156 protein-coding genes and 1 pseudogene are annotated in these 165,050 nt (G+C 73.5%); 78 read left to right on the forward strand and 79 right to left on the reverse strand.

The annotated features are described in order from the left end of the window. Positions 1 to 422: 422 nt before the first annotated feature. The 5 genes from htpG to K7854_RS11640 form a co-directional block, all read right to left on the reverse strand. The gene (htpG, locus tag K7854_RS11620) at positions 423 to 2,345 is read right to left on the reverse strand and encodes a molecular chaperone HtpG (protein WP_226026342.1); all 1,923 of its coding nucleotides are present in this window, start codon (positions 2,343 to 2,345) and stop codon (positions 423 to 425) included. 85 nt (positions 2,346 to 2,430) lie between these two features. Continuing rightward, positions 2,431 to 2,967, reverse strand: coding sequence for a DUF4303 domain-containing protein (locus K7854_RS11625; RefSeq protein ID WP_226026343.1), 537 nt, complete (start codon positions 2,965 to 2,967; stop codon positions 2,431 to 2,433). Between the two features lie 58 nt (positions 2,968 to 3,025). After that, positions 3,026 to 4,009, reverse strand: a complete 984-nt coding sequence (locus tag K7854_RS11630) for a TAXI family TRAP transporter solute-binding subunit (protein WP_226026344.1) — start codon at positions 4,007 to 4,009, stop codon at positions 3,026 to 3,028. After that, a complete protein-coding gene (locus K7854_RS11635) occupies positions 4,006 to 5,454 on the reverse strand; it encodes a sensor histidine kinase (RefSeq protein ID WP_226026345.1) in 1,449 nt (482 codons plus the stop codon). The genes K7854_RS11630 and K7854_RS11635 overlap by 4 nt, the downstream gene beginning before the upstream one ends. Before the next feature lie 10 nt (positions 5,455 to 5,464). After that, positions 5,465 to 6,127 (reverse strand): response regulator transcription factor, encoded by a 663-nt coding sequence (locus tag K7854_RS11640; protein ID WP_226026346.1) that lies wholly within the window; start codon positions 6,125 to 6,127, stop codon positions 5,465 to 5,467. A gap of 237 nt (positions 6,128 to 6,364) precedes the next feature. Here K7854_RS11640 and K7854_RS11645 point away from each other — a divergent pair, with 237 nt between their 5' ends. From K7854_RS11645 to K7854_RS11655, 3 genes are all read left to right on the forward strand, one after another. Next, positions 6,365 to 7,390, forward strand: coding sequence for an amidohydrolase family protein (locus K7854_RS11645; RefSeq protein WP_226026347.1), 1,026 nt, complete (start codon positions 6,365 to 6,367; stop codon positions 7,388 to 7,390). Between the two features lies 1 nt (position 7,391). Then, positions 7,392 to 8,309, forward strand: coding sequence for an amidohydrolase family protein (locus K7854_RS11650; protein ID WP_226026348.1), 918 nt, complete (start codon positions 7,392 to 7,394; stop codon positions 8,307 to 8,309). A 67-nt stretch (positions 8,310 to 8,376) separates the two neighbouring features. Beyond that, positions 8,377 to 9,738, forward strand: a complete 1,362-nt coding sequence (locus tag K7854_RS11655) for an MFS transporter (protein WP_226026349.1) — start codon at positions 8,377 to 8,379, stop codon at positions 9,736 to 9,738. A gap of 7 nt (positions 9,739 to 9,745) precedes the next feature. Here K7854_RS11655 and K7854_RS11660 read toward each other — a convergent pair whose 3' ends face one another. Continuing rightward, positions 9,746 to 10,243: a DUF2975 domain-containing protein gene (locus K7854_RS11660; protein WP_226026350.1), complete on the reverse strand. Its 498-nt coding sequence runs from the start codon at positions 10,241 to 10,243 to the stop codon at positions 9,746 to 9,748. Between the two features lie 181 nt (positions 10,244 to 10,424). On the opposite strand from K7854_RS11660, the gene K7854_RS11665 reads away from it, so the two are divergent. The 7 genes from K7854_RS11665 to K7854_RS11695 all read left to right on the forward strand — a co-directional run bounded on the left by K7854_RS11665 (position 10,425) and on the right by K7854_RS11695 (position 17,722). Further along, entirely contained in the window at positions 10,425 to 11,312 is an 888-nt protein-coding gene (locus K7854_RS11665) for an SGNH/GDSL hydrolase family protein (RefSeq protein WP_226026351.1), read from the forward strand. A 34-nt stretch (positions 11,313 to 11,346) separates the two neighbouring features. After that, complete coding sequence (locus K7854_RS11670) at positions 11,347 to 12,303, forward strand: GlxA family transcriptional regulator (RefSeq protein WP_226026352.1); 957 nt, start codon at positions 11,347 to 11,349, stop codon at positions 12,301 to 12,303. A 134-nt stretch (positions 12,304 to 12,437) separates the two neighbouring features. Next, positions 12,438 to 13,436 carry a type I glyceraldehyde-3-phosphate dehydrogenase gene (gene gap, locus K7854_RS11675; protein ID WP_226026353.1) on the forward strand — a complete coding sequence of 333 codons (999 nt, stop codon included), beginning with the start codon at positions 12,438 to 12,440 and terminating at the stop codon, positions 13,434 to 13,436. A gap of 49 nt (positions 13,437 to 13,485) precedes the next feature. Then, positions 13,486 to 13,983 (forward strand): peptidylprolyl isomerase, encoded by a 498-nt coding sequence (locus K7854_RS11680; protein ID WP_226026354.1) that lies wholly within the window; start codon positions 13,486 to 13,488, stop codon positions 13,981 to 13,983. Positions 13,984 to 14,133: 150 nt separating this feature from the next. After that, complete coding sequence (locus K7854_RS11685; protein ID WP_226026355.1) at positions 14,134 to 15,612, forward strand: glutamate-cysteine ligase family protein; 1,479 nt, start codon at positions 14,134 to 14,136, stop codon at positions 15,610 to 15,612. A 40-nt stretch (positions 15,613 to 15,652) separates the two neighbouring features. Next, a complete protein-coding gene (locus K7854_RS11690; RefSeq protein WP_161380697.1) occupies positions 15,653 to 16,486 on the forward strand; it encodes a class II glutamine amidotransferase in 834 nt (277 codons plus the stop codon). Between the two features lie 297 nt (positions 16,487 to 16,783). Next, positions 16,784 to 17,722 carry a TauD/TfdA dioxygenase family protein gene (locus tag K7854_RS11695; RefSeq protein WP_226026356.1) on the forward strand — a complete coding sequence of 313 codons (939 nt, stop codon included), beginning with the start codon at positions 16,784 to 16,786 and terminating at the stop codon, positions 17,720 to 17,722. Positions 17,723 to 17,774: 52 nt separating this feature from the next. On the opposite strand, the gene K7854_RS11700 is transcribed toward K7854_RS11695, so the two are convergent. The 4 genes from K7854_RS11700 to K7854_RS11715 all read right to left on the reverse strand — a co-directional run bounded on the left by K7854_RS11700 (position 17,775) and on the right by K7854_RS11715 (position 22,904). Further along, the gene (locus tag K7854_RS11700; protein WP_226026357.1) at positions 17,775 to 19,595 is read right to left on the reverse strand and encodes a glycoside hydrolase family 2 protein; all 1,821 of its coding nucleotides are present in this window, start codon (positions 19,593 to 19,595) and stop codon (positions 17,775 to 17,777) included. A 67-nt stretch (positions 19,596 to 19,662) separates the two neighbouring features. Continuing rightward, a complete protein-coding gene (locus K7854_RS11705; protein ID WP_226026358.1) occupies positions 19,663 to 20,562 on the reverse strand; it encodes a carbohydrate ABC transporter permease in 900 nt (299 codons plus the stop codon). A 2-nt stretch (positions 20,563 to 20,564) separates the two neighbouring features. Next, complete coding sequence (locus tag K7854_RS11710) at positions 20,565 to 21,509, reverse strand: carbohydrate ABC transporter permease (RefSeq protein ID WP_226026359.1); 945 nt, start codon at positions 21,507 to 21,509, stop codon at positions 20,565 to 20,567. 21 nt (positions 21,510 to 21,530) lie between these two features. Then, on the reverse strand, positions 21,531 to 22,904 hold the full coding sequence (locus K7854_RS11715; protein ID WP_226026360.1) for an extracellular solute-binding protein: 1,374 nt from the start codon (positions 22,902 to 22,904) through the stop codon (positions 21,531 to 21,533). Positions 22,905 to 23,039: 135 nt separating this feature from the next. Here K7854_RS11715 and K7854_RS11720 point away from each other — a divergent pair, with 135 nt between their 5' ends. Continuing rightward, on the forward strand, positions 23,040 to 24,083 hold the full coding sequence (locus K7854_RS11720; RefSeq protein WP_226026361.1) for a LacI family DNA-binding transcriptional regulator: 1,044 nt from the start codon (positions 23,040 to 23,042) through the stop codon (positions 24,081 to 24,083). Between the two features lie 39 nt (positions 24,084 to 24,122). Here K7854_RS11720 and K7854_RS11725 read toward each other — a convergent pair whose 3' ends face one another. Continuing rightward, positions 24,123 to 25,601, reverse strand: coding sequence for a family 43 glycosylhydrolase (locus K7854_RS11725; RefSeq protein WP_226026362.1), 1,479 nt, complete (start codon positions 25,599 to 25,601; stop codon positions 24,123 to 24,125). A 216-nt stretch (positions 25,602 to 25,817) separates the two neighbouring features. Here K7854_RS11725 and K7854_RS11730 point away from each other — a divergent pair, with 216 nt between their 5' ends. The 3 genes from K7854_RS11730 to K7854_RS11740 all read left to right on the forward strand — a co-directional run bounded on the left by K7854_RS11730 (position 25,818) and on the right by K7854_RS11740 (position 28,911). Beyond that, complete coding sequence (locus K7854_RS11730) at positions 25,818 to 27,305, forward strand: NCS1 family nucleobase:cation symporter-1 (protein ID WP_226026363.1); 1,488 nt, start codon at positions 25,818 to 25,820, stop codon at positions 27,303 to 27,305. Positions 27,306 to 27,376: 71 nt separating this feature from the next. Then, positions 27,377 to 28,102 (forward strand): aspartate/glutamate racemase family protein, encoded by a 726-nt coding sequence (locus K7854_RS11735; RefSeq protein ID WP_226026364.1) that lies wholly within the window; start codon positions 27,377 to 27,379, stop codon positions 28,100 to 28,102. Positions 28,103 to 28,224: 122 nt separating this feature from the next. Beyond that, positions 28,225 to 28,911 (forward strand): GntR family transcriptional regulator, encoded by a 687-nt coding sequence (locus K7854_RS11740; RefSeq protein WP_226026365.1) that lies wholly within the window; start codon positions 28,225 to 28,227, stop codon positions 28,909 to 28,911. Here the strand turns inward: K7854_RS11740 and K7854_RS11745 are convergent. Next, complete coding sequence (locus tag K7854_RS11745; protein ID WP_226026366.1) at positions 28,880 to 29,659, reverse strand: AraC family transcriptional regulator; 780 nt, start codon at positions 29,657 to 29,659, stop codon at positions 28,880 to 28,882. The genes K7854_RS11740 and K7854_RS11745 overlap by 32 nt on opposite strands. Before the next feature lie 93 nt (positions 29,660 to 29,752). Here K7854_RS11745 and K7854_RS11750 point away from each other — a divergent pair, with 93 nt between their 5' ends. Then, positions 29,753 to 30,550 (forward strand): sulfite exporter TauE/SafE family protein, encoded by a 798-nt coding sequence (locus K7854_RS11750; protein ID WP_226026367.1) that lies wholly within the window; start codon positions 29,753 to 29,755, stop codon positions 30,548 to 30,550. A gap of 14 nt (positions 30,551 to 30,564) precedes the next feature. On the opposite strand, the gene K7854_RS11755 is transcribed toward K7854_RS11750, so the two are convergent. Beyond that, complete coding sequence (locus K7854_RS11755) at positions 30,565 to 31,494, reverse strand: GNAT family N-acetyltransferase (protein WP_226026368.1); 930 nt, start codon at positions 31,492 to 31,494, stop codon at positions 30,565 to 30,567. A gap of 137 nt (positions 31,495 to 31,631) precedes the next feature. Between K7854_RS11755 and K7854_RS11760 the strand changes: the two genes are divergently transcribed. Then, positions 31,632 to 32,069: a hypothetical protein gene (locus K7854_RS11760; protein ID WP_226026369.1), complete on the forward strand. Its 438-nt coding sequence runs from the start codon at positions 31,632 to 31,634 to the stop codon at positions 32,067 to 32,069. A 5-nt stretch (positions 32,070 to 32,074) separates the two neighbouring features. Here K7854_RS11760 and K7854_RS11765 read toward each other — a convergent pair whose 3' ends face one another. From K7854_RS11765 to K7854_RS11780, 4 genes are read right to left on the reverse strand one after another with little or no spacing between them, the layout of a single operon-like run. Continuing rightward, the gene (locus tag K7854_RS11765; protein ID WP_226026370.1) at positions 32,075 to 34,003 is read right to left on the reverse strand and encodes an amylo-alpha-1,6-glucosidase; all 1,929 of its coding nucleotides are present in this window, start codon (positions 34,001 to 34,003) and stop codon (positions 32,075 to 32,077) included. Next, positions 34,000 to 35,364 carry an MGH1-like glycoside hydrolase domain-containing protein gene (locus K7854_RS11770; protein WP_226026371.1) on the reverse strand — a complete coding sequence of 455 codons (1,365 nt, stop codon included), beginning with the start codon at positions 35,362 to 35,364 and terminating at the stop codon, positions 34,000 to 34,002. The genes K7854_RS11765 and K7854_RS11770 overlap by 4 nt, the downstream gene beginning before the upstream one ends. Continuing rightward, complete coding sequence (locus K7854_RS11775) at positions 35,361 to 36,161, reverse strand: sugar phosphate isomerase/epimerase family protein (RefSeq protein WP_226026372.1); 801 nt, start codon at positions 36,159 to 36,161, stop codon at positions 35,361 to 35,363. Before K7854_RS11775 ends, K7854_RS11770 begins: the two co-directional genes overlap by 4 nt. Before the next feature lie 20 nt (positions 36,162 to 36,181). Then, positions 36,182 to 37,228, reverse strand: coding sequence for a zinc-dependent alcohol dehydrogenase (locus K7854_RS11780; RefSeq protein WP_226026491.1), 1,047 nt, complete (start codon positions 37,226 to 37,228; stop codon positions 36,182 to 36,184). Positions 37,229 to 37,415: 187 nt separating this feature from the next. Here K7854_RS11780 and K7854_RS11785 point away from each other — a divergent pair, with 187 nt between their 5' ends. The 5 genes from K7854_RS11785 to K7854_RS11805 are packed head-to-tail and all read left to right on the forward strand — an operon-like array spanning position 37,416 to position 42,934. Next, positions 37,416 to 38,819, forward strand: coding sequence for an ABC transporter substrate-binding protein (locus tag K7854_RS11785; protein WP_226026373.1), 1,404 nt, complete (start codon positions 37,416 to 37,418; stop codon positions 38,817 to 38,819). 33 nt (positions 38,820 to 38,852) lie between these two features. Beyond that, positions 38,853 to 39,884 (forward strand): carbohydrate ABC transporter permease, encoded by a 1,032-nt coding sequence (locus K7854_RS11790; RefSeq protein ID WP_226026374.1) that lies wholly within the window; start codon positions 38,853 to 38,855, stop codon positions 39,882 to 39,884. Next, positions 39,881 to 40,765 carry a carbohydrate ABC transporter permease gene (locus K7854_RS11795; protein WP_226026375.1) on the forward strand — a complete coding sequence of 295 codons (885 nt, stop codon included), beginning with the start codon at positions 39,881 to 39,883 and terminating at the stop codon, positions 40,763 to 40,765. The genes K7854_RS11790 and K7854_RS11795 overlap by 4 nt, the downstream gene beginning before the upstream one ends. A gap of 17 nt (positions 40,766 to 40,782) precedes the next feature. Then, positions 40,783 to 41,985, forward strand: coding sequence for an ROK family transcriptional regulator (locus K7854_RS11800; RefSeq protein ID WP_226026492.1), 1,203 nt, complete (start codon positions 40,783 to 40,785; stop codon positions 41,983 to 41,985). Between the two features lie 55 nt (positions 41,986 to 42,040). Then, positions 42,041 to 42,934 (forward strand): Gfo/Idh/MocA family protein, encoded by an 894-nt coding sequence (locus tag K7854_RS11805; RefSeq protein WP_226026376.1) that lies wholly within the window; start codon positions 42,041 to 42,043, stop codon positions 42,932 to 42,934. 49 nt (positions 42,935 to 42,983) lie between these two features. Here K7854_RS11805 and K7854_RS11810 read toward each other — a convergent pair whose 3' ends face one another. Both K7854_RS11810 and K7854_RS11815 read right to left on the reverse strand, forming a co-directional pair. Next, positions 42,984 to 43,391 carry a RidA family protein gene (locus tag K7854_RS11810; RefSeq protein ID WP_226026377.1) on the reverse strand — a complete coding sequence of 136 codons (408 nt, stop codon included), beginning with the start codon at positions 43,389 to 43,391 and terminating at the stop codon, positions 42,984 to 42,986. 142 nt (positions 43,392 to 43,533) lie between these two features. After that, positions 43,534 to 43,947 carry a GtrA family protein gene (locus K7854_RS11815; RefSeq protein ID WP_226026378.1) on the reverse strand — a complete coding sequence of 138 codons (414 nt, stop codon included), beginning with the start codon at positions 43,945 to 43,947 and terminating at the stop codon, positions 43,534 to 43,536. A gap of 179 nt (positions 43,948 to 44,126) precedes the next feature. Between K7854_RS11815 and K7854_RS11820 the strand changes: the two genes are divergently transcribed. Beyond that, on the forward strand, positions 44,127 to 44,702 hold the full coding sequence (locus K7854_RS11820) for a tellurite resistance TerB family protein (protein ID WP_226026493.1): 576 nt from the start codon (positions 44,127 to 44,129) through the stop codon (positions 44,700 to 44,702). Here the strand turns inward: K7854_RS11820 and K7854_RS11825 are convergent, their stop codons facing one another. Then, positions 44,703 to 45,320, reverse strand: coding sequence for a CGNR zinc finger domain-containing protein (locus K7854_RS11825; RefSeq protein WP_226026379.1), 618 nt, complete (start codon positions 45,318 to 45,320; stop codon positions 44,703 to 44,705). A gap of 38 nt (positions 45,321 to 45,358) precedes the next feature. Between K7854_RS11825 and K7854_RS11830 the strand changes: the two genes are divergently transcribed. Then, positions 45,359 to 46,522: an MFS transporter gene (locus tag K7854_RS11830; protein WP_226026380.1), complete on the forward strand. Its 1,164-nt coding sequence runs from the start codon at positions 45,359 to 45,361 to the stop codon at positions 46,520 to 46,522. A gap of 33 nt (positions 46,523 to 46,555) precedes the next feature. Continuing rightward, positions 46,556 to 47,464, forward strand: coding sequence for an aminoglycoside phosphotransferase family protein (locus tag K7854_RS11835; protein ID WP_226026381.1), 909 nt, complete (start codon positions 46,556 to 46,558; stop codon positions 47,462 to 47,464). A gap of 30 nt (positions 47,465 to 47,494) precedes the next feature. Here K7854_RS11835 and K7854_RS11840 read toward each other — a convergent pair whose 3' ends face one another. Continuing rightward, complete coding sequence (locus tag K7854_RS11840; protein ID WP_226026382.1) at positions 47,495 to 48,961, reverse strand: alpha/beta hydrolase family protein; 1,467 nt, start codon at positions 48,959 to 48,961, stop codon at positions 47,495 to 47,497. Between the two features lie 263 nt (positions 48,962 to 49,224). Between K7854_RS11840 and K7854_RS11845 the strand changes: the two are divergent. Continuing rightward, a pseudogene (locus K7854_RS11845) lies at positions 49,225 to 50,432 on the forward strand (alginate lyase family protein). A gap of 39 nt (positions 50,433 to 50,471) precedes the next feature. Here K7854_RS11845 and paaE read toward each other — a convergent pair. Genes paaE through paaA form a run of 5 tightly spaced genes read right to left on the reverse strand, consistent with a single transcriptional unit; the run spans position 50,472 to position 54,221 of the window. Beyond that, the gene (paaE, locus tag K7854_RS11850) at positions 50,472 to 51,578 is read right to left on the reverse strand and encodes a 1,2-phenylacetyl-CoA epoxidase subunit PaaE (RefSeq protein WP_226026383.1); all 1,107 of its coding nucleotides are present in this window, start codon (positions 51,576 to 51,578) and stop codon (positions 50,472 to 50,474) included. Continuing rightward, positions 51,578 to 52,096, reverse strand: coding sequence for a 1,2-phenylacetyl-CoA epoxidase subunit PaaD (gene paaD, locus K7854_RS11855; RefSeq protein ID WP_226026384.1), 519 nt, complete (start codon positions 52,094 to 52,096; stop codon positions 51,578 to 51,580). The genes paaE and paaD overlap by 1 nt, the downstream gene beginning before the upstream one ends. Then, positions 52,090 to 52,917, reverse strand: a complete 828-nt coding sequence (gene paaC / locus K7854_RS11860; protein WP_226026385.1) for a 1,2-phenylacetyl-CoA epoxidase subunit PaaC — start codon at positions 52,915 to 52,917, stop codon at positions 52,090 to 52,092. Before paaC ends, paaD begins: the two co-directional genes overlap by 7 nt. 9 nt (positions 52,918 to 52,926) lie before the next feature. Then, entirely contained in the window at positions 52,927 to 53,238 is a 312-nt protein-coding gene (paaB, locus tag K7854_RS11865) for a 1,2-phenylacetyl-CoA epoxidase subunit PaaB (RefSeq protein WP_226026386.1), read from the reverse strand. Then, a complete protein-coding gene (gene paaA, locus K7854_RS11870; protein WP_226026387.1) occupies positions 53,235 to 54,221 on the reverse strand; it encodes a 1,2-phenylacetyl-CoA epoxidase subunit PaaA in 987 nt (328 codons plus the stop codon). The genes paaB and paaA overlap by 4 nt, the downstream gene beginning before the upstream one ends. A 212-nt stretch (positions 54,222 to 54,433) precedes the next feature. On the opposite strand from paaA, the gene paaI reads away from it, so the two are divergent. From paaI to K7854_RS11885, 3 genes are all read left to right on the forward strand, one after another. Next, positions 54,434 to 54,874 carry a hydroxyphenylacetyl-CoA thioesterase PaaI gene (gene paaI, locus K7854_RS11875; protein ID WP_264087223.1) on the forward strand — a complete coding sequence of 147 codons (441 nt, stop codon included), beginning with the start codon at positions 54,434 to 54,436 and terminating at the stop codon, positions 54,872 to 54,874. Then, on the forward strand, positions 54,871 to 56,223 hold the full coding sequence (paaK, locus tag K7854_RS11880; protein WP_226026389.1) for a phenylacetate--CoA ligase PaaK: 1,353 nt from the start codon (positions 54,871 to 54,873) through the stop codon (positions 56,221 to 56,223). Before paaI ends, paaK begins: the two co-directional genes overlap by 4 nt. A gap of 104 nt (positions 56,224 to 56,327) precedes the next feature. Then, positions 56,328 to 57,626: a flavin-containing monooxygenase gene (locus tag K7854_RS11885; protein ID WP_226026390.1), complete on the forward strand. Its 1,299-nt coding sequence runs from the start codon at positions 56,328 to 56,330 to the stop codon at positions 57,624 to 57,626. 107 nt (positions 57,627 to 57,733) lie between these two features. Here K7854_RS11885 and K7854_RS11890 read toward each other — a convergent pair whose 3' ends face one another. From K7854_RS11890 to K7854_RS11915, 6 genes are all read right to left on the reverse strand, one after another. Then, positions 57,734 to 58,861, reverse strand: a complete 1,128-nt coding sequence (locus K7854_RS11890; RefSeq protein ID WP_226026391.1) for a tryptophan dimethylallyltransferase family protein — start codon at positions 58,859 to 58,861, stop codon at positions 57,734 to 57,736. 207 nt (positions 58,862 to 59,068) lie between these two features. Beyond that, entirely contained in the window at positions 59,069 to 60,418 is a 1,350-nt protein-coding gene (locus tag K7854_RS11895) for a cytochrome P450 (RefSeq protein ID WP_226026392.1), read from the reverse strand. A 14-nt stretch (positions 60,419 to 60,432) separates the two neighbouring features. Then, entirely contained in the window at positions 60,433 to 61,026 is a 594-nt protein-coding gene (locus tag K7854_RS11900) for a GTP-binding protein (protein WP_226026393.1), read from the reverse strand. Then, a complete protein-coding gene (locus tag K7854_RS11905) occupies positions 61,001 to 61,378 on the reverse strand; it encodes a DUF742 domain-containing protein (RefSeq protein WP_226026394.1) in 378 nt (125 codons plus the stop codon). Before K7854_RS11905 ends, K7854_RS11900 begins: the two co-directional genes overlap by 26 nt. After that, positions 61,375 to 61,776 (reverse strand): roadblock/LC7 domain-containing protein, encoded by a 402-nt coding sequence (locus K7854_RS11910; protein WP_003971678.1) that lies wholly within the window; start codon positions 61,774 to 61,776, stop codon positions 61,375 to 61,377. Before K7854_RS11910 ends, K7854_RS11905 begins: the two co-directional genes overlap by 4 nt. Then, positions 61,773 to 62,963, reverse strand: coding sequence for an ATP-binding protein (locus K7854_RS11915; protein WP_226026395.1), 1,191 nt, complete (start codon positions 62,961 to 62,963; stop codon positions 61,773 to 61,775). Before K7854_RS11915 ends, K7854_RS11910 begins: the two co-directional genes overlap by 4 nt. A 332-nt stretch (positions 62,964 to 63,295) precedes the next feature. Here K7854_RS11915 and K7854_RS11920 point away from each other — a divergent pair, with 332 nt between their 5' ends. The 3 genes from K7854_RS11920 to K7854_RS11930 all read left to right on the forward strand — a co-directional run bounded on the left by K7854_RS11920 (position 63,296) and on the right by K7854_RS11930 (position 65,988). Next, positions 63,296 to 64,048 (forward strand): sulfite exporter TauE/SafE family protein, encoded by a 753-nt coding sequence (locus tag K7854_RS11920; RefSeq protein ID WP_226026396.1) that lies wholly within the window; start codon positions 63,296 to 63,298, stop codon positions 64,046 to 64,048. 161 nt (positions 64,049 to 64,209) lie between these two features. Beyond that, positions 64,210 to 64,938 (forward strand): S1 family peptidase, encoded by a 729-nt coding sequence (locus tag K7854_RS11925; protein ID WP_226026397.1) that lies wholly within the window; start codon positions 64,210 to 64,212, stop codon positions 64,936 to 64,938. 210 nt (positions 64,939 to 65,148) lie between these two features. Further along, positions 65,149 to 65,988: an ABC transporter ATP-binding protein gene (locus K7854_RS11930; RefSeq protein WP_226026398.1), complete on the forward strand. Its 840-nt coding sequence runs from the start codon at positions 65,149 to 65,151 to the stop codon at positions 65,986 to 65,988. Positions 65,989 to 66,181: 193 nt separating this feature from the next. Here K7854_RS11930 and rpfE read toward each other — a convergent pair whose 3' ends face one another. The 3 genes from rpfE to K7854_RS11945 form a co-directional block, all read right to left on the reverse strand. Next, positions 66,182 to 66,547 carry a resuscitation-promoting factor protein RpfE gene (rpfE, locus tag K7854_RS11935; RefSeq protein WP_226026399.1) on the reverse strand — a complete coding sequence of 122 codons (366 nt, stop codon included), beginning with the start codon at positions 66,545 to 66,547 and terminating at the stop codon, positions 66,182 to 66,184. A gap of 94 nt (positions 66,548 to 66,641) precedes the next feature. Next, positions 66,642 to 68,114, reverse strand: coding sequence for an MFS transporter (locus K7854_RS11940; protein ID WP_226026400.1), 1,473 nt, complete (start codon positions 68,112 to 68,114; stop codon positions 66,642 to 66,644). Between the two features lie 80 nt (positions 68,115 to 68,194). Next, complete coding sequence (locus K7854_RS11945) at positions 68,195 to 69,124, reverse strand: dihydrodipicolinate synthase family protein (RefSeq protein ID WP_226026401.1); 930 nt, start codon at positions 69,122 to 69,124, stop codon at positions 68,195 to 68,197. Between the two features lie 125 nt (positions 69,125 to 69,249). On the opposite strand from K7854_RS11945, the gene K7854_RS11950 reads away from it, so the two are divergent. Next, positions 69,250 to 69,966, forward strand: a complete 717-nt coding sequence (locus K7854_RS11950; RefSeq protein ID WP_226026402.1) for a FadR/GntR family transcriptional regulator — start codon at positions 69,250 to 69,252, stop codon at positions 69,964 to 69,966. A gap of 124 nt (positions 69,967 to 70,090) precedes the next feature. Continuing rightward, on the forward strand, positions 70,091 to 70,582 hold the full coding sequence (locus K7854_RS11955; RefSeq protein WP_226026403.1) for a DUF5949 family protein: 492 nt from the start codon (positions 70,091 to 70,093) through the stop codon (positions 70,580 to 70,582). Between the two features lie 40 nt (positions 70,583 to 70,622). Here the strand turns inward: K7854_RS11955 and K7854_RS11960 are convergent, their stop codons facing one another. After that, positions 70,623 to 71,159 carry a cysteine hydrolase family protein gene (locus tag K7854_RS11960; RefSeq protein WP_226026404.1) on the reverse strand — a complete coding sequence of 179 codons (537 nt, stop codon included), beginning with the start codon at positions 71,157 to 71,159 and terminating at the stop codon, positions 70,623 to 70,625. A 111-nt stretch (positions 71,160 to 71,270) separates the two neighbouring features. On the opposite strand from K7854_RS11960, the gene K7854_RS11965 reads away from it, so the two are divergent. After that, the gene (locus tag K7854_RS11965; RefSeq protein ID WP_226026405.1) at positions 71,271 to 72,341 is read left to right on the forward strand and encodes a right-handed parallel beta-helix repeat-containing protein; all 1,071 of its coding nucleotides are present in this window, start codon (positions 71,271 to 71,273) and stop codon (positions 72,339 to 72,341) included. A gap of 64 nt (positions 72,342 to 72,405) precedes the next feature. Continuing rightward, positions 72,406 to 73,434, forward strand: a complete 1,029-nt coding sequence (locus tag K7854_RS11970) for a methyltransferase (RefSeq protein ID WP_226026406.1) — start codon at positions 72,406 to 72,408, stop codon at positions 73,432 to 73,434. Between the two features lie 81 nt (positions 73,435 to 73,515). Here K7854_RS11970 and K7854_RS11975 read toward each other — a convergent pair whose 3' ends face one another. The 4 genes from K7854_RS11975 to K7854_RS11990 form a co-directional block, all read right to left on the reverse strand. Next, positions 73,516 to 74,682 carry a SchA/CurD-like domain-containing protein gene (locus K7854_RS11975; RefSeq protein WP_226026407.1) on the reverse strand — a complete coding sequence of 389 codons (1,167 nt, stop codon included), beginning with the start codon at positions 74,680 to 74,682 and terminating at the stop codon, positions 73,516 to 73,518. 152 nt (positions 74,683 to 74,834) lie between these two features. Next, the gene (locus K7854_RS11980) at positions 74,835 to 75,533 is read right to left on the reverse strand and encodes a class F sortase (RefSeq protein ID WP_226026408.1); all 699 of its coding nucleotides are present in this window, start codon (positions 75,531 to 75,533) and stop codon (positions 74,835 to 74,837) included. A gap of 114 nt (positions 75,534 to 75,647) precedes the next feature. After that, entirely contained in the window at positions 75,648 to 76,226 is a 579-nt protein-coding gene (locus K7854_RS11985) for a hypothetical protein (RefSeq protein WP_226026409.1), read from the reverse strand. 262 nt (positions 76,227 to 76,488) lie between these two features. Next, positions 76,489 to 78,402 (reverse strand): SpoIIE family protein phosphatase, encoded by a 1,914-nt coding sequence (locus K7854_RS11990; protein WP_226026410.1) that lies wholly within the window; start codon positions 78,400 to 78,402, stop codon positions 76,489 to 76,491. A gap of 145 nt (positions 78,403 to 78,547) precedes the next feature. On the opposite strand from K7854_RS11990, the gene K7854_RS11995 reads away from it, so the two are divergent. After that, positions 78,548 to 79,102 carry a GNAT family N-acetyltransferase gene (locus K7854_RS11995; RefSeq protein WP_226026411.1) on the forward strand — a complete coding sequence of 185 codons (555 nt, stop codon included), beginning with the start codon at positions 78,548 to 78,550 and terminating at the stop codon, positions 79,100 to 79,102. A gap of 685 nt (positions 79,103 to 79,787) precedes the next feature. Here K7854_RS11995 and K7854_RS12000 read toward each other — a convergent pair. The 6 genes from K7854_RS12000 to K7854_RS12025 form a co-directional block, all read right to left on the reverse strand. Continuing rightward, on the reverse strand, positions 79,788 to 80,249 hold the full coding sequence (locus K7854_RS12000) for an ATP-binding protein (RefSeq protein ID WP_226026412.1): 462 nt from the start codon (positions 80,247 to 80,249) through the stop codon (positions 79,788 to 79,790). A gap of 44 nt (positions 80,250 to 80,293) precedes the next feature. Then, the gene (locus K7854_RS12005; RefSeq protein ID WP_226026413.1) at positions 80,294 to 81,094 is read right to left on the reverse strand and encodes an SAM-dependent methyltransferase; all 801 of its coding nucleotides are present in this window, start codon (positions 81,092 to 81,094) and stop codon (positions 80,294 to 80,296) included. Between the two features lie 107 nt (positions 81,095 to 81,201). Continuing rightward, on the reverse strand, positions 81,202 to 82,842 hold the full coding sequence (pgm, locus tag K7854_RS12010; protein WP_226026414.1) for a phosphoglucomutase (alpha-D-glucose-1,6-bisphosphate-dependent): 1,641 nt from the start codon (positions 82,840 to 82,842) through the stop codon (positions 81,202 to 81,204). Positions 82,843 to 82,930: 88 nt separating this feature from the next. Continuing rightward, positions 82,931 to 83,293 (reverse strand): hypothetical protein, encoded by a 363-nt coding sequence (locus K7854_RS12015; RefSeq protein ID WP_226026415.1) that lies wholly within the window; start codon positions 83,291 to 83,293, stop codon positions 82,931 to 82,933. A gap of 125 nt (positions 83,294 to 83,418) precedes the next feature. After that, positions 83,419 to 84,159 carry a Type 1 glutamine amidotransferase-like domain-containing protein gene (locus tag K7854_RS12020; protein WP_226026416.1) on the reverse strand — a complete coding sequence of 247 codons (741 nt, stop codon included), beginning with the start codon at positions 84,157 to 84,159 and terminating at the stop codon, positions 83,419 to 83,421. A gap of 9 nt (positions 84,160 to 84,168) precedes the next feature. Beyond that, positions 84,169 to 85,104 (reverse strand): LysR family transcriptional regulator, encoded by a 936-nt coding sequence (locus K7854_RS12025; protein ID WP_226026417.1) that lies wholly within the window; start codon positions 85,102 to 85,104, stop codon positions 84,169 to 84,171. A 94-nt stretch (positions 85,105 to 85,198) separates the two neighbouring features. Here K7854_RS12025 and mdlC point away from each other — a divergent pair, with 94 nt between their 5' ends. The 3 genes from mdlC to K7854_RS12040 all read left to right on the forward strand — a co-directional run bounded on the left by mdlC (position 85,199) and on the right by K7854_RS12040 (position 89,647). Continuing rightward, positions 85,199 to 86,779: a benzoylformate decarboxylase gene (mdlC, locus tag K7854_RS12030; protein WP_308112534.1), complete on the forward strand. Its 1,581-nt coding sequence runs from the start codon at positions 85,199 to 85,201 to the stop codon at positions 86,777 to 86,779. 47 nt (positions 86,780 to 86,826) lie between these two features. Then, positions 86,827 to 88,281 (forward strand): benzaldehyde dehydrogenase, encoded by a 1,455-nt coding sequence (locus K7854_RS12035; protein WP_226026419.1) that lies wholly within the window; start codon positions 86,827 to 86,829, stop codon positions 88,279 to 88,281. Between the two features lie 91 nt (positions 88,282 to 88,372). Further along, positions 88,373 to 89,647, forward strand: coding sequence for an MFS transporter (locus K7854_RS12040; RefSeq protein WP_226026420.1), 1,275 nt, complete (start codon positions 88,373 to 88,375; stop codon positions 89,645 to 89,647). A 73-nt stretch (positions 89,648 to 89,720) separates the two neighbouring features. Here K7854_RS12040 and K7854_RS12045 read toward each other — a convergent pair whose 3' ends face one another. Further along, entirely contained in the window at positions 89,721 to 90,488 is a 768-nt protein-coding gene (locus tag K7854_RS12045; protein ID WP_226026421.1) for a PepSY domain-containing protein, read from the reverse strand. 105 nt (positions 90,489 to 90,593) lie between these two features. Then, the gene (locus K7854_RS12050; protein ID WP_226026422.1) at positions 90,594 to 91,580 is read right to left on the reverse strand and encodes a LysR family transcriptional regulator; all 987 of its coding nucleotides are present in this window, start codon (positions 91,578 to 91,580) and stop codon (positions 90,594 to 90,596) included. 215 nt (positions 91,581 to 91,795) lie between these two features. Between K7854_RS12050 and snpA the strand changes: the two genes are divergently transcribed. Next, positions 91,796 to 92,476: a snapalysin gene (gene snpA / locus K7854_RS12055; protein ID WP_226026423.1), complete on the forward strand. Its 681-nt coding sequence runs from the start codon at positions 91,796 to 91,798 to the stop codon at positions 92,474 to 92,476. Positions 92,477 to 92,549: 73 nt separating this feature from the next. On the opposite strand, the gene K7854_RS12060 is transcribed toward snpA, so the two are convergent. Continuing rightward, positions 92,550 to 93,269 carry an adenosylcobinamide amidohydrolase gene (locus tag K7854_RS12060; RefSeq protein WP_226026424.1) on the reverse strand — a complete coding sequence of 240 codons (720 nt, stop codon included), beginning with the start codon at positions 93,267 to 93,269 and terminating at the stop codon, positions 92,550 to 92,552. Between the two features lie 175 nt (positions 93,270 to 93,444). On the opposite strand from K7854_RS12060, the gene K7854_RS12065 reads away from it, so the two are divergent. After that, positions 93,445 to 93,795: a hypothetical protein gene (locus tag K7854_RS12065; protein ID WP_226026425.1), complete on the forward strand. Its 351-nt coding sequence runs from the start codon at positions 93,445 to 93,447 to the stop codon at positions 93,793 to 93,795. 37 nt (positions 93,796 to 93,832) lie between these two features. Here K7854_RS12065 and K7854_RS12070 read toward each other — a convergent pair whose 3' ends face one another. Next, positions 93,833 to 95,029, reverse strand: a complete 1,197-nt coding sequence (locus K7854_RS12070; protein ID WP_226026426.1) for a globin domain-containing protein — start codon at positions 95,027 to 95,029, stop codon at positions 93,833 to 93,835. Positions 95,030 to 95,121: 92 nt separating this feature from the next. After that, entirely contained in the window at positions 95,122 to 95,568 is a 447-nt protein-coding gene (gene nsrR / locus K7854_RS12075; protein ID WP_226026427.1) for a nitric oxide-sensing transcriptional repressor NsrR, read from the reverse strand. A gap of 151 nt (positions 95,569 to 95,719) precedes the next feature. On the opposite strand from nsrR, the gene K7854_RS12080 reads away from it, so the two are divergent. After that, positions 95,720 to 96,157, forward strand: a complete 438-nt coding sequence (locus K7854_RS12080) for a hypothetical protein (RefSeq protein ID WP_226026428.1) — start codon at positions 95,720 to 95,722, stop codon at positions 96,155 to 96,157. A gap of 29 nt (positions 96,158 to 96,186) precedes the next feature. On the opposite strand, the gene K7854_RS12085 is transcribed toward K7854_RS12080, so the two are convergent. Beyond that, a complete protein-coding gene (locus K7854_RS12085) occupies positions 96,187 to 97,908 on the reverse strand; it encodes an MFS transporter (protein WP_226026429.1) in 1,722 nt (573 codons plus the stop codon). Beyond that, the gene (locus K7854_RS12090; RefSeq protein WP_226026430.1) at positions 97,905 to 98,357 is read right to left on the reverse strand and encodes a MarR family winged helix-turn-helix transcriptional regulator; all 453 of its coding nucleotides are present in this window, start codon (positions 98,355 to 98,357) and stop codon (positions 97,905 to 97,907) included. Before K7854_RS12090 ends, K7854_RS12085 begins: the two co-directional genes overlap by 4 nt. A 96-nt stretch (positions 98,358 to 98,453) precedes the next feature. Here K7854_RS12090 and K7854_RS12095 point away from each other — a divergent pair, with 96 nt between their 5' ends. Both K7854_RS12095 and K7854_RS12100 read left to right on the forward strand, forming a co-directional pair. Then, entirely contained in the window at positions 98,454 to 99,146 is a 693-nt protein-coding gene (locus K7854_RS12095; RefSeq protein WP_226026431.1) for a GAF and ANTAR domain-containing protein, read from the forward strand. Positions 99,147 to 99,218: 72 nt separating this feature from the next. Then, on the forward strand, positions 99,219 to 99,623 hold the full coding sequence (locus K7854_RS12100; RefSeq protein WP_226026432.1) for a hypothetical protein: 405 nt from the start codon (positions 99,219 to 99,221) through the stop codon (positions 99,621 to 99,623). 39 nt (positions 99,624 to 99,662) lie between these two features. On the opposite strand, the gene K7854_RS12105 is transcribed toward K7854_RS12100, so the two are convergent. Then, the gene (locus K7854_RS12105; protein ID WP_226026433.1) at positions 99,663 to 100,826 is read right to left on the reverse strand and encodes an enolase C-terminal domain-like protein; all 1,164 of its coding nucleotides are present in this window, start codon (positions 100,824 to 100,826) and stop codon (positions 99,663 to 99,665) included. A gap of 155 nt (positions 100,827 to 100,981) precedes the next feature. On the opposite strand from K7854_RS12105, the gene K7854_RS12110 reads away from it, so the two are divergent. After that, positions 100,982 to 101,785 carry a YhjD/YihY/BrkB family envelope integrity protein gene (locus K7854_RS12110; protein WP_159328364.1) on the forward strand — a complete coding sequence of 268 codons (804 nt, stop codon included), beginning with the start codon at positions 100,982 to 100,984 and terminating at the stop codon, positions 101,783 to 101,785. Between the two features lie 41 nt (positions 101,786 to 101,826). On the opposite strand, the gene K7854_RS12115 is transcribed toward K7854_RS12110, so the two are convergent. The 3 genes from K7854_RS12115 to K7854_RS12125 form a co-directional block, all read right to left on the reverse strand. Beyond that, entirely contained in the window at positions 101,827 to 102,870 is a 1,044-nt protein-coding gene (locus tag K7854_RS12115) for an SDR family oxidoreductase (protein WP_226026434.1), read from the reverse strand. Beyond that, entirely contained in the window at positions 102,867 to 104,669 is a 1,803-nt protein-coding gene (locus K7854_RS12120) for a thiamine pyrophosphate-requiring protein (protein WP_226026435.1), read from the reverse strand. The genes K7854_RS12115 and K7854_RS12120 overlap by 4 nt, the downstream gene beginning before the upstream one ends. Before the next feature lie 77 nt (positions 104,670 to 104,746). Further along, a complete protein-coding gene (locus tag K7854_RS12125; RefSeq protein ID WP_345603742.1) occupies positions 104,747 to 105,835 on the reverse strand; it encodes a LacI family DNA-binding transcriptional regulator in 1,089 nt (362 codons plus the stop codon). A gap of 190 nt (positions 105,836 to 106,025) precedes the next feature. On the opposite strand from K7854_RS12125, the gene K7854_RS12130 reads away from it, so the two are divergent. The 6 genes from K7854_RS12130 to K7854_RS12155 all read left to right on the forward strand — a co-directional run bounded on the left by K7854_RS12130 (position 106,026) and on the right by K7854_RS12155 (position 113,062). Continuing rightward, positions 106,026 to 106,952, forward strand: a complete 927-nt coding sequence (locus K7854_RS12130; protein ID WP_226026437.1) for a carbohydrate ABC transporter permease — start codon at positions 106,026 to 106,028, stop codon at positions 106,950 to 106,952. A 7-nt stretch (positions 106,953 to 106,959) separates the two neighbouring features. Beyond that, the gene (locus tag K7854_RS12135; RefSeq protein ID WP_226026438.1) at positions 106,960 to 107,910 is read left to right on the forward strand and encodes a carbohydrate ABC transporter permease; all 951 of its coding nucleotides are present in this window, start codon (positions 106,960 to 106,962) and stop codon (positions 107,908 to 107,910) included. A 90-nt stretch (positions 107,911 to 108,000) separates the two neighbouring features. Then, positions 108,001 to 109,353: an ABC transporter substrate-binding protein gene (locus tag K7854_RS12140; protein WP_226026439.1), complete on the forward strand. Its 1,353-nt coding sequence runs from the start codon at positions 108,001 to 108,003 to the stop codon at positions 109,351 to 109,353. 28 nt (positions 109,354 to 109,381) lie between these two features. Beyond that, positions 109,382 to 111,427 (forward strand): beta-galactosidase, encoded by a 2,046-nt coding sequence (locus K7854_RS12145; protein WP_226026440.1) that lies wholly within the window; start codon positions 109,382 to 109,384, stop codon positions 111,425 to 111,427. A gap of 91 nt (positions 111,428 to 111,518) precedes the next feature. Beyond that, entirely contained in the window at positions 111,519 to 112,163 is a 645-nt protein-coding gene (locus K7854_RS12150) for a sugar O-acetyltransferase (protein WP_226026441.1), read from the forward strand. A 107-nt stretch (positions 112,164 to 112,270) separates the two neighbouring features. After that, the gene (locus K7854_RS12155; protein ID WP_226026442.1) at positions 112,271 to 113,062 is read left to right on the forward strand and encodes an SAM-dependent methyltransferase; all 792 of its coding nucleotides are present in this window, start codon (positions 112,271 to 112,273) and stop codon (positions 113,060 to 113,062) included. A gap of 31 nt (positions 113,063 to 113,093) precedes the next feature. On the opposite strand, the gene K7854_RS12160 is transcribed toward K7854_RS12155, so the two are convergent. Next, positions 113,094 to 113,279 carry a hypothetical protein gene (locus K7854_RS12160; RefSeq protein WP_226026443.1) on the reverse strand — a complete coding sequence of 62 codons (186 nt, stop codon included), beginning with the start codon at positions 113,277 to 113,279 and terminating at the stop codon, positions 113,094 to 113,096. Positions 113,280 to 113,485: 206 nt separating this feature from the next. Between K7854_RS12160 and K7854_RS12165 the strand changes: the two genes are divergently transcribed. The 7 genes from K7854_RS12165 to proP all read left to right on the forward strand — a co-directional run bounded on the left by K7854_RS12165 (position 113,486) and on the right by proP (position 121,851). After that, complete coding sequence (locus K7854_RS12165; protein WP_226026444.1) at positions 113,486 to 114,049, forward strand: MSMEG_1061 family FMN-dependent PPOX-type flavoprotein; 564 nt, start codon at positions 113,486 to 113,488, stop codon at positions 114,047 to 114,049. A 102-nt stretch (positions 114,050 to 114,151) separates the two neighbouring features. Continuing rightward, complete coding sequence (gene cdtA / locus K7854_RS12170; RefSeq protein ID WP_226026445.1) at positions 114,152 to 115,015, forward strand: siderophore ABC transporter ATP-binding protein CdtA; 864 nt, start codon at positions 114,152 to 114,154, stop codon at positions 115,013 to 115,015. Then, entirely contained in the window at positions 115,012 to 115,995 is a 984-nt protein-coding gene (locus K7854_RS12175) for an iron-siderophore ABC transporter substrate-binding protein (protein ID WP_226026446.1), read from the forward strand. Before cdtA ends, K7854_RS12175 begins: the two co-directional genes overlap by 4 nt. A gap of 7 nt (positions 115,996 to 116,002) precedes the next feature. Next, positions 116,003 to 118,075, forward strand: a complete 2,073-nt coding sequence (gene cdtC, locus K7854_RS12180) for a siderophore ABC transporter permease CdtC (protein ID WP_226026447.1) — start codon at positions 116,003 to 116,005, stop codon at positions 118,073 to 118,075. A gap of 58 nt (positions 118,076 to 118,133) precedes the next feature. Further along, the gene (locus tag K7854_RS12185) at positions 118,134 to 118,730 is read left to right on the forward strand and encodes a 3'-5' exonuclease (RefSeq protein WP_226026448.1); all 597 of its coding nucleotides are present in this window, start codon (positions 118,134 to 118,136) and stop codon (positions 118,728 to 118,730) included. Positions 118,731 to 118,888: 158 nt separating this feature from the next. Further along, entirely contained in the window at positions 118,889 to 120,226 is a 1,338-nt protein-coding gene (locus K7854_RS12190; RefSeq protein ID WP_226026449.1) for a lipase family protein, read from the forward strand. 137 nt (positions 120,227 to 120,363) lie between these two features. Beyond that, on the forward strand, positions 120,364 to 121,851 hold the full coding sequence (gene proP, locus K7854_RS12195; protein WP_226026494.1) for a glycine betaine/L-proline transporter ProP: 1,488 nt from the start codon (positions 120,364 to 120,366) through the stop codon (positions 121,849 to 121,851). Here proP and K7854_RS12200 read toward each other — a convergent pair. After that, the gene (locus K7854_RS12200; RefSeq protein WP_226026450.1) at positions 121,815 to 122,753 is read right to left on the reverse strand and encodes a DMT family transporter; all 939 of its coding nucleotides are present in this window, start codon (positions 122,751 to 122,753) and stop codon (positions 121,815 to 121,817) included. The two genes, proP and K7854_RS12200, sit on opposite strands and share 37 nt — an antisense overlap. Positions 122,754 to 122,968: 215 nt before the next feature. Between K7854_RS12200 and K7854_RS12205 the strand changes: the two genes are divergently transcribed. After that, positions 122,969 to 123,718: a hypothetical protein gene (locus K7854_RS12205; protein ID WP_226026451.1), complete on the forward strand. Its 750-nt coding sequence runs from the start codon at positions 122,969 to 122,971 to the stop codon at positions 123,716 to 123,718. 4 nt (positions 123,719 to 123,722) lie between these two features. Here K7854_RS12205 and K7854_RS12210 read toward each other — a convergent pair whose 3' ends face one another. The 4 genes from K7854_RS12210 to crtI are packed head-to-tail and all read right to left on the reverse strand — an operon-like array spanning position 123,723 to position 127,762. Further along, the gene (locus K7854_RS12210) at positions 123,723 to 124,214 is read right to left on the reverse strand and encodes an MSMEG_6728 family protein (protein ID WP_226026452.1); all 492 of its coding nucleotides are present in this window, start codon (positions 124,212 to 124,214) and stop codon (positions 123,723 to 123,725) included. 16 nt (positions 124,215 to 124,230) lie between these two features. Beyond that, positions 124,231 to 125,250 (reverse strand): Rieske (2Fe-2S) protein, encoded by a 1,020-nt coding sequence (locus K7854_RS12215; protein ID WP_226026453.1) that lies wholly within the window; start codon positions 125,248 to 125,250, stop codon positions 124,231 to 124,233. Continuing rightward, complete coding sequence (locus K7854_RS12220; RefSeq protein WP_226026454.1) at positions 125,247 to 126,248, reverse strand: phytoene/squalene synthase family protein; 1,002 nt, start codon at positions 126,246 to 126,248, stop codon at positions 125,247 to 125,249. The genes K7854_RS12215 and K7854_RS12220 overlap by 4 nt, the downstream gene beginning before the upstream one ends. Beyond that, positions 126,245 to 127,762, reverse strand: coding sequence for a phytoene desaturase family protein (crtI, locus tag K7854_RS12225; RefSeq protein WP_226026455.1), 1,518 nt, complete (start codon positions 127,760 to 127,762; stop codon positions 126,245 to 126,247). Before crtI ends, K7854_RS12220 begins: the two co-directional genes overlap by 4 nt. A gap of 325 nt (positions 127,763 to 128,087) precedes the next feature. On the opposite strand from crtI, the gene K7854_RS12230 reads away from it, so the two are divergent. Together K7854_RS12230 and K7854_RS12235 are read left to right on the forward strand one after the other, a co-directional pair. Continuing rightward, entirely contained in the window at positions 128,088 to 129,290 is a 1,203-nt protein-coding gene (locus tag K7854_RS12230) for a lycopene cyclase family protein (protein WP_226026456.1), read from the forward strand. 355 nt (positions 129,291 to 129,645) lie between these two features. Beyond that, entirely contained in the window at positions 129,646 to 131,220 is a 1,575-nt protein-coding gene (locus K7854_RS12235; protein ID WP_372481023.1) for an FAD-dependent oxidoreductase, read from the forward strand. Positions 131,221 to 131,255: 35 nt separating this feature from the next. Here K7854_RS12235 and K7854_RS12240 read toward each other — a convergent pair whose 3' ends face one another. The 3 genes from K7854_RS12240 to K7854_RS12250 all read right to left on the reverse strand — a co-directional run bounded on the left by K7854_RS12240 (position 131,256) and on the right by K7854_RS12250 (position 134,326). After that, positions 131,256 to 132,146, reverse strand: coding sequence for an SDR family oxidoreductase (locus tag K7854_RS12240; protein ID WP_226026458.1), 891 nt, complete (start codon positions 132,144 to 132,146; stop codon positions 131,256 to 131,258). A 61-nt stretch (positions 132,147 to 132,207) separates the two neighbouring features. Next, positions 132,208 to 133,827: a phytoene desaturase family protein gene (locus tag K7854_RS12245; protein ID WP_226026459.1), complete on the reverse strand. Its 1,620-nt coding sequence runs from the start codon at positions 133,825 to 133,827 to the stop codon at positions 132,208 to 132,210. After that, on the reverse strand, positions 133,820 to 134,326 hold the full coding sequence (locus tag K7854_RS12250; RefSeq protein ID WP_226026460.1) for an SRPBCC family protein: 507 nt from the start codon (positions 134,324 to 134,326) through the stop codon (positions 133,820 to 133,822). The genes K7854_RS12245 and K7854_RS12250 overlap by 8 nt, the downstream gene beginning before the upstream one ends. A gap of 263 nt (positions 134,327 to 134,589) precedes the next feature. Between K7854_RS12250 and K7854_RS12255 the strand changes: the two genes are divergently transcribed. After that, positions 134,590 to 135,768 carry a S1 family peptidase gene (locus tag K7854_RS12255; RefSeq protein ID WP_226026461.1) on the forward strand — a complete coding sequence of 393 codons (1,179 nt, stop codon included), beginning with the start codon at positions 134,590 to 134,592 and terminating at the stop codon, positions 135,766 to 135,768. 89 nt (positions 135,769 to 135,857) lie between these two features. Here K7854_RS12255 and K7854_RS12260 read toward each other — a convergent pair whose 3' ends face one another. The 5 genes from K7854_RS12260 to K7854_RS12280 all read right to left on the reverse strand — a co-directional run bounded on the left by K7854_RS12260 (position 135,858) and on the right by K7854_RS12280 (position 141,665). Continuing rightward, positions 135,858 to 136,301 carry a hypothetical protein gene (locus K7854_RS12260; protein ID WP_226026462.1) on the reverse strand — a complete coding sequence of 148 codons (444 nt, stop codon included), beginning with the start codon at positions 136,299 to 136,301 and terminating at the stop codon, positions 135,858 to 135,860. A 179-nt stretch (positions 136,302 to 136,480) separates the two neighbouring features. After that, positions 136,481 to 137,809, reverse strand: coding sequence for a cation:proton antiporter (locus tag K7854_RS12265; protein WP_226026463.1), 1,329 nt, complete (start codon positions 137,807 to 137,809; stop codon positions 136,481 to 136,483). Between the two features lie 1,171 nt (positions 137,810 to 138,980). Continuing rightward, positions 138,981 to 140,222: a cytochrome P450 gene (locus K7854_RS12270; RefSeq protein WP_226026464.1), complete on the reverse strand. Its 1,242-nt coding sequence runs from the start codon at positions 140,220 to 140,222 to the stop codon at positions 138,981 to 138,983. 264 nt (positions 140,223 to 140,486) lie between these two features. Continuing rightward, positions 140,487 to 141,119, reverse strand: coding sequence for a hypothetical protein (locus K7854_RS12275; protein WP_226026465.1), 633 nt, complete (start codon positions 141,117 to 141,119; stop codon positions 140,487 to 140,489). A gap of 132 nt (positions 141,120 to 141,251) precedes the next feature. Then, on the reverse strand, positions 141,252 to 141,665 hold the full coding sequence (locus K7854_RS12280) for an SRPBCC family protein (RefSeq protein ID WP_226026466.1): 414 nt from the start codon (positions 141,663 to 141,665) through the stop codon (positions 141,252 to 141,254). Between the two features lie 35 nt (positions 141,666 to 141,700). Between K7854_RS12280 and K7854_RS12285 the strand changes: the two genes are divergently transcribed. Next, the gene (locus K7854_RS12285; RefSeq protein ID WP_226026467.1) at positions 141,701 to 143,014 is read left to right on the forward strand and encodes a PP2C family protein-serine/threonine phosphatase; all 1,314 of its coding nucleotides are present in this window, start codon (positions 141,701 to 141,703) and stop codon (positions 143,012 to 143,014) included. A 19-nt stretch (positions 143,015 to 143,033) separates the two neighbouring features. Here the strand turns inward: K7854_RS12285 and K7854_RS12290 are convergent, their stop codons facing one another. After that, positions 143,034 to 143,345 carry a hypothetical protein gene (locus K7854_RS12290; RefSeq protein WP_226026468.1) on the reverse strand — a complete coding sequence of 104 codons (312 nt, stop codon included), beginning with the start codon at positions 143,343 to 143,345 and terminating at the stop codon, positions 143,034 to 143,036. A gap of 142 nt (positions 143,346 to 143,487) precedes the next feature. Between K7854_RS12290 and K7854_RS12295 the strand changes: the two genes are divergently transcribed. From K7854_RS12295 to K7854_RS12305, 3 genes are read left to right on the forward strand one after another with little or no spacing between them, the layout of a single operon-like run. Beyond that, complete coding sequence (locus K7854_RS12295) at positions 143,488 to 144,198, forward strand: nucleotidyltransferase family protein (protein ID WP_226026469.1); 711 nt, start codon at positions 143,488 to 143,490, stop codon at positions 144,196 to 144,198. Next, positions 144,195 to 144,527 carry a BON domain-containing protein gene (locus K7854_RS12300; protein ID WP_226026470.1) on the forward strand — a complete coding sequence of 111 codons (333 nt, stop codon included), beginning with the start codon at positions 144,195 to 144,197 and terminating at the stop codon, positions 144,525 to 144,527. The genes K7854_RS12295 and K7854_RS12300 overlap by 4 nt, the downstream gene beginning before the upstream one ends. Continuing rightward, a complete protein-coding gene (locus K7854_RS12305; protein ID WP_226026471.1) occupies positions 144,527 to 145,252 on the forward strand; it encodes a metallophosphoesterase family protein in 726 nt (241 codons plus the stop codon). The genes K7854_RS12300 and K7854_RS12305 overlap by 1 nt, the downstream gene beginning before the upstream one ends. Before the next feature lie 15 nt (positions 145,253 to 145,267). On the opposite strand, the gene K7854_RS12310 is transcribed toward K7854_RS12305, so the two are convergent. Beyond that, a complete protein-coding gene (locus K7854_RS12310; protein WP_226026472.1) occupies positions 145,268 to 145,912 on the reverse strand; it encodes a GNAT family N-acetyltransferase in 645 nt (214 codons plus the stop codon). Between the two features lie 109 nt (positions 145,913 to 146,021). On the opposite strand from K7854_RS12310, the gene K7854_RS12315 reads away from it, so the two are divergent. The 4 genes from K7854_RS12315 (at position 146,022) to K7854_RS12330 (ending at position 150,362) form a co-directional block, all read left to right on the forward strand. Beyond that, entirely contained in the window at positions 146,022 to 148,511 is a 2,490-nt protein-coding gene (locus K7854_RS12315; protein ID WP_226026473.1) for a molybdopterin oxidoreductase family protein, read from the forward strand. Further along, positions 148,508 to 149,008, forward strand: coding sequence for a hypothetical protein (locus K7854_RS12320; protein ID WP_226026474.1), 501 nt, complete (start codon positions 148,508 to 148,510; stop codon positions 149,006 to 149,008). The genes K7854_RS12315 and K7854_RS12320 overlap by 4 nt, the downstream gene beginning before the upstream one ends. Before the next feature lie 171 nt (positions 149,009 to 149,179). Then, the gene (locus tag K7854_RS12325; RefSeq protein WP_226026475.1) at positions 149,180 to 149,713 is read left to right on the forward strand and encodes a DoxX family protein; all 534 of its coding nucleotides are present in this window, start codon (positions 149,180 to 149,182) and stop codon (positions 149,711 to 149,713) included. Between the two features lie 85 nt (positions 149,714 to 149,798). Next, positions 149,799 to 150,362 (forward strand): hemerythrin domain-containing protein, encoded by a 564-nt coding sequence (locus K7854_RS12330; protein ID WP_226026476.1) that lies wholly within the window; start codon positions 149,799 to 149,801, stop codon positions 150,360 to 150,362. Between the two features lie 103 nt (positions 150,363 to 150,465). Here K7854_RS12330 and K7854_RS12335 read toward each other — a convergent pair whose 3' ends face one another. Further along, positions 150,466 to 151,506, reverse strand: a complete 1,041-nt coding sequence (locus K7854_RS12335) for an NAD-dependent epimerase/dehydratase family protein (protein WP_226026477.1) — start codon at positions 151,504 to 151,506, stop codon at positions 150,466 to 150,468. A gap of 367 nt (positions 151,507 to 151,873) precedes the next feature. On the opposite strand from K7854_RS12335, the gene K7854_RS12340 reads away from it, so the two are divergent. After that, entirely contained in the window at positions 151,874 to 153,229 is a 1,356-nt protein-coding gene (locus tag K7854_RS12340; RefSeq protein ID WP_226026478.1) for an MFS transporter, read from the forward strand. 48 nt (positions 153,230 to 153,277) lie between these two features. Here the strand turns inward: K7854_RS12340 and K7854_RS12345 are convergent, their stop codons facing one another. Beyond that, a complete protein-coding gene (locus K7854_RS12345) occupies positions 153,278 to 153,805 on the reverse strand; it encodes a hypothetical protein (protein ID WP_226026479.1) in 528 nt (175 codons plus the stop codon). A gap of 243 nt (positions 153,806 to 154,048) precedes the next feature. Between K7854_RS12345 and K7854_RS12350 the strand changes: the two genes are divergently transcribed. Continuing rightward, positions 154,049 to 155,374, forward strand: coding sequence for an SLC13 family permease (locus K7854_RS12350; RefSeq protein WP_226026480.1), 1,326 nt, complete (start codon positions 154,049 to 154,051; stop codon positions 155,372 to 155,374). 60 nt (positions 155,375 to 155,434) lie between these two features. Here K7854_RS12350 and K7854_RS12355 read toward each other — a convergent pair whose 3' ends face one another. Together K7854_RS12355 and K7854_RS12360 are read right to left on the reverse strand one after the other, a co-directional pair. Next, positions 155,435 to 156,202 (reverse strand): maleylpyruvate isomerase family mycothiol-dependent enzyme, encoded by a 768-nt coding sequence (locus tag K7854_RS12355; RefSeq protein WP_226026481.1) that lies wholly within the window; start codon positions 156,200 to 156,202, stop codon positions 155,435 to 155,437. A 50-nt stretch (positions 156,203 to 156,252) separates the two neighbouring features. After that, positions 156,253 to 156,576: a hypothetical protein gene (locus K7854_RS12360; RefSeq protein WP_226026482.1), complete on the reverse strand. Its 324-nt coding sequence runs from the start codon at positions 156,574 to 156,576 to the stop codon at positions 156,253 to 156,255. A gap of 189 nt (positions 156,577 to 156,765) precedes the next feature. On the opposite strand from K7854_RS12360, the gene K7854_RS12365 reads away from it, so the two are divergent. Genes K7854_RS12365 through K7854_RS12375 form a run of 3 tightly spaced genes read left to right on the forward strand, consistent with a single transcriptional unit; the run spans position 156,766 to position 159,339 of the window. Then, positions 156,766 to 157,434 (forward strand): TetR/AcrR family transcriptional regulator, encoded by a 669-nt coding sequence (locus tag K7854_RS12365; RefSeq protein WP_226026483.1) that lies wholly within the window; start codon positions 156,766 to 156,768, stop codon positions 157,432 to 157,434. A 10-nt stretch (positions 157,435 to 157,444) separates the two neighbouring features. After that, on the forward strand, positions 157,445 to 158,254 hold the full coding sequence (locus K7854_RS12370) for an SDR family NAD(P)-dependent oxidoreductase (RefSeq protein ID WP_226026484.1): 810 nt from the start codon (positions 157,445 to 157,447) through the stop codon (positions 158,252 to 158,254). Positions 158,255 to 158,298: 44 nt separating this feature from the next. Further along, positions 158,299 to 159,339 carry an NAD(P)-dependent alcohol dehydrogenase gene (locus K7854_RS12375; protein WP_226026485.1) on the forward strand — a complete coding sequence of 347 codons (1,041 nt, stop codon included), beginning with the start codon at positions 158,299 to 158,301 and terminating at the stop codon, positions 159,337 to 159,339. 116 nt (positions 159,340 to 159,455) lie between these two features. On the opposite strand, the gene K7854_RS12380 is transcribed toward K7854_RS12375, so the two are convergent. After that, positions 159,456 to 160,985, reverse strand: coding sequence for a helix-turn-helix domain-containing protein (locus K7854_RS12380; RefSeq protein WP_226026486.1), 1,530 nt, complete (start codon positions 160,983 to 160,985; stop codon positions 159,456 to 159,458). Positions 160,986 to 161,186: 201 nt separating this feature from the next. On the opposite strand from K7854_RS12380, the gene K7854_RS12385 reads away from it, so the two are divergent. From K7854_RS12385 to K7854_RS12395, 3 genes are all read left to right on the forward strand, one after another. Next, a complete protein-coding gene (locus K7854_RS12385) occupies positions 161,187 to 161,807 on the forward strand; it encodes an L-threonylcarbamoyladenylate synthase (protein WP_226026487.1) in 621 nt (206 codons plus the stop codon). A gap of 51 nt (positions 161,808 to 161,858) precedes the next feature. After that, positions 161,859 to 162,614, forward strand: coding sequence for a dienelactone hydrolase family protein (locus K7854_RS12390; RefSeq protein ID WP_226026488.1), 756 nt, complete (start codon positions 161,859 to 161,861; stop codon positions 162,612 to 162,614). Between the two features lie 91 nt (positions 162,615 to 162,705). Then, a complete protein-coding gene (locus K7854_RS12395; protein WP_226026489.1) occupies positions 162,706 to 164,208 on the forward strand; it encodes a metallophosphoesterase family protein in 1,503 nt (500 codons plus the stop codon). Positions 164,209 to 164,233: 25 nt separating this feature from the next. On the opposite strand, the gene K7854_RS12400 is transcribed toward K7854_RS12395, so the two are convergent. Beyond that, positions 164,234 to 165,050, reverse strand: an 817-nt coding sequence (locus tag K7854_RS12400; protein ID WP_226026490.1) for a TauD/TfdA dioxygenase family protein, incomplete at its 5' end; no start/stop codon positions are given.

Raw genomic sequence — 165,050 nt, forward strand, 5'->3', positions numbered from 1 at the left:
GCAGCGCGGACACGGCGAGCGGGGTCCGCCGTACCGGCGGCAGGGGCGGGGCCTCGGGCCGGGCCGACGAGGTGGGCGAGGGGGCGAACAGGGCCGCGGGCGCGCGCGGCGGCGCGGCCGGGGACGACCCGGCCGGGGGTGCGGTGGTCACGGAAGGATCTCCGGGGTGGTGTGCACGGGGACGGCGGGCGCTGGCGGACCGGCGGCGCGGGGAGCGCGGCCGGTCCGGGGCTCAGCGGCGACAGAGGCCGTCGTCGACGCACCACGCCGAGCACGCGAAGAGCGCGAGGCACAGCAGCGGAGCCGATGCATACATGCGTACGAATATACGGAGGAGTGCCCTCCGGGTGCCACGCCGTCTCGCCATGCGGATGGCGGACGGCGTGGCGTCCCGGTCTCTGAGGGGGCCGAAGTCCGGCCGGTTACAGGGTGCGCTCCAGGCGGTCCGCCATCAGCTGCACGAACCGGGCCGGCTCCTTGGGCCGGCCGCCCTCGGCCAGCACCGCGAGGGCGTGCAGCAGATCGGCGGTCTCGGTCAGCTCCGTGCGGTCCTGCCGGTCGGTCCAGGCCCGGTTCAGGGACTTCACCAGCTGGTGCTCCGGGTTGAGTTCCAGGATCCGCTTGGCGCTGGGCACCTCCTGGCCCATCGCCCGGTACATGTTCTCCAGGGCGGGGGTCAGCTCACCCGCGTCGGAGACGACGCAGGCCGGAGAGACGGTGAGGCGGGAGGAGAGGCGGACCTCCTTGACGTCCTCGCCCAGGTGCTCGGTCATCCAGCCGAGCAGCCCGGCGTACTCCTCGCCCTGCTTCTCCTTCTCGGCGTCGTTCTTGTCCTCCTCGCCGCCGGACAGGTCGATCTCGCCCTTGGCCACCGAGCGCAGCGCCTTGCCCTCGTACTCCCCCACCGCGTCGACCCAGACCTCGTCGACGGCGTCGGTGAGCAGCAGGACCTCCACGCCCTTGGCCCGGAACGCCTCCATGTGCGGGGAGTTCTCGATGGCCTGCCGGGACTCGCCCGTCATGTAGTAGATGACGTCCTGCCCGTCCTTCATCCGCGCCACGTAGTCCTTGAGCGCGGTGGGCTCGTCGGCGTCGTGCGTGGAGGCGAAGGAGCAGGCGGCGAGGAGCGCGTCCCGGTTGTCGGAGTCGGTCACCAGGCCTTCCTTCAGCACCGCGCCGAACTCCCGCCAGAACGTGGCGTAGCGGTCCGGCGCGGAGGTCCTGAGGTCCTTGACCGTCGCGAGGACCTTCTTCGTCAGGCGGCGCTGGATCATGCGGATGTGGCGGTCCTGCTGGAGGATCTCGCGCGAGACGTTGAGCGAGAGGTCCTGCGCGTCCACGACGCCCTTGACGAAGCGGAGGTAGGGCGGCAGCAGTTCCTCGCAGTCGTCCATGATGAAGACGCGCTTCACGTACAGCTGGACGCCGCGCTGGTAGCCCTGGGTGAACAGGTCGTGCGGGGCGTGCGAGGGCACGAAGAGCAGGGCCTGGTACTCGAAGGTGCCCTCCGCCTGGAGCCGGATCGTCTCCAGCGGGTCGCGCCAGTCGTGGGCGATGTGCTTGTAGAGCTCGTGGTACTCCTCGTCGGACACCTCGTCACGCGGGCGCGCCCACAGGGCCTTCATGGAGTTGAGCGTCTCGGGCTCGGGCGCCTCGGCGCCGTCGCCGTCCTTGCCGTCGCCCGCCTTGCCCGGCTCCGGCAGCAGGCGGACCGGCCAGGTGATGAAGTCCGAGTACCGCTTGACGATCTCCTTGATCTTCCACGCGGAGGTGTAGTCGTGCAGCTGGTTCTCGGAGTCGGCGGGCTTGAGGTGCAGGGTGACCGCGGTGCCCTGGGGGGCCTCGCCGATCCGCTCCAGGGTGTACGTGCCCTCGCCGCGCGAGGTCCACCGGGTGCCCTCGGTCTCGCCGGCGCGCCGGGTGACGAGCGTGACCTCGTCCGCCACCATGAAGCCGGAGTAGAAGCCGACGCCGAACTGGCCGATGAGCCCGTCGGCCCCGGCCGCGTCCTTGGCCTCGCGCAGCTCCTGGAGGAACTGGGCGGTGCCCGAGTTGGCGATCGTGCCGATCAGCCGGGTGACCTCGTCGTAGGACATCCCGATGCCGTTGTCCCGCACGGTCAGGGTGCGGGCGTCCTTGTCGATCTCCAGCTCGATGTGCAGGTCGCTCACGTCGGCGTCGGGGGCGTCGTCGCGCAGGGTGGCGAGGCGCAGCTTGTCCAGCGCGTCGGAGGCGTTGGAGACGAGCTCGCGCAGGAAGACATCCTTGTTCGAGTAGACGGAGTGAATCATCAGCTGAAGCAGCTGACGCGCCTCTACCTGGAACTCAAACGTTTCGGTCGTCATGGCTGGTGAGTACCTCACTGGTCCACAGAGTCGTCTGCACTGGTGGGGGAAACTCTAGAACAGCCCGGGCGGCCGTCGGTGCCGGTCAGGCGACCTCCGTGCCCGTCTCCCTCGCCCAGTCCGTCAGCGCCTCCGGCGGATTCAGCCGCCGCGTCCGCTCCTCGTCGCCCTCCTCGGAGGGCACCTCGACGGTGACGACGACGCGGTGCCGGTCGGCTCCGGTGCCGAAGACGCCCTCGGCGTCCAGCCGGGCCACGGCCGTCTCCATCGCCCGCAGGCGCAGCTCGAACTCCGCGTCCGCCTCGTCGTCCGGCAGGTCGAAGAGGTCGCCCCGGGCCTCGAACAGGGGCCGGACCGGTTCCAGGTGCTCCTCGCCGTAGCAGCAGAACGGGGAGTCGGCGTACGACCACTTGATGTCGAGCGGCGCGCATCCCTGCCGCTCCGACTCGGCGGCCAGGGCCTCGACCGACCAGGCGGACAGCGCGGGCCCGTAGCCCTCCCCGGACGTCACCAACGTGCAGTAGTAGAACCGGTGGCCGGGGTGGGCGCGGAACAGGTCGAGCAGCGCCGCGCGGGCCGCCCGGTGGACGGCGTCGGCCAGTTCGGACTCGGTGGGCTGCACGGGGCCTCCGGGGCGGGCGGACGGGATGTACGAGGCTCGGGAAGCCTAGCGACAGCGTCTAGCCGTGCAGCGACCGGTACGCCGCGACCGCCCCCGGGTGCAGCGGCACGCCGCCGGTGCCGATGAGGCTGCGGACGTCGAGGAACTGGGCCCCGACGGCGTGGTCGGGCACGAACGCGGGGGCGCGCCGGACCAGGAGGCGGGTGAGGATGCCGGCCACGGCGGGGTCCAGGTCGGGGCGGCACACCAGCAGGTTGGAGACGCCGATGGTCGCGACACCGGCCGAGGCGCGGTACGCGCTCTGCGGCAGGGACACCTCCTCCAGTCCCGAGGCGGCCCTGCCGTCCCGGCCGCCGGCGAGCCCGGGCAGGAGGCCGGCCAGCGGCAGGAAGCGCAGCCCGGGGTCGCGGTCCAGGTCGGAGAGGGTGGGCAGCGGCACGCCGCCCGCGACCAGCAGCCCGACGACGGAGCCCGCCCGCAGGGCCGCCGCCGCGTCGGCCAGGCGCAGGTGCCGTACCGGGACGCCGGTGCCGGGTGTCAGCCCGGCGGCGCCGAGCAGCCGGGCGCCGAGGTGAGCCGCGCCGGAGCCGACGGCGCCGAGCGAGACGGGGTGTCCGGCCAGGTCGGCCACACTGCGCACGGGGGCGTCGGCGCGCACGGCGAACTGGAGGTAGGTCTCGTAGACCCGGCCGATCGCCCTCAGGGGCACGGGGCGCGGGAAGAGCCCGGTGCCCTGGGCGGCGCGGGCCGTGTCGGTGAGGACGAGGCCGAGGTCGGCCTCGCCGTCGCGGAGCAGCTCGATGTTGGTGATGCTCCCGGCGGTGGTCCGCACGCGGCAGCGCAGCCCGGGGTGGGCGGCCTCCACCTGCTCGGCGAGGAGCCGCCCGAACGCGGCGTAGAAGGCGGTCGGCTCACCGGTGGCCAGTCGCAGCAGCCCGCCCGGTTCGGCACGCCCGTGCGCGAGGTCACCGGTGAGCACCCCGCCGAGGACGCCCGCGGCGCCGGCCCCGAACGCGGCCCGCAGGACCGTGCGCCGCCTCACCGGGCCCCTCCTTCGGCTCCCGCGGTATGCGCGCGGGGCACGATCGCGCGGGTCCGCAGGCCGCGGGGGTGCGCGGGGACCAGTTCGAGGCGGCCGCCGCGGCCGGTCAGGAGTTGTTCGGCGATGGCGAGGCCCAGGCCCGTGCCGGATGTCCCGGCCTGCCGGGCCGAGCGCCAGAACCGGGTGGCGGCCCGGTCGATCTCCTCCGCCCGCAGCCCGGGGCCGTCGTCGGTGACGGTGACGACGGCGTACCGGCCCTCGGCGGCGCAGCGCAGCCGGACACGGGCGCCGCCGCCCGCGTACTTGATCGCGTTGTCCAGCAGGATGTCCGTCACCTGGGCCAGCTCGCGCTCGGTACAGGCGGCCGGGACCGGCCCGGCCGCCTCGGCGGTGAGCCGGACCGCGGCGCGGCGCGCGACCGGTTCCCACAGGCGGTGCCGGCCCAGCGTGACCTCGGCGGCGTCGCAGTGGGCGCCCGGGTCGTCGGTGACCGCGAGTTCCCCGGCCCGGTGCTCGGCGGCGGCGAGGGCCAGGATGTCGTCGAGCAGCGTCTCCAGCCGGTCGAGTTCGGTGTTGACCCCGGCGTAGGTGCGCTCGCCCGTGGGCCGCAGGTGGGTCTGGAGGGCGTCCACCCGCAGCCGCAGGGCCGCCATGGGGTTGCGCATCTGGTGGGAGGTGTCGGCGACCAGCCGGCGCTGCTGTTCCAGTGCGGCGGTGACGGTGCGGGCCATGCGGTTGAAGCCGGTGGCCAGCTGACGCAGCTCGGGCGGTCCGCCGACGGAGACGGAGCCGCGCTGTCCCGGCGGGCCGCCGGGCAGGGTGTGCTCGGGCGGGAGCCCCGCCGCCAGCTCTCCGACCGCACGGTCGAGCCGGCGCAGCGGGCTGACCACCCACCGGGTCGCCGCCCGGGCCAGCACGGTGCAGGCGAGGGCGACCAGCGCGGTGCCGGCCAGCACGGCGGCCCAGCGCCGGGCGATGTCCCCGGCGGCCGCGTCGACGTCGGCGCGCAGCACCACGGCGCCGGAGACCTGGGTGCCGGTGCCCGCCGGGGTCGCGAACAGGCGGTGCCCGCGGGACCAGGGACGCAGAGCGCCGCGCGGGTGCGTGCTCTGGTTGCGCAGGGCCGCGTCGACCAGCCGGGCGACGGCGGGGTCGGCGGCCCGCATGCCGCCGGTCTGCACGACGGGGTGGCCGCGGGTGTCGGTGACGACGAGGGGTTCGCCGTAGAGCTGGGTGTAGCGCCGGGCCTCGGCGGCGATCGCCGAGGTGTCGCCGTTGGCGGCCGCCCGGTCCATGAGGGACGCGAAGCGGTCCAGGTCGGAGCTGCGGGCGAGGACCAGCTGCTGGGTGCGGTCGGAGGCGGTGAACAGCAGCAGCGGGACGGCGAAGGCGGCCACCGCCAGCACCCCGAACAGCAGCAGCACGGTCTGTACCCGGGTGCGCACGCGCCGGTCCTCAGTCGCCGAGCCGGAAGCCGAAGCCCCGGATCGTGGTGAGCAGCTCCGGGCGGCCCAGCTTCGCCCGCAACTGGGTGAGGTGCACGTCCAGGGAGCGGGACACGGCGTGGTAGGCGTCGCCCCACACCTCGTCGAGGACCTGTTCGCGGCTGACCGCCGTCCCGGCCCGGCGGGCCAGCACGGCCAGGACGTCGAACTCCTTGGTGGTCAGCTCCACCTCGGTCCCGTCGACGCGGACCTGCCGCGCGTCGAGGGCGATCTCCACGTCGCCCACCCGCACGGTCCGGGCGGTGCGCGGCGCCCGGGCGGCGGCGGTGCGCCGGGTGACGGCCTCGATGCGGGCCAGCAGCTCGGTCAGCCGCACCGGCTTGACGAGGTAGTCGTCGGCGCCGAGCCGCAGGCCGCGCACCACCGAGCGCTCGTCGCCGCGCGCGGTCAGCACCAGCACGGACAGGTCGCTGACCGCCCGCAGCCTGCGCAGCACCTCCAGGCCGTCCACGTCGGGCAGGCCGAGGTCGAGGAGGAGCAGGTCCGAGCTGCGGTGGTAGGTCAGCACGTCCCTGCCTCGGGTGACCCGCCGGGTGACGTGGCCGTGGTCGTACAGGACCTCCACGAGCGCTCCGGCGACTCCGTCGTCGTCCTCGGCCAGCAGTATCTGCATCCTGCCGCCTCCCTCCCCGGTCGCAGCAGCCAGGTCGGAATGCCTGCGTCCGGATGTCTGCGTCCGAATGTAGACCACGCTCGGCGGCACGTTGCGCCTGGTCCGCAGGGTGGACGGTCGGGGCGACCCCCTTGTTAAGGGGAGGTTAGTTCTGTGTCCGGACGTCTCCCGGCCGCCCGGCGGCCGCGGAGAGGCTGCCGCGGTCGACGACGACCCGATCCCGGAGGACGCAGCCCCATGATCATCGACTGTCACGGTCACTACACCACGGCACCGCCGGCCCTGGCCGCCTGGCGGGAGCGGCAGACCGCGGCCCTGACCGGCCCCGCGGCGCCGCCCTCGCCCGCCGACCTGCGGATCAGTGACGACGAACTGCGCGAGAGCGTCGAGCCGAACCAGCTGCGGATGATGGACGAGCGCGGCATCGACGTGACCGTCTTCTCGCCCCGGGCGTCGTTCATGGCGCACCACGTGGGTGACTTCCGCACCTCGGCCGCGTGGGCGGCGCTCTGCAACGAGCTGTGCCACCGCGTCGCCGGGCTCTACCCCGAGCGTTTCGTCCCGGCCGCGATGCTGCCGCAGTCGCCGGGTGTCGATCCGGCCACCTGCGTCCCGGAGCTGACGCGCTGCGTCGAGGAGTACGGCGCGGTCGCGGTGAACCTCAACCCCGACCCCTCGGGCGGCCACTGGACCGCTCCCCCGCTCACCGACCGCTCCTGGTACCCGCTCTACGAGAAGCTGGTCGAGTACGACGTGCCGGCCATGGTCCATGTCAGCACGAGCGTCAACCCGGCCTTCCACACCACCGGCGCGCACTACCTCAACGCCGACACCACCGCCTTCATGCAGCTGGTGCAGGGAGACCTGTTCGCGGACTTCCCCACCCTGCGGCTGGTGCTCCCGCACGGCGGCGGGGCGGTGCCGTACCACTGGGGCCGGTTCCGCGGTCTGGCCATGGCGCTGGGCAAACCGCCGCTGGAGGAGCACGTCCTCGGCAACGTCTTCTTCGACACCTGCGTGTACCACCAGTCCGGCATCGATCTGCTGCTCGACGTGGTCCCGGCCCGCAACGTGCTGTTCGCCTCCGAGATGATCGGCGCGGTGCGGGACGTCGACCCGTGCACGGGCCACCACTTCGACGACACCCGGCGCTACGTCGAGGCGTCCGCCCTGTCCGCGGAGCAGGTCGCCGCCGTGCAGGAGCACAACGCGCGAGCGGTGTACCCGCGTCTGGACGCGCTGCTGAAGCGACAGGGGCGCTGACATGACGACCCTGGCTCCCAAGACCCCCGGCTGGCTCGACTGGCACCCGGCCCCGTCCGGGCCCTCCTTCCGGCTGCCGCCCGGCACCGCCGACGCCCACTGCCACGTCTTCGGTCCGCAGGCCCGGTTCCCGTTCGCCCCGGAGCGCAAGTACACGCCCTGCGACGCGGGCAAGGACCAGCTCTTCGCCCTCCGCGACCACCTCGGCGTCGACCGTCAGGTGATCGTGCAGGCCACCTGCCACGGTGCCGACAACAGCGCCATGCTCGACGCGGTGCGGGCGAGCGGCGGTCGGGCGCGCGGTGTCGCGACCGTCCGGCCGGACGTCACCGACGCCGAGCTGCGGTCGCTGGACGCGGCGGGGGTGCGCGGGGTGCGGTTCAACTTCGTGCGCCGGCTGGTCGACGCGTCGCCCAAGGACGCCCTGCGTACGATCGCGCGGCGGATCGCCCCGCTCGGCTGGCACGTCGTGCTCTACTTCGAGAGCGCCGACCTGCCCGAACTGGCGGACTTCTTCACCTCCTTGCCCACCCCGCTGGTCGTGGACCACATGGGGCGCCCGGACGTCACGCAGCCCGTGGACGGCCCCGAGTTCTCCCGTTTCCTGCGCTTCGCCGACCGGGCCGACGTGTGGGTCAAGGTCTCCTGCCCCGAGCGGCTGAGCGTGACCGGTCCCGCCGCGCTGGACGGGGAGCGCGAGCCCTACGCCGATGTCCTGCCCTTCTCCCGCCGCGTCGTCGAGGAGTTCGGCGACCGCGTGCTGTGGGGCACCGACTGGCCGCATCCCAACCTCACCGACCACATGCCCGACGACGGTCTCCTCGTCGACCACGTACGGCGGATCGCCGTGACCGAGGAGCAGCAACGCCGGCTGCTGGTGGACAACCCGGCCCGCCTGTACTGGCCCGGCGACCGGTGAGCCGCTCCCCCTCCCGGCCGTCCCCGTGGCCGTCGCCGTCCCCGATCCCCGCGACAAGGACCCCGTCATGCAGCACGCCAACGCGCTGAACCGGCTGGACCGGCTGCCGGTCTCCCGGTTCCACAAAGTCACCCTGCTCGCCGTGTCGTTCGCCTACTTCTTCGAGTTCGCGGACATCAACACCTTCGCGACCACCGCCCCCAAGCTCGTCGACCTGTGGGGCATCTCGGTCGACCAGGTCGCCTACGTCACCTCGCTGTCGTTCGTCGGCATGTTCCTCGGCTCGGTGGTCGCCGGTACCGTCGCCGACCGCCTGGGCCGCAAGCGGACGCTGCTGCTGACGACGCTGTTCTTCGGCGTCTTCTCGTTCGCGTCGGCGTTCTCCTGGGACCTGGTGTCGCTGACCGTCTTCCGGGTGCTGACCTCGGCGGGGCTGGCGGCGATGACCGTGGTCGCGGTCATCTACGTCAACGAGATGTACCCGTCGGCCGTGCGCGGCAAGTACCAGGCGTACGCCATCGTCATCGGCATCTGCGGCACCCCGGTCACCAACCTCGTCGCGAGCGGGGTGGTGCCGCTCGCCGACTGGACCTGGCGCCTGGTCTACCTGTGGGGTTCCCTCGGCATCCTGCTGGTCCTGTTCACCCGGCGCCTCAAGGAGTCGCCGCGGTGGCACGAGAGCCGGGGGGACCACGCGAGCGCGGACGCCGTGCTGCGCGACATCGAGGCGTCGGTGGCCGCCGAGCACGGCCCGCTGCCGGCGCCCGCGCCCCCGGTCGAGGAGGAGCCGGTGACCAAGGCCCCGCTGCGGCTGCTGCTCCAGCGCAGGTACCTGCTGCCGACGCTGCTGCTCACCGTGCTGTGGGTCACCCAGACCATCGGGTTCTTCGGCTATTCGAGCTGGGCGCCGACGCTGCTGGCCAAGGAGGGCTTCAGCGTCGAGAAGTCGGTCTTCTACGTGGCGCTGACCACCGTCGGCGCGCCGCTGGGCTCGTATCTGGCCGCCCTCGTGACCGACCGGTTCGAACGCAAGTGGTGCCTGGCCGCGTTCGGCACGCTGATCGCCGTGTGCGGGCTCCTGTACGGCCTGACGTTCAACCCGGTGCTCATCATCGTGTTCGGCTTCCTGGTCAACCTCTTCGAGCGCGGTTACACGGCACTCGGCTACGCCTACTCGCCCGAGCTGTTCGACACGCGCGGACGGTCCCTGGGCACCGGCGTGTCGTACGGGCTCGGCCGGCTGTCCAACGCCGCGGGGCCGCTGATCGTGGCGGCCCTCTACAACGCGCACGGCTACCGGAGCGTCTTCTACTTCATCGCCGGCACCTGGCTGGTCGGTGCGATCGCGCTGAGCCTCTTCGGACCGCGCACCCGCGCGGCCCGGACCGCCGCCGTGCCCCGCAGGGAGCAGGACCCGGTCCCTGGCTGAGGCGGCGTCAGACCACCTCGGCCAGCTCGCTGCGCAGCGCGGTCGCCTTGCTCAGCAGGCCGCGCAGGACGACGACGAGCATGGCGAAGGCGGCGCCGACGCCGACGCAGGCGACCGCGGCACCGAGCGCGCCGAGCACCTGCATGCCGTCGTCGGGAGAGGGGATCTCCGCAACGGCCAGGTGCACGGCGACGCCGAACGCCAGCAGCGTGGCCACGACCGTAGCCCCGATGACGGTGTCGACCCAGCGGAACGCCCGCCGGGAGAACACGGCGTCGCGCTCGACCATGTCGAGCAGCATCCACACGGCGGCGAGCACCACCTGGACGCAGGCGACGCCGAGGATCGCCACGGTGGCGTAGGGCACGGCGAAGGGTTCGTAGGGCGGGAAGCGGTCGGCCTCGTCGGCTGCCGTCGTGGGGATGACGACGATCTGCCCGAAGAGGCCGAGCAGGATCGCTGCGGCGATGCCGGCCCGGAGTGCGGCGATGAAGAGTCGGTGCATGTATCGATCTTCAATGGGAATCGATCGAAAATCAATCGACTTGGTCGAACGGCGACCGGCACACCGCCCGCGAGAAGTTCCGTCAGCAACGTTGACTTGGAGTCAACGGCCCTGCACATTACTTAAAAGTAGAACCGCCGGGTAACCCGCTGCCGCACTCCTCCCGAAGAAGAGAGAGCACATGCCGAAGCATGCCCTTCGCCGTGTCATGACCGCGACAGCCGCCGCGGTCGGCGCGCTCGCCCTCGGCCTCACCGACGCCACCGCGCACGCCGCGCCCGCCCACGCCACGCCCGCCCTCGACTACGTCGCCCTCGGCGACAGTTACAGCGCCGGCTCGGGCGTCCTGCCCATCGACCCCACCAACCTGCTCTGTCTGCGCTCGACGGCCAACTACCCCCACGTCCTGGCGGCCGCCACGGGCGCCCGGCTCAAGGACGTCACCTGCGGCGCGGCCCAGACCTCGCACTTCACCGAGGCCCAGTACCCGGGCACACCACCGCAGCTGGACGCGCTCGGCACCGGCACGGACCTGGTCACGCTCACCATCGGCGGCAACGACAACAACACGTTCATCAACGCCATCACCGCCTGCGGCACGGCAGGGGTGCTCAGCGGCGGCAAGGGCAGCCCCTGCAAGGACCGCCACGGCACCTCCTTCGACGACCAGATCGAGGCCAACACGTATCCCGCGCTCAAGGAGGCGCTCCGCAAGGTCCGCGCCAGGGCTCCGCACGCCAGGGTGGCGGCCCTCGGCTACCCGTGGATCACCCCGGCCACCGCCGACCCGGCCTGCTTCGCCGAACTGCCCGTCGCCGCCGGTGACGTGCCCTACCTGCGGGCCGTCCAGGCGCACCTCAACGACGCGGTCCGGCGCGCCGCCGAGGAGACCGGCGCCACCTACGTGGACTTCTCCGGGGTCTCCGACGGCCACGACGCCTGCGAGGCGCCCGGCACCCGCTGGATCGAACCGCTGCTGTTCGGGCACAGCCTCGTCCCCGTGCACCCCAACGCCCTCGGCGAGCGGCGCATGGCCGAGCACACGATGAGCGTCCTCGGCCTGGGCTGACCCCCGCGCTCCCTCCCCCGCGTAGGCTCTTCCCGTGCCGTCCCCCCGCCTGCGCCGCGTCGCCGTCCTCGTGCTCGAAGGCGCGAAACCGCTCGACGTCGGCATCCCGGCGCAGGTCTTCACGACGCGCGCGAGCATGCCCTACGAGGTACGGGTGTGCGGTGCCGCGCCCGGCCTGGTGACCGGGGGCGACGGCCTGTCGTACCACGTCGCCCACGGCCTCGACGCCCTGGCGTGGGCCGACGTGGTCTTCCTCCCCGGTTACCGGTCCCCGGACGTCGACGACCCGCCGCGGAGCGTCGTCGACGCGCTGACGGCGGCCCACGACCGGGGCGCGCGGCTCGCCGCCATCTCCACCGGCGCGTTCGCGCTCGCCGCCACGGGCCTGCTCGACGGCAGACGGGCCACCACCCACTGGCACTACACCCGGGCCCTGGCGGCGAAGCATCCGCGGGTGCGGGTGGACGAGAACGTGCTGTTCGTGGACGAGGGCAGCGTCCTGACCTCGGCGGGCGCCGCCTCCGGCATCGACCTGTGCCTGCACATCCTGCGCGGCGACCTCGGGGTGGCCGCCTCGAACCACGCGGCCCGTCGTCTCGTCGCGGCCCCCTACCGCAGCGGCGGCCAGGCCCAGTACGTGCCCCGCAGCGTGCCCGAGCCGCTCGGCGAGCGGTTCGCCGCCACCCGCGAGTGGGCGCTGCGCCGGCTCGACCGACCGCTCACCCTGGAGGCACTGGCCCGGCACGCGGCGGTGTCGGCCCGCACCCTGTCCCGGCGGTTCGTCGAGGACACCGGGTACACGCCGATGCAGTGGGTGATGCGGGCCCGTGTCGACCTGGCCCGTGAGCTGCTCGAACGCTCCGAGCGCGGCGTGGAGCAGATCGCCGCCGACGTGGGCCTCGGCACCGGGGCGAACCTGCGGCTGCACTTCCAGCGCATCCTCGGCACCACTCCCAGCGAGTACCGGCGCACCTTCGCCAGGGGCGAGTAGCCGGGCCGCGCGCCGTCCACCCTCGCCTGGCGTGATCCTTGCGAACCGTGGCACTCACGCCGCTGCCACGCCCGCCCGGCGTGCGCGAGCCTGGTGGCGAAGGAAGTGGCGGCGAACGAAGGGACACACCGCTCATGACTCGCATCGGCATCAACGGATTCGGCCGCATCGGGCGCAATGTGCTGCGCGCACTGCTCGAACGCGACACGAAGCTGGAGGTCGTCGCCGTCAACGACCTCACGGAACCCGCCACCCTGGCCCGCCTGCTCGCCTTCGACTCGACGGCCGGCCGGCTCGGCCGCCCGGTGACCGTCGACGGGGACACCCTGGTCGTCGACGGGCACCGCATCAAGGTGCTCGCCGAGCGCGAGCCCGCGCAGCTGCCCTGGGCCGAGCTGGGCGTCGACCTCGTGCTGGAGTCGACCGGCCGCTTCACCTCGGCCGACGCGGCCCGCGCCCACCTGACCGCGGGCGCGCGGAAGGTCCTGGTCAGCGCCCCGTCCAGCGGCGCCGACGTGACGCTCGCCTACGGCGTGAACACCGACGCCTACGACCCGGCCGCGCACACGATCGTCTCCAACGCGTCCTGCACCACCAACGCCCTCGCGCCGCTCGCCGCGGTGCTCGACGAGCTGGCCGGCATCGAGCACGGCTTCATGACGACGGTGCACGCCTACACCCAGGAGCAGAACCTCCAGGACGGCCCGCACCGCGACGCGCGCCGCGCCCGCGCCGCCGGGGTGAACATCGTGCCGACCACGACCGGCGCCGCCAAGGCGATCGGTCTCGTCCTGCCGGGTCTGGACGGCAAGCTGTCGGGCGACTCGATCCGGGTGCCGGTCCCGGTGGGATCGATCGTGGAGCTGAACACGACCGTGGCCCGCGACGTGACGCGCGAGGACGTGCTGGCCGCCTACCGCGCCGCCGCGGACGGCCCGCTCGCCGGCGTGCTGGAGTACTCGGAGGACCCGCTGGTCTCCTCCGACATCACGGGCAACCCGGCCTCGTCGATCTTCGACTCGGCACTGACCCGGGTGGACGGCCGGCACGTCAAGGTGGTGGCCTGGTACGACAACGAGTGGGGCTTCTCGAACCGGGTGATCGACACCCTCGTACTGCTCGCCGCACACTGAACGGGCAGCCGATTCGGCATCACCGGGGGTCACACGTAACAATGGTGCGATGAGCAATTCCAAGGTTTACTTCGACATCGACATCGACGGCCAGGATGCGGGCCGCATCGTCTTCGAGCTGTTCGAGGACGTCACCCCCAAGACCGCGAAGAACTTCATCGAGCTGGCCACCGGCGAGCACGGCTTCGGCTACGCGGGTTCCCCGTTCCACCGCGTGATCCCGCAGTTCATGCTCCAGGGCGGCGACTTCACCGAGGGCAACGGCCGGGGCGGCAAGAGCATCTACGGCGCGAAGTTCGAGGACGAGAACTTCCAGCTGAAGCACACCGGCCCGTACCTGCTGTCGATGGCCAACGCGGGTCCGAACACCAACGGCTCGCAGTTCTTCATCACCACGGTTCCCACCCCGTGGCTGGACGGCAAGCACGTCGTCTTCGGCAAGGTCGTCGAGGGCACGGACGTGGTGGACAAGATCGAGGGCTACGGCTCCTCTCCCGAGGGCAGGACCTCCGCGAAGATCACGGTGCGCGCCTCCGGCAAGCTGTAAGGCCTGATCGGCCCACGAGGAACCCGACCGACGGGGGTCCGCCGCACACCGTGCGGCGGACCCCCGTCCGCGTCCCGTCTGGTGGGGTGCGCCGGGTGGTGCGACGCTGGGGTGGAGGAGCGTCCGAGGAAGGCAACCCCGGGAGGACCGATGGGACGGGACGTCCCGGCGCTGGTCTTCACCCGCGAGGACCGCCGCCGGTACCGGATCAAGATGCAGGAGTGCCTGGAGGCCTTCGCGCAGATGCTGCGCGAGTCGCGGTTCGAGACCGAGCGGCCCCAGGTCGGCCTGGAGATCGAACTGAACCTCGTCGACGACGCGGGCGAGCCCGCGATGCGCAACAGCGACGCGCTGGAAGCGATCGCGGACCCCTCCTGGTCCACCGAGCTGGGCCGGTTCAACCTGGAGATCAACATCCCGCCCCGGCGGCTGACGGCGGGCGGCCCCGACGCCTGGGAGACCGAGATCCGTGCCGCCCTGAACCACGCCGAGGACCGCGCCGCGTCGGTCGGCGCCCATCTGATCATGGTGGGCACCCTGCCCACGCTGCGCCAGCAGGACGTGGGCGAGGCCGCCCTGTCGGAGAACCCGCGCTACCGGCTGCTCAACGACCAGGTGTTCGCCGCCCGGGGCGAGGACCTGCACATCGAGGTGGACGGCGTCGACCGCCTGCGGACCTACGCGGACACGATCACGCCCGAGGCCGCCTGCACCAGCACCCAGTTCCACCTCCAGGTCGCCCCGGAGGAGTTCCCCGGCTACTGGAACGCCGCGCAGGCCATCGCCGGGGTCCAGGTCGCCCTCGCGGCCAACTCGCCCTTTCTGCTCGGCAAGGAACTCTGGCACGAGAGCCGCATCCCGCTGTTCGAACAGGCCACCGACACCCGGCCGCAGGAGATCAAGGCCCAGGGGGTCAGGCCCCGGGTGTGGTTCGGGGAGCGGTGGATCAACAGCGTCTTCGACCTGTTCGAGGAGAACCTGCGCTACTTCCCGGCGCTGCTGCCGCTGTGCGACGAGCAGGACCCCGCCGAGACCCTCGACCGCGGCGACATCCCGGAGCTGGGCGAACTGACCCTGCACAACGGCACCATCTACCGCTGGAACCGGCCCGTCTACGCGGTCGCCCACGACAAACCGCACATCCGGGTGGAGAACCGGGTGCTGCCCGCGGGACCGACCGTCGCCGACACCCTCGCCAACGGCGCCTTCTACTACGGGCTCACCCGCGCCCTGGTGGAGGAGGAGCGGCCGGTGTGGTCGCGGATGTCCTTCTCGGTCGCCGAGGACAACCTGCACGCCGCGGCCCGGCACGGCATCGAGGCACACCTGTACTGGCCCGGAGCGGGCGAAGTGACGGTGCCCGAGCTGGTCCTGCGCCGGCTGCTGCCGCTGGCGCACCGGGGTCTGGAACTGTCGGGCATGGACTCCGCCTGGCGCGAGCCGCTGCTCGGCATCATCGAGCAGCGGTGCGTCACCGGCCGCAACGGCGCGGTGTGGCAGAAGGAGATGTTCCACCACATCGACGCCACCGCCCGGCCCGGCCGCCACGAGGCGCTGCGCCGGATGACCCAGCAGTACATGGACTACATGCACCTCAACGCCCCGGTCCACACCTGGCCGGTCGACTGACGTCCGGGGCTGCCCAGGCCGCTAGGGAGGCGACGGAGCGATGTGCCGATGGCTCGCCTACTCGGGGACGCCGGTCCTCCTGGAGACCCTGCTCTACCAGCCCGAGCACTCGCTCATCGACCAGAGCCTGCACGCCCGCATGGGCGTCGAGACGACGAACGGGGACGGGTTCGGGGTCGGCTGGTTCGGGCCGGAGATGACGACGCCCGCGATCGTCCGGGAGATCGGGCCGGCCTGGAGCAACCGCAACCTGCGGGAGATCGCGAGCCATGTCCGCTCTCCGCTGTTCTTCGCGCACATCCGGGCCTCCACGGGCAGTCCCGTGCAGCAGACCAACTGCCATCCGTTCCGCCACGGCCGGTGGATGTGGATGCACAACGGCGCGATCGCCGAGTTCCACCGGCTGCGCCGGGACCTCGCCCTGGCGGTCGATCCGCGGTTGTACCTCGACATCGAGGGGTCGACGGACTCGGAGATGATGTTCTACCTGGCGCTCACGCTCGGCCTGGAGGAGGACCCTCCAGGAGCCGTGGCCCGGATGGCGGGGCTGGTGGAGGAGATCGGCCACGAGCACGGCGTGGAGTTCCCGCTGCAGATGACGGTCGCCGTCACCGACGGGCACCGCCTGTGGGCCTTCCGCTACTCCAGCCAGGCGCAGTCGCGGTCGCTGTACTACAGCAGCCGGGTGGAGAGCCTGCGCGCGCTGCATCCCTCCTTGCCGTTCCTCAAGGAGGCCTCCGACAGCACGCGCCTGATCGTTTCGGAGCCCCTGGGCGACCTGCCCGGCGTGTGGAACAAGGTGCCCGAGAGCAGCTACGGCGTCGTCCAGCCGGAGGGGGACGACCTGCTCCCCTTCGTTCCGCGTCAACCGTGACCCTGTTGACACGGACGGGCGAAGATCACACAATCGGTGCCATGACCACACACCGGTTCGGCACCACCGCGGAGTGTCCCCGCGTGCCCGAGCGGACCGGCTGTGAGCGTTCCGGCCTTTAACGGCCTCCTTCGCACCGACCGTCCGACGCCCGTCGCGTCGTAGCCCGTCGGCGTTCCCTCCGGTCCTCGGCCCGGAGCATCCGCAGCACCCTCGTTTCCCCGGCCGTCCGGCGGTGGCCTCGCGCCACCCCGTGGCCGGATGTCACGCGTACCGTCACACAAGGGGAGGACTCCCATGTCCGTCACGTCCGTCGGTCCGAGCACCGTTCTGCGCGCAGCACGCATCCCGGGGGACGGAATCTACGAGGGCCGGCGCATTCTGCGCCGCCTGCCCGAGGGATGGCAGGACCGGCCCTACGAGCACGTCGAGGTCGTCCCTCAGGCCCGCACCATCGGCGCCGAACTGCGGGGTGTCGACCTCTCGCGCCCGCTCACCCCCGCGCTGCGCGAGGAGCTGAACCGCGCCCTGCTGGAGTGGAAGGTGCTGTTCTTCCGCGCCCAGCACCTCACCTCCGAGCAGCAGCGCGCCTTCGCCCGCAACTGGGGCGAGCTGGAGACCAACCCGCTGCTCGCCGCCGGTTCCAGCGAGGACGTCGTCCGGTTCGACAAGGGCGCCGGGGCCGCGCCGACGTACGAGAACGTGTGGCACACCGACGTCACCTTCCGCGAGCGGCCCGCCCTCGGCGCGGTGCTCCAGCTGCGCGAGGTGCCGCCGTTCGGCGGGGACACGATGTGGGCGGACATGGCGGCGGCCTACGACAACCTGCCCCGGGAGGTGAAGGACCGCATCGACGGCGCCCGCGCGGTGCACGACTTCATCCCCGGCTTCGCCCGGTTCTACGGGCCCGAGCGGCTGCTGCCGCACCAGGACCTGTTCCCGCCCGTGGAGCACCCGGTGGTGCGCACGCATCCGGAGACGGGCCGGCGCATGCTGTTCGTCAACACGTCCTTCACCACGCACATCACCGGCATGGACCGCGACGAGAGCGACCGGCTGCTGCGCTTCCTGTTCCAGCAGGCGCACGTGCCGGAGTACCAGGTGCGCTGGCGCTGGCAGCCCGGCGACATCGCGTTCTGGGACAACCGGGCCACGCAGCACTACGCGGTGGGTGACTACGGGTCCGAGCGCCGGGTCGCCGAGCGCGTCGCCATCGAGGGCGACCGGCCCTTCTGATCCCCCGGGCGGCGGGCCGGAGGCGGCGACGCGTCTCCGGCCCCCGGTCCCGCTAGGCCTCCGGCTCCTCGATGGCAGCCGGGCGCAGCTGGGCGGCGCGCACCCGGGCGACGTCGAGCTTCTCGCCGCGGTCGAAGCGGTAGATGCCGTTCTGCTCCTGGAAGACGTCGGTCAACTGGGTGTAGCAGTAGCCGAACATGTCGGGGTCGCCGAGCAGGACCTCGGTGAGGCCGCTGAACCGCTGGTGGAACTCGTCCTCGCCCCGGACGCGTTCCCCGTAGCCCCAGGAGACGGTGCGGTCCTCGCCGGACTGTGCGGCTGCCGCCTCGGGGTCCCACCAGATGCCGCCGAACTCGCTGACGAAGTACGGCTGGCCGCGGTAGGGCTGGGAGTAGGGGGCGCCGCTCTCGTGGGCGTTGACGTAGGGCGCGTCCTTGGCCAGGCCGGACATCAGCTGCCGGAAGGCGGCGGGGTCCTGCTCGTAGTTGTGGGAGTCGTAGACGTCGGTCTCGGCGACCCGGTGGGCGTAGCCGGAGGCGTCGACGACGGGGCGGGTGGTGTCCATGGCCTTGGTGGCCAGGAACATCGCCCGGGTCACGTCGTCGAGCTGGGTGATGCGGTCGTGCAGCTTCTGGTAGGTCTCGTTGAGCGGGCACCAGCCGATGATCGAGGGGTGCGAGTAGTCGCGCTCCAGCGCCTCCAGCCACTGGGCGACGTAGGAGGCGTCGGGCTTCTGGTTGTCGCCGGAGGAGCCGCCCGTTTCGCAGCCCCAGTCGCCGAACTCGCCCCAGACCAGGTAGCCGAGGCGGTCGGCGTGGTGGAGGAAGCGCTCCTCGAAGACCTTCTGGTGCAGCCGGGCCCCGTTGAAGCCGGCCGCCATGGCCAGCTCGATGTCCCGTACCAGGGCCTCGTCGGTCGGGGCGGTCATCAGCCCGTCCGGGTACCAGCCCTGGTCGAGGACGAGGCGCTGGAAGACGGGGCGGCCGTTGAGCAGGACGGCCTTGCCGCGCACTCCGACGGCGCGCAGGCCGGCGTAGCTGTCGGCGCTGTCGACCACCTGGCCCGCCGCGTCGAGGAGTTCGAGGCGCAGGTCGTACAGGTGCGGGTCCTCGGGCCCCCACTCGCGCCGCCGGTCCTCCGGCACCGGCAGGTGCAGGCGCGGGGCGAGGTCGAGGTCGGCGCGGGCCTCGGCACGGCTCACCTCGCCGTCGGCGTCGCTGAGGACGGCGCGGACCCGGTGGCCCGGGCGGTTGCCGGACAGGGGCAGTTCCAGGTGGAAGGCGGAACCGGCCAGGTCGGGGGTGATCCGGGGGCGCCGCAGATGCGTCACGGGGACGGGCTCCAGCCAGACCGTCTGCCAGATGCCGGTCACCCGGGTGTAGTTGCAGTCGTGGTTGGCGTACTGGACCGCCTGCTTTCCGCGGGCCTGCGGGCCGGACTTGGGGTCGCGGGCCCGCACGGTGATGACCACCTCCTCCCCCGCCCCGGCGATGTCGCCGAGGTCGGCGGTGAAGGGGGTGAAGCCGCCGCGGTGCCGGGCGACCTCCTTGCCGTCGGCCCACACGGTGGTGTCGTGGTCGACGGCGCCGAAGTGCAGCAGTACGCGGCGTCCGGCCCAGGCGGCGGGCAGGGTGAGGGCCCGCCGGTACCAGACGGCGTGCAGGAAGTCGGTGTCGCCGATGCCGGACAGCTCGGACTCGGGCGGGAACGGGACGAGGATCTCGTCCCGCAGTTCGCGGTCGAGCAGACCGCGTTCGAGGCCGCTGTCCCCCCGGTCGGTCTCGAACTGCCAGGCGCCGTTCAGGTTGAGCCAGTCGCGGCGCACGAACTGCGGTCGCGGGTACTCCGGGCGCGGTACGGAGTGAGTGGGCACACATGCTCCAGTCGATCGGTGGGCCGGGCACGCGAACGCCGGGCCCGTGGGTACAGCCGGGTTGGGTTCAGGAGCCGCCGAGGCCGGTGGTGGCCACGGAGTTGACGATGCGGCGCTGGAAGAGGAGGAAGACCACGATCAGCGGCAGCGCCGCGAGCAGCGCGCCGGCCATGGACTGCGCGTACTGGATCCCGTAGGCGTCCTTGACGGTGGCCAGGCCCACCGGGAGGGTCATCAGGTCGGGGTCGTTGGTGACGATGAACGGCCACATGAAGTTGTTCCAGGCGCCGATGAAGACGAAGATCGCCACCGCGGCCACGACCGGCCGCGAGAGCGGCAGCACGATCGACCGGAAGACCCGGAACTCGGAGGCGCCGTCGATCCGGGCCGCCTCCTCCAGCTCCCTGGGGATGGCGTCGAAGAACCGCTTGAGGATGAAGACCATCATCGGCGCGACGACCTGGGGCAGGATGACGGCCGCGTAGGTGTCGACCAGGTTGAACAGGGTCATCTGGTCGAACAGCGGCACGACGAGCAGTTGCGGCGGGACCATGATGGCGGCGACGGTGACGCCGAGCAGCGCCTTGCGCCCGCGGAAGGTGCCGCGCGAGAAGCCGTACGCGGCGAGGGTGGAGACCGCGACGGTGATCAGCGTGACCAGGGCGGAGATCAGGAAGCTGTTGAAGGCCCAGACGGTGACGTTGCCGCGTTCCAGGATCTGCTGGTAGGCGTCCAGGGTGAAGGCGCCCTTGAAGGGGGACAGCCCGGTGGTGTTGATGTCCTCCTCGCTCTGCACCGAGGTGATGATCGCCCACACGAACGGCACCAGCCAGACGACGGCGAGGACCACGAGGGCCGTCCCGGCCAGGACGCGGGGCAGCCGGCCGTGGCCGAGGAGCAGGGGCGAGCCGGCCGCTTCGCGGGGTGGACGGCGCCGGGTGCTCAGGGTGGTGGCGGTTGCGGACACGGTCAGTCCTCCCGGCGGAAGAGGCGGAGCTGCACGAGCGAGACGAGGATGATCAGGGCGAAGAAGAGGTACGAGACGGCGGAGGCGTAGCCGAGGCGGTATCCCGTGAAGCCCACGTCGTAGACGTACTCCAGGACCGGCCGGGTGGAACCGTTGGGTCCGCCCTTGGTGAGGATGTAGATCTGGTCGAAGACCTTGAGGGAGGCCAGGATCTGGAGCATGGCCACCAGGCCGGTGGTCCGGCGCAGTTGCGGCAGGGTGATGGACCACAGGCGGCGCCAGGCACCGGCCCCGTCGAGTGCCGCCGCCTCGTCGAAGGTGGTGGGCAGGGACTGGAGCGCCGCCAGGTAGAGCAGGAAGTTGAAGCCGACCGTCCACCAGACGGTGAGGGCGGCCACCGACCACATGGCCACGGACTCGTCGGACAGCCAGCCCACCGGTTCCATCCCCAGAGCGTCCAGGAGCTGGTTGGCCATGCCCAGTTCGGGCTGGTAGAGCCAGGTCCAGATCATGGTCACGACGGTCACGGGCAGCAGGTAGGGCGCGAAGAACGACAGGCGCCACGCCCACTGCCCGGCCAGTCCGCTGTGCACCAGCAGGGCCATGGCGAGCGCGACCAGCACCAGCGGGACGCTGGAGATGACGGTGAACAAGACGGTGTTGCCGAGGCTGCTCCACACGTCCGGATCACCGAACGCCTCGGTGTAGTTGTCGAGGCCGACGAAGCTCGTGTCACGCAGGGCGAGTGAGCTGTCGGTGAAGCTCATCCAGAGCCCCTGCACGATCGGCCAGACCATGAAGAGGCCGAACACGAGCAGGAACGGCAGGACGAACACGAGGCCGTTTCCGGCGCGCAGGCGGCCCGGAGCGGTGCGGCGGCGGCCGTCCGCCTCGGCGGCGGGCGAACCGGTCTGCTCCTCGGCGCCGAGGGGTGCGGTGGTGGTCATGTCGGTCACTCCTTTCGCTGGTCAGGCCACCGGGTTGGGCTGCCGCAGCAGCGTGTCCGCCTCGCGGACCATCTGCCGCACCGCCTTCTCGGGGGTGGTGTTGCCCAGCAGCGCCGACTGGAGCGGCTGGCACATCCGGTTCTGGAAGTTGGAACCGGCGCCCGCGAACCAGTTGGGCGGGTCGAGCACGGCCACCTTCGCGGCGTCGGCGTAGGAGGACTGGGGTTCCAGGGCTGCGTACTCCGGCTCCGCGAGGACGGGCTGGTAGGCGGGGATGTGTCCGGCGCTCGCCCAGGTGAGGCTCTGCTTGAGAATCTGGGCGACGTAGCGGTGGGCCTCGCGGCGCCGGGCCGGGTCGGGGCTGTCCTGGTGCGGGAGGACGAAGCTGTGGCTGTCGGTGTAGACGGCCGGCTTCTCGAAGACCTGCGGGAAGGGCGCGGCGCCCAGCTCCATGCCGGACTTCTTCAGTGTCGGCAGCTCCCACTCGCCCAGCATGGCCATGCCGCCGCGGCCGCTGCTGAAGGCGGCCAGCGCGCCGTTGTAGTCCAGGTTGTTGGGGTTGGTCCTCCCGTCGAAGAGCCGCGTCATGAGGGTCACGACGCGTACCGCGGCGTCCACGTCGATCTCCGGGGGGCCGCCGTCCGGGAGGTCGAAGGCGGCGCCGGTCTGCGCGTAGAGCCCGGCGAACAGGCGCCAGTTCTGCGCCGTGTCGGTGACGTGGCCGAACAGGATGCCCGCCTGGCCGGTCGCCTCGGCGAGGGCCTTGCCCGCCTCCAGCAGGGCCTCGGGCGAGCCCATGGGGGCCAGTTCGCCGGAGGTGTCCAGGAGTCCGGCCTGCTCCGCGGCCTTCTTGTCGTAGAACACGATGAAGGGGTGCACGTCCAGCGGGATGGCGTAGACCGTCCCCTCGTGCCGGGTGCGCGACCAGACGGCCGGCGTGAAGTCCTTCTCGCTCACGCCGTGTTCGGCGAGCAGGTCCAGGTCGAAGGCGTCCACCAGTCCGCCGGGCGCGTAGCCCGCCAGCCGGGACAGGTGCATGGCGGCCACGTCGGAGGCCCGGCCGCCGGCCGCGGACATGGCGAGCTTGGTGTAGTACGACGGGCCCCAGTCCAGGATCGTGCGGTCGACGTCGAAGCCCTTGGCTCCTCCCGCCCCCTTGGACACGGCCTCGATCATGTCGTCCATCAGCAGGCCGTCGCCGCCCTGGAAGAGGTCCCAGACGCTCAGGTCGGACGCCCCGGAGGCCGAGGCCGGTGAGGCGCAGCCGGACAGCGGACCCGCGGCGAGCAGGGCTCCGGCCCCGGCCATGGCGTTGCGCAGCAACCGGCGGCGGCTGGGGCGGCGGACCGGATCGGACACGGCCGGCACCCCCTGGGCAGGCAGACGGGAACTCATCACGGACCTTTCGACGGCCGGAGCTCATGCGGTGGCTAGTTTTTACATCGATGTACATTGGCTGTAAAGAGCTGGGGCGGGTGATCGGCACGGGGACATAGACTCGGGCAGCGCGAAAGAGGCAGGGAGGTCTCGGTGGCACGGCCCAGGATCAAGGACGTCGCACGTCATGCGGGCGTTTCGGAGAAGACGGTGTCCAATGTCATCAACGACTACGCCCATGTCTCCGACCGGACCAGGCAGGTGGTCCGCGAGGCCATCGAACACCTCGGCTACCGGGTCAACCTGGCCGGGCGTCATCTGCGCAAGGGCCGGACCGGCATCATCGCGCTCATCGTCCCGGAACTGGACATACCGTACTTCGCGGAGCTGGCCCGGCATGTCATCCGCGAGGCCGAGGAGCGGTCCCTGACGGTCCTGATCCACCAGTCCGGAGGGGACCGCGCCCACGAGCTGGCGGCGCTGGCCGGGTTCGGCTCCACGTTCGTGGACGGGATCATCCTCAGTCCGCTCGCGCTGACCGCCGACGACCTGCGGGACCGTACGGGGTTCCCGCCCACCGTGCTGCTCGGGGAGCTGCTGGAGGAGGGCGCCGACCACGTGGCCATCGACAACGAGGGTGCCGCGCGCGAGGCGACCCGCCATCTGATCGGGCTCGGGCGCCGCAGGATCCTCGCCGTCGGCGGGCGCGACGACTCGGGACTGGGGACGGCCGAGGCCCGCACCCGGGGCTACCGCGCCGCCCTGGCGGAGGCGGGCATCGCCTACGACCCGGCCGCGCTGCTGCCGGTCGCGTCCTTCCGGATGCCCGACGGCGCGCGGGCCGTGGCGCGGGCGCTGGAGGAGGGTGCGCGGCCCGACGCGCTGCTGTGCCTCAACGACCAGCTGGCGCTGGGTGCGTTGCGGGCCCTGCACGAGCGCGGGGTCTCGGTGCCCGGGGACGTCGCCGTGATCGGCTTCGACGACGTGGAGGGCGGCAGGTTCAGCGTCCCGACGCTGAGCACGGTGGCGCCGGACAAGGCGGCGGTGGCCAAGGTCGCCGTACAGCTGCTCCAGCACCGCATCGAGGAGGCGACGGCGCCGGACGGTGCCGTGTCGGGGGTGCAGGCGCCGCAGGACCGGATCGTGGCCCACCGGCTCGTCCTGCGGGAGAGCACGGAGGGCCACGCGCGGCACTGACCGGCGGACACCGGCCGGGGTTCGGCCGGTCGGTACCGGTCAGTTCGTGTAGACCTCGGCCCGGTCGACGCTCACGAAGGACGCCCCCGACTGGGAGTTGTGCTCGCCCGTGACCCGGATCCGCAGGGTGTGACCGCCGTTCGCCAGCCGCGGGCTCACGTACTGCACCGCCTCGCCGACGCGGATCGAGTGGTGGAAGTCCACCCGCTGCTCGGGCCCGCCGTCGATGCTGATGCCCGCGTAGCCGTTGCCGGTGTCCTTGACGGAGAGCAGGACGATCCGGGTGCCCGTGAAGGAGAAGGTGGCCGTGGCACCGGCCCGGTCGCTCCAGTGGTCGTCGCTCCAGAAGCACTGCGCGGCGCAGCCGGTGCCAAAGTTCCAGGCCCCGGTGTAGGTGACCCGGCCGGGGCCGCTGGAACGGCCGTCGTCGTTGATCCAGTAGTTGCCCGAGCCGGGATCGCCGGAGGGCAGGTCCTGGGTGGCGCCCATCGCGAGCGGACGGCCGAAGTCGGGGCTGCCGTCGGCCCGCCAGGTGAACCTCTGCGCCCGGGTGGTGCGGTTGGTGTAGGTGTACGCCGACGTGGTCTTGGCGTGGTAGACGATCCAGTCCTCGGTCCCGTCGGGCGAGGTGAAGAAGGCGTGGTGGCCCGGCCCGAAGACACCCCGGTCGTCGGCGCGGGAGAAGACCGGGCCCTGGTGCTGGCGCCAGTTCCCCGGCACCAGCGGGTCGGCGTCCAGCGGCATCGACATCATCCAGACCTGGTAGTCCGGCTTCCCCGTGTCGCAGGTGGAGTACGTCATCCAGACCCGGCCGCCCCGGTAGAGGAACTCGGGCCCCTCCCGCACCTCGGGGCAGCCGCCCGCGGCGTCGATCGCGACCGCGTCGCCGGAGACGGTGTACGGGTTCGACATCGGGGCGATGTTGATCCCGTTGTGCTGGTACTGGTTGATGCCGCTGTAGGCGAGGTAGAGCCGGCCGCCGAGCTGGAGGATGCCCGCGTCGATGGCGAAGTCGTCGGCGTGGTTGGGCGGGGCGAGCTTGGCCTTGAAGTGGTACGGGCCGGTGGGGTCGTCGCGCTCCGACTCCAGGACGTACAGCCGGTGGTGGTCGTCGATGCCGTCGTCGGCCGTGTAGTAGAGGTACCAGCGGTCACCGAAGCGGTAGAACTCCGGGGCCCAGATGTTGCGGTTGCGGGACGGGTCGGTGTCGGTCCACACGGTGACCGGGTCCGCGGCCGCCAGGGTCCCCAGAGACGGGGAGCGCCACATCCGGATGCTGCCGCCCTGGGTGGTGGTGAGGTAGTAGTCGCCCTTCCAGTGCGTCATGAAGGGGTCGGGCCCGCTGTTGAGCGGGTTGCGGAAGCTGCCCGCCGCCGCGGTGTGGGCGCGGGATCCGGCCGCGGCCGCCGCGGCGGCGGGTCCGGTTACGCCGGGCAGCAGGCCCACGACCAGCCCGAGGAGGGCGGCGAGGAGCGGGCCGAGTCGGGCGCGGGGACGGTGTGCGGGGCTGGGAAGCACGTGGGGGTCCTTTCCCGGGGCCTTTACATCGATGTAATGACGGGGCGTCAGGGTAGGGACGGCCGGGAGGACTGTCAACAGCGCCAAAAATGGTATTCCATTTGCCGCAGACCTCTTGACGGTGCGGTTTGGCGAAAACTACGTTCTGTTCACCGGAAAGCAGCTTCCGCTTTGTGAAACTCTCCAACTCCCCGCACCTGATCCCAGGAGTCCCGTATGACTGCCCTGGAAGACCGCCGTTCGTCCGCCGGGACCGGCGACACCGCCACCAGTTCCGGCCTCTACACGTACGACCTCGCCCCGACGAAGCGGGAAGGACGCCGCTGGGGCGCCTACAACGTCTTCACGCTCTGGGCCAACGACGTGCACAGCCTGGGCAATTACGCCTTCGCCATCGGACTGTTCGCCCTCGGGCTGAACGTGTGGGGCATCCTGGCCGCCTTCGCGCTCGCCTCGGTCCTGCTCTTCCTGCTGCTCACGCTCTCCGGGTTCATGGGCCACAAGACGGGCGTCCCGTTCCCCGTCATGAGCCGCATCGCCTTCGGCATCAGGGGAGCGAAGATTCCGGCCGCGGTCCGCGGCGCCGTGGCCATCGCCTGGTTTGGTATCCAGACCTATCTGGCATCCGCCGTGCTGAGCGCCCTCCTGGTGGCCATGTTCCCGTCCCTGGCCTCCCTGGACACGGACTCCCTGCTCGGCCAGTCGACGCTCGGCTGGATCACCTTCCTGGTGCTGTGGGCCCTCCAGGTGCTCATCGTCAGCTACGGGATGCAGATGATCCGCCGGTACATGGCCTTCGCCGCGCCCACCACCCTGCTGACCATGTGCGCCCTCGCGGTGTGGATGTTCGTCCGGGCCGACGGGTCGGTCTCGGTGTCCATCGACGACCCGCTGACCGGTGGCGCGATGTGGCTCCAGGTGCTCCAGGCCGCCGCCCTGTGGGTGGTGATCTACGGGACGTTCGTGCTGAACTTCTGCGACTTCACCCGGTCCGCGCGCAGCCGCGGCTCCATCGTCCGGGGCAACGTGATCGGCATCCCGGTGAACATGCTCTTCTTCGCCGTCATCGTGGCGGTGCTCAGCGGGGCCCAGTTCACCCTCGACGGGCGGGTGATCACCAGTCCGACGGACATCGTCAGGACCATCCCCAACATGTTCCTGCTGGCCGTCGCCTCGCTGTGCCTCATCGCCCTCACGGTGGCGGTGAACCTGCTGGCCAACTTCGTGGCGCCGATCTACGCCCTGGTCAACCTCTTCCCGCACCGGCTGGACTTCCGCCGCGCGGGTCTGGTGAGCGCGGTGCTGGGCCTGGTGATCACGCCCTGGAACCTCTACAACAGCCCGGTCGTCGTGAACTACTTCCTCGGCGGACTCGGCGCGCTGCTCGGCCCCCTGTTCGGCGTGATCATGGCGGACTACTGGCTGCTGCGGAGGTCCCGCGTGAACGTGCCGGCCCTCTACACCGAGGACGCGGGCGCCGAGTACCACTACCGGCGCGGCTACAACCCGCGGGCCGTCGCCGCCTTCGTCCCGGCCGCCGCGATCGCCGTCGTCGTCGCCCTCGTCCCCTTCTTCCACGCCGCGGCCGGGTTCTCCTGGTTCATCGGAGCGATCGTCGCCGCCGCGCTGTACGCGGTCGTCGCCGACCGTGCGTCGGTCTTCCGCGACGTGGACGGCGAGGCCATCGCCGTCGCCGCGGAGTAGCCCCGCGCTCCCCTCCCCCGATCCGCCCCCTCTCATCCCGCCCCGTCCGAGCAGAAGGCCCAGGCCCCGCCATGCGCATCCTCGTGGTCAACGTCAACACCACGCAGTCCATCACCGACGCGATCGGCAAGCAGGCGGCCGGCGCGGCCTCCCCCGGCACCGAGATCGTGCCGCTGACCCCGGCCTTCGGCGCGGAGTCCGTGGAGGGCAACTACGAGAGCTACCTCGCCGCCGTCGCCGTGATGGAGGCCGTGCGCGCCCACCCGGAGCCCTTCGACGCGGTGATCCAGGCCGGTTACGGCGAGCACGGCCGCGAGGGCCTGCAGGAGTTGCTCGACGTACCGGTCGTCGACATCACCGAGGCGGCGGCGAGCACCGCCCAGTACCTCGGCCGCCGCTACTCCGTCGTCACCACCCTCGACCGCACGGTCCCCCTGATCGAGGAGCGGCTGGCGGTGGCCGGACTGAGCGCCAGGTGTGCCTCCGTGCGGGCCAGCGGGCTCGCCGTGCTCGACCTGGAGCGGGACGAGCAGGCGGCCGTGGACGCCATCACCGAACAGGCCGCCCGCGCCGTCGAGGACGACCGGGCCGAGGTGATCTGCCTGGGCTGCGGCGGCATGGCGGGTCTCGCCGAACGCGTGGTGGAACGTACCGGCGTCCCCGTGGTGGACGGGGTCGCCGCCGCCGTGACGGTCGCCGAGTCCCTGGTCCGGCTCGGTCTGTCCACGTCCAAGGTGCGCACCTACGCCCGCCCGCGTCCCAAGCGGATCGTCAACTGGCCCCCGCAGGCGGGCTGACCCGCCCTCTGTCGTCCCCACCGGGCCGTCCGCGGGCCCCGGGGTATCCTGACGGGCCGCCCGACCGCCGCTCCGCACGGCGCGGTCGGCGGGCCGGGAACGGGAACAGACGAAGGACGGCGATGGCTGCGTCAGGGGGCTTCACGCCCGAGTCCGAGCGGGTCACGCGGCGGTTGCGCGACGAGATCATCGACGGTGTGCGGGCCCCGGGCAGCCGCCTGGTCGAGCGGGAGCTGGCCGAGTCCCTGGGGGTCAGCCGGCTCCCGGTCCGCGAGGCGCTCAAGACCCTGGTGGCGGAGGGACTGGTGACCCCGCGGCCACGGAGCTGGGCGGTGGTGCGGGAGTTCACCACGAGCGACATCGCCGACCTGGACGAGGTCCGCTCGGGCCTGGAGACCCTGGGCTTCCGGCTCGCCGCCCAGCGGCACACGCGCGAGGGGCTGGAGCGGCTGCGCGCGACGGTGGACGCCGAACTCGACGCGGCCCGGGCCAACGACGCGGTGCGGGCCCGCCGGGCGGCCGCGGACTTCCACGAGACCGTCGTCTCCCTGGCCGCCAACGAACTGCTCAACGAGCTGGAGCGGGTGCTGCGCAGCCGGCTGCGCTGGCTCCTGGGCCAGCACGACGACCTGCTGGCCGTCGCCCTGGAACACGACGCCCTCTACCGGGCCATCGCGGCCCGCGACGTGGACCGCGTCCAGGAACTGGTCCTGCACCACCTGGCGTCGAGCCGCAGCGCGGCCCTGGGCCACCTGGCGCAGGAGCGCTCCTGGGCCGTCAGCCGGGATGCCCCCGGTGGCCCCGGGTGAACCGGGACGGCGGAATGCCGAAGGTGCGGGTGAAGGCGGCGGTGAACGCGGCGGGCGAGCCGTAGCCGAGCCGTCCGCCGACCTCGCTGACCGAGCCGGACCGCAGCAGCGGCACGGCCGCCAGCAGCCGCGCGCGGCCCCGCCAGACGGCGGGACTGTCGCCCGTCTCGGCACGGAAGCGCCGGGTGAAGGCCCGCTCGCTCAGGTTCGTCCGCGCCGCCCACACGGCGTTGGTGACCCCGGCGTCGGGGGCGGCCAGATACGCCCGGCACAGCGCCGCGAGGTCGGCGGAGACCGGGATGCGGACGTGGAACGGGAGCGGGGCGCGCGCCGCGATCTCGTGCAGGAGGAGGTCGGCGACGCTCCCCTCCCGCCCGGACAGGCTGTAGTCGGGCTCGAACTCGACCGCCGCCAGGAGCAGTTCGCGCAGCAGCGGCGGCACGTCCACCACCGTGCAGGTGCCGGGCCACCACGGGACGGCGTCCGGCTCGATGTACAGGCTGCGGGTGCTCACCCCCAGCATCCGCACCCGGTGCCGGGTGGCGGCCGGGATCAGCACGGCGCGCTCGGGCGGTACGGTCCAGCTGCCGTCGTCGGTGTCGACCACCATGACACCGGTGGCGCCGTACAGGAACTGCGCGCGCCGGTGCTCGTGCCAGTCCAGGACGTGTCCGGGCGGGTAGTCGGTGCCGATCGGCAGCACGGCCCGGTCCACGTGGTCGACGTCGGCCAGGGGGACGTTCTTCACCTGGTCACTCTACGTCCGCCCTGGCCGGGTCGCGAAGGAACGGTGCCGGGCATCGAATGCGGGCAGCGCCGCCGAGCTGGTGGAGTGGCCTGCGTGGATGTTGTTGCTCTGCTCGGAATCGGGCTCCTGACTGGTGTGACCACCGTGTTGTTCGGCTTCGGCGGCGGATTCGTCGCCGTCCCGGTCGTGGTGTGGGCGGACTCCGCCCTCGGCGCGGACGCGATGAGGGTGGCGACCGCCACCTCGGCCCTGGTGATGGTGGTGAACGCGGCCTTCGCCACCGCGGTCACGCCCCGCCGGGTGCTGGCCGCCCTGCGGGGCGGCGGCCCGCTGCTCGTGCTGCTGGGCGTCGGCGCCGTGGCCGGGGCGCTCGCCGCGCGCCACGCCCCGGCCGGGCTGATCCGCTGGGCGTTCGTCGCGTACGTCGCCCTCACCGTGGCCGACCTGCTGCTGCGCCCCGGCTTCCTGCGCCCGCGCGCCCCGGCCGAGGCGGCGGCCGGCCCGCCGCGGCCGCTGCCCGCCGCGGTGGGCGCACCCGTCGGCGCGGTGGCCGCCTTCCTCGGGGTGGGCGGCAGCGTCCTGACCGTCCCCGCGATGCGGCGGGCCGGGCACACGATGCACGTGGCGACCGCGCTGGCCAACCCGCTGACCCTGGCGATCGCGCTCCCGGCCGCCGTCGTCTTCCTGAGCGGCTCCGGGGGCCCCGCCGGTGCCCACGCGCAGGCGGCCCTGGTGGGCCTGGTCGACCTCCGCGCGGCCGGGGCACTGCTGCTGGGCGCCCTGCCGGTGATCGCGGTGCTGCGCCGGCGCCCGCCGCACCTCCCGGACCGCCTCTACGCCTGGACGTATGTCGGGCTGCTCTGCGCGGTGGTGGTAGCGATGGTGCTGTGAGGCGCCGTCAGCCGTCAGGCGATCACGGCCTCCCAGGTGTCGACCGCGAAGTGGACGGTCATGCCGTTGCGGCCGTACAGCCGCGGGGCGCCGGTCGCGTTCGCGGTGTCGACACCGAGGCCCACGGTGTCCCGGCCCCGTGCGGCGAAGGCCGCGAAGGCGTGGCGCAGCAGGAACCCGCCCACCCCTCGGCCCCGGGCCTCGCGCAGCACGCCGATGCTCCGGATCCAGCCCATGGCCTCGCGGTCGTCCCGGGCGAGCAGGAACCCGGCGTCCCCCAGGTCGTCGGTCCCGGCGATCCACACCAGGGACCAGTCGAGGCCCGCGGCGTCGATGTCGTCCAGCCACAGCCCGTACGGGCGCGGCTGGAAGTCGAAGTGCTGGGCGAACGTCCGCTGGTACAGCTCGTGCACCCGGACGCGGTCCGCCTCGGTGGCGCAGGCCCGCACCCGTACGCCCGCCGGGGCCTCGGGCGGGAGGTCGGTTGCCGGGTCGAGCGCACGGCGCAGTACGTGGTGGGTGCGCACGACGCTCCAGCCGCGCTCGGTGAGGAGCGCGGTGTCGGTCGTGGGCCGGGTGTTGAGGTGCAGGTGCACCACGGCGCGCTCCGCGCCGTTGGCCCGTGCCTTGGCCAGGGCGCGGGCCTCCATGGCCGCCAGCATCCGCAGCCCGGTCCGCTGGTGGTCGGGCAGCACGTAGTGGTCGATGTCGATCCGCTCCCCGCCGGACTCGTCCCACAGCAGGCCGTACGCCACCGGCCGGCCGTCGTCGAGGGCGAGCCACGAGTCCTGCGTCAGGTCCGTCTGCTGGTGCTTCAGGTCGGCTTCGACGGTGTGCTGGTCGGTCTCGGGGCGGCCGATCTCGATCCGGTCTATCTCGTTGAGGAGGGCGGTGATGGCGGGGGCGTCGGCGAGGGTGGCCGGTCGCAGGTCGGCGGTGGGCATGAGGAGCAGAGTCGGGCACGCGGCGGGCGACCGCAACGGATTTTCCGCCCGACGGGCCGGGATTGACGTACGACGGCGAACCGGGGGCATACGGATGTCCCGAGGCCTTCTCCCCCGCCGACCCACGGGAGTTCCCTGTGACGCCGAGCCTGCGCACCGCCCGCGCGTGCCGTGCCGCCGCCGCGCTCCTTGTCGCCGCCGCCGCGTACGCGGCCACCCGCCACTCCTGGCTCGCCCTGCCCGGCCTGTACACCGCCGCCGTGTTCGCCTGGTGCGCCGCCCGTGAGGGCGCCGAGCACCGGCGCCGGGTCGCCCGGGCCCGGCGGGCCGAGCTGCTGGCCCGGCCCGCCGGACAGGCGGATCCGTTCGCGCACGGTCTCGAGCCGTGCTGCGCGTTCTGGCGGCACTCCGACGGTGTCGTGCACGGACCGGAGTGCCTGGGCCCGGCGGCCGCCCCCGTCCCGCTGGCCGAGGACTGCTGCGAACGGTGGTGGACCTCGCTCGGCGCGCGGCACGACGCGGGCTGCCGCCGTCACGCCGGTGCCCCGGGCCGCGCCCGTCCGGCCTCGCAGTAACGGGGTCAGCGGCCGAGCGGCTCCCGCCCCAGCGCCGTGCGCAGGGCCAGCGGGGTGGCGGCGGCCCAGGCCTGCGGCGAGCAGGAGTGGGGGTAGGGAACCGGTGCGGCGGTGGCCGAGCGGTCGTATCCGGCGAGGACCTCGGGCAGCCGGTGGCCGTGGTGGGCCGCCGCCGCGACGAGTCCCTGAGCGACGGTGCGCACCTCGTCCGTGAGGCCCTGCCTGGCCAGGCCCAGGACGACGACCGCGTTGTCGTGCGGCCAGGCGCTGCCCCGGTGGTACGACAGCGGATGGTACGGCCGCTGGCCGGAGGCGAGGGTGCGGATCGCCCAGCCGGAGAAGAAGTCCGGCTCCAGCAGTCTTCTGCCCACCCGGCGGGAGCGCTCCGGGTCGAGGATGCCCGACCACAGCAGGTGCCCGGCGTCCGAGGCCAGCGCGTCGACCTGGCGGCCCTCCCCGTCCAGCGCCAGCGCGGGGAAGTCCGCGTCCGGCATCCAGAAGTCCGCCGTGAAACGGTCCCGCAGCCGGGCGGCGCTCTCCCGCAGCCGGCCGGCGTAGGCCTCGTCCCGCCAGACGGTGTCGGCGAGTTCGGCGGTGCGCAGGAGCGCGTCGTAGGCGTAGCCCTGTGCCTCGCAGACGGCGACGGGCCCCGTGGCCTGGGTTCCGTCGCGGAAGCAGACGGCGCCTGCGGAGTCCTTCCAGTTCTGGTTGACCAGCCCGCCCGGGTCGGGTTCGTACACGAGGTACCCGTGCTGCTCCAGGCCGCCGTCGGTGAGCATCCAGTCGACGGCCCGCCGGGCGTGCCGTTCCAGGCGTACGGCCAGGGAGCGGTCGCCGGTCGTCTCGTGGTGGGCGTGGAGGAGCACGAGGAAGAGCGGGGTGGCGTCGACGGCGCCGTAGTACCGGCCGTACGGGACCTGCCGGAAGTGGGCGAGTTCGCCGTGCCGGGTCTCATGGACGATGCGCCCCGGCTGCTCGCCGCTGAAGGGGTCGTGCCGTGTGCCCTGGGTGGCGGCGAGCGCGCTGAGGACGGCGGCGGCCGTCGCGGGCCGGTACGGCAGCAGGAAGTAGGCGGTCAGCAGGGAGTCGCGGCCGAACAAGGTGAGGAACCACGGGATGCCGGCGGCCGGGACGCGCACGTCCTCGCCGTCGACTCCGGGGACCTGGATGGTCAGCAGGTCGATGTCGGCGAGCCCGCGTTCGCAGGTGCGCGTCAGGTCGTCCGTGGCGCCGTCGGCCCGTTCGGGGCGTCGTACGACGGTGGGGGCGGGCTCGGGGGCGGGCGGCAGGGCGCGTCCGTGCGGGTGGGCGCGGGCGGTCAGCCGCAGCTCGGCCCGTCCGTGCGCGTCGAGGGGCAGGTGCCAGGTGAGGGTCCGGGCGGTGCCGCCCGGCCGGGCCGGTGCTGGGTCCACCGTGTCCGGGGCGGGATCGCAGGTGATTTCGGTCCGGGCGTGCCAGTCGGCTCGCCGGTAGCCGAAGAGCACTCCGTCGGCGGTGGCGCGGCTGTCGTACTCCGCGCCGGGCTTGGCGTAGTGGCGGTCGTCGGCGCGGAGTTCGAAGAGGTCGGCGAAGTCCGCGTCGACGGTGAGGCCGAGGCGGGCCGTCACGGCGTCGGGGCGGTTGCTGACCAGGCTCAGGTGTTCGGTGAACGTCCCGGCGGCCACGCTCTGCCGCCGGAAGACGGTGTACGCGGGCGGGTGGTCCCGGGTGCCCTCGGGGGTCAGCACGGCGGCGGCCGTGTCGTCGGTGTCCGCCGCGGCGGGTACGAGGGCGAGGGGCGCGGTGCCGTCCACGGTGAGGCGCCAGCGGCTGAGGTGCCGGGCGTCCTGGACGAACAGCCCGTCGGGCGCCGATCCGCTGATGTCGCCGTCGGCCCGGAGGCGGACGAAGGTGGCGTCGCGCACCAGTTGGACGCGGGGGTCGGCCGCGGTCATGGTCCGGCCTCCTCCGGGTCGGTGCTCAGCAGGTCGAGGGTGAGGGCCGCGGTCCAGGAGAAGTGCCGGGTGCCGCGGGCCGCGCCGGTGGCGGGGTCGACGTACTCGGCGAACCCGGAGCGTCCGGCCTCGGTGAGGAAGCCGGTGCGCAGGCGTTCGGCGTCCTGCTGGAAGCCGTGGGTGCGCAGTCCCCGCTCGATCAGCCAGGCGGTGTTGAACCAGGCCGGTCCGCGCCAGTAGCGGGTGGGGTCGAAGGCGTGGCCGGTCAGGTCGTAGCTCGGGACCAGGTGCGTGGCCGGGGCGCTGAAGCGCGGTCCGGTGAGCGTGCTGCGCAGGCGCCGGACGATCTCCTCGGGCAACTGCGGGACCAGCAGCGGGATCAGGCCGCTGACGGTCCGTTCGTCGACCGGTTCTCCGGTGTGCAGGTCGCGCACCCGGAACAGGCCGGCCCGCTCGTCCCAGAGCCGGTCCACCAGCGCCCGGGTCAGCCCGGCGGCCCGCTCGGTGTGCGGCTGCCCGGGCAGGCCCAGTTCGCGTGCCATGGCGGCCAGGGCCAGTTCGCTCACGACGAGCAGCGCGTTGAAGGCGGGGTCCTCCACGGCGAACCGGTGCCGTACGACCCGGTCGTCGTAGCCCGCCTCGCGGTACTCGGTGGCCAGCCGGACGTACCGGCCGTAGTCGAGGTCGGTGGGCCGGTCGGCCGGGTGGCCGTGGTCCAGGTCGGCGCGCCGGAAGGTGCCGGGCGGGCTGGGTTCGACCCGCTGCAGGGCACGGTCCCAGCCGGGGCTGTTGTCCATGCCGGGCTCCCACGGGTGGACGACGGCCGCGAGGCCGCCCCCGCCGAGGTCGCGGCGGCCGAGCAGGTAGTCGTGCCAGGCGGCGAGCCTCGGCCGGACGCGGGCCAGGAAGCCGCGGCGCCGGGACTCGGCCGGGTCGGCCCGGTGGACCAGCCAGGCGGCCAGGGCGTGCACGGGCGGCTGGACGATGCCGGAGGTCTCGACGGACGCGGGGGCACCGGCGGTCCGGCCCGCGGTGGAGGACTGCCAGAAGTCCGGGCTCGGGAAGTAGGCGTCGTGCGGCAGGGCGGGGTTGAAGACGATGTGGGGCACGCGTCCGTCGGCCCACTGCGCGGCCAGCAGGGACTCCAGTTCCCGCTGGGCGCGGCGCACCGAGAGGTGGCGCAGTCCGACGGCGACGAAGGCGGAGTCCCAGCTCCACTGGTGCGGGTAGAGGGAGCGGGAGGGGACGGTGGAGGCGCCGGTCCAGTTGTCCAGCAGGACCCGCGCCGCGCCGCGCCGCAGGGTCAGGTCCGCGGGCGCGGCGGGCGCGGGCCGGTCCAGGAGGTCCAGGGGGGAGTTCACGCGCCCGACCTCTTGAGGAAGGCGGGGACGGAGCGCACGGCCTCGACGGGGTCGCCGGTCAGCCGGCATTCGAGGGCGAGGTGGCCGTCGTAGCCGACGGTGTGCAGGGCGCCGAGCCAGGCGGGCCAGTCCAAGTGGCCGGCGCCGGGCTGGAAACGGTTGGAGTCGGAGACCTGGGCGTGGCCGATGACGTCGGCGTGGGCGACGATCGCGGCAGCGGGGTCGGTCTCCTCGATGTTCATGTGGTAGCTGTCGATGCCGATCCGGACCGAGTCCAGGCCGACGGCGCGGATCAGGTCGGCGGCCTGGCCGAGCCGGTTGACCATGTGGTCCTCGTAGCGGTTGAGCGGCTCCAGGAAGAGCGTGACGCCCTCGCTGCGGGCGTGCTCGCCCAGTTCGGTGAGCCCGGCGAGGAGCACCTCGCGGTCCTCCTCCTCGGTGCGCGGCGGTTCGAAGGGCGGCAGGCGCCGGGAGAACATGCCGTACGAGGCGGGGGTCTGGGCGCCCACGCCGCCGATCTCGGCAATCACGGTGAGCTGGGACTTCATCTGGGCGACGGCGTCGCGGCGCAGCTCCTCGTCGAAGGCGCCGAGGAAGTGCAGCATGTCGACGCAGACGGTCGGCATGACGACGCCGTCCTTGTGGGCCTGCCGCAACTCCTCGCGCCGGGAGGCGAAGTGGAAGTCGCCCTTGCCGCGCAGTTCGATCGCGTCGTAGCCGGCCTGCTGGGCGAAGTCCCACTTGGCCTGGAGGGTGTCCCCGGGCACGAGTTGTTCCTGGACGGCGGTCTTGAGCATGGGGATGCCTTTCGGGACTCTCAGAATTCCAGGACGACCTGCAGCGCCTCGGCGGGCCGCTCGTCCAGCAGTACGTAGGCGTCGGCGGCGTCGGCGACCGGGACGACGTGGCTCACCAGGGAGTCGACGTCCACCTGGCCCTCGGCGACCAGGCGCAGGAAGGTCTGCTGGAGGCGTTCGACGCTCCAGCGGTTGGACAGCTGGGGCGGGACGCCGCCGATCTGGGAGCAGATGAGCTGGACCCGGTTGTGGTGGAACTCGTCACCGAGGCGCAGGCCGATGCCGTCGCCCTGGTAGAAGCCGGAGGCCACCACCCGGCCCCCGGCCGCCACCGAGCGCAGCGCCTCGTGCAGGGCCGGGTAGGCGCCGCTGATCTCGATGGCGAGGTCGGCGCCGAGGCCGCCGGTGGCCTCGCGGACGCGTTCGGCGACGGCGTCGGTGCGGGCGTTGAGGGTGTGCTGGGCGCCGTAGTGCTTCGCGGTCTCCAGGCGGCCGTCGAGGGCGTCGACGGCGGTGACGCGGGCGCCGCTGAGCCGGGCCAGCCGGGTGGTGAGCAGGCCGATGACGCCCTGCCCGAACACGGCGACGTCCTCGCCGAGGTGGATGTCGCCGGCCAGGACCGCGTTGTAGGCGATGGCGCCGACCCGGGCGAAGGCTCCGGCCAGCGGTTCGAGGCCGGCCGGCAGGGTGTGGCCGACCATGCGCTCGGCGGGGACGATGCCCTCGCTGCGGTGGCCCCAGATGCCCCACACCAGGTCGCCGGGGACCGGCAGGCCGGGGGCCCCGGCCAGCTCCGGGGACACCTCGACGACCTCGCCGACCTCGGAGTAGCCCCAGCCGGCCACCGGGTACTCGATGCCGGGCGCGCCGTCGCGGAAGAGGCGTGCGTCGGGGTCCCAGGTCCGGGTCAGGTACGGGTTGGTGCCGCGGTAGGCGGTCAGCTCGGTGCCGGCCGAGATTCCCGAGTAGCGGGTGCGGACCCGCAGGTGGCCCGGGGGCAGTTCGGCCCGGGTGTGCTCGGCCACCTCCACCTGGCGGGGCCCGGTGAACTGGACGACGCGCTCCACGGACGACGCGGACGGCACGCATGACACCGACGGTACGGGCGGCACGGGCGGCACGGATGACACGGACGGCTCCGGAAGGGTTGCTGATGCGGTTGCGTCGACAATATCCGCAACTTATGTCTTGTCAACAAGCAAAAGTGATGCTGTGATGCGTGACGAGCAGACGTAAGCGGAACGAGGACACTCCATGCGCATCAGGACCCTGCGGTCGAGGACGACCGCGGTCGGCGTCACGGCAGCCTTGGGAATCGGGTTGCTCTCGGGCTGCGCGAGCAGCACCGGGCCCGGCAAGCCGGACCGTGAGATCACGGTCTGGTCGCAGGAGAACCTGCCCGACCGCGTCGCCGCGACGCAGAAGGTCATCGACGGGTTCGAGAAGAAGACCGGCGTCAAGGTGAAGCTCGTCGGGGTCGACGAGGGGCAGATGCCGCAGCTCATCATGTCGGCGGCGGCCTCGGGCACCCTGCCCGACGTCATCGGCGCCGCTCCGATGGGCCAGGTCTGGCAGATGTACAGCAACGGCCTGCTGAACACCGACATCCCCAAGCGGATCGTGGACGGGCTGGGGCGCGACACCTTCAACGCCAACGCGCTGGAACTGACCTCCGACGGCGGCACCAGCCTGGGCGTGCCCTCCGACGCCTGGCTCCAGCTGCTGGTCTACCGCAAGGACCAGTTCGCCCGGGAGGGTCTGCCCGCTCCGGACACCTACGCGAAGACGCTGGCCGCCGCCAAGGCGCTCACCACCAAGGGCCACGACGGCATCTCGGCGGCCACCGACCCCAGCGACGTCTTCACCTCCCAGAGCTTCGAGAGCCTCGCCCTGGCCAACGACTGCCAGCTGGTCGACGACCGGCACGAGGTCGCCCTCGACTCCCCGCGCTGCCAGGAGGCCTTCCGCACATACGATCAGCTGGCCCGCACCTACGGCGCCCCGGGCACCCAGACCGTGGACTCCACCCGCGCCACCTACTTCGCGGGACGGTCCTCCATGGTCATCTGGTCCTCGTTCCTGCTCGACGAACTCGCCGGACTGCGCAAGGACGCCCTGCCCAGCTGCCCCCAGTGCGCGAAGGACCCGGGCTACCTGTCGGACCACAGCGGCATCGTCACCGCCATGCAGGGTCCCGACGCCGAGGATGCGGCCCAGTTCGGCGAGATCACCTCATGGGTGACGACCAAGACGGCCGAGACGGAGGCCTCCCGCGAGTTCATCGAGTACATGATGGGCACCGGCTACGAGTCCTGGTTCGGCATGGCGCCCGAGGGCAAGATCCCGGTCCGCAGTGGCACGGCCGCCGATCCCGATCGCTACCTGGACGCCTGGCGGCACAGCGACATCGGCGTGGACACCCGCAAGCCCCTGGACGAGGTCTTCCCGACCTCCCTGCTGGACCAGCTCGCCGACGGCGTCAGCAACATGCGCCGCTGGGGCATCACCCAGGGCGAGGGCGCCCTGGTCGGCGCCACCAACGGCGAGTTGCCCGTGCCGAAGGCCATCGGTGCCATGACCAGCGGCCAGAGTTCGCCGTCCGAGGCGGCGCGCGACGCCGACGAAGAGGTCGCCGCCCTCAAGAAGTCCCTGCAGTAGCCGCCCGCCGCCTGCACATCACGAAGGTCTCTCATGCCCACAGCCCCAGCCGGCGCGCCGCAGCGCCGGGACACCAGCCACCGGTCCACGGACCCGTCCGGGGAGCGGTCCGCCGGCGCGGGCCGCCGCCCGCTCACCGCCAGCCGGCGCGCCAACCGCGCGGGACTCGCGTTCGTCTCCCCCACCTTCGTCGTGGTCCTCGTGGTGGTCGTGCTGCCCATCGCGTGGACCGTGCTGCTGGCCTTCCAGAAGGCCCGGCTCGTCGACATCCAGGGCATGGGCCTGTTCGGCAACTGGTCCCTGGACAACTTCTCGCAGGTCTTCGACTCGGCCGGCTTCTGGTCGAGCCTCGGCACCACCCTGCTGTACACGGCGGGCGCCACGCTCGGCTCTGTGGTCCTCGGCCTGGTCGCCGCGCTCGCCCTGCGCAGGCCGTTCAAGGGCCGCGGGCTGCTGCGCGCGGCGATGCTGCTGCCGTACGTGGCGCCGGTCGTCGCCGTGGCCTTCGTCTGGGAGGTCGCGCTCAGCCCGCAGTACGGCGTGGTCAACGACTGGGGCCGGCGGCTGTTCGGCTGGGACGACCCGATCGCCTTCCTGTCGACCCGCCAGTACGAGGTCGACCTGCCGGGCCTGCACTTCGACATCCCGCTGGCGCTGCTGACCGTCATCGTCTTCGAATGCTGGCGGTACTTCCCCTTCGCCTTCCTGTTCATCCTGGCGCGGCTGCAGGCGGTGCCCGACACGCTGGAGGAGGCCGCGCTGGTGGACGGTGCCACGCCGACCCAGCGGTTCAGGCACGTGCTGCTGCCCCAGCTGATGCCGGTGATCGCGCTGCTGTGCGTGCTGCGCTTCATCATGACGTTCAACAAGTTCGACGACGTCTACCTGCTGACCGGCGGCGGCGCCGGCACCGACGTGGCCGCCGTGCGCGTGTACGACTTCCTCACCGCCCGCTACGACGTGGGGGCGGCGGCCGCGCAGGCGCTCGTCCTGGCCCTCTCGCTGATGATCCTGCTGGGCTTCTACTTCAAGTTCTTCGGCAACAAGGTCCAGGAGGAAGCGTGAGTGGCAAGACCGCCCTGACCCGGGCCCGGTTCGAGGAGAGGTTCTTCGGCGTCGCGCGCTGGATCGTCATCGCGTTCCTGGCCGTGATCACCATCCTGCCGTTCTACTACATGGTGCTGCTGTCGCTGAAGCCCATCGACGCGCTGCTGCTCGACCCCGGTTCCCTGTGGGTCTCGGCCAAGGACCTCACCCTCTCCACCTACCGGGACGTGCTGCGCTCCACCGACGACGGCGGCCAGGGCTTCCTGCGGTTCCTGCTCAACTCCGCGCTGGTCTCGCTCGGCACGGTGGTGCTGACCCTGGTGGCCGCCGTGCCCGGCGCCTACGCGGTGAGCCGGCTGAAGTTCTTCGGCCACCGCCAGGTCAGCGCCCTCTTCCTGGCCGTCTACCTGTTCCCGGCGACGCTGCTGGCCGTGCCGCTCTTCGTCATCTTCGCGAAGATCGGTCTCTCCTCCAGCCTGGTCGGTCTGGCCGTCGTGTACGTCGCGCAGACGGTGCCGGTGTCGATCTACATGCTGAAGAACTACCTCGTCACCATCCCCGCCTCCATCGAGGAGGCGGCGGCGCTGGACGGCTGCTCCCGGCTGCAGACCGTCCGCAAGGTGATCCTGCCGCTCGCCCTGCCCTCGCTGATGGCGACCGGCCTGTACGTCTTCATGATCGCCTGGAACGAGTTCCTCTTCGCGCTGCTGTTCCTGGCCGCCGACCCCGGCCAGTGGACCGTCTCCCTGGGCCTGGCCCAGCTGTCCAACGGCATCGAGGTGCCCAAGACCGTCCTCATGGCCGGTTCCGTGGTGCTCACGATCCCCGTGGTACTTCTGTTCTTCGCCGCCGAACGCCTGCTGACCGAGGGGCTGACCAGCGGCGCCGACAAGAGTTAGCCGTGGGGGACTCCATGATGACGTCAAGTCAGGCCAGCGCCGGCGAACTGCTGCACCTGATCCGCAGCGGTCGCGCCAACACGCGGGCCGACCTCCAGCAGGCGACCGGCCTGTCCCGCTCCACCGTCGGACAGCGCCTCGACCTGCTCAACCGTGCCGGGTGGCTGCGCCACAGCACGGGTGCCTCCACCGGCGGACGCCCTTCCCACCGGATCGTCTTCGACCCGGGCCACGCCTCGGTCATCGCCTTCGACCTGGAGACCCGGCACGCCCGGGCCGCGGTGCTCGACCTGGCCGGCAACATCCTGGCCGAGCACACCGGCCCGATGGACGTCGGCGCGGGCCCCGACCGCGTCCTTCAGGGTCTGGCCGACTGGTTCCCGGACCTGATCGCCGCGGCCGGTGTCCCGGCGTCCCACGTGGCGGGCATCGGCCTGTCCGTGCCCGGACCGGTGGACTGGGAGTCCGGCCGGGTGATCGAGCCGCCCATCATGCCCGGCTGGGACCGCTATCCCATCCGGGAACGGCTGCAGGAGGCGTACGCGTCCCGCCTGGACCTGGACCCGGCCGCCGCCGAGGCCGTGCCGGTCCTGGTGGACAACGACGCCAACCTCATGGCGCTGGCCGAGCACCAGGCCAACCACCGCGACTGCGCCTCCTTCGTGCTCCTGAAGGTGTCCACCGGCATCGGCGCCGGGGTCGTCATCGGGGACCGCCTCTACCGCGGCATCGACGGCGGCGCGGGCGACATCGGGCACATCCGGCTGCACGACCGGTCCGACGCGCTGTGCATGTGCGGCTCCCACGGCTGTCTCGCGGCCGTGGCCAGTGGCCGGGCGATCGCCAGGGAACTGGCCGCGCTCGGTCAGGACACCGCGTCCGGACGGGACGTCAGACGGCTGCTCAACGAGGGGCACCCGGACGCGGTCCGGCTGGCCCGCGAGGCCGGGCGGCGGGTGGGCGAGGTCCTGGTGACCGTCGTGACCCTGCTCAACCCGGGGGTCCTCATGATCGCCGGAGAGCTGGCCGGGGTGCCCTTCCTCACCGGGGTGCGGGAGCTGGTCTACCAGCGGGCGATGCCCCGCGCGACCGCCAACCTCCAGGTCGTCACCTCCCGGCTCGGCGACCACGCGGGCCTCGTGGGTGCCGCCGCCATGGTCGTGGAGCACCTCTACTCCCCCGCCGGCGCCGACGCCCGGCTGGAACGCCTCGCCTCATGACCGCCGCCCGCCGTCCCCGAGGGGCCGCCGGGAGACCTTCGCAGACAGGAACGCCGTGACCGCTGTCCCCGCCCCCTGGACCGACCGGCCCGTCGAGGTCGGGCTCGTGGGTGCCGGCCCCTGGGCCCGCGCCATGCACGCCCGGGTGCTCGCCGCCGGTCCCGAGACCCGGCTCGCCGCGGTCTGGGCCCGCCGCACCGAGGCCGCCCGCGAGACCGCCGCCCCCTACGGTGCTCATGTCGCGGACTCCTTCGAGGAGTTGCTGGACCACTGCGAGGCCGTGGCCTTCGCCGTGCCGCCCGCCGTCCAGGCGGAGCTGGCGCCGCAGGCGGCGAAGCGGGGCAAGGACCTGCTGCTGGAGAAGCCGCTCGGCCCCGATCTGGCCGCGGCCCGCCGGGTGGCCGACGCGGTCGCCGAGGCCGGGGTCGTCTCCCAGCTCGTGCTGACCAAGCGCTATCACCCGGCCACCCGGGCCTTCCTCGAAGCCGCCCGCTCCGTGGAGGTCGCCGGAGCGCGCTCCTGCTACCTCCACGGAGCCTTCCTGGAAGGGGAGTTCGCCACCGGCTGGCGCCTGGAGCACGGCGCCCTGCTCGACCTCGGCCCGCATCTGCTCGACCTGCTGGACGCCGCGGTCGCCCCGGTCACCGCCGTCCGCGCCACGGGCGACCCGCGCCGCTGGGTGGAACTGACCTGCGAGCACGACAACGGCGCCGTGAGCCAGGCCTCGCTGTCCGGTTCCGTGGCCGTCCCCCGCGCGCTGACCCGCGTCGAACTCTTCGGTCCGGCCGAGCCCCTGGTCTACGACACGGCCGGCATCGACCACGAGGAGTGCTGGCCCGTCCTGCGCCGCGACTTCGCGACGGCCGTGCGCACCCGCACACCGACGCCGGTCGACGCCGGACGCGGCCTGTACCTGCAGAGCCTCCTCGACCGGGCCGTGCACGGCTAGGCAGGAGGGGCCGGCACGTCGCGTACGGCCGCCCGGGGCCACGAAGGGGTCAGTCGACGACGGCAGTGGCCTCGACCTCGATCAGGTGCTCGGGCACGTCCAGTGCCGCGACGCCCAGCAGGGTGGCCGGGGCGGCCGGGGTCACCCCCAGCCGGGCGGCCGCCCGCTCGATGCCCGCCAGCAGGAGCGGCATCTTCTCCGGTGCCCAGTCGACGACGTGGACGTTCAGCTTGGCGACGTCCGCGAAGGAGGCACCGGCCGCCGCCAGGGCGGTGGCGACGTTGAGGTAGCACTGCTCGGCCTGCGCGGCCAGGTCTCCCGCGCCGACCGTGACGCCGTCGGCGTCCCAGGCGACCTGCCCGGCGACGAAGACCAGTTTCGTTCCGGACGCGATCGACACCTGTCGGTAGACGTCCACTTCGGGCAGCCCGGCGGGGTTCACCAGGGTGATGGCCATGTGTTCTTTCTCCTTGCCCATGCGCTCTCTTGTGGTTACTCGGGAACCGTAGGAGAGTGACCGCTGACATGGAAGAACGCACTTTTCGGTGACTGGGGAACCCCAGGGTGACCGAACAGCTCAGCGGGTCGCGCGGCGCGGATCAGGCGCGTCGGCGGTCGGGGCCGCGGAAGACGGCCAGTCGCAGCACGACGAAGCGCACGACGGTGACGGCGACGGACGTGGTGGCGAGGACGGCGGTCTCGGCGGCGGGCGAGGCGTCCGGCCGCCGGTGCGTGAACCAGAGCACGGCACCGGAGGTGACCAGGTAGCCGAGCAGGAAGAGGACGCCCGCTCCCAGGTGCGCGCGGACCGGTTTCGTGGCGGCGTGACGGAACGTCAGCCGCCGGTTCGCCTCGGTGTTCAGCACCGTCAGCACGAGGAGCGAGACCAGGTTGGCGACCGCCGGGGGCGTCCACGGGCGCAGCCCCCAGTAGAGCAGCGCCTGTCCCGCGGTCGACGCGACGCCGATCGTGACGAACCAGCCGACCTCCCGCGACCGCACCGCGCGCCCCACCCAACCGATCCGTCGACGAACTCACCGGTGGCGCAGCGTACTACGACCCCACCAGGGGCTTTGCCTTTTCTTTGCCTTTCGGGAACCCTGTGGTTCCCGGGCGCGTTCATCGTGGTGACCGCGGGAGATCGCGGCCGAGGACAGACCGATGGACAGCGACAGAAGCCGAGGTGGCACGAGTGGCGATGTGGGACAAGATCAAGGACCAGGCCAAGACCTTCCAGCAGTCCCAGGGCACTCGGGGAGCGAGCGGATCCGGCCAGGGTTCGCACGGGCCCCTGGGGGGCGGCAGGTCGGGTTCGTCCTCCGGCGGTTCCAAGGCCCAGCTGATCGGGATGTTCAAGTCCCAGCTCGCCTCGGCCAAGAACGAGTTGAAGAGCGGCGCATACCGGGACGCCAGCATGGCCATGTGCGCGCTGGTCGCCGCCGCGGACGGCCGGGTGGAGCCGGCCGAGCGGCAGCGCGTGGAGGAGCTGATCGTCTCCAACGAGGTGCTGCAGAACTTCCCGGCGGACCAGCTCCGCCAGCGGTTCAACCAGCACGTGGACCGGCTCCTCGCCAACTTCGAGCAGGGGAAGGCCGAGGCCCTCCAGGTGATCGCCAAGGCCGCCAAGAAGCCCGCGGAGGCCCGGGCGGTCGTGCAGACGGGCATGGTCGTCGCGGGAGCCGACGGGTCCTTCGAGCAGTCCGAGCAGTACGCGATCCGCGAGGCGTGCACCGCACTGAACATCCCGCCCTCGGAGTTCGGCGTCTGATCACCCCTCCGCCCGGCGCCGGTGCGCCGCGACCCGCTCCCGGGTCGCGCAGCGACGTGAGCAGTAGCGGCGCTCCGGACCACTGCCCCGGGCGATGAAGACGTTCCGGCAGCTGCCGGAGGCGCAGACCCTGCCGGGCGGGCGTTGCCGGTCCCATACCAGGACCGTCAATGCCAGGCAGGACGAGGCCAGGAACCACTCGGGCCAGGGCGCGTCGTCGGCGTGGTCGATGTGCGGATGCCAGGGGGAGCCGCCCTGGTGGGACGACAGGCGCAGGCGTCCCGTGTGTGTACCGAGCAGGCGGTTGAGGACGTGCGCGGCGGCGTCGGCGGACTCCGCCGCGAAGACCTCCCGCAGCAGCACGGCGGCCTCGCGCATCCCCTCCACGTCACGGACGGTGAGGTCGACGGGCTCCTTCTCGCCGTAGGCGCGCAGCACCTCGGCGACCGCGTCGGGGGCGGGGCCCGGGCCGGTGTCGGCCGGGCCCGCACCGAGCACGTTGACGAGGGCGGCGGTGCGCCGCGCCGTGGACAGCACCGAGTGCCTGGTGGACCAGTCGTCGTCGTGAGCGTCGGCGTCAGCGGCGCGGGGAGTGGACACGGGGCGAATGTAACGCATATTGCGGAGTTTTGAGTTACCTCCGTAACGTCTTGGCGGTGCCGAAGGGTTACTCGATTCGCCTCTACCTGGCCGCGGCGACGGCCGCGCGCGCCGGGGACGAGATGTCCGGACCGGCGCTGCTGCTGGCGGGCCTCGCCGTCACCGGTTCGACGGCCGCCGCGTCCACACTGCTCGCGGGGCTCACGGTCTCCGCCGCGCTCGGCGGCCCGCTGCTCGGGGCGCTCCTGGACCGGTCGGTGCGACCGGGCCGCCTGCTGGCGGGCGCGCTGGCGCTGTACGCGACGGGGCTGACGGCGATCCTCGCGGGGCTCGGCAGCCTTCCCATGGCCTGCACCGTCCCGCTCGCCGTGCTCACGGGGCTGCTGGGCCCGGCGCTGTCGGGCGGCTGGACCGCGCAACTCCCCCGTGTGGCGGCGGACGCACGGCTGCCCAGGGCCAACGCGCTGGACGCGATGACCTTCGGCGCGGCGAGCCTGGCCGGTCCGGCCCTGGCCGGGGGTGTGGCCGAGCTGCTGGGGGCCTCGTCGGCGGTCGTGGTCTCCGCGGCGCTGATCACGGCGGCGGTGCCCGTCGCATGGCGGTTGCCGGGGCGCACCGCCCCGGACCGGGACGTGCGGCCGGCCCCGGTGGCGGGCACCCTCGCCGCCGGGTTCCGGGTCGTTCTCCGGCGTCCGTTGCTGGCCCGGGCGACCTTCACCTCGGTCGTCTCCTGCCTCGCCCAGGGAATGCTGGCGGCCTGCGTCCCGCTGCTCGGCGCGCAGGTGCTCGGCGCGGCCGGGCGCGGTGTCCTGCTGTTCTCCGGCGCGGCGGTCGCCGCCCTGGCGGCCAACGCCGTCCTCGCCCGGCGCCCGCTCGCCGCCGCCCCCGACACGGTCGTCCGGGCGGGCGCCCTGCTCCAGGCGGTCGCCCTGACGCTGGCGGCCACGGGCCGTCCGGTGCCGCTCGTGATCGCCGTGCTCGTCCTCGGCCTCGGCGAGGGTCCCCAGCTCACCGCGCTCTTCGCGGTACGGCACCGGGAGGCCCCGGAGCACCTTCGGGGCCAGGTCTTCACCACCGGGGCGAGCCTCAAGATCAGCGCGTTCGCCCTGGGCGTGGCCGTCGCCGGCCCTCTCGCCGCGTGGTCCCTGCCGGGCGCGCTGGCCCTGGCGGCGGGCACGGCGGCGGCCGGGGCACTGGTCCTCGGCCGGGAAAGCGTTTGACGGCCGTCCGCGTCGAAGGGTCGGATGAGCGCCATGAGTTCAGGGCATACGCATCCGGCCCGGTGCCGCGTCGACGACCGTCTGGTACGGCGCTTGGTCGACGGGCAGTTCCCGCGGTGGTCGGGCCTGCCGGTCGAGCGCTTCCCCTCCGGCGGCACGGTCAACGCGATGTACCGGCTGGGCGAGGACATGGTCGTGCGGCTGCCGCTGGTCGCGAGCGGCGTGGCGGACGTGGCGACGGAGCGGGTGTGGCTGCCGCGGCTGTCGCCCCTGCTGCCCACCGCTGTCCCCGAGGTGCTCGCGGAAGGAGTGCCGGCCGACGGGTACCCCTGGCCCTGGTCGGTCTACCGGTGGCTGCCCGGCGAGATCCCCGAGGCAGGAGCGCTGGCCGATCCCGTGCGCCTGGCGGAGGACCTGGCCGCCTTCGTGGCGGCGATGCGCGGCATCTCCCTGCCCGGCGCGCCGCAGGCGTACCGCGGCGGGCCGCTCACCGTGCTCGACGCACCGACCCGGGCCGCGCTCGACAAACTGCGCGCCCTCCCCGAAGAGGACGTCGACTGCGACACGCTGGCCGCCGTGTGGCAGGACGCGCTGCGCGCACCGGCCTGGCAGGGGCCGCCCGGTTGGCTGCACGCGGACCTGATGCCGGGCAATCTGCTGGTGAGCGGAGGCAGGCTCTCCGCGGTGATCGACTTCGGGTGCATGGGGGTGGGCGATCCGGCCTGCGACCTCTTCCCGGCGTGGAACCTGCTGCCGCCCGGCGCGAGGGAGGTCTTCCGCGAGGCGCTCGGCGTGGACGACGCGTCCTGGCGGCGCGGCCGGGGCCGCACCCTCTCCCAGGCGCTGATCGCCCTGCCGTACTACCGCAGCACCAACCCCGCGATGGCCGGCAACGCCCGGCACGTGATCCGGGCGGTGCTGGCGGAGGCGGAGGGCCGCTAGGACGGCGCCCCTGCGGCCGGGTCCCGCGGCCTACGGGGCGATCCCCACGCCCTCGGTCCTGCTCCACGCCCGCTCCTGAGCGGCCGTCATGGCGGGCCAGGCGAGACCGCCCGGCCGGGGCCGCACCCGTGAGGCGTACGGAGACGGGCGGAATCCGGGGTCGTAGAAGCACCCCTCGCCGTAAGTCGCGTCGAAGGCGGAGCAGGAGTCGGCGATCGAGCGCGGGCTCGGCCTGCGGCCGGTGCGCACCCAGGAGTCCAGCGCGGAGATCGAGCCCGCGTACTCGGAGTCGCTCAGCGAGCTGTGCTCGTGTTCCCGCGTGAAGGTCTGGACGAGGTGGCGGTCCCGGCCGGCGCCCCGGAGCGTGGCGCGGTAGGCGGCCTCGTGCTCCACGAACGCGGTCGGGTCGTCGATGGCGTGCAGGGTGAGGACGGGCAGGGAGACCCGGCCGGTGAGGTCGCTGTCCCAGGACAGGTCGCGCCGCGCGGTGGGGTCGGCCGAGAAGCGCTCGACGCCCGCGTTGAGCGCCTTGTCGTCGTGCGAACCCGAGTAGCGCACCCCTCGGTTGCTCCAGGGGTTGCGTCCGCCGAGCCGGTTGGTCACGATGTCCCGGAACGTGAAGGTGGCGAACCGCAGATGGGACTCCAGGGTGCGCTCGGGGATGCCGGTGACCGCGAGGATGTCGTCGAGGTTGCGCTGCTGGAGCGCGGTCCGCTCCGCGGGGTCGGAGGCGTAGCCCGTGCACTCCTGGAGACGGGCGCGCAGTCCTGCCGTGGTCATGGTGGAACCGGGGCGCAGGCCCTGCCACAGCGGGTACTGCGGCTCGGCCGGGCGCGGGTGGTTGTGGCAGTAGTACTGGTAGACCACCCGCAGGTCCACGCGGTAGTCGTAGCCGCGCGAACCGCCGCCGAGCACGCCGTTGGTCAGCAGCACCCCGTCGTAGGCGCCCGGGCGCCGGCCGTAGGTCTCGGCGACCTTGGCGGCGACGTTCCCGCCCCAGGACTGGCCGTGCAGATAGGTGCGTTCCGGCCGGCCGAACCGGTCGGTGAACAGGCGGCGCACGTTCTCGGTGTCGGCGGCCGCCATGCGGGCCCCGTAGCCGCCGCGCCGGTAGGAGGAGGCGGCCCAGGCGTAGCCCTGGTCGACCATCACCGCCCAGCGCTCCAGGTCCTCGGTGCTGCGGTCCGGGTCGGCGGCGTCGCCGAGGTCGGGGCCGCCGTGGGCGTGCACGACGAGGGACCCGTTCCAGCGGTGGGGCACGGCCATCGTGTAGTAGGCACCGTGCGCGTCCTGGCCGGTGTAACAGGTGGCCTTCTCGGCGAGGGCGGGCGGACAGTCGGCGGCCGCCGGCTGCCCGGCCGCCCGCGCGGGGGTGGCGGCGGCGACGTTGCCGAGGGTGCCGAGGAAGACGGCGGCGAGCGCGGCGGCGACCACCGCCGATCGGCTTCTGCGGCGGGTGGGCCGGGTGTCGTGCCGGGGAGCGGGAGGTGTGGTCAAGGTGCGGCTCCTGTACGTGCGGGCGGGCCGGCGCGAAGTCGCGCTGCGAGCGGGGATGTTAGGAATCCCCCGGATCCGGAGCCACCCCTTCGGCTGTTGCGTTCATAGTGTTCGCCGAGCCTCGCCGAGTCCGCCCGTCCGGAACTCCGCGCGTTCCTGCGTGGCCTCTTGACGCCCCATTGGTCTCTACCTATCGTCACCGCCCAGTCGAACGTTCAGAACAACACTCAACGTTCACATACTCGAACGGATGGACCCCCCACATGTCCTCTGCTCCCCCGCGTCGGCACCGCAGATCCCGCGCCGTCCTCCTCGCCACCCTCACCGCCGCACTCACCGGCGCCCTGTTGACCGGGCCCGGCTCGGTCATCCCCCGCGCGGACGCCGCACCACACATCCCGGAGTCACCGTCTCCCAGGGTCAACTCGACTTCGCCCGCGCCAAGGTCGACGCCGGGGCCCAACCCTGGAAGGGCGCCTTCGACCAGATGATGGCGAGCCGGTACGCCGACCTGAACCGCACCCCGAAGCCCCGCGCAGTGGTGGAGTGCGGGTCCTACTCCAACCCGAACTACGGCTGCACCGACGAGCGCGAGGATGCGATCGCGGCCTACACCAACGCGCTGGCCTGGTACTTCACCCGGGACGAGAGGTACGCGCGCAAGTCCATCGAGCTGATGGACGCCTGGTCCGCCGTGCTCCGGGACCACACCAACAGCAACGCGCCGCTGCAGACCGGGTGGGCCGGGTCGTCCTGGCCCAAGGCCGCCGAGATCATCAAGTACACGTACGACGGCACCTGGGCGAACTCGGGCCGCTTCGCCACCATGCTCCGCGACGTCTACCTGCCGGAGATCACCAACGGCTCCAACTCCAACGGCAACTGGGAGCTGACGATGATGGAGGCCGCCGTCGGCATCTCCGTCTTCCTGGAGGACAGGACCTCCTACGACAAGGCCATGGCCAGGTTTCGCACCCGCACGGCCGCGTACGTGTACCTGAACTCCGACGGAGAGCTCCCGAAGACCGTGCCGAGCCAGCACCTCGACACCCGGGACAAGATCGTCAAGTACTGGCAGGGCCAGTCCACCTTCGTCACCGGCCTCACCCAGGAGACCTGCCGGGACTTCACCCACACCGGGTACGGCATCTCGTCCATCTCGCACGTCGCCGAAACCAGCCGGATCCAGGGGCAGGACCTGTACGGCACCGACGTCGGCGAGCGGCTGCGGCACGCGCTCGGCTTCCAGGCCAAGTACCAGCAGGGGGCAGCCGTCCCGAGCTGGCTGTGCGGGGGCGAGGTCGACCTCGGCCTGGGCCCGGTGACCGAGGTCGGCTACAACGCCCTGCACAACCGCCTCGGGTTCGCCATGGACAACACCGAGGCGCTCACCGAACGCACCCGCCCCTCCGGCACGAACAACCTCTTCGTCGCCTGGGAGACGCTCACCCACGGCGACAACCCCGCCTAGGCCCGGTCGGACGCGGGCCGACGCCGGGCCGACGCCCTGTCAGCTGTCGTAGTCCACGGTCAGCTTCTCGGAGACGGGGTACGACTGGCAGGTCAGGACGTAGCCGGCGTCGACCTCGGCGGTTTCGAGCGCGTAGTTGCGGCGCATGTCGGCGCTGCCGTCGGTGACCAGGGCCCGGCAGGTTCCGCAGACCCCGCCCTTGCAGGCGAAGGGCAGGTCGGGGCGGGTCTGCTGGGCCCCGTCGAGGATCGACCGCTCCCGGGAGAGCGAGGCGGTCGTGGAGCGGCCGTCCAGGGTGATGGTGACCTCGCTGACGGGGCCCTCGGGGCCGCTCTCCTCGTGGCGCACCTCCCGCACGGGCTCGTCGTCGGCGTAGAACAGCTCGCGGTGGACGCGCTCGGCCGGGACGCCGAGGCCGGACAGGACCTGCTGGGCGTCGGCGACCATGCCCTGCGGTCCGCACAGCCACCAGTGGTCCGCGCCCGCCACGTCCAGCAGCGAGCCGATGAGCGCCGACAGCCGTTCCGCGTCCAGGCGCCCGGAGAGCACCTCGGCCTCGCGCGGTTCGCGGGAGAGCACGTGGGCGAGGTGGAAGCGGGTCGGGTGGAGGTCCTTCAGGTCGGCCAGCTCGTCGGCGAACATCACCGTGTCGGTGCGGCGGTTGCCGTAGAAGAGGGTGACGGTGGAGCGGTCGTCGGCGGCGAGCACCGACTCGGCGATGGACACCATCGGGGTGATGCCCGAACCGGCCGCGATCAGGACGTGGTGGCCGGGAGTGGTCAGGTCGGGCGTGAACAGTCCGGTGGGCGCCATCACCTCGACGGTGTCGCCCGGCCGCACCTCGTCGACCAGCCACGCCGAGAACAGTCCGCCCGGCACCACCCGTACTCCGATGCGCGGCGCCGCACCGGCCGGTGCGCAGATCGAGTACGAGCGGCGCTCGTCCCGGCCGTCCACCTCGCGCCGCAGGGTGAGCGACTGACCGGGCGCGAAGGCGAACTCCCCGGCCAGTTCGTCGGGGATCTCGAAGCTGACGGCCGCCGCGTCCGCGCACAGCCGCTCGACGGCGGCGACGCGCAGACGGTGGAAGGCGGGCCGGCGGCGGGTGCGCACCGGCGGCGCCGGGACGGGGGCGGTCGGGGCCATCAGATCTCCTTGACGTACTCGAACGGCTCGCGGCAGGCCCGGCAGCGCCACAGCGCCTTGCAGGACGTGGCGGCGAAGCGGGAGGTCTCCTCGGTGTCCGCCGAGCCGCACCGGGGGCAGGGCACCGCGGGCCGGGTGGGCGACAGGACCAGGGGGACGGGGCCGCCGCGGGGTGCGGGTCCGGGCGGGGCGATGCCGTGCTCGGCGAGCTTCAGGCGGCCCGCCTCGGTGATCCAGTCGCTGGTCCAGGGCGGGTCCAGGACGGTCCGGATCTCCACGCGCTGATACCCCGCCTCCCGCAGCCGCGCGGCGACGTCCGCCCGCATCTCGGCCATGGCCGGGCAGCCCGAGTAGGTTGGGGTCAGGCTGGCGACCACGGTGCCGTCGGCGCCGACCTCGACGTCGCGCAGGACGCCGAGGTCGGCGAGGGTCAGCATGGGCAGCTCGGGGTCGGGCACCTGCTCGGCGACCTGGCGGGCGCGGCGGGCGTCCAGGAGTGCGGGGGTGCCGGTCACCATGTCGCCTCCGGGTGGGCGCGGGCGACGCCCTGCAGCTCGGTCAGGAGCGGCGCCAGGTGTTCGGTGTGCTCGCCGGCCCGGCCCGAGCCGGGCAGCGGGCGGTAGACGGGCAGTGTCAGTCCGGCGGCCTCGGTGACCTGGCGCAGGTCGTCGGCGACCTCGTCCCGGACGTCGTACGCCGTGTGCAGCTCGCCCAGATACGGGGCGACCTGGTCCAGTGCGGTGCGCATCCGGCGGTGCGACTCGTCGGTGCCGTCGCCCAGGCGCACGCACCACTCGGCGGCGTACTGCCGGTGGTAGGTCAGCTCCTTGACCCCCTTGGCGGCGACCGCCGCCAGCACCGGGTCGGGGTGGGCCTGGAGCCGCCGGAAGTGGGCCAGCCGCCAGCTGGAGAGCACCAGCAGGCGCACCACGGTGAAGGCGAAGTCGCCGCCGGGGAGTTCGGCCAGGCGGACGTTGCGGAAGTCGGCGGCGTCGCGGAAGTAGGCGTAGGCGTCCTCGTCCCGGCCGGTGCCGTCGGCCTGCCCGGCGCGGGAGTAGAGCAGGCGGGCCTGGCCGAGGAGGTCGAGCCCGATGTTGGCCAGCGCCACCTCCTCCTCCAGCTCCGGCGCGCGGGTGACCCACTCGGCGAGCCGCTGGGCGCTCACCAGGGCGTCGTCGGCGAGCGCCACGCACGCCGCGGCCAGCTCACCGGCGTCGACGCCCTCGGGCACGGAGGTGTCGACGCCGTGCAGCGGGTCCTCGAAGCCGGTGCCGTAGGCCCAGCGGGCGTCGTCCTCGTGCCCCTCGGCCAGGGTGAGGTAGACGTGGTCGTCACTCATGCCCTGCTCCTAGATGTGGGGGACGTCGTCGGGGATGTCGTAGAAGGTCGGGTGGCGGTAGACCTTGTCCGCGCTGGGGGCGAAGAAGGGGTCCTTCTCGTCCCGGGTGGAGGCGGCGATGTGCTCGGAGCGCACCACCCAGATGCTCACGCCCTCGTTGCGCCGGGTGTAGAGGTCGCGGGCGTGGGTGAGGGCCATGGCGTCGTCGGCGGCGTGCAGCGAGCCGACGTGGACGTGGTTGAGGCCGCGCTTGCCGCGCACGAACACCTCGTACAGCGGCCAGCCCCGCTGGTCGGGCCGGTGGGCCTGCTCGGTGCTCATGCCGCCGCTCCCTTCTCCGCGCGGGCGGCCTGCTTGGCGGCGTGGGCGGTGGCCGCCTCGCGCACCCAGGCGCCCTCCTCGTGGGCGGTCCGCCGCCGCTCCATCCGCCGGTCGTTGCAGGGTCCGTCGCCCTTGATGACGCGCATCAGCTCGTCCCAGTCGGGGGTGCCGAAGTCGTGGTGCCCGCTCTCCTCGTTCCAGCGCAGCTGAGGGTCGGGCAGGGTGACGCCGAGCTTCTCGGCCTGCGGGACGGTCATGTCGACGAAGCGGCGGCGCAGTTCGTCGTTGCTGTGCCGCTTGATCTTCCAGGCCATCGAGCGCGCCGAGTTGGGCGAGGCGTCGTCGGGCGGGCCGAACATCATCAGGGACGGCCACCACCAGCGGTCCACCGCGTCCTGGACCATCTCCCGCTGGGCGTCGGTGCCGCGCATCATGGTCATCAGCAGCTCGTAGCCCTGCCGCTGGTGGAAGGACTCCTCCTTGCAGATGCGCACCATCGCGCGCGCGTAGGGGCCGTAGGAGCTGCGGCACAGCGGCACCTGGTTGCAGATCGCGGCGCCGTCCACGAACCAGCCGATCACGCCGACGTCGGCGAAGCTGAGGGTCGGGTAGTTGAAGATCGAGGAGTACTTCTGGCGGCCCTCGATCAGCCGCCGGGTGAGGTCGTCGCGGTCCGCGCCGAGGGTCTCGGCCGCCGAGTACAGGTACAGCCCGTGTCCGGCCTCGTCCTGGACCTTGGCGAACAGGATCGCCTTGCGGCGCAGCGACGGGGCCCGGGTGATCCACTCGCCCTCGGGCTGCATGCCGATGATCTCCGAGTGCGCGTGCTGGGCGATCTGCCGGATCAGCGTCTTGCGGTAGCCCTCGGGCATCCAGTCCCGCGGCTCGATGCGCTGGTCGCGCGCGATCGTCGCGTCGAAGTGCTCCTGGAGTCCGTCCGGTGCGTCCGGGGGCGGCGCCTCGGCGGCGTGTGTCGTGGTCATCGTCACCAGCTTCCCAACCGACCATTCGTTCGGTATCAGTGTGACGTGTTTCCGCGCGCCGGGCAAGAGCCCTACCCTGCCGGTCACACTCTTGACAGCGCCGCCGCGTGGCTGGATTACTTGGCCTTGCCGCGAGCTAACCGAATGGTCGGTCGGGAGACAGGGTGGTGGGTACGGTGTCGCAGGCCACTGAGCAGACGCCCACGGAGGCGATGTTCCGCGCGGACGAGGCCTCCCGGGGGCTCGGCATCGAGCTGGTGGACCACGGTGCGGGCAGGGCTGTGGTGCGCATGACCGTGACCCCGGCGATGGTGAACGGCCACCGGATCGCCCACGGCGGCTTCCTGTTCCTGCTGGCCGACACCGCCTTCGCCTGCGCCTGCAACAGCCACGGACCCGTCACCGTGGCGGCCGGCGCCGACATCGTCTTCGTTGCCCCGGCCCGCGAGGGCGACGTGCTGGTGGCCCTCGCCGAGGAGCGTGCCCGCTACGGGCGCAGCGGGATCTACGACGTGAGCGTGCGGCGCGGCGACGAGGTGATCGCGGAGTTCCGCGGCCGCAGCCGCAGCGTGCGGGACGACGGGCGCGGCCGCGGCGCGCGGGACGACACGGCGCGCGAGACGCCGGGCACGACGACGAAGGAGTCGCGATGAGCAGCGAGCCGACGACCGGGGCCGCCCCGGCACCCCGACCGGGCGAGCCCCTTCCCCACGACCTGCTGGACGCCGCCGAGCGCCTGTCCCGCGAGCAGCTGCACGAGCTCCAGCTGGAGCGCCTGCGCGCGACCCTGCGGCACGCCTACGACAACGTGGAGCTGTACCGCAAGAAGTTCGACGCCGCCGGGGTCACGCCCGAGGACTGCCGCACCCTGGCGGACCTGTCCCGGTTCCCCTTCACCACCAAGGCGGACCTGCGGGACACCTATCCCTTCGGCATGTTCGCCGTCCCGATGTCCGAGGTGCGGCGCGTGCACGCGTCCAGCGGCACCACCGGCCGCCCCACCGTCGTCGGGTACACGGAGAACGACCTGTCCATGTGGGCGGACGTCACAGCCCGTTCGATCCGCGCGGCCGGCGGCCGCCCGGGCCACAAGGTGCACATCTCCTACGGCTACGGCCTGTTCACCGGCGGCCTCGGCGCCCACTACGGCGCCGAGCGCGCCGGCTGCACGGTGATCCCCGCCTCCGGCGGCATGACGGCACGTCAGGTGCAGATCATCCAGGACTTCCGGCCCGAGATCATCATGGTCACCCCCTCCTACATGCTCACCCTGCTCGACGAGTTCGAGCGCCAGGGCGTCGATCCGCGCACCAGCTCGCTCAAGGTGGGCATCTTCGGCGCCGAGCCGTGGACCGAGGAGATGCGGCGCGAGATCGAGGAGCGGATGGACATCCACGCCGTCGACATATACGGACTGTCCGAGGTGATCGGCCCGGGCGTGGCCCAGGAGTGCGTGGAGACCAAGGACGGGCTGCACATCTGGGAGGACCACTTCTACCCCGAGGTGGTGGACCCGCTCACGGACGCCGTGCTGCCCGCGGGCGAGGAGGGCGAGATCGTCTTCACCTCCCTCACCAAGGAGGCGCTCCCGGTGATCCGCTACCGCACGCGGGACCTGACCCGGCTGCTGCCCGGCACCGCGCGTCCCGCCTTCCGCCGGATGCAGAAGGTGACCGGACGCTGCGACGACATGATCATCCTGCGCGGGGTGAACGTCTTCCCCACCCAGGTCGAGGAGATCGTGCTGCGCACCCCGGCTGTCGCCCCGCACTTCCAGATCCGGCTCACCGAACGCGGCCGCATGGACCACATGACCGTCCGGGTCGAGGCACGGCCCGACGCGGGCCCCGAGCAGCGCGAGGCCGCCGCGAGGGCGATCGCCCAGGGCGTCAAGGACGGGGTGGGCGTGACCGTGGAGGTGGAGGTCGTCGAGCCGGAGACCCTGGAGCGCTCGCTCGGGAAGATCCGCCGGGTGTGGGACCTGCGGGGCGGTGAAACGTGAGCACGGACACGTCTGTTCACGGGTCGTGCTGGTGTGCGGGAAGAAACGGATGGGCAGTAAAGGCATGATCGGGGGAGGTTGAGGACATCCTGGGGGGACATCCCGTGCGTGTGTGTGTGATCGGTGCAGGCCTGTCGGGGCTGGCAGTGGGCCATGCCCTGAAGGAGCGCGGCATCTCCTTCGTCTGCCTGGAGAAGGCACCCGGCGTCGGCGGGATCTGGCGCCAGCCGGAGGCCGGCGAGCGGGGCCCGGGTTACCAGACCCTGCACCTGAACACTGCCAAGCAGCTGACGGGTTACGCGGACTTCCCGATGCCGGACTCGTACCCGCTCTATCCCCGGCACAGCCAGGTCGCCGCCTACCTGCGGTCCTTCGCGAAGTGGGCGGGGCTGCTCGACCACGTCGAGCTGCGCACCGAGGTGCTGTCCGTCCGCCAGGACGCCGACGGCACCTGGACGGTCGTCAGCCGCGGCGCGGACGGCACGCGGCGTTCCCGCCGGTTCGAGCAGGTGGTCGTCGCCTCCGGGCACCACACCGACCCGGCCCTGCCCGATCCGCTTCCGGCCGGTGCGGATTCCTTCGCCGGAACGATTCTTCACTCCCTCGACTACCGCGACGGCGGCGACTTCGCCGGCCGGCGTGTCGTCGTGGTGGGCCTCGGCGCCTCGGCGGTGGACATCGCGGCGGACCTCTCCCGGCACGCGGAGCGCACCCTGCTCTCGGTGCGCCGGGGACTGCACATCGTGCCCAAGCAGCTCTTCGGGATGTCCGTCGACGAGATCGCCGAGGCCCCGTGGTGGAACGAGATGTCCTTCGCCGAGCGGCGCCGGTGGGTGGAGCAGGCCCTGCTGGTGGCCCGCGGCAGGCTGTCGGACTACGGCCTGCCCGAGCCCGACCACCCGGTCTTCTCCTCGGCGACGACCCTCTCGGACGAGATCCTCAGCCGGATCCGGCACGGGGCGGTGACCCCGAAGCCCGCGATCGCCTCGTTCGAGGGCGACCGGGTCGTGTTCGCCGACGGCAGCTCCGAGACCGCCGACGCGGTGGTCTACTGCACCGGTTTCCGCATGACCTTCCCCTTCCTGCCCGCCGGTTGCCCGGTGGCGGCCGACGGCTCGGTCGAGCTGTACCGACGGGTCGTCCCGGCCGACCGGCCCGGTCTGTACTTCGTCGGACTGGTGCGCCCCGTCGGCGCCATCACCCGGCTGGTGGAGGCGCAGGCGCAGTGGGTGGCCCGGATCGTCGACGGCACCGCGGCACTGCCCCCGGCCCAGGAGATGCGTGAGGAGATCGGCACGTACCTCACCGGCATCGTCGAGCGCTACGGCCGGACGGAGGGCGCCTCGATCCAGGTCGACGTGGGCCCGTACCTGGCCGAGTTCCGGGAGTCGCTGCCCGTGTGAGTGTTCCGCCGGGCGCCGCCGCACCGTCCGCGACGGCGCCCGGTCACGTCCCTGCCGAGGGCTCCCGGTGGATCGCACCGGGAGCCCTCCGGTGTGCGGGCGCCCGGTCAGGCCACCGGCACCGGTCGGCGGACGGTCTCCACGGCAGGCGGCCGGACCGCGTACGCCTCCGAGGAGAGGTACGCCGTCACCCGCGGCGGCTGGTCCCGCTGGTGGGCGAGGGCCAGGTAGGCGATCAGGCCCACCCCGTCCTCCGGCCGCCGCTCGGTGAGGGCGGCCAGGGCGCGGTCGAGCACGGAGGCGTCCATGCCGTGGTGGCGCAGCACCCTCGACGCCCGGGCCAGCGCCTCCCCGTCGTGCCGGACGTAGTCCCTGACCGGGATGTGCAGGGTGAATCCGCTCGGCCGCACGGTGCCGGTGGCGGTGAAGGAGTGGCAGGACAGTCCGGGCCGCCCGCCGAGCCCCCGCGCGTCGGGGCCGAGGCCCGCGGCCGTGCGGAAGAAGCCCTCGACCGCCGCGGGCCCCGGGCCCGCGTCCATCCGGGACAGCCGCCCGGCCTGGCCGGCCGTGAGGTGGTCGTGGCGCACGTAGACCTTCGCCCGGGGTTCCGCCCAGTCGCCGAGGTCCAGGGCGAGGAACGGGTATCCACCGCCCGGGGGGAGGCTGTCGAAGGCCTGGTGGTGCCCGAGCCGGTGCAGGGCCTCGCGCACCGTCGCGGCGGAACGTTCCTCCCCGCTCGCCGCCGGGTTCAGGTAGACCTTGACCCCGGGGACGCCGCCCGGCCTGAGTTCCAGGGCGCACCACAGGGCGAGGGGGCCCTGCGGGGCGGGGGGCAGGAACAGGTCCTGGAGTTCGTCGAGGACGTCGGCGGAGAAGTGCCAGCGCCGCGCCATCGTCCGGACCGCCTCCAAGCCGGCACGGCCGTTGTGAGCCAGGCTGTCTGCGCCGCAGCCCGGTTCCACGAGGACCCGCATGGCGGGCGCCGCGTCCGGCCGGAAGGAGAGGGAGAACTCCACGGGGGTGTGGTCGTCGGACAGGAAGGTGCGGGTGGGCGGCGCCAGGTCCAGCGGCCGCTCGGCCACCGGGCCCAGTGCGTCGGCCAGGACCTGTGCGTAGGTCTCGGCGTCGGTCCGGGACAGGCCGGCGACCGCGCCGAGTCTTCGCAGCTGGCCGCCGGTGAAGGAGCCGAGCGTGGGTGTGCCCCGCGGGTCCGCGCCCGTCGGCGCGGCCCTCACCGGCCCGTCCCCGGCCGGAGCCGCACAAAGCGATACCCGCCTCGGGGGGCGGGTATCAGGGGGTCCGGCGCCGGGAAAGCGGCGTTCGTGGATATGTGGTCCACGACACCTCCTTTGACTCGTAAGCAACTTGCATACCGCGTTGCTCACTACCCGTGCCGTTCGATCTTCATGCAAATGGGGCGGGTTGGGAGGGTGTTGCGCAGATCACCGTGTGAGCCAGTTGAGGAACTGGCTCCACATCCCCTTGTGTTCGGCCGGACGGGCCGTGCCCGCCGTCTTCTCCTGCTCGGCCGCCGCGGCGGCCGGTCCCGGTTCGCCGCGGCGTGCGGAACGCACCGGGGTGAACCGGGCCGGAAGCGTGGCCAGCGCCCGGTTGAAGGGGCCCGGACGCCACGTCAGGCTGTCCTCGGGGACGGCGAGTTCGACGTCGGGCAGTTCGTTCAGCAGGTGCTCGATGGCCGTGACCGTGATGTGCCGGGCCGGTTCCTTGGACGGGCAGGCGTGCGGCCCCGCGCTCCAGGCGAGGTGCGCGCGGTTGCTGCCCGCCTGGCGGGATGCCTTGAGGGCCGGGCCGGTGTTGGCCGCGGCGAAGCTGACCAGCACGAGGTCGCCCGCCTGCAGCTGCTGGCCGGCCAGTTCCGTGTCGGCGGCCGGGTAGTGCGGGGCGTAGTTGGCCATGGGCGGGTTCTCCCACAGCGTGTCGTCGAGGGCCTCGTCGATCAGTCCGCCCTCGCGGGCGTACCGCTCGTGGGTCAGGAGCCGGTGCAGGGTGTTGCCGAGGAGGTTGCGCAGGGGTTCGGCTCCCGCGCCGAGCAGCAGGGCGAGCTGGTGGACCATCTCCTCGTCGTCGAGCCCGGCCTCGTGCCGCATCAGCCAGGAGGTGACGTCGTCGCCGGGCTTGCGCCGCTTGAGCGCGACCAGTTCGCCCACGGCCTGGAAGAGCACCGCGGTGGCCTTCTCGGCGTTGACGCCGTCGAACATGCCGGAGATGCCGAACAGCACCCGGTCGCCGATGTCGGCGGGGCAGCCGAAGAGTTCGTTGAACACGAACAGCGGCAGCTGTTTGGCGTAGTCCCCGAGCAGGTCGGCCGAACCGCGGGCGCCGAACTGGGAGACGAGGTAGCCGGAGATCTGCTCGGTGCTGCGGCTCAGCCGCCGGGTGTCCACCCGCGCCATGCTGTCGGTGACCGCCTGGCGCAGCCTGAGGTGGTCGGCGCCGTCGGCGAACATGCAGTTGGGCCGGTAGGCCAGCAGCGGCGCGACCGGGCTGTCCGGGCTGATCTTGCCCTCGTTGAAGGCCCGCCAGCGGCGCGCGTCCTTGCGGAAGGTCCCGGAGTCCTGCAGCAGTTGGAGCGCCGCCGCGTAGTCCGTGACCAGGGTCGCCTCGACGCCCGGGGCCAGTTCGACGGGGGCCGCGGCCCCGTAGTGGCGCAGGTACTCGTAGTACGCCTGCGGGTCGGCGGCGAACTCCGGCCCGTGCAGCGGCACCCGGGCGCCGGAGCCGTGGGCCGGGCAGCCGGGCGGCGGCACCGGGGCGGTGTCATGGGCGTTCATGTTGCTCCCAGCTCCTAGCGGGTGCGGTCCAGCAAGTAGCGGACGAGGGTGGTCAGTGCGGCGGCCGAGGACTTCTCGTCGCGGGCGTCGCAGGTGACGACGGGGGTGTCGTCGAGCAGGTCGAGCGCCTCGCGCAGCGCCCGCTCGTCGCGCAGCGGCGCACCGTCGAAGTGGTTGACGGCGATGGCGTAGTCGAGACCGTAGTGCTCGATGAGGTCGATCACCGGGAAGGAGTCCGCCAGCCGCTCCGGGTCGACCAGCACCAGGGCGCCGAGCGCGCCGCGCGCCATGTCCTCCCACATCTGCACGAAGCGCTGCTGGCCGGGGGTGCCGAAGAGGTAGAGCACGACGCGGTCGCTGATGGTCAGGCGCCCGAAGTCCATGGCGACCGTGGTGGTGGTCTTGCCCTGGACCCCCTTGAGGTCGTCGACCGACTCGGCGGCCTGCGTCATCGTCTCCTCGGTGGACAGCGGCTCGATCTCGGAGATGGAGCCGATGAGGGTGGTCTTGCCCACCGCGAAGTGCCCGACGACGAGGATCTTCACCGCCGTCTGGGTCGCTCCCTGGCGTACGTAGTCCCGCTCATCCAAACTTGGCGCGGAGCCCATTGAGCACCTCCTCCAGTATCTCCTTGTCCGCGAGGCGGGCGCGGGCCACCGGCGGGCGGGTCATGAGGTGCCCGCCCTCCATCAGGGAGGCCAGCAGGATCCGTACGACGCCGAGCGGGAACCGGGTGTGTCCGGCGATCTCGGCGACCGAGAGGTAGCCGGCCGAGCAGAGGTCGAGCAGGCTCTGCTCCTCGGGGGACAGCCGGGCCGGCCGCTGCGACTGGCCGGCGGAGGCGGTGACCAGGGTGATGAGCGAGAGGTCGTCCTCGTCGGGCAGGCCGCGCCCCTTGGTGATGACGTACGGCCGTACTAATTCCGGCGCCTCGGGCTGCCAGCCGTCCTGGCCGGTCATGAGCGGGCGCCCAGGTTCTCGCGCGGCGGCGTGGTCAGCCGCTTGCCGAGCTGGGCGACGAGCTGCTGCATCCGGAAGGTGATGTCGGCCATGTCGACCTCGGGGGAGGCGGACACACCGAGGTAGGCGCCCTCGCCGGCGGAGATCAGGAACACCCAGCCGCCGTCGAACTCGACCAGGGTCTGCCGCCAGGTCTGGCTGGGGTCCTCACAGAAGAAGGCGAGGGTGCGGCTGAGGGACTGCACGCCGCTCATCGCGGCGGCGACCCGGTCGGCGTCGTCCTTGTCGAAGTCCTGCGTCCGGGCCATCAGCAGGCCGTCGGCGGAGATCAGGACCGCGTGCAGGGCCCCGGGAATCTCCAGGGCGCTGTCGAGCATCCATGACAGATCGTCGTTCACGAGACCTCATGTCCTTCGCTGCTTGCACCAGGTGTGTCGCTGGTCCGTTCGGCGTCGTCCGGGCTCGCCGGCCCGGTGGTCCGGCCGGACTGCGTTCCGCGCTGGAAGGCACCCATGACCTGTGCCTGCTCGGAGTCGGAGCGGGCCGCGGCGCGCGGGGCGGACGCGCTGCCGGGCACGATGGCCATCGGCCGCTTGCGGCGGCGCCGGGGCAGGCCGTCGCCGGTCTGGGAGGGGGCGAGCGACGCGGCCTCCGGTCCGCCGGCGTCCGGGACCGGCCGGGCCGCCGTGCCGCGGGCGGCCGGGGCGGGCGCCTTCTTCTCCGGCATGGCGGTGAGCAGTTCGTGCGGCAGCAGGACCACCGCCCGTACACCTCCGTAGGGGGAGGAGGAGTCCACCGACACCTCGAAGCCGAATCGTTCGCACAGCAGGCCGATGACGGCGAAGCCGAACTGCGGCGGGTTGCCGAGCCCCGCCACGCCCGAGGCGCGCTCGGTGGCGAGCAGCTTGTCGGCGCGGACCCGCTCCTCGTCGCTCATGCCGACACCGGCGTCGTCGACCACGACGCAGATGCCCTTGGGGACGGTCCGGATGTTGATCTCGACGACCGTGTCCGGGCTGGAGTAGCTGGTGGCGTTGTCGAGCAGTTCGGCGAGGGCCAGCGCGACCGGCTCGACGGCCCGGCTGGTGATGCCGAAGTCGACCTGGGAGAGGATGTCCACCCGGCGGAAGTGCCGGATGCGTCCCTGGGCGCTGCGCACCACGTCGTAGACGGAGGCGGTGTCGCGCCGGCCGCCGAGCCAGCCGTCGCACAGCACGGCGATGGACTGGGCGCGCCGGCCGAACTGCGAGTTGGTGTGGTCGATCTCCAGCAGGTCCTGGAGGAGGGCCGAGTCGCCGTACTTGTTCTGCAGCCGGGAGAGCACCAGCTGCTGTTCGGCGGCGAGGCCCTGAAGGGTCCGCATCGCGGACTTCAGCACCGTCTTGGTCTCGTCCTCGGCGCGCTCCTGGGCGGCCCGTACGGACTTCCCGTAATCGTTCTCCAGCTCGGTGTAGTGATCCCTGAGCCCCTGGACCTGCTGCCGCAACGCCCGGGCCGCCTTGCGCTGGCGGCTGATGAGCACGGCGGCGGCGACGAGGGCGACGAGGGCGACCCAGAGCAATGGGTTCCCTGTGTATTCCGTCATAAGACTCTCTTCAGGCGACTGGCAGCCGGCTTGCTGAATTCCCGTCCGCGCGGGCGGCCCGGTGGAGTGCCCGCACCGGGAGTAGCTGCCCGGGCTGCCCCTGACCTCGGGGATGCCGTCTTTCACCCATCCGCCCGCTCCGCAAACGCGGTGATCGTATCACCGCATGATCAGGTGAATTCACGTCAAGAAGCGCTCATGCGTGACCGGTTGGGACCGGCGGACGCGCCGCCCGGGGCGGTGGGTACAGTCGGCCCCGTGAAAGATGCACACGTCACCTTCCGGCCGAGCACGGGCCCGGCGCCGGGCGGCCCGGGGTGACACCGGAGGCCATGGCCGCGGTGTTCGCGGCGGGCGTCGGGGCCGGCGCCATCAACAGCGTCGTGGGCTCCGGCACCCTGATCACCTTCCCGGTCCTGCTGGCCACGGGGCTGCCGCCGGTCACCGCGACCGTCTCCAACGCGCTCGGCCTCATCCCCGGCTCCATCAGCGGGGCCATCGGCTACCGCAAGGAGCTGCGCGGGCAGGGGCGGCGCGTGCTCAAGCTGGGCTCCGGAGCGCTGCTGGGCGGTCTCGCGGGTGCCACGCTCCTGCTGTCGCTGCCCGCCGACGCCTTCGAGACGATCGTGCCGGTCCTGGTCGGCCTCGCCCTGCTCCTCGTGGCCTTCCAGCCGCAGATCGGCAGGCTGGTCCAGCGCCACCGGGCCCGCAACGGCACCGCTCCCCGCCGCGACGGCGGACCGCTGCTCTTCACCGGCCTGACGCTGGCCAGCGTCTACGGCGGCTACTTCACCGCCGCCCAGGGGATCATCTACCTGTCCCTGATGGGCATGCTGATGGACGAACCCCTGCAGCGGCTCAACGCGGTCAAGAACGTCCTCGCCGCCGTGGTCAACACCGTCGCCGCGCTCTTCTTCCTCTTCGCCGCTGACTTCGAGTGGGCCGCCGTGGGGCTGCTCGCGGTCGGCTCGGGCCTCGGCGGCTACGCCGGCGCCAAGGTGGGCCGCCGCTTCAGCCCCGCGGTCCTGCGGGCCCTGGTCGTGACGGTCGGCACGGTCGCCCTCGTGCAGCTGCTGCTCCGCTAGGGCCCGCCCGCGACGCGCTGGGCCGGCCCCGCGAGTCCACCGGCATAACACCGCGTTATGGGAGGCCGGGATTGTTCGGGCGGTGGCCGGGCCCGACATGCTGTGGGGCGCCCCCACACACCTGCACGCGCCCCGGCGCGTGTCGTCGGAATCGAGGAGCCTTGCGAACAACGAGACTCGTCCCCGCCCTGCTGGCCGCGCTCGTGGCCGCGCTGCTGTCCGCCCTCACGCTCGCGCCGTCCGCCTCGGCGGCGGAGCCCCGGCCCGGTGACGGCGGCCCCCAGCCGATCATCGGCGGCGGCTACGCGCAGAGCGGGCCCTGGGCGGCCAGGCTGTTCTCCAACGGCCAGCAGACCTGTACCTCGACCATCATCTCCCCCACCTGGATCCTCACCGCCAAGCACTGCGTCAGCGGCGGCAACCTGTCCTTCCGGATCGGCAGCCTCAACCAGGGCTCCGGCGGGACGGTGGCGAACGGCGTCCAGACCGTCACCAGTCCCTCGGCGGACCTCGCGCTGGTCCGCCTCGACCGCTCCGTCTCGGCCTCCTACGCGCAGCTCGGGCAGCCCGGCACGGTGCGGGTCGGCCAGACCGTGCAGGTCTACGGCTGGGGAGCGACCTCCCGCTGCGGCTCGGAGATCAACTGCCAGTCGCAGTACCTCAAGGTCGCCAACGTGAGCGTGACACGCGGGTGCTACGACGCCTACAACGGCCAGGCGATATGCGCCCGGGCCGTGGACGGCATCACCGCGGGCGGCGACTCCGGCGGTCCGATGATGGCCGGCGGTGTCCAGGTGGGCGTCGCCTCGACCAGCGACCGGCAGACCACCACGGCCTACACCAACGTGACGGCCTACCGCTCCTGGATCCAGTCGGTGGCCGGCGTCTGACGCCTCCCGCCGGCACACCGGTCCTGCGCCCGCCCCGTGACCCCGGAGGCGGGCGCAGGACCCCCTGGTGTGACACGGCTCCTTCGCGCCCCGCTCCCGCTCGCCGCCACTCCTCGTCCAGGAAGCGGACGGCCCGGCAGGAGTGTGGTCGGTACATCTAGTGTTCCCGGTGAACGACCGATGGTGTACCGCGCGCGAAGGAGTCCCGGCATGACCGCCCAGACAGCCAGCTCCCAGTCCGACGAGGCAGGGGCGGCCGTGCTCCGGCTCCAGGACGTGAGCGTACGCCGCCTCACCACCGACCAGCTGATCCTCGACGCCGTCGACTGGACGGTCCGGCCGGGCGAGCACTGGGCGCTGCTGGGGGCCAACGGCGCGGGGAAGACCACCCTGCTGCGGCTGGCCGGCGCGCTGATGCACCCCACCACGGGCACGGTCGAGGTCCTCGGCAGCCGGCTCGGCCGGGTGGACGTGCGTGAACTGCGGGCCCGGATCGGCCATGTCAACGCCGCCCAGCGGGTGCCGCAGGACCTGTCCGCCCACGCGGTCGTGCTCACCGGCCACAGCGGCACCGTGCAGCCGCTGTGGCGGACGTACGACGAGGAGGTGCGGCTGCGCGCCCGCGACCTGCTGACCGAACTCGGGGTCAAGGAGCTGGCCGACCGGCCGTACGGGGTCTGCTCGGGCGGGCAGCGGGCGCGGGTCCTCATCGCCCGGGCGCTGATGGCCGACCCCGCCCTGCTGCTCCTGGACGAGCCGTTCAACGCCCTGGACCTGCCCTCCCGGGAGGATCTCGTCGAGGCGATGCACCAACTGGCCGAGGGGAGGCCGCAGCTGGCCACCGTGACGGTCACCCACCACCTGGAGGAGCTGTTCCCGGCCGTCAGCCACGCCCTGTTGCTGCGCGAGGGCCGGATCCTGTCCCGGGGCGCGGTGGACGAGGTCCTGACCGACTCCCTGCTGACCGCGTGCTTCGGCCGGGACATCACGGTGGCCCGGCACCACGGCCGCTGGTCGGCCTACTCGGGCCGCCGCGGGTCGGGAGACTGACACGTCCAGGAGGGGGCGAGGGCGGCCCCGGGCGCATCGGCGCACCCGGCGTCCGGGACCGCCGCTCGGCTCCCCCGCCGGGGACTGCCCGTGCGCCGCTCGCGGGAAACCGGGCGCACGGTCACCGACGGCCGGTGCACACGCACCGGGGCATCCCGGTCAACTCCGCGCGGACGGGGCCCGCGAGCCGCGGTCAGGCGCAGCCCCAGGCGGACATCCCCTGCATCCGGGCCAGGCGTTCCGCCACGGCGATCTGCTCGGCGCGGGTGGCGAGGTCCGCGCGCGGGGCGTACTTGAGGCCGCCGGCCGCGATCCAGCTGGACCGGGCGAACTGCAGCCCGCCGTAGTAGCCGTTGCCGGTGTTGGCCTGCCAGTTGCCGCTGGACTCGCACGCGGCGATCGCGTCCCAGTCGGTGCGCGTGGGGACCGAGGGGGCGGCGACCGCTTCGCCGGTCGCGCCGAGGGCGGTCGCGGCGACCAGGGTCACCGCGGCGGTGCGGATCCTGCGGCCACGCGAACCGCGCACGTCGCTCCGACGATCATTTCGTCTACAGATCATACGAAGACTGGTACACCAGGTGACCGCCCGCCGCCGCGCCGGCCGTCGCGTCTTGGGCCAGTCGGAGCACGCCTGTCCCCCGTCCGCCCCCGTCTCAGGGCGCCGACCGTACGCGCCCCGCGGCGTCCGGCACCGCGGCCTCGGCGGCGAGGTAGTCCGGGACCGCCTCCTTGTCGACGAGCCGGTTGAGCCGGCTCGGCACGTCGAAGCCGATCAGCAGGATCACCACGAGGGTCAGCGAGAAGGTGAGCACGGCGAGCGACTGGCCCAGGGACATGGTGGATGCCAGCTTGGCACCGAGCACCGGGGCGACGGCGCCGCCCAGCGCGCCGACGTTGTAGGTGAAGCCCAGGGACGCGGCCCGGGTCTCGGTCGGGAAGTGCCCGGCGATGAACTTGGGCAGCAGCCCGGAGATCCCCTGCATGCAGGCGAGCATCAGGAACAGCAGGATGCCGAGCTGGAGTTGGCTGTCCCGGATCGCGAAGACGGGGAAGACGAAGGCGATGCCCACCACCAGGGTGCAGGCGTACGCCCTGCGGGTGCCGAACCGGTCGCCGACGAAGCCGGTGACGACGCAGCCCGCCATCGTGCCGAACCCGGCGTAGTAGAGCGCGTCGCTGACCTGGGCCGGGGTGAAGCCCAGCTCGGTCTTGAGATAGGTGGGCAGCAGCGCCTGCACCGGCCAGCTGTAGAGGAAGGCGCAGAAGACGGTGACGCACAGCGCGACGAACAGCACCCACCGCTTGCGGCCGCCCAGTTGCACCGCGAAGGCGACGAGGCAGGCCGTCGCCAGGACGGACAGGACGGGCACGGCGCCCGCGCCCAGCGGGGTGAACACCGCGAAGAGCGAACCGGTGGCGACGACCGTGAGCACCGTGTTGACCGTGGCCCGGCGGCGGCCGGCGAACAGCGGCCGGAAGGGGTTGGGCCGTTTCCCACTCGCCCCGACCCGTGCCTCCCAGTCGTCGGCCTCGGGCAGCGCCCGGCGCACCCACAGGGCGACGACGACGGGGAACAGGCCGATGTAGAACAGCCAGCGCCAGCCGTGCCCGGGCACCACGTGCTCGTAGACCTCGGCCGCCAGGACGCCGCCCAGCGAGAATCCGGAGATGAGGAAGCCGGAGGCGCGGTTGCGCAGCCGGGCGGGCCAGCTCTCCAGGACGTAGGTGGCGCTGGCGCTGTACTCGCCGGCCATGCCCATGCCGATGAGCAGGCGGGCCGTGAACAGGCTGGTGTAGTCCCAGGCGAAGCCGCAGGCGAAGGTGCCGACCGAGTAGAGCAGGATGCTGGCCACCATGGCGCTCTTGCGGCCGAACCGGTCGCCGAGCGCGCCGAGCACCGCGCCGCCGAGCCAGCGGGTGATGAAGGCCCCGGAGACGAGGCTGGCCGACTCGACGGTCGACAGCCCGAAGTCGTCGGCGATCTCGGTCAGTACCAGGGTGATGAGGACGAAGTCGAAGCCGTCCAGGAGGTAGCCGATCCAGGCGGCGAAGAACGACTTCCACTTCTCCCGGGTGATCTCCCGGTACCAGGGCTGGGGGGTCGGGGTGGTGCGCGCAGATGACATGGCGATCCTATGCGGGTGGGAAGACGCGCGTCGGGGACGGGGGTGGGGCCGGGTCGGGCGGTCACCGGCCCGTCCCGGGGTCACAGCAGTCCGGCCTCGGTGAGCCGGTCGCGGACCCGGGCCACGGCCGCCGCGTCGAGCGGGACCTGCGGTGCGGCGGTGGCCGGGCAGTCGATGAGGCCCAGCAGGTGGGCGGCGGCCTTGAAGGCGCCGAGCGCGCTGGAACTGCCGCCCATCAGCGCGGGGTCGCCCGCGTCGGTGAGGTCGAACAGGGCGGCGAGCCGGTCCTGTTCGGCCCGGGCCGCGGCCCAGTCCCCGGCCCGGGCGGACGCGTAGAGGCGTACGTAGCCGTGGGCGTCGACGTTGCCGAGGCCGGGCACGACGCCGTCGGCGCCGGCGAGCAGCGCGCCGTCGACGGTGAGTTCGGAGCCGGTGAGCACGGTGAAGCCCGGGACACGGCGGCGCAGCGCGACCAGCAGGCGGCGCAGGGAGCCCTCGTCGCCGCTGGAGTCCTTGAGGCCGGCGAGGGTGCCGTCCGCGGCCAGGTCGAGGACCACCTCGCGGGGCAGCTTGGTGTGCACGGCGACCGGGATGTCGTAGGCGAACAGCGGCAGGCCGGCGCCCTCGCGCACCCGCCGGAAGTGGTCGGCGATCTCCACGGGGTGGGTGCGGGTGTAGAAGGGTGCCGTGGCCACGAGGGCGTCGGCGCCGGCCCGGACCGCGTCGGCCGCCCGGTCGAGGACCCGTGCCATGGTGGTGTCGATGATCCCGGCGAGGACGGGGACGCGGCCCGCGGCGGCGTCCACGGCACTCTCCAGCGCGGTCAGCCGCTGGGCGTCGGTGAGGTAGGCGGCCTCGCCGCTGGACCCCAGCAGGAACAGGCCGTGCACACCGGCGGTGATCAGATGCTCGGTGAGCCGGCGCACCGAGGCGGTGTCCACCTCCCCCTTCGGGGTGAGGGGGGTGATGACCGGGGGGACGACGCCGCTCAGCGGCGTGGGGATGGGCATGCGGTACTCCAGGTCGTGCTGTGCTCGTCCCGGGACCGATGCGGGCAGCAGCACGCCGAGGCCCTGGTGACGGGGGACGTAGGATGTCCTACGTCCTGTTAGAGTGACACATGCCGGAGCAGGGGATGTCAAGGGTCGAGAGGGGACGCCACATGGGCTCGGTCGCCGCCGACGCCGAGGAGCGCATCAAGGAGCTGATCGTCGAACAGGGCCTCGGCCCCGGCGATCCGCTGCCCACCGAGACGGAGCTGATGGAGCGGTTCGGCGTCAGCCGCAACTCGCTGCGCGAGGCGCTCAAGTCCCTCCAGGCCATGCACATCGTCGAGATCCGCCGCGGTTTCGGGACCTACGTCGGCACCATGTCGCTGGAGCCGATGACCGAGGCCATGGCGTTCCGCACGGTGGTCGGGCACCGGCGGGGCCACGGCAGCCTGCTGGAACTGCTGCAACTGCGCGAGGCCCTGGAGGCGGGGCTGATGCACCAGCTCGCCGGGCGACTGCCCGACGAGGACCTGGCCGAACTGGACGCGCTGGTGGAGCGGATGCACACGGAGGTGCGCGAGGGCGGCGAGATCGCGTCCCGCACCGACCGCGCCTTCCACCGGGTGCTGCACCGTTCGCTCGACAACGACCTGCTCAGCGAGTTGCTCGACGCCTTCTGGAGCGCCTTCCACCGGGTGCGCGCCCAGGCCCGCGGGCTCGGCTCGGCGGCCGACGGCGAGGAGCTGGCCCGGATGCACGCCAGGATCGTCGAGGCCGTGCGCGCCGGTGACGCGGAGGCCGCCGAGACGGCCGTGCACCGGCACTTCGACGACATCCGCGGGCGGTTGTCGCAGCACTGACCGGTCGGCGGGCGCCCGTGGACCGGCGGCGGGCGACCCTCGTTCGTGTGAAGAAGCGCCAGGGTGTCGCCCAGTCGGGTGAGGGCCGGGCGGGTGCGCCGTCGCGCGCGCTTACCGTTTCGCGGTGACCTCGATCTCCACTGACCCGCGCCCCCTGCGAACCGCCGACCTCGGCACCCTCGTCATCATGTCCTGGAGCCGTGAGACGCCCGACGGCGACGTCCCCTTCCTCCTCGCCTGCTCCCTCGGCGACGGGGAGGGCGGCCCGGAGGCGGCCCCGGCCGCCGTCGAGGGGCTGCTGAGCCGCTCCGGAATCGCGGTGGGCGGCGACACCGTCCTCGATGCCACCGTGCTGCCGGACCTGCCGATCGGACTGCTCGTGGTACCGGGCGCGGCGGCCCTCACCATGCCGGGGGTCAACGCCCAGTTCGTGCCCACCGCGCAGTGGCGGGCGGCGGCCGACCGGCGGGGGTACGCCTGCCTCGTCTTCGCCACGCGGCCCTGGTCCGGGGGCGAGCCCGGCGACGGTGCGGCGGTGGCGGCCTTCGCCAACCACGAGGACACGCTGGCCACGGCGGCGCAGCTCGTCCTGCCCGTGCGCACCCTGCGCGGCTGACCCCGGGCGCGCCCGGGCCCCGGCAAGGCGGCGATTCGCCTCACGTCCACAACTCGCCGCTGTCGCACACCCGGGCGCCCATGTTCCGTTCCATCATGCGCAGCGCCGCGTCCGCCAGGTCGGCGTGGATGTGGGCGACCGCGTCACGCGGCACGATGACCTGCAGATGGCGGATGTGCGCGTCCAGCGCCGAGTAGAGCACGCACTGCTCGGTCACCTGCCCGCACAGCACGAGCCGGTCGATTCCCTGCTGGTGGAGCAGATAGGTCAGCGGGGTCTCGAAGAACACCGAATGGCGTGCCTTGACCACGAAGAGGGAGGAGTCGTCGGGCTTCAGCGGCTCGACGAGCCGGGAGTGCGGCCCGGACAGGGCCTTGTCGAGGATCTCGCCGTGGTGCGAGCGCCACTCCCCGAAGTTGTCGTTGACGTAGATCACGGGGACCCCCTGCCGCCTCGCCCGGTCCAGCAGTCCGGTCACGTTCGGCAGTACGGCTTCCACGGCGGGGATCAGGAACTCGGCGTCCTCGTGGTCGTAGGTGTTGATCATGTCGATGACGATCAGCGCGGTCTTGCCCATGCCGCCCAGGTTGCCACCGCGACCGGAGTGCGGGTCGGCGGCCTTTCATGACACGCCGTCGGATGGCGCATCCCGCCCGCGGTCCAATAACTCGGGCATAACGTGCGCAATATGAAGAAATGCCATGTCGTGTACCTGGTGTGCACCGCAGCCATGATCGGGACGGGGCTCGGCGCGGCCCCGGCGTCCTCCGTCCCCAGGACCCACCTGGTCCACCCGGGAGAATCGATCCAGAAGGCGGTGGACGCCGCCCAGCCGGGTGACACCGTGCTCGTCACCACCGGCACCTACCGCGAGAGCGTGAAGGTGAGCACCCCCCGGCTCACCCTGCGGGGCATGGGCCGCAGCACGGTCATCCGGCCCAGCACCGAGAAGGCGGCCGACAACACCTGTGCCGAGGGCGGCAACGGCATCTGTGTGATCGGCACCAAGGACGAGAACGTCAAGGGCGTCACCGTCTCCGACCTGACGGTGACCGGGTTCACCCGCACCGGTGTGTTCTCGATGGCCACCGACGGGCTGACGGTCCGGAACGTGAACGCCGTGAAGAACGGCGTGTGGGGCATCGCCCAGGAGCGGTCGGTCCACGGCATCATCCGCGGCAACACCGCCCGCGACAACGGCGACGCGGGCATCTTCCTCGCCAACACCGTCAAGACCGAGGAGGGCGCCGCCGACACCGAGGGCACGGAGGTCGCGCACAACCGGCTGGAGGGCAACCGGATCGGCGTCACCGTCCGGCGGCTGCGCAACCTCGCCGTCCAGGACAACCACATCGCCGGCAACTGCGCCGGCGTGTTCGTCGTCGGCGACGAGAACGCGCCCAAGGCCGGTGACCTGGTCGTGCGCGACAACCACGTCGTGCGCAACAACAAGTCCTGCCCGAAGACCGACCGGCTGGAGGCGCTCCAGGGTTCCGGCATCGTCCTGACCGGCGTCGAGAAGGTCCTGGTCGCCGACAACACGGTCGAGGGCAACTCGGGCAAGTCCTCGATGTCGGGCGGCATCGTCCTGGCCGCGAGCATGGTCGGCACCGCCAACGCGAAGAACGAGGTCAACGGCAACCGGCTGCGCGACAACTCCCCCGCCGACCTGGTCAACGCCGGGACCGGCGACACCGGCAAGAGCAACACCTTCACCGGCAACACCTGCGGCGCCTCCAAGCCCGCGGGCCTGTGCTGAGCCGGCCGTAACCACCCGTGGACCGAAGAAGGCCCATGGACCGAAGAAGGAAGGAAAGCGGCACATGACGACCGCACAGACTGCCCCGCCCCCGCCCATGCGACTGCGGGAGCTCGTGTTCGGGGCGGCATGTGCCGCCGCCCTCCGCGCGGCCGCACGGCTCGGGGTCGCCGACGCGCTCGGCGACACCCCCATGGCCGTGGAGGACCTCGCGGCCGCCGTGAAGACCGAGCCCAAGCCGCTGCGCCGGCTGCTGCGCGCCCTGACCTGCTACGGCGTCTTCACCGAGCACAAGAACGGCACGTTCGCGCACACCGACATGTCCCGCCTGCTGCGCGAGGACGACCCGCACAGCCTGCGCAACATCACCCTGTGGTGCACCGAACCGTGGACCTGGGACGCCTGGCCCCTGCTCGACGAGGCGGTGCGCACCGGCTCCAACGTCGTCGAGGGCCTGTACGGCAAGGAGTTCTTCACCTACCTCAACGAGGACGCGCCGCAGTCGGCCGAGGTCTTCAACCGCGCCATGACGACGTCCAGCCAGCAGTCCGCCCAGGACGTCGCAGCCCTCCTCGACCTGTCGGCGAGCAGTTCGGTCGCCGACATCGGCGGCGGCCAGGGGCACGTGGTGGCGAGCCTGCTGGAGAAGTACCCGGCCATGCGCGGCACGCTGCTCGACCTGCCGCGGGTGGTGGAGAACGCCGATCCGCGGCTGCGCGAGGGCGGTGCGCTCGCGGACCGGGTCAGCATCGTGCCGGGCGACTGCCGTGAGGCCATCCCGGTGCGGGCCGACGTGTACGTCATCAAGAACATCCTGGAGTGGGACGACGACAGCACCGCCCGCGCGCTGCGCAACGTCATGGCGGCCGGCGGTCCGGGAGCCCGGGTCGTCGTCATCGAGAACCTCGTCGACGACACCCCGTCGATGCGGTTCAGCACCGCCATGGACCTGCTGCTGCTCCTCAACGTCGGCGGTGCCAAGCACACCACCGACAGCATGGTCGGCCGGCTGACCGACGCCGGTCTCGTCATCGACGACATCCGCCCGGTCAACCCCTACCTGCACGCGTTCGACTGCACCGTGCCCGAGTGAGCCGATCCGCGGACGCCCCACACGCGTCGGCCGCCGGACCGCGTGTCGCGGTCCGGCGGCCGACGCGTGCGTACGGGCCGGTCAGGCCTCCGGCGCGCGCCGGTCGGTGACCAGCTCCATCCGGGCGCCCTCCAGCGCCCGGACGAGTCCGCCGCCGGTCGGCGAACCGGCGTCCGTGAAGCCGTCCAGCAGGGTCGTCAGCTCCGACACCCGCTCGGCGTCCGGAAGGCCGAGGGTCACCGCCGGATCCCCCTCGTGCAGGTCGCCGCGTACGTCGACCAGGCGCACCACGACGTCGTCGCGCTGGAAGATGGTGCTGCACAGGACGGGGCTGCCCGGATCCTCGGCCGCCGCCTCGTCGTGCTCGGCGAGCAGCTGGGCCAGCCGCATGCCGCAACCCGGCCGGGCCGGGTACGACAGCGCGTGCCGCTGCGCCTCGCCCCGCTGCTCGCCCGCGGTCACGTGGTGGACGGCGGGCAGCGCCGCCCGGGTGTAGAACACCCGGGCGGACTCCGGGTCGCCGAGGTCCCGGTCCTGTTCCAGGTACGGGTTGATGGCCTCCTCGACCGCCCTCACCTCGGGCTGCTCCGCCACGTGCCGCAGGGCCGCGAGCAGGTCGCCGCGCACCTCGATGGCCCGCACCACGCGGTTGCCGTGCAGGAACAGGGACGTGCGGCACAGTCGGGTGGTGTCGTCCACCCGCGGTTCCGGGGAGGCGTAGTCGGCGAGGATCTTGCCGACCGCCTCCTCGCTGCCCGGCTTCACCGTGAAGGTGAGCGCGTGCCGGATGACGCCGTCACCGACGCGGGGGGCGGCCTGCAGTCCGCCCCGGGCGGGGTCGGCGCCGGTCTCCGGACGGCCGGTCTCGCGGACCACGTGGAAGCGGAGCGACCTGGTGTCCCGCACGCAGCTGTGCAGCGGCTTGACCATCCGCACGTGCTCCTCGCTGCTCACCCAGTTCAGGAACGGCGGCGCGCTCTCCCACTCGCTGGTGATCAGCCACTGGGAGGGGTTCTCGATGGACTGGCACAGCTGCTCGCCGATGTGCCCGGGGACGGACTCCACGTGGCTGCGCAGGTTCTCGTACGTCTCGAGGAACTGCTGCTGGGCCCCGTCGTAGACCTCCACCAGCAGGACGACCCGCAGGCGGGAGCCGTCGAACACGGACTGCGAGACCTGGTGCGACACCTCTCGGGTCAGCCGTTCGGGGGCCAGCGGTCCGGCAGCGGGGGTGGGCGTGGTGGTCATCTGGCGCACATCTCCTTCGCGGGGGCGGAACTGAACGTCGGCCGCGGTGGTGCGACGCCGGCTCGCCTCGATCCTGTGCCCGGCCCGGGTGGCGCGCGACCGGGGTGCACTGCGCGGGTGACCGGCGCCGCTCACGGCCGGTCGGCTCGGCCTCAGGCGAGGTGCGCGAAGACGACCAGGTTGTCCGTGTAGTCCTTGGCCTTGCGGTCGTAGTCGCCCGCGCAGGTGATGAGCCGCACCTCGGGGCGGGCGGCGTCGCCGTAGACGCGTTCGCTGGGGAACTCGTCCTTGGCGAAGGTCTCCAGGCTGTCGACCACGAAGGTCGCCCTGCGCCCGTCGGCACGCTCGACCTGGAACTTGTCGCCCTTGTCGAGCTGGTCGAGGCGGGCGAAGACGGCGGCCGACGTCTTCGTGTCCACGTGCCCGGCGATGATGGAGGTGCCCTTCTCGCCCGGGGAGGTGCCCTTGGCGTACCAGCCGACGAGGTTGGTGTCGCCGGCCGGCGGCGGTTCGAGCTGCCCCTTGTCGCCGATGGCGAGGTCGGTGAAGGGGGCGTCGACCGAGATTTCGGGGATCAGCAGGCGCACCGGTTTCGACCGGGGCAGCGCGGCCCCGGGCCCGCCGGTCGCGGGCGCGCCGGTCTCGGGCGGGGCGGACGAGGCGGTGGTGCCGGGGTGGGCCGGCAGCGGGGGGCGGGCGGAGTCGGCGGAGGTGTCGTTGCCGCCGACCAGGCTCACCGCGAGGACCAGCAGGGCCACGGCGCTCAGCACCATCAGGCCGGAGCGGGAACCCTGACCGGTCGTCGTCTCGTCGTCGGCGGGGGTGGGGGCGGAAGGGGGGAGGACTGGCATCGGGGACGACCTCACTGGGCACGGCGGCGGGACGGACACGGTGGGCGACGGGGCGAGCCGGGCCGCCCCGTGGATCCTGGGTGGCGGCCCGGCTGCTATCGCGCCCGGCACGGCTTACGCCACTCCGTGAGCCGACTTCTTGCGTCGGACGGCGTACAGGCCGGTCGCGGCGACGGCGAGGACGGCCAGCCCGCCGGCGGTCGTGGTCGGCGTGGCCAGGCCACCACCGCCGGTGTGCATGCCACCGCGCGGCTTCTCGTGCTCGCCGCCGCCGCGGGAGCTGTCGCCCTCGTCCTGGCGGTAGGTCTGCGAGCCGCTGTCCTTGGACTCACGGCCGCCGCCGTCCCAGTCGCCTTCGTTCACCGCGGCCAGCGCACCGCCGCCGGTGTGCATGCCACCGCGCGGCTCCTCGTGCTTGCCGCCGTCCTCGTGCTTGCCTCCGTTGTCGTGCTCCTTGCCGGAGGAGGCGTCCTCGTGGTCCCAGTCGCCCTCGGTCACCGCGGCCAGCGCGCCACCGCCGGTGTGCATTCCGCCGCGCGGCTCGTCGTGCTTGCTTCCGTTGTCGTGCTCCTTGCTGTAGGAAGAGTCGTCGTGGTCCCAGTCGCCACCGACCGCCGCGTAGGCGCCGGGGGCGCCGAGGACGAAGACGGCCGAGGCCGCCGCCGTGGTCAGGAGCATGCGAGCAGAACGCATCTGAGGTTCCTTCCGTCACGACCGGGCAGCTGGTGCTTCGTCAGCTGAGGTGACCCGGCCCCGACGTGAATCACCGTCAGCCCGCCGCCCGTCTCGCACCACTCAAGGCGCTCACGCGGGTGAACAGCCCGTCCGTTCGGGTGCCGGGAACGCTGCGCCGCGGGCCGCGAACACGTCCGTACGGCTGTGGAGTTGGGCAGGCCGGACGAGGTGTCACCCGGCGACGGCCCGTCACCCCCGTCCGGCCGGAGCGCCGGGTCCGCTACTCCTCCGGGGCCGGGTGCGTCGGGTCCTCGACCTCGGCCTCCTGGCGCATGGACCCGGGAGCGGCCCGGTCGGGGGCGGCCTCGCTCTGCCCGGACTGGGGCGGCGGGGGCGGCTCGGTGTCGCCGGGGGCGCCCATGCCGGCGGCGGGCAGCCGCAGGGCGAGCAGGGCGACGTCGTCCCCGCGGGGCGCGATGCGCGCGAGCAGCTCGTCGCAGAAGTCGTCGACGCTCCCCCCGTCGGCCCGTCCGGCCAGTACGCCGGCGTGGTGGCGGAGCTGGTCCATGCCCACGTCGATGGGACGGTCGCGGCTCTCCACCAGGCCGTCGGTGTAGAGCAGGAGGATGCTCTCCGGCGGGAGGTCCTCGCGCGTGTCGGGCCAGTTCAGGCCGAGGCGCAGGGTGGCGCTCATGCCGATGAGCGGGCCGTGGCCGCCCTCCAGGAAGCGCGTCGCGCCGTCGGACGTGATCAGCAGGGGCGGCGGGTGTCCGGCGTTCACCCAGTGCAGCCGCCAGGGGCCGCCCTCGGCCCCTTCGACGCGGGCGAAGACGAGGGTGGCCATGGGCGCGTCGCTGGTGTTGGTCACCGCCTCGTCCAGACGGCGCATGATCACACTGGGCGGCTCCTGGTGGTCCCAGGCCAGGGCGCGCAGCATGTTGCGGACCTCGGCCATGTGGGCGGCGGCCTGCAGGTCGTGTCCGACCACGTCGCCGATGACCAGGGCCATCACGCCGTCACCGAGCAGGAAGGCGTCGTACCAGTCGCCGCCGACCTCCATGGCGCTCTCGGCGGGCCAGTAGCGGGCGGCCATCCGGAGGTGGTCGACCTGCGGAAGCGGCGTCAAAAGCTGGCGCTGCATGGTCTCGGCGACGTTCTGCTGCTCGTGGTAGAGCCGGGCGTTGTCCAGGACCATGCCGACGCGGCGGCCGATGTCGGCCAGGAGGGCGACCTCGGCCTCGGTGTGGGCGGGGCGGCCCCCGGCGCGGGCCACGGTCAGGATTCCGTAGGACCGCTGCCGGGTGCGGAGCGGGACGGCGACGGCCGCGTGGCCGCCGAGCCGTTCGAACAGCACCCGGTGGGTGGCGGCCAGCGGGTGCTCGGGGTCCAGGAACAGCTCGTCGGCGCTCAGCGGTACGGGCCGGTCGCCCTTGATCAGCAGGGTCAGCGCGGCGCGGGCCTGGTCGGACAGCGAGGTCATGGGCCCGCGCAGGGGTCTGGCCCGCTCCGGCCGGTCGCTGCTGCGGACGGCCACCCGGTCCAGTACGTCCGACTGGCCCGGGTAGAGGTCGGCCGCCGCCCACTGGCCCAGTTCCGGCACCAGCAGCCGTACGAGACGGCGGAGGGTGGTGGAGGTGCGCTCGGTGGGGACCAGCACCGTGGAGATCTCGGCGACCAGGTTCAGCTGGGCGGTGAGGGCCTCCAGGGCGGTGGTCCGCGCCTCGGTCTCCTCGGCGGCGCTGCGGTGCAGGCTGAAGTCGTGGAAGACGAGCACCAGCCCTTCCCGGCGTCCCTCGCGGAGCAGGGGGGTGGTGGCCCAGATGATGGGGACCGTGGTGCCGTCGGCCCGCTGGAAGTACTCGTCGCTCCCCTCCTCGGCGGGCACGCCGTGCAGGGGGCGGCGCAGCGCGCAGCGTTCGCGCGGCACGGGGGTGCCGTCGGCGTGCCGGTGCAGGAGGTCGTGCGCGTCGTGGCCGAGCATCTCCTGCTCCGACCGTCCCAGCATCTGTTCGGCCCAGGGGTTCACCGAGGTGATCCGGGCGGTGGGGCCGAGGGTGAGGACACCGGCGCCCAGGGCGCGCAGGACGGCGCGGGGGAAGTCGGGCTCCGCGGGCTCGGTCGCGCCGTCCGGCCCGTCCGCAGCGTCGTGCCCTGGTTCCTCGCCGTCCCGGTGGCCCGCCCAGCGTGACGTCACGACCCTCACAGCCTTCCGATGCCGTCCATCCCGCCAGGTTCCCCCGGTGGGCGGGGCTGAACCGCTCCGCACGGCCGAAGGGGGGAGGGCCCGGACCGCCGGTAATCCGGTGGCTCCGCCGGGCCGGACCCCGTACCGTCGCCTGATGCCCGAACTGCGAACCGATCGTCTCGTGCTCCGCGACTGGCGGACGTCCGACCTGGACCCGTGGGCGGCCATGAACGCCGACCCGGTGGTCCGCGAGTACTTCCCGGAGGTCCTGACCAGGGCGCAGAGCGAGGCGTCCGTGGCCGGTTTCCAGGCCGACCTCGACCGGCGGGGGTGGGGCTGGTGGGCGGTGGAGGTCGTCGCCACCGGCGAGTTCGTCGGGTTCACCGGGCTGGATCCCGTTGAGGACGGCATGCCGTTCACCGGGGTGGAGGCGGGCTGGCGCCTGGCCCGCCCGGCCTGGGGCCACGGCTATGCCACCGAGGCCGCGCGGGCGGTGGTGTCCCACGCCTTCGAGTGCCTCGCGCTGCCGGAGGTGCTCGCGGTGGCCGCGGCCGGCAACCTGCGCTCCCGGGCGGTGATGGACCGCCTCGGCATGACCCGCGACCCGGCCGACGACTTCGACGACCCGGAGGTCCCCGAGGGCAGCCCACTGCGCCGTTCCGTCCTGTACCGGCTCCGCGCCGGGGACCACCGGCCGGGCGGGCGGTAACGGGGGCGGCCCGCCGACGCCGGAGGCCGTGCGGCCCGCTGCCGCGGGTGCCGGCAGGCGGCTGTACCCCTCGCCGGGTCCGGTCCGGGCACGACACCGTGCACCGGACGCCGGACGCCGGACGGGCGACCGGGCAGCGCCGGGCAGCCGGGGTCGGCAGACCCGGCACCGGGTGGGCTACGGGATGAGGGCAGCCACTCGGCGAGACGACGAACGCCACGTCGGAGCCCGCCACCGCACAACGGCGGACGCATGCTGCCGCACGGACCAGTGCCCCTCGCCGCGTGCGGCAACACGTCAGGCCGACCCGGCGAGGGAAACCGTGCCGCTCACGCCGGTGGCGGTCGCCACCGCGGACCGTGACGCATCACCGCACAGGCCGCTGCCCTCGCCGCATGGGGCGGCAACACGTCAGGCCGGCCCGCCGAAGGAAGCCGTACTGGTCACGCCGTGGCGGTCGCCACCCGCGGACCGTTGGCATCACCGCACGGGCCGCTGCCCTCGCCGCATGGGCGGCGGGTCCGGGTCAGGCCGGGCGGTCGGGGCGGGCATGGCGGCGCCGCGCGGGAGAGCGCACGTCGCCGTCCTCCCGCTCGGGCGACGGGTCAGGCCGGGTAGCCCGGGACGGGCACGGCGGTGCCGCGCGGGAGAGCGTACGTCGCCGTCGTCCCGTTCGGGCGGCGGGTCAGGCCGGGTGGGCGAGGGGGGCCGGGTCCGTCAGGCCGACCGCGGCGCGCATGCGCTTGCCGACCGGTTCCCGGTGCACCTCGAAGCTCTCGCAGACGGCCATGACGATCTCCAGCCCGTGCCGTCCGATCCGGGCGGGGTCCGCGGTCTCGGGCACGGGCAGCGCCGGCGCGCTGTCCCACACCGTGACCTCCACCCGGTCCTCGGCCAGTTCGAGGTCGACCAGCGAAGGGCCGGGCGCGTACTTGCACGCGTTCGTCAGCAGCTCGCTGACCACCAGTTGCACCACTTCCACCGCGCGGTCGGACACCGGGGTGCCCTGGGCCGCGCGCACGCGGGCCAGAAACCGCCGGGCCAGTTCCCGGCCCCTGGCGATGTCGCCGGGGATGCCCTGGTACTCCGCCGAAACCTTGACCGGCACGTCTCTCAGCCGCTCCCCCGTATGGGCAGCCCCGTCCATCCGATCCGCCCTCTTCCTGAGCCTCGACCGTTACGCCAGGCCGTCTACCCCCGATTCCGGCAAACATCACCCGCCCCACCGCGCCCTTCCCGGCGCCCGGACGGCTGCTGGCCGTCCGTCGGGCGCAGTACCAGGCAGACGAAGCCCATGCAGTCCCGGTAGGCGCGCAGCCAACCGTCGCGGTGGGCGGTGGCCGTCGCCAGCGCCTGGGCGCGGTCCGGGTCGCCGGGGTGGTCCAGGGCCCAGGTCGCCAGTGCACCCGTCCACGACCACTCGTAGTCGTCGAGTTCCCGGCGGGTGCTGATGTGCCCGCCCACGGGCGACCAGCCGTCCGCGACGACCCGGTCCAGGGTGGTCGGCAGGTCGGTGAGGTCACCGAGCATCTCGACGGCCTCGGGAGACGGGTCGCGTTCCCAGAACCCGTCGCCGACCAGGACGCGTCCGCCGGGCGCCAGGTGCTCGCGTGCGGCGGCGAGGGTGGCGGGCAGGCCCCCGAAGGCGTGTGTGGAGCCGACGCAGAGCACCAGGTCGAAGCGGTGCGCGGCGGCGAACCGCGCGACGTCCGCACGGTGCAGGGTCAGCCGGTCCGCCACGCCGAGCCGGGCCGCGGCCTCGCGGGCCCGGCCGAGCGCGGTCTCGGAGACGTCGACGCCCTCGGCCACCAGACGCGGATGTCCGGCCAGGGCGCGCAGCAGCCACTCACCGCCGCCGCAGCCCAGGTCGAGGACGCGTGCGGAGCCGCCGGGGACGGCGCGGGCGAGGAGCCGGCCTACCGAGTCGTCGTCGAGGGGTGCCGCGATCGGGTGGTCGGCGTGGGCGAGCCGGGAGATCTGTTGTCGGTCCACCGGCGGAGCCTCGCACGGCGGCATGCACGGCGCACCCGATTTCCGGGCCGTCCGCCCCCGGGTCGGCCCGGGGACGGACGGGCGGCCCGCCCGACGAACGTGCGGCGTCAGCCGCCCAGGGCGCCCAGGACGACCAGCTTGGCCTCGTCCTGCACCTGCCGGAGGTGGTCCGCGCCGAGGAAGGACTCGCCGTAGATCTTGTACACGTCCTCGGTGCCGGAGGGACGGGCCGCGAACCAGGCGTTCTCGGTGGTCACCTTGATGCCGCCGATCGGGGCGCCGTTGCCGGGCGCCTCGGTGAGGACGGCGGTGACCGCCTCCCCGGCGAGGGTGTCGGCCGTGACCTGGGCCGGGGACAGCTTGGCCAGGCGGGCCTTCTCCTCACGGGTGGCGGGGGCGTCGATGCGGGCGTAGGCGGGTTCGCCGAACCGGGCGGTGAGCGCGGCGTAGTGCTCGGAGGGCGTCTTGCCGGTGACGGCGGCGATCTCGGAGGCGAGCAGGGCGAGGATGATGCCGTCCTTGTCGGTGGTCCACACCGAGCCGTCCCGGCGCAGGAACGAGGCCCCGGCGGACTCCTCGCCGCCGAAGCCGAGGGAGCCGTCGACCAGTCCGTCCACGAACCACTTGAAGCCCACGGGGACTTCGACCAGGCGGCGGCCGAGGTCGGCGGCGACCCGGTCGATCATCCCGGAGGACACCAGTGTCTTGCCCACGCCCGCGTCGGCGGGCCAGTCGGTGCGGTGGGCGTAGAGGTAGGCGATGGCGGTGGCGAGGTAGTGGTTGGGGTTCATCAGCCCGGCGTCCGGGGTGACGATGCCGTGCCGGTCGGCGTCGGCGTCGTTGCCGGTGGCGATGTCGAAGCGGTCGCGCCCCTGGATGAGGGAGGCCATCGCGTGCGGCGACGAGCAGTCCATGCGGATCTTGCCGTCCCAGTCCAGGGTCATGAACCGCCAGGTCGGGTCGGTGAGCGGATTGACCACCGTCAGGTCGAGGCGGTGCTGCTCGGCGATCCGGCCCCAGTACGCGACGGAGGCGCCGCCCAGCGGGTCGGCACCGATGCGCACGCCCGCCGAGCGGATCGCGTCGAGGTCCAGGACGCTCGGCAGGTCGCGGACGTAGGCGTCGAGGAAGTCGTGACGGCCGGTGCCGGGGGCGGCGAGGGCCCGCGCGTACGGGAGCCGTCGTACGTCCTTCAGTCCGGCCGCGATGATCTCGTTGGCCCGGTCCTGGATCCAGGAGGTGGCGTCCGAGCCCGCGGGGCCGCCGTTCGGCGGGTTGTACTTGAAGCCGCCGTCGGCGGGCGGGTTGTGCGAGGGGGTGACGACCACGCCGTCGGCGAGGCCGGAGGTGCGGCCCCGGTTGTGGGTGAGGATGGCGTGGGAGACCGCCGGGGTGGGGGTGTAGCCGTCCGCGCTGTCGATGAGCACGGTCACGTCGTTGGCGGCGAACACCTCCAGTGCGGTGACCCTCGCGGGCTCGGACAGGGCGTGGGTGTCGGCGCCCAGGAAGAGCGGGCCGTCGGTGCCCTGTGCCGAGCGGTACTCGCAGATGGCCTGGCTGGTGGCGGCGATGTGGTCCTCGTTGAACGCCGCCGCCAGGGACGAACCCCGGTGCCCGGACGTGCCGAAGGCCACACGCTGGGCGGGCTCGGCCGGGTCCGGGTGCAGGGCGTAGTACGCCGTCACCAGCCGGGCGACGTCGATCAGGTCCTCGGGGCCGGCCGGCTTCCCGGCTCGGTCGTGCTGCATGCGCCCACTCCTCCGCATAGGTCGGGACTTCGCTCGCGGGTCCCATCTTCCCCTGTCCGGGGCGCGGCGCCGTGCGTGGCGGCCGGTGTCAGATCCGGCCGCCGGTGAGACGGGTGAGGGGACCGTGCGTGTGTCGTCCGGCGCGGCGGCCCATCGCGTACGACACCGCGGTCACGGCGGTGAGACCCGCGCCCACACCGGCGGCGACGAGTTTGCGGTGGGCGACGACCGTCCAGGCCGTCTTCGCCGTGGCCGCGACCTGTCCCGAGGTGGTGGCGACGGCCTGGCGGCCGGCCGCGACGCCCTTGGCCGCCGTCCGGGCGGCGCCGCTCGCGGCGTCGGCGGAACGCCGGGCACCGGCCTCGGCGGCCGACGCGGCGTCAGCGGCCTTTGCCTCGACGGTCCTGGTGCGGGCGGGCTTCTTGTTGGTGTCCTTGTCCGGATCGCTCATGGACTCCGCCTTGCCCCTCACCGCGTCGGCAAACGCGGACGTCCCGCACCGGTGCGCCACGACCGGTCGGCAGGCTCAACGGGGCCGGTCCGTCGGGGCGTTGTCCCCTTCCCCGGTGCGGCCCTTCACCGCCGCGGGCCGGGCAGCTCCCGTGGCTCGATCCGCTCCTCCAGCGCCGTGCCGCCGTCGCGCACGACCAAGTAGGCGCCCTTGCCGGGCACCTCCGTGACCGCTTCGACCAGTTCGGTGCCGCGGTAGACGAGGCCCACGCCGTCGTCGGTGCAGTGGGCCGTCGGGAGGGTGCCGTCGGCGACGAGCCGGTGGATGAGCGGACGGCGACCGGGGTCGACGTCGTAGTGGACGCCGTTGCCGTAGGGCAGGAGGCCCAACGCGTTGGTGACCGGGCGGAGTTCGGGGCCGAAGGAGTCGGTCGCACCGCCCCGGAACCAGCACAGCGAGCCCGCGCTCACACCGCTGAGCACGACGCCCGCCTCCCAGGCCCTGCGCATGATCCGGTCCAGGCCGTGCACGCGCCACACGGCCAGCAGGTTGGCCACCGATCCGCCCATGACCCAGACGACGTCCTGGGCGAGCACGGTCTCCTCGACGTCCTCGACGTTGGGCATGGGGAAAAGGTGCAGCGGTGTCAGATCGAACCCGGCGACGCGGGCGGCCTCCGTCATGCGTGCGGTGAAGTGCTCGGCGTCCCCTATGGCGGTGCCCACGTACAGGACGCGGGGGCGTCGGCCGTGCGCGCCCGAGAGGTCCACCGCGTGGTGGACCAGGGCGTCGAAGGCCACCATGGTCCGGCCGCCCGCGCGGTGGCCGCCCGAGGTGGCGAGGATCGTGGGTTGCGGTGCCGTCATGCGGTGATCCTAACGAGGGCTGGACGGCGCCAGTTGGGCCGCGCTCACCTGCTCGCCCAGCACCTCGGCCAGGAACTGCACGAGCCAGCGCTGGGCCGGGCTGCGCGAGGACTCGTGCCGTGCGTACAGGGCGATCTCGATGGGCTCGGTCTCGAACGGCAGCCGGACCAGGCGCACCCGGTGGGAGGCCGTGAAGACCTCGCCGACGTACTCGGGGACGATGGCCACCAGGTCGGTCTGCTCCAGCAGATAGGGCAGCATCGAGAAGCGGGTGGCGTCCACCGCCACCCGTTCCAGGAGCCCGTGCGCGCCCAGCAGGGCCCTGGGCGCGACGTGGCCGCTCGGTCCGAACACCGTCGCGTGGTGCTCCGCCGCGAGGTCCGCCGACGTGACCGCGTCGCCCCGCACGCGCGGATGGTCGGCGGCGACCATCAGGACGTAGCGCTCACGGAAGAGCGGGATGCGCACGGTGAGGTGCGAGGTGATCACCGGGGTGGCCACGAACGCGTCGAGGTCGCCGCGGCGCAGCTGCCCCTCGGCGTCCTCCACGTCGAAGGGGCGGACGGTGAACGACACGCCCGGCGCCCGCTCCCGCGCGGCGGCCACGAGCCTCGGCAGCAGGGTGGCCTCGCCGAGGTCGGACAGGGCGATGGTGAAGCGGCCCGTCATGGTCCCGGCGTCGAAGAGGTCGCCCTGGCGGACCGTCCCGTCGATCTCCGCCAGCGCCCGCTGGAGCGGCAGGTACAGCCGCCGCGCGCCGGCGGTGGGGGTCAGCCCGCGTCCGTTGCGGCGGAACAGCTCGTCGTCGAAGTGCCGGCGCAGCTTGCCCAGGCTGTAGCTGACGGTGGGCTGCGTGACGTGGAGCGTCTCGGCGGTGGCGGTGACGCTGCCGGTCTCGTAGAGCAGGACGAAGACCCGGGCCAGGTTGAGATCGAAGGTGGCCATATCGACGGAGTCTATATCGGAGCGCCGAAACATCTATTGGTGCCCATGTCGCGTGGTGCCTAGCGTGTCCCGCGTCACTTCGAAAGGAATGTCCGTGCCATCCGTGCGCCGTGTCTCCCACGAACTCCTGGAGCGCCAGGGCCTGACCACCGTCTTCGGCAATCCGGGCTCCAACGAGCTGCCCTTCCTCGCCGAGCTGCCCGACGGCTTCCGCTACGTCCTCGGTCTGCACGAGGGCGCCGTCGTCGGCATGGCCGACGGGTACGCCCAGGCGACCGGCCGCCCGGTGCTGGTCAACCTGCACGCCGCCTCCGGTTCCGGCAACGCGATGGGTGCCCTGACGAACGCCGTCGCCTCCCGTACGCCGCTGGTGGTGGTGGCCGGTCAGCAGGTGCGCCCGGCCATCGGCCCCGAGGCCAACCTGGCCAGCGTCGACGCCCCCGCCCTGATGAAGCCGCTGGTCGGCTGGGCGGCGGAGCCGGCGTGCGCCGGGGACGTGCCGCGCGCCCTCGCCCAGGCCGTCTTCGAGGCGCGGCTGCAGCGCCGGCCGACCTATCTGTCCGTGCCGTACGACGACTGGTCGGCGGAGGCGGACGACAACGCCCTGGCCGTGCTTGACCGGCGGGTCGGGCGGGCCTCGGCGCCGAGCGGCGAGCAGCGCCGGTGGCTCGCGGAGCGGGTCGCCTCGGCCCGGCGCCCCGCGCTCGTGCTGGGCGGGGACATCGACTCGGCCGGCCGGTTCGACGACGCGGTGCGGCTGGCCGAGCGGCTGGGCGGCCCGGTGTGGGCGGCGCCCTCGCAGTTCCGGCTGCCGTTCCCGAACCGGCATCCGCAGTTCCGGGGCGTGCTGCCCGCCGGGATCGCGCCGGTCTGCGAGGCCTTCGAGGGCCACGACCTGGTGCTCGTGCTGGGCGCGCCGGTCTTCCGCTACCACGAGCACCTGCCCGGCCGGTACCTGCCCGAGGGCACCGCGCTGATCCAGGTGACCGAGGACGCCTCGGCCGCCGCGCGGGCGCCGATGGGCGAGGCGCTGGTCGCCGACCCGGGTGCCGTGATCGACGTGCTCCTGGAGGCGCTCGACGCCGCCGACGGGCCCGCGGATCCCTACCGGCCGGTGCCCGAGCCGCTCACCGCCGAGGGTGCGGCGCTCCATCCGGAGCAGGTCTTCGCCGCGCTGCGCGAGGAGATGCCCGAGGACACCGCCTACGTCGTCGAGTCGACGTCGACCAACGCGGCGTGGTGGCGCCAGATGGACCTGCGCCGCCAGGGCTCCTACTACTTCCCGGCGGCCGGGGGCCTCGGTTTCGGGCTGCCGGGCGCGGTCGGCGTCGCGATGGCCCAGCCCGACCGCCCGGTGGTCGGGGTGATCGGCGACGGCTCGGCCAACTACGGCATCACCGCGCTGTGGACGGCCGCGCAGCACCGGGTCCCGCTCACCGTCGTCCTGCTGCGCAACGGCACGTACGGGGCGCTGCGCTGGTTCGGCGGGCTGCTCGGCGTTCCGGACGCGCCCGGCCTCGACATCCCCGGCCTCGACTTCACCCGCATCGCGGAGGGCTACGGCGTCCGCGCCCAGCACGTCGCCGGGGTGGCCGAGCTGCGCGCCGCGCTCGCCGAGACGCCGGACCACCCCCGGCTGATCCAGGTCGACACGGCGCTCACCACGCCCTCCTGAACCGAATCGCAAGCACCACACCGAAGATCCCGACGAGAGGGAAGACGATGACACTCCTGGACAGCGCCGTCTGGGGCGGGACGTTCTACAGCGACGGCTGGCAGGACTCCCCCACCGAGCAGCCGGTGACCGAGCCCGCCACCGGCGACCGGCTCGGCACGGTGGGCCTCGCCACGGCCGAGGACGTGAACCGCGCCGCCACCCGGGCCGCCGAGGCACAGCGCGCCTGGGCGGCGACCTCGCCGCAGCGGCGCGCCGCGGTGCTGCGCCGCGCGGGCGAGCTGTTCACCGAGCACGCCGCCGAGATCGAGGACTGGCTGGTGCGCGAGGCCGGTTCGGTGCGGTCCAAGGCGGGCTTCGAGGCGGGGCTGGCGATCGGCGAGTGCTTCGAGTGCGCCGGGCTGCCGACCCATCCCCAGGGCGAGGTGCTCACCTCGGAGGACACCCGCTGGTCGCTGGCCCGCCGCCGCCCGGCCGGTGTGGTCAGCGTGATCGCGCCCTTCAACTTCCCGCTCATCCTCGGCCTGCGTTCGGTGGCCCCCGCGCTGGCGCTCGGCAACGCCGTGCTGCTGAAGCCGGACCCGCGCACCGCGGTGAGCGGCGGTGTCGTCATCGCCCGGATCTTCGAGGAGGCGGGGCTTCCGGCCGGCGTCCTGCACCTGCTGCCGGGCGACGGGTCGGTGGGCCGGGCGGTGGTGGAGGCTCCCGAGGTGCGGGTGATCTCGTTCACCGGTTCCACTCCGGTCGGACGGGCGATCGGCGAGCAGGCCGGGCGGCTGCTGAAGCGGGCGCACCTGGAGCTGGGCGGCAACAACGCGCTGGTCGTGCTGCCCGGCGCGGACGTGGCGAAGGCGGCCTCGGCGGGGGCGTTCGGCTCGTATCTGCACCAGGGGCAGATCTGCATGACGACCGGCCGGCACATCGTGCACGAGTCGCTGGTCGAGGAGTACACGGCCGCGCTCGCCGCGAAGGCGGAGGCGCTGCCGGTGGGCGACCCGGCGCGGGAGGACGTGGCGCTGGGCCCGATCATCGACCGGCGGCAGCTGGAGCGGGTGCACGGCATCGTCACCGACAGCGTCGCGGCGGGCGCCAAGGTCGCCGCGGGCGGCGAGATCGACGGCGCGGGCTACCGCGCCACCGTGCTGACCGGCCTGACCACGGACATGCCGGCCTGGCGCGAGGAGATCTTCGGCCCGGTCGCGCCCGTCATCTCCTTCTCCACCACGGAGGAGGCCGCGCGGATCGTCAACGACTGCGAGTACGGGCTGTCGGTCGGCATCCTCGGCGACGTCGGCACGGCGATGAAGCTCGCCGACCGGATCGACTCCGGCAAGGTGCACATCAACGAGCAGACGGTCAGCGACGAGCCCAACGCCCCCTTCGGCGGGGTCAAGGCATCGGGCACCGGCTCCCGGTTCGGCGGCGCCGCGGCCAACGTCGAGGCGTTCACCGAGACCCAGTGGCTCACGGTCCGCCCGGACATCGCCGACTACCCGTTCTGATCCCTCCGGTCACCCGTACCGGTCCCGCCCCCGGCCGCCCCGGCCGGTCCTGCTCCGCTCACTCACACCCGTCCCCGGGGGGAGACTCACCATGGCTTCCACCACCACGTCCGGCGCGCCCGCGCAGACCGGCCGCGCCACCGGCGGCACCTGGACGGTGATCCTGTGCTGGATCACCGTCCTGCTGGAGGGCTACGACCTCGTCGTCCTCGGCGCCATCATCCCCACCCTGCTCAAGACCCACCACCTCGGCATGACCGCGGGCGACGCGACCACCATCGCCACGCTCTCGCTGGTGGGCGTCGCCATCGGCGCGGTCTGCGTCGGCCCGCTGGCCGACCGGCTGGGCCGGCGCCGCCTGCTCATCGGCTCGGTCGTGCTCTTCTCGGTCCTCACCATCGTGGTGCCGCTGGCGAACTCCGTCGCGATGTTCGCCGCGCTGCGCCTCCTCGCCGGTCTGGGCCTGGGTGCCTGCATGCCGGTCTCGCTCACGATGATGGCCGAGCACATGCCCGCCAGCCGCCGGGCGCGGGCCAGCACCCTGACGATGACCGGCTACCACACCGGTGCGGTGATCACCTCGCTGCTGGCGCTGCAGGTGACGGACAACTGGGAGATCCTCTTCTACCTGCTCGGTGTCGTCGGCCTGGTGATCGCCGCGATCCAGTGGTTCAAGCTGCCGGAGTCGGAGGCTTTCGAGCGGGCCAAGCAGGACGGGGCACACCGCGTGCCGTTCACCGAACTGCTCAAGCCGGCGTACCTGCGTGCGGGCATCGGCATCTGGGTCGCCTCGTTCATGGGGCTGCTGCTGGTCTACGGGCTCAACACCTGGCTGCCGAAGCTGATGAACGACGCGGGCTACCCGGTGCCGACGGCGGTCACCCAGCTCCTGGTGCTCAACATCGGCGGCGTCGTCGGCCTGGTCCTCGGCGGGTACGTCGCCGACCGGCGGGGCATCAAGGGCACCACCATGGTCTGGTTCGCGGTCTCGGTGCTCATGCTGGGGTGCTTGAGCATCAAGATGGAGAGCGACCTGCTGCTCAACGTCGTCGTCTTCTTCACCGGCGTGTTCGTCTTCTCGGCCATGGTGCTCGTCTACGCCTACGTGACGCACTTCTACCCGGCGTCCGTGCGCGGCACCGCGCTCGGCTCGGCGTCCGGGATCGGCCGGATCGGCTCCATCGTCGGCCCGTCGATCACCGGCGCGCTGGTCGCCTCGGGGGTCGGGCACCCGTGGGGCTTCTACTTCTTCGCCGCGGTGGCGGTCCTGGGCTTCCTGGCCGTGCTCACGCTGCCGCGCGGCGGCGGGGACGGAGCGGCCGAGGCCGAGGCCGGAGCCGCGCCGTCCGCCGCTCCGGCCGGGTGAGGCCCTGACCGCATGAGGAACGGGAGCAGTGGGCCGCGGCCCGCTGCTCCCGTCGGTGTCCGGAGGGTGTGACTCAGTCGTTGTCGACCTTCTGGCCCAGCACCTTGCCGTTGGCCGCGTCGACCTCGACGGTGGTCTTGTTCCAGTTGCCCTTGTCGACCACGTCGACGCCCCAGACGACCTGCTGGTCGTCGTTGTCGCCGAGTTCGACGTGGGTGACGGTGCCCTTCGCCTTGGCGGTGGCCGCCTTGACCGCCTGCTCCGGCGTCTGCTTGGCCTTGTCCAGCCAGTCGGTCACCTGGGTCTTGTCGTCCGCGTCCTGGTCCGGGTCGACCATGGTCCTGAAGACCTTGCCGCTCACCGCGTCGACGTCGATCCGGTGCAGGGTGCCGTCGGGCTGGGCGACCTTGGCCTCCCACTCCGGGGCGCCCTCGCTGGGCGCGGGGTTCGGCATGCTGGGGCTCGCCTGGCCGGTCGGGGATCCCGTCGGCGACGCGGTGGTGTCGGCCTCCACGCGCTTGAGTTCGAGGTCCACGAGCTTGCCCTCGGGGACCTCCTTCACCGCGGTGTCGGCGGCCTTGTCCCAGGTGACCTTCGCCGCCGAGACGAGGTCCTTGCGCTCGGTCTGGTCCTCGTTCATCGAGGGGGACGCAGAGCCGGTGGGGGACGGGGACTGGGTATCGGTACCGGTCGGGGAGGGGGACTCGGTCTGAGCCGCCTCCGCGACGCTGGAACGGGTCGTATCGGCGTTGGTGCAGGCCGTCAGCAGCAGGGCGGAGGCGCCCAGGGCAGCCGCCGCGGCCAGCGAACGCACGGGGGGAAGTCGTCGTGCAGAGCTCATGATGCTGTCCGTAACCGCTTCGTCACGCAGACACACCGCTCCGGTATGAAAATCACCCCATTGGCCGGGACCGGGGCGACCCCGCGGACAGCGGGCGGACTGCCTTCAGCGGGCCCGTACGAACTCCACCCGTCCGGTTCCCGCGGCGGCCACCGGGCACCGGGGCAGCGTCCGGATGCCGCCCCCTTCCAGCCACTCCCGGTACGCGGTGGACTGCCGGGCGACCTCCCAGTACGCGTCCTCCAGCGCCGGGAAGACGGCGTCCAGCTCGGCCCGGGTGCGGGCCGCCAGCAGCAGGCGTACGCCGAGCGGGTCGCCGTACAGGCGCCGCACCGCCATGTCGGGCCGGGACTGGGAGCTGGGCTGGCAGACGGTGACGACCTCGCCGGTGGCGACCAGGGAGGCCGCGGTGTGGTAATCGCCGTGCAGCACCCGGGGGTTGAGGCCGACGGCACGGAGCATGCGGTGCACGCCGTCCCATTCGCCGTCGACGGTGGGGTCGACCATCCACCGGTCGTCGGCGAGGTCGGCGAGGCGGACGACGGACCGGCCGGCCGCGGGATGGTCGGCGGGGAGCAGGACGAACTGCGGTTCCCGCTCGACCAGGACCCGCATCCGCAGTCCCTCGGGGACGTGCAGCGCACTGCCCTCGACCTCGTGCACGAAGGCGACGTCGAGCTGTCCTTCCGCGACCCGGCGCAGCAGTGCGTTGGCCGAGACGTCCATCTGCAGGGTCGGTTCCAGGCCCGGCCGTCTGAGCCGGCGCAGCCAGCCGGCCAGGGCGCGGCTGGCCGTGGACCCGACCCGCAGCCTGCTGTCGCCGCCGGCCGCCGCGGCGCGGGCCTCGCGGACCAGGGTGCTCATGTCGGCCAGCAGCGGCCGGGCCCGGCCGAGGACCGTCCGGCCGAGCGGGGTAGGGCGGCAGCCGGTGCGCTCGCGGGTGAACAGGGGGCCGCCCAGGGCCTGTTCGATGCGGGTCAGTTGGGTGCTCAACGTGGGCTGTGCGACGCCTAGTTGACGAGCCGCCCGGTGCAGGCTGCCGGCGTCGGCGATGGCGCACAGCGCGCGTAGGTGCCTCACCTCGAGCTCCATGCAGGGAGCGTAAAGCGGAACAGTTGGTTGCGCCAGGTGAACAAAACGCGGCGGATCAGGGCGAGTTCTGCACTCCGGCCGAAGCCGCGACGAGTGGCCGGAGGGTGGGTGATAGCCCGGCCCTATCACCTGTTGCCATCATCACAGCGGGCTCATGGGCGCCCCACACTCACCGGTGACGACTTCTCCCCACTCCCCCACTCAAGGAGTCATCGATGCGTATCAGCCTGCCCCTGCTGTCCACCGCGGTCGGTCTCGGCCTGACGGCGGCCGTGCTCACCGGCCCCGCCGCGACGGCCGCGGCGCCCCAGGAGCCGGTCCGGGCGGCCCAGCTCGGCTACCAGCCCTCGGCCGGCTCGGGCGAGGACGCGGCCGCCAACCGCGCGTTCTTCGAGGCGGTGGTCAAGTCCGTCGCCGCCAAGCGTGCCGCCAACCCGTCGGCCGCCGCGGCCGTCACCGTCTACTACAGCGCCACCAACGCGCCCAGTTTCCGTTCGCAGATATCCCGCTCCGCCCAGATCTGGAACAGCTCGGTGTCCAACGTGCGGCTCGCGGAGTCGAGTTCCGGCGCGGACTTCGCGTACTACGAGGGCAACGACTCGCGCGGCTCGTACGCCTCCACGGACGGGCACGGCAGCGGGTACATCTTCCTCGACTACCGCCAGAACCAGCAGTACGACTCGACGCGCGTGACCGCCCACGAGACCGGGCACGTGCTCGGCCTGCCCGATCACTACTCCGGGCCGTGCAGCGAGCTGATGTCGGGCGGCGGCCCCGGCCCGTCCTGCACCAACCCCTACCCGAACGCCAACGAACGCAGCCGGGTCAACCAGCTGTGGGCGTACGGCTTCCAGGCCGCCCTCGACAAGGCGCTGGAGAAGACCTCCCAGCGCTGACGTCCGCGGCAGACGCGAGTGTGGGCGGCCCGGCCGGGCCGCCCACACTCGCGTGTGCCGGTGCGCACCCCGATCAGGGGTGGGCGACGGCGGGAAGCGCGGCGCGCACGGCCCGGTGCACGGCCCGGGCGAGCCGGGCACCCCACTCGGACCGGGGGCCCGCGAAAGCGTGCACGTCGGCGCCGTCGCGCGGGGTGCGGGCGGCGACGCACACCGCGTCGGTGGGGGTGCCGGAGCAGTCGAGACCGGCGTCGAGCAGCGCCTGGACCTTGGCCTCGGTCGCCGTCATCACCGCGTTGACCAGGGCGGCGTCGGTCAGCGCCACGGGCAGTGCGGCGACGATGTTGACGGTGCCGGGCGGTGTGGCCCCGCCCGCGCACTCCTGCGGCACGGCCCCGGTGGCGTACCCGGGCGGTGCGGCCGCCCAGCCGCGCACCGATATTCCGGCGGTCGCCACGGCCTCCGCGCCGCCGTCCCGCGCCCGGCCGTGGGCGGACACGTCGGCGGCGGTCATCAGGCCCACGCCGGGTCCGCGGGCACCGGCGTCCCGGGCCAGGCCGGCCAGGTGCCGTGCGGGGTCGGTGCGCCGGTAGCCGTGGGCGACCTGGGCGTTGAGCACCCACGCGCGTGCGCCGATCCCGCCGCCCAGCACCGCGCTGCTGACCATCCGCCAGCCCGGTCCCGGCCGCCACAGCAGGGCGTGCAGCCGTTCCCCGTCCTCCGCCCGGGTCAGCTGTTCCGGGTCCAGGAGCGGGGCGGCCCCGGTGCGGGGCGGCGGCAGGAGGGCGGGCACGGGTCGGAATCTCCCAGCGGTGATCGGCCAAGGCCGGAGGCGGTCCGGACGATCGTACTCAGTGCCGGTGCCGCGGCGGCCGGCCGGCCGGTCCGTCGGGGGCGCATTGCGGACCCGGGTCCGGGCACCTTCACTGAACACAACTTCGCCGCCAGGCGACGGATCGGAGGCCGCGATGCTGTCCCACACCCTGGAGCGCGGAGTCCTGGTCATCACGGTGGACCAGGACCCCGGAATCGACGGGCGGGCCACGCTGACCACGTACATCACCAACCTGGTCGACGCCCATCAGCCGGCCCCCGTCGTCATCGTCCTGACCGAGCCGGCGGGCGGCCACGCCGCGGTCAGCGCGGTGCTCCGGGCGCACCAGTGGTGTGCGCGGCTCGGTGTTCTGATGTCCGTGGTGACGCACAGCGCGCCGGTCCGGCGGCTGCTGGAGGACAACGCCGACACCTCGGGGCCGCGCCTGGTGGTGCACGCCCGCGCCGACACCGCGATCAGCACCGCGTTCACCGCGGCGGCCTAACGCCCGCACCGGAGTTCCGCGGCGGCCGCGGGCGCCGCTACTGCCGTCCGAGCCAGAGGTCGGGACCGAAGACCTCATAGTGGACGGCCTCGGCGGGCACCCCGCGGCGCAGCAGGTCACCGCGGACCGCGCGCATGAAGGGCACCGGGCCGCACAGGTAGGCGGTGAGGTTCTCGGGCAGGTCGAGGCCGGTGAGGTCGGCGCGGCCGGTGGACGCCTCCGGCGCCCCGTCGCCGGGCTCCTCGTACCACAGGTGGAGCCGGGCGTCGGGCAGTGCCCGCACCAGGTCCAGCTGCTCCTGCCGGTGGGCGTGGTCGTCGGGGGTGCGGTCGGCGTGCACGACGGTCACCGGGCGGGCGGCGCCGGCGGCGGCCAGGTGGTCGAGCATGGCGAGCATCGGTGTGACGCCGATGCCCGCGGAGGCCAGCAGCAGCGGTCCGTCGTGCTCCGTCAGGGTCAGGTCGCCGGCCGGCAGCGACACGCGGAGCACGTCGCCCTTGCGGGCGTTCGCGTGCAGCCAGGAGGAGACCTCGCCGTCCGGCAGCCCGCCGCCCCGGACGCGCTTGACGGTGATGCGCCATCCGGAACGGCCGGGCGCGGCGGACAGGCTGTACTGCCGGATCTGCCGGGCTCCGTCGGGCAGTTCGACCTGGACGCTGACGTACTGTCCCGGCCGGAACGGCACGAGGGGACGGTCGTCGGCCGGTCCCAGCACGAGCGAGACCGCGTCGGTGCTCTCCTCGACCCGGTCGAGGATCTCCATGGACCGCCAGACGTCGCCCTCTTCGACGCCCCGCTGCGCGTAGAGGCGCGCCTCCAGGGCGATGAGCGCGTGGGCCATCAGCCAGTAGACCTCGTCCCAGGCGCGGGCGACCTCGGGGGTGACGGCGTCGCCGAGCACGTCGACGACGGCCGCCATGAGGTGCCGGTGGACGATCGCGTACTGGTCGGGGGTGATGCCGAGCGAGGCGTGCTTGTGCGCTATGCGCGAGAGCATCACGTCCGCGCGCTCGTCCGGATTCTCCAGCAGCAGGCCGGCGAACGCGGCGACCGAGCCCGCCAGGGCCCGTTGCTGCTCGCCGCTGGCCTGGTTGCCGCGGTTGAACAGGTCCCGCAGCAGGTCGGGGTGGGCGTCGAAGAGCTTGCGGTAGAACAGGTCGGCGATGTCGCCGATGGCCGCCCCGACGGCGGGAAGGGTGGCTCGGACCACGGGAACGGACTGTTCGGAGAGCACAGCGACTCCTTAATTGGTAGATGAGATGCGTGTTTTTGGTCACGGCTCGGCGCCCTTCCGGACCGCCGCCCGTCACCCCGACGGGCCGTTCGTCAGCCCGAGGGGCGGTTCGTCAGGCCGATCAGCACCGGGCCGGTCGGCGAGGCCACCAGGTCGGTCACGGTCAACGGGTCGAGCGCGGCGTAGAACGCCTCCTGGGCGTCGCGCAGCGCCCCGCGCAGCCGGCAGGCCCCGCGCAGCGGACAGGGGCGGTCACCCTCGCAGTCGACCACCTCGCCGTCGCCTTCCAGCTCCCGCACCAGCCGGCCCACCGAGGCGTGCCGTCCCAGGTCGGTCAGGGTCAGCCCGCCGCCGCGACCGCGCCGCGCCTCCACCACCCCCAGGTGCTGCAGGCGGGTGATGGCCTTCGCCGCGTGCGTGTACGGCACCCCGACGACCTCGGCCACCTCTCGGGTGGTCAGTGGTTCGTCACCGTCTCTCACCACCGCCAGGCGCATGACCGAACGCAGCGCCAGGTCGGTGAACTTCGTCAGCCGCACACCAGGACGCTATCAAATGCGCATGCTAGGTTCGTCTTTACCCGGGCGGTCGGGCCTGTGCCGTGCGTCACCGGCCGGCCGCACCCGGAGCGGACCGCGCAACAGGGCGGGATACGGGCACGGTTGGGCACACGGAACGGCGGAACACCCGATGGCAGCGGAAGACGGCGACCCCTGGGGCCCGGCGGCCCCTCCCCTGCCCCGGGTGCTGTGCGACACGGCGCGGTTGCCGTCCCCGGGCGGGGAGGCCGCGGCCGGCGTCCTGTGGAAGCTGGCGGAACCCGGACGGCAGCTCGACGCCAACGTCGTGCGCCTGCCCGCCGGGGGACGGGTGGACACCCACACCGAGCCCGACCTCGACGTCCTGCTCCTCGTCCTCGACGGCACGGCCCGCCTCGACTCCGCCGACGGCGAGCACCCCCTGCGCACGGGCGCCCTGACCTGGCTGCCGCACGGCTCGACCCGGGCCGTCCTGGCCGGGCCGGACGGGGTGACGTACCTGACCGTGCACCGCCGCCGGCCCGGCCTGCGCATCCAGCCCCCGGAGGCCGCCGACCGGCTGAGGCGGTCCCTCGGCGAGGGTGCCTGATCAGGGCGCGGGCGGCGGCGCGGGGCGGCTCACCGTGCCTCGGAGCGCAGTTGTGTGAGCGAGCGTGCCGTCAGGGGGCGCGGCTCCTCGTCGGGGTCGACGAGGACGACGGTGCAGGTGGCGGCGTGGGTGAGGGCGCTGGTGAAGCTGCCGTCGGCGAACTGGGTCAGCGGGCCGCGCGGGGAGCGGCCGACCGCGACCGTGCGGGCCCCGGCCTCGGCGGCGTGCCGGGCCAGGGCGCGGCCCGCGGCGGCGTGGTCGCCGACGCCGGTGAGGATCTGGCCCCGGGCGGCCACGCCGAGGCCGCCCAGCCGGTCGAGGTGCGCGGTGACGGCGGCCTGCGCCTGTGCCTCGGTCTCGGTGTCGGCCGCCTGTTCCTCGACGACGGCGGTCTGCCGTACGTGGACGACCTCCAGCGGGCTGCCGGTGTCGCGGGCGAGGCGGGCCGCGGCGTCCACGACGGCCGCCGCCTGGTGGTGGGCGCCGACGGCCACGATCACGGGCGGCGCGTCGGCCGGGGCCGGGGTGCCGACGGGGGTCAGCGTCGGGGTCACGGGCTCTGCCTCGCCGGTGTCCGTCTCGGCCCGGCGAAGCAGCCGGTGCCCGCTGGCCAGGACGGGGATCGCCAGGAGGAAGGTGGCGGCCCCGAGGTAGAAGGGGACGCTCAGGTCGGTGGCGTCGGCGAGCTTGCCGGCGACGTAGGGGGCCAGTCCGCCGCCGATGAAGCGCAGGAAGCCGTACGCGGAGGAGGCCACGGGACGCTCGACCGGGGAGACGAGCATGACGGCCTGGGTGGTGAGGGTGTTGTTGATGCCGATGAAGGCGCCGCTGACGATGACCGCGACGATCACGGTGGTGGGGTCGGTGACGCCGGCGGCTATCACGGCCATGACGATGCCGAGGCCGAGCAGGTTGGCGTAGAGGACGGGCGCGGTGCCGTAGCGGGCCTGCAGACGGGGTGCGAAGAAGACGCTGAAGGCGGCGACCAGCAGGCCCCAGGCGGTGAAGACCAGGCCGAGTTCGTGGGCGTCCAGCTCCATCGGGTACGGGGCGTAGCCGAGCATGGTGAAGAAGCCCCAGTTGTACAGCAGGGCCATGATGCCCATGGTCAGCAGGCCGCGGTGGCGCAGGGCCTTCAGGGGCGCGAGCGGTGAGGTGACCCGCTTGGGCCTGGGCAGGTCGGGGACGAAGGCGAGGGTGGCGATCAGGGCGACGGCCATCAGGGCGGCGACGCCGAAGAACGGGCCGCGCCAGCTGATGCCGCCCAGCTCGCCGCCGAGCAGCGGGCCGACGGCGATGCCGAGGCCCAGGGCCGTCTCGTAGAGGATGATCGCGCCGCTGAAGCCGCCGCTGGCGGAGGCCACGATGACCGCGAGGGAGGTGGCGATGAACAGCGCGTTGCCCAGTCCCCAGCCGGCCCGGAATCCGACGATGCCGTTGATGGAGTCGGTGGCGCCGGCCAGGGCGGCGAAGACGACGATGACGGCGAGGCCGGTGACCAGGGTGCGCTTGGCGCCGATGCGGCTGGAGACCCAGCCGACGAACAGCATGGCGACGGCGGTGACGATCAGGTAGCTGCTGAACAGCAGGGAGACCTGGCTGGGGGTGGCGTCGAGGTTCTCGGCCAGCGCGGGCAGGATCGGGTCGACCAGGCCGATGCCCATGAACGAGATGACGCAGGCGAAGGCGACGGCCCAGACGGCCCTGGGCTGCCGGAAGGGACTGGCGGCCGTTGCGTGTGGTGCACTCATGCGCGGTCTTCCTCCGGGGTGTGCGGACGGTTGTTGATGACCCGGGCCAGGGCCAGCAGGGCGGTCGTGGTGGCCTGCCGCTCCGGTCCGGTCATGTCTTCCATGAGCCGCCGCAGGGCCCGGGACCGCTCCGCGCGCCGCGCCGCCAGGACCTCCAGTCCGGTGGGCGTCACCGCCACGAGCACACCGCGGCCGTCGCTCGCGTCGGCGGTGCGCCGGGCCAGGCCCGCGCGTTCCAGGCGCGTGACGAGCTGGGTCATGTTCGGCTGGGAGACACCCTCCGCCCGGGCCAGCTCGGTCAGCCGCTGGGGGCCCTCTCGGCTCAGCCTGGCCAGCGTCGAGGCGGCGGCGGTGCTCAGGCCGCCGGTCCTGGCGCTCTGGCGCACGTACCGGACCATCTGCTCCACGGCGATGATCAGGTCGTCCTCATCCATAAGCGCATTATGCATTTAGATGTACTGTGAAACAAGATGGTTCGGGGCAGTGCTCCCCGTTGCCTCCGGCCGCCCCCGGGGCACTCGTCAGGAGAGCCCGGGAGGATCGGTATGGACGACTGGCGCGGCTTCGCGCAGCAGATGGCCTCGTTGGCACGCGATCTGCTGGCCCAGGAATCTGTGAACGACACCCTGCGGCGGATCACCGCGTCCGCCACCGAGCTGATCGCCGACTGCGACGCCGCCGGCATCCTCATCCTGCGCGGCAAAAAGGTGCAGTCGCTGGCCCCCACGGAACAGGTGGTGATCGACAGCGACGAGCTGCAGGGGCGGGTCGGAGAGGGCCCCTGTTTCGACGCCGCCCGCACCTCCACGGGGGAGCGGCAGTTCCGGATCGCCGACTTCACCGACGAGGCGGTGCGCTGGCCCAAGTACGTCCCCGAGGCGCGCCGGCTGAACCTCGGCAGCATGATGGGCTTCCTGCTGTTCACCGAGGACGAGGACCTCGGCGCCCTGAACCTGTACTCCTTCCGGCCCGGCGCCTTCACCGAGGCCGACGAGACGGCCGGCTGGTTGCTCGCGTCCCACGCGGCGGTCGCCTTCTCCAGCGCCCGTACGCACGCCCAGCTGCAGGAGGCCATCGGCACCCGGCACACCATCGGGGAGGCCATGGGCATCCTCATGGGCCGGCACCGCCTCACCGAGGACCAGGCCTTCGCAGCGCTGCGCCGGTACTCGCAGGACCACAACGTCAAGCTCCGGGACGTGGCGGCCCGGGTCTGCGAACGCGGTGCCATGCCCTGAGCGCGCGGGGCGTTTGCTTCCCGCCCCGCGGGTAACTCCGGCATTCCGGACACCGATTCCCCGGGAGTCGCCATGTGGAAGCGCAAGGGCAGAAAGGGCCGTCGGACCGCCAAGCCGGTCCCCGTGGAGCTGTGCGACCTGTGCGCCAGGGTCTTCCCCGAGGACGAGTCCGTGACCGGCTACGTGCCGGACTCCTCCGCGGTGCACGAGACCAACGAGTGGTTCGACGGGCTGCGGCTCATCACCACGTGCTCCGACGACCACTTCGACGTGATCAAGCAGGGCTACGCGCGCCGGCCCTTCGTGGACGAGGAGCTGTGGGCGGCGAAGCTGACCCGGGCCCTGACCACCGGCCCGCCCGCCCTGTCCATGGACCAGCTCGGGTGCCGGACCGGCCTCCAGGAGCCCCAGATACGCGCGGCCGTCGCCTGGCACAACGAGCGCATGCGGGAGGCGCAGGAACGCAGCGATCCCTGAGGGCCCGGGCGGCGTGCCCGGGCGCCGGGCAGGCCCGGTTCAGTGCGGCGGCCGCTCTCCGTGCACCCGGTAGGGCTCCGCGTCGGCCCACCTCACCTCCAGGCCGAGCCCCGGCCGCGAGGTGTCGGGGCGCAGCGCACCGCCCGCGGGCGACAGGGTGCCCTCGAACAGCAGCCGCTCGACGCGCACGTGGTCGTGGAAGTACTCCAGGTGCCGCAGCCGGCGCACGGCGCAGAAGGCGTGGGCGGACACCGCGGGCGCGCAGTGCGCGGACAGGTCCAGGTGCCGGACGGCGGACAGCCCGGCCACCTCCAGCACTCCGGTGATGCCGCCGCACCGGGTGACGTCGGCCTGAAGGCAGTCGACCGCGGGCTCCGGTCCCTCGGTCAGGTTGGCGAAGTCCTGGGCGGTGAAGGCGTACTCCCCCGCGGTGATCTCCAGCCGGGCCGGGCCCCGCTCGCGCAGCATCCGCAGCCCCGCCAGGTCCGCCGAGCCGACGGGTTCCTCGAACCACCGCACGTCCCACTCGTCGTGGAAGCGGTGCGCCCAGTACAGGGCCTCCTTGCGGCCGAGCGCCCCGTTGGCGTCGGTGAACAGCTCGGTTTCGCCGCCCACCGCCCGGCGTACGGCGGACAGGCGCCGCGGGTCGGCGTCCGGGTCCCGCGAGGTCTTCAGCTTCACGCGGCCGATGCCCTGCCCGACCCAGCCGGCGAGCTGGTCGGTGAGGCGGTCCAGGGGGTAGTTGGTGAAGCCGCCGCTGCCGTAGACCGGCACCCGGTCGTGGTGGGCCGGCAGGAGATGGACCAGCGGCAGCCCCAGCAGCCGTGCCTTGAGGTCCCACAGCGCCACGTCGACGGCGGACCGGGCCATGGCCCCGACGCCGGGCCGGCCGGCGTTGCGCATCCGCGCGCCCATCCGCTCCCACAGGGCGGGCGGCGAGGAGACGGGGGCGCCCTCGACGACCGGCGTGAGCACGGAGCGCACGAACGACGCCACCGAGACGTCGCCGTAGGTGTAGCCGAGTCCGGTGCGGCCGCCGGCGTGCACGCGGACCAGGACGAGGGTGGTGGCGTCCCACTCCAGGGTGCCGTCCTGTTCCCGCCCCCCGGGTCCGTCGGTGGGGATCTCGAAGGCGTGCACGTCGACCGCGTCGACCACGCACCCCGCCAGGGCCCCGGTCTCCGGGCCGGTCAGCGACGTCATCGCGCACTCCCTCGCCTTCGGGTACCCGGGGCCGGTTCCCCGCGCCGTGCGGTCCATGCGCGGGCCGTCCGGGTCAACCGACGTTTGTCGGGGCGCGGGCCGGGTCACTCAGTTCCCCGTCGCGTGCCATCGAAAGGACGCCCGAGGAGCACCCCGTGAACCGGTTGTGGCGGCCGTTCCACCGTGCGTGGGACTGGTTGGCCGCGTCCGCCCTGGTCCGGCGCGGCCGGGACCTGGAGCTGATGCACAGGGCCATGGGGTTCGCCACCCTCGCCCTGGTCACGCTCGCGCCGCTGCTGATCGTGGTGGCCGCGGCCGACCCGCTGGGACGCGGCGGCTTCGCCTCCTGGCTGGCCGACGGCATGGGGCTGTCCGGGCGGTCGGCCAAGGTGCTGACCGACATCATCAGCCCGCCGACCAAGGTGGTCGGCACGACGAGCGTGTGGGGCGGCATCCTGCTCGGCGTGTTCGGCGTGTCCTTCGCGGCGAGCGTGCAGAACGGCTACGAGCGCATCTGGGAACTGCCCTCCGGCCCGTGGCACCGCATCTGGCGCCAGATGACCTGGGTGATCCTGCTGACCGCCTACCTCTACCAGGAGGTGCAGACGCGGACCGCGCTGCACGGCACGGCACGGATCGCGCTGTCGACCGCCAGCGGCATGCTCTTCTTCTGGTGGGGCCAGCACTTCCTGCTGGGCGGCCAGGTCCGCTGGCGCGACCTGCTGCCGGGGGCGTTCGCCACGATGGTGGGGCTGATCGGCCTGCGCGGCTTCTCGTACCTCTTCTTCACGCCGCTCATCCTCGACAACGCGTTCAGCTACGGCGCGGTCGGCATCGTGCTGGTGGTGGAGTCCTGGCTGATCGGGGTCGGGTTCGTGGTCTTCGGCGGCGCGATGGTCGGGCACTGGTTCTGCGAGCACCACTGGTGGGCGCGGAACATCGACCGCAGACCGGACTGACCCCGGGGGGCCGGCGGGCGGTCAGGCGGCCGGACGGACGGTCAGGCGGCGCGCCTGCGCAGTCCGCCGGCCAGTGCCGCGGCCACCGCCCCGGTCGCGGCCGCGGTCAGGGCGAGCGGGCGGCGGTGGCGGGAGAGCCAGAACTGGACGCTGCGCGGATGGGCCTCGTCGTCGAAGATCCCGTGTGCGCCGTAGTCGTCCGGGGCGGAGTCGTCCGGCGGCTTCCAGAGGTTGACCGGCCGCGACGGGTCGACGGGCTCGTCCGTCTGCTGCCCGTCGTAGCCGGTGCGGGCCAGGTAGCGGTCGAGCAGCCCCGGAGCGAGCTTCTGGCCCAGCAGGGTGGCGACGGTGGAGCCGCCGACCCAGTACATGCGCCGCTCGGGATGGTCCGCGGCGTGCAGCACCGCCCGGGCGGCCACCTCGGGCTGGTAGACGGGGGCCACCGGGCGCGGATGGCGGGGCAGCCGGGTGAGGACCCAGCTGAACTGGGGCGTGTTGAGCCCGGGCATCTGCACCATGATCACCCGCACCCCGCTGCGGTCGTGCAGCAGCTCGCAGCGCAGCGACTCGGTGAACCCCTGGATGGCGTGCTTGGCGCCGCAGTAGACGGCCTGCAGCGGGACGCTGCGCTCGGCCAGGGCCGAGCCCACTTGGACGATGGTGCCGCGGTCGCGCGGGGTCATGCGCCGCAGGGCGGCCTGGGTGCCGTGGACGAAGCCGAAGTAGGTCACCTCGGTGGCCCGCCTCAGCTCCTCGGGCCGGATCTCCGGCACGGGCGCGAAGACGGTGGAGAACGCGGCGTTCACCCACACGTCGATCGGGCCGAGTTCCTCCTCGACTCGGCCGGCCGCCGCGTCCACGGCCGCCGCGTCGGCGACGTCCACGACGAGCGGCAGCGCGCGCCCGCCGGCCGCCTCGACCTCCTCGGCGGCCCGCTGGAGGGCGTGCTCGCCCCGGGCGAGCAGGGCCACCGCGGCCCCGCGGGCGCCGAAGGCGCGGGCGGTGGCCCGGCCGACGCCACCGGTCGCGCCGGTGACGACGACGACCTCGGCGCCGTCCCCGCCCCGGTGCCGGGTGCCGCTCACTTCCTGCCCCGGCCGGGGAGGTGCTCGGCGTACTCGGTGAGCTTCTGGCGCACGCCCTTGGTGGCGATCCCGGCCAGCTCCGGGTCGTGCAGCGCCGCCTTGATCGCCTTCTTGCCCTGGTCCTTCATGATGTGCGGCGGGATCGGCGCGATCTCCGCGTCGACCTTGAACTCCAGGACCACCGGCCGGTCGGCGGCGAGCGCCTCGTCCCAGGCGGAGCCGACCTTCTTGGGGTCGGCGCAGACGATGCCCTTGAGGCCGAGGAGTTCGGCGAAGGCGGCGTAGGGGACGTCGGGGATGTCCTGCGAGCCCGGGTACTTGGGGTCGCCGGCCATGGCGCGCTGCTCCCAGGTGACCTGGTTGAGGTCCTGGTTGTTGAACACGCAGAAGATGAGCGGTGCCGACCCGGACAGGCGGTCCAGATAGCGCTTGACGGTGATCATCTCGTTCATGCCGTTCATCTGGAAGGCGCCGTCGCCGACGAAGGCGATCACCGGGCGCTCGGGGTAGGCGAACCGCGCCGCGATGGCGTAGGGCGTCCCCGGGCCCATCGTGGCCAGGGTGCCGGAGAGCGAGGCCCGCATGCCCTCGCGCAGCTGGATGTGGCGTGCCCACCAGTTGGTGCCGGAGCCGGAGTCGGCCGTCAGGATGGCGTCGTCGGGCAGCCGGGGCGAGAGTTCGGCGGCGACGGCCTGGGGGTTGATGGTCTTGCCGAAGTGCTCGCCCGCCCAGCGGTCGCACAGGTCGTGCCACTCCCGGACGTTCTTCTCGATCTTCTCCCGCCAGCCCCGGTCCTCCTTGCGCTGGAGCATCGGGATCAGGGCGCGCAGGGTCTCCCTGGAGTCGCCGACGAGGTGGGCGTCCATGGGGTAGCGGATGCCGATCATGCGGCCGTCGATGTCGATCTCGACGCCCCGGGCCTGGCCCTCCTCGGGCAGCCACTCCGAGTAGGGGAAGCTGCTGCCGACCATGAGCAGGGTGTCGCAGCCCTTGATCATGTCGTCGCTGGCCTTGCTGCCCAGCAGGCCGATGGGCCCGGTGACGTAGGGCAGGTCGTCGGGCAGCACCTCGCGGCCGAGCAGGGCCTTGGCGACACCGGCGCCGAGCAGTTCGGCGACCTCCATCACCTCGGCCTCCGCGTTGGCCGCTCCCTGGCCGACGAGCATGGCGACCTTGTTCCCCGCGTTGAGGACGTCGGCGGCCTTGCGCAGCTCGTCGAGGTCGGGCAGGACCCGGGGCCGGCTCCAGCCGACACTGGAGAAGACCGAGCCGTGCTCCCTGGGCGGGGAGGGCTGGGCCTCCTCCTCCTGGATGTCGTTGGGGATGATGATCGTGGCGACGCCCCGGGTGGTCAGCGCGGTCTTGAAGGCCCGGTCGATGACGTGCCGGGCCTGGCCCGGGTGCACGACCATCTGGCAGTACTCGGACACGTCCGCGAAGAGCTGGTCGAGGGCGATCTCCTGCTGGTAGTGGGTGCCCAGGGACAGCCGTTTCTGCTGGCCCACCACCGCCACCACGGGCTGGTGGTCGAGCTTCGCGTCGTACAGGCCGTTGAGCAGGTGCACGGCGCCCGGGCCCGACGTGGCGACGCAACAGCCCACCTCGCCGGTGAACTTGGCGTGGCCGCAGGCCATGAACGCGGCCATCTCCTCGTGCCGGGCCTGGATGAACTCCGGGTCGCCGTCGGCCCGGTCGAACGCGCCGAGCAGTCCGTTGATGCCGTCACCCGGATAGCCGTACACCCGCTGGACGCCCCACTCGGACAGGCGCTGGAGCACGTAGTCGGCGACTTGGGTCATGGGGCTCTCCCGGACGTGGTGGGACGACGGTCGGCTTGTGGGGTTACCTCCGCGACCGCTCCTAAACCGGCCGTCCGTCACCTTCGGCCGGTCTCGCGCCCCGTTTCCCGCGCCGGCGGCGGTGCCGTGCTCGCCCGGGTCACCAGCCGGGTCGGCACCAGTGTCGTGCCCCGCTCCGGACCGGCCGCGCGCATCTTGCGCAGCACGGCCCGCACGCACTGCCGTCCGACCTCGGCGAAGTCCTGGTGGACGGTGGTCAGCGGGGGGAGGAAGGAGCCGGCCTCGGCGATGTCGTCGAAGCCGATGACGCTGACGTCCTCGGGTACCCGCCGGCCGCGTTCGTGGAGGGCGCGCAGCAGGCCGAGGGCCATCTGGTCGTTGGCCGCGAAGACGGCGGTGCACTCCTCGCGCGCGGCGAGTTCCAGGCCCGCCCGGTAGCCGGACTCCGCGGACCAGTCGCCCCGCACGAGGGGCGGCGGGGTGCGGCCGGCCTCGGTGAGCGTGCGCCGCCAGGCGTCGGTGCGGCGCTGGGCGGCGAAGGAACCCTCGGGGCCGGCCAGGTGCCACACCGTGTCGTGCCCGAGGTCGAGCAGATGGCGTACGGCGGCACGGCTGCCGCCCGCCTGGTCGGTGTCCACGACCGTGTGGGTGTCCCCGGCGTCCGAGTCGACCACGACGACCTGGACGTGCGGCGGCAGGGTGAGGGACGCCGCGTCCAGGAGGTGGACCTCCATGATGACGATGACCGCGTCGACGGCCAGTTCCTCCAGGCGGGAGAACGCGCCGCGCACCTCGTCCTGGGTGGGGACGGCGACCGGCAGCAGGGTCACCGCGTACCCCTCGCTCGCCGCGGAGGTCGCGATGGCCTCCAGGGTGCGTACGTTGCCCGTGGTGGCCAGCGTGAAGGTGATGACGCCGATGGTGCGGAACTCGCCGCGCTTGAGGGCCCGGGCCGCGCTGTTGGGCCGGTAGCCCAGCTCCTTCATGGCGGCCAGCACCTGCCGCCGGGTCTCCTCGGTGACGCCCGCGTAGCCGTTGGAGACGCGGGAGACGGTCTGCGAGGAGACTCCCGCCAGCCGGGCGACGTCCGCCATGGACGCCGTGCGGTCCCGGCCGCGCCGGGCAGGCGCGGGTGCGCTCGTCGGGACTTCCTCAGCCGTGCTCACTCGCCGTCAGCCGCCTCTCTGTCGTCGCCGGGTCCGGCTGCGAAGGGACCCTTGACCGTCGTCATCGGGGCAGTGTAGACATGCCGCCATCGGATGTTTACGTAAACATAACAGCTCGGCACCCTTTCGCGATGCGGGATGTTTACGCAAACATCGGCGATGTTCCAGGACGTGACGAGCGAGGAACGACATGACGACGCTGCAACCGCCGGCCGCCGCCGAGCCGCGGCCGGTCCCGCCCCCGGTGCGGCGGGACCGCCGTTCCTGGACCGGATGGGGCTTCCTCGCTCCCTTCGTGGCGGTGTTCGCCCTGGTGTTCCTCGCGCCGATCGCGTACTCCGTCTACCTCAGCCTCTTCCGCGACCAGCTGATCGGCGGGACCACCTTCGTCGGCCTCGACAACTACGCCGAGGCGCTGAAGGACGAACGGTTCTGGGCCTCGCTGGGCCGGGTCTCGCTCTTCCTGGCCGTACAGGTGCCGGTCATGCTCGGCATCGCCCTGCTGGTGGCCCTGGCCCTGGACAGCGGCCGCCTCTACGGCCGGGACTTCTTCCGCATCTCGATCTTCCTGCCGTACGCCGTGCCCGCCGTGGTGGCCACCCTGATGTGGGGCTTCATGTACGGCACCCGGTTCGGCCTGGTCGGTGACATCAACGGCGCGCTGGGCGTCTCACTGCCCGACCCGCTCTCCCCCGACCTGGTGCTGGCCTCCATCGGCAACATCGTGACCTGGGAGTTCGTCGGCTACAACATGCTGATCTTCTACGCGGCGCTGCGCGTCGTCCCGCACTCGCTGTACGAGGCGGCCCAGATCGACGGGGCCGGCCAGATCCGCGTCATCACCGCCATCAAGCTCCCGGCGATCCGCGGGGCCCTGGTGATCGCCACCATCTTCTCGATCATCGGCAGCTTCCAGCTCTTCAACGAGCCCAGCATCCTGCAGCCCCTGGCACGCAACGCCATCACCACGGACTACACGCCGAACTACTACACCTACGCGCTGTCCTTCAACGGGCAGCAGCACAACTACTCCGCGACGGTCGCCATCGTCATGGGGCTGATCACCATGGCCGTCGCCTACGCCGTGCAGCTGCGCGGCATGCGCAAGGGAGTGTGAGTCCACGATGACCAGCCCCGCCGCCACCGTGTCCGGCCGTTCGGCGCCCGCGCCCTCCGGCACCCCGGGCTCCGTGCCCCGGCTGCGTACGCCCCGGCGCCGGTACTCCGCCGACCGGCCCCGGCGCAGCGTGCTGCTGACCGCGCTCACCTCGCTGGTGCTGCTGTACAGCCTGGTGCCGCTTCTCTGGCTGGCCGTCAGCGCCACCAAGACGCAGGAGGGGCTGTCCCGTTCCTTCGGCCTGTGGTTCGACGGCGACTTCGCGCTCTGGGACAACATCACCGAGACGTTCACCTACGACGGCGGCGTCTTCACCCGCTGGCTGCTCAACACCCTGCTGTACGTGGGCCTCGGCGCGGGCGGTGCCACCTTCCTCGCCGTGCTCGGCGGCTACGCGCTCGCCAAGTTCGACTTCCCCGGCCGGCGCGCCGTCTTCGCCGTCGTCATCGGCGCGGTGGCCGTGCCGGGGACGGCGCTGGCGGTGCCGACCTTCCTGATGTTCAGCGAGATGGGCCTCACCAACACGCCCTGGGCGGTCGTCGTCCCGTCCCTGATCTCGCCGTTCGGCCTCTATCTGATGTGGGTGTTCGCCACCGAGGCCATTCCGGCGGAGCTCATGGAGGCCGCCCGCATCGACGGGGCGGGCGAGGTGCGCACCTTCTTCAAGGTGGCCCTGCCGCTGCTGGCGCCCGGCATCGTCACGGTGGCGCTGTTCACCATGGTCGCGACCTGGAACAACTACTTCCTGCCGCTGGTCATGCTCAAGGACCCCGACTGGTATCCGCTGACCCTGGGCCTCAACAGCTGGAACCAGCAGGCCGCGACCGCGGGCGGCGAGGCCGTCTTCAACCTCGTCGTCACCGGATCGCTCCTGACCATCGTGCCGCTGATCGCCGCGTTCCTGCTGCTCCAGAAGTACTGGCAGTCCGGTCTCGCCGCCGGAAGCGTCAAGGAGTAGCCCTCCCCTCCCCCGCTCCCGCCCCTCCCCGACCACCCCGCCAACCCCCGACGGTGCCGGTTCCGGCCACGAAGAAGTGGAAGCCCACCCATGCCCACACACCTGACCACGCACGCGCGCCGCCTCCTGCGCGGCACGGCCCTCGTCTGCGCCCTCGCCCTGGGCGCGACCGCCTGCGGCGACTCCGACGACGGGTCGAGCAACAAGGCCGTCTCCGAGGCGGACATACAGGCGGCCCTCAAGGAGGGCGGCACCATCACGGTCTGGGCGTGGGAGCCCACGCTCAAGCAGGTCGCCGCCGACTTCGAGAAGGCCCACCCGGGCGTCAAGGTGAACCTCGTCAACGCCGGGACCAACAAGGACCAGTACACGGCGCTGCAGAACGCCGTCTCGGCGCAGAAGGGCGTTCCGGACGTCGCTCAGATCGAGTACTACGCGATGGGCCAGTTCGCCCTGACCGAGCAGCTCACCGACCTCAAGGCCTTCGGCGCCGGCAAGCTCTCCGCCAAGTTCTCCCCCGGTCCGTGGAACGGGGTGAAGGCCGGTTCGGACGGCGTCTACGCGCTGCCCATGGACTCGGGCCCGATGGCCCTGTTCTACAGCAAGAAGGTCTTCGACAAGTACCACATCAAGGTCCCCACCACCTGGGCCGAGTACCTGGACGCCGCCCGCGACCTGCACAAGGCCGACCCGAAGGCGTACATCACCGCCGACAACGGCGACGCCGGGTTCGCCACCAGCATGCTCTGGCAGGCCGGTTCGCGGCCCTACACCGTCGACGGCACCAAGGTGAAGATCGACTTCTCCGACCAGGGTGCCAAGACCTTCACCGGCACATGGCAGCAGCTCATCGACGAGAAGCTGCTCGCCGAGGTCCCCGCCTGGACCGACGAGTGGTACAAGGGCCTGGCCGACGGCAGCATCGCGACACTGGCGACCGGCGCCTGGATGCCCGCCAACCTGGAGTCCGGCGCGAAGGCCGCGTCCGGCGACTGGCGCGTCGCCCCGATGCCGCAGTGGACCGCGGGCGGCCAGGTCAGCGCCGAGAACGGCGGCAGCGCGCTCGCGCTCCCCGAGCTGGGCAAGAACGAGGCGCTGGCGTACGCCTTCGTCGAGTACGCGAACGCCGGCGACGGCGTGCAGACCCGCCTGAAGAACGGCGCATTCCCGGCGACCACGGCGGACCTGCAGTCCACGAAGTTCCAGGACACCGCGTTCCCGTACTTCGGCGGCCAGAAGGCCAACAAGGTCTTCGCCGAGTCGGCCGCGAACGTCCCCGACGACTGGTCGTACCTGCCCTACCAGGTGTACGCGAACTCGGTCTTCAACGACACCGTCGGCAAGGCCTACGTCTCCGGCACCACGCTCGCCGAGGGCTTCGCCTCCTGGCAGCAGGCCTCGGTCGAGTACGGCGAGGAGCAGGGCTTCACCGTCGAGAAGTAGCGCACGCCCCCACACCGGAAGGACCGCCATGATCTCCACCCTCCACTCCCGCATCCACCGCGGGGCGGACGGTGCCCCCGCCCCCCGGCTCGCCTACGGCGCCGACTACAACCCCGAGCAGTGGCCCCGGGAGGTGTGGGAGGAGGACGTACGGCTGATGCGCGAGGCCGGCGTGAACATCGTGTCGCTCGGCATCTTCTCCTGGGCCCGCATCCAGCCGGGCCCGGACACCTGGGACTTCGCCTGGCTCGACGAGGTGATGGACCTGCTGCACGAGCACGGCGTCGGCGTCGACCTGGCGACGGCCACCGCCTCCCCTCCGCCCTGGCTGACCACCGCGCACCCGGAGATCCTCCCGGTCACCGAGCGGGGCGAGACGCTGTGGCCGGGAGCGCGCCAGCACTGGCGCCCGACCTCGCCCGTCTTCCGTGAGCACGCCCTGCGCCTGGTCCGCGAGCTCGCGACCCGCTACGCCGAGCACCCGGCCCTGGTCGCCTGGCACGTCAACAACGAGCTGGGCTGCCACAACGTCTACGACTACTCCGACGACGCGGCCCGCGCCTTCCGTGACTGGCTGCGCGCCCGGTACGGCACCACGGACGCCCTCAACCACGCCTGGGGCACGGCGTTCTGGTCGCAGCGCTACGGCGACTGGGCGGAAGTCCTGCCGCCCCGGCTGGCCGCGTCCCACCCGAATCCGACCCAGCAGCTGGACTTCAAGCGCTTCTCCTCGGACGCGCTCAAGGACCACCTGCGCGCGGAGCGGGACCTGCTGCGGGAGCTGACCCCCGGCGTCCCCGTCACCACCAATTTCATGGTGATGCCCGGCACCAAGGGCATGAACTACGCGGACTGGGCCGGCGAGGTGGACTTCGTCGCCAACGACCACTACGTGGTGCCGCATCCGCGGGCCCGCGACGAGCTGTCCTTCTCGGCGAACCTCACCAGCGGCATCGCGGGCGGCAAGCCCTGGTTCCTGATGGAGCACTCCACCAGCGCCGTGAACTGGCAGCCCGTCAACCTGGCCAAGCTGCCCGGCGAGATGGCCCGGGACTCGCTGACGCACGTGGCGCACGGCGCGGACGCGGTCTGCTTCTTCCAGTGGCGCCAGTCGGCGGCCGGCGCCGAGAAGTACCACTCGGCGATGGTCCCGCACGCCGGTGCGGACAGCGACCTGTTCCGTTCGGTCGTCGCGCTCGGCGACACGCTGAAGGCGCTCGCGCCGGTCGCCGGGAGCGAACGGGAGCCCGCCGAGGTCGGCATCCTCTTCGACTGGGAGTCGTGGTGGGCCGGCGAGCAGGACTCGCACCCCACCTCCCTGCTCGACTACCACCGGGAGGCGCTCGACTGGTACTCGGCGCTGCTCTCCCTGGGCATCCGCGCCGACGTCGTGACCACCGGCGCCGACCTGGGCCGCCACCGGGTGCTGATCGCCCCGGTGCTGCACCTGGTCCCGGCCGGGCTGGCCAAGGACCTCACGCGCTACGCCGAGCAGGGCGGGCACCTGGTCACCACGTACTTCTCCGGCGTCGTGGACGAGAACGACCACGTCTGGCTGGGCGGCTACCCGGGCGCGCTGCGGGAGCTGCTCGGCATCCGCGTCGAGGAGTTCGGCCCGCTGCCCGCCGGGCAGAGTGTGGAGCTGGACGGCGCGGGCCCCGGGGACCTGTGGACCGACCGGATCACCGTGACCGCGCCGGAGACCGAGGTCCTGGCCCACTACCGCACCGGCGCGCAGGCGGGCCGCCCCGCCGTCACCCGGCGCCCCACGGGCAGCGGTTCGGCCGCCTACGTCTCCACCCGGCTCGGCGCCGACGGGCTCGCCGGACTGCTGCCGAGGCTGCTCGGTCCGGCCGGGGTGACGAGCGAACTGCCCCCGGGGGCGCGGGGCCGGGTCGAGGCCACCGTGCGCCGCGGCCCCGGCGGCCGGTTCCTGTTCCTGGTCAACCGGACCGACGAGGCCGTGCCCGTCCCGGGCCTCACCGGCGAGGTCCTGGTGGGCGGCACCGACGCGGACGGCACCGTCGTCCTCGCGCCCAGGGACGTCGCCGTCCTGCGCACGCCCGGCGCCTGAGCGCGCACCGGCACCACCCACGGACCCGGAGCGGCCCGCACCCGCTCCGGATCCGTACCTCCGGCACACCCGCACGGACCCGAGGAGACCCATGACCACCGACCCCCGTGAGCACGAGGTCCGCCGCAGGATGGCGGCCCGGGAGCTGTACTCGGACGCCGCCCCGGGCCTGGAGGGCCTGGCGGAGGAGCGACTGCGCGGCAAGGAGCTGGCGGACGCCTACAACCGGACCGGCGCACGGGACGAGGAGGGCCGCCGGGCGCTCCTGAAGGAACTGCTCGCCTCCCTGGGCACGGGCGTGTGGATCGAACCGCCGCTGCACGTGGCCTACGGCAACCGGGTGCACCTGGGCGACGACGTGTACGCCAACTTCGGCCTCACCCTCGTCGACGACGTCGAGGTCTTCGTCGGGGACCGGGTGATGTTCGCCCCCCACGTGACCGTCAGCACCACCGGGCATCCCGTCCACCCGGAACTGCGCAGGGACGGTACGCAGTTCTCGGCGCCGGTGCGCATCGAGGACGACGTGTGGATCGGGGCCGGCGCGCTGATCATGCCGGGGGTGACCGTCGGCCGGGGCTCGGTGGTCGGGGCGGGCAGTGTGGTGACGGCCCACGTGCCGCCGATGACGGTCGTCGCCGGGACGCCGGCCCGGGTGCTGCGCGAGATCACCGACGCCGACCGCGAGTGGACCTACCGCCCGCCGCGCACCCTGGGCCCGGGCCGGGACGGCTGACCCACCGGCCGGCAACGTCCGCCGTCCGCCCGGCACATGGCGGGGCGGCACCGCAGTACGATGATCGAAAACTGCGGCGAGCGTCACCTCCCACCTCGGAGCCTGCCATGACCACGGACCACACCCAGCCTCCCCGGATCGACACCGGCCGGGCCCACCCCGCGCGGGTCTACGACTGGCTGCTGGGCGGCAAGGACAACTACCCGGTCGACGAGGCGGTGGGCGAGACCCTGCCGCCCGAGGCGCGGGACGCGGCGCGGCAGAACCGCGCGTTCATGAACCGCGCGGTGGCGCACCTCGCCGCGCAGGGCATCGACCAGTTCCTGGACATCGGCACGGGCATCCCGACCGAGCCCAACCTGCACCAGATCGTCCAGCGGACGGTGCCGACGGCCCGCGTCGTCTACGCCGACAACGACCCGATCGTGCTGCGGCACGCGGAGGCCCTGCTGGTCAGCAGCCCCGAGGGGGCCACCGACTACATCCAGGCCGACGTCCGCGAGCCCGAGGAGATCGTCCGGCACGCCCGCGGGATCCTCGACTTCGACCGGCCGATCGCGCTGTCGCTGATCGCCCTGATGCACTTCATTCCGGACGACCAGGACGCCCACGGCATCGTGCGGGGACTGGTCGAGACCCTCCCCGCGGGCAGCCACCTGGTCCTCTCGCACGCCGCGATCGACCTCTTCCCCGAGCTGGCGGAGCAGGTGATCGCCCAGTACGCCAAGGGCGGCATCCGGCTCGGCTTCCGCACCCGGGCGGAGGTCGCCCGCTTCTTCGACGGCCTGGAGCTGGTGCCGCCCGGCCTGGTCACGGCCACCGAGTGGTACGGCGAGGGCCAGGAGCCGCCCGCGCCGGAGGAGAGCGGCATCTACGCGGGCGTGGCGCGCATCCCCTGACGGAGCGGGAGTCGGGGCGAGCGGCGGTGGCTCAGCGGCGGCGTCCGCGCGGCGCCCAGCCGCTGCCGATCCCGGCGACGTGCAGGGCCAGCAGGGCGAGGCCGATGAGCATGACGTTGGTGGCGGTGAAGACGTCGTTGGTCGACACCTCCGCCGCGTTGATCAGCCAGGCGATGAGGAACAGGACCGCCGCGACGATGGCGAGCACGGTGTACATCCCTTCGGGTCGGCGGCACCGGAGTGGTGCCGTGTCTCGCGTATGCCCCCGACGGGCCGCGTGACACGGCACCATTTCGCTGCCGCCGACGCGGCAGGAGGCGCTCCCTGCCTCTCGGGCAGGGCGAGGCCGAGGTCGGATAATGTGGCCGGTACACCGACCGTCGGAAGCGCCCGCTTTCCGAAAGCACACCCGGGGAGCCGGACTTGCCACACACGATCGACGCGACGGGAGAGGGGCCGCGGACCGTCACCGGGCAGGACTGGGTCGAACTCGGCTCACACGCGCAACTGCGCGAACTGCTCGGCGAGCCCTGGCCGGTCGTCATCGACAAGGTGCACGACCGGCTCACGGACGACGACCGGGACATCCTGGACCGCTCCCCCTTCTGCCTCCTGGCGACCTCCGACGCGGGCGGCAACTGCGACGTGTCACCCCGCGGCGACACCCCCGGCTTCACCCGCGTCCTCGACTCCCGCACCCTCGCCCTGCCGGACCGGGCGGGCAACCGGCGCGGGGACAGCTTCCACAACATCCTCGACAACCCGCACGCCGGGCTGCTCTACCTGATCCCGGGCGGCAAGGAGGTGCTCCGGGTCAACGGCCGGGCCCGGGTCCTCACCGACGCGCCCTTCTTCGACGCGATGGCGCGCGACGGGCGGCGCCCGGACCTGGTTCTGCTCCTGGAGATCGACGAGATCTATCTCCACTGCCCGATGTCCCTGAACCGGGCGGGCCTGTGGAAACCCCGGCCCCAGCAAGCGAGTTGAGCCTGCGGCTCGGCCGGGGAGCGAAGGACGGCGCGACCGCTGCCGAGTCAGTGTGAGCCCCGTCTCTACCAGCAGTTATTAGGTTAGGCTAACCTTCGCCACGTGAGATCTGGTGAAGACGCAGCCGGTGCCCCGCGCCTGCGCGGTCATGAGCTTTCGGCGACGGGCGTGACCGTCGCGTACGACGGTGTCGATGTCGTGCACGACGCCGCGGTCCGGCTCAGGCCCGGCGAAGTGACCGTCCTGGTGGGCCCCAACGGCAGCGGGAAGTCGACGCTGCTGCGGACCGTCGCCCGGCTGCAGCGGGCCCGCAGTGCCACGCTCAGCCTGGACGGCGCCACCGACGGACTGGCGCTGACCTCCCGTGAGTTCTCGCGGTACGTCGCCCTGCTGACGCAGGGGCGCCCCACGCCCGGCGGGCTGACCGTGCGGGACGTCGTGGAGTTCGGCCGCTATCCGTACCGGGGCCGCTGGGGGCGGCCCGATCCGGACGGCCCGGCCGCCGTCGACCGGGCGCTCGCGCTCACCGGCGTCGACGGCCTCGCCGACCGCGGCGCCGACCACCTCTCCGGCGGGCAGTTGCAGCGGGTGTGGCTCGCGAGCTGCCTCGCCCAGGAGACCGGCGTGCTGCTGCTGGACGAACCCACGACCTACCTCGACCTGCGCTACCAGGTCGAACTCCTCGACCTGATCCGCGACCTGGCGGACGACCACGGCATCGCCGTCGGCGTCGTCCTGCACGACCTCGACCAGGCGGCCGCCGTCGCCGACCGGATCACGCTCCTCCAAGCGGGCCGGATCGTCGCCGACGGCCCGCCCGAGGACGTGCTGACGCCGGAGCGGCTGACCGCCGTCTACGGCATCCGGATCGACGTCGACACCGACCCCCTCACCGGCCGGCTGCGCACCCGCCCGATCGGCCGCCACCACATACGCACCCCCGAAAGGCTCGGCACCACCTCATGAGACGCCTCCTGCTCACCGCGGCCGCCACCACCGCCGCGGCGCTCACCCTGGCCGCCTGCGGCACCACCGAACCCGCCGCGGACAAGACGGAGAAGAAGGCCTCCGAGGCCATCACGCTCAAGGACGGCAAGGGCACCGAGGTGAAGCTCGACGGGCCGGCCACCAAGGTCGTCGCCACCGAGTGGAACGTCGTCGAGAGCCTCGTCTCGCTCGGCGTCGACCCGGTCGGCGTCGCGGACGTCAAGGGCTACAAGACCTGGGACAGCTCCGTTCCGCTGAAGAACGAGCCCAAGGACATCGGCACCCGCGGCGAGCCGAGCATGGACACCGTCGCCTCTCTCGCTCCCGACCTCATCGTCGCCACCACCGACCTCACGCCCGCCGCCGTGAAGCAGCTCCGCGAGATCGCCCCGGTGATCGAGGTGACGTCCGCCGACGGCACCGGCCAGATCGACCAGATGCTGGAGAACGTCGACCTCATCGCCAAGGCCACCGGCACCACGGACAAGGCGAAGGCGCTGCGCGCGGACTTCGATGCCAAGGTCGCCGAGGGCAAGAAGGCCCTGGCCGACGCGGGGATGGCAGGCAAGGACTTCGCCTTCGCCGACGGCTACGTCGCCTCCAACCAGGTCTCGATCCGCCCCTACACCGCCACCTCGCTCATCGGCGAGGTCAACGAGGCCATCGGCCTGAAGAACGCCTGGACGGTGAAGGGCGACGCGGCCTACGGTCTGGGCACCACCGACGTCGAGGGCCTGACCAAGCTGCCGAAGGACACCCAGTTCGCCTACATCGGCAACGACGAGGACCCGAGCGCCACCCCGTTCACCGGTGAGCTGGCCAAGAACTCGGTGTGGAAGTCCCTGCCGTTCGTGAAGGCCGGGGACGTGCACCGTCTCGACGACGGCATCTGGATGTTCGGTGGTCCCGGGTCGATGGAGGCGTACATCGACGCCGTCGTCGGCGCCCTGACGAAGTAGCGGGGCCATGGCCGTCACCGCAACCGAACCCACCGCGGCCCGTCCGTCGACGGTTCCCACGTCCCGGTCGGGCGCGGCCGCGGTGACGGCCGGAATCGTCCTGCTGGTCGCCGTACTCGCCGTCGTCGACATCACCCAGGGCACCGCCGCCGTCGGACCGTCCGAGGTCCTCAAGGCCCTGACCGGGCATGCCGATCCGGACGACGCGTCCGTCGTGGTCGCCTCCCGGCTGCCCCGGATGACCGCGGGACTCCTGGTCGGCGCCGTCCTGGGCATGGCCGGAGCCGTGCTCCAGGCGGTCAGCCGGAACGTGCTGGCCTCTCCCGACACCCTCGCGGTGAACGCCGGTTCCTACCTGGCGCTGGGACTGGCCGGTGCCACCGGCGTCTCGCTGCCGATGCTCGCCTCCTCCGGCATCGCCTTCGTGGGCGGCCTGGCGGCGGCCGCCGTCGTGCTCGGGCTCTCCGGCCTCGGCACCGGAACCGTCCGGCTGGTGCTGGCCGGCACCGCGCTGATGCTGGGCCTGAACTCCATGACGGAGGGTCTGCTGCTGCTCTTCCCGGAGCAGACGGAGGGCCTCTACGCCTGGAACCAGGGCAGCATCTCCCAGAACGGCTTCGACGGCGTCCTGCAGATGCTGCCGGTCGCCCTGATCGGACTGGCCGGGCTGATGCTGACGGCCCGCCGGGTGGACGCGCTGGCCCTGGGCGACGACGCCGCGCGCGGTCTCGGCGTTCCGGTGCGGGCCACCCGGGTCACGGTCGTCGTGCTCGCGGCGCTGCTGTCGGCCGCCGCGGTCACGCTCGCCGGGCCCATCGGCTTCGTCGGCCTGTGCGCACCCGCCCTGGTGCGCCCGCTCGCCCGCCGGTTCCGCGGCTTCACCCGGTCCCGTACGGCGCTGCCCGCGGCGGCGCTGACCGGCGCGGCCCTGGTGCTCGGTTCGGACGTGCTGCTGCGGGCCGTGGTCTCGGCCGACCGCTCGGTGTCCGTGCCCACGGGGGTCGTCACCAGCCTGGTCGGCGCCGTGTTCCTGGTCGCCATGGCGCTGCGGGTGCGGGACACCGCCGGGGCCGGGGCGCCGGACCGGCTGCGGATCCCGAGCCGGGCGGTGTTCCTGGCCACGGTCGCCGTGCTGGTCGTGGTGCTGGTGGGGCTCGTGATCGCCGCCGTGCTGGTGGGCGACAGCAAGCTGCTGCTCGGTGACGTCCTCAACTGGGCCCAGGGACGGGCCGGCCGGACCGTCTCCTTCGTGCTGGACACCCGGGTGCCGCGCGTGCTCGCGGCGCTGGGCGCGGGCGCCGCGCTCGCGCTGGCCGGCACGCTCGTGCAGGCCGTCACCCGCAACCCGCTCGCCGAGCCGAACGTGCTCGGCGTGACCGGAGGCGGCGCGCTGGGCGCCGTGATCCTGGTGACCACGGTCCCGGCCGCCGGGACGTGGGGCGTGGCGGGCGCCGCGTTCGCGGGGTCAGCCGTCACCGCCGTCCTGGTCTTCGGGCTGGCCGCCCGGGGCGGTTTCCGGCAGAACCGGCTGGTCCTCGTCGGCATCGGCGTGGCCTCCGGGACGGCGGCGCTGATCAGCCTGCTGATCGTGCTCACCGACCCGTTCAACGCGACCAAGGCGCTGACCTGGCTGTCGGGTTCGACCTACGGGCGGACCATGCCGGACATCGTGCCGGTCGCCCTTGCGCTGGTCGTCGGGATCGGGGTGGCGGTCGCCCGGCGCACGGAGCTGGACCTGATCTCGCTGGACGAGGACACGCCGCGGCTGCTCGGCCTGCGGCTGGCTCCGGGACGTCTCGGGTTCCTGGTGCTGAGCGTCGTCCTCAGCGCCACCGCGGTGGCCTGCGCGGGCACCATCGGGTTCGTCGGGCTGGTGGCCCCGCACGCCGCCCGCGCCCTGGTGGGCCGACGGCACGTGCGGGTCGTGCCGGTCGCGATCCTCCTCGGCGCCACGCTGGTCTGCGCCGCCGACCTGCTCGGCCGCACGGTCATCGCCCCCGCCCAGCTCGGCGCGGGACTGATGACGGCGGTGATCGGAACGCCGTACTTCCTGTACCTGCTGGTCCGCAGCCGTCGCTAGGGACTCCCGGGCCGGAAAACCGGGTGCCCGGGGATCCGTGCCCCCGTACGGTGCCGCCATGGACCGGCGCGCGACGGACGGGGGCCACGCGGGCCTGTTGAACGTCATCGACCTGGAGGCCACCTGCTGGGACAGGCAGCCGCCGCCCGGCGAGGTGAGCGAGATCGTCGAGATCGGGCTCGCCGTGGTCGACCTCGACACCCGGGAGCGGGTGGGCCGGCACCGGATCCTGGTGCGGCCCGCCCGCTCCCGCGTCAGCGCCTTCTGCACCGAACTGACCGGCATCACCCAGGCGGAGGCCGACCGCGGCGTGAGTCTCGCCCGGGCCTGCGACACGCTGGTGCGTGAACACGGGGCGGACGCCCGGCCCTGGGCGAGCTGGGGCGACTACGACCGGAAGCAGTTCGTCCGCCAGTGCGCGGCCGACGGGGTCCCCTACCCGTTCGGCTTCCCGGCCGAGCGTACGCACACCAACGCCAAGGCGGTCTTCACCGAGGCCCACGGGCTGCGCCGGCGCCCGGGCATGGCGCAGGCCCTGGAGATCGCCGGACTGCCCCTGGAGGGACGGCACCACCGGGGCGTGGACGACGCCTGGAACATCGCGGCGCTGGTGCTCCGGCTGGCCGGCCGGGGTGCCTGGCCCGGCTCCTGTTAGACGCGACGTCAAGTTACTGAACCGTAATAAGCCGAGTGCTACCCGCGGTAACCCCCGTCAGGTTACGGTCCCGTAACCCCACAGGAGCAGCGCGACCACGGCCTCGACCCCACGGGACCGCGGACGACCGGATCCGGCCCTTCCCCAGGAGGTTCGCCATGCCCCCACGTCCCCGCATGCTCGCCGCGGCCATCGTCGCCGCCCTCGCCCTCGGCGCCCAGGCCGTCCCGGCCGCGGCGGCCGGCGGCCCGGCCGGCGACTCGTCGCCCACGACGTCCCGCGGCATCGAGATCCCCGCCTTCTACAACCCGCCGTCCGAACTCCCCGGCGCCGACGGCACCCTGATCCGCCACGAGCCGCTCCCGCTGGCGCTGAGCCTGCCGGGCATCGACGGCCCGCTCCCGGGCCGGGCGACCCGGCTCATGTACAAGTCCACCGACGCGAACGGCGAGGCGGTCGCCGTGACCGGCGCCTACATCGAACCGGCCGCGAAGTGGCGCGGCGACGGGCCCCGCCCCCTGGTCGCCGTCGCGCCCGGCACCATGGGCCAGGGCGACCAGTGCGCCGCCTCGATGGCCCTGGAGCACCCGTTGCAGCTCAACGGGCAGACGGTCTCGGTCGGTTACGAGGACCTCTCGGTCTACCGGCTGCTGCTGCGCGGCGTCGCCGTCGTCGTCACCGACTACGTCGGCCTCGGCACCACCGACCGGCTGCACACCTACGTCAACCGTGTCGACGGGGCACACGCCGTACTGGACGCCGTACGCGCCGCGCGCGCCCTGGACTCGGCGTCCGTCACCTCCGAGTCCCGGGTCGGTCTGTTCGGGTACAGCCAGGGCGGCGGTGCCACGGCGGCCGCGGCCGAGCTGCAGCCCTCCTACGCCCCGGACGTCCAACTGGCCGGCACCTATGCCGGTGCCCCGCCCGCCGACCTCACCGAGGTGACGAAGGCGATAGACGGCAGCGACCTGGCGGGCGCCCTGGGCTGGTCGCTCAACGGATTCCTGCAGACCGAGCCGGCCCTGCGGCCCATCGCCGACCGGTACATCAACGAGGCGGGCCAGGAGGCACTGAAGGACCTGTCGACCATGTGCGTGGGCGACGCGCTCTTCGGGTACGGCGGCGACAGCAGCACTCACTGGACGAAGACCGGGCAGTCGATCAGCGACGTCATCCGCGCCGAGCCGGTGCTGCAGACCTTCCTCGCCGAGCAGCGCATCGGCTCGCTCAAGCCCGCGGGACCGGTCCGGGTGGCCACCGGCACCAGCGACGACCTGGTCCCGCACGGCCAGGCCCGCCAACTGGCCGTCGACTGGTGCGGCAAGGGCGCGCAGGTCACCTATGTCCCGGTGCTGCTGCCGGGCGTGGGCAGCGGCCTGCTCAACCACTTCGCCCCGTTGCTCACCGACCAGGGCAACGCCATCTCCTGGCTCACCGACCGGCTCTCCGGCGAGCCCGCCGGCTCCAACTGCTGGAGCATGCCCGTACAGCCCTGAGCCCCGTCCCCGGCATGCGCCGGCCCCGGGTTCCTGCACAGAATTCGCTCAGGCGAATCGTGGCGGAGCGACGGAGAGGCGACGGCGTGGTGGACGCGAAGCCCGACGGCGGGTCCGGGCCCCCGCGCGGGGCGAAGATGCCGAGTACGGTCGCGCACCTGCCCCGGCAGGTGCGCGAGGAGCTGGCCCGCCGGCTCCGCCGCACCAGGCGGGCCTTCGGCGAGGAGGACGTCCAGGTCGTCGAGGCACCGCTGCTCAAGCGCGCGGTCGGGGCCTCGGCGCTCGGGAACTGCATGGAGTGGTTCGACTTCGGCGTCTACAGCTATCTGGCCGCCACCATCGGGAAGGTCTTCTTCCCGGGCGCCTCCCCGGCCGCCCAGGTCATCTCCTCCTTCGCCACCTTCGCCGCGGCCTTCGTCGTACGCCCGCTCGGCGGCCTGGTCTTCGGGCCGCTCGGGGACCGCATCGGACGGCAGAAGGTGCTCGCCACCACCATGATCATGATGGCCCTCGGCACCTTCTCCATCGGTCTGATCCCCAGCTACGCCACCATCGGCATCGCCGCCCCGGTCCTGCTGCTGCTCGCCCGAATGGTCCAGGGCTTCTCCACGGGCGGCGAGTACGGCGGCGCCACCACCTTCGTCGCCGAGTACTCACCCGACCGGCGGCGCGGCTTTCTCTCCAGCTGGCTCGACTTCGGCACCTTCGTCGGCTACGCCCTGGGCTCGGCGCTGGTCACCGTCCTCAACCTGTCGCTGACCGACGCCCAGATGCTCGACTGGGGCTGGCGGCTGCCGTTCCTGATCGCCGGTCCGCTCGGCGTCATCGGCCTGTACATGCGGCTCAAGCTGGAGGAGTCGCCCGCCTTCCAGCAGCAGCTCGACGAGCACGAGAAGGGGCTGGCCCAGGAGTCGGCGGGCAGCGAGTTCAAGACCATCGTGCGCGAGCACTGGCGGCCGCTGCTCGTGTGCATGGGCCTGGTGCTGCTCTACAACGTCACCAACTACATGGTCACCGGCTACCTGCCGACGTACCAGACGGAGACCCTGGACCGCTCCAGCGGCTTCGCGGACGTGCTGGTGCTGATCGGCATGGTGTGGATCGTGCTGCTGATCACCTTCCTCGGCCGGCTCAGCGACCACGTCGGCCGCCGCCCGCTCTACGCCACCGGGGCCGCGGCGATGATCGTCCTCGCCGTCCCGGCGTTCCTTCTGCTGAAGTCGGACGGCGTCTGGGCGCCGGTCGCCGGGGTGCTGCTGCTGTCCACCCTGCTGGCCTGCTTCGCCGCGCCGAGCGCCGCGACCCTGCCGGCGCTGTTCCCGACCGCCGTGCGCTACGCCGCCATGGCCATCGGCTTCAACTTCGCCGTGGCGGCCTTCGGCGGCACCACACCGCTGGTCGCGGAGGCGCTGGTGAGCATCAGCGGCGACGAGCTGATGCCCGCCTACTACCTGATGGTCGCGGGCGCCATCGGCCTGGTGACCGTCCGGTTCCTGCCCGAGAGCGCCCAGGTGCCGCTGCGCGGCTCGCAGCCCATGGTCGGCTCCCGGCAGGAGCAGCGCGAGCTGATCACCACCTCGAAGGACCTCTACAGCTTCTCCAAGGACCGCTCGGGCGCCCTCTGACGCCTCGCCGCGGGCCCCCGTCCGCGGCCGGACGGGAGTACCGCGCCCGATCCCACGGCGACCCCGGCGAAGACCAGGACGCTGCCCACCCCCTGGGCGGCTCCGTAGGAGCCGGTGCCGACGAGCGGTGCCGTGCAGGCGGCGGCGACCGGGATCAGCCCGGAGAACAGGGTGGCGCGCTCGGCCCCGATCCGCTGCATGCCCATGTACCAGCACACGAACCCGACGACGGTGACCACCACCGCCTGCCACAGCAGCGCGCCCGCCTCCACCGCGTCCGGCCGGCGCAGCCACCCGGTCCCGTCGGCCAGGACACCCGCCAGCGCCGACTCGGCCGCCGCGAGGCCGCACACCACGGTGGACAGCAGCCGTGGGCCCAGCGGCCGCAGTACGGGCACGGCCAGCACCGCGAAGCCGACCTCTCCGGCCAGCGCGCACACCGAGAAGGCGAGGCCCGCGCCGTCGGTGCGTCCCCAGCCCTGGACCGTGAAGGCGCCCACGGCCACGAACGACGCCCCGTACAGGACGGCCCGGCGCGGCCGGCGCCCCTCCAGGAGGGGGACGACGACGGCCACCACCACGGGCGCGCAGCCCACCAGGACGCCGGGTACCGCGGGCTCCGCCGTGCGCTCCGCGGCGAGGACGGCGAGGTTGAAGCCGACCATGCCGACGGCCGCGAGCAGGGCGAGGCGCACCCACTGCCCGGCGCCCAGCGCCCGCAGCCGGGCCGTGGCACCAGGCCCGGCCAGCGGGACGAGCAGCAGGAAGGCCAGCCCGTAGCGCAGGAACTGGCCGCCCGCGTACGGGTAGTCGCCGAGCAGGCTGTTGGCGGTGAAGGACCCTCCGACGAGGAGGCAGGCGAGCGCGGCGAGCAGGGCCCCGCGCGTGGTGGCGGCGTTCATGCCGACGACGCTAGGGAGCGTGGCGGTCCGCCACGGGGTCCACTTCGCATGCGCTGTCGGGGACCAATCGGGGAGGAGCGCGCTCACCGGCTCGTCACGACTTCTCCACCACGTGCATGTCACGGGAGATCGGGGTAGTCGAAAGGTCCCGGTGCCAACACATCGGTGAATCAAGGGATTTGACGGCAATGTTCAGACATGCGGAAGGACTTGCAGTGCGCACCAGCACAGTGACCACGGCCGTGGTGACCGCGAGCGTCTCCGTCGCCCTGCTGGCCGGCTGCGGCGGCGATTCGGGTGACGAGGGCAAGCCGTTCGAGGGGCAGAGTGCCGACGACATCGCCGCCAAGGCCGTCGAGGCCACCCGGCAGGCGAAGTCCATGCACGTGAAGGGCGACACCCGGCTGGAGGACGGCAGCACCGTCACCATCGACGTCTCGGTCGACCAGCAGAAGAACTGCCAGGGCACCATCGGCGCCGGCGGGACCCGGGCGGACGTCCGGCACACCGACGCGACCCTCTACCTGCGCGGCGACGAGCAGTACTGGCAGACCGCCCTGGAGCAACAGCCCGGCGCGGCGCGGAAGCTGGCGCCGAAGCTCCAGGACAAGTGGGTGAAGATGCCGGCGAACGACGCCACCACCGCCGGGGTCTGCGACAAGCAGGGCTTCGTCGCCGCCATGGACGAGGACGAGTCCGAGCGCCAGGGCATGAAGCGCGGCTCCACGACGGAGGTGAACGGCGAGGAGGCCCTGAAGCTGACCAAGGACGCCTCCGGCGGCGAGAAGCTCACCCTCTACGTCGCCACGGAGGGCGAGCCGTACATCCTGAAGACCACCACCGAGGGCGGCAAGAACCCCGGCAGCGTCACGTTCAGCGAGTACGGCGAGACGGTGGACCCGGAGCAGCCGCCGGCCGGCGAGACGGTCGACATGAAGGAAATCGCGGGCGGCCAGCAGGCCTGATCGTCTAGGAGCCCGCGCTCCCCGCCGCCCCGCGCTCACGGTCCGAACGCGGCCACACGTAGGGCAGGTCGTCGGGGACACCGGGGAACCGTCCGGCGTACACGTCGGGGTCCTTGCGCACCAGGGCCGAGCGGTGGCTGCGGTGGAAGTCCGCGTCGCCCAGCCAGGGCGGCAGTTCCCCGGCGGCGGCCAGCTCGGGCTGGTCGCGCACCGGTTCGCCCGGACGGACCTCGGCGAGCCCGGCGACGAGTGAGGCCGCGCAGCTGTCCTGGTGGCCCTGCTCGCGCCAGACCCGGCAGACGTCCAGGCCGTAGCGGACCAGTGCCTCCTCGTAGCCCGCCCACATCCGCACCGCCGGGTGGTGCCGCCAGCCGTAGCCGGGGACAGTCAGGCCGCGCAGCACCTGGAGCGCCTCCACCCGCTGTTTGCCCAGCCGGCGCCGGTCCAGGGCGAGCGCCGACTCCCGGAAGCCGGGGTGGGGCAGGAAGGTCTGCATGCCGGTGCCGCTCCGTTCAGCCGGGGAAGAGGCCGCGGGCGCGCAGGTGACCGCGCCGTTCGGCGTAGGCGAGGTCGTCGCGCCACAGCCGGCCGGATGCGGCGCGCAGCAGCGGGCGCAGCACCGGTGCCATGCGGCGGGCCAGCGGGAATCCGGGCCGGTCCGAGGTGGCGAGCACCGCCTCGACGACCGCGGTGCGCGGCCGGCCGCTGCCGTCCGGTCCGAGCGGTGTGGCATGGCTCTCCACGACCGACCCCGTGCCCTCGCCGTCGGTGATGCGCATGACGACGGTGCGGGGCCCGGGCGCGGTGAACTCGGCGCGTACCGGGACGACCAGACGGCCGGTGAGCCGGAAGGACACATCCACGACGTAGCGGTCGCCGCCCCCGTCGTCGCGCGCGGTCCCGGGCGCCTCGACGACGGTGAGGTCCACGAAGGAGTACGGGTGGAACCAGGCTCCGTGCCACGGGTCGAGCCGGTTGGCGACCACGTCCTCGGGCTCGCAGGTCCCGGCCCCGCGCCACACGGACGTCAGGGCGGTCGTCCGGGGCGGCCGGTCGGGCACGAGCGGCGCCGCGGTCGGCGGCTCCTCCCCCACGGTGTCCAGCCGCACCCACACCAGCACACCGTCGTCGTGGACCGGCAGCGGTTCCCAGCCGGCGAACGGGGCGCCGTCCAGGGCGAGTCCGTGCCAACGGCACACGAGCGTGCCGCACCGCACGGGGCTGTCGGCCAGCGGGGCACCGAGGTGGGGGCAGGCGCCGGGGCCGCCCACCAGACGTCCCCGCGCGTCCCGCCAGACGACCACTTCGGCCCCGGCGACGGTGCCGGACAGCGGACGTGCGGGGCGTACGTCCGTGCTCGCGCCGAGGACGTACCAGTTGCCCGAGGGGCGGGCCAGGGCGCGGGCGAGGGCCGCGGCGATGACGGCGGGGCGTGCCTCGCGCCAGGTCGGCCGCTGGTGCCGCCAGGGCACCGGGTGGCGCCGCAGCCGCAGGGGAACGCGTCCCCGGCGCGGGCGGGGGTCCGTGCTCATCGGGGCTCCTTCGCGTCGAGGGTGTCACCGCGGCAGGGCACCGGCGCGGGCGTGGCGGCGCGTCGGGCGGCGCGCCGGGCGGACAGGACCCGTGCCAGCCCGTCGGCCGCGACCGCGGCGCGGCGCCGGCGGGAGACCACCGCGCGCCGGTGCAGCACCGCGTACCCGCCGTCCGCGATGGCGTCGAGGATGTGCCGGTAGAGCAGGTACGCGGTGCGGATGCAGGGCCGGGCCACGGGGTCGAGCATGGCCAGTCCGGGTTCGGCCTCGCGGTAGACGCCGCGGGTGAGGTCCTCGGCGGTCCGCAGTGCGGCGGTGATGCGCGGGTCGTGGCGGCCGGTGCGCCTGCTCCACAGCAGCAGGTCCCGGTGGACGCCGTGCGCGGCCAGCAGGTCGGCGGGGAGGTAGACCCGGCCGCGGTCCAGGTCCTCGCCGACGTCCCGCAGGAAGTTGGTCAGCTGGAAGGCGACGCCCAGTGCGGCGGCGTGCGGGGCGGCCAGGGCGCGAGCGGTCACCGTGCCGAGGACGGGCAGCATCTGGAGGCCGATGACGGCGGCCGAGCCGTGCATGTAGGCGCGCAGGTCGGCGTAGCTGGCGTAGTCGGTGACCGTGAGGTCGGCGCGCATGGCGGCCATGAAGTCGGTGAAGTGCGCCGCGTCGATGGCGTACCGGTCGGCGGTGTCGGCCAGGGCGAGCACCACGGGCTCGTCGGCCCCTCCGCCGCCGGTGAGCGCCCGCCGCAGCAGTCGGTCGAGGCGGGTGAGGGCGGCGGCGCGCTCGGCCGGCGTGGCGCCGGCCCCGGTGTCGTCGACGATGTCGTCGGCCCACCGCGCGAACCCGTACAGGGCGTGCACGGCCGGTCTGCGGTCGGCGGGCAGCAGGCGGGTGGCCAGGAAGTAGGTGCGTCCGTGCCGGGCGTTGAGGAGCCGGCACCGGGTGTAGGCGGCCCGCAGGCGCGGATCGGTGATGCCGGCGGCGTCGAGTTCGCGCCCGGTCATCGGTGCCCGCCCCCGGCCGCCGCGGGGCGGGCCCGCGGTCCGGCGATGCGGGCGGCGGCCAGTTTCCCGGAGAGCAGCACGGTCGGGACGCCGACGCCGGGGGTGGTCCCGCAGCCCGCGAGGACGGCGTTGTCGGTGCCGCGCACCAGGTTGCGGGGGCGGAAGGGCCCGGTCTGGGCGAAGGTGTGGGCGACCGAGAACGGGGTGCCCGCGGCATGCCCCTGTGCCGTCCAGTCGGCCGGTGTCACCAGGCACTCCGCCTCGACCGATGCGGCGATGCCGGTCAGCCCCCGGCGTTCCAGGGTGGCGAGCAGGCGGTCCCGGTAGCGGGGTGCGAGGTCGCTCCAGGCGTGGGCGCCGGGGCCGATGTCGGTGTTGGGGCAGGGCGCGAGGACGTAGTGGAGGTGCCGGCCCTCGGGCGCGAGGGTGTGGTCGTGGGCGGTGGGCCGGGTGATGAGCAGGGACGGGTCGGTCATGAGGGTGCCGGTCCTGGTGAGTTCGTCGAAGGTGCGGCGCCAGGCGGCACCGAAGGAGAGCGTGTGGTGGGCGAGGTGCGGCCAGGTACGGGTGGTGCCGGCGTGCAGCACGACGGCGGAGGGCGAGTGCCGCAGGGCGACGGGGCGGCGCGGACGGCGGCCGAGCAGCCGGTGGGCGACGGGCAGTTCGGGGGTGAGGACGACGGCGTCGCACGGGATGCGCTCGTGCCCGGTGACGACCGCGGTGACACGGGCGCCGGACCGCTCCAGACGGGTGACCTCCCGTCCCAGGCGCAGGTCGGCCCCGGCGTCGACGGCGGCGTCGGCCATGGCGCGGGGCAGGGCGTGCATGCCGCCGCGCGGGAAGTACACACCGGCGACGGTGTCCATGTAGGCGATGACGGCGTAGGCGGCGAGCGCGCGGGCCGGGGCGACCCCGGCGTAGAGGGCCTGGAAGGAGAAGACCCGCTGGAGCCGTTGGTCCGTCAGGAACCGTCCGATGCGCGGCTCCAGCCGGGCGAAGCCGCCGAGGGCGGCGAGCCGGGCCAGGTCGGGGGTGAGCAGGCCGAGCGGCGAGTCGAAGTTGGCGTCGATGAACCGGCGCAGCTGCACGGCGTACAGCCGGCCGAGCCAGTCCCGCAGCCGCCGGTACCCGGCCGCCTCCCGGGCTCCGGCGAACCGTTCCACCTCGGCTTCCATCGCCTCGGCGTCCGTGTGCACGTCCAGGGCGGTGCCGTCGGCGAAGCAGGCCCGGTAGGCGGGGTGCAGCGGCAGCAGGTCGACGCGGTCGCGCAGCCGCTCGCCGACGGCCGCGAAGGCCTCGTCGGCCAGGTCCGGCATGGTCAGCACGGTCGGACCGGTGTCGAGGTGGTAGCCGCCGAGTTCGCGCCGCCCGGCCCGGCCGCCGGGCCGCGGTTCGCGCTCCACGACGGTGACCCGCCGTCCCGCGCCCAGCAGGTGCAGGGTGGCGGACAGCCCGGCCAGTCCGGCGCCGACGACCACGACGTGGTCGGTGCGACCGGGCACCGTCCGGGTCACCGGGGCCCCCGGACCGCGGGCGGTGTGTCCGGCCGGTGGTTGCCGTGCTCGACCGTGCTGGGGCGCATCGCGGGTCCTCTCGTCTGGTCGGCGACATGCCTTCCCCTTTCGCTTCCGGCCCGACGCCGGCGGGACCGGTTCCGGTCCCGCAGTCACCCGCCCGGCGGTATCGCGTCCGTGGGCGGGTACCGGTGCCGCGCCGTCCCGCGCGCCGTACGTCCGCGGACGGCCCCGGGCGGAATACTCCGCCGAACCGGGGCGAACCGGAGGAAAACCGATTGAGCCGGGCTGACCGGGCGGGCGGATCGGCGGGAAGGAGGCGGGCGTGCTCGACGCGGACATCGTGGTCGTCGGTGCCGGGGCGGCCGGTCTCTGCCTGGCGCACCGGCTCCCGGCCCGGGAGTCGCCCGGTGCGGTGTCCTCCGTCGTGCTGGTCGACCCGCCGCCGGGGCCGCTGCGGCCGCCGCGTCGCACCTGGTGCTTCTGGGAGGCCGGGGCCGGCCGCTTCGACCGGGCGGCGACGGCGTCGTGGGAGTGGCTGCGGCTGCACGGCCGGGACGGGAGGGTCGTCCGGCGGCACATCGCCCCCGCCCGTTACAAGATGATCCGCTCGGACGACTTCGAGGCGCTGGTGGAGCGGGACCTGAAGGACCGTCCGGGGCTGCGGCGCGTCCAGGCCACCGTCGGCGCCGTGACCGGTCTGCCGGACGCCACGGTGCGGGTGGCGGCGACGGACGCCGCGGGGGCGCCGCTCGACCTGCGCGCCCGCTGGGTCTTCGACTCCCGTCCGCCCACCCGGTTGCCGGCCGCCCGCACACGTCTGCTCCAGCACTTCCGCGGCTGGTTCGTCCGCACCGAACGGCCGGTCTTCGACCCGGAGGCGGTCGACCTGATGGACTTCCGCACCGTGCAGCCGGCGCGGGGCCTGTCGTTCGGATACGTGCTGCCGACCGGACGGCACACCGCGCTGGTCGAGTACACCGAGTTCGGCCCGGCACCCCTGACGACCGAGGCGTACGACGAGGCGCTGGAGGACTACACGCGTCGTGTCCTGCGCACGGGGGCCCTCGAGGTCCTGGCGACGGAGCAGGGGGTCATCCCGATGACCGACGCGGTCTTCGAGCGGCGGGCCGGGGGCTGCGACCGGGTCTTCCGGATCGGCGTCGCGGGCGGCGCGACCCGGGCGTCCACCGGATACGCGTTCGCCGCCGTGCAGCGGCAGTCCGAGGCCGTGGCCCGTGCGGTACGCGCGGGCCACCGACCCGAGCCCCCGCCCCCGCACCCGGCGCGGGCCCGGCTGATGGACGCGGTGCTGCTGCGCGCGCTGGACACCGGCCGGGTCGACGGCCCCGACCTCTTCTTCCGGCTGTTCGACCGGGTGCCCGCCGACCGGCTGCTGCGCTTCCTGGACGGCCGGTCGCGGCTGTACGAGGACCTCGCGGTCGGCCTGCGCGTCCCCGTCCTGCCCATGGTGCGCACGGCGGCCGAACTGCCGTGGCTGCGGCGCCACCACCTGCCGGCCCCCTGACCGCCGACCACCCGGAGCCCCCGATGCCCTCGCCACCCGCCACCCCGCCGCCCGCCGTCCGCGCCCTGGGGACGGACCGCCCGGGCGGCCGGACAGGCCTCCCGGTCAACGGCGACGCCGGGTCCCGCGCCCCGCTCCCGACGCGCGACAGGGGCCCGTCAGTCCGAGCCCGGACGCCTGGGGAGTCGCCCGTCGGCGCGACGATGCCCGCCACGAGACCGGCCGCCACCCCCGGCACGGACCGCGCCGTCCACCCACCCGCCCCGGAACCGCGCACCCACTCCTGCCTCCGCCGCGCCGCCGGCCGAGCAGACCTCCCGGACAGCGGCGGAGCCGGGGCGCGCACCGGTGGTGGGTGGTGATCCGGCGCGGCGGGGGCGGGCCGGGGAGCGAGGACCGGCTGCCGGGAAGGGACCGGCGGGCGCGGGTGCTGCGTCCGGCCGCGGGGCGGGAACGGGTCGTGGGCGATCCGCCGTCGGTGGCGGTGGTCGGCGGCGGCATCGCGGGCCTCGCGGCGGCGACCGCCCTGGCGGAACGCGGCGTGCGCGTCGTGCTGCACGAGCGCGAGCCCGTGCTCGGCGGCCGGGTCGGGGGCCGGACGATCGCCCTGCCGGACGGCACGCCGGCCACGATGAGCCGGGGCTTCCACGCCTTCTTCCGTCAGTACTACAACCTGCGGAGCCTGCTGCGCCGTTGCGACCCCGGCCTCGGCATGCTGACCGGACTGCCCGACTACCCGCTGCGGCACAGCAGCGGGCTGTGCGACAGCTTCCGGCGTGTTCCGCGCACTCCCCCGTTCAGTGCCCTGGCCTTCGTCGCGCTGAGCCCCAGCTTCGGGCTGCGGGACCTGGCGGCCCTGCGGCCCTCGGCCGCGCTGCCGCTCCTCGACGTCCGTACCGGCCCCGTCCACGAGCGCCTGGACCACGTCAGCGCCCACGACTTCCTCGACTCCCTGCGCTTTCCCGCGGCCGCGCGGCACCTGGCCTTCGAGGTGTTCTCCCGGAGCTTCTTCGCGGACCCGCGCGAGCTGTCCGCCGCGGAGATGGCGCTGATGTTCCACATCTACTTCCTCGGCTCCAGCGAGGGGCTGCTGTTCGACGTGCCGCGCGAGCCGTTTCCGCGGGCGCTGTGGGATCCCCTCGCCGCGCACCTGGCACGGCACGGGGCCGAGCTGCGCACGAGCACCTCCGTCGAGGCGGTCCGGCCCGGGCCGTCCGGCTCCCACCTGGTCGTCGACGCCGCCGGGGCCCGGTCGTACGACGCCGTGGTGCTCGCCCTGGACGTCGCCGGGCTGCAGGGCCTCGTGCGGCGGTCGCCGGAGCTGGGCGACCCCGCCTGGCGGGCACGGGTGGCACGGCTGCGGAACGCTCCGCCGTTCCTGGTCTCCCGGCTGTGGCTGGACCGCCCGGTCGCCTCCGGCCGGCCGGGGTTCCTCGGCACCAGCGGGTACGGGTCGCTGGACAACGTCAGCGTGCTGTCCCACTGGGAGGGCGAGGCGGCCCGCTGGGCGGCGCGCACCGGCGGCAGCGTCGTCGAACTGCACGCGTACGCCGTGCCGTCGGGGGCCGTGCGGGAGGTCGAGGAGAAGCGGCTCGTCGACCAGTTGCACCGCGTGTATCCGGAGACCCGCCGGGCCCGGGTGGTCGCGGCCCGGCACGAGTGGCGGGCGGACTGCCCGCTGTTCACCGTCGGCGGCTACCGCGACCGGCCCACGGTCCGCACCCCGGACCCGGGCGTCGTCGTCGCCGGGGACCTGGTCCGTACGGATCTGCCGGTGGCGCTGATGGAGCGCGCCGCGACCTCCGGGTTCCTCGCGGCGGGCGCCCTGCTGGAGCGGTGGGGCGTGCGGGGCGAGACGCTGTGGACGGTGCCGGACCGGGGCCGGTCCGCGCCGCTGCGCGCCTTGGCGCGGCGGTTCGGGGCCCGCTGACAGGGGCCGCACCGACCGGTGGCCGGCCCGGCGTGCTACTCCCCCGTGCCGCTGCGCGGGTCCGCCGCGTGGTCGGCCAGCCCGCCCGCGCCCAGCGGACCGGTGGGGCCGAGGGCCTCCTCGGCCTCCATCCGGGGCAGCTCGCGGCGGGACAGCCGCAGCACCACGGGCGGCAGGGCCGCGCGCGCCGGCTGGACCAGCCGCAGCCAGCCCGGCACGTACACCGCGGTACGGCGGCGCTCCACGGCGCGGACCAGCCGGGCGGCGACGTCCTCCGCCGGGAAGGTGCGGCGGGCCGGGGGCGGCATGTGGGCGCGCAGTTCGCGCAGCACCGGGTAGCGGTCGGCGTCGCGGATCATGTCGGTGTCGATCCAGTTGAGGTAGGCGATGCCCACGGCGACGCCGCGGTGGGCCACTTCGGCGCGCAGCGAGTGGGCGAAGGCCTCCGCGCCCGCCTTGGCGGCGCAGTAGGCGCTCATCATCGGGGCGGCGCCGAGCGAGGCGAGCGAGGCGATCTGGAGGTGGTAGCCCGCGGTGCCGAGCAGGTCCGGCAGGAAGGCGCGGGCCGTGTGGGCGCTGCCGGTCAGGTTCACGTCGACGGTCCGGCGCCACTCGGCGGGGTCCGAAGCGGCGAACGGTCCGCCGTGCGCGACACCGGCGTTCGCGACCACGACCGACGGCCGTCCGAGCCGCCGGCGCGTCTCGGCGGCCGCCTCGGCCAGTGCGGCGGGGTCGGTGACGTCGGTCTCGACGGCGAGCGCCGGGGTCGGCAGCTGCGCCGCCAGGGCGTCCAGTCGCGGCTTCTCCAGGCCGAGCAGCGCTAGCCGGGCCCCGCGTCTCGCGCACGCCCGGGCCAGGGCGGCGCCGAGTCCGCGCGCGGCGCCGGTCACCACGACCGTGCGGTTCTGCAGGGGGCTGTCGGTCATGGGGCGGCCCTTTCCTCGGGTTCCGTCGTTGCCCCGGGCTTTCGTAGGGCTTCGCGGGCCTTCACCGCCGGTCACCGGTCCGGTCCCGCCGGGTCAGGACCCGCTGCGCCCGGGCGAGGCCCGCGAACCGGTGCCGGCGCAGTGCGGCGCGCGCGGCGTTGGCGCCCGGAGCGCCGTGCACCCCGCCGCCCGGGTGGGCGCCCGCGGAGGCGAGGTAGAGGCCGGTCACCGGCGTCTCCGGCCGCCCGGTGCCGGGCACGGGCCGGAAGACGAGCTGCTGGTGCATGGCGGTGGTGCCGCCGTTGATGGCGCCGCCCTCCAGGTTGGCGTCCATGGCCTGGAGCGTCGGCGGGGCGAGCACGCGGCGGGCCCGGACCAGCGTGCGGAAACCCGGTGCGAAGCGCTCCACCTGGCGCTCGACCCGGTCGGCCATCAGTTCCCGGTCCCGGGCGTCCCAGCTGCCGGTGATGCCCTCGTCGCCCGCGTCGGCGCGGACGTCGTGGGGGACGTGGGTGTAGGCCCAGGCGGACTCCGTGCCGCGCGGGGAGCGGGTCGGGTCGGTGGTGGTCATCTGGCCGAACAGCGCGAAGGGGCGGTCGGGGACCTGCCGCATGGCGATCTGGGCGGCGAACCGGGTCAGTTCGTCGAGACCGTCGGACAGGTGCACGGTGCCGGCCCGGGCCGCGTCCGCGCACTGCCAGGGCACGGGCCCGTCCAGCGCCCAGTCCACCTTGAAGGTGGCGAAGTCCCACTGGAAGCGCCGCAGGTCGGCGAGGACCTGGTCCGGCAGGTCGGCCGGGGCGACGAGCTCGCCGTACAGGGCGGGGACGGAGACGTCCGCGAGGACGGCGCGGCGGGCGGTGACCGTCTCGCCGTCGGCGGTGCGCACGCCCACGGCGCGCCGGTCGCGGACCAGGACCCGTTCGACGCGCCGCCCGCAGTGCAGGGTGCCGCCCCGGGCGCGGAGCCGGCGGACCAGGGCTTCGGTGAGGGCGCCGGAACCGCCGACCGGCACGGGGAAGCCGTAGGTCTGCCCGAGCATCGACATCAGCCAGCCGAAGCCGCCGCTGCCGGCCGCCTCGGGGGCGAGGTCGGCGTGCAGGGCGTTGCCGGCCAGGAGCAGTCTGCCGCCCTCGCCGCGGAACTCCTCCTCGCCCATCCGGCGCACCGGCAGGACCAGGGTGCGGGCGAGCCGGAGCCCGCCCGCGCCGCGCAGTCGCAGGGCCAGCCGGGCACCGGCCCGCACCGGCGGGAAGGGCGTGAACAGGGCGTCCAGGATGTCGGCCCGGTAGCGGTCCCACACCTCGTGCAGCCGCTCCCAGGCGGCGCCGTCCCCCGGGGCGAAGGCGTCCAGGGAGGCCGCGGTGACGGCGAGGTCGCGGTCGAGGACGGCGCAGCTCCCGTCGGTCAGGGGGTGGGCCAGTACGTGGGGCGCGTGCGCCCAGCGCAGCCCGTGCTCCTCCAGCCGCAGCCCGCTCAGTACGGGGGAGGCGGCGGCGAGCGGGTAGAAGGAGCTGAACAGGTCGTTGACGAAGCCGGGGGCGACCTCTTTGTCGTGCCGCACCGCGCCGCCCGGCTCGGGCTGCTCCTCCAGGACCGCCACGCTCCAGCCGGCGTCGGCCAGCAGGTTCGCCGCCACCAGGCCGTTGGGGCCCGCGCCGACCACGACGGCGTCAGGCACGGCCGGTTCCCGGACGGTACTCGACGGTCCCCACCGCGTCGGGCGGGTCGGGACGGCACCCGTCACCGGCCCGGGACTCGCACAGTCTCGCGAGCCTGGCGAGCATGGCCCGGTGGCGCACCTGGATCAGCGCCTCGACGCCGACGTTGTGCAGCAGGCCGCCGGGACCGCGCAGGGGGTGTTCGTCCACGATCACCAGGCACTGCTCGCCCCAGGGCCGCAGTTCGACGGCGATCCGGGCGGTGCCGAGCCTGCCCGCCTTCGCCTCCAGCTCCAGCTCGGAGCCAGGTACGCAGCGTCTGACCACCGACTCGTTGTTGAGCCGCAGCGGCCCGAGCCGCACCTCGTACGCGATCGTCGCGCCCACCTGGGGCCACTGCCCGTCCCTGGGGGTGACTGCCGAGGGCCCCACGACCCACTGCACATACAGATCGCCGTCCGCGAGGACGTCCCAGACCGCCTCCGGGGTCGCCTGGATGAGCCTGTGCCGAACCGCCACGCGTGCCTCCCACGTCCGGTGGCCGTCGTACGGCCGTCATTTGCGAGGACGCAGCCTGAGTGCCCCGGACGCGGACGGCCAACCAGAAGGGCGGGGCGCCGGGGCGCGGAGCGGCGCGGAAGGGAAAGGCCGTGCATTGGCATGGACCTGATGACGGGTCGCTGGCTAAGCTCGGAGCGACCCGATGAGAGCGCTCTCAAACCGCGGTTGTTCCATGCCATCTGTTCCACCCCCACCTTGCTGGAACGACGAAGGGCAACTCCGTGAGACGCAGCAGACTCAGGCACCTCGGCCTGGCCGGACTCCTCGTGCTCGGCAGCCTGACCGCGGTCGGCACCCTGCCGGCCTCGGCGGCCGAAGCCCCCGCCCACTCCCCCTCCACCTCGTCCTCCGAGCAGCCGGCCTCGGCCGGCCTGCTGGACGCCATGCAGCAGGACTTCGGCCTCACCCGGGCCGAGGCCGAGCACCGGCTCGCGGCCGAACGCGAGGCCACCGGCATCGAGCCCGCGGCACGCCGGGCGGCCGGGAAGGCCTTCGGCGGCTCGTGGTTCGACGCGGACGCCGGAAAGCTGACCGTGGCCGTCACCTCGGACGCGGCACCCTCGACCCTGCAGGCGATCCGCGCCACCGGCGCGCAGGTCCGCACCGTGGAGCACAGCGCACAGCAGCTCGACGCGGCCAAGGCACGCCTGGACCGTCTCGACGCACCGGCCGGCGTGAGCAGCTGGCGCGTCGACCAGGCGGCCAACAAGGTCGTCGTGGACGTGGTCGCGGGCGAGCGTGCTGACAACGATGTCCAGGGCTTCCTGGAGCAGGCCCGCGAGGCCGCGCCGGTCGCGGTGCGGACGGTGCCGTCGGCGCCGCGGACCTTCGCGGCCGGCACCGTCGGCGGCGACCCGTACTACACCGGCAACGTCCGCTGCTCGATCGGCTTCTCGGTGCACGGCGGGTTCGTCACCGCCGGGCACTGCGGCCGGGCGGGCGCGGGGGTCAGCGGCTGGGACGGCTCGTACATCGGCACGTTCCAGGGCTCGTCCTTCCCCGACAACGACTACGCGTGGGTCAGCGTGGGCAGCGGCTGGTGGACCGTGCCGGTCGTGCTGGGCTGGGGCACGGTCTCCGACCAGCTCGTGCGCGGCTCGAACGTGGCACCCGTCGGCGCCTCGATCTGCCGCTCCGGCTCCACCACCCACTGGCACTGCGGCACCGTGCTCGCCCACAACGAGACGGTCAACTACAGCGACGGCTCGGTGGTGCACCAGCTGACCAAGACCAGCGTGTGCGCCGAGGGCGGCGACTCCGGCGGCTCGTTCATCAGCGGTGACCAGGCGCAGGGCGTCACCTCGGGCGGCTGGGGCAACTGCTCCAGCGGCGGGGAGACCTGGTTCCAGCCGGTCAACGAGATCCTCAACCGCTACGGCCTGACGCTGCACACGGCCTGACGGCGGTGGGGGGCCGGTCCGGTCGACGGTCCGGCCCTCCCCGGCCGCGGTGCCCGCGGCCCGGCACGACGACGTGCCGGGCGGCGGGCTCAGACGTCGCCGGGGCCGGTCCCCGGCTCCGGCGCCTCCAGGCCCGTCGCCGTGGTCAGCCGACGGTAGGCGGCCCGTGCGTGGACCAGACGGGCCAGCGCCGTGCCCACCAGGGCCGCGCCGAGCAGACAGGCCAGCCAGACCGTGTCGCGCCGCCCGGCCCAGGTGAGCGTGCCGGCCGGCGGTATGGCGAAGCCGTTGAGGGACAGCCAGCACAGCACCGCCGTCCCCGGCGCGGCCGTGAAGCGGGCGCACAGCCCGAGCACGGCCGCCAGCAGGGAGAGCGCGACCAGGGCGAGTCCCGGACGCCCCGCGCCCACGATGCCGTTGAGGAGCGCGACCAGCAGCAGGGCGCCGCCGAACGCCCCCGCCCACACCAGTGGAGCCGCGACCGGCCGGGGAACGGGTCTGGCACCGCTGCCCAGGGGCACCCACTCGATCATGCTGACGGCTCCTTCCGGTCCCGGACGCCTCCGACCACGGTGTCGGGCAACGCACCTGTGGGCAGATTGTCCCACCGGCGGCCTCGGCGCCGTGCCGCCCGGGGCGACGACCGGCCACCGGGCGCCGTTCCTCGGCCCTGCGGACCCGGGCCCCCGGCGCCCGCCCCTCCCGTCCCCGGCTAGCGCTCCGCCTCGGGGTGCTCCGGGGAGGACGACGACCCGGCGGAGGCCGCCCGGCACGGCACCGGCACCGCGGCCGGCTCCGGGCGGCCGTCCCCCTCCGTCTGCGCTCCGGTCCCGCCACCGGCCACCTCGGCCGGCGGCTTCCCCCCGGGCAGGAGTCCGCCGACGGCGCGCAGCGCACCGGCGAGTACCTGGGCGCGTTGCGCGACCACGGGTCCGAGGACGGCGAGGACGAGGACGTAACCGGCGATGAAGGGAGCGAGCCGGGCGTCGAGTCCGGCCCCCGCGGCCATGGCGGCCAGGATCAGCGCGAACTCCCCGCGGGCGACGAGGGTGGTGGCTATCTCCGCGGCCGGTTCGGCACCGTAGCGGTAGACCCGGGCGACGCACAGCCCGGCGACGACGTTCATGACGACGGTCAGTGCGGCCGCCGCCGCGACCGGACCGGCGACGGAGGCGAGGTCACCGGGGTCGATGGCGAGTCCGAAGGCGAAGAAGAAGATGGCCGCGAAGGCGTCGCGCAGCGGGTGCACCAACTCGCGGATCCGCGGCCCCGAGGGGGTGCCGGCGAGGATCAGACCGACCATGAAGGCGCCGATGGCGTCGGCGACGCCCAGGACTTCGGAGACGCCGGCGACGAGCACCGCGGCGCCGAGGAAGCTGATGACGAGCAGTTCGTCGTCCCGCGTGTCGATCAGACGGCCCACGAGCCGGGTGCCGTAGCGGGCGGCGGCGGCCAGTACGAGCAGGAAGCCGAAGGCCTTGCCGGCCTGGAGTGCCGTCTCGGCGACGCCGTGCGCGCCCGAGATCACCGGCTGCAGGGCGGCCAGGTACAGCGCGAGGAAGATGTCCTCCACGACGATGACACCGAGGATCAGCCGGGTCTCGGGGCGGCCGATCCGTCCCAGGTCGATGAGGATCTTGGTGACGATCGCGGAGGAGGAGATGCCGAGCACCCCCGCCAGGACCAGTGCCTCGCGCACGCCCCAGCCGAGGACGAAGCCGAAGCCGAGTCCGGCGCCGACGTTCAGGAGCAGGTAGATGCCCCCGGCGGTGAGCAGCCGTTTGCCGCCGCTCTTGAGGTCGTCGAGGTGGAACTCCAGCCCCAGGTAGAAGAGCAGCAGCACCAGTCCGAGCGCGGAGAGCATCTCGAAGTCGTGCGCGTCCTCGACCAGGACGAAGCCCGGTGTGTGCGGGCCGAGCAGGATGCCGGCGAGCATGAACAGGGGGATCGTCGGAAGTCCGATCCTCCCGCCGAGGCGGGCGAGGAACGCGGCGGCGACGAAGGCACCGCCCATGGCGAGCAGGGTGTCAGCGTGTCCCACGGGTCACCGCCTTCGACCGCGCGGAGGTTCGGGAGGGCTTCACTTGACGGGGATGGATGCGGGTTCTCCTTCGTAGGGGTTGCGTCGTCGGACGGGTGGGCGGTCGGGCGGGCGGCGGCACCGCCGACGATCAGGCGGGCAGCGGCCCACGGGCGGGCACTCGGACGGACGGGCTGACGAGCTGACGGGCAGGCAGACGGCCGAATTGCGTCGGCCCGGGGCGCCGGTGCCCCTGACACCGCCCCCGGCACACGGGTGCGCACGGCGCACCCGGAACGTACGAACGACGCGGCGACCCGCGTGAACCGGGCGGGACGCGCCTGCCCGCACCCTGCCCGGCGCCCGGAAAGCCCCCCGGGCGCGGCGTCGGTACACGGTCACACGCCGGGCCCCCGCACGGCCATCGGGGACGACACCCAAATGGTCCGGCGGCCGACACCCATCGTCCCGGGGTGCAGGACGGCTCCGCGGCCCGGGGCGGACGCGTCGCGGCCGACTCGGGGATCCCGGCCGCGGCGCGTCCTGCGGCCCCGGGTACGGGAGGACGACGCGCACCGGGGCATGACCGGCGACTTCCCCGGCTCCCCGCCCTGACACTGCACCAACCGAGTGATCGTCGCGGCTCTGAGGTCAACCGCGGTGCCGGGGCCCTCCTTTCACCGAAGCGGCCCAGCTCTATGACCATGCCCCCAGCCGACATTCACGCCGACCCGGGTACGCCGTCCGCCCCGCCGCGGGATGCGACGGGGCGGACGATTTGCGGACGGTCCGTCAGCACGGTGTGGTTGCCATCAACTTCTCGAAGGAAGCCATGCAGTCCGGGCAGTGACGCGCCCGTTCACCGTCGGATGCCTCGATACGTTCGCGGAGCTGCTGTCCGCAGAGTGTGGCCGCGGCCTGTTTGGCCAGTACGTGCCACACCAACGCTCCGCCCGCCTTCTCCGGGCCCACGCACATTTCGTACATGATCGGCCTCCCAGCCTGGACGCCGCTGACACTCTCCAGGAGACACCGGTTCGGCCGTGACCAGTAGCGCGCGGGGTCCATTCGGGTGACGGCCGCTGTCGGCCGCCCGGGGTGGGCGCCCACCCTCAGGGCTGCAAACGATCAGCCAACCGGCCCTCTACGGGTGGTCGCGTGACGTGTCGTCGACGGGCCCCTTGACGCCCGGTCAGGGCGCGCGCACGCCGGTTACGGCGAAGCCGCTGCGGGGGCGGGTGGGGACGCGGCGCAGCGGGATGCGCAGGTCCTGCCCCGGGACCGTGTACTCCAGGCGGGCCAACCGGACCGCCAGGGACTCCAGCAGGCCGACGGTGACGCGCTCGCCGGGGCAGCGGTGACCGTGGGCGGGGTCGCCGCCGCCCTGCGGGATCAGCTCGTCGGGGGCGGGCGGCCGGTCCAGGAACCGCCCGGGCCGGAAGGTGTACGGGTCGCCCCAGAGTTCCTCGTCGTGGTTCTGTCCGTAGACGTCGAGCAGCAGGATCCCGCCGGCCGGGACCGACTCGCCGTGCCAGGTCAGCTCCCGCACGGTCCGGCCGCCGAGGAACGGGGCGAACGGGTAGAAGCGGCGGACCTCGTGCGCGAAGGCGGTGGCGAACGCGCCGTCCCCGCCGCGCAGCCGCTCGCGGTGGGCCGGCCACCGGTGCAGGGCGTGGGCGGCGAAGGCCACGAACCAGCTCACGGCGACGGTGGGGCGCAGGACGTTCAGCAGTTCCACGGCCGCCGTGCGGGAGTCCAACGGGCCCTGTGCGGTGTCGCGGTGCCGGGCCACCCGCGCCAGCATGGAGTCCGCCGGGGCGGCAAGGGCCCCGGACCTGACCTCCTCGACCAGGCGGGCCGTGCGGGTCTCCTGCCGGGCGCGGGCGCGACGGGCCCGCAGCTGGCGCGGCCCCGGGGTGGCGAAGCCGTCCACCATCGCGAGCAGGTCCCGGGCCAGGGGTTCGGCGTCGACGGCCCCCGGCGGGATCCCCGCCCAGTCGCAGACCCCGCGGGTGAGTACGACGGCCGCCTCGTCGAACAGCACGACCCGCGGGCGCTCGCTCCAGGAACGCACGGCCTCGTCCCAGGCCGCGGTGACGTGGTCGGTGAGGCGGGCGACGCGGTCGGCTTCGAGCAGCGGCAGGAACAGCTCCTTGCGGGCGCGGTGGGCGTCGCCGTCGAGGGTGTGGACCGCGCCCTGCCCGAAGAGGGTGTCCAGCACCGGTGCCGGGACGGCGCCGTGGCGGTGGACGTGCGACTCGTCGTAGAAGAAGCGCACGGCTCGCGGACCCCGTACGGCCAGCGCGGGACGGCCGAGCAGCCGGGTGCTCAGCACGGACCCGGTGGTCTCGCGCATGCGGTTGGGCAGCCAGGCGTAGCCCTCGGCGAGCAGGGCCGGGGTGCGGTCGATCAGCGGGCGGCGGTGAGCGTCCATGGCGGGTGGGTGCCCCGGCACGGCGAGCGGACACCGGCGTCCCGGTCGTCCCTGGAGTGCGGGGGGGGCGAGCCGGGTTCCGCACATGACCGTTCGCCCGTTCGCCCGGGTCGCGCTCGTCGGGGCCGGAGCACTGGCGCTGCTCGGCCCGCTCACCGCGACGGCCACCGTCGCGGCCCGTTCCTACGACAAGGCCGGCCCGGTCGCGCCGAGCGGCGGGGCGGCAAGAAGATCGCCGGCGTTCCGGGCTGCTGAGGGGCGCGTTCAGGAGAGCTTGTCGACGGCCGTGGCGGTGGTGGTCCGGAAGTCGGTCACCCGGGCGTCCTCGAAGGTGCCCATCTGTCCCCACTGGACGAGGGTGACGGTCCTGCCGTCCCGGCCGACCGAGAACAGGTTGATGTCGGTGGCTCCCCACTCGGTCACCGTGTGGACGCCGTAGACGTGGGCGCCCTCCTCCACGTCCAGGCGGCCGTAGTACTTCTGCGTGGCGGTGACCTCCGGGTTGCGCTCCATCACCGTGCGCGCGCAGTCGTCGAGATCCGCGCGCAGCAGGGCGGCGAACCGCTCGGCCCGCCGGGTGCTCCGCTCGACCACCGTGACCTGGAGGGCGCCGGTGTCGTACTCGGTCCAGTACCTGCGGTGGGAGGAGGTGGACGGCAGCGCGTCGCCCACGCACATCGGGGCCGGGTCCGGCTGCCCGGCGGTGACCGGTCCGGCGTACCAGTCGGAGGCGGGGTGCGGCGGCAGTTCGGACGGCTCCAGGAAGGCGGGCGGCGCGGAGTCCGCCGTCCCGGGGTGCGGCGCCGCCGCGGTCCCCGGGACGGCGGCCACGGCGAGCGCGGCACCGGCCACCACAGCGGTCAGGGCGGCACGGGCTCCTCGGTCACGGACGTACATGTCTCCCCCATGGCGGGCGTGTCGGTCGACGACCCCGCGGACCGGTCGTCCGGTTCATCGGCGTCGCCCGGGTTTCCCCGTACGACACGGCAGGGCCGCCATGGGTTGCCCCGGGTGTCCTCGGCGTCCTCCTCAGCCGGCCGCGTTGTCGGTGCGCATCCTCACCTGTTCCTCCAGCCGCCGCAGGCTGCCGTCGAGGGCCTCGGCCACCGTCCGCCGGCCCGGGTCGTGCCCCTCGTCGAAGAACGACAGGTGCACCGTGACCTCGCTGGCCCCGCTGTCGAGTCCGGCGACCTGGAGCCAGCCGGCGTAGCTGCCCTGTTCACGGGTGCCCCACTCCAGCCGCATCTGCTCGGGCCGGGCGCTCAGCAGCGCCGCGGTGTCCTGGTCGGTGCGGTCCTCGTGCACGGTGACGGCGGGCGGCTCCTCCGGCTCCACGTGCAAGTCCCGGGGCAGCCAGGTCTCCAGCTGTCCGACGTTCGCGGCCTGGTCGAAGACCTGCTCGGGCTGGGCGGGCATGGTGCGGGAACGCTCGTACTCGGTCATGCGGCACCACTCCTCGGTGCTCGGGGTCGTACGAGGTGACGCGTGCCCCTTCTGCCGGGGCCGAAGCGCCACGCGGGCGGGCGGCCCGACGGGCGGGGCGGGACGGGCGGTGCCAGACTGCTGGGCACCGTCCCCGCCGCGGCGGGCCCGCGACGAGAGGAGACGAGGTGTCCACGCCGGACCCGGACGACGCGGGGCTGTGGAGGTTCCTCGCCGATCCGGCCCATCTCACGATGGACCTGCGCACCGCCACCGCCCACTGTGCCCGGGCGCTGGGGCTGCGGCGCGCCGTCGTCTACCTCGTCGACATCCAGCAGCGCCAGCTGGTCCCCCAGACGGCCGTGGCCCCGCCCGCCCCGGTCGACGGCTCCCTGGCCGGGTGGGCGTACCGCACCCAGTCGCTGCGGGTGGAGGAGTCCGGGGCGAGCGGCGGCATCACCGCCTGGTTCCCGCTCGTCGACGGTGCCGAGCGGCTGGGGGTGCTGGCCGTGCACGAGACGGCCCTCACCGCCTCCTCGCTGACCCGCGGCCGGGCCCTCGCCTCGCTGCTGGCGATGATGATCACGTCCAAGCGGGCCTACGAGGACTCCTTCGTCCGGCGCACCCGCACCGAGCGCATGCAGTTGCCCGCCGAGTTGCTGCGCGCCCTGCTGCCGCCGCGCACCATCGGCGACGGGAACGTCGTGTCGACGGCCGTGCTGGAGCCCGCCTACGAGGTCGGCGGTGACGCCTTCGACCACGCGCTGACCGAGACGACCCTGCACGTGGCCGTCCTGGACGCGATGGGGCACGACCTGGCCTCCGGGCTGACCACCACGGTCTCGCTGGCGGCCTGCCGCAACGCCCGGCGCACCGGTGCCGACCTGCCCACGCTGGTGCGCAGCGTGGACGAGGCGCTGTCCAGCTGGCTCCCGGACAAGTTCTGCACGGCGGTGGTGGCGCAACTGGACCTGGCCACCGGGGTGCTGCGCTGGGCCAACTGCGGACACCCCGCGCCGATCCTGATCCGCGACCAGCGGGTGATCATCGACGCCATGGAGCGGGAGGCCGACCCGCCCATGGGCCTGCCGTTCCTGCTGAGCCCGCACCCGCGCCGGACGCACGAGATCGCGCTGGAGCCGGGGGACCGGGTGCTGATGTACACCGACGGTGTCGTGGAGGCCCGGACCAGGGAGGCCAAGCTGCTGGGCCTCGAACGCTTCGCCGACTACGTCATCCGGGCCACGGCCGGCGGCGAGCTGGCGCCGGAGTCGCTGCGCCGGCTGATCCACTCGCTCCTCGCCATGCAGGACGGCCGGCTGCGGGACGACGCCACGCTGCTGATGTTCGAGTGGCGGCCGCCTTCCTGAGGCGGCACCGCTGTCCGCCTCACACGCCGTGCCCATGGGCGCGCAGCCAGGCGTGCACGGTGTCCTTGTCCGCCGGAGTGATCCGCACCTCGCCCGCCACGTAGGGGCCCTCGTCCTCGGTGAACCCGGTGTCCGTGACCCTGGCGGTGACCCAGGTGGCCAGGTCCTGGGCGGCCCGTTCGGTCAGCGCGTCCCGTTCCCAGCCCTCCCGTGCCTCGCCGGCGGCCTCGGCATCGTGCCGTTCGGTCTCGGCCAGCCACGCCGCCACCAGCCGTTCCACGGTCCGGCGGTCGGCGGTGTCGGTCCGCTGTCGCATCCGCTCGTCGCTCATGCCGGGCGAGTGCCCGCGATCCTCGCCGCCCCACACCGGCACGGGCCGCGGTGTCGGCGGTGCGGCGCCGGGTACCCGACCCGTGAAGGGGAGGGCCGGTCCGGTCCGTTCCGCGACGGCGACAGCCCGGGAAGGGGACACGATGAAGCAGCCCGCCGACGACCACGCCACCGGCCGACGGGGCGGCGTCTTCGAGCTGCGCCCGGCCGCCGGTGACCGGGGTCCCGCCGCCCGGAGCGAGGCGACGGGCGAGGACCTGCCGCTCGACCGCAACCAGGCCATCCTCCAGGCCGCCAAGCAGGTGGGCTCGACCCTGAAGAAGGCGGAGCACCCGTTCGCGCTGGCCGGCAGTGTCGCCGTGTACGCGCACGGCGGCACCCAGAACCTCCAGCACGACGTCGACTTCTGTATCCGGCCCGAGGACGCCGACGCCGTCGCCGCAACGCTGCGGGAAGCGGGGCTGACGGTCTACACCCCGCCCGAGGACTGGCTGCTCAAGGCGGACTGCCTGGGACAGCAGGTCGACCTCATCTTCGAGCTGGCGCACGAGCCCGTGACGACGGCTCTGCTGGCCCGGGCCCAGGACCTGTCGGTCGACTCGGTGCTGATGCCGGTCCTGGCGCCGACCGACCTGCTGCGCGGTCTGCTGGCGGCCTTCTCGGAGCACCACTGCGACTTCGGTGCGGTGCTGCCGATCGCCCGCACCCTGCGCGAGAAGATCGACTGGGCGGCGCTGCGCCGCGACTGCGGCGACGCCCCGATGCCCGCCGCGTTCTTCTTCATCCTCGAACGGCTGGAGATCATCCCTCCGGCCGGTCCCCCGGCCACCGCATCGAAGGAGGGCCGGCGATGAGCGACCCCGTCGGACACCGGGGCCCCGCGGCGAGCGGCCCCGCCCCCGCGCCCGGAAGGCCCGGAGACTCCGGGCATCCCGAGCAGCCCGAGAACGTCGAATACCGGGTGGCCCACCTCCAGGACCGTCTCGCCGCGGAGGAACTCGGTGAACTGGGTGTGCGTGCCGAGGTCCGCGCCGGGGCGATCGCGCTGACCGGCACGGTGCCCTCGGCGCAGTGCCGCGAGACCGTGCTGCGCATCGCCCGTGAGGAGCTGGCCGGGCTGACCGTGCACGCCGACGTCGTGGTGGCGGACACCACCCGCCCCGATCACGCCGAGGAGCTGTGATGATCCGCGTCGCCGCCGTCGGGGACATCCACATGGGACCCGACAGCCAGGGGCTGCTGCGGCCCGCGTTCGAGACCCTGCCCGACTGCGCCGACCTGCTGCTGCTCGCCGGGGACCTCACCCGGCACGGCACCGTGGAGGAGGCGCGGGTGGTCGCCCGGGAGGTGCGCGGCCTGCCGGTGCCGGTGGTGGCGGTCCTGGGCAACCACGACCACCACGACGAACGGCCCGAGGAGGTCACCGCCGTCCTCCGGGATGCCGGTGTGACCGTACTGGAGGGCGAGGCGGCCGTGGTGGAGTGCGCCGGGGGCCGGGTGGGGATCGCCGGGACGAAGGGGTTCGGCGGCGGCTTCGTGGGGCGCAGCGCGGGCGAGTTCGGCGAGCCGGTGATGAAGGAGTTCGTGCGCACCACCCGCCGCTCGGCGGACAGCCTGCACGCCGCGCTCAAGGAGCTGGACCAGGAGGACTGCGCGGCGCGGGTGGCGCTGACGCACTTCTCCCCCGTCGCGGACACGCTCGCCGGGGAGCCGCCGGAGATCCATCCGTTCCTCGGCAGCTACCTCCTGGCGGAGGCGATCGACACGGCCGGCGCCGATCTCGCCGTGCACGGACACGCCCACCTGGGCTCGGAGCACGGGATGACGGCGGGCGGGGTCCGGGTGCGCAACGTGGCGCAGCCCGTCATCCGCCGGGCCTTCAACGTCTACCGACTGGGCGCGGACTGACCGCCCGTCCGGCCGTCAGGTCCCTTCCGTGTCCTCGGTCGTGCGTCCCAGGCAGGTGACGTCCGCCGGATCGAGGCCCGCCGCCGCGATCTCGTGGAAGCCCAGGCGGTCGTAGAAGGCCCTGGCCGGGGTGTTGGCCGTCGCCATGACCAGGTGGACGGCCGGGACGCCGCGTTCGCGCAGGGCCCGCCAGAACGTCCGCATCAGGGTCCGGCCGTGGCCCTGTCCCTGCCAGGCGGGCAGCAGGTCGATGTGCAGATGGGCGGGGTAGGCGGCCAGTTCCGGGATGATCATCCGCTCCGGGTCGTGCAGCAGCCCGGCCATGACCTCGTCCGGAGTGCGGTCGCCGGGCGGGCCCTCGGGGGCCGGGTGGCGGTGCGCGACCCGGGGCAGCCACTTGGTCCGGAACTCCTCTGCGAAGCGCGTGGTGTCCGCCGTGCCGAGGATGTAGCCGACCGCCCGTCCCTCGCCGTCGTCCAGCACGAAGGCCAGGTCCGGGTCCAGATGGACGTAGGGGGCGGCGAAGATGGCCGGGAGGATCGCGGGGTCGGCGTACACGGGCCGGCTGTCCCGGCCGTTGTGCGCGGTGCGGATGCAGATGTCGTCGAGGGCCGGGGCGTCGGCGGCGCGGTAGGGGCGTACGGAGGCAGTCGCTGTCACCGCAGCATCCTGCCCGCTTGGGAGCGCTCCCACAAGTGGTTCGCTTCAATCAACGGCGCCCGGGTACCCGGCGGCCGGCAGTGCGGCGGAAGTCGGCGGGAGGCCGGTGATGGAGGACACGACGGACCGGATCGCGCGGCCGTGGGGCGCACGGGCGCCTTACGGACGGCACGAGACCTGGCCCACCCGGGTGGACACGTTCCTCGCCCAGGGGGTCGAGCCCGGCGCGGTGCAGCGCTGGGTGCAGTCCGCGTCGATCCTGCACTCGGACGGCGACGCCATGGACGTCGCGGTGGCCGACGGCCGCATGGTGGGTGTGCGGGGCCGGGACGCGGACCGGGTCAACCGGGGCCGGCTCGGCCCCAAGGACCTGTTCGGCTGGCAGGCCAACGCCTCGCGCGACCGGCTGACCCGCCCGCTGGTCCGGCGCGACGGGCGGCTGGTGGAGACGGACTGGGACACGGCGATGGACCTGGTGGCCGACCGCTCCCGCGCCCTGCTGGACTCGCGCGGTCCGGGCTCGATCGGCTTCTACACCAGCGGGCAGCTGTTCCTGGAGGAGTACTACACGCTCACCGTGCTGGCCCGGGCCGGCATCGGCACCCACCACCTCGACGGCAACACCCGCCTGTGCACCGCCACGGCCGCGGAGGCGCTGAAGGAGACCTTCGGCTGCGACGGGCAGCCCGGCAGCTACGACGACTTCGACCACGCCGACGTGATCGCGCTGTTCGGCCACAACATCGCCGAGACCCAGCCCGTGCAGTGGATGCGGCTCCTCGACCGCCTGGAGGGGGCCGACCCGCCGCGGCTGCTGTGCGTGGACCCGCGTCCCACCCGCGTCGCCGAACACGCCGCCGTGCACCTCGCGCCCCGGGTCGGCACCAACGTCGCCCTGCTCAACGCGCTGCTGCACGAGACGATCCGGCACGAGCGGATCGACCGCGACTTCATCGCCGCGCACACCGTCGGCTTCGAGGAACTGGCGGCCCGGGTCGCCGACTGCACGCCCAAGTGGGCGGCGGAGATCTGCGACGTCCCCGCCGCCCTGATCGAGGAGGCCGCCGAACTCGTCGGCACCACCGACGCGTTGGTCTCCACCGTGCTCCAGGGCGTCTACCAGTCCCACCAGGCCACCGCCGCCGCCGTCCAGGTCAACAACCTGCACCTGATCCGCGGCATGCTGGGCCGGCCCGGCGCGGGCCTCCTCCAGATGAACGGCCAGCCCACCGCGCAGAACACCCGCGAGTGCGGCGCCAACGGCGACCTGCCGGGCTTCCGCAACTGGCAGAACGACGCCCATGTCGCCGACCTCGCGAAGGTGTGGAACGTCGAGCCGGAGACCGTCCCGCACTTCGCGCCGCCGACCCACGCGATGCAGATCTTCCGCTACGCCGAGCAGGGCTCGCTGCGGATGCTGTGGATCAGCGGCACCAACCCGGCCGTCTCGATGCCCGAGTTGTCCCGCATGCGCTCGATCCTGTCCCAGGAGCGGCTGTTCACGGTCGTGCAGGACCTGTTCCTGACCGAGACCGCGCAGCTGGCCGATGTCGTGCTGCCCGCCGCCACCTGGGGCGAGAAGACCGGCACGCTCACCAACGCGGACCGCACGGTGCACCTGTCCCTCAAGGCGGTGGAGCCGCCCGGCGAGGCCCGGTCCGACCTGGACATCTTCCTGGACTACGCGCGGCGCATGGACTTCAAGGACAAGGACGGCGGTCCGCTGATCACCTGGGACGGCCCCGAATCGGCGTTCGAGGCCTGGAAGCGGTGCAGCGCGGGCCGCCCCTGCGACTACACGGGCCTGTCCTACGCCAAGCTGCGCGACACCAGCGGCATCCAGTGGCCCTGCCACGACCGGGCCCCCGAGGGCACCGCGCGGCTCTACACGGACGGCATCGACTGGGCCCACCCGGACGTGTGCGAGAGCTACGGCAAGGACCTGGAGACCGGCGCCTCGCAGGAGGTCGTGGAGTACCGCTCCCTCAACCCGGACGGCAGGGCGATGCTGAAGGCGGCCGCCTATCTGCCGCCGCACGAGGAGCCGGACGAGCAGTACCCGTTCCAGCTGACGACCGGCCGGACGCTCTACCACTTCCACACCCGTACGAAGACCGGGCGGGCGCCCCAGCTGAACGGCGCCGCCCCCGATGTGTGGGTGGAGGTCTCCGCCCCGGACGCGGAGCGGCTCGGCCTCGGCGAGGGCGACCTGGTCGAGGTCGCCGGCAGGCGCGGCTCCCTGCGCGGACGGCTGCGGGTGACCGGCATCCGGCCGGGGCTGCTGTTCGTGCCGTTCCACTACGGCTACTGGGACACCGGGGGCGGGTCGGGGCCGGGCCCGGACACTCCCGGGCGGGCCGCGAACGAGACGACCGTCACGGACTGGGACCCGGTCTCCAAGCAGCCGCTGTTCAAGACGGCCGCGGCCGCGCTCACCCTCGTGGAACGCGGCGACGGCCGGCCCTCCCCGGCACCGACGACCACCGCCTCGGCACCGGCCGCCGCAGCCGTCCCGCCCACCTCCGGCGGTCCGGCGGCGCGGACGACGGAGCGGGAGCCCGCCGGGTTCCCGCACGGCTCCGAGGAGGGCGCCCGGTGAACGGCGTCAACCTGACCCTGCGCACGCTGCACCGCGGCGAACGGCGGCTGGCCCACGAGCTGGTGACCGTGGCCGAGCGGCACACGACCGAGCACGAGGTCCACCACGTCGCCACCGACCTCGCCCGCTGGTCCCGGGAGCACGTGCGGCGGCTCGCCCAGACCGCCGCGGAGCGCGGCGTGCGGCTGGGCGAGGCACCGGAGCCCTCCTCGGACGGCGTCTTCGCGACGCTGCGCGAGAAGGCGTCCGAGGCGGTCGTGCACCGGCCGGAGCCGGGTCTGCTGCTCCTGCGCGACCTGCGGGAGCTGCACGTCGCGGCGGCGGAGAACTCACTGCACTGGGAGATGCTGGCCCAGGCCGCCCAGGCCGCCCAGGCGTCGCGGGACGGCGGGCTGCTGGCGCTCGCCTCCTCCTGCCACCCGCAGACACTGCGCCAGATGCGCTGGACCAACACCATGATCAAGAATTTGTCGCCCCAGATCCTCACCAGCCTGTGACCTGCGGGTCCCGCGCGGTGCGGCGCCGGCAGGCACGGGTGCGCCGACGGACGCCGAATGGCGGCGGCCGGCCGGGGCCCCTGATGATCCCGGTGGGGCACCACCCCGCCGGCGTCCCGTCGGCACCCCTCACCCAAGGACCCCGACCCCGGGAGAGAGCGAGACAGCGTCATGAGTCTTCTGCGTCTGGCCGGCCGGCCGATGCTCGCCTCGATGTTCGTCGCGGGCGGCCTGCAGTCGCTGCTCAGGCCCCAGGACGTGGCACCGGCGGCCGAGCCGGTCGTGCGGCCGGTGGCCGACCGCGTGCCGGTCCTGCCGGACAGCACCGAACAACTCGTCCGGCTCAACGGCGCCGTCCACGTGGTGGGCGGGATCATGCTCGGGCTCGGCCGCTGTCCGCGGCTGGCCGCGCTGGCCCTCGCGGTGACACTGGTCCCCACCACGCTGGCGGCGCACCGGTTCTGGGAGGCGGAGGACCCCTCCGACCGCGCCCAGCAGCGCATCCACTTCATCAAGAACCTGTCCATGCTGGGCGGACTGCTGATCGCGGCCGACGACACGGGCAGCGCGCCCTCGTTGCTGTGGCGCGGCCGGCACGCCGCGCACGACCTGCGGCACGACGCCCACCTGGTGCGCCGCTCGGTGCGGGCCACGGCCGGCCCCGCGGCGCGGGCGGGCGGTGTCCGGGCGAGGCTGGGGGTCTGACCGGGCGTTAACCCGCCTCCTGCGGGGGGACCCGACGGCCGTGACGGCCGGTCCCGCGGCCGCCACGACGTTCTGGAGGTGGAGCATGGGTCACGGAGGAGACGTCATCGACGAGCTGACGACCGATCACCGCGAGGTCGAGGAGCTCTTCGGCAGGATCGAGGCGCTGCCGCCCGGCCACAAGGACCGCAAGCTGTACGCCGATCAGGCCACGATCGAGCTGATCCGGCACTCGGTGGCGGAGGAGGCGTATCTCTACCCGGCGGTTCGTGAGCACGTGGCGGGCGGGGGTGCGCTCGCGGACAAGGAGCTGGCGGACCACGCCGAGGCCGAGCAGATCATGAAGGATCTGGAGGGCTGCGCGGCGGACGACGCCGAGTTCGACCGGTTGATCGGCATGCTGATGAGCGAGATCCGCGAGCACGTCGCCGACGAGGAGGGCAATCTGTTCCCGCGGCTGCGCGAGGCGTGCCCCGCGCAGGCCCTGGACGAACTGGGCGACAAGGTCCGGCAGGCGAAGAAGACGGCGCCGACGCGACCGCACCCGTCGGCTCCGGACAAGCCCCCGATGAACAAGCTCCTCGCCCCGGGCGCGGGCATGGTCGACCGGGTGCGGGACGCCATGTCGGGACGGGGCAAGCCGGGCTGAGCGGCCACACCTCGGGCACCGCTGTGCGGATCGCCGGGAGCGGCGGGGCCGGATCGTCCGGCGCGCCGGACGGATCGCACGGCTCGCCGGGCGGATCGGGTGCTCAGGCCCACCACTCCTCGCCCGTGCGCCGGTCCGTCGCCTCCTGCCCGCACGGTGCCGGGAAGGGCTCGGGCCGGCCGCGGAGGGCGGCGACGGTGCGTTCCAGGCCGTCCCGCCAGGTCACGCTCGGCAGCCAGCCGAAGATCTCGCGGGCGAAGCCGGTGACCGGCCGGGGCCGCGCGGGCCCGTCCTCCGCGTCCCCGGTGAAGGCCAGCGGCGAGTGGGAGCCGGTCAGCTCGATGACCCGGCGGGCGATCTCCGCGGCGGTGGGCTCCTCGTCGCCCCCGATGTCCACGGGCCGCACCGATCGCCCGGCCGCGACCAGGAGTACGCCGTCGACCATGTCGTCGACGTAGCACAGGGGGTGCGTGGCGCTGCCGTCGCCGGGGACGGTGACCGGCCGGCCGGCCAGGGCCGCTTCGATGAGGGCGGCCGGCGTGCCCCCGCCGTCCGCCCGCATGCCGGGTCCGTAGCCGTCGAACAGCCGGACGATCCCGGCGTTCGCGCCGTGGGCGCCCGCGTGCGCGGCGACCAGTGCCTCGGCGAACCGGACGGCCTCGGCGCAGGCCCGGTGCGGGCCGACCGGGTCGGCTCCGTCCGGGGCGTCGCCGCGGGCGTCGGGGGCCACCGGGGGCGAGGAGGCGAGCAGGAACCGCGCGCCGTCCCGGCCGGCGACGGCCAGCGCGGTACGGGTGCCCAGGCTGCCGGCGTCCAGGGCCGCCACCGGCCGGTCCGGCCGGGCGTCCGGGGAGGCGGGGCCCGCCAGGTGCAGGACCAGGTCGTAGGGGCCGGTGAGGTCGTCCGCGCAGCCGGGTGCGGAGATGTCCCGTTCCAGGAAGCGGAAGCCGGGGCGGCCCGCCAGGTGGGCCACCTTCTCGGCCCGCCCCGTGGAGAGGTTGTCCAGGCAGTCGACCTCGGCCCCCGCGTCGAGCAGCCGGGTGCACAGGTGGGAGCCGAGGAATCCGGCGCCGCCGGTCACCAGGACCCGGTCCCAGGGCGTGCGGGACTCTCCCCGTGGACCGAACGCCGCCATCGGCATCATGAGGACGACCTTTCTCCCTCGGAGCGCTGAACAGCGTGCCCCGGGTGCCCCGCCGAGGCACTCGCATGCTCCGGCGTCCGCCGGTGCGGCCGCACGCCGTGACCGCCGTCACGGCCGACGGGTGCGGCACCCGCCCGCGGGCCGCTGTGATCAAGCACACTCGGTCCGTCAAGTGCCCCGGGGCGGGGACGGTTGGCCCGTCCGGGCCGGGGGCGGGGGCGCGGACCGGCGACGACTCGCCGGTCCCTTCTGCCACGATGGTCGGCGCCGTGTCCGGATCGGTGGAACGACCGCGCAGCGCAGCCGGCCTACTCGTTCCCGTCCGTCTTCCCTTCGGGTCCCGCGACCCGCCTTCGAGTGGCGCACTGTGTCTTCTTCCTCCGTCTCCGCCCCGCCGCCCCCTGCCGCCCCGCCGTCCGGGCCGTCGGCGTCGCCCGGGCCTTCCGAGCCGTCCGCGTCGGCGTCCCGCTCGCCGTGGCGGTCCCTGCGGCACCGCAGCATGCGCTGGTGGTCGGTCGCGAACTTCGTGTCGAACGCCGGTACCTGGATGCAGCTCACCGTGCAGAACCTGCTGGTCCTGCAGATCACCGGCTCCGCCGCTGCGACGGGACTGTCGATGTCCGTGCAGGCCGCGCCCGCGCTGCTGATCAGCGTGTTCGGCGGTGCGGCCGTCGACCGCTGGCCGCGCAAGCTGACCGCCGCGGTCAGCCAGGCGCTGCTCGGGGCGGTCGCGTTCGTGACCGCGCTCATGGTGGCGCTCGACCGGCTCGACGTGACCTCGCTGATGGTGCTGGCCGCCGTCACCGGCGTGATCGCCACGGTCGACGGCCCGGCCTGTTCCCTGCTGGGCAACGACCTCGTGCCGCGCGAGGACGTGCCCTCCGCGATCGGGGTGGGCGCCCTGGTGCACCAGGCGGGCCGGCTCACCGGCGCCGCGCTCGCCGGTGTGACGGTCGGTTTCCTCGGCACGGCCGCCGCGTACGCCGCCAACGGGCTGTCGTTCCTCTTCGTGGCCTCGGTCATCCCCTTCCTGCGCCCGGCCCGGGGTGCGGTCAGGCATACCGGGGCGGCCGAGGACCGGGGCACGAAGGACACCATGAGCGTGCGCGAGGGGCTGGCCTTCTTCGCCCGCCGCCCCCGGCTGCTGGCGCTGGCCGGTGTCACCGGGGTCAGCGCGGTCTTCGGGCGCAACTACCAGCTGACCCTGGCCGTGCTGGTCACCGGGCCGCTCGCGGGCGGCGCGGGGTCCTTCGGCACCGTCTCCACGGTGCTGGCGGCCGGCGGCATCGTCGGTGCCGTCCTGGGCGCCCGGCTGCGCCGCCCCTCGGTACGGCTGGTGGGCGCGCTGGCGGCGGCGGGCGGGCTGCTCCAGGTGGTGGCGGGCATGTCGCCGTCACTGGCCGTCCTGCTGGTGATGGTGCTGCCCATGGCCGTCGTGGAGTCCGTCTCCGACACGGCCGGTACGGCGGTGCTCCAGACCGATCCGCCCGCGCACCTGCGGGGCCGGGTGCTCGGGGTGTGGGGCAGCATCGGCACGGTGTGGAGCCTGGGCGGGCCGCCCGCACTGGGCCTCCTGATGGAGCTGGCCGGTGCCCGCGGCGCCCTGATCGCGGGCGGACTGATCATCGCCGGCACGATCGGCGCGGGCCACCTCCTGCGCGAACGCCGGGTGGCGGCGGTGCCGCGGGTGTCCCCGGTGGCCAACCTGGAGACGGCTGCCTGAGGGACGGGCCGGGACCGGCCGGAAGTCCCGGGCCCCGTCCCGCGCGGGTCAGGCGACGAGGGCCTGGCCCGGGTCCAGCCGGGCCGTGAGCCCGGCACGGTGCAGGGCGGCGACGGGGGCGACGAGGTCGGGATGGCGCAGCAGCGCCGCCGCCCGGCGGTCGGCGTCGTCGGGGGCCAGCAGGCGGCGGAACTCCGCCGGTGTCCCGGCCGAGGGGCCGCCCTCGGCCAGCGCGGCCACGGCCGGTCCGGCGAGCGCCGGGTCGGTCAGCAGGCAGGCCGCCCAGCTCGCGACGACCTCGTCCACCCAGGTCCGCCACGCGTCCGCGTCCGGGTCGGCGGGCGTCGCGCGGTCGGCACCGGTGATCCAGTCCAGCCGGGCGGAACCCCCGGGGCCCGCCACGCCCAGCAGGGCCACGTCCATCGGGGTCGGGTAGCGCAGCCGGGCCGCTGCCGTCACGGCCTGCCGGGCCTGCACCTCGCACAGGGCGTCGGCCAGGGCGCCGCCGGACGCCGGATAGGCGCGGGTGAGCCACTGCGCGGTCGCCGCGATGACGGGAGAGAGATCTGTGTGCACTGCCGGGCCGTCCGAACTGCTCGTGGTGGGGAACACGGGGTCCGTGGAAACCGTAGCCCGCGCCGCGCCGCGCGGAACATGGCCCGGCTCCCGCCCCGGGCGTGGCCTCGGCCACACCCCGCCCTGCGGGCCCCGCCCCGGCCCGGGGATGCGACCCTGGAGCGGGTTCGCCGATCACCGGGTTCCCGCCCGGATCACCGGTGTGGAGGAGAAGTCCTGAGTACCGCCGTCCTCTCCGAGGCCGTGCCCGTCGTCCTGCTGCTGGGCGTCCTGGCCTTCGCCGTGCTGCGCCCGCGGGGGCTGCCGGAGGCGGTGGCCGCCGTGCCCGCCGCGGTGCTGGTGGTGGCGCTCGGCCTGGTGTCACCGCACCGGGCGTGGGAGCAGACCCGTACGCTGCTGCCGGTCGTGGTCTTCCTCGCGCTGGTGCTGATGCTGGCGTACCTGTGCGCGAAGGAGGGCCTGTTTGAGGCCGTCGGCGCGGCCGTGGCCCGCCGGTGCGGCGGCAGTCCGCGGCGGCTGCTGGCCGGGGTGTTCGCCGTGGCCTGCGCGGTCACGGCCGTGCTCAGTCTGGACGCCACCGCGGTTCTGCTCACCCCCGTGGTGCTGGCCACCGCCTCCCGGGCGGGTGCGCGGGCCCGCCCGCACGTGTACGCGACGGCGCACCTGGCGAACTCCGCCTCGCTGCTCCTGCCGGTCTCCAATCTGACCAACCTGCTGGCGTTCACGGCCAGTGGGCTGACCTTCACCCGGTTCGCCGCGCTGATGGCGCTGCCCTGGCTGGCCGCGATCGCCGTGGAGTACGTGGTGTTCCGGCGCTTCTTCCGCGCGGACCTGGCCGAGCCGGTGTCCGTGGTCCCCGCGCGCGTCGGCCCCGTCCCCGTCCCTCCCGGACCCGCCGGCCCGGTGGCCGCGCGGACGCCGGGCGGCGCCCCCGGTGACGGGCCGGGCCCGGCGGCCGCGCCGCCCGCGGTGCCGCGTTTCACGGTGGTCGTCGTGGCCCTGACCCTGGCCGGGTTCGCGGTGGCCTCGCCCGCCGGGGTAGACCCCGCCTGGGCGGCGCTCGGCGGTGTGCTGGTGCTCGGGGTGCGGGCGCTGGCCCGGCGCCATGTCACGCCCCGGGAGCTGGTGGGCGCCGCCGCGCCGCTGTTCTGCCTGTTCGTCCTGGCCCTCGGCATCGTGGTGCAGGGAGTGGTGACGGGCGCGCCGGCGACCGGGCTCGGGCGGCTGCTGCCGGACGGGGACTCGCTGCCGGCCCTGCTCGGGGTGGCGGCCCTCGCCGCGGTGCTGGCCAACCTGGTCAACAACCTGCCGGCCGTGCTCGCGCTGCTCCCGCTGGCCGCGCCCGGCGGACCGGCCCCGGTCCTCGCCGTGCTGATCGGCGTGAACCTGGGTCCCAACCTGACCTACGTCGGTTCGCTGGCGACCCTGCTGTGGCGTCGCATCCTGCACCGGCACGGCGTCGAGGTGGAGCTGGGCCGGTTCACCGTGCTGGGGCTGCTCACCGTGCCGGCCGCGGTCGCCGCGTCGACGGTGGCCCTGTGGGGGGCGGTACGCCTCATCGGCGCCTGACGACCGGTACGCCTCACCGGTGCCCGGCGCCCGGGGCGCCGCCGGGTGCCGGGCGCCGGCTCACTGGGTCGCGACGACCAGGCAGCGCCTCAGTTCCGCCACGGCCCGGGGATCGCCCTCGACCGTGACACCGCGGTCCCCGTCGGCGCCCGCCCGGTTCCAGAGCGACCGCAGCACGCCCTCCGGTGAGCCGCTCAGCGTCACGTCGGCCGTGCCGTCGCCCGCGCCGTCCGTGACGGTGAACTCGCCCGGTCCGGTCCGCACCCGCCAGGCCGCCTCGTCACCGGCCCGCACCAGGAACGTGTGCCCCGGCGAGCCGTCCAGGATCTCGGTGAAGTACTCGCCCCACTCGGCCACGGCGTACCCGGCGAAGACCTTGAGCAGTTCGTCGACCCCGTCCACGGCGAGGTCGTCCGGTACGGCGGTGACGGGCGCCCCGGTGGCCAGTTCGGCGTCGATGCGGTGGACGACGGTCTCCTGCGCCATCCGCCGGATCCAGAAGCCGACGCTCTGGTCGGGGCCGTACCAGGTGCCGGCCGGGTCCTCGGGGGCGCGGGTGGCGAACTCGGCGCGCAGCGCGGTGTAGCCCCGGTCGAGCAGCGCCGTCGGCGCCTCGTCGGCGAACTCCCTGGGCGGCCAGGGCTCGGGCTCGGCGCCGTCGCGCATGGCGGCGGTCTTGTGCAGGTACACCTCGCCGACGTGGCGGGTCAGGTCGGCGACCGTCCAGCCGGGGCAGGTGGGCACCGGGGCGTCGGCGTCGGTGCCGACGACGGTCCGCAGCCGGTCGTGGTCGGCGGCGAGGCAGTCGAGGAAGCGGGAGAACTCCATGCCGTCGAGCCAAACACAGGTTCAGATCGGGGGCACGGTGTTTTCCCCGCTCACCACGCCGGGCTGGGTACCGCGGGGCGGCGGACCGCTTCGGCGGCGTCCCGCAGGTGCAGGGCGACGGAGATCAGGGCGCGCAGCGCGGAGGGGCGCAGGCTCTGGGCGCTCTCGGCGGCCAGCACCAGCAGACAGCCCGCGGCCTGCTCGACGACCGGGACGGAGAACGCGAAGTCGTCGCCGTCGGCGCCACGGAAGGCGCGCCACGGCGTGGCGGCACCGTCGATGGCCTTGTGCACCGCCTGTTCGAGGTGGTGCGCGGCCTGCTGGCACACGGAGGCAGGCAGGACGATGGTGCGATGGAAGGCTGAACTGGTCATAGTCCCATTGCTCCCCCGCGCCCCGGGGGTCCGATCGGCGCACCGGGCGGTTTTCACCGGGTCGGCCGCAGCCGGGCCACGACACGACCACGCCACGATCCCGGGGCTCCCCCTAGATGTCCCGACGGGTCACATGTCTCAGTGCGTCATGTGTCCCATTGAGACATTTTCAGGTGTACGCTCGGACGCATGACGGCAACGAAGCCCTCCCCCGCCACCGAGGACCGGCGGCAGCGCAAGGCGCGGCAGACCCGCGACGCGCTGGCCACCGCCGCCTGCGACCTGATCCTGGAGCGCGGTCCGGCGGCGACCACGGTGGAGGCGATCGCCGAGCGCGCGGACGTCACCCGCCGCACGTTCAGCCGGCACTTCGCCGGGAAGGAGGACGCGGCGCTCGACTTCGTCCGCCGGGACGGCGACCGGATCAACGCGCTGCTGCGGTCCCGCCCCGCCGAAGAGCCGCCGCTGCTCGCCTATCGCAGGGCCGTGCGGGACTGGCTCGACGACCGGGAGGACCCGGCGTGGCACGTGCGGCCGCGGATGCGCCGCCTGCTGGCCCTGGCCGACACCGAGCCCGGGCTGTTCGCCGCCTACCAGCGCATCCGGGTCGACGCCCAGGAGGAGTCGATCCGCATCGTCGCCGCCCGGCTCGGCAGCGACGACGCCCGGGACGTGCGCCCGGCCGTCGTCGTCGACGCCGCCGCCGGGGTCCTGATCGCCGCCCTGCGCCTGTGGGCGCGCGGCGTTGAGGGGGACTCGGGAGCCGCAGACCTCGCCGCCCTCGTGGAGCGGGCCTACGACGCCCTGACCTCGGAGGCCGCGGCCGCGACCCCCGACAGCACCACCACCGAAGAGTGAGAACAGCACCATGAGCACCAACGGCACCACTGGCACCACCCCCGCCAACGCTCCCGCCTCCGGCCACGCCGCCGAGTTCGCCGGACGTACCGCCCTCGTCACCGGCGCCGCCTCCGGCATCGGCCTGGCCACCGCCCGCCGGCTCGGCGCCGGCGGCGCCCGGGTCGTCGTCGCCGACTACAACGCCGAGGGCGCCGAGAAGGCCGCCGCCGAGCTGCGGGCCGAGGGCGTCGAGGCCGCCGCCGTCGAACTGGACGTCACCCGTCCGGAGTCCGCCGAGGCGGCCGTCAAGTTCGCCGTCGACACCTACGGCTCGCTGGACCTCGCCGTCAACAACGCCGGCATCGGCGGCCCCAGCGCCCCGACCGGCGAGTACGACGTGGCGGCCTACCAGCGCGTCGTACACACCAACCTCGACGGCGTCTTCTACTCGATGCGCTACGAACTGCCCGCGATGGAGGCGGCCGGCAAGGGCGGCGCCATCGTCAACGTCGCCTCCATCCTCGGCTCGGTCGGCTTCGCCGGCTCCCCCGCCTACGTCGCCGCCAAGCACGGTGTGGTCGGGCTGACCAAGGCGGCCGCCGCCGAGTACGCCGCCCGGGGCATCCGGATCAACGCGGTCGGCCCGGGCTTCATCGACACCCCGCTGCTGAAGACCATGGACCAGGCCGCCTACGACGGCCTGGTCGCCCTGCACCCGGCCGGCCGCCTCGGACGCGCCGAGGAGGTCGCCGAGCTGATCGCCTTCCTGCTGTCGGACCGCGCGTCCTTCGTCGCCGGCAGCTACCACCTGGTCGACGGCGCCTACACCGCCGTCTGACCAGCACCCGCCCGCCCGGGGGGAGAGAACAAAGGAGTTCGACCATGAAGGCACTGCAGTACCGCACCATCGGGGCCCCGCCCGAGGTGGTCACGGTCCCCGACCCGGAGCCCGGCCCCGGCCAGGTGCTGTTGAAGGTGACCGCCGCCGGAGTCTGCCACTCCGACATCGCGGTGATGAGCTGGCCCGCCGAGGGCTTCCCGTACGAGCTGCCGCTCACCCTCGGGCACGAGGGCGTCGGCACCGTGGCCGCGCTCGGCGCCGGTGTGACCGGGCTCGCCGAGGGCGACGCGGTCGCCGTGTACGGCCCCTGGGGCTGCGGCACCTGCGCCAAGTGTGCGGAGGGCAAGGAGAACTACTGCCTGCGCGCCGACGAGCTGGGCATCCGCCCGCCCGGACTCGGCCGTCCGGGTTCGATGGCGGAGTACCTGCTGATCGACGACCCCCGGCACCTGGTCCCGCTGGACGGGCTCGACCCGGTCGCGGCGGTCCCGCTCACCGACGCCGGACTGACGCCGTACCACGCGATCAAGCGGTCGCTGCCCAAGCTGGTCCCCGGCTCGACCGCGGTGGTCATCGGCACCGGCGGTCTCGGCCACGTCGCCATCCAGCTGCTGCGCGCCCTGACGTCCGCCCGGGTGGTCGCCCTGGACGTCAGCGAGGAGAAGCTGCGGCTGGCCCGCGAGGTGGGCGCGCACGAGGCGGTGCTGTCGGACGCGAAGGCCGCGGACGCGGTGCGCGAGATCACCGGCGGTCTGGGCGCCGAGGCCGTGTTCGACTTCGTCGGCGTGGCGCCCACCGTGAAGACCGCCGGAGCCGTCGCGGCCGTCGAGGGCGATGTCACCCTGGTCGGCATCGGCGGCGGTTCGCTGCCCGTCGGCTTCGGCATGCTGCCGTTCGAGGTGTCGGTCAACGCCCCGTACTGGGGCAGCCGCAGCGAGCTGATCGAGGTGCTGAACCTGGCCCGTTCGGGTGCCGTGTCGGTGCACACCGAGACGTACTCCCTGGACGACGCCCCGCTCGCCTACGAGCGGCTGCACGAGGGCAAGGTCAACGGCCGCGCGGTGATCCTGCCGCACGGCTGAGGGCCGAGGGGGCGCGACCGGTCCCCCGTTCCGGTCGTGCCCCCGTCCCGCCGAACCTACGTGGACGGGTCCGCCGTTGTGAATCGTGCCGGTGCCCGCTGCCGGGCCCCGGGGACTCACTCGTGCACAGGTGAGTCCGGATGACCCGGTTTCGTCCCGTGCAGGACCGGCTGGTCGAGGTCCCCGGCCGCCAGATGGGCCAGTACCACCTCGTACAGGTCGCCGCCGGCGGCGAGCAGCTGGCGTTCGAGCACGGGCTCGGCGCTGCGGACGTGCTCACGGACGGTCTGCGCGTGCATGCCGAGCCGCTGGGCGGCGCGCTCGGCGTTTCCGCCGGCGGCGATCCAGGTGCGCAGGGTGCGCCGCAGGTCCCGGCCGTCCGGGTCCAGGCGGCCGAGCAGCTCGACCGCCCAGGTGCGCAGCGCGGGCCCGGACAGCAGGTCGGCGAGCCGGGCGGCGCCGGCCCGGGCGCCGGCGCCCGGCGGGGGTTCGGCGAGGCCCACCTGGACGTTCAGGGCCAGGTGGACGGCGGCCCGGGCGGTCAGGTCGGCGAAGTCCGTGCGCAGCAGCGACTCGACCCGGCCCATACGGGCGCGGACCGTGTTGCGGCTGACGCCGAGGACCTTCGCCGCGTTGACGGCGGTGAACTCCAGGCCGAGCCGGGTGGTGGCCAGCAGTTCGGCGCGGGTGTGGTGCGACAGGCCGTCGAGCGGGCTGAGCACCCCGGCCGTCCAGTCGTGCAGCACCGCCGGGTCCATCAGCCGCTCGGGATGGGTCCGCTCGGCGTACCGGGCCGCCCTTCCCGGCCGGAACCGGGCCACGGCCAGGGCGCTGACGGCCTGTCCGTAGGCCGCCGCGGTGCGGGCGAGTCCCTGCCGGGCGCTGCCGCCGACGAACACCCCGGGGCGGCGGGCGACCAGCGAGCACAGCTCCTGTCCGGCCGTGTCGCGCGGGGCGAGCACGATGACGTGTCCGTCGACCGCCGGGCACCGCACGACCAGCGCCCGCTCCCCCGTCGCCGACAGGCACTCCTCGGCGAGGCGGTCCCGTGCGGCGGGGCTGCTCTCCACGACGTACACGCACGCCGTGTCGGTGTCGAGGAGGCCGGGCCAGAGCCCGGCGGCCACGCGGCGGGCGGAGACGGTGTCCGCCACCATCAGCAGCTGCAGGATGGCCAGGCGCAGGTCGGCGGTGGCCCGCCGCAGCCGCTGCCCGGCCGCGGTCGACTCGTGGCCGGCCAGCAGCAGCTCCAGCACCTGGGCGGCGTGCGTGACGATGTCGGACAGGCTCCGGTCGAAGGGCCGTGCGCGGGCCACCACGAGGACGGCGGCCGGCGCCGGACCGGACCGCTCCACGCGGACGAGCCGCAGATGGCGGCCCCGGTCCTCCAGCGCGGCGGAGGCGATCCGGCCGGAGGTGACGTCGGCGACCAGCGTCTCGTCCAGTTCGACACGGGTGCCGGCCAGCAGCCGGCCGGTGCCGTCCCGCAGCGAGACGGTCGCGTGCGCGGTGCCGCCGAGCCAGGCCACCACCCGGTTCAGGTCACGCCCGGCCGGCCGCAGGTGCTCCAGCAGTTCCTGCGCCCATCCCGCCTGTTCCCCGGCCCCGGACGTCCGCTGCCGTCCGTCGCCCTCTCGGCCCGCCACGTCGGCCTTCTCCTCGTCTCGCCCGTCCCCGGCCCAGGCCGGGGACGTTACCCCATGGCACTGTGCGCGGGCCCCGTCCGGAGCCGGCGGCCGGGCCGCGCCGGGCCCGTCGGGCGGGGGCGGGCCTGTCGGACGGGGCGGACCTGTCGGACGGGGGCGGGCCTGTCGGGCGGGGCGGGCGAGCGGGCATAAGCTCGGTGAATGGCGAAGTACTTCGACGTGCACCCCGACAACCCCCAGCCCCGCAGCATCGCCCAGGTCGCCGACAGCATCCGCTCCGGTGCGCTGATCGCGTATCCGACGGACTCCTGCTACGCGCTGGGCTGCCGCCTGGGCAGCCGCGACGGCATCGACCGCATCCGGTCGATCCGCCGCCTGGACAACCGGCACCACTTCACCCTGGTCTGCCAGGACTTCGCCCAGCTCGGGCAGTTCGTGCAGATCGACAACGACGTGTTCCGGGCGATCAAGGCGTCGACACCCGGCAGTTACACCTTCATCCTGCCCGCCACGCGGGAGGTGCCGCGGGCGCTGCAGCACCCGAAGAAGAAGACCGTGGGCGTACGCATCCCCGACCACGTCGTCACCCAGGCGCTCCTGGCCGAGCTGGGCGAACCGCTGCTGTCCAGCACGCTGTTGCTGCCCGACGAGGAGGAGCCGATGACCCAGGGCTGGGAGATCAAGGACCGGCTCGACCACGTGCTGGACGCGGTCGTCGACTCCGGGGACTGCGGCACCGAGCCGACCACGGTCGTCGACTTCTCCGGCGGCGAGGCGGAGATCGTACGGCGGGGCGCGGGCGACACGACCCGGTTCGAGTAGCCGGACCGTCCGCACCACCGCCTCAGTCACCGAGAAAGGCAGACCACGTACATGACCGCCACAGTCGGAACCGCCGTGGACATCCCCACCGCCGACGGCACCGCCGACGCCTACCTGACCCACCCGGCCGACGGGGGGCCGCGTCCCGCGGTCCTGCTGTACATGGACGCGTTCGGGCTGCGCCCGTCCCTGCGGGCGATGGCCGACCGGCTGGCCGGCGCCGGGTACACCGTCCTGGTGCCGAACGTCTTCCACCGCAGCGGACGGACGCCCGTCGTGGAGCTGCCGGAGTTCATCGACCCGCGGGCACGGCCGGAGATCTTCGAGCGGCTCGGTCCGGTCATGCGGTCGCTGACCCCGGACCGGGCGATGCGGGACGCCGACGCCTGGCTGCGGTGGCTGGCCGACCTGCCGGAGGCGGCCGACGGCCCGGTCGCGCTCGTGGGCTACTGCATGGGCGCCGGGCTCGCCCTGCGTACCGCGGGCACGTTCCCGGACCGGGTGGCCGCGGTGGCCGGGTTCCACGGCGCGAACCTGGCGACGGACGGGCCGGACAGCCCGCACCTGGTGGCCGGGGACATCACCGCCGAGGCGTACTTCGCCCACGCCGACCAGGACCCGGGCATGGACGCCGAGCAGCAGGAGCGCCTGGCGGCGGCCCTGACGGCGGCCGGGGTACGGCACCGCTGCGAGGTCTACCCCGGCGCCCACCACGGCTACACGCAGGCCGACACCGCGGCCTACGACGCCGAGGCGACCGAGCGGCACTGGGCGGCCCTGCTCGACCTCCTGAAGCGCACGGTGTGACCCGGGCGGGCGCCAAACCGCCCCCGGCGGGCGGGAGTCGGCGGGCCTTCCCCGCTGCGGCCCGGTGTCCGGGCGTTGTTACCGTGCCCGGGTGTCCAACTCCTCACGCGATTCCGCCGAGGGCGCCGGCTGGGGCTCCGCCGAGCCCGGCGCCTACCGGGCGCTCATGCCGCCGCGCACCGAGAAGCTGTCCTGGCTGAACCCGAGCACCCTGTGGGCGGCCCGCAACGGCGTACTGGCCTCCTGGCTCGGCGACCCCACGGGCCACACCCGCTCCCGCTGGGTGGCGCGGCGCGCGGCGGCCGGGGCACCGGCCGACAAGGTGATCCGGCGCGACGACCCCGACCGGTTCTCCTTCCTGGTCGTCGGCGACACCGGAGAGGGCGACGATCCCCAGTACGCCGTCGTGCCGGGGCTGTTGAAGGCGGGCCGGGACACCCGGTTCGCGGTGCTCGCGAGCGATGTGATCTACCCGGTGGGCAGCGCCGACGACTACGGCACCAAGTTCTTCCGTCCCTACCGCGACTACCGGGCGCCCATCTACGCGATACCGGGCAACCACGACTGGTACGAGGACCTCGGCGGTTTCATGCGCGTCTTCTGCGACGACACCGAGCCCCTGCCGCCGCCGCCCGCACCGCGCCCGTTCTCCCGCGCCCGGCTGCGCTCCCTGCTGTGGCACCGGCCGCGCCCGGACGACGGCCGCGACCTGGACGAGGCGCGCAAGCTGCGTTCGGCGCCCGAGCAACTGGCCGCGCAGCCCGGACCGTACTGGGCCGTCGACGCCGGTCCGGTGCGGATCGTCGGCATCGACACGGGGCTGCTGGGCACCGTCGACGCCGAGCAGGGCGCCTGGCTGCGCGAGGTGTCGGCGGGCGACCGGCCGAAGATCCTCGTCACCGGCTCGCCCCTGTACGTGGACGGCGAGCACCACCCGTGCGCCATCGAGGGCGGCGGCACGGTCGACGACCTCGTGCGCGACCCCGCCCACCGCTACGTCGCGGCGATCGGCGGCGACATCCACAACTACCAGCGCTATCCGGTCGACGTGGACGGCCGCACCGTGCAGTACGTCGTGGCGGGCGGCGGGGGTGCCTTCATGCACGCCACCCACACCATTCCGCGCGTCTCGGTGGCGGGCGTCACCGAGGACGACTTCCGCTCCTATCCGCTGCGCGGCGACTCGCTCGCGTTCTACAGCGCGCTGTACGGCCGCCGGCTGCGGCTGCGGCGCCTGCTGACCCTCACGGAGGCCGAGGCGACGGCCGTGATCGCCGAACGCCTCGGCATCCGCACCGGACGCGCCCCGGGCGGCGGCGCACGGGTCACCCCTCGAACCCGGATCGTCGCCGGGCTGCTCGGCACCGCGCGGCGGCCCGAACGCCGCAAGCGGTTCCGGCTGCCCGTGCGCAAGCTCTACACGTCGGTGTTCTCGCCGGGTTCGGCGACGTACAGCCCGCCCTTCTTCAAGTGCTTCCTGCGTCTGGACGTGACACCGGAGGCGGTCCGGCTGCGCTGCTACGCGGCCACCGGCAACCGGGCCCAGGAGGAGGACCCGCCGGTCGAGGACGAGGTGACGATCCCCCTCGTGTGACCGCCGGCCCCGCCGGGGCCCTGCCTCACCAGCGGCCCGCCTCGCTGCCGACGACGGGCTCGGACGGGGTGCCGTCGACCCCCACCGGCACGTCGCCGGTGAGCATCACCCGGTGCATGGTCCTGGGATGGCCGAGGTGGGCGGTGTCGCCGGGGGCGAGGTGGATGGTGGCGCGGTTGTCCCAGAAGGCGACGCTGCCGGGCTCCCAGCGGAAGCGGACGGTGTACTCGGGGCGGGTGGCCTGCTCGACGAGGAGTTCCAGGATCGCCGCGCTCTCGGGGCGGGAGAGCCCGGTGATCTGTTCGACGTAGTAGCCGTTGACGAACAGCACCCGCTCCCCCGTCTCGGGGTGGACGCGGACCAGCGGGTGCACGGACGCGGTCTGGTGCTCCAGGAGGTGCCGGACATAGGCGTCGTCGCCGGGCCGGGGCTGGTAGCCGACACCGAGCCGGTGCTCGGCGCGCAGCGTGTCGACGAAGCCGCGCAGCGGGGCGGACAGCCCGGCGTAGGCGGCGGCGAGGTTCGCCCAGGTGGTGTCGCCACCGTAGGGGGGCACCGTCTCGGCGCGCAGGATCGTGGCCGCCGGCGGGTCGACGCGGGCGCCGTGGTCGCAGTGCCAGCCGCGCAGCAGCGTGTGGCGCCGGCGCCGCAGCCACTCCTCGTGCTCCATCCCGAACCGGCCGCCCAGCTCCAGCCGGTCGGCGGTCGTCTCGATCTCCGGGAAAGCGGCCGGGGAGGCCTTGCCGCGCCGGGGCAGGACGACCGGCTCGCCGAAGAGGCGGGGGGGCGGCCCCGGGCCGGGGGGGGGGGGGCGGCGGGGGGGTGGGAGAGGGGCGGGGGGG

The organism is Streptomyces hyderabadensis, from assembly GCF_020404845.1.
GTDB lineage: Bacteria > Actinomycetota > Actinomycetes > Streptomycetales > Streptomycetaceae > Streptomyces > Streptomyces hyderabadensis.

What these genes read in the sequence shown, in the direction of transcription:
- proP (WP_226026494.1), top strand. Translation starts at nt 120,364, where the DNA reads ATGCCGAGTACGGTCGCGCACCTGCCCCGGCAGGTGCGCGAGGAGCTG.
- K7854_RS11755 (WP_226026368.1), bottom strand. Translation starts at nt 31,494, where the DNA reads ATGCCCACCGCCGACCTGCGACCGGCCACCCTCGCCGACGCCCCCGCC.
- K7854_RS11975 (WP_226026407.1), bottom strand. Translation starts at nt 74,682, where the DNA reads ATGACCACCACGCCCACCCCCGCTGCCGGACCGCTGGCCCCCGAACGG.
- snpA (WP_226026423.1), top strand. Translation starts at nt 91,796, where the DNA reads ATGCGTATCAGCCTGCCCCTGCTGTCCACCGCGGTCGGTCTCGGCCTG.
- K7854_RS12135 (WP_226026438.1), top strand. Translation starts at nt 106,960, where the DNA reads ATGACCAGCCCCGCCGCCACCGTGTCCGGCCGTTCGGCGCCCGCGCCC.
- K7854_RS12175 (WP_226026446.1), top strand. Translation starts at nt 115,012, where the DNA reads ATGAGACGCCTCCTGCTCACCGCGGCCGCCACCACCGCCGCGGCGCTC.
- K7854_RS12365 (WP_226026483.1), top strand. Translation starts at nt 156,766, where the DNA reads ATGACGGCAACGAAGCCCTCCCCCGCCACCGAGGACCGGCGGCAGCGC.
- paaD (WP_226026384.1), bottom strand. Translation starts at nt 52,096, where the DNA reads ATGGTGACCGGCACCCCCGCACTCCTGGACGCCCGCCGCGCCCGCCAG.
- K7854_RS12325 (WP_226026475.1), top strand. Translation starts at nt 149,180, where the DNA reads ATGAGTCTTCTGCGTCTGGCCGGCCGGCCGATGCTCGCCTCGATGTTC.
- K7854_RS12335 (WP_226026477.1), bottom strand. Translation starts at nt 151,506, where the DNA reads ATGATGCCGATGGCGGCGTTCGGTCCACGGGGAGAGTCCCGCACGCCC.
- K7854_RS12280 (WP_226026466.1), bottom strand. Translation starts at nt 141,665, where the DNA reads ATGACCGAGTACGAGCGTTCCCGCACCATGCCCGCCCAGCCCGAGCAG.
- K7854_RS12215 (WP_226026453.1), bottom strand. Translation starts at nt 125,250, where the DNA reads ATGAGCACGGACCCCCGCCCGCGCCGGGGACGCGTTCCCCTGCGGCTG.
- K7854_RS11985 (WP_226026409.1), bottom strand. Translation starts at nt 76,226, where the DNA reads ATGCGTTCTGCTCGCATGCTCCTGACCACGGCGGCGGCCTCGGCCGTC.
- K7854_RS12330 (WP_226026476.1), top strand. Translation starts at nt 149,799, where the DNA reads ATGGGTCACGGAGGAGACGTCATCGACGAGCTGACGACCGATCACCGC.
- K7854_RS12275 (WP_226026465.1), bottom strand. Translation starts at nt 141,119, where the DNA reads ATGTACGTCCGTGACCGAGGAGCCCGTGCCGCCCTGACCGCTGTGGTG.
- K7854_RS11710 (WP_226026359.1), bottom strand. Translation starts at nt 21,509, where the DNA reads ATGACCACCACCGCACCCCTCGGCGCCGAGGAGCAGACCGGTTCGCCC.
- K7854_RS11980 (WP_226026408.1), bottom strand. Translation starts at nt 75,533, where the DNA reads ATGCCAGTCCTCCCCCCTTCCGCCCCCACCCCCGCCGACGACGAGACG.
- K7854_RS11645 (WP_226026347.1), top strand. Translation starts at nt 6,365, where the DNA reads ATGATCATCGACTGTCACGGTCACTACACCACGGCACCGCCGGCCCTG.
- K7854_RS11900 (WP_226026393.1), bottom strand. Translation starts at nt 61,026, where the DNA reads ATGGGCTCCGCGCCAAGTTTGGATGAGCGGGACTACGTACGCCAGGGA.
- K7854_RS11960 (WP_226026404.1), bottom strand. Translation starts at nt 71,159, where the DNA reads ATGGGCAAGACCGCGCTGATCGTCATCGACATGATCAACACCTACGAC.
- K7854_RS12040 (WP_226026420.1), top strand. Translation starts at nt 88,373, where the DNA reads ATGGCTTCCACCACCACGTCCGGCGCGCCCGCGCAGACCGGCCGCGCC.
- K7854_RS12210 (WP_226026452.1), bottom strand. Translation starts at nt 124,214, where the DNA reads ATGCAGACCTTCCTGCCCCACCCCGGCTTCCGGGAGTCGGCGCTCGCC.
- K7854_RS12025 (WP_226026417.1), bottom strand. Translation starts at nt 85,104, where the DNA reads ATGGCCACCTTCGATCTCAACCTGGCCCGGGTCTTCGTCCTGCTCTAC.
- K7854_RS11735 (WP_226026364.1), top strand. Translation starts at nt 27,377, where the DNA reads ATGCGCATCCTCGTGGTCAACGTCAACACCACGCAGTCCATCACCGAC.
- K7854_RS12155 (WP_226026442.1), top strand. Translation starts at nt 112,271, where the DNA reads ATGACCACGGACCACACCCAGCCTCCCCGGATCGACACCGGCCGGGCC.
- K7854_RS12390 (WP_226026488.1), top strand. Translation starts at nt 161,859, where the DNA reads ATGACCGCCACAGTCGGAACCGCCGTGGACATCCCCACCGCCGACGGC.
- K7854_RS11945 (WP_226026401.1), bottom strand. Translation starts at nt 69,124, where the DNA reads ATGCCCATCCCCACGCCGCTGAGCGGCGTCGTCCCCCCGGTCATCACC.
- K7854_RS12045 (WP_226026421.1), bottom strand. Translation starts at nt 90,488, where the DNA reads ATGAGCTCTGCACGACGACTTCCCCCCGTGCGTTCGCTGGCCGCGGCG.
- K7854_RS12065 (WP_226026425.1), top strand. Translation starts at nt 93,445, where the DNA reads ATGCTGTCCCACACCCTGGAGCGCGGAGTCCTGGTCATCACGGTGGAC.
- K7854_RS11940 (WP_226026400.1), bottom strand. Translation starts at nt 68,114, where the DNA reads ATGTCATCTGCGCGCACCACCCCGACCCCCCAGCCCTGGTACCGGGAG.
- K7854_RS11765 (WP_226026370.1), bottom strand. Translation starts at nt 34,003, where the DNA reads ATGACCGCGGCCGACCCCCGCGTCCAACTGGTGCGCGACGCCACCTTC.
- K7854_RS12020 (WP_226026416.1), bottom strand. Translation starts at nt 84,159, where the DNA reads ATGACGGCACCGCAACCCACGATCCTCGCCACCTCGGGCGGCCACCGC.
- K7854_RS11640 (WP_226026346.1), bottom strand. Translation starts at nt 6,127, where the DNA reads ATGCAGATACTGCTGGCCGAGGACGACGACGGAGTCGCCGGAGCGCTC.
- K7854_RS12270 (WP_226026464.1), bottom strand. Translation starts at nt 140,222, where the DNA reads ATGGACGCTCACCGCCGCCCGCTGATCGACCGCACCCCGGCCCTGCTC.
- K7854_RS11950 (WP_226026402.1), top strand. Translation starts at nt 69,250, where the DNA reads ATGTCAAGGGTCGAGAGGGGACGCCACATGGGCTCGGTCGCCGCCGAC.
- K7854_RS12100 (WP_226026432.1), top strand. Translation starts at nt 99,219, where the DNA reads ATGTGGAAGCGCAAGGGCAGAAAGGGCCGTCGGACCGCCAAGCCGGTC.
- K7854_RS11650 (WP_226026348.1), top strand. Translation starts at nt 7,392, where the DNA reads ATGACGACCCTGGCTCCCAAGACCCCCGGCTGGCTCGACTGGCACCCG.
- paaC (WP_226026385.1), bottom strand. Translation starts at nt 52,917, where the DNA reads ATGAGTGACGACCACGTCTACCTCACCCTGGCCGAGGGGCACGAGGAC.
- K7854_RS12315 (WP_226026473.1), top strand. Translation starts at nt 146,022, where the DNA reads ATGGAGGACACGACGGACCGGATCGCGCGGCCGTGGGGCGCACGGGCG.
- K7854_RS12240 (WP_226026458.1), bottom strand. Translation starts at nt 132,146, where the DNA reads ATGACCGACAGCCCCCTGCAGAACCGCACGGTCGTGGTGACCGGCGCC.
- K7854_RS12000 (WP_226026412.1), bottom strand. Translation starts at nt 80,249, where the DNA reads ATGGACGGGGCTGCCCATACGGGGGAGCGGCTGAGAGACGTGCCGGTC.
- paaB (WP_226026386.1), bottom strand. Translation starts at nt 53,238, where the DNA reads ATGAGCACCGAGCAGGCCCACCGGCCCGACCAGCGGGGCTGGCCGCTG.
- K7854_RS12220 (WP_226026454.1), bottom strand. Translation starts at nt 126,248, where the DNA reads ATGACCGGGCGCGAACTCGACGCCGCCGGCATCACCGATCCGCGCCTG.
- K7854_RS11905 (WP_226026394.1), bottom strand. Translation starts at nt 61,378, where the DNA reads ATGACCGGCCAGGACGGCTGGCAGCCCGAGGCGCCGGAATTAGTACGG.
- K7854_RS12095 (WP_226026431.1), top strand. Translation starts at nt 98,454, where the DNA reads ATGGACGACTGGCGCGGCTTCGCGCAGCAGATGGCCTCGTTGGCACGC.
- K7854_RS12355 (WP_226026481.1), bottom strand. Translation starts at nt 156,202, where the DNA reads ATGGAGTTCTCCCGCTTCCTCGACTGCCTCGCCGCCGACCACGACCGG.
- K7854_RS12295 (WP_226026469.1), top strand. Translation starts at nt 143,488, where the DNA reads ATGAAGCAGCCCGCCGACGACCACGCCACCGGCCGACGGGGCGGCGTC.
- K7854_RS12150 (WP_226026441.1), top strand. Translation starts at nt 111,519, where the DNA reads ATGACCACCGACCCCCGTGAGCACGAGGTCCGCCGCAGGATGGCGGCC.
- K7854_RS11800 (WP_226026492.1), top strand. Translation starts at nt 40,783, where the DNA reads ATGACGTCAAGTCAGGCCAGCGCCGGCGAACTGCTGCACCTGATCCGC.
- K7854_RS11740 (WP_226026365.1), top strand. Translation starts at nt 28,225, where the DNA reads ATGGCTGCGTCAGGGGGCTTCACGCCCGAGTCCGAGCGGGTCACGCGG.
- paaA (WP_226026387.1), bottom strand. Translation starts at nt 54,221, where the DNA reads ATGACCACGACACACGCCGCCGAGGCGCCGCCCCCGGACGCACCGGAC.
- K7854_RS12140 (WP_226026439.1), top strand. Translation starts at nt 108,001, where the DNA reads ATGCCCACACACCTGACCACGCACGCGCGCCGCCTCCTGCGCGGCACG.
- htpG (WP_226026342.1), bottom strand. Translation starts at nt 2,345, where the DNA reads ATGACGACCGAAACGTTTGAGTTCCAGGTAGAGGCGCGTCAGCTGCTT.
- paaE (WP_226026383.1), bottom strand. Translation starts at nt 51,578, where the DNA reads ATGGCCCCGACCGCCCCCGTCCCGGCGCCGCCGGTGCGCACCCGCCGC.
- K7854_RS11965 (WP_226026405.1), top strand. Translation starts at nt 71,271, where the DNA reads ATGAAGAAATGCCATGTCGTGTACCTGGTGTGCACCGCAGCCATGATC.
- K7854_RS11680 (WP_226026354.1), top strand. Translation starts at nt 13,486, where the DNA reads ATGAGCAATTCCAAGGTTTACTTCGACATCGACATCGACGGCCAGGAT.
- K7854_RS12260 (WP_226026462.1), bottom strand. Translation starts at nt 136,301, where the DNA reads ATGATCGAGTGGGTGCCCCTGGGCAGCGGTGCCAGACCCGTTCCCCGG.
- K7854_RS12015 (WP_226026415.1), bottom strand. Translation starts at nt 83,293, where the DNA reads ATGAGCGATCCGGACAAGGACACCAACAAGAAGCCCGCCCGCACCAGG.
- K7854_RS11895 (WP_226026392.1), bottom strand. Translation starts at nt 60,418, where the DNA reads ATGAACGCCCATGACACCGCCCCGGTGCCGCCGCCCGGCTGCCCGGCC.
- K7854_RS12145 (WP_226026440.1), top strand. Translation starts at nt 109,382, where the DNA reads ATGATCTCCACCCTCCACTCCCGCATCCACCGCGGGGCGGACGGTGCC.
- K7854_RS12080 (WP_226026428.1), top strand. Translation starts at nt 95,720, where the DNA reads ATGGCAGCGGAAGACGGCGACCCCTGGGGCCCGGCGGCCCCTCCCCTG.
- K7854_RS11660 (WP_226026350.1), bottom strand. Translation starts at nt 10,243, where the DNA reads ATGCACCGACTCTTCATCGCCGCACTCCGGGCCGGCATCGCCGCAGCG.
- K7854_RS12360 (WP_226026482.1), bottom strand. Translation starts at nt 156,576, where the DNA reads ATGACCAGTTCAGCCTTCCATCGCACCATCGTCCTGCCTGCCTCCGTG.
- K7854_RS11655 (WP_226026349.1), top strand. Translation starts at nt 8,377, where the DNA reads ATGCAGCACGCCAACGCGCTGAACCGGCTGGACCGGCTGCCGGTCTCC.
- paaI (WP_264087223.1), top strand. Translation starts at nt 54,434, where the DNA reads ATGTTCCGCGCGGACGAGGCCTCCCGGGGGCTCGGCATCGAGCTGGTG.
- K7854_RS11695 (WP_226026356.1), top strand. Translation starts at nt 16,784, where the DNA reads ATGTCCGTCACGTCCGTCGGTCCGAGCACCGTTCTGCGCGCAGCACGC.
- K7854_RS11690 (WP_161380697.1), top strand. Translation starts at nt 15,653, where the DNA reads ATGTGCCGATGGCTCGCCTACTCGGGGACGCCGGTCCTCCTGGAGACC.
- K7854_RS11685 (WP_226026355.1), top strand. Translation starts at nt 14,134, where the DNA reads ATGGGACGGGACGTCCCGGCGCTGGTCTTCACCCGCGAGGACCGCCGC.
- K7854_RS11785 (WP_226026373.1), top strand. Translation starts at nt 37,416, where the DNA reads ATGCGCATCAGGACCCTGCGGTCGAGGACGACCGCGGTCGGCGTCACG.
- K7854_RS12200 (WP_226026450.1), bottom strand. Translation starts at nt 122,753, where the DNA reads ATGAACGCCGCCACCACGCGCGGGGCCCTGCTCGCCGCGCTCGCCTGC.
- K7854_RS12035 (WP_226026419.1), top strand. Translation starts at nt 86,827, where the DNA reads ATGACACTCCTGGACAGCGCCGTCTGGGGCGGGACGTTCTACAGCGAC.
- K7854_RS11775 (WP_226026372.1), bottom strand. Translation starts at nt 36,161, where the DNA reads ATGCTCAAGACCGCCGTCCAGGAACAACTCGTGCCCGGGGACACCCTC.
- rpfE (WP_226026399.1), bottom strand. Translation starts at nt 66,547, where the DNA reads ATGATCTGTAGACGAAATGATCGTCGGAGCGACGTGCGCGGTTCGCGT.
- gap (WP_226026353.1), top strand. Translation starts at nt 12,438, where the DNA reads ATGACTCGCATCGGCATCAACGGATTCGGCCGCATCGGGCGCAATGTG.
- K7854_RS12120 (WP_226026435.1), bottom strand. Translation starts at nt 104,669, where the DNA reads ATGACCCAAGTCGCCGACTACGTGCTCCAGCGCCTGTCCGAGTGGGGC.
- K7854_RS11715 (WP_226026360.1), bottom strand. Translation starts at nt 22,904, where the DNA reads ATGAGTTCCCGTCTGCCTGCCCAGGGGGTGCCGGCCGTGTCCGATCCG.
- K7854_RS12185 (WP_226026448.1), top strand. Translation starts at nt 118,134, where the DNA reads ATGGACCGGCGCGCGACGGACGGGGGCCACGCGGGCCTGTTGAACGTC.
- K7854_RS12385 (WP_226026487.1), top strand. Translation starts at nt 161,187, where the DNA reads ATGGCGAAGTACTTCGACGTGCACCCCGACAACCCCCAGCCCCGCAGC.
- K7854_RS11970 (WP_226026406.1), top strand. Translation starts at nt 72,406, where the DNA reads ATGACGACCGCACAGACTGCCCCGCCCCCGCCCATGCGACTGCGGGAG.
- K7854_RS11810 (WP_226026377.1), bottom strand. Translation starts at nt 43,391, where the DNA reads ATGGCCATCACCCTGGTGAACCCCGCCGGGCTGCCCGAAGTGGACGTC.
- K7854_RS12085 (WP_226026429.1), bottom strand. Translation starts at nt 97,908, where the DNA reads ATGAGTGCACCACACGCAACGGCCGCCAGTCCCTTCCGGCAGCCCAGG.
- K7854_RS11915 (WP_226026395.1), bottom strand. Translation starts at nt 62,963, where the DNA reads ATGACGGAATACACAGGGAACCCATTGCTCTGGGTCGCCCTCGTCGCC.
- K7854_RS12290 (WP_226026468.1), bottom strand. Translation starts at nt 143,345, where the DNA reads ATGAGCGACGAGCGGATGCGACAGCGGACCGACACCGCCGACCGCCGG.
- K7854_RS11790 (WP_226026374.1), top strand. Translation starts at nt 38,853, where the DNA reads ATGCCCACAGCCCCAGCCGGCGCGCCGCAGCGCCGGGACACCAGCCAC.
- K7854_RS11825 (WP_226026379.1), bottom strand. Translation starts at nt 45,320, where the DNA reads ATGCGTTACATTCGCCCCGTGTCCACTCCCCGCGCCGCTGACGCCGAC.
- K7854_RS12050 (WP_226026422.1), bottom strand. Translation starts at nt 91,580, where the DNA reads ATGGAGCTCGAGGTGAGGCACCTACGCGCGCTGTGCGCCATCGCCGAC.
- K7854_RS12130 (WP_226026437.1), top strand. Translation starts at nt 106,026, where the DNA reads ATGACGACGCTGCAACCGCCGGCCGCCGCCGAGCCGCGGCCGGTCCCG.
- pgm (WP_226026414.1), bottom strand. Translation starts at nt 82,842, where the DNA reads ATGCAGCACGACCGAGCCGGGAAGCCGGCCGGCCCCGAGGACCTGATC.
- K7854_RS11665 (WP_226026351.1), top strand. Translation starts at nt 10,425, where the DNA reads ATGCCGAAGCATGCCCTTCGCCGTGTCATGACCGCGACAGCCGCCGCG.
- K7854_RS12090 (WP_226026430.1), bottom strand. Translation starts at nt 98,357, where the DNA reads ATGCATAATGCGCTTATGGATGAGGACGACCTGATCATCGCCGTGGAG.
- K7854_RS12105 (WP_226026433.1), bottom strand. Translation starts at nt 100,826, where the DNA reads ATGACGTCGCTGACCGGCCCGGAGACCGGGGCCCTGGCGGGGTGCGTG.
- K7854_RS12370 (WP_226026484.1), top strand. Translation starts at nt 157,445, where the DNA reads ATGAGCACCAACGGCACCACTGGCACCACCCCCGCCAACGCTCCCGCC.
- K7854_RS12305 (WP_226026471.1), top strand. Translation starts at nt 144,527, where the DNA reads ATGATCCGCGTCGCCGCCGTCGGGGACATCCACATGGGACCCGACAGC.
- K7854_RS11730 (WP_226026363.1), top strand. Translation starts at nt 25,818, where the DNA reads ATGACTGCCCTGGAAGACCGCCGTTCGTCCGCCGGGACCGGCGACACC.
- K7854_RS11835 (WP_226026381.1), top strand. Translation starts at nt 46,556, where the DNA reads ATGAGTTCAGGGCATACGCATCCGGCCCGGTGCCGCGTCGACGACCGT.
- K7854_RS12375 (WP_226026485.1), top strand. Translation starts at nt 158,299, where the DNA reads ATGAAGGCACTGCAGTACCGCACCATCGGGGCCCCGCCCGAGGTGGTC.
- K7854_RS11920 (WP_226026396.1), top strand. Translation starts at nt 63,296, where the DNA reads ATGGCCGCGGTGTTCGCGGCGGGCGTCGGGGCCGGCGCCATCAACAGC.
- K7854_RS12160 (WP_226026443.1), bottom strand. Translation starts at nt 113,279, where the DNA reads ATGTACACCGTGCTCGCCATCGTCGCGGCGGTCCTGTTCCTCATCGCC.
- cdtC (WP_226026447.1), top strand. Translation starts at nt 116,003, where the DNA reads ATGGCCGTCACCGCAACCGAACCCACCGCGGCCCGTCCGTCGACGGTT.
- K7854_RS12300 (WP_226026470.1), top strand. Translation starts at nt 144,195, where the DNA reads ATGAGCGACCCCGTCGGACACCGGGGCCCCGCGGCGAGCGGCCCCGCC.
- K7854_RS11930 (WP_226026398.1), top strand. Translation starts at nt 65,149, where the DNA reads ATGACCGCCCAGACAGCCAGCTCCCAGTCCGACGAGGCAGGGGCGGCC.
- K7854_RS11995 (WP_226026411.1), top strand. Translation starts at nt 78,548, where the DNA reads ATGCCCGAACTGCGAACCGATCGTCTCGTGCTCCGCGACTGGCGGACG.
- K7854_RS12190 (WP_226026449.1), top strand. Translation starts at nt 118,889, where the DNA reads ATGCCCCCACGTCCCCGCATGCTCGCCGCGGCCATCGTCGCCGCCCTC.
- paaK (WP_226026389.1), top strand. Translation starts at nt 54,871, where the DNA reads ATGAGCAGCGAGCCGACGACCGGGGCCGCCCCGGCACCCCGACCGGGC.